Annotated in this window: 166 protein-coding genes and 3 rRNA genes (1 of these 169 running past the window's edge); 99 read left to right on the top strand and 70 right to left on the bottom strand. The window is 70.2% G+C overall.

Going from position 1 to position 175,520, the window contains the following annotated elements:
* On the bottom strand, positions 1-249 hold a 249-nt coding region (locus tag OG897_RS26915), incomplete at its 3' end, for a hypothetical protein (protein WP_266660178.1).
* A 135-nt stretch (positions 250-384) separates the two neighbouring features.
* On the opposite strand from OG897_RS26915, the gene OG897_RS26910 reads away from it, so the two are divergent.
* From OG897_RS26910 to OG897_RS26860, 11 genes are all read left to right on the top strand, one after another.
* Positions 385-1,910: ribosomal RNA gene (locus tag OG897_RS26910) — 16S ribosomal RNA — on the top strand.
* 289 nt (positions 1,911-2,199) lie between these two features.
* A 23S ribosomal RNA gene (locus OG897_RS26905) occupies positions 2,200-5,325 on the top strand.
* Positions 5,326-5,401: 76 nt separating this feature from the next.
* A 5S ribosomal RNA gene (gene rrf / locus OG897_RS26900) occupies positions 5,402-5,518 on the top strand.
* The 16S, 23S and 5S rRNA genes sit together here, the layout of an rRNA operon.
* Positions 5,519-5,592: 74 nt before the next feature.
* Entirely contained in the window at positions 5,593-6,237 is a 645-nt protein-coding gene (locus OG897_RS26895; protein WP_266660177.1) for an HAD family phosphatase, read from the top strand.
* Positions 6,238-6,305: 68 nt separating this feature from the next.
* Entirely contained in the window at positions 6,306-7,511 is a 1,206-nt protein-coding gene (locus tag OG897_RS26890; protein WP_266660176.1) for an MFS transporter, read from the top strand.
* The gene (locus OG897_RS26885; RefSeq protein ID WP_266660174.1) at positions 7,480-8,655 is read left to right on the top strand and encodes an acetoin utilization protein AcuC; all 1,176 of its coding nucleotides are present in this window, start codon (positions 7,480-7,482) and stop codon (positions 8,653-8,655) included. The genes OG897_RS26890 and OG897_RS26885 overlap by 32 nt, the downstream gene beginning before the upstream one ends.
* An 86-nt stretch (positions 8,656-8,741) precedes the next feature.
* Entirely contained in the window at positions 8,742-9,557 is an 816-nt protein-coding gene (locus OG897_RS26880) for a phosphatase (protein WP_266660170.1), read from the top strand.
* A 129-nt stretch (positions 9,558-9,686) separates the two neighbouring features.
* Positions 9,687-9,899: a helix-turn-helix domain-containing protein gene (locus OG897_RS26875; RefSeq protein WP_185027739.1), complete on the top strand. Its 213-nt coding sequence runs from the start codon at positions 9,687-9,689 to the stop codon at positions 9,897-9,899.
* Positions 9,900-10,003: 104 nt separating this feature from the next.
* Positions 10,004-10,102 carry an AURKAIP1/COX24 domain-containing protein gene (locus OG897_RS26870; protein WP_003948845.1) on the top strand — a complete coding sequence of 33 codons (99 nt, stop codon included), beginning with the start codon at positions 10,004-10,006 and terminating at the stop codon, positions 10,100-10,102.
* A gap of 240 nt (positions 10,103-10,342) precedes the next feature.
* Complete coding sequence (locus OG897_RS26865) at positions 10,343-11,443, top strand: NAD-dependent epimerase/dehydratase family protein (protein ID WP_266660165.1); 1,101 nt, start codon at positions 10,343-10,345, stop codon at positions 11,441-11,443.
* A 1-nt stretch (position 11,444) separates the two neighbouring features.
* Positions 11,445-12,497, top strand: coding sequence for a lysophospholipid acyltransferase family protein (locus tag OG897_RS26860; RefSeq protein WP_266660163.1), 1,053 nt, complete (start codon positions 11,445-11,447; stop codon positions 12,495-12,497).
* A 186-nt stretch (positions 12,498-12,683) separates the two neighbouring features.
* Here OG897_RS26860 and OG897_RS26855 read toward each other — a convergent pair whose 3' ends face one another.
* The 3 genes from OG897_RS26855 to OG897_RS26845 all read right to left on the bottom strand — a co-directional run bounded on the left by OG897_RS26855 (position 12,684) and on the right by OG897_RS26845 (position 16,278).
* Positions 12,684-13,898: a DUF5667 domain-containing protein gene (locus OG897_RS26855; protein WP_266660161.1), complete on the bottom strand. Its 1,215-nt coding sequence runs from the start codon at positions 13,896-13,898 to the stop codon at positions 12,684-12,686.
* Positions 13,899-14,115: 217 nt separating this feature from the next.
* The gene (locus tag OG897_RS26850; RefSeq protein WP_189821292.1) at positions 14,116-14,904 is read right to left on the bottom strand and encodes an ECF subfamily RNA polymerase sigma factor, BldN family; all 789 of its coding nucleotides are present in this window, start codon (positions 14,902-14,904) and stop codon (positions 14,116-14,118) included.
* Positions 14,905-15,315: 411 nt separating this feature from the next.
* Positions 15,316-16,278 carry an HAD family phosphatase gene (locus tag OG897_RS26845; protein ID WP_266660158.1) on the bottom strand — a complete coding sequence of 321 codons (963 nt, stop codon included), beginning with the start codon at positions 16,276-16,278 and terminating at the stop codon, positions 15,316-15,318.
* A gap of 149 nt (positions 16,279-16,427) precedes the next feature.
* On the opposite strand from OG897_RS26845, the gene OG897_RS26840 reads away from it, so the two are divergent.
* The 5 genes from OG897_RS26840 to OG897_RS26820 all read left to right on the top strand — a co-directional run bounded on the left by OG897_RS26840 (position 16,428) and on the right by OG897_RS26820 (position 22,010).
* A complete protein-coding gene (locus tag OG897_RS26840; protein ID WP_266660156.1) occupies positions 16,428-16,703 on the top strand; it encodes a glutaredoxin family protein in 276 nt (91 codons plus the stop codon).
* 312 nt (positions 16,704-17,015) lie between these two features.
* Positions 17,016-17,786: a redox-sensing transcriptional repressor Rex gene (locus tag OG897_RS26835; protein ID WP_266660154.1), complete on the top strand. Its 771-nt coding sequence runs from the start codon at positions 17,016-17,018 to the stop codon at positions 17,784-17,786.
* Positions 17,783-19,345, top strand: coding sequence for a glutamyl-tRNA reductase (locus OG897_RS26830; protein WP_266660152.1), 1,563 nt, complete (start codon positions 17,783-17,785; stop codon positions 19,343-19,345). Before OG897_RS26835 ends, OG897_RS26830 begins: the two co-directional genes overlap by 4 nt.
* Complete coding sequence (gene hemC, locus OG897_RS26825; protein ID WP_266660150.1) at positions 19,342-20,316, top strand: hydroxymethylbilane synthase; 975 nt, start codon at positions 19,342-19,344, stop codon at positions 20,314-20,316. Before OG897_RS26830 ends, hemC begins: the two co-directional genes overlap by 4 nt.
* Entirely contained in the window at positions 20,313-22,010 is a 1,698-nt protein-coding gene (locus tag OG897_RS26820; protein ID WP_266660148.1) for a bifunctional uroporphyrinogen-III C-methyltransferase/uroporphyrinogen-III synthase, read from the top strand. Before hemC ends, OG897_RS26820 begins: the two co-directional genes overlap by 4 nt.
* Before the next feature lie 107 nt (positions 22,011-22,117).
* On the opposite strand, the gene OG897_RS26815 is transcribed toward OG897_RS26820, so the two are convergent.
* Positions 22,118-22,999 (bottom strand): ANTAR domain-containing protein, encoded by an 882-nt coding sequence (locus OG897_RS26815; RefSeq protein WP_266660146.1) that lies wholly within the window; start codon positions 22,997-22,999, stop codon positions 22,118-22,120.
* Positions 23,000-23,183: 184 nt separating this feature from the next.
* Between OG897_RS26815 and hemB the strand changes: the two genes are divergently transcribed.
* Positions 23,184-24,176: a porphobilinogen synthase gene (hemB, locus tag OG897_RS26810; protein ID WP_266660144.1), complete on the top strand. Its 993-nt coding sequence runs from the start codon at positions 23,184-23,186 to the stop codon at positions 24,174-24,176.
* An 18-nt stretch (positions 24,177-24,194) separates the two neighbouring features.
* Here the strand turns inward: hemB and OG897_RS26805 are convergent, their stop codons facing one another.
* From OG897_RS26805 to OG897_RS26780, 6 genes are read right to left on the bottom strand one after another with little or no spacing between them, the layout of a single operon-like run.
* Positions 24,195-25,001 (bottom strand): glycosyltransferase family 2 protein, encoded by an 807-nt coding sequence (locus tag OG897_RS26805; RefSeq protein ID WP_266660142.1) that lies wholly within the window; start codon positions 24,999-25,001, stop codon positions 24,195-24,197.
* A 32-nt stretch (positions 25,002-25,033) separates the two neighbouring features.
* Positions 25,034-26,254, bottom strand: coding sequence for a beta-ketoacyl synthase N-terminal-like domain-containing protein (locus tag OG897_RS26800; protein WP_266660140.1), 1,221 nt, complete (start codon positions 26,252-26,254; stop codon positions 25,034-25,036).
* Entirely contained in the window at positions 26,251-27,624 is a 1,374-nt protein-coding gene (locus OG897_RS26795) for a class I adenylate-forming enzyme family protein (protein ID WP_266660138.1), read from the bottom strand. The genes OG897_RS26800 and OG897_RS26795 overlap by 4 nt, the downstream gene beginning before the upstream one ends.
* A complete protein-coding gene (locus OG897_RS26790; RefSeq protein ID WP_266660136.1) occupies positions 27,621-29,408 on the bottom strand; it encodes a thiamine pyrophosphate-binding protein in 1,788 nt (595 codons plus the stop codon). Before OG897_RS26790 ends, OG897_RS26795 begins: the two co-directional genes overlap by 4 nt.
* Positions 29,405-30,085: a hypothetical protein gene (locus OG897_RS26785; protein ID WP_266660134.1), complete on the bottom strand. Its 681-nt coding sequence runs from the start codon at positions 30,083-30,085 to the stop codon at positions 29,405-29,407. Before OG897_RS26785 ends, OG897_RS26790 begins: the two co-directional genes overlap by 4 nt.
* Positions 30,082-31,215 carry an aldehyde dehydrogenase family protein gene (locus OG897_RS26780; protein ID WP_266660132.1) on the bottom strand — a complete coding sequence of 378 codons (1,134 nt, stop codon included), beginning with the start codon at positions 31,213-31,215 and terminating at the stop codon, positions 30,082-30,084. Before OG897_RS26780 ends, OG897_RS26785 begins: the two co-directional genes overlap by 4 nt.
* Before the next feature lie 309 nt (positions 31,216-31,524).
* Here OG897_RS26780 and OG897_RS26775 point away from each other — a divergent pair, with 309 nt between their 5' ends.
* From OG897_RS26775 to OG897_RS26765, 3 genes are read left to right on the top strand one after another with little or no spacing between them, the layout of a single operon-like run.
* Positions 31,525-33,846, top strand: coding sequence for an HAD-IIIC family phosphatase (locus OG897_RS26775; RefSeq protein WP_266660130.1), 2,322 nt, complete (start codon positions 31,525-31,527; stop codon positions 33,844-33,846).
* Positions 33,843-34,886: a UDP-glucuronic acid decarboxylase family protein gene (locus OG897_RS26770; RefSeq protein ID WP_266660128.1), complete on the top strand. Its 1,044-nt coding sequence runs from the start codon at positions 33,843-33,845 to the stop codon at positions 34,884-34,886. The genes OG897_RS26775 and OG897_RS26770 overlap by 4 nt, the downstream gene beginning before the upstream one ends.
* Positions 34,883-35,833, top strand: coding sequence for a GNAT family N-acetyltransferase (locus OG897_RS26765; protein WP_266660126.1), 951 nt, complete (start codon positions 34,883-34,885; stop codon positions 35,831-35,833). The genes OG897_RS26770 and OG897_RS26765 overlap by 4 nt, the downstream gene beginning before the upstream one ends.
* Before the next feature lie 40 nt (positions 35,834-35,873).
* Here OG897_RS26765 and OG897_RS26760 read toward each other — a convergent pair whose 3' ends face one another.
* From OG897_RS26760 to OG897_RS26750, 3 genes are all read right to left on the bottom strand, one after another.
* The gene (locus OG897_RS26760) at positions 35,874-36,740 is read right to left on the bottom strand and encodes a helix-turn-helix transcriptional regulator (RefSeq protein WP_266660124.1); all 867 of its coding nucleotides are present in this window, start codon (positions 36,738-36,740) and stop codon (positions 35,874-35,876) included.
* Positions 36,741-36,811: 71 nt separating this feature from the next.
* The gene (locus tag OG897_RS26755; protein ID WP_266660122.1) at positions 36,812-36,976 is read right to left on the bottom strand and encodes a hypothetical protein; all 165 of its coding nucleotides are present in this window, start codon (positions 36,974-36,976) and stop codon (positions 36,812-36,814) included.
* 125 nt (positions 36,977-37,101) lie between these two features.
* Positions 37,102-37,404 carry a hypothetical protein gene (locus OG897_RS26750; RefSeq protein WP_266660120.1) on the bottom strand — a complete coding sequence of 101 codons (303 nt, stop codon included), beginning with the start codon at positions 37,402-37,404 and terminating at the stop codon, positions 37,102-37,104.
* Between the two features lie 80 nt (positions 37,405-37,484).
* Between OG897_RS26750 and OG897_RS26745 the strand changes: the two genes are divergently transcribed.
* Positions 37,485-38,663, top strand: a complete 1,179-nt coding sequence (locus tag OG897_RS26745; RefSeq protein WP_266660118.1) for a LuxR C-terminal-related transcriptional regulator — start codon at positions 37,485-37,487, stop codon at positions 38,661-38,663.
* A gap of 2 nt (positions 38,664-38,665) precedes the next feature.
* Here the strand turns inward: OG897_RS26745 and OG897_RS26740 are convergent, their stop codons facing one another.
* The 4 genes from OG897_RS26740 to OG897_RS26725 all read right to left on the bottom strand — a co-directional run bounded on the left by OG897_RS26740 (position 38,666) and on the right by OG897_RS26725 (position 42,527).
* Positions 38,666-39,811, bottom strand: a complete 1,146-nt coding sequence (locus OG897_RS26740; protein ID WP_266660116.1) for a hypothetical protein — start codon at positions 39,809-39,811, stop codon at positions 38,666-38,668.
* Positions 39,808-41,220, bottom strand: coding sequence for an MFS transporter (locus OG897_RS26735; protein WP_266660114.1), 1,413 nt, complete (start codon positions 41,218-41,220; stop codon positions 39,808-39,810). The genes OG897_RS26740 and OG897_RS26735 overlap by 4 nt, the downstream gene beginning before the upstream one ends.
* A gap of 51 nt (positions 41,221-41,271) precedes the next feature.
* Entirely contained in the window at positions 41,272-42,243 is a 972-nt protein-coding gene (locus OG897_RS26730; RefSeq protein ID WP_266660112.1) for a ribonucleotide-diphosphate reductase subunit beta, read from the bottom strand.
* 98 nt (positions 42,244-42,341) lie between these two features.
* Positions 42,342-42,527, bottom strand: coding sequence for a hypothetical protein (locus OG897_RS26725; RefSeq protein ID WP_266660110.1), 186 nt, complete (start codon positions 42,525-42,527; stop codon positions 42,342-42,344).
* Positions 42,528-42,862: 335 nt separating this feature from the next.
* On the opposite strand from OG897_RS26725, the gene OG897_RS26720 reads away from it, so the two are divergent.
* A complete protein-coding gene (locus OG897_RS26720) occupies positions 42,863-43,207 on the top strand; it encodes a hypothetical protein (protein ID WP_266660108.1) in 345 nt (114 codons plus the stop codon).
* An 81-nt stretch (positions 43,208-43,288) separates the two neighbouring features.
* On the opposite strand, the gene OG897_RS26715 is transcribed toward OG897_RS26720, so the two are convergent.
* Positions 43,289-44,050, bottom strand: coding sequence for a DUF4232 domain-containing protein (locus tag OG897_RS26715; protein ID WP_266660106.1), 762 nt, complete (start codon positions 44,048-44,050; stop codon positions 43,289-43,291).
* A gap of 210 nt (positions 44,051-44,260) precedes the next feature.
* Between OG897_RS26715 and OG897_RS26710 the strand changes: the two genes are divergently transcribed.
* On the top strand, positions 44,261-45,700 hold the full coding sequence (locus OG897_RS26710) for a transcriptional regulator (protein ID WP_266660104.1): 1,440 nt from the start codon (positions 44,261-44,263) through the stop codon (positions 45,698-45,700).
* An 84-nt stretch (positions 45,701-45,784) separates the two neighbouring features.
* Here the strand turns inward: OG897_RS26710 and argS are convergent, their stop codons facing one another.
* Positions 45,785-47,554, bottom strand: a complete 1,770-nt coding sequence (gene argS, locus OG897_RS26705; protein WP_266660102.1) for an arginine--tRNA ligase — start codon at positions 47,552-47,554, stop codon at positions 45,785-45,787.
* A gap of 175 nt (positions 47,555-47,729) precedes the next feature.
* On the opposite strand from argS, the gene lysS reads away from it, so the two are divergent.
* A complete protein-coding gene (lysS, locus tag OG897_RS26700) occupies positions 47,730-49,475 on the top strand; it encodes a lysine--tRNA ligase (protein ID WP_266660536.1) in 1,746 nt (581 codons plus the stop codon).
* Between the two features lie 599 nt (positions 49,476-50,074).
* Positions 50,075-50,290 carry a hypothetical protein gene (locus OG897_RS26695; protein WP_266660100.1) on the top strand — a complete coding sequence of 72 codons (216 nt, stop codon included), beginning with the start codon at positions 50,075-50,077 and terminating at the stop codon, positions 50,288-50,290.
* A gap of 4 nt (positions 50,291-50,294) precedes the next feature.
* Here OG897_RS26695 and OG897_RS26690 read toward each other — a convergent pair whose 3' ends face one another.
* From OG897_RS26690 to OG897_RS26680, 3 genes are all read right to left on the bottom strand, one after another.
* A complete protein-coding gene (locus OG897_RS26690) occupies positions 50,295-51,656 on the bottom strand; it encodes a DUF2637 domain-containing protein (RefSeq protein WP_266660098.1) in 1,362 nt (453 codons plus the stop codon).
* Positions 51,657-51,888: 232 nt separating this feature from the next.
* Positions 51,889-52,620 carry a DUF3558 domain-containing protein gene (locus tag OG897_RS26685; protein ID WP_266660096.1) on the bottom strand — a complete coding sequence of 244 codons (732 nt, stop codon included), beginning with the start codon at positions 52,618-52,620 and terminating at the stop codon, positions 51,889-51,891.
* Positions 52,621-52,688: 68 nt separating this feature from the next.
* Positions 52,689-53,573, bottom strand: a complete 885-nt coding sequence (locus OG897_RS26680; RefSeq protein ID WP_323188102.1) for a DUF3558 domain-containing protein — start codon at positions 53,571-53,573, stop codon at positions 52,689-52,691.
* 201 nt (positions 53,574-53,774) lie between these two features.
* Between OG897_RS26680 and OG897_RS26675 the strand changes: the two genes are divergently transcribed.
* The gene (locus OG897_RS26675; RefSeq protein WP_266660094.1) at positions 53,775-54,968 is read left to right on the top strand and encodes an RtcB family protein; all 1,194 of its coding nucleotides are present in this window, start codon (positions 53,775-53,777) and stop codon (positions 54,966-54,968) included.
* A 102-nt stretch (positions 54,969-55,070) separates the two neighbouring features.
* The gene (locus tag OG897_RS26670) at positions 55,071-55,928 is read left to right on the top strand and encodes a pentapeptide repeat-containing protein (RefSeq protein WP_266660092.1); all 858 of its coding nucleotides are present in this window, start codon (positions 55,071-55,073) and stop codon (positions 55,926-55,928) included.
* Positions 55,929-56,081: 153 nt separating this feature from the next.
* Here OG897_RS26670 and OG897_RS26665 read toward each other — a convergent pair whose 3' ends face one another.
* Together OG897_RS26665 and OG897_RS26660 are read right to left on the bottom strand one after the other, a co-directional pair.
* On the bottom strand, positions 56,082-56,840 hold the full coding sequence (locus tag OG897_RS26665) for an SDR family NAD(P)-dependent oxidoreductase (protein WP_266660090.1): 759 nt from the start codon (positions 56,838-56,840) through the stop codon (positions 56,082-56,084).
* 55 nt (positions 56,841-56,895) lie between these two features.
* Positions 56,896-57,231, bottom strand: a complete 336-nt coding sequence (locus tag OG897_RS26660; protein WP_266660088.1) for a YnfA family protein — start codon at positions 57,229-57,231, stop codon at positions 56,896-56,898.
* Between the two features lie 66 nt (positions 57,232-57,297).
* On the opposite strand from OG897_RS26660, the gene OG897_RS26655 reads away from it, so the two are divergent.
* Entirely contained in the window at positions 57,298-57,795 is a 498-nt protein-coding gene (locus OG897_RS26655) for a hypothetical protein (protein ID WP_266660086.1), read from the top strand.
* A gap of 16 nt (positions 57,796-57,811) precedes the next feature.
* Here OG897_RS26655 and OG897_RS26650 read toward each other — a convergent pair whose 3' ends face one another.
* Complete coding sequence (locus tag OG897_RS26650; protein ID WP_266660084.1) at positions 57,812-59,305, bottom strand: FAD-dependent oxidoreductase; 1,494 nt, start codon at positions 59,303-59,305, stop codon at positions 57,812-57,814.
* 158 nt (positions 59,306-59,463) lie between these two features.
* Between OG897_RS26650 and OG897_RS26645 the strand changes: the two genes are divergently transcribed.
* Positions 59,464-60,918 carry a threonine/serine exporter ThrE family protein gene (locus tag OG897_RS26645; protein ID WP_266660082.1) on the top strand — a complete coding sequence of 485 codons (1,455 nt, stop codon included), beginning with the start codon at positions 59,464-59,466 and terminating at the stop codon, positions 60,916-60,918.
* Between the two features lie 106 nt (positions 60,919-61,024).
* Here the strand turns inward: OG897_RS26645 and OG897_RS26640 are convergent, their stop codons facing one another.
* The 5 genes from OG897_RS26640 to OG897_RS26620 form a co-directional block, all read right to left on the bottom strand.
* Positions 61,025-61,747 (bottom strand): Mut7-C RNAse domain-containing protein, encoded by a 723-nt coding sequence (locus OG897_RS26640; protein ID WP_266660080.1) that lies wholly within the window; start codon positions 61,745-61,747, stop codon positions 61,025-61,027.
* Positions 61,748-61,861: 114 nt separating this feature from the next.
* Entirely contained in the window at positions 61,862-63,802 is a 1,941-nt protein-coding gene (locus OG897_RS26635) for a hypothetical protein (RefSeq protein WP_266660078.1), read from the bottom strand.
* A 229-nt stretch (positions 63,803-64,031) separates the two neighbouring features.
* Entirely contained in the window at positions 64,032-65,138 is a 1,107-nt protein-coding gene (locus OG897_RS26630) for a magnesium and cobalt transport protein CorA (protein WP_266660076.1), read from the bottom strand.
* A 119-nt stretch (positions 65,139-65,257) separates the two neighbouring features.
* Positions 65,258-65,437 (bottom strand): hypothetical protein, encoded by a 180-nt coding sequence (locus tag OG897_RS26625; protein ID WP_266660074.1) that lies wholly within the window; start codon positions 65,435-65,437, stop codon positions 65,258-65,260.
* Between the two features lie 193 nt (positions 65,438-65,630).
* Positions 65,631-66,365, bottom strand: a complete 735-nt coding sequence (locus OG897_RS26620) for a hypothetical protein (protein ID WP_323188101.1) — start codon at positions 66,363-66,365, stop codon at positions 65,631-65,633.
* A 173-nt stretch (positions 66,366-66,538) separates the two neighbouring features.
* Between OG897_RS26620 and hemL the strand changes: the two genes are divergently transcribed.
* The 8 genes from hemL (at position 66,539) to OG897_RS26580 (ending at position 75,045) form a co-directional block, all read left to right on the top strand.
* Positions 66,539-67,846, top strand: a complete 1,308-nt coding sequence (gene hemL / locus OG897_RS26615; RefSeq protein ID WP_266660072.1) for a glutamate-1-semialdehyde 2,1-aminomutase — start codon at positions 66,539-66,541, stop codon at positions 67,844-67,846.
* On the top strand, positions 67,843-68,550 hold the full coding sequence (locus tag OG897_RS26610; protein WP_266660070.1) for a histidine phosphatase family protein: 708 nt from the start codon (positions 67,843-67,845) through the stop codon (positions 68,548-68,550). Before hemL ends, OG897_RS26610 begins: the two co-directional genes overlap by 4 nt.
* Before the next feature lie 170 nt (positions 68,551-68,720).
* Complete coding sequence (locus OG897_RS26605; RefSeq protein WP_266660068.1) at positions 68,721-69,995, top strand: hypothetical protein; 1,275 nt, start codon at positions 68,721-68,723, stop codon at positions 69,993-69,995.
* Between the two features lie 108 nt (positions 69,996-70,103).
* Positions 70,104-70,727, top strand: a complete 624-nt coding sequence (locus tag OG897_RS26600) for a TlpA disulfide reductase family protein (RefSeq protein ID WP_266660066.1) — start codon at positions 70,104-70,106, stop codon at positions 70,725-70,727.
* Positions 70,728-70,843: 116 nt separating this feature from the next.
* The gene (locus OG897_RS26595; RefSeq protein WP_266660530.1) at positions 70,844-71,542 is read left to right on the top strand and encodes a cytochrome c biogenesis CcdA family protein; all 699 of its coding nucleotides are present in this window, start codon (positions 70,844-70,846) and stop codon (positions 71,540-71,542) included.
* A 4-nt stretch (positions 71,543-71,546) separates the two neighbouring features.
* A complete protein-coding gene (locus tag OG897_RS26590) occupies positions 71,547-73,292 on the top strand; it encodes a cytochrome c biogenesis protein ResB (protein WP_266660064.1) in 1,746 nt (581 codons plus the stop codon).
* A complete protein-coding gene (ccsB, locus tag OG897_RS26585) occupies positions 73,289-74,455 on the top strand; it encodes a c-type cytochrome biogenesis protein CcsB (protein ID WP_266660062.1) in 1,167 nt (388 codons plus the stop codon). The genes OG897_RS26590 and ccsB overlap by 4 nt, the downstream gene beginning before the upstream one ends.
* A gap of 77 nt (positions 74,456-74,532) precedes the next feature.
* Positions 74,533-75,045 carry an SRPBCC domain-containing protein gene (locus tag OG897_RS26580; protein ID WP_266660060.1) on the top strand — a complete coding sequence of 171 codons (513 nt, stop codon included), beginning with the start codon at positions 74,533-74,535 and terminating at the stop codon, positions 75,043-75,045.
* Positions 75,046-75,307: 262 nt separating this feature from the next.
* Here OG897_RS26580 and OG897_RS26575 read toward each other — a convergent pair whose 3' ends face one another.
* Together OG897_RS26575 and OG897_RS26570 are read right to left on the bottom strand one after the other, a co-directional pair.
* Positions 75,308-75,502 carry a DUF397 domain-containing protein gene (locus OG897_RS26575; RefSeq protein WP_266660058.1) on the bottom strand — a complete coding sequence of 65 codons (195 nt, stop codon included), beginning with the start codon at positions 75,500-75,502 and terminating at the stop codon, positions 75,308-75,310.
* A gap of 22 nt (positions 75,503-75,524) precedes the next feature.
* Complete coding sequence (locus OG897_RS26570; RefSeq protein ID WP_266660056.1) at positions 75,525-76,394, bottom strand: helix-turn-helix transcriptional regulator; 870 nt, start codon at positions 76,392-76,394, stop codon at positions 75,525-75,527.
* Positions 76,395-76,634: 240 nt separating this feature from the next.
* On the opposite strand from OG897_RS26570, the gene OG897_RS26565 reads away from it, so the two are divergent.
* Genes OG897_RS26565 through OG897_RS26555 form a run of 3 tightly spaced genes read left to right on the top strand, consistent with a single transcriptional unit; the run spans position 76,635 to position 77,664 of the window.
* Positions 76,635-76,979 carry a hypothetical protein gene (locus OG897_RS26565; protein WP_266660054.1) on the top strand — a complete coding sequence of 115 codons (345 nt, stop codon included), beginning with the start codon at positions 76,635-76,637 and terminating at the stop codon, positions 76,977-76,979.
* Positions 76,976-77,401 (top strand): ATP-binding protein, encoded by a 426-nt coding sequence (locus OG897_RS26560; protein ID WP_266660052.1) that lies wholly within the window; start codon positions 76,976-76,978, stop codon positions 77,399-77,401. The genes OG897_RS26565 and OG897_RS26560 overlap by 4 nt, the downstream gene beginning before the upstream one ends.
* 44 nt (positions 77,402-77,445) lie before the next feature.
* Positions 77,446-77,664, top strand: a complete 219-nt coding sequence (locus tag OG897_RS26555) for a hypothetical protein (RefSeq protein ID WP_266660050.1) — start codon at positions 77,446-77,448, stop codon at positions 77,662-77,664.
* A gap of 93 nt (positions 77,665-77,757) precedes the next feature.
* Here the strand turns inward: OG897_RS26555 and OG897_RS26550 are convergent, their stop codons facing one another.
* Genes OG897_RS26550 through OG897_RS26540 form a run of 3 tightly spaced genes read right to left on the bottom strand, consistent with a single transcriptional unit; the run spans position 77,758 to position 79,814 of the window.
* The gene (locus OG897_RS26550; RefSeq protein WP_266660034.1) at positions 77,758-78,357 is read right to left on the bottom strand and encodes a DUF4291 domain-containing protein; all 600 of its coding nucleotides are present in this window, start codon (positions 78,355-78,357) and stop codon (positions 77,758-77,760) included.
* A 54-nt stretch (positions 78,358-78,411) separates the two neighbouring features.
* The gene (locus tag OG897_RS26545) at positions 78,412-79,344 is read right to left on the bottom strand and encodes an META domain-containing protein (RefSeq protein WP_266660032.1); all 933 of its coding nucleotides are present in this window, start codon (positions 79,342-79,344) and stop codon (positions 78,412-78,414) included.
* A 50-nt stretch (positions 79,345-79,394) separates the two neighbouring features.
* Complete coding sequence (locus tag OG897_RS26540; RefSeq protein ID WP_266660030.1) at positions 79,395-79,814, bottom strand: PLD nuclease N-terminal domain-containing protein; 420 nt, start codon at positions 79,812-79,814, stop codon at positions 79,395-79,397.
* A gap of 88 nt (positions 79,815-79,902) precedes the next feature.
* Here OG897_RS26540 and OG897_RS26535 point away from each other — a divergent pair, with 88 nt between their 5' ends.
* Together OG897_RS26535 and mqnP are read left to right on the top strand one after the other, a co-directional pair.
* Complete coding sequence (locus OG897_RS26535) at positions 79,903-81,354, top strand: menaquinone biosynthesis decarboxylase (protein ID WP_266660028.1); 1,452 nt, start codon at positions 79,903-79,905, stop codon at positions 81,352-81,354.
* The gene (gene mqnP / locus OG897_RS26530) at positions 81,351-82,259 is read left to right on the top strand and encodes a menaquinone biosynthesis prenyltransferase MqnP (protein ID WP_266660026.1); all 909 of its coding nucleotides are present in this window, start codon (positions 81,351-81,353) and stop codon (positions 82,257-82,259) included. The genes OG897_RS26535 and mqnP overlap by 4 nt, the downstream gene beginning before the upstream one ends.
* A 333-nt stretch (positions 82,260-82,592) precedes the next feature.
* Here the strand turns inward: mqnP and OG897_RS26525 are convergent, their stop codons facing one another.
* Complete coding sequence (locus tag OG897_RS26525) at positions 82,593-83,189, bottom strand: rhomboid family intramembrane serine protease (protein ID WP_266660024.1); 597 nt, start codon at positions 83,187-83,189, stop codon at positions 82,593-82,595.
* A gap of 85 nt (positions 83,190-83,274) precedes the next feature.
* On the opposite strand from OG897_RS26525, the gene OG897_RS26520 reads away from it, so the two are divergent.
* The gene (locus tag OG897_RS26520; RefSeq protein WP_266660022.1) at positions 83,275-83,958 is read left to right on the top strand and encodes a UbiX family flavin prenyltransferase; all 684 of its coding nucleotides are present in this window, start codon (positions 83,275-83,277) and stop codon (positions 83,956-83,958) included.
* A 21-nt stretch (positions 83,959-83,979) separates the two neighbouring features.
* Here the strand turns inward: OG897_RS26520 and OG897_RS26515 are convergent, their stop codons facing one another.
* Entirely contained in the window at positions 83,980-84,120 is a 141-nt protein-coding gene (locus OG897_RS26515) for a hypothetical protein (RefSeq protein WP_266660542.1), read from the bottom strand.
* Between the two features lie 142 nt (positions 84,121-84,262).
* Here OG897_RS26515 and OG897_RS26510 point away from each other — a divergent pair, with 142 nt between their 5' ends.
* From OG897_RS26510 to OG897_RS26480, 7 genes are all read left to right on the top strand, one after another.
* Positions 84,263-84,718, top strand: a complete 456-nt coding sequence (locus OG897_RS26510) for an Lrp/AsnC family transcriptional regulator (protein ID WP_266660020.1) — start codon at positions 84,263-84,265, stop codon at positions 84,716-84,718.
* A gap of 53 nt (positions 84,719-84,771) precedes the next feature.
* Entirely contained in the window at positions 84,772-85,935 is a 1,164-nt protein-coding gene (mqnE, locus tag OG897_RS26505) for an aminofutalosine synthase MqnE (RefSeq protein ID WP_266660018.1), read from the top strand.
* 98 nt (positions 85,936-86,033) lie between these two features.
* Positions 86,034-86,558 (top strand): GNAT family N-acetyltransferase, encoded by a 525-nt coding sequence (locus tag OG897_RS26500; protein ID WP_266660016.1) that lies wholly within the window; start codon positions 86,034-86,036, stop codon positions 86,556-86,558.
* Between the two features lie 109 nt (positions 86,559-86,667).
* Positions 86,668-86,955: a DUF4229 domain-containing protein gene (locus tag OG897_RS26495; RefSeq protein ID WP_266660014.1), complete on the top strand. Its 288-nt coding sequence runs from the start codon at positions 86,668-86,670 to the stop codon at positions 86,953-86,955.
* Between the two features lie 397 nt (positions 86,956-87,352).
* Positions 87,353-88,714: a dicarboxylate/amino acid:cation symporter gene (locus OG897_RS26490; RefSeq protein ID WP_266660012.1), complete on the top strand. Its 1,362-nt coding sequence runs from the start codon at positions 87,353-87,355 to the stop codon at positions 88,712-88,714.
* A 116-nt stretch (positions 88,715-88,830) separates the two neighbouring features.
* A complete protein-coding gene (locus tag OG897_RS26485; protein WP_266660010.1) occupies positions 88,831-89,328 on the top strand; it encodes a hypothetical protein in 498 nt (165 codons plus the stop codon).
* Between the two features lie 206 nt (positions 89,329-89,534).
* A complete protein-coding gene (locus OG897_RS26480) occupies positions 89,535-90,167 on the top strand; it encodes a TetR/AcrR family transcriptional regulator (RefSeq protein WP_266660528.1) in 633 nt (210 codons plus the stop codon).
* 10 nt (positions 90,168-90,177) lie between these two features.
* Here the strand turns inward: OG897_RS26480 and OG897_RS26475 are convergent, their stop codons facing one another.
* From OG897_RS26475 to OG897_RS26460, 4 genes are all read right to left on the bottom strand, one after another.
* Positions 90,178-90,741: a Uma2 family endonuclease gene (locus tag OG897_RS26475; RefSeq protein ID WP_266660008.1), complete on the bottom strand. Its 564-nt coding sequence runs from the start codon at positions 90,739-90,741 to the stop codon at positions 90,178-90,180.
* A 25-nt stretch (positions 90,742-90,766) separates the two neighbouring features.
* Positions 90,767-90,979, bottom strand: a complete 213-nt coding sequence (locus OG897_RS26470) for a ferredoxin (RefSeq protein WP_266660006.1) — start codon at positions 90,977-90,979, stop codon at positions 90,767-90,769.
* Positions 90,980-90,999: 20 nt separating this feature from the next.
* Positions 91,000-92,235, bottom strand: a complete 1,236-nt coding sequence (locus OG897_RS26465) for a cytochrome P450 (RefSeq protein WP_266660004.1) — start codon at positions 92,233-92,235, stop codon at positions 91,000-91,002.
* Between the two features lie 291 nt (positions 92,236-92,526).
* Positions 92,527-93,012: a DUF6463 family protein gene (locus tag OG897_RS26460; protein WP_266660002.1), complete on the bottom strand. Its 486-nt coding sequence runs from the start codon at positions 93,010-93,012 to the stop codon at positions 92,527-92,529.
* Positions 93,013-93,124: 112 nt separating this feature from the next.
* Here OG897_RS26460 and OG897_RS26455 point away from each other — a divergent pair, with 112 nt between their 5' ends.
* Positions 93,125-93,697 carry a TetR/AcrR family transcriptional regulator gene (locus tag OG897_RS26455; RefSeq protein ID WP_266660526.1) on the top strand — a complete coding sequence of 191 codons (573 nt, stop codon included), beginning with the start codon at positions 93,125-93,127 and terminating at the stop codon, positions 93,695-93,697.
* 517 nt (positions 93,698-94,214) lie between these two features.
* Here the strand turns inward: OG897_RS26455 and OG897_RS26450 are convergent.
* The 3 genes from OG897_RS26450 to OG897_RS26440 form a co-directional block, all read right to left on the bottom strand.
* Positions 94,215-94,634, bottom strand: coding sequence for a PIN domain-containing protein (locus OG897_RS26450; protein WP_266660000.1), 420 nt, complete (start codon positions 94,632-94,634; stop codon positions 94,215-94,217).
* Positions 94,634-94,855 carry a type II toxin-antitoxin system VapB family antitoxin gene (locus tag OG897_RS26445; RefSeq protein ID WP_266659999.1) on the bottom strand — a complete coding sequence of 74 codons (222 nt, stop codon included), beginning with the start codon at positions 94,853-94,855 and terminating at the stop codon, positions 94,634-94,636. Before OG897_RS26445 ends, OG897_RS26450 begins: the two co-directional genes overlap by 1 nt.
* Positions 94,856-95,018: 163 nt before the next feature.
* The gene (locus tag OG897_RS26440; RefSeq protein WP_266659998.1) at positions 95,019-95,939 is read right to left on the bottom strand and encodes an ALF repeat-containing protein; all 921 of its coding nucleotides are present in this window, start codon (positions 95,937-95,939) and stop codon (positions 95,019-95,021) included.
* Between the two features lie 247 nt (positions 95,940-96,186).
* Between OG897_RS26440 and OG897_RS26435 the strand changes: the two genes are divergently transcribed.
* Positions 96,187-96,513, top strand: coding sequence for a hypothetical protein (locus OG897_RS26435; RefSeq protein WP_266659997.1), 327 nt, complete (start codon positions 96,187-96,189; stop codon positions 96,511-96,513).
* Between the two features lie 65 nt (positions 96,514-96,578).
* Here the strand turns inward: OG897_RS26435 and OG897_RS26430 are convergent, their stop codons facing one another.
* The 3 genes from OG897_RS26430 to OG897_RS26420 form a co-directional block, all read right to left on the bottom strand.
* On the bottom strand, positions 96,579-97,592 hold the full coding sequence (locus OG897_RS26430) for a hypothetical protein (RefSeq protein WP_266659996.1): 1,014 nt from the start codon (positions 97,590-97,592) through the stop codon (positions 96,579-96,581).
* Between the two features lie 147 nt (positions 97,593-97,739).
* Positions 97,740-98,054: a DUF397 domain-containing protein gene (locus OG897_RS26425; RefSeq protein ID WP_266659995.1), complete on the bottom strand. Its 315-nt coding sequence runs from the start codon at positions 98,052-98,054 to the stop codon at positions 97,740-97,742.
* Complete coding sequence (locus tag OG897_RS26420) at positions 98,051-98,917, bottom strand: helix-turn-helix transcriptional regulator (RefSeq protein WP_266660524.1); 867 nt, start codon at positions 98,915-98,917, stop codon at positions 98,051-98,053. Before OG897_RS26420 ends, OG897_RS26425 begins: the two co-directional genes overlap by 4 nt.
* A gap of 126 nt (positions 98,918-99,043) precedes the next feature.
* On the opposite strand from OG897_RS26420, the gene OG897_RS26415 reads away from it, so the two are divergent.
* From OG897_RS26415 to OG897_RS26390, 6 genes are all read left to right on the top strand, one after another.
* The gene (locus tag OG897_RS26415; RefSeq protein WP_266659993.1) at positions 99,044-99,469 is read left to right on the top strand and encodes an ATP-binding protein; all 426 of its coding nucleotides are present in this window, start codon (positions 99,044-99,046) and stop codon (positions 99,467-99,469) included.
* Positions 99,470-99,507: 38 nt separating this feature from the next.
* Positions 99,508-99,921: a gamma-glutamylcyclotransferase family protein gene (locus OG897_RS26410; RefSeq protein ID WP_266659991.1), complete on the top strand. Its 414-nt coding sequence runs from the start codon at positions 99,508-99,510 to the stop codon at positions 99,919-99,921.
* A gap of 182 nt (positions 99,922-100,103) precedes the next feature.
* The gene (locus tag OG897_RS26405; protein WP_266659989.1) at positions 100,104-100,490 is read left to right on the top strand and encodes an SdpI family protein; all 387 of its coding nucleotides are present in this window, start codon (positions 100,104-100,106) and stop codon (positions 100,488-100,490) included.
* 44 nt (positions 100,491-100,534) lie between these two features.
* Positions 100,535-101,227, top strand: coding sequence for a hypothetical protein (locus OG897_RS26400; RefSeq protein ID WP_266659987.1), 693 nt, complete (start codon positions 100,535-100,537; stop codon positions 101,225-101,227).
* 92 nt (positions 101,228-101,319) lie between these two features.
* Complete coding sequence (locus OG897_RS26395; RefSeq protein WP_266659985.1) at positions 101,320-101,979, top strand: SdpA family antimicrobial peptide system protein; 660 nt, start codon at positions 101,320-101,322, stop codon at positions 101,977-101,979.
* 8 nt (positions 101,980-101,987) lie between these two features.
* On the top strand, positions 101,988-102,959 hold the full coding sequence (locus tag OG897_RS26390; RefSeq protein ID WP_266659983.1) for a sporulation-delaying protein SdpB family protein: 972 nt from the start codon (positions 101,988-101,990) through the stop codon (positions 102,957-102,959).
* On the opposite strand, the gene OG897_RS26385 is transcribed toward OG897_RS26390, so the two are convergent.
* On the bottom strand, positions 102,946-103,887 hold the full coding sequence (locus OG897_RS26385; protein WP_266659981.1) for an RNA polymerase sigma-70 factor: 942 nt from the start codon (positions 103,885-103,887) through the stop codon (positions 102,946-102,948). The two genes, OG897_RS26390 and OG897_RS26385, sit on opposite strands and share 14 nt — an antisense overlap.
* A 41-nt stretch (positions 103,888-103,928) precedes the next feature.
* Positions 103,929-105,173, bottom strand: a complete 1,245-nt coding sequence (locus OG897_RS26380) for an NAD(P)/FAD-dependent oxidoreductase (RefSeq protein WP_266659979.1) — start codon at positions 105,171-105,173, stop codon at positions 103,929-103,931.
* A 207-nt stretch (positions 105,174-105,380) separates the two neighbouring features.
* On the opposite strand from OG897_RS26380, the gene OG897_RS26375 reads away from it, so the two are divergent.
* A complete protein-coding gene (locus OG897_RS26375) occupies positions 105,381-106,664 on the top strand; it encodes a lipase family protein (protein ID WP_266659977.1) in 1,284 nt (427 codons plus the stop codon).
* A gap of 39 nt (positions 106,665-106,703) precedes the next feature.
* On the opposite strand, the gene OG897_RS26370 is transcribed toward OG897_RS26375, so the two are convergent.
* From OG897_RS26370 to OG897_RS26360, 3 genes are all read right to left on the bottom strand, one after another.
* Complete coding sequence (locus OG897_RS26370) at positions 106,704-107,267, bottom strand: DinB family protein (RefSeq protein WP_266659975.1); 564 nt, start codon at positions 107,265-107,267, stop codon at positions 106,704-106,706.
* A 147-nt stretch (positions 107,268-107,414) separates the two neighbouring features.
* On the bottom strand, positions 107,415-108,578 hold the full coding sequence (locus OG897_RS26365; protein ID WP_266659973.1) for a lipase family protein: 1,164 nt from the start codon (positions 108,576-108,578) through the stop codon (positions 107,415-107,417).
* A gap of 240 nt (positions 108,579-108,818) precedes the next feature.
* On the bottom strand, positions 108,819-109,862 hold the full coding sequence (locus OG897_RS26360; RefSeq protein ID WP_266659971.1) for an AraC family transcriptional regulator: 1,044 nt from the start codon (positions 109,860-109,862) through the stop codon (positions 108,819-108,821).
* A 92-nt stretch (positions 109,863-109,954) separates the two neighbouring features.
* Here OG897_RS26360 and OG897_RS26355 point away from each other — a divergent pair, with 92 nt between their 5' ends.
* Entirely contained in the window at positions 109,955-111,988 is a 2,034-nt protein-coding gene (locus tag OG897_RS26355; RefSeq protein WP_266659969.1) for a long-chain fatty acid--CoA ligase, read from the top strand.
* Between the two features lie 127 nt (positions 111,989-112,115).
* Here the strand turns inward: OG897_RS26355 and OG897_RS26350 are convergent, their stop codons facing one another.
* On the bottom strand, positions 112,116-112,319 hold the full coding sequence (locus OG897_RS26350) for a cold-shock protein (protein ID WP_008738468.1): 204 nt from the start codon (positions 112,317-112,319) through the stop codon (positions 112,116-112,118).
* Between the two features lie 318 nt (positions 112,320-112,637).
* On the opposite strand from OG897_RS26350, the gene OG897_RS26345 reads away from it, so the two are divergent.
* Positions 112,638-113,510: a menaquinone biosynthetic enzyme MqnA/MqnD family protein gene (locus OG897_RS26345; RefSeq protein WP_266659966.1), complete on the top strand. Its 873-nt coding sequence runs from the start codon at positions 112,638-112,640 to the stop codon at positions 113,508-113,510.
* Between the two features lie 15 nt (positions 113,511-113,525).
* On the opposite strand, the gene OG897_RS26340 is transcribed toward OG897_RS26345, so the two are convergent.
* Positions 113,526-114,557: an esterase family protein gene (locus tag OG897_RS26340; protein ID WP_266659964.1), complete on the bottom strand. Its 1,032-nt coding sequence runs from the start codon at positions 114,555-114,557 to the stop codon at positions 113,526-113,528.
* Positions 114,558-114,831: 274 nt separating this feature from the next.
* On the opposite strand from OG897_RS26340, the gene OG897_RS26335 reads away from it, so the two are divergent.
* Entirely contained in the window at positions 114,832-116,526 is a 1,695-nt protein-coding gene (locus tag OG897_RS26335; protein ID WP_266659962.1) for a serine/threonine-protein kinase, read from the top strand.
* 36 nt (positions 116,527-116,562) lie between these two features.
* Here the strand turns inward: OG897_RS26335 and OG897_RS26330 are convergent, their stop codons facing one another.
* On the bottom strand, positions 116,563-121,200 hold the full coding sequence (locus OG897_RS26330; RefSeq protein ID WP_266659960.1) for an FtsK/SpoIIIE domain-containing protein: 4,638 nt from the start codon (positions 121,198-121,200) through the stop codon (positions 116,563-116,565).
* Positions 121,201-121,477: 277 nt separating this feature from the next.
* Here OG897_RS26330 and OG897_RS26325 point away from each other — a divergent pair, with 277 nt between their 5' ends.
* Positions 121,478-121,777 (top strand): WXG100 family type VII secretion target, encoded by a 300-nt coding sequence (locus tag OG897_RS26325; protein WP_266659958.1) that lies wholly within the window; start codon positions 121,478-121,480, stop codon positions 121,775-121,777.
* Positions 121,778-121,978: 201 nt separating this feature from the next.
* Here the strand turns inward: OG897_RS26325 and OG897_RS26320 are convergent, their stop codons facing one another.
* From OG897_RS26320 to OG897_RS26280, 9 genes are all read right to left on the bottom strand, one after another.
* Positions 121,979-122,770: a hypothetical protein gene (locus tag OG897_RS26320; protein WP_266659956.1), complete on the bottom strand. Its 792-nt coding sequence runs from the start codon at positions 122,768-122,770 to the stop codon at positions 121,979-121,981.
* Between the two features lie 187 nt (positions 122,771-122,957).
* Positions 122,958-123,917, bottom strand: a complete 960-nt coding sequence (locus OG897_RS26315; protein ID WP_266660522.1) for a hypothetical protein — start codon at positions 123,915-123,917, stop codon at positions 122,958-122,960.
* A 53-nt stretch (positions 123,918-123,970) separates the two neighbouring features.
* Complete coding sequence (locus tag OG897_RS26310; protein WP_266659954.1) at positions 123,971-124,636, bottom strand: hypothetical protein; 666 nt, start codon at positions 124,634-124,636, stop codon at positions 123,971-123,973.
* A 145-nt stretch (positions 124,637-124,781) separates the two neighbouring features.
* Entirely contained in the window at positions 124,782-125,381 is a 600-nt protein-coding gene (locus tag OG897_RS26305) for a hypothetical protein (RefSeq protein ID WP_266659952.1), read from the bottom strand.
* Between the two features lie 9 nt (positions 125,382-125,390).
* Entirely contained in the window at positions 125,391-125,996 is a 606-nt protein-coding gene (locus tag OG897_RS26300) for a hypothetical protein (RefSeq protein WP_266659950.1), read from the bottom strand.
* Complete coding sequence (locus tag OG897_RS26295) at positions 125,993-127,375, bottom strand: hypothetical protein (RefSeq protein ID WP_266659948.1); 1,383 nt, start codon at positions 127,373-127,375, stop codon at positions 125,993-125,995. The genes OG897_RS26300 and OG897_RS26295 overlap by 4 nt, the downstream gene beginning before the upstream one ends.
* 4 nt (positions 127,376-127,379) lie before the next feature.
* On the bottom strand, positions 127,380-128,843 hold the full coding sequence (locus OG897_RS26290; RefSeq protein ID WP_266659946.1) for a putative T7SS-secreted protein: 1,464 nt from the start codon (positions 128,841-128,843) through the stop codon (positions 127,380-127,382).
* Positions 128,843-129,172, bottom strand: coding sequence for a hypothetical protein (locus OG897_RS26285; protein ID WP_266659944.1), 330 nt, complete (start codon positions 129,170-129,172; stop codon positions 128,843-128,845). Before OG897_RS26285 ends, OG897_RS26290 begins: the two co-directional genes overlap by 1 nt.
* A 213-nt stretch (positions 129,173-129,385) precedes the next feature.
* Positions 129,386-130,291, bottom strand: a complete 906-nt coding sequence (locus tag OG897_RS26280) for a hypothetical protein (RefSeq protein WP_266659942.1) — start codon at positions 130,289-130,291, stop codon at positions 129,386-129,388.
* 483 nt (positions 130,292-130,774) lie between these two features.
* Here OG897_RS26280 and OG897_RS26275 point away from each other — a divergent pair, with 483 nt between their 5' ends.
* From OG897_RS26275 to OG897_RS26195, 17 genes are all read left to right on the top strand, one after another.
* On the top strand, positions 130,775-131,584 hold the full coding sequence (locus OG897_RS26275; protein WP_266659940.1) for a hypothetical protein: 810 nt from the start codon (positions 130,775-130,777) through the stop codon (positions 131,582-131,584).
* A 281-nt stretch (positions 131,585-131,865) separates the two neighbouring features.
* Positions 131,866-132,699, top strand: a complete 834-nt coding sequence (locus OG897_RS26270; protein WP_266659938.1) for a hypothetical protein — start codon at positions 131,866-131,868, stop codon at positions 132,697-132,699.
* Positions 132,696-134,003, top strand: coding sequence for a CpaF family protein (locus tag OG897_RS26265; RefSeq protein WP_266659936.1), 1,308 nt, complete (start codon positions 132,696-132,698; stop codon positions 134,001-134,003). The genes OG897_RS26270 and OG897_RS26265 overlap by 4 nt, the downstream gene beginning before the upstream one ends.
* A gap of 9 nt (positions 134,004-134,012) precedes the next feature.
* Positions 134,013-134,966, top strand: a complete 954-nt coding sequence (locus tag OG897_RS26260) for a type II secretion system F family protein (RefSeq protein WP_266659934.1) — start codon at positions 134,013-134,015, stop codon at positions 134,964-134,966.
* A complete protein-coding gene (locus tag OG897_RS26255) occupies positions 134,963-135,910 on the top strand; it encodes a type II secretion system F family protein (RefSeq protein WP_266659932.1) in 948 nt (315 codons plus the stop codon). Before OG897_RS26260 ends, OG897_RS26255 begins: the two co-directional genes overlap by 4 nt.
* Before the next feature lie 54 nt (positions 135,911-135,964).
* Positions 135,965-136,231 carry a hypothetical protein gene (locus tag OG897_RS26250; protein WP_266659930.1) on the top strand — a complete coding sequence of 89 codons (267 nt, stop codon included), beginning with the start codon at positions 135,965-135,967 and terminating at the stop codon, positions 136,229-136,231.
* Positions 136,232-136,290: 59 nt separating this feature from the next.
* Entirely contained in the window at positions 136,291-136,779 is a 489-nt protein-coding gene (locus OG897_RS26245) for a TadE family protein (protein WP_266659928.1), read from the top strand.
* Positions 136,779-137,282, top strand: coding sequence for a TadE/TadG family type IV pilus assembly protein (locus OG897_RS26240; RefSeq protein WP_266659926.1), 504 nt, complete (start codon positions 136,779-136,781; stop codon positions 137,280-137,282). The genes OG897_RS26245 and OG897_RS26240 overlap by 1 nt, the downstream gene beginning before the upstream one ends.
* Before the next feature lie 14 nt (positions 137,283-137,296).
* Entirely contained in the window at positions 137,297-137,758 is a 462-nt protein-coding gene (locus OG897_RS26235) for a pilus assembly protein TadG-related protein (protein ID WP_266660520.1), read from the top strand.
* Between the two features lie 41 nt (positions 137,759-137,799).
* On the top strand, positions 137,800-138,459 hold the full coding sequence (locus OG897_RS26230) for a hypothetical protein (RefSeq protein WP_266659924.1): 660 nt from the start codon (positions 137,800-137,802) through the stop codon (positions 138,457-138,459).
* Positions 138,456-139,484 carry a hypothetical protein gene (locus OG897_RS26225; RefSeq protein ID WP_266659922.1) on the top strand — a complete coding sequence of 343 codons (1,029 nt, stop codon included), beginning with the start codon at positions 138,456-138,458 and terminating at the stop codon, positions 139,482-139,484. Before OG897_RS26230 ends, OG897_RS26225 begins: the two co-directional genes overlap by 4 nt.
* A gap of 47 nt (positions 139,485-139,531) precedes the next feature.
* Complete coding sequence (locus tag OG897_RS26220) at positions 139,532-142,558, top strand: BTAD domain-containing putative transcriptional regulator (RefSeq protein ID WP_266659920.1); 3,027 nt, start codon at positions 139,532-139,534, stop codon at positions 142,556-142,558.
* Between the two features lie 115 nt (positions 142,559-142,673).
* Positions 142,674-143,870, top strand: coding sequence for a cyclic dehypoxanthinyl futalosine synthase (mqnC, locus tag OG897_RS26215; RefSeq protein ID WP_266659918.1), 1,197 nt, complete (start codon positions 142,674-142,676; stop codon positions 143,868-143,870).
* Positions 143,871-143,877: 7 nt separating this feature from the next.
* Complete coding sequence (locus OG897_RS26210; RefSeq protein ID WP_266659916.1) at positions 143,878-144,423, top strand: hypothetical protein; 546 nt, start codon at positions 143,878-143,880, stop codon at positions 144,421-144,423.
* A gap of 95 nt (positions 144,424-144,518) precedes the next feature.
* Positions 144,519-145,211 carry a demethylmenaquinone methyltransferase gene (locus OG897_RS26205; protein ID WP_266659914.1) on the top strand — a complete coding sequence of 231 codons (693 nt, stop codon included), beginning with the start codon at positions 144,519-144,521 and terminating at the stop codon, positions 145,209-145,211.
* On the top strand, positions 145,211-146,206 hold the full coding sequence (locus OG897_RS26200) for a glutaminase (protein WP_266659912.1): 996 nt from the start codon (positions 145,211-145,213) through the stop codon (positions 146,204-146,206). Before OG897_RS26205 ends, OG897_RS26200 begins: the two co-directional genes overlap by 1 nt.
* Positions 146,207-146,502: 296 nt before the next feature.
* Positions 146,503-147,969 (top strand): hypothetical protein, encoded by a 1,467-nt coding sequence (locus OG897_RS26195; protein WP_266659910.1) that lies wholly within the window; start codon positions 146,503-146,505, stop codon positions 147,967-147,969.
* Positions 147,970-148,294: 325 nt separating this feature from the next.
* Here OG897_RS26195 and OG897_RS26190 read toward each other — a convergent pair whose 3' ends face one another.
* Positions 148,295-148,858 carry a GNAT family N-acetyltransferase gene (locus tag OG897_RS26190; protein ID WP_266659908.1) on the bottom strand — a complete coding sequence of 188 codons (564 nt, stop codon included), beginning with the start codon at positions 148,856-148,858 and terminating at the stop codon, positions 148,295-148,297.
* Between the two features lie 105 nt (positions 148,859-148,963).
* Here OG897_RS26190 and OG897_RS26185 point away from each other — a divergent pair, with 105 nt between their 5' ends.
* Positions 148,964-150,259 carry a geranylgeranyl reductase family protein gene (locus tag OG897_RS26185; protein WP_266659906.1) on the top strand — a complete coding sequence of 432 codons (1,296 nt, stop codon included), beginning with the start codon at positions 148,964-148,966 and terminating at the stop codon, positions 150,257-150,259.
* 168 nt (positions 150,260-150,427) lie between these two features.
* On the top strand, positions 150,428-150,778 hold the full coding sequence (locus OG897_RS26180; protein WP_266659904.1) for a hypothetical protein: 351 nt from the start codon (positions 150,428-150,430) through the stop codon (positions 150,776-150,778).
* 15 nt (positions 150,779-150,793) lie between these two features.
* On the opposite strand, the gene OG897_RS26175 is transcribed toward OG897_RS26180, so the two are convergent.
* Positions 150,794-151,426 (bottom strand): TetR/AcrR family transcriptional regulator, encoded by a 633-nt coding sequence (locus OG897_RS26175; protein WP_266659902.1) that lies wholly within the window; start codon positions 151,424-151,426, stop codon positions 150,794-150,796.
* Between the two features lie 57 nt (positions 151,427-151,483).
* Between OG897_RS26175 and OG897_RS26170 the strand changes: the two genes are divergently transcribed.
* Positions 151,484-152,413, top strand: coding sequence for a threonine/serine dehydratase (locus OG897_RS26170; RefSeq protein ID WP_266659900.1), 930 nt, complete (start codon positions 151,484-151,486; stop codon positions 152,411-152,413).
* A gap of 316 nt (positions 152,414-152,729) precedes the next feature.
* Here OG897_RS26170 and OG897_RS26165 read toward each other — a convergent pair whose 3' ends face one another.
* Complete coding sequence (locus OG897_RS26165; protein WP_266659898.1) at positions 152,730-153,584, bottom strand: C40 family peptidase; 855 nt, start codon at positions 153,582-153,584, stop codon at positions 152,730-152,732.
* Positions 153,585-154,389: 805 nt separating this feature from the next.
* On the opposite strand from OG897_RS26165, the gene OG897_RS26160 reads away from it, so the two are divergent.
* The 15 genes from OG897_RS26160 to recQ all read left to right on the top strand — a co-directional run bounded on the left by OG897_RS26160 (position 154,390) and on the right by recQ (position 172,730).
* Positions 154,390-154,749 (top strand): NADH-quinone oxidoreductase subunit A, encoded by a 360-nt coding sequence (locus OG897_RS26160; RefSeq protein WP_189821185.1) that lies wholly within the window; start codon positions 154,390-154,392, stop codon positions 154,747-154,749.
* An 18-nt stretch (positions 154,750-154,767) separates the two neighbouring features.
* Complete coding sequence (locus tag OG897_RS26155) at positions 154,768-155,322, top strand: NADH-quinone oxidoreductase subunit B family protein (protein WP_055509252.1); 555 nt, start codon at positions 154,768-154,770, stop codon at positions 155,320-155,322.
* A complete protein-coding gene (locus tag OG897_RS26150) occupies positions 155,319-156,053 on the top strand; it encodes an NADH-quinone oxidoreductase subunit C (protein WP_266659895.1) in 735 nt (244 codons plus the stop codon). Before OG897_RS26155 ends, OG897_RS26150 begins: the two co-directional genes overlap by 4 nt.
* Positions 156,050-157,399 carry an NADH-quinone oxidoreductase subunit D gene (locus OG897_RS26145; RefSeq protein WP_266659893.1) on the top strand — a complete coding sequence of 450 codons (1,350 nt, stop codon included), beginning with the start codon at positions 156,050-156,052 and terminating at the stop codon, positions 157,397-157,399. The genes OG897_RS26150 and OG897_RS26145 overlap by 4 nt, the downstream gene beginning before the upstream one ends.
* Before the next feature lie 17 nt (positions 157,400-157,416).
* Positions 157,417-158,247 (top strand): NADH-quinone oxidoreductase subunit NuoE, encoded by an 831-nt coding sequence (gene nuoE, locus OG897_RS26140; RefSeq protein WP_266660518.1) that lies wholly within the window; start codon positions 157,417-157,419, stop codon positions 158,245-158,247.
* Positions 158,247-159,623 (top strand): NADH-quinone oxidoreductase subunit NuoF, encoded by a 1,377-nt coding sequence (gene nuoF, locus OG897_RS26135; protein WP_266659891.1) that lies wholly within the window; start codon positions 158,247-158,249, stop codon positions 159,621-159,623. The genes nuoE and nuoF overlap by 1 nt, the downstream gene beginning before the upstream one ends.
* Positions 159,620-162,151, top strand: a complete 2,532-nt coding sequence (locus OG897_RS26130) for an NADH-quinone oxidoreductase subunit G (protein ID WP_266659889.1) — start codon at positions 159,620-159,622, stop codon at positions 162,149-162,151. Before nuoF ends, OG897_RS26130 begins: the two co-directional genes overlap by 4 nt.
* Positions 162,148-163,518: an NADH-quinone oxidoreductase subunit NuoH gene (gene nuoH / locus OG897_RS26125; protein ID WP_266659887.1), complete on the top strand. Its 1,371-nt coding sequence runs from the start codon at positions 162,148-162,150 to the stop codon at positions 163,516-163,518. Before OG897_RS26130 ends, nuoH begins: the two co-directional genes overlap by 4 nt.
* Entirely contained in the window at positions 163,511-164,161 is a 651-nt protein-coding gene (gene nuoI / locus OG897_RS26120) for an NADH-quinone oxidoreductase subunit NuoI (RefSeq protein ID WP_266659885.1), read from the top strand. The genes nuoH and nuoI overlap by 8 nt, the downstream gene beginning before the upstream one ends.
* Positions 164,158-165,006 carry an NADH-quinone oxidoreductase subunit J gene (locus OG897_RS26115; protein ID WP_266659883.1) on the top strand — a complete coding sequence of 283 codons (849 nt, stop codon included), beginning with the start codon at positions 164,158-164,160 and terminating at the stop codon, positions 165,004-165,006. The genes nuoI and OG897_RS26115 overlap by 4 nt, the downstream gene beginning before the upstream one ends.
* On the top strand, positions 165,003-165,302 hold the full coding sequence (gene nuoK / locus OG897_RS26110) for an NADH-quinone oxidoreductase subunit NuoK (protein ID WP_189554133.1): 300 nt from the start codon (positions 165,003-165,005) through the stop codon (positions 165,300-165,302). The genes OG897_RS26115 and nuoK overlap by 4 nt, the downstream gene beginning before the upstream one ends.
* Before the next feature lie 15 nt (positions 165,303-165,317).
* A complete protein-coding gene (nuoL, locus tag OG897_RS26105; protein WP_266659878.1) occupies positions 165,318-167,264 on the top strand; it encodes an NADH-quinone oxidoreductase subunit L in 1,947 nt (648 codons plus the stop codon).
* A gap of 5 nt (positions 167,265-167,269) precedes the next feature.
* On the top strand, positions 167,270-168,844 hold the full coding sequence (locus OG897_RS26100; protein ID WP_266659876.1) for an NADH-quinone oxidoreductase subunit M: 1,575 nt from the start codon (positions 167,270-167,272) through the stop codon (positions 168,842-168,844).
* On the top strand, positions 168,841-170,502 hold the full coding sequence (gene nuoN, locus OG897_RS26095) for an NADH-quinone oxidoreductase subunit NuoN (RefSeq protein WP_266659874.1): 1,662 nt from the start codon (positions 168,841-168,843) through the stop codon (positions 170,500-170,502). Before OG897_RS26100 ends, nuoN begins: the two co-directional genes overlap by 4 nt.
* A gap of 149 nt (positions 170,503-170,651) precedes the next feature.
* Complete coding sequence (recQ, locus tag OG897_RS26090) at positions 170,652-172,730, top strand: DNA helicase RecQ (RefSeq protein ID WP_266660516.1); 2,079 nt, start codon at positions 170,652-170,654, stop codon at positions 172,728-172,730.
* Positions 172,731-172,788: 58 nt separating this feature from the next.
* On the opposite strand, the gene OG897_RS26085 is transcribed toward recQ, so the two are convergent.
* Both OG897_RS26085 and fahA read right to left on the bottom strand, forming a co-directional pair.
* Positions 172,789-172,914, bottom strand: a complete 126-nt coding sequence (locus OG897_RS26085) for a hypothetical protein (RefSeq protein ID WP_266659872.1) — start codon at positions 172,912-172,914, stop codon at positions 172,789-172,791.
* 61 nt (positions 172,915-172,975) lie between these two features.
* Positions 172,976-174,214 carry a fumarylacetoacetase gene (gene fahA, locus OG897_RS26080; protein ID WP_266659870.1) on the bottom strand — a complete coding sequence of 413 codons (1,239 nt, stop codon included), beginning with the start codon at positions 174,212-174,214 and terminating at the stop codon, positions 172,976-172,978.
* Positions 174,215-174,491: 277 nt separating this feature from the next.
* On the opposite strand from fahA, the gene OG897_RS26075 reads away from it, so the two are divergent.
* A protein-coding gene (locus OG897_RS26075; protein WP_266659868.1) for an ATP-grasp domain-containing protein crosses the window boundary here: on the top strand, positions 174,492-175,520 show its 5' portion. The gene runs 255 nt beyond the window's last position; the window shows 1,029 of its 1,284 coding nt (coding positions 1-1,029); it begins with the start codon at positions 174,492-174,494; the stop codon falls past the right edge of the window.

Here is a 175,520-nt window from a genome sequence, read left to right as displayed (position 1 = left end):
ATAGAGTCGGAACCGCCGGAAAGGGAAAACGCGAAAGCGAAGAACCTGGAAAGCACCGAGGAAATCGGCACTGGAAACAGTCTGATAGAGTCGGAAACGCAAGAACAAAGCAAAACAAGAAACACCGAACGAAACGTCCGGAGGAAAGCCCGCGAGGGTGAGTACAAAGGAAGCGTCCGTTCCTTGAGAACTCAACAGCGTGCCAAAAGTCAACGCCAAATATGTTGATACCCCGACTTGCTTCGGCAAGTTGAGGTTCCTTTGAAGTCCTGCTGGCCCATGCGGCAAGCAGGCAAACACTAGCGAGGACGCAGGAACACACCGTCTTATTCCGATGGTGGCTGTTCCGCTCTTCCGATGTGTTCACCCGATCACGGGTAAACATTCACGGAGAGTTTGATCCTGGCTCAGGACGAACGCTGGCGGCGTGCTTAACACATGCAAGTCGAACGATGAAGCCCTTCGGGGTGGATTAGTGGCGAACGGGTGAGTAACACGTGGGCAATCTGCCCTTCACTCTGGGACAAGCCCTGGAAACGGGGTCTAATACCGGATAACACTCCTGCCTGCATGGGCGGGGGTTAAAAGCTCCGGCGGTGAAGGATGAGCCCGCGGCCTATCAGCTTGTTGGTGGGGTAATGGCCTACCAAGGCGACGACGGGTAGCCGGCCTGAGAGGGCGACCGGCCACACTGGGACTGAGACACGGCCCAGACTCCTACGGGAGGCAGCAGTGGGGAATATTGCACAATGGGCGAAAGCCTGATGCAGCGACGCCGCGTGAGGGATGACGGCCTTCGGGTTGTAAACCTCTTTCAGCAGGGAAGAAGCGCAAGTGACGGTACCTGCAGAAGAAGCACCGGCTAACTACGTGCCAGCAGCCGCGGTAATACGTAGGGTGCGAGCGTTGTCCGGAATTATTGGGCGTAAAGAGCTCGTAGGCGGCTTGTCACGTCGGATGTGAAAGCCCGGGGCTTAACCCCGGGTCTGCATTCGATACGGGCAGGCTAGAGTGTGGTAGGGGAGATCGGAATTCCTGGTGTAGCGGTGAAATGCGCAGATATCAGGAGGAACACCGGTGGCGAAGGCGGATCTCTGGGCCATTACTGACGCTGAGGAGCGAAAGCGTGGGGAGCGAACAGGATTAGATACCCTGGTAGTCCACGCCGTAAACGTTGGGAACTAGGTGTTGGCGACATTCCACGTCGTCGGTGCCGCAGCTAACGCATTAAGTTCCCCGCCTGGGGAGTACGGCCGCAAGGCTAAAACTCAAAGGAATTGACGGGGGCCCGCACAAGCAGCGGAGCATGTGGCTTAATTCGACGCAACGCGAAGAACCTTACCAAGGCTTGACATATACCGGAAAGCATCAGAGATGGTGCCCCCCTTGTGGTCGGTATACAGGTGGTGCATGGCTGTCGTCAGCTCGTGTCGTGAGATGTTGGGTTAAGTCCCGCAACGAGCGCAACCCTTGTTCTGTGTTGCCAGCACGCCCTTCGGGGTGGTGGGGACTCACAGGAGACTGCCGGGGTCAACTCGGAGGAAGGTGGGGACGACGTCAAGTCATCATGCCCCTTATGTCTTGGGCTGCACACGTGCTACAATGGCCGGTACAATGAGCTGCGATGTCGTGAGGCGGAGCGAATCTCAAAAAGCCGGTCTCAGTTCGGATTGGGGTCTGCAACTCGACCCCATGAAGTCGGAGTTGCTAGTAATCGCAGATCAGCATTGCTGCGGTGAATACGTTCCCGGGCCTTGTACACACCGCCCGTCACGTCACGAAAGTCGGTAACACCCGAAGCCGGTGGCCCAACCCCTTGTGGGAGGGAGCTGTCGAAGGTGGGACTGGCGATTGGGACGAAGTCGTAACAAGGTAGCCGTACCGGAAGGTGCGGCTGGATCACCTCCTTTCTAAGGAGCATCTAGACACCACTGGTGTCCAGAGACCATTTCGTCGGCAAATGTCCGGCGGTGGTTGCTCATGGGTGGAACGTTGACTATTCGGCACGGTTCGGTGAGGGACACAAGTACTGCTTCGGCGTGGAACGTGCAGAATCCGGGTCGGGCACGCTGTTGGGTGTCTGAAGGCACGGCCGTGAGGCTGTACTTCAGTGCCGGTCCCAGTGCACTCGTTCTTCGGAGCGGGGTGATGGGTGGCTGGTCGTTGTTTGAGAACTGCACAGTGGACGCGAGCATCTGTGGCCAAGTTTTTAAGGGCACACGGTGGATGCCTTGGCATCAGGAACCGATGAAGGACGTGGGAGGCCACGATAGGCCCCGGGGAGCTGTCAACCGAGCTTTGATCCGGGGGTGTCCGAATGGGGAAACCCGGCAGTCGTCATGGGCTGTCACCCATACCTGAACACATAGGGTATGTGGAGGGAACGCGGGGAAGTGAAACATCTCAGTACCCGCAGGAAGAGAAAACAACCGTGATTCCGGGAGTAGTGGCGAGCGAAACCGGATGAGGCCAAACCGTATGCGTGTGATACCCGGCAGGGGTTGCGCATGCGGGGTTGTGGGATCTCTCTTTCACGTTCTGCCGGACGTGAGACGAGTCAGAAACCGTTGGTGTAGGCGAAGGACATGCGAAAGGTCCGGCGTAGAGGGTAAGACCCCCGTAGCTGAAACATCAACGGCTCGTTTGAGAGACACCCAAGTAGCACGGGGCCCGAGAAATCCCGTGTGAATCTGGCGGGACCACCCGTTAAGCCTAAATATTCCCTGATGACCGATAGCGGATAGTACCGTGAGGGAATGGTGAAAAGTACCGCGGGAGCGGAGTGAAATAGTACCTGAAACCGTGTGCCTACAAGCCGTGGGAGCGTCGCTGTCATTCTTCGGAATGGCAGTCGTGACTGCGTGCCTTTTGAAGAATGAGCCTGCGAGTTAGCGGTGTGTAGCGAGGTTAACCCGTGTGGGGAAGCCGTAGCGAAAGCGAGTCCGAATAGGGCGATTGAGTTGCACGCTCTAGACCCGAAGCGGAGTGATCTAGCCATGGGCAGGTTGAAGCGGAGGTAAGACTTCGTGGAGGACCGAACCCACCAGGGTTGAAAACCTGGGGGATGACCTGTGGTTAGGGGTGAAAGGCCAATCAAACTCCGTGATAGCTGGTTCTCCCCGAAATGCATTTAGGTGCAGCGTCGTGTGTTTCTTGCCGGAGGTAGAGCACTGGATAGGCGATGGGCCCTACCGGGTTACTGACCTTAGCCAAACTCCGAATGCCGGTAAGTGAGAGCACGGCAGTGAGACTGTGGGGGATAAGCTCCATGGTCGAGAGGGAAACAGCCCAGAGCATCGACTAAGGCCCCTAAGCGTACGCTAAGTGGGAAAGGATGTGGAGTCGCAGAGACAACCAGGAGGTTGGCTTAGAAGCAGCCACCCTTGAAAGAGTGCGTAATAGCTCACTGGTCAAGTGATTCCGCGCCGACAATGTAGCGGGGCTCAAGCGTACCGCCGAAGTCGTGTCATTCCAGCACATACCCCCAACGGGGGCTGGGATGGGTAGGGGAGCGTCGTGTGCCGGGTGAAGCAGCCGCGGAAGCGAGTTGTGGACGGTTCACGAGTGAGAATGCAGGCATGAGTAGCGATACACACGTGAGAAACGTGTGCGCCGATTGACTAAGGGTTCCTGGGTCAAGCTGATCTGCCCAGGGTAAGTCGGGACCTAAGGCGAGGCCGACAGGCGTAGTCGATGGACAACCGGTTGATATTCCGGTACCCGCTTTGAAACGCCCAATACTGAATCAGACGATGCTAAGCCCGTGAAGCCGTTCCGGACCCTTCGGGGAAAGGAAAGTGGTGGAGCCGGTGACCCGGATCTGTACTAGGTAAGCGATGGGGTGACGCAGGAAGGTAGTCCAACCCGGGCGGTGGTAGTTCCCGGGGTAAGGGTGTAGGCCGTGTGATAGGCAAATCCGTCACACATTAAGGCTGAGACCTGATGCCGAGCCGATTGTGGTGAAGTGGATGATCCTATGCTGTCGAGAAAAGCCTCTAGCGAGTTTCATGGCGGCCCGTACCCTAAACCGACTCAGGTGGTCAGGTAGAGAATACCGAGGCGTTCGGGTGAACTATGGTTAAGGAACTCGGCAAAATGCCCCCGTAACTTCGGGAGAAGGGGGGCCATCACCGGTGATTGAATTTACTTCATGAGCTGGGGGTGGCCGCAGAGACCAGCGAGAAGCGACTGTTTACTAAAAACACAGGTCCGTGCGAAGCCGTAAGGCGATGTATACGGACTGACGCCTGCCCGGTGCTGGAACGTTAAGGGGACCGGTTAGTGATCTTTCGGGGTTGCGAAGCTGAGAACTTAAGCGCCAGTAAACGGCGGTGGTAACTATAACCATCCTAAGGTAGCGAAATTCCTTGTCGGGTAAGTTCCGACCTGCACGAATGGCGTAACGACTTCTCGACTGTCTCAACCATAGGCCCGGTGAAATTGCACTACGAGTAAAGATGCTCGTTTCGCGCAGAAGGACGGAAAGACCCCGGGACCTTTACTACAGTTTGATATTGGTGTTCGGTTCGGCTTGTGTAGGATAGGTGGGAGACTGTGAAGCTGTGACGCCAGTCATGGTGGAGTCGCCGTTGAAATACCACTCTGGTCGTGCTGGATGTCTAACCTAGGTCCGTGATCCGGATCAGGGACAGTGTCTGATGGGTAGTTTAACTGGGGCGGTTGCCTCCTAAAGAGTAACGGAGGCGCCCAAAGGTTCCCTCAGCCTGGTTGGCAATCAGGTGTTGAGTGTAAGTGCACAAGGGAGCTTGACTGTGAGACCGACGGGTCGAGCAGGGACGAAAGTCGGGACTAGTGATCCGGCAGTGGCTTGTGGAAGCGCTGTCGCTCAACGGATAAAAGGTACCCCGGGGATAACAGGCTGATCTTCCCCAAGAGTCCATATCGACGGGATGGTTTGGCACCTCGATGTCGGCTCGTCGCATCCTGGGGCTGGAGTCGGTCCCAAGGGTTGGGCTGTTCGCCCATTAAAGCGGTACGCGAGCTGGGTTTAGAACGTCGTGAGACAGTTCGGTCCCTATCCTCTGTGCGCGTAGGAATATTGAGAAGGGCTGTCCCTAGTACGAGAGGACCGGGACGGACGAACCTCTGGTGTGCCAGTTGTCCTGCCAAGGGCATGGCTGGTTGGCTACGTTCGGAAAGGATAACCGCTGAAAGCATCTAAGCGGGAAGCCTGCTTCGAGATGAGTATTCCCACCCCCTTTGAGGGGTTAAGGCTCCCAGTAGACGACTGGGTTGATAGGCCAGATGTGGAAGCCCGGTAACGGGTGGAGCTGACTGGTACTAATAGGCCGAGGGCTTGTCCTCAGTTGCTCGCGTCCACTGTGTTAGTTCTGAAATAACGAACAGCTGTGAAAACACCAGCGTTCAAATTTCATAGTGTTTCGGTGGTCATAGCGTTAGGGAAACGCCCGGTTACATTTCGAACCCGGAAGCTAAGCCTTTCAGCGCCGATGGTACTGCAGGGGGGACCCTGTGGGAGAGTAGGACGCCGCCGAACAAATTTTAAAAAAGCCGCTGCCCCCGAGTCTGTTGACTCGGGGGCAGCGGCTTTTTTGCGTTTATGGTCAAGTCATGCGCTACGAACTGGTCATCTTCGACAACGACGGCGTGCTCGTGGACAGCGAGCCGCTCTCGAACAGGATTCTGTCCGGGTACCTGACGGAGCTGGGACACCCCACGACGTACGAGGACTCCCTGAGGGACTACATGGGGGCCGCCGTGCACCGCGTGCACGACCTCGTGCGGGAGAGAACGGGGCAGGAGCTGCCCGAGGACTTCGGGGACCGGCTGCACGAGCGGGTCTTCGCCGCGTTCGAGCGGGAGCTCCAGCCGGTGCCGGGTGTGGAGGAGGTCCTGGCGGAGCTGGTCGCGGAAGGGATTCCGTACTGTGTGGCGTCGTCCGGGAGCCATGAGCGGATTCGGGTCGGGCACCGCAGGACCGGGCTGGACGAATGGTTCGAGGAAGAGTGGCTGTTCAGCTCCGAAGATGTGGGGAAGGGGAAGCCCGCGCCGGATCTGTTTCTCTACGCGGCGGAACGGATGGGGGTGGCACCCGAGCGATGCGTCGTCATCGAGGACAGTCCGCTCGGAGTGCAGGCGGCACAGGCCGCGGGGATGGACGTGTACGGGTTCACCGCGATGACGCCCGCGGACCGGTTGCAGGGGGCGAACGGGTACTTCTCGGATATGAAGGAGCTGCTCGGGCTGCTGGGGTGAGAGTGCGGCGAGATTGGGCGTGTGATCCATCTACCCACTGGTAGGTCTGGGTCGTACGCTCACCGTTCATGACAGATGCGCGCCTGCGGCACGGCAGGGCTTCTTTGGCGTTGAGCTTTTTCGCGCAGGGGCTCGCCTTCGCGATCCTCGTGACCCGCATACCCGCGCTCCAGAAGCAGTACGGGATGTCGGACGCGGTGCTTCCGATCTTCCTGGCGGCTGTGCCGATCCTGGCGGGAGTGGGCAGCTTCGTCGCCGAGGCGGTGGCGAAGAGGGGCGGGCCTGCGGCCGTACTGAGGTGGTCGCAGCCCGTCGTGCTGCTGGCGCTCCTGGGGGTCGGGGCGGGGCGGGAGATGTGGCATGTGGCCGTCGCGCTCGGGGTGTTCGGGCTGGCGGTCGGGATGCTGGACGCGTCCATGAACATGCTCGGGGTCAGCCTTCAGCGGGCGTACGGGCGGAGCATCATGCTCGGATTTCACGCGGTGTACAGCCTCGGTGGGATCCTGGGGGCCTCGCTGGCGTGGGTGGGGGCGCACTGGGGGCTGTCGCTGCTGGTGTCGTATCTGCCGGTGGTGTGCGTCTTGGTGCCGGTGGTGTTGGTGGGGAGCCGGTGGTACGTGGACGCGGTGTCGGGGGAGGGGGCGGGCGTCGCGGCTGCGGCGAAGGGGGCCGGGGCGTTCTCGTTCACGTTGCTGTTGCCGTTGTGCATGGTGATGGCGTTCGCGTACATCGGGGACTCGACGGTTTCGAATTGGAGTGCCAAGTACCTTCAGGACGTGCTGGGTTCGTCGGAGGCGCTGGCGACCGTTCCGTACAACGTCTACATGGTGACGACGCTGCTGGGGCGGGCTGTCGGGGACCTCGGGGTGCGGAAGTTCGGGGCGGTGGCTGTGGTGCGGGGCGGGGCCGTGGTGGCTGCGGTGGGGTTCGGGGTGGTGGCGGCGGCTCCGGGGGCGTGGGTCGGTATGGCTGGATTCACCTTGCTGGGGCTGGGGTTGTGCGTGATCGTGCCGCAGACCTTCGCGGCGGCGGGGCGGATGTTCCCTGGGCACAGTGACCAGGCGGTGGCTCGGTTGAACGTCTTCAACTACGTGGGGTTCCTGGTGGGGTCGCCGTTGGTGGGGGTGATCGGGGACGCCTGGAACTACCGGGGGGCGATGCTCGTACCGATGGTTCTGGTGTTGGTGACGCTGGTGTACGCCCGGTCCTTCGCGCCGGAGGGCGACCGATACGGTGGCGGGCATGAGCGGCCGCGCACTGTTGATGTGGGATGACGCCGTCACGGCGTACAACTTCGGCCCGCACCACCCGATGGATCCGGTCAGGCTTGAGCTGACCATGGGGTTGGTGCGGGCCTTCGGGCTGGACGGGGTGGTGGATGTGGTGGCCGCGCCGGCGGCGGGGGACTCCACGTTGCGGCTGGTGCACCGGGAGGACTACGTCGCGGCGGTGCGGGCGGCGTCGAGGGCGCCGGGAGAAGCGGACCCCGGGTACGGGCTGGGGACCGTGGACGATCCTGCCTTCGCTGGGATGCACGAGGCTTCGGCGTTGATCGCCGGGCAGTCGGTGGGGGCCGCGGAGGCGTTGTGGCGGGGGGAGACGGCGCATGCGGTGAATTTCGCGGGTGGGCTGCACCATGCGATGCCGGGGGCGGCGGCGGGGTTCTGTGTGTACAACGACGCGGCGCTGGCGATCGCGCGGTTGTTGGAGATGGGGGCGGAGAGGGTCGCGTATGTGGATGTGGACGTCCATCACGGGGATGGGGTGCAGACCGCTTTCTGGGACGATCCGCGGGTTCTGACGATTTCGGTGCATGAGCATCCGAGGTTCTTGTTTCCGGGGACGGGGTGGCCGGAGGAGACCGGGCCTGCCGGTCCTGCGGAGGGGACCTCGGTGAATGTGGCGTTGCCGGTGGGGACCGGGGACGCGGGGTGGCTGCGGGCGTTCCACGCGGTGGTGCCGGAGCTGTTGGCGGAGTTCCGGCCGCAGGTGCTGGTGTCGCAGCACGGGGCGGATACGCATGTCGAAGATCCGTTGGCGGATCTGGCGGTTTCGCTGGATGCGCAGCGGGCGGTGCAGGCGGCGTGTCATGAGCTGGCGCACGAGTATGTGGAGGGAGGGCGGTGGCTGGCGCTCGGGGGCGGGGGATACGCGGTGGTGGATGTCGTGCCGAGGGCCTGGACGCATTTGGTGGGGATCGCGGGGCACCGGCCGGTGGAGCCGGAGGCGGAGATTCCGGAGGTGTGGAGGGAGCAAGTGCGGGGGCTGCGAGGGAAGTTGGGGCCGGGGCGGATGACGGATGGGCGGACGGTGGCTTGGCGGGGATGGGAGGAGGGATACGACCCGGGGGATCGGGTGGATCAGGCGGTGCTGGCGGTGAGGAGGGCGGTGTTTCCGCTGAGGGGGCTGCTGGCTTAGGGGCGGAGGGGGGAGGGGTTGGGCTGTTCGTGGGGGAGGGGCGGGGTTCGGGGGACAGGGGGGTGGGGGGTTGGGAGCATGGAGGGGTGTTGAGTCGTGGGGTAGTGAGGGCGCATTTGTTGGCGGCGCGGCTGGCGGGAGTCGTGGCGACGTCGAGGGAGGTGAGTCTGCGGAGCTATCGGCTTTTCGGGGCGGGGGATCCGAGGGTGTTGATCGGGTTGGAGCCTCAACGGGGTTGGGGGGAGGGTGAGTTGGTGGAGCTGATGGCACGGAAGTGTGGGGTGTCGGGGGACTTGGGGTATCGGGAGGGGCCCGATGCGATTGATCCGGAGCGGACGTTGGCGGCCCTGGATGCCTTCGCCGAGAGGGTGGGGGAGGCGGCGGCGAGGAGGGTGCCGGTGTTGTTCGGGACCGGGCACCCGCATCGTTTGCTGGGCTTCTACGCCGAGTTGGCAGACGCGATGTCGGCGGCGGGGTGTGAAGTGCTCACCCCCGCGCAGGGGAAGCGTGTCGACATAACGACCCGGTTCGGCGTACGTACGTACAACCTTGACTACGTACGAGGAGTCGCGCTGGTGCGCGAACCCGGCGCGCGGCTCGGTGCGAGTGACCCCGGCGTGCACTCCCATTCTCCACTGCCGGTTCGGGTGGTTCTGGAGGCTGCCGCAGAGGGGGGAGGGCCCCTTCCCGGGCTCGTCGTCGGGGACCACGGATGGGTCTGCGGTGCAGGTCAGCTGGGGTTTGAGGCGATCGGACCGGCGGACGTCGACGACCCCGCGGTGTTCGTCGGGGAGGAGGAGGGGCGGGTGTCCGTGGCCGTTCCACTTGATGACGGTGTGCGGTCTGATTACTACCGACCGCTTACTCGCTATGTACTCAATCGAGCGTGTCTGTCACGGTAGCGGGCCGATCGCATCTCCTCTTCCCCACTCGCATCACACGCCCCTAGTCTGGGGAGTGAGCGCACAGCGACGAAGAGTCACCGGAAGGGGAAGCCGGTGCGCGTCATGTGCGGAAGGTACAGGTGGGTCATGACTGCTTCAGGCGAGCGGCCTCTCAACGAGGTCAAGTTTCTGACCGTGGCGGAAGTCGCCTCGGTGATGCGAGTGTCAAAGATGACCGTGTACCGCTTGGTGCACAGCGGTCATCTGCCGGCGATCCGGGTGGGCAGGTCCTTCCGGGTGCCGGAGCAAGCGGTTCACGAGTACCTCCGAGAGTCCTTCGTGGGGGTCGAGACGGCCTAGATCGCCCTCGGATTACGTCCCTCACTCGGTGGGCGGTAGGCTAGGCCCTTGTAGGTCGTGTGGGCCCAGACGCCCCGCACCAGTGAAGAGAAGCGAGGGTTGTCGTGGGCTCTGTTATCAAGAAGCGGCGCAAGCGGATGGCTAAGAAGAAGCACCGCAAGCTGCTGAAGCGCACGCGCGTCCAGCGTCGCAACAAGAAGTAAGCGACGGCTTTACGCGTTTACGCAGTCCGGAACGGCCCCCCTGTCAGCAATGGCAGGGGGGCCGTTCTGCGTGCCCGGCCGCGAGGCCGCGTGCGGGCGTGGCGTACGGGGCCCACGGGGCGACCGAGAGTCCCGGGCGGACATCACAGCGCAACATCCAGGCGCTACCGTGGCCCCAGGGGAGACCCAGGAGACCCGGCCCGACCGGGGGCCGGGGAGACCGAGGGGAAGGCGCTGATCTTGGGCAAGGTCGTGCTCGTCACAGGTGTGGCCCGGCAGCTGGGGGGCCGCTTCGTGCGGCGCGTGCAGCGGGACCCGGAGGTGGACCGGGTGATCGGGGTCGACGCCATTCCGCCCGAGCACCATCTCGGCGGCGCCGATTTCGTGCGGGCGGACATCCGGCAGCCCGCGATCGCGCGGGTCCTCGCCGAGTACGGGGTCGACACGGTCGTCCACATGGACGTCACCGGCACTCCGCTCGGCGGGGGCGGGGGCCGGGCCACCGTCAAAGAGACCAACGTCATCGGGACCATGCAGCTCCTCGGCGCGTGCCAGAAGTCGCCGACCGTGCAGCGCCTGGTCGTGAAGTCCACGACGAGTGTGTACGGGTCCGCGCCCCGCGACCCGGCCGTCTTCGGCGAGTCCACGCCGCCGAAGTCGCTGCCGAGCGGGGGCTTCGCGAAGGACGCCGTCGAGGTCGAGGGGTACGTACGGGGGTTCGCCCGGCGGCGTCCGGACGTCGCCGTGTGCGTGCTGAGGTTCGCGAACATCCTCGGGCCGTGCGCCGATTCGCCGCTCGCCGACTACTTCTCGCTGCCCGCGCTGCCGACCGTCTTCGGGTACGACCCGAGGCTCCAGTTCGTCCACGAGGACGACGTCGTGGAGATCCTGCGGATCGCCGCGCACGAGCCCCGGCGCGGGACGCTCAACAGCGGGACGTTCAACGTTGCGGGGGACGGAGTGCTGCTGCTCTCGCAGTGCGCGCGCAGGCTGGGACGGCCGACCGTGCCGTTCCTGCTGCCCGCCGTGCGCTGGGTGGGGTCCGCGCTGCGGACGGTCGGGATGAGCGACTTCTCGCCGGAGCAGATACGGCTGCTGACGCACGGCCGGGTGGTGCGGACCTCGCAGATGCGCGAGACCCTCGGCTTCGACCCCAAGTACACGACGGTGGAGACCTTCGAGGACTTCGCCCGCAGCCGGGGCGGCGGGCTGCTGCCGCCCGAGCTCCTCGCCCGTACGGTGGACCGGGCGGCCGGACATGCCCTGGGGCTCGCCCGGATCGTACGACCGAGAAGCGGGACGTCCTCTTCGACGGACACGGAATCCAAGGAGCGCATCTGACATGGCCGACGCCAAGGTCATCCCCTTCGGTGACGAGCCGCGGTCGCGGCGGGGCACGGGGGGCTCGCGCCCGGGGTCAGGCAAGCGTGGCGGCCCGCGCAAGGGTGCGGCCCAGGGCGGCGCGCTCGCGCCCGTACCGGAGCAGCGGACGCCGGTGGAGGACGAAGGACCTCAGGAGCCCGTGGAGGAGTCCGCGGGGCAGCAGGAGCGGGGCGGCTCGCTGGAGCGGCGGATCGCGGGCGGGCTGGCGTTCCTGCGGCGTCGGATCACCGGGGACTACGAGGTCGACGAGTTCGGGTACGACAAGGAGCTCACCGACCAGGTCCTGATGTCGATGATCAGGCCGTTCTACGAGAAGTACTTCCGGGTCGAGGTGAAGGGGATCGAGAACATCCCCGCCGAGGGCGGGGCGCTGATCGTCGCGAACCACTCCGGGACGCTGCCGCTGGACGGGCTGATGCTCCAGGCGGCCGTGCACGACGAGCACCCGGCGGGGCGGCACCTGCGGCTGCTGGCCGCAGACCTCGTGTTCGTGCTGCCCGTGGTGAACGAGCTGGCGCGCAAGGCCGGGCACACCCTGGCGTGCGCGCAGGACGCGCAGGCGCTCCTGGAGCGGGGCGAGCTGGTGGGTGTGATGCCCGAGGGGTTCAAGGGGATCGGGAAGCCGTTCAGCGAGCGGTACAAGCTCCAGCGCTTCGGGCGGGGCGGCTTCGTGTCGACCGCGCTGCGGGCGGGGGCGCCGATCGTGCCGTGCTCGATCGTGGGGGCGGAGGAGATATACCCGATGATTGGGAACTCCAAGACGCTGGCGCGGGTGCTCGGATTCCCGTACTTCCCGATCACGCCGACGTTTCCGTGGCTGGGGCCGCTGGGGGCGGTGCCGCTGCCGACGAAGTGGACGATCCAGTTCGGCGAGCCGATCGAGACCAAGGGGTACGCGGCGGACGCGGCCGAGGACCCGATGCTGATGTTCAACCTGACGGATCAGGTGCGGGAGCAGATCCAGCACACGTTGTACAAGCTGCTCGTGCAGCGGCGGTCGGTGTTCTTCTAGGCCCGGTATGCCCGGGGCCGACGGACGGAGTCCGGCGCAGCTGTTCGAAGCCCGCGGAGCGGTGCGAGAACAGCACACGGAGGGGCCAAGCTGCTCGTGCAGCGGCGGTCGGTGTTCTTCTAGACCGGGGTCCAGAAGACCGGGGTCCAGAAGAACGAACCGACCGCCGCCGCACCAGACGTGTGGCTACTGCCTGCTGGTGTCCTCGCCGTCGATGCCCAGGCCCGGGAGTACGTCCGGGAGGATGGGCGGGATCGTGACGTCGGGGACTGCGGGCTTGGCGGGTTTGGCGGGGGCGGACGGTGCGGGCTTGTTGGACGGGGGGTCCAGCAGGTCGCCCGCGCCGCCGATCAGTCCGTCGGACGGCTTGCCGTCCGAGGAGGCGGGCGGAGGGGTGCCGGGCTTGCCCTGTTGGGGGCGGCCCGGGGTGGTGCCGGGGGCGGCGGGACGGGTCCCGTCGGTGCGGTGCGGGGTGCCGGGGCGGTCCTTGTGGGCGTCCGGGGCGGCCGGTTTCTGGTCGGACTGCGGCAGCGCGGGCAGCAGGGACCTGAGGGGGCCGACCTCTTGGTCTATGGCGTCGAAGACCGAGCTCACCTGCGAGCCCACGTCGCCCAGTTGGGCGGGCAGCAGGCCGCGCAGACTGCTCCAACTGTCGCGATGGGATTGGGAGAACGCGTTCAGGGCCTGGATGGGGCCGATGTTCCCGTCTCTCTCGTACGCCTGGTAGAGGAGCCGGTGGCCCTCGCCCACGTCGTGCTTCATCCCGGTCAACGTGCGTCTTACTTCGCCCAGTTGCTCGTGGTCGAGGTCGGCTGCCCTGCCCCGGTCCATGAGGCGTCGGGCCTCCTGGAGCCTGGTGGATGCCTGGTCGAGGTAGATCTGCCCTCGGTCGGACTCGTCGTCCGCCATGGTGAGTTTCAGATCTTCCATGCCGCGCTTGAGCCCGTACAGCGAATCACCTGGGAGGGCGTTGGAGCTGGCGGCGGCGACGCCGCCGAAGGCTCCGGCCGCGACTCCGACGGTGAGTCCGCCCGCCGCCAGTCCTTTCGACCAGCGGGAGCGGGGGCGCAATTTGTGGAGGGCCCGGTGGGCCCCCCGGCCGCTGCGCTGCTCGGGCACCGGAGGGACCGCGGGTCCTGCTGCGGTGCCTTCCAGCAACATGGCTTCCATGGCGGCGACGAGCTGGGCTCGTTGCACCACTTTGACCTCGGGGTCCATTTCGGGTGCGGGCAGGTCGCCGAGGCCGCCGACCAGGGAGAGCAGTGCTCCCTGGTCGGCGGACCCTTCGGCTGCTCCGGCCGTACCTTCGGGCTGTTCGGCCGCCGTGCCCTGGAGTTCCTGGTCCTCCAGGGCCTGGGCGAAGGCGTTGGCCCGCCGGTGCGCCGATACGTTAGCGATCACTGGCGGCACCTCCTCTCGTCATGACGATCGACTCCCCGGGTGATCCGGAAGGGTGCACGCCATGAGCACATTCACACGATGGAGTGAGTGGCTGCGGGCATGGCGTGACCGCAGGGAGCCTGCATCCCGCACAACGAGCCGCCGGGCACTTGGGTTACGGACGAAAGATGATCCGACTGCCGAAGAGGTCACGTTTCGACAGCTGGTGATCGAGCCGTCACCTGGCGTCGTCGGGGAGGAGGCGGGCGAGGGTGCGGACCGCTCGGTACTGGAGCGTTTTGATCGCGCCTTCGTTCTTGCCCATGACGCGGGCGGTCTCGGCGACCGAGAGCCCTTGCAGGAAGCGGAGTGTGACGCACTCCTGCTGCTGCGGATTGAGCTTCCGCACGGCTTCGAGCAGTGCCGCGTTGGAGAGGGACTCCAGTACGGAGTCCTCGGGGCTGCGCTCGACTTCGTTGGCGTCGAGCATTTCGCCCGTGGTCACTTCGAGCCTGAATCGGCTCGATTTGAAGTGGTCCGCGACCAGGTTCCGGGCGATCGTGACCAGCCAGGCGCCGAAATCGCGGCCCTGCCAGGTGAAGGTGGAGATCCTCCGCAGGGCGCGCAGGAACGTCTCGCTGGTCAGGTCTTCTGCCGTCGCCTTTCCGCCGACGCGGTAGTAGATGTAGCGGTAGACCGTGTCGCTGTACTGGTCGTAGAGGCGGCCGAAAGCATCGGCTTCGCCTCCCTGCGCGCGCTCGACGAGATCCATCATGCGCGCGCTGTCGCTGTCGGCGGTGGGCCGACGGACGGTGGACGTGCCGGTGCCCGACCCGCCACCGGCGCCACGGCTACGTCTGCCGACGGCGGCACCGCCGTCGGCCAGGGCGTAGCAGGGTCCTGCGGGTAGAGGGGTGGCAAAGGCGGGGACGGCGTACGCGGTGGGGACGAAGCCGCGCAGTCGGTCGATGACCGTTGCGCGCAGCGTAGCCAGGCCCGAGGCGTCAACCCCGACGTGTGGGTACACGGGACTCCCAGAGGCAGAGCTTCCATCACGTGCAGTGCCGGACTGTTCACTCGTGATGCTGATGAATGGGTTCCGGAATGCGTCTGAGGAGAATAACGCTTCGTACAGGCAGCGCTACACCCAGTTGCTCAAATCACCGTTTCCGTCGCTTCCGTAGCGTTTAAGTGACGGAACAAGTAGCAGATAGTGACCGGTTGTTGATCGAATCGAGTCCGGATCTGCCTGAATGCAGGAACTGTTGTGGCCGAGTGCAGACAGGGCGACTGGCGGGGGCGTGCGGCGGGTAAGACCTGGGGATTGGCCCTCGCACGGCCGTCGGGCAGCTGTCGTACGGAAAAGGGCCGGGTCCGCCCCCTCAAGTGGGGCTGACCCGGCCCTTCTTCGTACGAAAGGGATCGGAAGCGGAATCGGTCAGCGGCGGCGGCGGTGCAGCGCGAGGGCGGCGGCGGTGCCTCCGGCGAGCGCGCCGACTCCGGCGGCGGCCGGGATGCCGACCTTGGCGGCCTTGCGGCCGGTGCGGTAGTCGCGCAGCCGCCAGTCGCGTTCGCGGGCGTACTTGCGGAGCTTGGCGTCCGGGTTGATCGCGTACGGGTGCCCGACGAGGGAGAGCATCGGGATGTCGTTGTGGCTGTCGCTGTACGCGGCGCAGCGGGTGAGGTCGAGCCCTTCGGCGGCGGCGAGGGCGCGGACGGCCTCCGCCTTGGCGGGGCCGTGCAGGGGTTCGCCGACGAGGCGGCCGGTGTAGACGCCGTCGTGGGACTCGGCGACGGTGCCGAGCGCGCCGGTGAGGCCGAGGCGGCGGGCGATAATCGTGGCGGTCTCGACGGGGGCGGCGGTGACGAGCCACACCTTCTGGCCCGCGTCGAGGTGGGCCTGGGCGAGGGCGCGGGTGCCGGGCCAGATGCGCTCGGCCATGTACTCGTCGTAGATCTCCTCGCCGATGGTCATCAGCTCGGAGACCTTGTGGCCCTTGACGATGGACAGGGCGCTCTCGCGGGCGTCCTGCATGTGCTCGGGGTCCTCGACGCCGGCGAGGCGGAACCATGCCTGCTGCCAGGCGAAGCGGACGAGTTCCTGGCGCTCGAAGAACTTCCGCTTGTAGAGGCCGCGGCCGAAGTGGAAGATCGCGGCGCCCTGCATGACGGTGTTGTCGAGGTCGAAGAAGGCGGCGGCCTTGGTGTCGCCCGGGACCGGGAACTCGGGTTCTGCGGGCTCGGTGGAGTCGGGGGACCCGGGCTCGGCGGCGCGGGCCGCTTCCAGCTCTTCGAGTTCCTGTGACGTCTTGCGTGCTGCTTCGGCTGCAGCCTCGCCCGCCAGCACGCTCCGTGCGGTCGCGGAGCGCCTACGGGGGGTGAGCCATCCCAGTGCGGCCATGTCGTGAGCATAGCGATTCTGTTCGGAACTTCCCGAGCGGGAGGGCTGCGGGGGTGTGAACTCTCCGCGTCCGGGTTGTTACGGCGTGCTGGGGCGGGTGGTGGCGGCGTGCTGGGTCCGCTGTCGGTGGGGGCGTCCAGAATGGGGGAATGAGCCCTTTGCTGCGACGCAAGAAGAAGGAGCCCGCCGAGCGGGTGGTGACGCTGATCGGGAAGCCCGGGTGTCATCTGTGCGATGACGCACGGGTGGTGGTGGGTGAGGTGTGCGGGGAGCTGGGGGTGCGGTGGGAGGAGAAGGACATCTCGGTGGATGCGGAGCTGCACCGGGAGTACTGGGAGCAGATTCCGGTGGTGCTGGTCGACGGGGAGCAGCACACGTTCTGGAAGGTGGACGCGGGGCGCCTCCGGCGGGAGCTGGGCGGATAGGCGGCGGGCGCGGGCGGTCCGGCGACGGATAGGCGCAGGCGGCTCGGCGGCGTACCATCGGGGGCGGTTTGAGGTGGCTTGGGGGTTGGGTTGTGAGGAGAGTGTCCGGGTTTGCCCCCGATGGAATGGCGACGTCACCGTGTGTGTTCCGGTTCCAGGGTGACGCGACGTGAACGCGTGACCCCGGTCACTTTGCTTGGACAAATCGGACACAATCTTTGTGCACGCGTTCACAAAGACATAGCCTGCATCCGACGGGGCGGTCTTGGGACATACGGCCGCCTACAGCCCCGCTCATCCCGCAGGAGCACCGTGGCAACTGGCCGAACTCACCGACCGGCGACCCGTAGCCGAGGCATTCCCGAGGCCACCGTCGCCCGCCTTCCGCTGTATCTGCGCGCCCTCACCGCGCTCTCCGAGCGCTCGGTTCCGACCGTGTCGTCGGAGGAGCTGGCCGCAGCCGCGGGGGTCAATTCCGCGAAGCTGCGGAAGGACTTCTCGTACCTCGGGTCCTACGGGACCAGGGGCGTCGGGTACGACGTCGAGTACCTCGTCTATCAGATTTCGCGCGAGCTGGGCCTGACGCAGGACTGGCCCGTCGTGATCGTCGGCATCGGTAACCTCGGTGCGGCACTGGCCAATTACGGAGGGTTCGCCTCCCGGGGCTTCCGGGTGGCCGCGCTCATCGACGCGGACCCCGCGATGGCCGGGAAGCCGGTCGCCGGGATGCCCGTCCAGCACACGGACGAGCTGGAGAAGATCATCGAGGAGAACGGCGTCTCGATCGGGGTCATCGCGACTCCGGCGGGCGCCGCCCAGCAGGTCAGCGAGCGGCTGATCGCCGCAGGCGTGACCTCGATCCTCAACTTCGCGCCGACGGTCCTCCAGGTGCCGGAGGGTGTGGACGTACGCAAGGTCGACCTGTCGATCGAGCTGCAGATCCTCGCCTTCCACGAGCAGCGCAAGGCCGGTGACGCCGAAGCGGCCGCCGCCGCTGCCGCCGCCGTGCTGCCGCCCCGCGCCGCCGAAGCGTCCACCCGGAAGGGACCTGACGGCGACGTGCCCGCCGTGATGCCGGCATGAGTCTCCTGGTCGTCGGGCTGAGCCACCGCAGCGCGCCCGTCAGCGTGCTGGAGCGTGCCTCGCTCTCCGTCGACGCCAAGGCGAAGCTGCTCCAGGACGCTCTCGCGTCCGAGCCCGCCGCCGAGGCGACGGTGCTCGCCACCTGCAACCGCATCGAGCTGTACGCCGACGTGGAGAAGTTCCATGCCGGTGTCGCCGAGCTGTCGACGTTGCTGGCGCAGCACAGCGGGGTGGGGCTGGAAGAGCTGACCCCTTATCTGTACGTGCACTACGAGGACCGGGCAGTCCACCACCTCTTCTCGGTGGCGTGCGGGCTCGACTCGATGGTCGTCGGCGAGGGGCAGATCCTCGGGCAGATCAAGGACGCCCTCGCGCTCGGCCAGGAACTGCACACCGCCGGGCGGCTCATCAACGACCTCTTCCAGCAGGCGCTGCGGGTCGGCAAGCGCGCGCACTCCGAGACCGGGATCGACCGGGCCGGGCAGTCGCTCGTGACGTTCGGCCTCGAACAGCTCGCCTCGGGTGCTCCGGTGGCCGAATGGGCCTCGGGCAAGCGGGCGTTGGTGATCGGCGCGGGCTCCATGTCCTCGCTGGCCGCCGCCACTCTCGTACGGGTCGGGGTCGCCGAGGTCGTCGTCGCGAACCGCACCGCCGAGCGCGCCGAGCGGCTGGCCGAGATCCTCAACCAGTCGGGCGGGGCCGCGCGTGCCGTGCCGATGGACGAGGTGGCCCAGGAACTGACACGAGTCGACGTCGCCGTGTCGTGTACCGGGGCGACGGGCCTCGTACTGACCGTCGAGGACGTCGCCGCAGCGCTCGGTCTGAGCGCCGGGGCCGCCTCCGACGGTGCGGCGGACGCGGCCGAGGCCGGTCACGTGCCGCAGGCGCGCACGGAGACCGACCCCAACTCGCTGGAACTGCACGGGACCTGGGCCGACAACGGGGAGGCCGCCGCGCAGGCGCCGCCCCGGGTGCGGGTGCAGGACGACGCGGGGAAGGCCGTACGGCTCGCCCTGCTCGACCTGGCGATGCCCCGCGACATCGACGGCGCCGCGCACCGGCTCGACGGCGTACGCCTGGTGGACATCGAGTCGTTGGCGGACGCCTCGGCCGATGCTCCGATGGCGTCCGACGTGGACCAGGTGCGTGGGATCGTCGGGGAAGAGGTGGCCGCCTTCGGCGCCGCCCAGCGGGCCGCACAGATCACCCCGACCGTGGTGGCGCTGCGCAGCATGGCCGCCGACGTCGTGACCAATGAAGTGGCCCGGCTGGAAGGCCGGTTGCCGGGGCTCGACGCGAAGCAGCGGGCGGAGATCACGCAGACCGTACGACGCGTGGTCGACAAGCTGCTGCACGCGCCGACCGTGCGGGTCAAGCAGTTGGCGAGCGAGCCCGGCGGCGCCGGGTACGCGGACGCGCTGCGCGAGCTCTTCGACCTCGACCCGCAGACGGTCGCGGCCGTGAGCAGGGCCGACGGGCCGAAGGGCCCCGAGGACGCCGTCCAGGGCGGAACGAACGGCACCACCGGTGCCGAGAGCGCGAAGAGAGGGCGGGCATGACTGATGCCGCGAAGGCCGCCACGGCCTTGAAGCTGGGGACTCGGCGCAGCAAGCTCGCCATGGCCCAGTCCGGCCACGTCGCGACGTGGGTGCGTGAACTCACCGGCCGCGAGGTGGAGTTGGTGGAGATCACCACCTACGGCGACGTGTCGAAGGAACAGCTCGCCCAGATCGGCGGCACCGGCGTCTTCGTCACCGCGCTGCGCGACGCGCTGCTGCGCGGCGAGGTGGACTTCGCCGTGCACTCGCTGAAGGACCTGCCGACCGCGCAGCCCGACGAGCTGGCGCTGGCCGCCGTGCCCGTGCGGGAGGACCCGCGTGACGTTCTCGTGGCGCGTGACGGGCTGACCTTCGCCGAGCTGCCCGAGGGGGCGCGGATCGGTACCGGTTCGCCGCGCCGGATGGCGCAGCTGAACGCGTACGCCCGTAGCCACGGGATGAAGATCGAGACTGTGCCGATCCGGGGGAACATCGACACCCGGGTCGGATACGTACGAAACGGTGAGCTGGACGCGGTGGTTCTCGCCGCTGCCGGACTGCGCCGTATCGGCAGGGTCGAGGAGGTGTCCGAGTTCCTGGACACCGACGTGTGCCTGCCCGCCCCCGGTCAGGGGGCACTGGCCATCGAGTGCGCGGCAGTCAATGCCGACCTCGCGGCCCAGCTCGCCGAGCTCGACGACCCGCACACGCGGTTCGCCGTGACGGCCGAGCGTGCCCTGCTCGCCGCCCTGGAGGCCGGTTGCAGTGCTCCCGTGGGAGCCCTGGCCGACTTCTTGGTTGACGGGCAGATTGTCAATCAAATGCGCCTGCGCGGCGTCGTCGGCTCGACCGACGGCACCGAGCTGGTGCAGCTGTCCACTACCGGTCCCGTACCCACGTCGCACCACGCCGCGGAGGCTCTCGGGCGCGAACTCGCGTCGGAGATGCTCGCCAAGGGTGCGGCCGGTCTTATGGGGGAGCGAGCACTTTGAGCCCCACCACCACACCCGCATCCTCGGCGTCCTCAGCTTCGTCGGGGTTCCCTGCACCCGGGCACGTCACTTTCCTCGGCGCCGGTCCCGGTGATCCGGGCCTGCTGACTCTGCGCGCCGTCGAGGCGCTGGCGAGCGCGGACGTACTGATCGCCGAGCCCGCAGTGCTCGACGTCGTACGTGCTCATGCCAAGTCGGGCGTAAGTACGCCTCAACTGGCCGTAGTTGACGACTCGTCAGTAACTTCGGGCACGTCTGCGATCCGGACGCCGATGTCGTCCAAGGTCGTGGTCAATCTTGTCATGGAGGCTGCGCGCGGCGGCAAGCGGGTCGTCCGTGCGGTCTCCGGCGACCCCGGGCTCGACGGCAACGCGGGCGAGGAGATGCTCGCGTGCGCCGCCGAGGGCGTCGCCTTCGAGGTCGTTCCCGGCGTCGCCGCCGCGGTCGGCGTGCCCGCGTACGCGGGCGTGCCGCTGCGGGACGCGCAGGGTGCGGACGTGCGCTTCGTGGACGCCCGTACGGCCGACGAGCGGTGCTGGAGCGAGGTGGGCTCCTCGGACGCGACCGCTGTCGTGTCGACGACGCTCGACTCGGTCGCGGCGGCCGCCGGTGAGCTGGTCTCGGCGGGGCGCAAGCCCGATACGCCGATGACGGTCACCGTCGCCGGTACGACGACGCGGCAGCGGACGTGGAACGCCACGCTCGGCACCGTCGCCCAGGTGCTGAAGCAGGCGAAGGTGCTCCCCTCCCCGGAGGGCCACCAGCCCGTCATAGCCGTGGTCGGCGAGCGCAGTGCCGCTGCCCAGCGCGACCAGCTCTCGTGGTTCGAGTCGAAGCCGCTCTTCGGGTGGCGGGTGCTCGTACCGCGCACGAAGGAGCAGGCGGCGTCGCTCTCCGACCAGCTGCGCTCGTACGGCGCCGTGCCGCACGAGGTGCCGACGATCGCCGTCGAGCCGCCGCGCACTCCGCAGCAGATGGAGCGGGCGGTGAAGGGCCTCGTCACCGGACGGTACGAGTGGATCGCCTTCACCTCGGTGAACGCCGTCAAGGCGGTGCGGGAGAAGTTCGAGGAGTACGGGCTCGACGCGCGGGCCTTCGCCGGGATCAAGGTCGCGGCGGTGGGCGAGCAGACGGCCGCCTCGCTGGTGGAGTTCGGCGTGAAGCCGGATCTGGTGCCGAGCGGGGAGCAGTCCGCGGCCGGACTCCTTGAGGACTGGCCGCCGTACGACCCGGTCTTCGACCCGATCGACCGGGTGTTCCTGCCGAGGGCGGACATCGCGACGGAGACGCTGGTCGCGGGCCTGATCGAGCTCGGCTGGGAGGTCGACGACGTCACCGCCTACCGGACGGTGCGGGCCTCGCCGCCGCCGGCGGACACCCGGGAGGCGATCAAGGGGGGTGGCTTCGACGCCGTTCTCTTCACGTCGTCCTCGACCGTGCGCAACCTGGTCGGCATCGCGGGCAAGCCGCACAACGTGACCGTGATCGCGTGCATCGGTCCGGCGACGGCCAAGACCGCCGAGGAGCACGGGCTGCGGGTGGACGTCCTGTCGCCGGAGCCGTCGGTCTCGCGGCTGGCGGAGGCGCTGGCGGAGTTCGGTGCGGCGCGCCGGGCGGCGGCGCTGGAGGCGGGCGAGCACGTGGCGCGGCCGAGTGAGCGGCGGCCGGGGTCGCGGAGGCGGCGTACGACGTGACGCGCGTGGCTTCCGCGTGCGTGACGCGCGTGGTTTCCGTGTGAGGGCGGGCCGGGGAATCGATTCCCCGGCCCGCCCTTCGCGTGCTCCGTGGGTAGAGGGCCGGGTCAGCGGCGTCTGGCGGCCGAGCCCCGGTGGCGGACGCCCAGGGCGTGCAGGTGCTCCAGGGCGTCGAGGAGGACCGTGCGGTTGTACCAGGCGAGCCACCGGCCCGCCTGCGAGCCGAGGTCGCCGAGCGCCGTGCGCTGGGCCTCGGTGAGGGTGCGCACCCTGCGGTCGGGGTGTGCGGACATCATGCCGACGCAGACCCCGGCGGCGTTGGTGAGGGGCACGCTGTGCACGGCGACGGCGCCCGCCGCCAGGACGGCCCGGCGGGACGCCTCGTCGAAGACGGGGTCGGACTCCACGTCCTCGACGGTGACCAGGGTGACGTCGCGGGCGGCCAGCGAGCAGGCGGTGCCGTCGTCGCCGACGTGCGCGAAGAAGTCGACGAAGTCCTCGGACAGCCCGGTGTGCTGCTCCAGGCGCAGCCCGCCGCGCACCCGGTCGGGGAGCTGCACGTTGCCCATCCGGGTGTCGGTGACGGCGAGCAGCTGACTGAGCACCGCGCGCAGCACGGGTCCCTGGTGGGGGCCTTCGCCGTTGCCGCGTGGGGCCGACTCGAAGGTCAGCGGCGGGGCGGGCAGCCGGGCCCGGCGCGGGAACCACAGCGCGCCGTCGGCCGGGGAGTCCGGCGGCGGGGTGCGTACGACCGCCTCGACCAGCAGCCGCAGCCGGATGTTGTGCTGCTGGGAGGCGCGCTGGAGCAGGGCGAACGCGGATTCCCCGTCGGGGAGGTGGTAGCGCTCCTGGAGGATGCCCTGGGCCTGCGAGATCAGCGGGTGGGTGTGGGCGCGGGCGCGCAGGTGGCGGAGTTCGGACCGCAGGCGGTCGAGTTCGGTGGGCTCCGCCTGTTCCGAGTGGTGCGGCGGGTCGAGCCGGTCCGTCACAGGGTGTCCCTTCGGGTCGGGGGCGGTCGGTCGGGTCGGGGGTGGTGCGGGGGCCGGTGCGGTACGGCCTTCCAGCTCACCACACGGGGCGGTGGCGGCGGCTACCCGGGGCGTGGTGCCGGGCCGTGCGGGGACCGGCACGGTGTCGGCAAAGGGGGCTGCGGGGCGGGCGTAGCGTGGGCGTATGACTGTGTATGGATCCTTTCCCGGAGCCCGCCCGCGACGGCTGCGGACCACTCCCGCGATGCGGCGCATGGTGGCGGAGACGCGACTGCACCCGGCCGACCTGATCCTGCCCGCCTTCGTACGGGAGGGGATCAGCGAGCCCGTGGCGATCTCCGCCATGCCGGGGGTGTACCAGCACACGCTGGACACCCTGCGGAAGGCGGCGGCCGAGGCGGTGGACGCCGGAGTCTCCGGAATCATGCTCTTCGGTGTGCCCGCCGACGAGAACAAGGATGCGGCCGGAACGGCGGGTACCGACCCGGACGGCATCCTTCAGGTCGCGCTGCGCGCGGTGCGCGAGGAGGTCGGGGACGACCTGGTGGTGATGTCCGACCTGTGTCTGGACGAGTTCACCGACCACGGTCACTGCGGCGTGCTGGACGCGCAGGGGCGGGTCGACAACGACGCCACCCTGGAGCGGTACGCCGAGATGGCCCAGGTCCAGGCGGACGCGGGCGCCCATGTGGTCGGGCCGAGCGGGATGATGGACGGTCAGGTCGGTCTCATCCGAGACGCGTTGGACGGGATCGGGCGCGAGGACGTGTCGATCCTCGCGTACACGGCGAAGTATTCGAGCGCCTTCTACGGGCCGTTCCGGGAGGCCGTCGGGTCGTCGCTCCAGGGCGACCGCAAGACGTACCAGCAGGACCCGGCCAACTCCCGGGAGTCCCTGCGGGAGTTGGCGCTCGACCTGGCGGAGGGCGCGGACATGGTGATGGTCAAGCCCGCCGGTCCCTACCTCGACATCCTGGCGAAGGTCGCGGAGGGTGTGGACGTGCCCGTGGCCGCCTACCAGATCAGCGGCGAGTACGCGATGGTCGAGGCGGCGGCCGAGAAGGGCTGGATCGAGCGGGACCGGGCGATCACGGAGACCCTGACCGGGATCAAGCGGGCCGGGGCCCAGATGATCCTGACGTACTGGGCGGTGGAGGCGGCGCGGATGCTCCGGTAGCGGACGTGACGCGGGATCTCAGGTGAGTGCGGCGGCGTTGGAGTAGCCGCCCATGTAGTAGTCCACGGTGGCCCGTTCGCTGCACACCGACACCGTGCCGTGCTGCTGGAGGGCCTGGCAGAAGGCCATGTCCTCGGTGGTCTCCAGGATGCGCTGCCAGACGGAGAAATCGGTGGGGAAGGGGATGCGGCGGTGGGTGTCGCGGCGGACCAGGAGTTCGTTCGTGTCCACGCGGCTCAGGGTCCTGCCGTCCACCACGCGCATGGCGTCGCGCACCACCGCCGACCCCGGCACGAAGACGCCCTGCTCGACCAGGGTGGCGTAGGAGGCGGCGCGTCTGCCCGGGACGGGATGCCAGGGGTCTTCGCCGTCGGGTACGAAGTCGGAGCCGTCGCTCTGGCGCAAGTGCCGCCAGCTGTAGGCGACTTCGGACTCCTCGTCGGCTTCGAGCGCGGCCACCAGGGTGCGCAGGTGGTCGGGGTGGTAGGCGTTGTCGTCGTCGAGGTGGGCGACGTAATCGCCGTGTGCGCGGACGATGCCGAGATTGCGGAGACGGGAGAGCCGGGCGGGCAGGTAGTCCGACGGCAGGTCCGGGAACGCGTCGGGCGTCACGTTGAGGAACTCGGCGTGCGGGAAGCGCGCGCGGAGTGTGCGCAGCGCCTCGGGGTCGGCCAGGTGGGGGCAGTCGTCGCCGACCACCACGTGCTGGACGGCGACGCCTTCCTGGCGGGCGACCGAGGCGAGTGCGCGGGTCAGCAGGTGCGGTCGCCCCTTGGTGGGGGTGACGACGGTGACGGCCGGGGGTGCGGTCCTGGCGGAGGGCATGGGTTCTCTCCTGGGAAGTGATTGGGGGCGTATCAGGGGCGGGGCGCCGGAGCCGACAGGACGAGGGAGGCGTTGTTCCCGGAGAACCCGAAGCTGTTGACGAGCACATGGCGGGCCTGCGGTACGGCGAGCGGCCCGACCGGTGCGACCAGGCGTTCGGGCAGCTCCAGGGGGGTGCGCAGGCCGGGGGTGCCCGGTACGGTCCGCTCGCGCAGGAAGCCGACGGCCGCGGTGACGCCGGCGAACGCGGAGGCGTGCAGCAGGTGACCCACCGAGCCCTTGTGGGAGCTGACGGGTACGCCGTTCCAGCCGAGTTCGCCCGCGATGTCGCCGAGCGCGGCCACCTCGGCGCCGTCACCCTGCGGCGTCCCCGTGGCGTGCGCCTGAACGTGGTCGACGGGCGGTTCCCCCGCGTCGCGCAGGGCGGCGCGCATGCAGTCGCGGACCGACCGCAGCTCCGATGCGGCGGCCCCCTCGCCGTCCACCAGGCAGGCGGCCCCGCTCAGCAGCGCCTTCGGCGGCCTGCCCCGGGCCGCCGCGTGCCCGGCGCTCTCCAGGACGAACGCGCCGCCGCCCTCGCCGACCGTGACCCCGTCCCGCTCGCTGTCCAGCGGTCTGGCGCCCGTCGGGCTCAAGGCCCTGACGACGTCCATGCTCGCGTACTCGTAGCGGTTGAGGGCGCTGGCTCCCACCACGAGCGCGCACGGGCCGAGGCCCGCGAGCAGCCAGTCGCGGGCGAGGGCCGCGCCGAACGCCGCGGACGCGCAGGCGTGCGACAGGTGCGTCACGGTCACCGTCCGCCGAGGGGTGCCGATCGCGTCGAGCAGCGCCGACGGCGAAGGGCCGGTGAAGTCGTCCCCTGCCGCGCCGGAGTCGAACGGCGGCGCCGGCGCCTGGGAGACCACCACCAGCAGGGACCCCGGAGGCAGCCGGTCGAGTCCGGCGTCGGCGAGAGCCTGCCTGGCCGCTTCGGACGCGAGGTGCGCCTTGCGTCGGCCGGCCGGAACGGGGCAGGCGGAGAAGGGGACTTCGGCGACCACGCCACTGCGGTAGTCGCCCTCGAAACGGGTGAGCGGCCCCAGTGCGCGCCGGCCGTCCAGCAGCCCCCGCCAGAAGGCGTCGGGTCCGCTGCCGAGCGCCGTCACCAGACCGAGGCCCGTCAACGCCACCGGGGGCGTGAGCGCGGGGGCCACGGGTATCGGGGCAATGAGCGCCGGGGCCACGGGCGTCGGGGGCACGGGCGTCGGGGTCATGAGGCCACGCCCTCGGCGGCCAGGGCCCGCAGGCGTACCCGGTCGGGCTTGCCCGCGCCGGTCCTCGGCAGCTCGGCCATGATCCGTACGGTACGGGGACGCATGTGCGGCGGCAGCAGGTTCCGGCAGGTCTCGGCGACGCGACGGCGGGTGGCGGCCGCGTCGGGCTGCGCGCTCTCGGCGAACGCGCAGATCGTGTCCCCCCGGTCCCCGCGGCGTACGCCGACCACGGCCGCGTCCAGCACACCGGACGCCGTGCGCACCGCGTCCTCGACCACGGCCGGGGCGACGGTCTCCCCGTTGACGACGAGGATCTCCTTGAGGCGGCCGGTCACGCTCAGCCAGCCGTCGTCGGCGAGCGTGCCGCTGTCGCCGGTGCGCAGCCAGCCGTCCTCGGTGAAGGCCGCCCGGGAGATCCCCGTGTCGGGGCAGCCCTCGGCGTCGAGATAGCCGAGCATCTGGCTCGGGCTCAGCAGCTGGATCTCCCGGGACTCCGGGGAGATCCGGGCCCTGACGCCGTCCAGCAGCCTGCCCACCGTCGCGGGCCGCAGCAGGCCGGGAGCGTTCAGCGCCACGTTCGGGCCCGCCTCGGACAGGCCGTAGCCGTCGTGGAGCGGGGCGCCGACCACGGAGAGGAACTCGTCGTTCAGGGCCGGGCCGAGCACGTCGCCGCCGCACCCTCGGATGCGCAGCCCGCGCAGGGCCCGCGCCACGGACGCGTCCCGCGCGGCGGCGGCCAGCAGGACGCGGTACATGGCGGGAACGCCGTCCAGCGAGGTGATGCCCGCACGGGCCGTCAGCTCCAGTACGCGCGCGGGCCGGAAGGCGGACTCGACGTACAGGTGCGCCCCCGTGTGCCGCCACACGCGCAGCACGCTGAAACCGTAGGCGTGGGACAGCGGCAGCGGCAGGAGCAGCCGGTCCTCGTCCGTGACGGCCAGGCGGGCGGCCGTGGCCGACCCCTGGAAGCGCAGCGCGGGCCGAGACAGCACCACGGCCTTCGGGTCGCCCGAGCTGCCGGAGGTCCAGAACACGGCCCCGGCCTCGGCGGGCAGCTCGACCGGCCGGCCGGCCGACGCGGTGACCAGCGGCTGTCCCGTACGGGTGGCGTGCACGGTCGCCGCCACCGCGATCCGCCGGGGCGGGCGGGAACCCGCGAACAGCAGGGGCGCGCCAAGGCGTTCGGCGGCCAGCGCCGAGACCACCGTGGCCAGGGGGTGGTCACCGGTGAGGGCGAAGGGCCGCCCTTGGCCCACGCCAGCGGCGCGCAGGTGTGCGGCGGTGCGGGTGACCAGGGCGGACAGCTCGTGCGGCGCCACCCGCTCCCCGTCGATCGTCAGACGGGCCCGGGACAGGGGGAGCCGCGTCATGAGGGCCGCGCTCCGGGTGACCGGGGGGCGGAGGCCGATGCGGGTGCGGCGGTCGCGGGTGTGCCGGGGGTGTGTTCCTCGGGGGTTCCCAGCAGGCCGCGCACTCCGACGGGGACGTCCCCGTCGTCCACCGGCACCGTGATGACGGCGGTCCTGCCGTCCGCCGTGACCTTCGCGGCCTCGGCGAGGGCCGCCCGGAGCTCGCCCGTCGTGGTGACCACCGTCGTCCAGCCGCCCGAGGCCAGTACGGCTGCCGGGCCGAGCGACGGTGCCCGGAACCGGGTCGCCCCGATGTCCGCTCCGGCAGTCGTCCGCAGGAGGCGGGGCCAGCCGTACCCCTGGTTGTCCAGGACCAGCACGGTGATGCCGCAGCGCTGTTCCGCCGCGGTCGCCAGGGCCGACGTACTCATCTCCAGGGCGCCGTCCCCGCAGACGAGGACCGTCCGGCGGGCCGGATCGGCCACCGCGGCCCCCACTGCGGCCGGCAGTCCGAAGCCCACCATGGTCTGCTCTCCCGGCACGATCACCCGGGTGTCCTCGCCGACGGTCAGCACGGGGAAGTGGTAGCCCCACATGTCGTGCAGCCCGTTCTCCTGCACCACGGTCGTCGGCGCGTCGAAGGTCTCCTGAAGCAGACCCAGCGCCGAGCGGACCGTCAGCGCCGCGTCCGGGTCCGGGGCTGCGTCCGGGGCTGCGTCCTGGTCCGCGTCGACGCCGGGGCTCGCGTACCTCCTGGCCATTTCCTCCCGTACCGAGGAGACGTGCGCGGCACGCCCGGTCGTGGCTTCGGGCGAGGGAACCAGTCCTTCCAGGAGCTGGTCGAGGACGACACCGGCGTCGCCGAGCAGCGCCACGGCCGGTTCCAGTGCGGCCAGGAAGGCGTCGGGCGTGGCGTCGATGTGGATCAGGCGCTTGGAGCCGAAACTGTCCCAGCCCATCCGCGCGGTCTCCTCCAGGCGCGAACCGACAGCGACGACCACGTCGGCATCGGCGAGCAGACCGTCGGCAGGGGGCGTCGTGTACAGCCCCACCAGACCGCAGGCCAGAGGGTGTTGCTCGTCGAAGGCGCCGCGCCCGGCGGCGGTGGTGAACACGGGTGCGCCGAGCGCTTCGGCCAGCCGCCGCAGACCGGCGTGCGCGTGCGGCGTCGCACAGCCGCCCCCGGCGAGCAGGACGGGCAGGCGTGCGGTGGTGAGCAGTTCCCGGGCCGCTCGTACGTCTTCGGGTGCTGCGGCGCTGCGGAGCCTGCGCACGGGGCCCTGTGCGGCCGGGGGTTCGACGGTGGCGTGCAGCACCTCGTGGGCGATCTCGACGAGGACCACGCCGGGGCTGCCGTTGACCGCCAGGTGCACCGCGCGGCGCAGCGCCCACACCAGCTGCTGGGGCCGCTCCACCAGAAAACGCCACTTGGTCAGGGACGCGGCCATGCCGGCCTGGTCGGTGTACTGGAAGGCACCCCTGCCGATCTCGTCGACGGGAACGCGCGTGGTGACCACGACGATCGGCGCGCCCAGGGACGACGCTTCCAGCAGGCCGGTCAGGGTGTTGGCGAAGCTCGGTCCCGACTCCACCGCGAGGACCGCGGGGCGGCCCGTGCTCGTCGCGTGGCCGATGGCGGCGCAGGCGCCGACGCGCTGGTCGCGTACGCCGATGACGCGCATCCGGTCCTGTGCCTCGGCTGCGTCCATGAGTCCGGGCTCGTCCGAGGGGAGCCCGATGACCACGTCGCAGCCGGCGTCCGCGAGGGCGGTGGCGGCCACGTGCCAGGGAGGGGATTGAGTCACTTTTCCTGTCCGTACGGTTGGGGGAGCTGGTGGGCGCGGGGCGTGGGGTGTCGGTGGTGGGCGCGGGACAGGGTGCTGCGTGCCCAGAGGCCGGGCGGTACCCCGGCGGGGGCGGCCGGGGGTGTGGCCGAGGCCGGGGGGCCCGGGCGCAGGCGGGTGGCCAGGGCCCAGAAGGCGCCGGTCCGGTCGTCCCGCAGGACTTCGCAGACGTACGCCGAAGGGACCCGGCCCGCCTTCACCAGGCCCAGGCCCAGTGCGAGGGCGGTCGCCCCGCCGTCCTGTGGCGTGCTCGTCGCGTAGCAGGGGCCCCTCCAGCCGGTCCGCGCGGTGAACTGCTGGAGCAGGCCCACCGGTTCGAGGGCGACCGAGTCGGAGGGGCGCAGTCGGCGCGCAGGGTCCTCGCAGCGGTCGACGAACTGACCGGCCGCGAAGCGGCAGTACGCGTCGACGTCCAGGATCACCGGGGGCCCCGGCTCTCCCGAGCGGTACTCGTCCGCCTCGGTGAGCGCCACGAGAGCCTGGCTCACCGCCTCCACGGCGTCCGGGTCGGCCACCAGCCGCCGGGCCTTGGCCGAGGCGGGCGGTTGGCCGGCGCCGGGCGGCCCGCCGCGGGCCACCGGAGGGTGCAGTACGACGGTCACGGGCGCGGTCCCGGGCGACGGAACGGTCACGGTCACGGGCGCGGTCGTACGACCGGACCGCGACCGGCGCGGGCCGCCTCGGCGGACAGCAGGAGCGGGCGCGCTTGGATTTCACCGGAGCGGCGGACGTTTCCGGCCCGGGGGCCGTGGCCGCCGAAGGGGCGGTTTCCGTCCTCCACGTCGAAGGTGATCTGGTTCTCGCACACCGTGCTGGTCGCTATGCGGGGCCCGGAAAGGCCGGGTTCACCGAAAGTCGACACGTACATTCCGCGTTCCCGCTCCTCCGGGGTGTGCAGCCACTCCACGATCTGCGCGGGATCCTCGTATTCCATCGTCAGCAGGACGGGCGAGAAGAACTCCGGCGGATGGAAGGAGCCGTTCCACGGCATGTGGAGGAGTGTCGGCTCCACGATGTTCCGTGCGACATCGGTGCCGCCGCCGACGACGACGAATTCCCGGTGTTCGGTGAGGAAGCTGTCGGCGTCGGCCACCGCGTCCGGATAGACGAGAGCGGAGACCCTGGTGCGGGGATCGCGCCGGTCGGCGACCGCGACCGTACGCAGGGAATCGGCGAGCCGTGACGTGACCTCGTGCGCGATCGACCGGTGGACGAACACGATGTCGGAACACAGGCAGTCCTGGCCCGAGTTGTACAGCCGGGCGTCGAGCACGGTCCGGCACACGGTGTCCAGATCGCTGTCGGGCCCCAGCACCACGGGGTTGGGGCCGGAGCCGAAGGACAGCAGCAGGGACTCCCGGGGCAGCCGCCGCGCCACGTGCTCCGCGTTGTCGGGCTGTCCCGTGAAGACCACGGCGTCCGACAGCGCGCACTCGTCGAGGAACTCGCGCTGGGACACCCGACGCATGTCGATGTTCCCGCCCCACTCGCGGACCGCCGGGCCGAGGATCTCGTGCACCGCCATGGCGGTCTCCGCCACCCGGGCCGACGGCCTGATCAGGACGCGGTCCGTGTACAGCGAGGGAACGACGCCGAACAGCACGTACGAGTACAGGAGATTGTTCGACGGCAGGAACGTGGCGAGCCTGCCGAGGCGGCCCGGCACGGTCCGCGACAGCTCCCACGGCGCACCGGCCAGGACTCTCAGGGACCTGAAGAACTCGTCCCGTGCGGCCTGGTGGGTGGCCACCCGGGTCAGGACGGACATCAGCTCTTCCTGCCTGTGCAGCAAGAGCCGCGACAGCGCCATGACTGTCTCTTCGGCCGCCGGAAGAGGACTACCTGTTGAGGTCGTGTCCGGTTTCCGGTCGATGACACCACTGAACATCCGAGTTGCCTTCCCTCTGCCCGGCGAATGGGCCTTTCGTCGACCTTCCAACAGGAGCGACGGCGAACGCATCTCCTGATGTGCCCTGTTGAAGGGAAATGCCGTGGGGGGCGGCGCATGCGTACGGAAGTTGAGAACAAGGCACTTTCGGAGAAGGCCGGGCAAGGGGCGGCGAGTAGCGTGATTCGCGTGGAACACTCGGAAACTCTGGAATTCCGGTTCAGCGAATTCATTTCCCTGGTGGAGGTCGACCGGGGAGTCCTGCTGGCCCACGGTCCGCTCATGCAGCGCATCGTCCTCGACGAGGAATTGGCCGCACCCGTACGGGAATTGCGGCAGACCCGGTTCACGGCCGCCGCGTTCTCCAAGGCGTACGACGCACCCGAAGCGGGCCGCACCCTGTTCGCCTCGCTCCGCGAGCGCGGTCTGGTGGTCCCCGTCGACGCCGACGAGGCGGAACTGGTCCGCGCGACGGCCCGTCCCGGGCCCTTGGCGACCCGTGACCGCAGCGTCTCGGCGTGGCCGACGGCGCGGTACGGCACGGCCCCCCGGCTGACGGCCCAGGAACTGCGCACGGCCCACCGGGACGGCCGCGACGGCCTCGCCCCGCTCACGGTGCTGCTCCTCGGCGGCTGCGTCACGCAGTTCGCCGAGGCCCCGCTCACCGAACGCGGCCTGGCGCGGGGCAAGGACGTGCGGACCGTGCACGAGTGGCCGGGCTCGGCCGCCCAGACGGCCCGCAGCATCGCCCGTACGGAACCGGACCTGACGGTGTACCAAGCCGGGGTGCAGCCCTTCCTCACGGCGCTGTGGGACCGGGCGCACCTGATCGACGCCGCCGAACGCGCCAGGCTGCTGGGCCTGATGAAGAGCGCGCTGTCGGTGAACATCTCGGCCCTGGCCCGGGCGCTGGAGGGCCGGCTCGGGCTGGTGCACAACTTCGGCCCGCCCGCCCTGTCGCCCTTCGGCCGGTTCGACTTCGCCGAGGAGTACGGCATGCGGCGGCTCACCGCCGAGCTCAACGCCCACATCGACCACTGCGTGCGGCGCCACTCGCACCTGGCCGTCGTGGACGAGGAGAGGCTCGTACGGATGTACGGCGCCCCCGCGCTCTTCGACGACCTGCACTACCCCTTCGCGCACCACGGGGGCTCGCTGGACCCGGAGCGCGAGGACGCGCACCAACTCCCGGCCCTGGGGGAGGCGTTGGCGGACGAGTACCTGGCGTTGCACGCCGTCCACCGGGGCGAGGACATCGTGAAGTGCGTCGTCGTGGACCTCGACAACACGCTGTGGCCCGGCATCGCGGCGGACGACGGCTTCGGCTGGCTCGACACGGACGCCACCAGCCGGTGGGTGCACCTCGGGCTGCACCAGGCCCTGTCCGTGCTGAAGTCGCGCGGGATCCTCCTGGCCACGTGCAGCAAGGGTGACGAGAAGGCCACCCTGGACGTGTGGCGCGCCTCGGGCGGCAGGCAGCTCCTGGACCCCGACGACTTCGTGCTGCACCGCATCAACTGGCAGCCCAAGTCGGCCAACGTCGCGGAGATCTGCGCGCGTCTCGGCTTCGATCCGAGCCAGGTGATGTTCCTGGACGACCACCCGGTCGAACGCGCGGAAGTGGCCCACGCCCTTCCCTCCGTACGGGTGGTGGACGCGCCCGTGCACGCCTTCCGCAGTCGGCTGCTGACGGACCCGGCGCTCGAAGTGCGTGCGCCCACGGAGGCGGCGCGCCGCCGCGCGGGGACGACCAGGGCCATGCTGGCGCGCGACGAGCTCGCGGTGGGCGTGGACCGCGAGGAGTTCCTGTCGTCGCTGGGGATCGGTCTGAGCGTGACCGAGGAGACAGAGTCCGGAGCGGACCTGGAGCGCGTCGCCGAACTGTTCAACAGGACCAACCAGTTCACGACGACGGGCCGCCGTACGACGGCGGAGGAGCTGGCCCGGCACCTCGGGGCCCCGGACACCCGGCTGTACACGGCGCAGGTGTCCGACCGGTTCACGGACTACGGCCTCGTCGGCGCGTGTCTGATCGAGGGCGGCGACGGCAGCGGCGCTGGCGGCTCCGGCGACGGCACCGGAGACAGCCGTTCCAGCGACGGCACCGGAGACAGCCGTTCCGGCGACGGCACCGGCACCCTTGTCGTCGACGCGTTCGCCCTGAGCTGCCGTGTCATCGGGCTCGACGTGGCCGTGCCGTTCCTCGCCTCGGCCCTCGACGACGCCGCTCGCGGCCGGTCCCTGGCGGGAGCGCGCGGTCGCGTCGTCGTGACCGCGCGGAACACCCCGGCGCAGGACCTGTACCCCGACGCGGGATTCGAGCCCGCCCCCGTACACCCGTCGGCGGACCGCCCCGCAGCGCCTTCCCCGCCGTCCGAACGGCACTACGTCCTCGCCGACCCGCGCCGACTGCGTGCCGCGCGGGGCGCGGCCGTCACGGTCACCGTCACCGTCCGCCAGAACCCCACCGAACCCTCCCAACCACCCGCAGAAAAAGAGGACTTGACATGAGAGCAGTTGTCACCGGCGGGGCAGGATTCGTCGGTTCCCATCTGTGCGAACGGCTCGTGGCGCTCGGCCACGACGTGGTCTGCGTGGACAACTTCGCCACCGGCCGACGGGAGAACGTCGCCCACCTGCTCGACGGTCCCCGATTCAGCCTCGTCGTGCAGGACGTGTCCGAAGGACTGGAGGTACCGGGCGAGGTGGACGCACTCTTCCACCTCGCCTCCCCCGCCTCGCCCGCCGACTATCTGCGCCTCCCCGTCGAGACGCTGAAGGTGGGCTCGCTGGGCACCCTGAACGCACTCGAACTCGCCCGGACCACGGGCGCGCGCTTCCTGGTCTCCTCCACCTCCGAGGTCTACGGCGACCCCGAGGTCCACCCGCAGCCCGAGGGGTACTGGGGGAACGTCAACCCGATCGGCCCCCGCTCCGTCTACGACGAGGCCAAGCGCTTCGGCGAGGCGGCCACCATGGCGTACCGCAGGACGTACGGCGTGGCCACCACCATCGTGCGCATCTTCAACACGTACGGTCCCAGGATGCGCGCCGACGACGGCCGTGCGGTGCCTGCCTTCATCACCCAGGCGCTCGCCGGTGAGCCGTTGACGGTCACCGGCGACGGCGCGCAGACCCGCTCGCTGTGTTACGTCGACGACCTCGTCGAGGGTCTGATCACGGCCCTGGAGCAGGGCCACCCCGGTCCCGTGAACCTGGGCAACCCGGAAGAGGTGACGATGCGTCAACTCGCGCTCACCGTACGGGATGCCTGCGATTCGGAGAGTCCCCTGTCGTTCGTTCCACGCCCCGAGGACGACCCGCAGGTGCGACGCCCGGACATCTCCCGGGCGACCGCCGAACTCGGCTGGGCCCCCCGTACGGAGCTGCGGGAGGGGCTGCGCAGGACCGTCGCATGGTTCCGCCCGACGGCGGCGGACGGCTCTACGGCGCACCGGCCCGAACCCGAGCCGCAGCACGCCCACCCCGAGCCGCGGCACGCCCGTCCCGAGCCGCAGCACCCCCGACGCGAAATGGCGGCAGCCCGATGACCGTGATCCCTTCCCACCTCACCCTGCGGCCCACGGCCGACGTCCCCCTGGAGGCACTGGTCCGGCTCGTCCGGTCCTACGAGGAGCGGCTGACCGGCGAAGCCAGGTGCACCGCCGATGCCGTGCAGCGGGAGACCGGCCATCCCGGGTACGACGCACATCACAACAGCTGGTGCCTGACCGGCCCCGACGGCGAAGCCGTCGCCTGGGCCGGCCTGACCGTCCGGGGCGTCGACTCGGTCGACTGCGCCCTGACCGTCCTGCCGGGGCCCCACGCGCAGGACGCCGCCGGCGCCCTGCTCGCCAGGCTGGGGGAGCGGGTCGCCGGACTCGAACGCGAGCGGGGCACCCCGCTCACCGTGACGTTCGGCGGGATCTTCGAAGGCGACGAGGCAGCCGTCAACGCCCTGGAGCGGGCGGGCTTTCGCCGCGAGTCCAGTCAGTACACCTGGGACGTGGACCTGGGCGCCGAGCCGATACCGGTCCGGCTCCCCAGGAACGGCGTCGTGCGTCCGCTCACCGCCACGGACCTGCCCGCACTGCACGCGCTGCATCTGCGCCACCGGGGCGGGACGTTCAAGACGGCGGACTACGAGGCGTTCCGCCGTCGCGTCGAAGCGGTGTGCGCGGCGGCACAGCGGGACGCCGCCGTCGCGCTGGTCCTTGAGGTGGCCGGGCAGCCGACCGGTTATGTCCTCGTACGCACGGAGGACGGCGACGCCCAGTTCCTGGACACCTCCGTCGCGCCGTCCGCCCGGGGTACGGGCGTGGGCCTGGCCCTCGTACTGTCCGCGACGGCCGCGCTCCGCGAGCTCGGCTGCCGGCGCGCGACGCTGGCCCTGACCTCGGCCGACCCGGTGGAGCAGCAGGGTCTGCGCGGTCTGCTCGCGGTGACGCGGGAGCTGGCCGTACTGCGCTTCGCGCGGCAGCCCGGCGGCCCGGCGTGAGGCGGACGCCGGGCTGCCGGGCGCGTGAGTCCCGAAGCGGTCAGTTGGCCCAGGGCAGGGCCACCCGCACGGCCGCGTGCGCACCGTGTCCGCCGCGTCCGTACGTGTGCGGGTCGGGCAGCGCTGTCAGGACCGGAGGGTCGAGCTCGCCGAACGGCCGTAGCGCGACGTCCGCAGGCAGCAGGGCGATGCCGCCCGTGGTGACCGGGCCGTAGCTGCCCACGTACGCGGGGGCGTCGTCGTCCGCCACGGAGGTACGGCGCTCCGCGCCGGGCAGCGAGTCGGCCAGGACGTACCAGGTGCCGACGGGCACCTCGGCGATGGAGAAGGGACCCGGCCGGTCCAGGACGACCTGGCGTACGGGAAGTCCCTGGTGCGTCGGCGTCGGGAAGAGGCCGACGCGACAGGGGCCGAACGCCTCGGTGGCGTCCGGGGCGGGAAGCAGTACCCGGCCGTGCAGTACCGAATTCTTCGCGGCGGGATGCCGGGAGTCCACATGTCGGACAGAACTCCGTACCGTCGAATGCCGCGCGGGGGAGAAAGAAGCCGTGCCCCCGTCGGTGAAAGGAACAAATCCACCGGCCGCGCGGAACTCTCTCGGCGACAGCCCCACGCACTCCTTGAAGCGCGTACTGAACGTCCCCACACTGCTGTAGCCGACCTGGGCGCTAATGTCCGCGACGCCGAATCCCGTGGTCCTCAGCAGGCGCTTGGCCTCCTGCAACCGCAGTGCGGACAGGAATCGGCCCGGGGAGAGCCCCGTCACGTCACGGAAGAGCCGGGTGAAATGGAACTTGCTGAACATCGCCGCGGCGGCCATCTCGTCGACGGTCCATTCCCGCCCGGTGTCGGCGCGCATGTCGCGTATCACCCGGCGGACGGCATTCGTGCTGGCTGTGGTGGGCACCGCTCCCCCTCGTTGGGCTGACCCGGAAGGACCTGGACGCTGCCGCGCGGTCCGGATGTGAGTGACCCACATCATTGCCAGCCGAAGTCCGAGGAGGTGATAGTGGCGGGCACCGGCTTGTTCTGGGCCGATTCGAGGTGGGTCGACGTGTCCGTTTCCGTGCCGCCCGCGAAGGCGAGCAACGGGAGGAAGCAGGCGATGACAAGACCGGTCATGAGTGTTTTGACGCGCTTCATGGATCTCCCCCAGAGTCACTTACCGCTTGGAATCACCGGCCCATTTCCTGGCCGTGTGAATATCTTCGATCAGGCATGAGGGGGGCACCAGGTCTTACCGGTGACACAAACTGGCGCTGACACTTTTATGTCTGCGGCGGAATCGGGAGCCGCAGAAGCGAGCAGTCGGCCAGGTTCCAGGTGCTCTGGGGGTGGTTGCCGAGCTGGACGCCCGACCACAGCGTGCGCGCGTAGGACAGGGCCGCCGACTCGTCGTCCGCCCGGAGGAACAGGACTCCTCGGGCGCTGCCCCGGGCGAGGTGTACCCGTACGTGCTCCAGTCGCCCGGCGCGCCGGGCGTCCTGCCGCAGCAGCGTCGATCGCAGTTCCTCCTCGGTCGTGGGCCGGAGGGGCGGTGCGAAGATCCAGACGACAGAGACAAGAAGCATCACGTGTCTCCTCCTGGGGCGGGGGCCCTGGCCGGGTTCGGGGCCGACAGGGGGAGGAACAGGGCGAGGAAGGGGGGAACGTGCTGCACATCTGGGAGGTGGGAGATGCCACCGACGCCGTCTACCGGGAGATGATCCGGTGTCCGGGCATCGACGTCGCGGGCCTGTGTGCCCGGCTCGGGCTGCCGGAGACGGACGTACGCAGCTCCTTGGACCGGCTGGCCGACTCCGCGCTGATACGGGCTTCCTGGGACACGGCGGACCAGGCACCCCCGGCGCATCCGGTGCACTCGGCGGACCCGGTGCACCCGGCACCCCCGGCGCATCCGGTGCACTCGGCGGACCCGGTGCACCCGGCACCCCCGGCGCATCCGGTGCACCCGGCGGACCCGGTGCACCCGGCGCATCCCGTGCACCCGGCGGACCCGGTGCGCCCGGCGCATCCGGTGCGTCCCGCGGACGCGATGCAGCCGGTGAGCCCGCGCCTCGGCTTCCAGGCGCTCCTGGCCAGGAAACAGGCGGAGATCGCCGTCCAGCAGCAGGCACTGGAGGAGACCCGGCTCAAGATGTCGTCGCTGATCGACGACTACGTCGCCGAGTACACCGAGGCGAGGGGCACCGGGCTGGAGCGGCTGCACGGCCTGTCCGCGGTCCGGATGCGTCTCGAAGAGCTTGCCGCCAGGACCGAGTACGAGTCGCTGTCCTTCGCGCCGGGCGGCCCGCAGACCCCGGACAACAGATCGTCGAGCACACCCCTCCTCAGGGAACTCCTGGCGCGCTCGGTCTCCGTGAAGACGGTCTACCTCGACAGCATCCGCAACGACCCGGACACCGTCCGGCACGCGCGGTGGCTGGACGACAACGGGGGCGAGATCCGCACCGTCCCGCACCTGCCCTTCCGGATGCAGATCGTCGACCGTAAGGCGGCGCTGGTCCCCCTGCACCTGGAGGAGTCCGCGCAAGGGGCGCTGCTCATCGAGGAACCGTCGGTGGTGTCGATCCTGTGCGCCCTCTTCGACATGGTCTGGACGGCCGCCGCTGCCCTGAGCTCCGACGCGGGGGTGACCGAGGGGGTCTCGCCGCAGGAGCGCGAGCTGCTGCGGCTGCTGGCCCAGGGGCTCACGGACGAGGCCGTCGCCCGCAAGCTGGGTGTCTCCCTGCGGACCGAACGCAGGATGCTCACCAGGGTCTCCGAACACCTCAATGCCCAGAGCCGTTTCCAACTGGGGCAACGGGCGGTGGAAGCGGGCCTTCTCTGAGGTCACCCGCGCGTGGCCGGGCGGGCGTGCGCGCGGGCGGCCGGTGTGGCGTCCGCGCCGACGGCCGGTCCGGAGTCCACGCGGGCGGCCATGAGGTCCGTGGTCCGGGCGTCCCACGCGTGGATGCGGGCGACGTGCTGCCGGCAGAGTGCGTGCGCCTCGGCCGACCAGGACCGGCTGTTCAGGTGGACGGTGCGCGCGAGCGCCATGATCGCGTCGGACGACTCCCGCAGGAGGCGCGCCAGTTCGCGGTCCCGGCCGGACGCGTGCGGCGAGTCGGCCCGCGCCGCTTCCCCTTCGAGTACGGCCGCCAGCAGTCGGCGGTCACCCGCGACCTGCCGTTGCAGGGGGCCCGCCACCCGCTGTCGCAGCATGCGGGGGCTACCCGCCAGTTCCTCGATGACTCCGGGCAGGGCCCGTAGGCCCGCGAGCCCTTCCTCCGGCCCGGCGGGTTCCCGCAACTGGCGCACGGAGCGAGCCAGCAGTGCGGTCAACTCCGCCTCCCAACCGGCAAGTTCACCGGTCCCCTCCGGTGCGGGGGCGGCTGTTTCCCAGACGAGTATGGTCCCTCCCGCCATCCCCTGCCGCAGTTCCTCGGCGGGCATGGTGCCCCGGTGGTCCGTGAACGCGGCGCGCCGGTGGTCGTTGCGGTCCGCGATCCACGCCGTGCCGTCGTCGAGCCGGTGCACGAGGAAGGTGTGGGGGTAGCCCACGAAGGGCACCCGGTAGAACTCCGAGTGCCGCATGCCCGACAGGTCGGGGGACACGGGCACCGCGTGGCCCCGGTCGAGTTCCCGGGTGATCCGGTGGAGGGCGGCGGCCCCGTCGGTGGGCATCGTGACCCAGGAGGCCGTGAGGCCGCGCTGGAAGACCGGCTCGTGGTAGTCCGTGTCGATGCCGCCGTAGAGGGTGAGCACGTTTCCGTCCGCGTCCCGCTCCACGACGAAGTTCAGGGCCTGGGCCAGCGCTCGTACGGTGTCCCGGTGCCCGGCGGCGTACAGCGCGTCGCGCAGGCAGTGGAGCCAGCACGACAGCCGGGCGTGCGGGAGGTCCTCCACCATGTCGAGCTCGGGGCCGAGAAAGGGGAACGGCTCCCGGGCGGCCGGGGCGGCCGGGGCGTCCCCGGCCGCCAGGACGGCGGGGCTCACCGTGCGGCTCCGGCCGTGGGGGCGGGGGTCTTGGCGCGGGGCTCGGAGGCGAGTTGTACGGCGAGGACGAGTACGGGTGCCGCCATCACCAGCCCGACGAGGACGGCGCTCCAGCCCACCCCGAGCAGCACGGCCGCGCCGCCGAGGGTCGTGCCGCCCACGAGGAACACGTCGGACAGGGGCACGAGCATGGCGTAGTAGCGCCCGTTGAGCTCCACCGGCAGCCGCTTCTGCACTTCGGCGAAGTACACCACCGAGGCCACGGACTCGAACACCCCGGCCACGAACAGCAGCCCGATGGCGACGGCGGCGTCACCGGTGAGGCACAGCGCGACCCAGCACCCGCCTTCGAGGGCGTTGCCGAGGACGTAGACGACGCCCTGGTTCCAGCCGCGGAACCTGGCCGCCACCACCGCCCCGACGGCACCGCCGAGCCCCATCGCGGCGAGCAGGTAACCGAGCATCCCGGGGACGCCTGCGAAGTTCTCCAGCGCGTACGAGGCCAGGAAGGTGCGCCCGAGCCCCAGCGCGATCATGTACGTGAACGCCGTGACCGTCAGCGAGGCGAGGCGGGAGTCGCCCCGCACCATGCGCACCAGCCCGGTGGCTCCCTGTCCCAGCGAACGTGCCCAGGACAGCAGCCAGTTGGACCGTACGGCGGCCTTCGGCGTCGAGGGCGCGGAGGAGGTCGCGGCGGTGCCGGGCAGTCGGCGGACCAGGAGCAGGGCGGCGGCGACGGCGGTGGCCGCCTCCACGCAGAACAGCCAGTTCACGCCGAGCCCCGCCGTGATGAGACCGGCCAGGGCCGGGCCGAGCAGCTTGGGGATGCGCTCGGCGGACACGATGAGCCCGTTGCCCTCCAGCTCGCTGCCTTCGGGGATGACCCGGGGGCGCAGCGCCATGGTGGCGGGGAAGCTGAACATGTAGCCGAACCCGATGGTCAGAGCCAGGAGTTGGATCTGCCACATGGCCCCCGCGAGGGGGAAGAGAAGGGCGATGACGCCACTGCCCAGGGCGGCCAGCGCGGCCACCTTGCGCGGATCGTGACGGTCGACCATCTGGCCCGCGATCGGCCCGAGGAGGATGTTGGGCAGGAACCGCGCGGCCAGCGTCGCGCCGACCTCAAGGCCCAGGCCGTAACGCTGCATCACCAGCAGCGGAAGGCCCACTGTGGTCATGGCGGAGCCGAGTTCCAGCACGAACAGCGAGCCGATCAGGCGCAGTGCGCCCGGGGCCCGCAGGATCCCCGCGAAGCCGCCCCCGGGGCGGCGGTCCTCTCCGGAGCCCTTTCCGGAGCTCTTTCCGGAGCCCTCTCCGGAACCCTCTCCCGAACCGGCGGTTTCCCCGTCGCCGCGCACGGCTTCGCGCTGGTCGTCGGGGGCTTCGTCTACCTCTGTGTGCGCGGCCATGCGTTTCCTTTGGGGTGTCCTTCGTGCTGTCCTTCGGAGCGGTGCGCCGTCCTACGCGGTGGCTGCGGCCGGTGCGCGCAGCACCGCGTCCTGAGCCGCCCTGCACTTCGCGAGGACGTGCGCGGTGAAGTCGTGGTCCATGTCCAACTGGCGCATCCGTACCGAGACGGTGTGCAGGATCTCCTCGGCCGCGCGCGAGGTCGCCGCCGTCTGGTCGGGGGTCCGGCCGGGCGCGAGCCCGACGACGGCGGCCAGCGGCATACCGGTCTCGATGACCTCGTGGATGGGCTCCGCAAACCCCTCCCGCACGCCGTGGCGCAGTGCGTGCAGCCCAAAGCTGACGTGCCGGGACTCGTCACGCGTCATGGCGGTGAAGCCGGCGCGGGTGCCGGGGAGCAGGGGAATGCGCTGGAGGCTGCGGACCAGCCCGCGCTGCCCGTGCAGGGCGAGTACGCCCTCGGTGATCAGGTGGAAGAAGGCGACGGCGCGCAGCCAGGTCGCGTAGTCGCGGGGAGAGCGGTACAGGTCCCGCAGGATCGCGTTCTCCGTGGAGTGCACCGCGCGGTGGGCCGGGCTCAGCCGCGACCAGGACGTGATGAGCTGGTCGCGCGTGCTCGCGGACATTCCGAGGAGTTCCTCGGAGAGGCGGCTGACGAAAACGGTGTGCCGGGATTCGTCCGCGGCCTGTGTGCCGAGATAGACGAGGGAATCCTCGTCGGGGCAGCCCGCGAGGATCGGCGTAATGAGATCGAGGCCGGTGTATTCACCCACCAGGAAACTCTGGATGAAATACGTCAGCCTTTCCTTGGTGCGGGGACTGAGCACTCTGTCCCAGTGATTCCGATCGCGTTCGAGGTCGATGTCGGACGCGGCCCACTGCTGACGTTCCCACCTCCGGTACAGCTCCCGTGCGTCGAACCGGCGCTCCAGGGTGTCGGAGGCACCGCGCAGCAGGTCCTCCGCGCCGAGCAGGGACAGCTGGTCAAGATCAGAATCGTCGAACAGCAGTGTCGACCACCGCATGCCGGTTCCCTCCCCGGGAATCGCGCCGGATTCGCCCACCGCCCGGCGCCCTTGCCTGCGTGCGGCAGGGCGCCGGGTGATCGACCGCCAGGCGGTGCTTAGGCCATCTTGCCCATGATGAGCTCCTCGATCTCCGAGGCCACAGCCTCGAAGAGGCCGTCGTTGGAGCCCTTGAGGCCCTCGACCCAGGCTTCGAACGCAACCGCGTCGTCGGTGGTCGGAGCTGCGGAGCCGGTCTCGGCGACGATGCGCTGCTGAATGTCCGTGCTGAGTGCAGTGGCCATGCCAGCACCCCTTTCCAGTCGGTTAATGCATATCGATGAATTGCCGGTTCCCGAGGAGCCGCTGTGCGATTCACTGGGTGTTTCGCTGTGCGGCTTCTTCGCGTTCCGATGACTGAATGTTGTCACCCGCGCAGGACGCACGGCATCTCCCAAACTGCTCTCCGGGAAAGGAATTGCCGAAGGGGTGGCGGGCGGTCGGAGTGCGGCCGTTCACCGGGTGAAGTGCGGGCGGCCGACGGAGCACGCCTGGCTGTACGGTCGGAGGAGCGCGGCAGCCGTCCCGCCCGGCAGGACCCGGCCAACTCCCGGGAGACGGGAAGGGCGGGTGAGCGGTGATGACCGGCTGGACACCGGCCCAGCGTGCGCTGGCGCGTTCGTACACCACGGGGGGCGGGGAAGTCAGCTTCGCGGTGCGCGAGCTGACCATCGATCATCAGGGGCGCGACGACGTGACCCTGACCTACCGGCTCGACGTCAGCGGGACGGACTTCGAGAGTGAGTCGTGGATCGTCACCCTGCCCTGGGGCGACAAGTCCTTCCTGGACGTGCTGACCGCGCCCGCGCCCGACCCGGAGCGTCTGGCGCAACTCGTGCATCTCGTAAGGGCCCTGCTGGAGGAGTGGTGGGACACGAAGGGGTACGACCGGCGGGCGGCGAAGAGGGGACGGCGCTGCACGTGAGCAGCCCCGATGACGGGAGTGGCCCCGGCGGAAGACCTTCCGCCGGGGCCACTCCCGTCAGGGCGGCGAGAGGGAGGCGGCTCAGAGGCTGCTGACGTCGTCCAGTGAGGACTGCCAGAAGGAGACGCGGATGCTCCCGTCGATGTAGACGCCCTTGGCGGGGAGGGCCGTCGGGGCGAAGCCGTCGAGGTTGCGGTGGTCCATGTCGTAGAAGCCGATGGAGAGGGATGTGGCCGTGTAGCCGGGGTCCGGGGTGCCCGTGGGGGAGGAGAGCTTCACGGCGGCGTAACCGCTCTCGCCGGGCTTCAGGCTGACGACGGCCTGCGGCTGGGTGTCCTTCATCGACGGGGGTACGGACTGCGCGCCTTCGAAGCGGACGACCGGCGCGTAGAAGAGGTCGCAGAGCTTCGAGCCCGTGTTGGTGGCCGTGAGGATCATGGTGTTGAGGGGGCGGCTCACGACCTGGGCGGTGACCTTGATGCGGGAGGCGTCGCAGCGGGCGCGGTTCGCGGGGGCGTGGGGGTCGTCGGTCCTGCCGCCGGAGCTGGTGCTGCCCTTGCCGGTGGTGGACCCGGAGTTCGTGCCGCTGCTCGTGCCCTTGTCGGTGTGCCGGCCGCCGGTGGTGCTCTTGCCGGTCGAGCCCGTCTGGGTGTCCTGCTGCGAACCGCCTCCGGCCGTGCCGGACGCGGCGGGCTTGCCGTCGGCGGAAGGGGAGGACGTACGGGCGGGACCCGCGTCCTTCGAACCGTCACCGTTCTGACAGGCGGTCAGGGAGAGGGTGGCGACGAGGGCGACCGAGGCGGCGGCGAAGAGGCGGGAACGGCGGGCGGTGCGTGCGGACATGGCGGTCTCGCTTCTGTGCGTGGGGCGGGGCGGAGTGAGCGGGCCGCTCGACCGGGTGCCGGGAGCGGCGTGCTTTGATGCCCAGAGCTTGTACGAGGAGGCGTCCCGGCCGCCAGGATTGCCGGGGAAGTCGGGACGGTGGAACGCTCGTACTGGCTCTGACCTGCGGTGATGCGGTGTGCCTGGAACGCCGGGATGGGATGGGGAGCGGTGTCCGAGACGGAGGGAACGGTTCGGCTCGCGGAGGCTCTGCGCGAGCTGAAGGGGCGTTCGGGGCTCAGCTACGGAGTGCTGGCCAAGCGGCTCCACTTGAGTGCGTCCACGCTTCACCGGTACTGCAACGGGGACGCCGTACCGACGGAGTTCGCGCCGGTGGAGCGGCTGGCGAGACTGTGCGGGGCGACGCCGGACGAGATGGTGCGGGTGCACCGGCTGTGGATTCTGGCGGACGCGGGGCGGGGGAAGAGGGCCGTGCCGGGGGCGGAAGCCGCGACCGTACGGGATGAGTCCGTGTCGACGTCCGGAACGGCTGAGTCCGCACCGACGCCCGCCCCGACGCCTGCACTTGCGGAGCCCGCGCCTGCGGAGCCCGTATCGCCGGATCCCGTGCAGGAGCCCCAGCCCCAGCCCCCGGCGGACCACGACTCCGCCCCCCTCGTCTCCTCCGTCGGCGGGGGGTCCGACCACGCACCCGCCCCCGCTCCCAAGCGGCGCCGGAATGCCCTGATCGGCGCCGCGACCGTTCTCGCGGTCGCCGCCTCCGCCGTGCTCGTCACCCAGCTGACCGGCGCGGGCCCCGGCCACGACGGCGCTTCCGGCGGGCGACCCGTCAGCGCCCGGTCGCCCGCCGGGCCCACTGCCGGATCAGGCGCGGACGCCGGAGGTCCTGTCACGTCCCCGCCCGCCGGAATCACCCCGTCCGGTTCCCGTCCCTCGACCCCGGCGGACACCGGCACCGGCAGCAAGGGGGCCACCGGCGACGACAAGGCGGACCGAAACGGCCAGGAGGGCAAGGAAGGGCAACAGGGGCAGGGGAGTTCCGCCGCCGTGCCCTTCTCCGCAGCCGTCCGGCCCTTCGTGTACGAGAGCCCGTGCAGCCAGTACTTCCTGGTGGACAGCCCGCCGGACAAGGTCTCCCCACCGCCGAGCGAGCAGGACGCCCCCGGCTGGGCCGCCTCGTTCAAAGCCGTATCCGCCGACGACCAACTCGTCGCGCTCACCCTCCAGGGGCGGTCCGAGGAGACCGTCGTACTGGAGGCGCTGCACGTGCGCGTCGTACGCAGCGGGGCACCGCTGCCCTGGAACCGGTACGCCGCCGGGGTCGGCTGCGGCGGCGACGTCGACACCAAGTCGTTCACGGTGGACCTCGACGCGGGGCGGCCCACCCCGACCCCGCACGCCGGGCAGCGCGGTTTCCCGTACAAGATCAGTGAGAAGGACCCCGAGGTCTTCTACGTGAAGGCGCGGGCCCGCGCGCACGACGTCAGCTGGTACCTGGAACTGGAGTGGTCCAGCGGCGACCGGCACGGCGTGCAGCGGATCGACGACCACGGGAAGCCGTTCCGCACGAGCGGTTCGGAGGGCCGCCCCCTCTTCAACCACCCGCTCGGCAGCTCGGCGTGGGAGAAGCCGCTCGACGAGAGCGGGTGAGGGCGGGGCCGCGAGCGGGAAACGGCACGTGCCCCCTGCCCGGCGACCGGGCGGGGGGCACGTTTTCGCGGTGCGGCGGAGGGGTCAGAGCCGCTCGGGGGTCCGGATGCCCAGGAGGGCCAGGCCCTGCTGGAGGGTGCGGGCCGTCAGCTCGCACAGGAAGAGGCGGTTCTCGACCTGCGCCGGGGTGTCGGCCTTGAGGACCGGGCACTCCGCGTAGAACGAGGTGAAGAGGGAGGACAGCTGGTAGACGTACGCGGCCAGCTTGTGCGGCTCGTACGCGGCGGCCACCTCGGCCAGCGTCTCGCCGAACTGGTCCAGGTGCAGGCCGAGCGCCCGCTCCTGCGGGGCGAGTTCGAGCTCCGGGTGCGCGACCGGACTGGCCTCGCCGCGCAGCCGCAGGATCGACTGGATGCGGGCGTACGCGTACTGCGAGTACACCGACGTGTCGCCGTTCAGCGACACCATCTGGTCGAGGTCGAACTTGTAGTCGCGCGCGGCCGACGTCGACAGGTCGGCGTACTTCACCGCACCGATGCCGATCTGCGCGCCGTTCTCCACGATCTCGTCCTCGGTCAGGCCGACCTTCTCGTTGTTCTTCTCCCGCACGACCGCCGTCGCCCGCTCGATCGCCTCGTCGAGGAGGTCCACCAGCCGTACGGTCTCGCCCTCACGGGTCTTGAACGGCTTGCCGTCCTTGCCCAGGACCGTGCCGAAGCCCAGGAAGTGCGCGGTGACGTCGTCCGTCAGCCAGCCCGCCCGCCGTGCCGTCTCGAAGACCATCTTGAAGTGCAGGGACTGGCGTACGTCGACGACGTACAGAAGCGTGTTCGCCTTGAGGTCGCCGACCCGGTTGCGGATCGCGGAGAGGTCGGTGGCCGCGTAGCCGTAGCCGCCGTTGGACTTCTTGACGATCAGGGGGGTCGGGTTGCCGTCCGGGCCCTTCACGTCGTCGAAGAAGACGCACAGCGCGCCCTCGGAGCGGACCGCGACGCCCGAGTCCTCCAGGATCTGGCAGGTCTCTTCGAGCATGTCGTTGTAGCCGGACTCGCCGACGACGTCCGTGTCCTCGATGTCCATGTCGAGCTTGTTGAAGACCGAGTAGAAGTAGATCTTCGACTCGTCGACGAACCGCTGCCACAGGGCACGCGAATCCGGGTCGCCCGCCTGGAGCTGCACCACCCGGTCCCGGGCGCGCTGCTTGAACTCCTCGTCGGAGTCGAAGAGGACCCGCGACGCCTTGTAGATCCGGTTCAGGGCGGACATCGCCTCTTCGCCGTCGACCTTGTCGGCGCCGCCGTGGTCCAGCTGGCCCGGGTGCTCCACCAGGTACTGGATGAGCATGCCGAACTGGGTGCCCCAGTCGCCGATGTGGTGACGCCGTACGACCTTCTCGCCGGTGAATTCGAGGATCTCGACCATCGCGGCGCCGATCACGGCGGAGCGGAGGTGACCGACGTGCATCTCCTTGGCGACGTTCGGCTGGGCGTAGTCGACGACGGTCGTACCGGCGTTCTCGTTGAACGGCACACCGAGACGGGCGTCGGCGGCGCGGGCGGCGAGGGTCTCGATGATCGCCTTGTCGGAGACGGTGATGTTGAGGAAGCCGGGGCCCGACACCTCGATGTCCTTCAGCACGTCACCGGCGGGCAGCTTCTCGACGACCTGCGCCGCCAGCTCCCTAGGGTTCGCCTTCGCCTTCTTGGCGAGGGCCAGGATGCCGTTGGCCTGGAAGTCGGCCCGGTCGCTTCGGCGCAGCAGCGGGTCCGCGGGGGCGGCGTCCGGCAGGGCAGCCGAGAGCGCGTCCGCGAGGCGCTGGTTGACGGTCGAGGCGAGCGAAGGGACCGAGGCCATGGGGTGCCGTTCCTATAGAGGGGTGACGTGGAGTTGTGACACCGAGTATTTCACGCAGCTCCCGAGCGCCCCGCGCAACCCAATTCGTGAGGCCCCCGTCCCCCTGTCTGGGAGAATGGCGTACGCCAGCTTTCAACGAATCCGGAGAATCAAGGACGTGCCCGACGTGCCCGACGTGCCGACCGTGCCCCAGAGCAGCACCCCCGAGACCGACTGGGTCTCCCGTTTCGCGGACGAGGTCATCGCCGAGTCGGAGCGTCGTGCCCCTGGCAAACCCGTCGTCGTCGCGTCCGGCCTCTCCCCGTCGGGCCCGATCCACCTCGGCAACCTCCGCGAGGTCATGACCCCGCACCTGGTCGCCGACGAGGTCCGCCGCCGTGGGCACGAGGTCCGCCACCTCATCTCCTGGGACGACTACGACCGGTACCGCAAGGTTCCGAACGGCGTCCCCGGCATCGACGAGTCCTGGGCCGAGCACATCGGCAAGCCCCTGACCTCGGTGCCCGCCCCGGCCGGTTCCGCGTACCCGAACTGGGCCGAGCACTTCAAGGCCCCGATGGTGGCGGCTCTGGCGGAGCTCGGCGTGGAGTTCGACGGGATCAGCCAGACCGAGCAGTACACCGCCGGTACGTACCGCGAGCAGGTGCTCCACGCGATGAAGCACCGCGCGGACATCGACGCCGTACTGGACCGCTACCGGACGAAGAAGGACCCGGCGACGGCGGGCAAGAAGCCCAAGCAGCAGAAGCCGGTCGACGAGGCCGAGCTGGAGGCCGCGGAGGGCTCCGGCGCGGCGTCCGAGGACGACGGGACGAGCGGCGGCGCGTACTACCCGTACAAGCCGTACTGCGGCCAGTGCGAGCGCGACCTCACCACGGTCACCTCGTACGACGACGAGTCGACCGAGCTGGCGTACACCTGCGTGTGCGGCTTCGCGGAGACCGTCTTCCTGAAGGAGTTCAACCGAGGCAAGCTGGTCTGGAAGGTCGACTGGCCGATGCGCTGGGCGTACGAGGGCGTGATCTTCGAGCCCAGCGGCGTCGACCACTCCTCGCCCGGCTCCTCCTTCGTGGTCGGCGGGCAGATCGTGCGCGAGGTCTTCGACGGCGTGCAGCCGATCGGGCCGATGTACGCGTTCGTGGGCATCTCCGGGATGGCGAAGATGTCGTCCTCGAAGGGCGGCGTGCCGACGCCCGGCGACGCGCTGAAGATCATGGAGGCGCCGCTGCTGCGCTGGCTGTACGCGCGGCGTCGCCCGAACCAGTCGTTCAAGATCGCCTTCGACCAGGAGATCCAGCGGCTGTACGACGAGTGGGACAAGCTCTCGTCGAAGGTCGCGGACGGATCGGTGCTCCCGGCCGACGCGGCGGCGTACTCGCGGGCGGTGGGGACCGCCGCCGGTGAGCTGCCGAGGACGCCGCGCCCGCTGTCGTACCGGACGCTGGCGTCGGTCGCCGACATCACGGCCGGTGCCGAGGACCAGACGCTGCGCATCCTGAGCGAGCTGGACCCGACGGACCCGATCGCCTCGCTGGACGAGGTGCGGCCCCGGCTCGACCGGGCGGAGTCGTGGATCACGGCGTACGTCCCGGAGGAGTCGCGGACGCTCGTGCGGGAGGAGCCGGACGCGGCTGCTCTGGCGGAGCTCGGGGACGCCGACCGCGAGTCGCTCCGCCTCCTCGTCGAGGGGCTCGACTCGCACTGGTCGCTGGACGGGCTCACGACGCTCGTGTACGGCGTGCCGAAGATCCAGGCGGGGCTGGCGGCGGACGCGAAGCCGACGCCGGAGCTGAAGGTGGCCCAGCGGACCTTCTTCGCGCTGCTGTACCAGCTGCTGGTCGGCCGGGACACGGGCCCGAGGCTGCCGACGCTGCTGCTGGCGGTGGGGGCGGAGAGGGTACGGAAGCTTCTGGGCGCGTAGCGCTTCGGGGCTTCGGCCTGGCTGAGGGGCGGTCACCCCTGGGGGGTGGCCGCCCTTTGGCGTGAGCTTCCTCGGGGTGGGACGGGGGCGCTCCGGGGTGGGCCCGGAGCGAGGGGGGCCGCCCCCTTGCCCGCCCGTTCCGCCCCCGGGGGGCGGCCCCGCCGCCCAAGGCGGCTAGGCGGAAGCGGAGGGGGCCGGGGGCTGGGGGGCTGGGGGGCTGCGAAGCATGCCCCTTCAGGGGCGCGGGGAACTGCGCGCCCAGCCACGACGCACCCGCACGTATCCGAGACAGCCGCGCGGCAAGCGCTTTAGGTGAAGGGGCGGGACAGGGGCCTCATCCCGCCGAAGGCGGGCGGGGGCCCGGGGGCGGAGCCCCTGGGGCGAGGGCTCACGGGTGCTGAACCGACGGGCGCGGGCCTACGGATGCTGAACCGACGGGCGCAGGCTCACGGGCGTTGAACTGATGGGCGCGGGCCCACGGGCACTGAACCGACGGGCGACGTCGTGCACGAGGGCTGCATCCTTCGGCGGACCACAGCCGAGGCATCTCCGACCTCGGCACGACGCCCCAAGCGCCCACCCCGCGCGACCCTTGTGCCATGAAGAACGAACTCCTCGCCATCATCGGCTGGGTCGTCGGCATCCAAGGCGTACTCGGCTTCGCAGGCCGGACCTGGTCCGACGGGGACTGGGGCCTGCTCCACCTCTGGTTCACCCCGCCCACCGCCCTCTACATCGCCATGGCGATCCTCGGCCTCAGCCTCGGCATCGCCGGCGACCTCGCCCGCAAGAAGGCCAAGGCCAACCGGCGCTGAGCGCCTAAGGAGTGTGCTCGTCCAGCGCGAGCTGGAACTGCTCCTCGTACCGCTTCGCGTACATCTCCAGCTCGTCCAGCGGCAGTTCCTGTCCGTACAGGTCGACCAGGTACGAGCCGAACTGGAGCGGCGTCGGGAACGCCCCGTTCTCGATCGCGCACTTGCGGAAAGCCTCGTAGTACGCGTCGTCGTCCAGCACGAAATCCGCGTCCGCCGCAGCGCCGCTCGCCGCGAAGTCCGGGCCGAACTCGGCGTCGAAGTCCGGGTCGTAGCCCCCGAGCGGGCGGCTGCGGCCGGGTCCTGCGGGCACCATCACGGGCTCGCCGGAAGCGGCGTACTGCTCCGCCACGTATCCGCCCTGGCCCTGCTGGGCCGGGACCGGAGCGGCGAACCACGGGCTCGGGTGGTCCTGACCCGGCTGCGGCTGCGGCTGCGGCTGGGGCTGTTCGACGACCGGGGCCCCGGGGGCCTCAGGAGCCCCGACGGCCTCCGGAGCCTCCCGTACCGCATCGTCCTTCTTCAGGTTCACCACGGGGGCCGCCCCCTCGGCTATCGGCCCCTGGTCACCCTCCGCCGCACGAACCTCACGAGCCGCACGCGCCTCATGGGGCTCCCGCGCCGCAGGGAGCGCAGGGGCCGAGCTCGACGCCACCTCGGGCGCGGGCGGAAGCAGGACGGGCTCGATGCCCGCCGCCGCCAGCCCCGCCGGGCCGGTGTCCGCGAGCGGGATGCCGTACTTCGCGAGGCGCAGCGGCATCAGGGCCTCGACGGGGGCCTTCCGCTTCCAGGAGCGGCCGAAGCGGGCCTGGAGGCGGGCCTGGTAGATGAGGCGGTCCTGCTCCAGCTTGATGACCTGCTCGTAACTGCGCAGCTCCCACAGCTTCATCCGCCGCCACAGCTTGAACGTGGGCAAGGGGGAGAGCAGCCAGCGCGTCAGCCGTACGCCCTCCATGTGCTTGTCGGCTGTGATGTCCGCGATCCGCCCCACCGCGTGACGAGCCGCCTCGACCGACACCACGAACAGAATCGGAATCACGGCGTGCATGCCCACGCCCAGCGGGTCGGGCCAGGAAGCCGCACCGTTGAAGGCGATCGTCGCCGCAGTCAGCAGCCACGCGGTCTGCCGCAGGAGCGGAAACGGAATCCGCATCCAGGTCAGCAGCAGGTCCAGGGCGAGCAGCACGCAGATGCCCGCGTCGATGCCGATCGGGAAGACGAGCGAGAAGCTGCCGAACCCCTTCTCCTCGGCCAGCTCGCGCACCGCCGCGTAGGAGCCCGCGAAACCGATGCCCGCGATGATCACCGCACCGGCGACCACCACACCGATCAGTATGCGGTGCGTGCGAGTCAGCTGCATCGCGGCCACCTGCGAACCCCTCCCGTGCGTCCCAACGCGGTCGTACCCGGTCTGTACCTTCGGTACCTGGCGGCCACAGCCTGGCACACGGCAACGGGGGTCCGGCCCTCCGGGTGAGGACCGAACCCCCGCAAAATTCCCTAAAGCGGACCTACTTGTAGTCAAGTCGTTGACTACGGGCCGGACTCGGGGCCCGGACCACGGGCCCGTCCGCGCGAGGCCCGCCCGGGACCTGCTCGACCTACTTGTTCGCCGCGGCGATCGACTCCACGACCTCCGTCGTCGCCTTCTGCGCACCCTTCAGCAGGTCCGCCGGGTCCGGTGCCTTCGTGCCCGCGTAGCCCGCGCCGTTGTAGTCCAGGGTGACGACGACGTTGCCGGTACGGGCGACCACGACCGCGTGCTGGAAGTCCGTACCGGCCTCGCGCGCCCCGTACACGATCGTGGAAGCCTGGTCACCGATGCCGTCGGCCGGATTGGCGCGCACGTCCTTCACGCCCTCCTTGCCCTGCACCTTGTTGACCTGCTTGGTCACGTACTGGGTGGCGCGCGTCTCACCGCTGCCCAGCGCCTGGTTCGACTCGAAGAGCTGGAGCGAGTACGTCAGGTAGTGGTACTGCGAACCCTTGACGCCCTTGTCGTCCAGACCGCCCCACGAGCAGCCCCGACGCGTCTGCGGGTCCGACGACTCGTCCGCCACGCCCGCCGCCTTGTCGGCCTCCGGCACCAGGTCCTCGGTCGTCTCCTTCTTCAACGCCTTGCAGGCGTCGGGCAGCGCGGTGAACTTCGCCGGAGCCACGGTCGGCGGCGCCGACGGCTTCTTCTGCTGCTGCGCCGCGCCCGACTCCTTCTTCCCGCCGTCCGCACCGGAACCAGAACCGGAGTCCGACGAACAGCCGGCCACGACGAGCAGTGCCGGGGCGGCCACCGCGCAGGTCAGTATGCGGGCGATACGGGGGGCTTTTCGGTACATGGTTCGTTGAGTTCCTTACTGCGGGTCGCCTGGGGACACGTGATGAAGAGGGTGAACGTGGTGAACCGCTATTCGCTGTTGGAGAACTGCTCGGCGAGCTTACGGGCCAGTACCTGCGCCCGGTCCTGGAGCGCCCGGCCGTCCGGAAGCTGATCGGGTCGGCCCGGCTGCTCGCCGTACTTGACGCTGACGATCACGTTGGACGTACGGAAGACGACCGAGACCGTACGGTCCTTGGCCGCCGTCGACCCGCCCGGTGCGGTCACGTCGTCGAGGAACGCGGCGTCCCCGAGACCGCCGAGGGTACGCGGCTGGAGCCCGGTCGTGTCGGGAGCGCCGGTGGAACCAGAGGTCCCGGCGGTGCCCGCGGTGGTCGTTCCGGTGGGGGTCGGGGATGCGGGAGGGGCGGAAGAGGCGGGCGGCGCGTCGGCCGGCGGGTCGACCGGGGCGGGCAGGTCGGCGGCGACCAACTGCTCGGTGTAGACGGCCTGGGCGCGGTCGTCGTCGCTCACCGCGGAGTCGTACGAGACGACCCGCTCGAAGGCCACGGTCAGCAGGTGCGTGGCCTCCGGGGACTCCGCCTTCCAGTGGCAGCCGACCCGGCGGTCCGTGTCGTACGTCACCGCAGGCTCGCCCGCGAGGAGCTTCTGCTGCTGCTCCTCGGGGAGCGCCGCCGCACCCGGCAGCATGGCCTTCAGCGTGCCCCGGTCGATGATCCGGCAGGGCTCGGGGAGGGTGCGGTACTTGCCGGGGGGAGCGGCCGGAGCGGCGGACTCGCCGGGCTTGGCGTCGCTCGCGGCGTCCGTGCCGGGGACCGTGCCGGAGCAGCCGGTGACCCCTGCGGCGAGGGCCGCGAGGAGCGCGATGCCGGGCGCGGACGCCTTCGCGTAGGCCCTGACGCCGGTCTTGCCGCCAGCCCTGCCGACCGCCTTGCCGCCCGCCTGTCGTGGCACGGTCCAGGCCCCCTTAGGAGAGATCTCGGAGAGAAAAGTGTTTGCCGCCCGCAGGTGGCCGATGACCACAATGTGTATCGCACGCACTGGTGTGGATGCCGGTCCGCTGTCCCTTTCGCGGTCATTCCCACCCATTTTTGCGCTCTGTCACGTTCCTGTTCAATTCTGCCAATTCTGCTCAATCCGGGGGATCGAGAACTCATGTCGTACGTAGAGGTACCGGGGGCCAAGGTCCCCATCCGGATGTGGACCGACCCGGCGACGGTCGACGACGGCGCGATGCAGCAGCTCCGCAACGTCGCCACGCTCCCCTGGATCAAGGGCCTGGCCGTCATGCCGGACGTGCACTACGGCAAGGGCGCGACGGTCGGCTCGGTGATCGCGATGCAGGGGGCGGTGTGTCCGGCGGCGGTGGGCGTGGACATCGGCTGCGGCATGTCGGCGGTCAGGACGTCGCTGACCGCGAACGACCTCCCCGGCGACCTGTCCCGCCTGCGCTCGAAGATCGAGCAGGCGATTCCGGTCGGGCGGGGGATGCACGACGACCCGGTCGACCCGGGGCGGCTGCACGGGTTTCCGACGGCGGGTTGGGACGACTTCTGGGGGAGGTTCGAGGGGGTCGCGGACGCGGTGAAGTTCCGGCGGGAGCGGGCGCTGAAGCAAATGGGAACACTTGGATCCGGCAACCACTTTGTCGAGCTGTGTGTTGATATGTCCGATTCGGTCTGGCTCATGCTGCACTCCGGCTCCCGGAACATCGGCAAGGAGCTGGCCGACCACCACATCGGGCAGGCCCAGAAGCTCCCGCACAACCAGGGCCTGGTCGACCGTGACCTGGCGGTCTTCATTGCGGACACCCCCCAGATGGCGGCGTACCGCAATGACCTCTTCTGGGCGCAGGAGTACGCGAAGCACAACCGGGCCATCATGATGGGCCTCTTCATGGATGTGGTTCGTCGCGAATTCAAGAAAGCAAAGGTGACCTTCGAGCCGGTCATTTCCGCTCACCACAACTACGTCGCGGAGGAGCGCTACGACGGGATGGACCTCTTGGTCACCCGGAAGGGCGCGATCCGGGCCGGGTCCGGGGAGTTCGGGATCATCCCGGGCTCGATGGGGACGGGCTCGTACATCGTGAAGGGCCTCGGCAACGTGGCGTCCTTCAACTCCGCCTCGCACGGTGCGGGCCGCCGGATGAGCCGGACTGCGGCCAAGCGGCGCTTCTCCACCAAGGACTTGGCGGAGCAGACGCAGGGCGTGGAGTGCCGCAAGGACTCGGGTGTGGTGGACGAGATCCCGGGTGCTTACAAGCCGATCGAGAAGGTCATCGACCAGCAGCGGGACCTGGTGGAGGTCGTCGCGAAGCTGAAGCAGGTCATCTGCGTGAAGGGCTGAGAGAGCGGCGAGGAGGGGCCCCCGGCTAAGGTGCCGGGGGCTCTTTCGCGTCCCGACCGCCGTGTCCGTACCGCCGTAAACCGCACCAGTGGAGTTCGACCCATGCCCGAGGCCGAGGCCGTGACGACGTCCGATCTGCGTTCCGATTGCGGGAGTTGCTTCGGGTTGTGCTGTGTGGCGTTGACGTTGACGAAGTCGTCGGACTTCGCCATCGACAAGCCTGCCGGGAAGCCGTGCCCGAATTTGGGGGAGGACTTCGGGTGTGGGATCCACTCGAAGTTGCGGGGGGAGGGGTTTTCCGGGTGCACGGTCTACGACTGTTTCGGGGCGGGGCAGAAGTTGTCGCAGGTCACCTTTGGCGGGGTGGGGTGGCGGGAGGAGCCCGGGAGTGCGGAGTTGATGTTTCCGCTGTTGCCGGTGATGAAGCAGTTGCACGAGTTGCTTTGGTACGTGGGGGATGGGCTGCGGCGGGGGGCCGCACGGCCCGTGTGGGGGGAGCTGGGGGTGTTGCGGGACGAGACGGAGGCGCTCACGCGGGGGAGTGCGGAGGAGCTCGTCGCGTTGGATGCGGAAGGGCATCGGCTGAGGGTGAACGGGGTGTTGGTGAGGGTGGGGGAGTTGGTGCGGGGGGAGTGGGCGGCGCAGGTGCCGCCCGCGAAGAAGAAGGGGAAGAAGCGGCGGGTCGACTTCCGGGGGGCGGACCTGATGGGCGCCCGCCGCGCGGGGGCGGACCTGCGGGGGATGAACTTCCGGGGGGCCTATTTGATCGCCGCCGATTTGAGCGGGGCTGACCTGCGGGGGGCCGAGGTGATCGGGGCGGACTTCCGGGATGCGGATGTGCGGGGGGCCGATCTGAGTGAGGCGTTGTTCTTGACGCAGACGCAGGTGAACGCGGGGCGGGGGGACCTGGCCACGCGGATTCCCGACGGGCTGGTGCGGCCGGGGCATTGGGTGGGGTGAGAGCCGGGTTCTGCATCCGGTGGCCCCCGGCCTCGTGCGCGCGGTCTTGGCCGCCGGGGCCGTCTCGGTGGTTCCGGTCTCGTGCGTGCGGCCCTGGCCGCCGGGGCCGACTCGGTGACCCCGGCGGTCGAGTGCCCTGCCCCCCGTGGAGCCTCAGAGGTCGCGGTGGACCTTCGTGTTGGACGCCTGGGCGCGGGGGCGGACGACCAGGAGGTCGATGTTGACGTGGCTGGGGCGGGTGACGGCCCAGGTGATGGTTTCGGCGACGTCGTCGGCGGTGAGGGGGTTGGCCACGCCCGCGTAGACCTTGGCGGCTTTCTCGGTGTCGCCGTTGAAGCGGGTCAGGGCGAATTCGTCGGTCTTGACCATGCCGGGGGCGATCTCGACGACCCGGACCGGGGTGCCGACGATTTCCAGGCGGAGGGTTTCCGCGAGGACGTGCGCGCCGTGCTTGGCGGCCACGTACCCGCCGCCGTTCTCGTACGTGGCGTGGCCCGCGGTGGAGGAGAGGATGACGACGGTGCCGTCGCCGGACGCGGTGAGGGCGGGGAGGAGTGCCTGGGTGAGGTTGAGGGTGCCCAGGACGTTGGTCTCGTACATCTGGCGCCAGTCGGCGGGGTCCGCCGTGGCGATGGGGTCGGCGCCGAGTGCGCCGCCCGCGTTGTTGACGAGGACGGCGATGGTGCGGAAGGCCGTGGCGAACTCGTCGACGGCGGCGCGGTCGGTGACGTCCAGGGCGTACGGCATCGCCTGGTGTCCGGCGGCCGTCAGTTCCTCGGCGAGGACCTCGATGCGGTCCTTGCGGCGGGCCGTGAGGACCACCCGGTAGCCCGAGGCGGCCAGTCGGCGGGCCGTGGCAGCGCCGATTCCGCTGCTCGCTCCGGTGATGACGGCGATGGGGGCGCTGGGCATGCGGGGTGCTCCTCGGGAGTACGGGTGGGTGTGCGTACGACGAGGATAGGCAGGGTCAGCGGTCTCTTGGGGCGTACATGATCAAGGCCATGCCCAGGAGGCAGACCAGGGCGCCGATGACGTCCCAGCGGTCGGGGCGGTAGCCGTCGGCGACCATTCCCCAGGCGATGGAGCCCGCGACGAAGACGCCGCCGTACGCGGCGAGGATGCGGCCGAAGTCGCCGTCGGCCTGGAGGGTCGCGACGAAGCCGTACAGGCCGAGGGCGACGACGCCCGCGCCGATCCAGATCCAGCCCTTGTGCTCGCGGACGCCCTGCCAGACCAGCCAGGCGCCGCCGATCTCGAAGAGTGCGGCGACGGCGAAGAGTGCTGCTGAGCGGGCGACGAGCATGGTCATAAGGGTGGCATGGGGGCGGGGCAGGCACAGTCCGTGGGCCGAGGGGGTACGTAGGGGGCCATGACGACTGTGTTGCGCATGGGGTTTCTGGTGTTCGGGATCGCCTCCGGTCTGCTGTCCGGGGGTGTCGCCGCCGCGGACGGCCGGGAGGCCGACGGCCGGGAGGCCGATCTCGGGCACCACGGTCAGGCCGTGTACGAAGGCGGACGGCTCGACGTGCGGCTGCGGACCTGGAACCACGGGCCCGTGAGCCTGGACTCGGCGGCGGTGCGCGTGTCGTTCTCCGTGCCCGTCACCGGGACGCTGCCGCCCGCGTGCATCCGGCAGGCGCCCTCGGCGCTGGTGTGCGAGACGGGGGCGCTGCCGGCCGGAAGCGTGGGCGCCCGGCCCCTCGCGCTCGCCCTGCGGGTGGGCGGCGCGCCCGACGAGGTGGTGGTCGAGGTGCGGACGGTGCGGATGGGGGCGGCGGACGTGAGTTCCGGGACCCGTGACCTGAACCCGGACAACGACCGCCGCCGCGTCCTGGCGCTCGACACCGGCGACCCCTACTACTTCTGACGCCTACCTCTGGTGCCTACCCCTCGCGCTGCCGCTGCTTTCGCCGGCGGCGGCTCGGTTCGTACGCCGCCCACGCCGCGTAGCCGTCCGGGCGGACCAGCAGGGAGGAGCCCCTCGACCAGTGGGCCCGGACCGTGTGGGGCGGGAGTTCTCGGGGGACCGGGCCGTCCGCCGAGGCGACCAGGACGTACTCGCCCTTGCGGAGGAGTTCGTAGAGGCGGCCCTCGGCCAGGGCCAGGTCGGGGACGCGGCGGCCGACCAGGGGGTGTTCCCCTCGGCCCGATCCGTACGAGATGCCGATTCCCGAGATCATCCGCATCGCCCGTCCGGAGAGGGGGCGCAGGGTTCCCGCCAGGCGGGTGGCGAGGGTGCGGCCGGTGCGCTGGAGGGGGGTGTGGGCCATCGCGACGCGGACCATGGTTCCGCTGACCCGCAGGACCATCGCGCCGACCGGGTGGCGTTCCGCGTGGTAGGTGTCGAGGAGTTCGTCCTCCGCCCGGCCGCGCAGTACCGCGGCCAGCTTCCAGGAGAGGTTCGCGGCGTCCTGGATGCCCGTGTTCATGCCCATGCCCCCGGCCGGGGAGTGCACGTGTGCGGCGTCGCCGGTGAGGAAGACCCGGCCGACGCGGTACGAGGGGACCTGGCGTTCGTCGCTGTGGAAGCGGGAGAGGAAGCGGGGGTCGTGCAGGCCGTGGTCCGTGCCGAGTGCCGTGCGGGCGATCTCCTGGATCTCGGAGAGTTCGACGGGGTCGGACTCGTCGGCCTCGTGGTGTCGGGACCAGCCCATGACGCGGTAGTAGCCGTCGCCGAACGGGACCATGAAGGCGAAGGAGTCGCCGCGTCCGCCGACCGTGAGGACCGCATCGGGTTCGTCGGTGAGGCGTACGTCGGAGAGGATCATGGAGGTGATCACGGCCTCGCCGGGGAACGGCAGCCCGAGCGACTCCCGCACGCGGCTGCGTACGCCGTCCGCGCCGACCAGGTAGGGGGCGGTGAGGTCGAAGTCGCCGCCGTCGGAGGACCGCAACCGGGCCGTGACGCCCGTCGTGTGCGGGGTGATGTCGAGCAGTTCCGTGGCGTAACGGAAGTCGACTCCGGCGGCCCGTGCCCGGCGTTCCAGGAGTCGTTCCACCTCGTACTGCGGGGTGATGAGGACCAGGGGGAAGCGGGAGCGGAGGCGGGAGAGGTCCAGGGCGAGCGAGCCGAAGAGGTTGAGTTCGGTGAGCCTGCGGCCGGTCTTGAGGAGGTCGTCGGCGAGGCCGCGCGCGTCGAGGACCTCCAGGGTGCGGGCGTGCACGGCGAAGGCGCGGGTGAGGTTGCCCGCGGTGTGGGCGCGGCGTTCGACCAGGGTGACGCGCAGGCCCGCGGCGGCCAGGTCGCCCGCGAGGAGGAGCCCTGCGGGGCCCGCGCCGACGACGATCGCGTCGGGGGCGGGCGCGGGGGCCGGGCTGCCCTGGGAGGGGCCTTGGGAGGGGCCTTGGAAGGGTTCCTGGGAGGGTGAGGTCGGCATGTCGGCACCCTCCCCGCCGGGCGGGGGCCGTACACCGGATGGGTGTGAGCGACATGCGGCCACCCGTTCGACTATTCGGACATTTGTGTTTAAAGGGTGCGGCGGAGGGGAGGAGGGGATGAGCCCCCCGCCCCCGAGTCCGTCAAGGTTCCCTCTCCATGCCGAGCATTTCTCTTCCCTGGCTGCACCACACGCTCCCGCACGTACGCGGGCTCGATTCGAGCCGGTACGGATCGCGGAAACTGCGCGCGGAACGCCAGGCGGACAACGCCAGGCAGCGGGCGGCCGACGCCCTCGACCTCGCCCTGTACATCGGCGAGCTGATCGCGGGCAACGGGGCCTCCGCCGAGGAGACCGTCGCCGCGGTCCTCGTCATCGCCGACGCGTTCGGACTGGAGGACTGCGACTCCGACGTCACCCTCAACGCCGTCGAGCTGACCGGGCACGCGGCCGGGGACGCCGTACCGCTCATGGGCAAGCGCATCATCCAGCACCGCAAGACCGACTTCGCGAACCTGGAGAACACCCAGCTCCTCGTCCAGGACATCCACGACGGCAAGCTGACCCTCGCCCAGGCGCGCACGGCCGCCGCCGCCCTGCTTCCCGAACCGGAGCTGCCCGGCGCACTGCGGCCCTGGAAGCGGCGTTACGCCGGACACGCCCTGGTCGGCTTCATCGCCGCCGCCGCGAGCGTCCTGACCGGCGCCACGCTGGGCGTCGCCCTCTGCTCGCTGCTGGCGGCGGTGACCGGCAACTGGATCAGCAGCTCCATGGCCCGCTACGGCGTGCCCGCCTTCTACCGCTTCGCGCTCGCCGCGATACCGGCCGCTGCGGTCGCCCTCGTCGTCCACGCGGTCTGGCCCGGCGCCGCCAGCCAGTCGATCGTCATCGCCGGGGTGCTGGTCCTGCTCCCGACGATGGCGGCCACCAGCGCCGTGCAGGACTCCCTCGCGGGGCACTACCTGACCGCCGTCGCCCGGCTGCTGGAAACCCTCACGATCTTCGCCTCGGTCGTCCTGGGCACGGGCCTGGTCCTCGGGCTCGCGACCCGGCTCGGGCTGAGTGTGCCCACGCTGCCCTCCGTACGGGTCGCCGCCAGCACGTACCTGGACTGGCGGCTCGCGGCGGCGGCCTTCTTCGCCGTCGGCATCGCCGCCCGCTACAAGGTCGCCCCGCGCAAGTGGCCCGCCGTGGGGCTGCTGGGCCTGGCGGGCGTCGTCGTCTACGCGGAGCTGCGCGAGCTGAACTTCTCGCCGATCGCCGCCACCGGCATCGCCGCCGTCGCCGTCGCGATCGGCGGCCACGTCCTGGCCCGGCGCGCCCGCACCTCCGCCCTCCCCTGGGTCATCCCGGCAGCCGCCCCGCTCCTCCCCGGAACGCTCGTCTACAAGGCGCTGTACGCGGTCACGAAGTCGGACGTACTGGAGGGCATGACGGGGATGCTGCGGGCGCTCGGCGTGATCCTGGCGCTGGCGGGCGGCATCTCGGCGGTGGGTGAGACGGTGCAGTTCCTGCGCAGATGGCGGGCGGTACGGGGTGCCGCGCGGGCGGAGGCTCCGGCGGCGGCGACGACGGTGGTCGTGGCGTCGGAGACCGCAGGGATACGGGGATAGGGCGGCAGGGATACGGGGATAGGGCGGACGGGCTTTCGCGAGCGCGCGCCGCCCCTGTCTTCTCCCCCCGATCTGGACCCCCGATCTGGACCCCGATCTGGACCGGTCAGCCGAACTCGGCGACGGCCGCGTCGACGACCTCCGCGAGCCGCGCGTGGTGCGCCCCGCGCCAGTACGGCCGCTCACAGGCCGTGCACTGGGCGAAGACGTCGTACGAGCGCTCCGTGCCGCCCTCAAGGAGGCCCGCCACCGACTCCTTGGTGGCCTCCTTCAGCTCGCCGTTGCAGGCGGTGCAGCGGCTCCACGGGGCGAGGACGGGGGCGAAGCGGGACAGGACGTCGCGGAGTTGTTCGTCGGGCTGGTCGCTGTAGACGTACGCGCCCGCCCACAGCTCGCGGCGGCGCAGCAGACCCCGGTCCCGGGACAGCAGTACCCGTCGGTCGCGGGCGGAGTACGCGGCGAGGGCCGGGTCGCCGACGTCCTCGCTGAAGTACGCGGCGTCCACGCCGAGGAGGCGCAGGCGGCGGGCGAGGGTGCCCAGGTGGACGTCGAGGAGGAAGCGCAGGGGTGCGCCGGGGACCTGCTGGGGGCGGGCCACGGCTCCCACCTCGATCCGCTCGCCCTCCTGGGGCACGTGCCCGGCGTGGACGGCGCGGCCGTCCACGGAGAGCACCCCCGCCTCGGTGAGCGGGACGCCGAGGGACTCGACGACGTGCCCGAGGGTGGACACGCCGTCCGTGTCGGCGTCCGTACGGCCCGCGCGGCGGTCGGCCGCGACGAAGAGGTGCAGTTCGGGGGCGAAGGTTATCTGAATCCGGGGTCCGTTCACGGGCCCCACCCTGCCATTGGGGCGGGGCGGGGGTGACGGAATTTCGCTCAGCGCACGGGGTCGCTCAGCGCACCGGATCGTTCATCGGACCGGATCGTTCTTCGCACGGGGTGTTCAGCGCACCGGATCGTTCAGGAACGGGAAGTCCCACATGTGGGCCTTCGCGTACGCCCAGCCGATCGGCTCCGGCGACACGTTGGCCTGCTCGGCGACCGGCCGCCTGGCCTTCAGCTCCCGCAGGAACTGCTGCCCCGTGCCCGGCTTCACGAACACGTTCAGCCAGTACGACCCGGAGAAGGGCAGCCCCGCCGAGTACGTCCACTTCGCCTTCTTCACGTGGTCGACCATCGTGTACGAGGAGGCCATCCCGAACCAGTTCCTGCCGTAGTCCGGCTCCCCGGCCAGCACCACGACCGCCGCCCCGTGCTTCGCGAACACCTCGCGCGGGATGCCCTTGGGATCCGCCATGTACGGGTCCGCGAGTCCGCCGAGGTCGATGGCCTGCTGGTCCTTGTTGAGCGCGTACGGGAAGACTCCCGCGTCGCCCATCCCCACGAACCCCTTGATGGTCTTGTCCCGCGCCATGATGCGGCCCAGCTCCTCGTGCGCCTCGCGCAGGTGGAAGCGGTACGTCATGCCGCCGACCATGGTCTCCAGGGGCGTGGCCGACACCGCGAGCATGACGCCCGCCGCACCCACCACCAGCAACGGTGTCACCGTCCGCCCCCACAGCACCAGGGCCACCGCCGCTGCCGCGACCCCGCCCGCGAGGACCGCCTTCGGGTCGATGCCCGGGAGCTCCTTGAAGTACAGGATGCCGATTCCGGTCAGCGCGAGTGCCAGCGCGGCCCACTTGGGGGCGGCCCCGTCGGTGGCCTTCGCCCCGCCCGGCAGCCTGCGGCCCTTGAGCGGGCGGCACAGCAGGACGAGGGCGATCGGTGCGGTCAGCTGCCAGAAGAAGCGGTTGTTGACGTCCATGTGGAGGACGGAGAGGGGATAGAAGACGAGCGTGACGGCGCAGGTGAGCGCGGCGAGCACGGTCGGGGTGAGGTCCTGGAGGGGGAGGGGCGTGCGGGTGGTGGGACGCACGCCCTGGCCGGGCAGGCGTACGGCGGTGTCCGCCGTGCCCTTCTTCCGGTCCCTCCTGGCGTCGGCCCGCCGCCAGAAGATCTCGCACAGCACGGCGGCCCCGGCCAGGATCGTCAGCACCGGCACGACCGGGTGGGTGAGCCGCTGCATGATGCCGAACGCGTCCACGTTCCCGGACTTCACCATGTACGTGTTGGGCATCAGGTGCCCGAACCACCAGGCGCGCAGCGCCCAGTAGCCGACCAGACCGCCCGCGACGGCGAGCGCGCCGCGCACCTCGCGGCGGTCCTTGCGGTTGACCAGCGCCGCCCAGGCCACGGCCACGAACGCGTAGCCCATGCCTTCGGGGCGGGACAGGGCGACCAGGGCGGCGGCGGCCCAGCCGAGCGCGCCGAGCCTGCCTCGGCGGTAGAGGACGCCGAACAGCAGGGCGATGAGGAGGGCGAAGCTGCCGCTCTCCAGGCCGTGGAAGAAGTGGGAGACGAAGAGGGGGTTGGCGGCCATGAGGGCGACGAGGGCGACGCGCTGGTAGCGCGGTACGTCGCGCAGGAGGGCGGCGGTGGCGATGCCGCCGCAGAGGAGGAGCAGTCCGAGCGCCTTGAAGAACGCCTCCACCGGCCAGCCCGCCACGGCGGGGACGATCGACACGAAGGCGTAGAGGGGATTGGTGTACGCCTCGACGCGGGGGAGGCCGGAGCCCTCGACGAACGGGTTCCAGTCCCACACCCCGCTCTCGGCGAAGGACTTGCCGTACCGCCAGGTGATGAAGGCGTCGTCGACGGTGAAGCGGCAGAGCCAGAACGCGTACCAGCAGGCCAGTCCGGCGAGGGCGAGGGTGGTGGCGACGAAGGCGGTGCGGGCCAGCCAGACGGGGATCCGGGGGAGTCGCGCGCTGAGGGCGGTGGAGCCGGAGGACTGGTCTCCTGGGCTGTGTTGGGGGGCGGACGGCAGATCAAGGACGGTCACGGGGCCGCCTTCCGGGTGAGGCATGGGGGACGGGGTGTGCCCGGGGTGGCCGGTGGGGCTGGCCTGGGTTGGGCAGACAACCCTTGATCCAATCGGCCACGCGTTGATTTGCCCGGTATTGGGTGGGTTGGGTGGTGGGGAATCACCCGCTCGGCAGCGGTGCGCCCTGTGCCGTGTCACTGCGCGGCCCCGCCGTCCAAGGGGGCCGGGCGGAGTGGGCGAGGGGGAGTCAGAGCCAGCCGTTGCGGCGGAAGCTTCGGTGGACCAGGAAGCAGGCCGTCACCATCACCCCCACCACCAGCGGATACCCAAAGGTCCACCGCAGCTCCGGCATGTGGTCGAAGTTCATCCCGTACACCCCGCACACCATCGTCGGCACCGCGACGATGGCCGCCCACGCCGTGATTTTCCGCATGTCCTCGTTCTGCGCGACCGTCACCTGCGCCAGGTGCGCCTGGAGTATCGAGTCGAGCAGCGCGTCGTACGAGGAGAGCTGCTCGACGGTGCGGGCGAGGTGGTCGGCCACGTCCCGGAAGTACGGCTGGAGGCCGGGGCCGACGGGCGGCAGCGGCTTCAGGGGGTCGGCGAGGGCGAGGAGGGGGCGGGCGAGCGGGGCCACCGCCCTCTTCAGCTCCAGGAGTTCGCGCTTGAGCTGGTAGATGTGGCCGGGGTCGACACGCCCCGAGTCCGGGCTGAATACCGTGGACTCGACGAGGTCGATGTCGTCCTGGACGGATTCGGTGACGCTTTCGTACTCGTCCACGACGAAGTCGGCGAGGGCGTGCAGGACGGCGGCCGGGCCCATCTTCAGCTGCTCCGGCACGTCCTCCAGGGCCTCGCGGATCGGGCCGAGCGAGCCGGTGCCGCCGTGCCGGACGGTGATGACGAAGTCGACGCCCGCGAACGCGATCAGTTCGCCGGTGTCGACGACCTCGCTGGTGGCGGTGAGCTCCTCGTGCTCGACGTAGCGGACGGTCTTGAAGACGGCGCACAGGGTGTCGTCGTAGCGCATCAGGCGGGGGCGGCGGTGCGGGCCCGCCGCGTCCTCCAGGGCGAGCGGGTGGAGCCCGAACAGGCTGCCCAGCTCGTCGAGTTCGGCCTGCTCCGGCTCGTGCAGGCCGAGCCAGACGAAGGCCCTGCCGTCGCCCTTGCGGACCCGCTCCAGCGCCTCGGCGGCCGAACAGTCGCGGGGCGTGCGCACGCCCTCCTCGAAGACGACGCAGTTCTCCACGGCGCTGCCGAGAGGGGAGCGGGAGGGATGGCTGAGATCCACCGTTGTGCGGACGGCCTTGAGGCGTCGGCGGGCGGCACGGCGGAGGCGGTGCATGAGCGGCATGCCGGGGAGTCTGCCCCGAGTGCCGCAGTCCAGGCCAGGCCCTTACTCAGCCTTGACCAGCGCCTGACACGGCGCATCGGCTGTCGGAACCGCTGCCGGAACTGCTGCCGGGCTGCCGGTCAGGCAGCTTTGACCAACGCGTCACGGACCGCTGCGGCCCACTCCACGAGCAGGTCCTGGTAGCGCGCCTCGTCCGCCGGTGACAGTGCGCCGTCCGTACGCGACCAGAGCGCGCGGATCTCGGCGTTGACGACAGCGGCGGAGCGAACGGAACCAGGGCTCGAAGAAGTGGAGGACATGTGGACAAGCGTAGGTGCTACCACTGACAGTCGTCGTTCCGGGCAGCTGAGAATGGCCTGAAAACTCGGCGAGAGTGAGCCGGAGTGCGCTCCGGAGCGAAGGCGGGGAGTGGCGGATCACCCGGAAGGCCAGCCGAGAACCAGCCGAGAACCAGCGGAGGACCGGCCGAGGACCAGTGGAGAGCCAGCGGCGCTACGGCCAGACCAGGCAGTACGCCTGATGCCCCGCCTCGTGCAGCCGGTGGCTGAAGTCCTGCCATTCGTGCAGGAGTTGGTACACGTTGAACGCGTCGCTCGGGCCGCCCCTGTCCGGGACCGTCGACCAGATGAAGGCCGCCGCGCCGACCGATTCCTCGCCGATGCCGCGCAGCGGGTCGACGACCGTCATGGGGAGCTTCACCACGGCGTAGTCGGGGTGCAGGACGACCAGCTCCAGCGGGGGGACCTTGTGCAGGGGTATGCCCTGGATGCCGGTGAGGACCATCGCGGCCATCGTCTCCGGCTTGATCTTGGTGAACATGCCGCCCATGCCCAGCTCGTCGCCGCCCAGTTCCTCCGGGCGCATCGAGATGGGAACGCGGGCCGCCGTCGCGCCGTTCGGAGCGCCGAAGTACTTGTAGGTCACCCCCACCCGGCCAACCCTGCTTCCCGTGCCCGACGCGTTCGATCCCGATCCCGTACCCAATCCTGCCAGGGAATCGTGACCCGCCGGGAAGCCGTGCGCCAGGGCGTCGGCGTTCCGGGCATTCCCGCCCAGACCGTCCGCACTCCGGGCGTTGCCGCCCACGGCGTCGGCGATCGGCGCGGCGTCCGGGGCCTCGCTCGCCTCCGCGCGTGCCGCTCGTTCTCGTCGCCGGTGCCGTCCGCGCCGGGCCCGCTCGGGACCCAGGTCGTCGGTCCCCTCGCCCAGTCCGCCACCGCGATGCATATCTCTCACCCGACTGTGCTGTGTCAGCGCTCGTTGCCGTGCTTCGACCCCGGGCCCTGCCCCGGCCGCGCGGCTCGATCATCTTCTCGGTTTGGTGACCAGTGACCTCCCCAGCGCCCGGGCGGTGAAACACCTGTCCGCAAGACCGGGCGGGCCTCTGACACCATTGCTGTGTGAGCCTCCCCTATGACGCCCCAGTTTCGCAGACGCTTTTCGACCGCGCGTCCCTCGTGACGCCCGGCGGCGTGAACTCCCCGGTCCGTGCCTTCAAGGCCGTGGGCGGTACGCCCCGGTTCATGGTGTCCGGTACGGGTCCGTACCTCACCGACGCCGACGGCCGTGAGTACGTCGACCTCGTGTGCTCGTGGGGTCCGATGATCCTCGGTCACGCGCACCCGGAAGTCATCGCCGCCGTCCAGGAAGCCGTCGCACGCGGTACGTCCTTCGGTACGCCCGGCGAGGGCGAGGTCGCGCTCGCCGAGGAGATCGTCGACCGCATCGCACCCGTCGAGCAGGTGCGACTGGTGTCCTCCGGCACCGAAGCGACCATGTCGGCCATCCGGCTCGCCCGTGGCTTCACCGGGCGCGCGAAGGTCATCAAGTTCGCGGGCTGCTACCACGGGCACGTCGACGCGCTGCTCGCCGCCGCCGGTTCGGGCCTCGCCACCTTCGCGCTGCCGGACACCCCGGGTGTCACCGGCGCGCAGGCGGGCGACACGATCGTGCTCCCGTACAACGATCTGGACGCGGTGCACGCGGCCTTCCACGCGCACCCCGGCGAGATCGCCTGTGTGATCACCGAGGCGTCGCCCGGCAACATGGGCGTCGTGCCGCCAGGCGAGGGCTTCAACGCGGGCCTCAAGGCGGCCTGCGCGAAGAACGGCGCGCTGTACATCTCCGACGAGGTGATGACCGGCTTCCGCACCAGCAAGGCCGGTTGGTACGGCGTCGACGGCGTCGCGCCCGACCTGCTGACCTTCGGCAAGGTCATGGGCGGGGGCTTCCCGGCCGCGGCCTTCGGCGGCCGCAAGGACGTCATGGAGCACCTCGCCCCGGTCGGCCCGGTCTACCAGGCGGGCACCCTGTCCGGTAATCCGGTCGCCACCGCGGCGGGCCTCGCCCAGCTGCGACTGCTCGACGACGCCGCGTACGAGAAGGTCAACGCGGTGTCGGCCGAGATCCAGGGCCTCTTCACCGAGGCGCTGACCAAGGAGGGCGTGGCGCACCGCCTCCAGACGGCCTCCAACATGTTCTCCGTCTTCTTCACCTCCGACGAGGTGCGCAACTACGAGGACGCGCGCAAGCAGGAGTCCTTCCGCTTCACCGCGTTCTTCCACTCGATGCTGTCGCAGGGCGTCTACCTGCCGCCCTCCGCCTTCGAGTCGTACTTCGTCTCCACCGCCCACGACGCGCAGGCCGTCGAGCGCATCGCCGCCGCCCTGCCCGCCGCCGCCCGAGCCGCAGCCGAGGCCACCGCATGAGCAGCACGTCCAGCAGGGACAACAGGGACAACAGGGACCTCACCGTCGTCCACCTGATGCGGCACGGCGAGGTCCACAACCCGGAAGGCGTCCTCTACGGCCGCCGCGCGGGCTACCACCTCTCCGACCTCGGCCGGAAGATGGCCGACCGGGTCGCCGAGCACCTGGCGGACCGCGACATCACGCACGTCGTCGCCTCCCCGCTGGAGCGCGCCCAGGAGACCGCCGCCCCGATCGCCAAGGCGCACGGCCTGGACATCGCGACGGACGCCTCCCTCATCGAGGCGGGCAACGTCTTCGAGGGCAAGACCTTCGGCGTCGGCGACGGCGCGCTGCGCCGCCCGGATAACTGGAAGCACCTCACCAACCCGTTCCGCCCGTCCTGGGGCGAGCCGTACATCGATCAGGTCGTCCGGATGATGGGCGCGCTGAACGCGGCGCGTGACGCGGCGCGCGGGCACGAGGCGGTGTGCGTCAGCCACCAGCTGCCGATCTGGATCGTGCGCAGCTTCGTCGAGCGCCGCCGCCTGTGGCACGACCCGCGCAAGCGGCAGTGCACGCTGGCCTCGCTGACGACGTTCACGTACCAGGGCGACAAGATCGTGTCGGTCGGGTACACCGAGCCCGCCCGCGATCTGGTCCCCGCGCACCTGCTGGCAGGTGCGAAGCCCGTCAAGGGCAAGGACAAGGCGTTCGGTGCCTGACCTGGCCGGGTAGCAGCCGTGCGTACACGCGAACTGCGCATGATCGCCGCGTGTTTTCACGAACACTCAGCGAGATATGTGCAATTTGCCGGAACCTGAGCGTTCGTCGCGCCCTCTCACCTGATGTCCATCTCATGGGCCGAAGGCGCGACGAATGCGGATGGGGAGTTATGCGCGACATCACCCGAAGGGGACTGCTGGGAGCCGGGGCCGGAGCCGCGGCGGCGATAGGTCTCGCCGCCTGCAAGGGCGGCGAGGGCACCGGCCCCGCAGGCAACGCGGACAAGGGCCGGGGCACCGAGCAGCCCGGCAAGGGCGGCACGCCCTCGCCGACCGATGACGCCAAGCCGATCGGCGACGGTTCGACCGCCGACACCGGCAAGCAGCCGAACCAGCCGGACAAGCCCGTCCCGCTCCAGCCGGGCGAGACCCCGCCGCAGTTCGTGATCTTCTCCTGGGACGGTGCGGGCGAGGTCGGCAACGGCCTCTTCCCGCGCTTCCTGAAGCTCGCGAAGGAACACGACGCGGCGATGACCTTCTTCCTCTCCGGGCTCTACCTCCTCCCGGAGTCGAAGGCGAAGCTCTACAAGCCGCCGAACAACCGCGTCGGCGCCTCCGACATCGGCTACCTCACCGACGAGCACGTCAAGATGACGCTGAAGTACGTGCGTCAGGCGTGGCTCGAAGGCCACGAGATCGGCACCCACTTCAACGGGCACTTCTGCGCGGGCTCCGGCTCGGTCGCCAAGTGGACCCCCGCGCAGTGGGAGAGCGAGATCGACCAGGCCGTGAAGTTCGTCACCGAGTGGAAGACGAACACCGGCTGGACCGATCTCGACCCGCTGCCCTTCGACTACAAGAAGGAACTGATCGGCGCCCGCACCCCGTGCCTGCTCGGCCAGGACAACCTGCTGCCGATCGCCAAGAAGCTGGGCTGGCGCTACGACGCCTCCTCGCCGGGCGGCCGTCAGATGTGGCCCGTCAAGCGCAAGGGAATCTGGGACCTGCCCCTCCAGCAGATCCCCTTCCCCGGCCGGGGCTTCGAGGTCCTCTCGATGGACTACAACATGCTGGCCAACCAGTCCAAGAACTCCACCAAGGGCATGACCTCGCGCTACCCCGAGTGGAAGAAGCAGGCCACCGGCGCGTACATCAAGGGCTTCCAGCGCGCGCACTCCACCAACCGCGCCCCCTTCTACGTCGGCAACCACTTCGAGACGTGGAACGGCGGCATCTACATGGACGCCGTCGAGGAGGCGATCAAGCACATCGCGGGCACGAAGGAGACGCGTCTCGTCTCCTTCAAGCAGTACGTCGACTGGCTCGACGTGCAGGACCCCTCGGTCCTCGCGAAGCTGCGCTCCCTGGAGGTCGGGCAGAAGCCCGCGGGTGGCTGGAACGCCTTCCTGAAGGCCGGGTCGAAGACGGGCGCTCCCGCGAACTGACCGGCCCGAAGACTGCCGCATAGCCCCTTATGTGCCCTTGACAAGGGGCTTTGCAGGCACGTAGGGGGGCGCGCAAGATCGTGGGAACTGCCATGCGAAACTTTTCACATGAGTCCCGCCCGCGCCCCCCGCCGCCGCTCGACCCGGACCTCCCGCACCGCGCTCGCGGTCTCCGCGGTGGTCGCCGGGGCCCTCGCCCTGTCGGCCTGCTCCGGCGAAGGCAACGCGCCGTCGGGCGGGGGCGGCACCAACTTCGTGGCCGGAAAGGGCGGCATCGACACGGTGCCGGTCGCCGACCGCACCCCCGCCCCCACGATCGACGGCAAGACCCTCCAGGGCGAGGACCTCGACCTCGCCTCGTACAAGGGCAAGGTCGTCGTCATGAACATCTGGGGCTCCTGGTGCCCGCCCTGCCGGGCCGAGGCGCCGACCTTCGCGAAGGTCGCCAAGGAGCTCAAGGGCAAGGGCGTCGAGTTCGTCGGCATCGACGCGCGCGACCCGCAGAAGGACCAGGCCATCGCGTTCGAGAAGGACGCGGGCATCGAGTACCCGAGCCTGTACGACCCGGACGGCAAGCTGATGCTGCGCTTCCCCAAGGGCAGCCTCAACCCGCAGGGCATCCCCAACACCCTCGTCATCGACAAGGAGGGCCGGGTCGCCGGTCGCTCGCTGGCCGCGCTGAGCGAGAAGAAGCTCCGCCAGATGATCGACCCCGTACTGGCCGAGAAGTGACCGAGGTGACCGCAGCGATCCCCGCCGGACTGACCTCCGCGGGACTGGACCCCGCACCTCTCGTCGCCCTGGCGGAGGCCACCGACACCGTCGAGTCCGGTGCGCTCCTGCTGGCCATGCCGATCGCGCTCCTCGCGGGCCTGGTCTCCTTCTTCTCGCCCTGCGTGCTTCCGCTGGTCCCCGGCTACCTCTCGTACGTCACCGGCACCAGCGGCACCGACCTCGCCGAGCAGCGCCGGGGCCGGATGGCGGCCGGGGCGGCGCTCTTCGTGCTCGGCTTCAGCGCGGTGTTCGTCTCGGGCGGCGCGCTCTTCGGGTACTTCGGCCAGTACCTGCTGGAGTACCAGAAGACGACGAACATCGTCCTGGGCGTCCTGATGGTGCTGATGGGCCTCTTCTTCATGGGCGCCTTCCCCTTCCTGACCCAGCGGGAGTTCCGCTTCCACAAGAAGCCGGTCTCCGGTCTGGTCGGGGCGCCGGTCCTCGGCGTGCTCTTCGGCATCGGCTGGACCCCGTGCCTGGGCCCGACGCTCGGCGTCATCTCGGCGCTCTCGATCGGCCAGGCCGCACCGGGGCGCGGGACGCTCCTGATGGTCGTGTACTGCCTCGGCCTCGGCATCCCGTTCATCCTGGCGGCGGTGGCGTTCCGCAAGGCGCTCGGTGCGTTCGGCTGGATCAAGAAGCACTACGTCTGGGTCATGCGGATCGGCGGGATCATGATGATCGCGACCGGTCTCCTGCTCCTCACGGGCCTCTGGGACATCGTCGTCCGCGACATGCAAGGCTGGACCGACAGCTTCCAGGTGGGGATCTAGTTTCATGAGCAAGACCGAAGGACCCGTCGCCGGGACGGACGAGCAGGACGGGCAGACGGCTCCGCAGGCCGACGAGCAGAACGCGTCCGACCGTCTCTCCACGGCCCCCAAGGACGACCGGGAGATCGAGTCCCGGGGCGGCACGCCCGCTCCGGCGTCCTTCGGGGTGATCGGTTGGATCCGCTGGTTCTGGCGTCAGCTGACCTCGATGCGGGTCGCGCTGATCCTCCTCTTCATGCTGTCGATCGCCTCGATCCCCGGATCGCTGATCCCGCAGCGCAGCGTCGACCAGACCAAGGTCGACGACTTCTTCACGGCGCACGAGACGCTCGCACCGCTCTACGACAAGGTGCAGCTCTTCGACGTCTACAGCTCGGTGTGGTTCTCCGCGATCTACATCCTGCTGTTCATCTCCCTCATCGGCTGCATCGTGCCCCGCACCTGGCAGTTCGTCGGTCAGCTCCGCAGCCGCCCGCCGGGCGCACCGGGCCGCCTGACGCGCATGCCCGCGTACACGACGTGGCGTACGGACGCCTCCCCGGACGAGGTCCGCGCCCTCGCCCTGGCCCTCCTGAAGAAGAAGCGCTTCCGGGCGCACGTCGAGGGCACGGCCGTCACCGCCGAGAAGGGCTATCTGCGCGAGGCCGGGAACCTGATCTTCCACATCGCGCTGATCGTGCTCCTCCTCGCCTTCGCGACGGGCCAGCTCTTCAAGTCCGAGGGCGGCAAGCTGATCACCGAGGGCAGCGGCTTCTCCAACAGCCTCACCCAGTACGACGACTTCAAGTCGGGCTCGCTCTTCGACAAGGACACCGACCTGGAGCCCTTCGGCTTCCACCTCGACGAGTTCGTCGGCACGTACGAGCGCACGGGCCCCCAGCGTGGCACGCCCCGCGTCTACGAGGCCCACATCACGTACTGGGAGGGCGCGGACGGCAAGCCCAAGAAGGGCGTCATCGAGGTCAACACCCCGCTGACCGTCGGCAGCTCCAAGGTCCACCTGATCGGCCACGGCTACGCCCCGACGATCACCATCAAGGACGGTCGCGGCAAGGTCGTCTTCAAGGGCCCAGCCCCCCTCCTGCCCACCGACTCCAACGTCACCTCCACCGGCGCGATCAAGGTGATGGACGGCTACCGGGACGCCGGCGGCAAGCGGACCCAGCTCGGCTTCACCGCCGTGTTCGTGCCGACCTTCGGCGGCGCGGGCAAGGGCAGCATGTTCTCCAAGTACCCCGGCCTGGACTACCCCGCGCTCGCCCTCACCGGCTACCACGGCAGCCTCGGCGTCGACGCGGGCCTGCCGCAGAACGTGTACCAGCTCGACACCCGCAAGATGACCCAGTTCAAGAAGCCCGACGGCAGCCCCTTCGCCAAGATGCTCCTGCCCGGCGAGACGATGACCCTTCCCGACGGGGCGGGCTCCGTCACCTTCGAGAAGGACATCAAGGAGTGGGCGACCTTCCAGGTCTCCGAGCAGCCCGGCAACATGTGGGCCCTCGCGGGAGCCGTCGCCGCGATCCTCGGCCTCGCCGCGTCGCTCTTCATCCAGCGCCGCCGCATCTGGGTCCGCGCGGTGACGTCCGACGACGGCACCACCCTCGTCGAGATGGCGGGCCTCGGCCGCAGCGAATCCGGCCGCCTCCCCGAGGAACTGGCCGCCCTCGCCGAAACCCTCCACACTCAGGCGCCGAGCACCGCGACGCCGCCTCCCGCCGAAGAATCCCCTGTCGAAGGAGCGCGCGCGTGATCCTCGCAGCCGCCGCAGCAGCATCGGAAACCAATCAGAACCTGGCGGAGATCAGCAACGTCCTGATCTACTCCGCGATGGCCGTCTACACCCTGGCCTTCCTCGCGCACATCGCCGAGTGGACCTTCGGCAGCCGCAGCAAGGTCGGCCGCACCGCAGCCGCCCTGACCCGCCCCGCCGCCGCTCCGGCCGTGACCGTACGGTCCAAGGGGGCAACGGCGGTCCTCGACAAGCCCCAGGTCGTCACCCGGTCCGCCGCCGGTACGCGGGACTCCGAGGACGGCGCGGGCGCGGCGGGCGGCACGCTCAAGGGCGACCTGTACGGCCGCATCGCGATCTCCCTCACCTTCCTCGGCTTCCTGGTCGCGGCGGGCGGCGTCGCCTGCCGGGCCCTGTCCGTGCAGCGTGCCCCCTGGGGCAACATGTACGAGTTCTCCATCACCTTCTCGACGGTGGCGGTCGGCGCGTACCTGGCGTTCCTCCTCACCAAGATGAACGTCCGCTGGGTCGGTCTCCCCCTGGTCACCACGGTCCTCCTGGACCTCGGCATCGCCACCAAGTGGCTGTACACCGACAGCGACCAGCTCGTCCCCGCCCTGGACTCGTACTGGCTCTGGATCCACGTCTCCACCGCGATCATCTGTGGCGCGATCTTCTACGTGGGCGCGGTCGGCACGGTCGGCTACCTGCTCCGCGACCGCTACGAGGTCCGCGCCGAGCTGGGCGAGACCGCCGACGTCTTCAAGGCACACCTGGCCTCGCTGCCGAAGTCCAACCCGTTCGTCATGGCGATCCGCGCCGTCCGGGTCCCCTTCCGCCGCCTGATGGACAGCACGGTCTCCCGCCTTCCCGCGGCCTCGACCCTGGACAAGTTCTCGTACCGCATCAACGCGGGCGTCTTCCCGCTGTGGACCTTCACGATCGTCGCGGGCGCGATCTGGGCGGGCGACGCGTGGGGCCGCTTCTGGGGCTGGGACCCCAAGGAGGTCTGGTCCTTCGTCACGTGGATCGCGTACGCCTGCTACCTGCACGCGCGCGCCACGGCGGGCTGGAAGGGCCGCAAGGCCGCCTACCTGGCACTCTTCGCCTTCGGCACGTGGCTCTGGAACTACTACGGCGTCAACATCTTCCTCAACGGCAAGCACTCGTACGCGGGTCTGTAGTCCGGCCCGTCCGTGCGATTGCTCCGTCCAGCCTGGCCCGCTCGCGTTCGTCACGCGCGCGGGCCAGGCTGTTTCCCATGACGACGGCGACCCCTTCCCTCCCCCACGGCAAGGCCGAACCGCGCCCCGGTGCCTGGTTCCTCCGCTTCGAGCTGGCGCTCCCGCACCCTCTGGACCACGTCTGGGCGGCGGTGGCGACCCCGGCGGGCCTGAGCCAGTGGCTGGCGCTCCCCGACCCGTGGGAGCCGAAACTCGGTGCGGCCACCGCGCTGCACTGGCAGTACGAGGGCTCCCCGTTCACGGAGGAGGGCCGGATCACCGCCTGGGACCCCGGCCGCGTCGCCGAGTACACGACCTCGGTCAACGGCCGCGCCCGCTTCCACCTGGAGCCCAACGGCCCCGACGCCACGGTCCTGCGCTTCACGAACGAGCTCCGCGACCTCCCCGCCTCGGACCTCCCCAGCCGCCTCGCGGGCTGGCACCTCCACCTCGAACTCCTGGTGAAGGCCCTCACGGGCACTCCGTACGACTGGTCCACCTGGTCCCTCACCCGCTACCAGGAACTCCTGACCGAGTACGAATCCCGCTGACGCGACCGGGGCGGCCGGGGCTATCCCCTGGCGCGGGCGGCGCTGCTACCCCCTGACGCGGGCCGCAGCGCCCTCCGACGCGAGCCCCGTTCCCGTTTCCCCCCTTCGCGGCACCGAGGCCCAGGCCGTTTGCCCACCCCTCCCCGGCCGCGGGCCGGTGCGCTTCCTCGGCCCGCGCCCGGGCAGCCGTGGGGGAACGGCCGGAGCCCCCGACCGGCCTCGGAAGGACACGGTCGGGGGCTCCGGCGGAGAGATGCTCGATTCAGCGTGCGTGCTTCACGTCCGCGACGAAGGCGTTCCACGCCTGGTCGGGGAAGATCAGGGCAGGTCCGTGGGCGGCCTTGCTGTCGCGGACGGCGGTGGAGTTCACGAGGTCGGCCACCTCGACGCAGTCGCCGCCGCTACCGCTGTAGCTGCTCTTGCGCCAAGCAGCCTCGTTCAGCTCAGGTGTGCTCATCCGTGTCTACCTCTCCAACTTCCTAGCTGTTGCTCGCCTTGCTGAGCTCTCGGTGGATCCGAGCGATCCTCTTCAGGCTGTCTCCGGGGCTCAAAGCGATGGACCGGAGGGAGTCGAAGATCAGCGTATAGTCCTCGGTCTCCTCGGGGGATTCCATGAAGAGGGTCCCCGTTCGGTGCTCCACGCATACGACGTCGGAGTACGCAGGGTTGGGGAAGCCGAACAGGACGAAGGACCCGAACAGGCCCGCATGTGCGCCTGCTTGGTCCGGAATGACCTGGAGTTCGATGCTCGGGTGCTCAGCCATGGCAGCCAAGTGCTCAAGCTGCTTGCCCATGACTTCGGACCCTCCTACTTCGAGACGCAGCGCCGCCTCGCTCTGGATGACATGGAGGCGAGGCGGTTGCGGGGCCTTGAGGACCTGTTGGCGTTCCATGCGGGCTGTGACCAGCGCATCGACCTGGGCGGAACCCCAGCCCGCCTGGGCTGCGACGATCACCGCCCGCGCGTAGTCAGGCGTCTGCAACAGCCCGGCAACCAGGGTCGATTGGAACGACCGAATGTAGTTCGAGGACTCCTCGTAGCCGATGAAGTCTGAGTAGGACGGACGCGCCAGGCTGGCCTTCTGGACCCAGCCGGGAGCCCTCCCCTTGCGGGCGAGTGAGACCAACTCGTCGACCTGGTCCTGGTCTTCGACCCCGTAGAAGGTCAGGAGGTCCCGCAGCTCACCCAGCGAGATGCCGAGCCGGGCAGCTTCGATCCGGTTGACCTTGGTCCGGTGGCAACCGATTCTCTCCGCCGCCTCCTCGGTGGACTTGCCCGCTTCCTCGCGGTACTTGATCAGCATCGCCGCGAGGCGGCGGCGTCGCACGGTCGGCCTTGATTCGGGCATGCGTACCCCCTTCAACTGCGCCTATTGGGGCAGACCATATCGCCAGAAAAAGATCATGGGTCTTGTTCCAAAGAATCGCTTGCGCAATTGCTCGAACGCGGAGCACTCTGAATCCATGGTTACTCAGCGTGCCGAGCTGTCGCGCTTGAGTGATCAAGGTGGCCTGCGTGCCGCAACGACAAGACCCCCGCGACGCGCGAACGTCCGGGGGCATGGCCAACGCTTCAGAGGAGCGTCAACGTGCGAAACCCTATCGCCCAACTCTTCGAGCTGCTCCGGCCGCTCCTGGCCCCGGAGGCGGCCCGGCCTCGGTCGGCGGGCCGGCCCCCACACCGGCCGGTTCCCGGCCCGCGTCGCGTCCTGGCCACCCGTACGGCACCCCCCTTCGCCCCCGGCTACTTCCCGCCCCTGCGCAGCGCGTCCGGTGCTCTCGTACGCTCGCGTGCGCAGATCGAGTACGAGCGGTGGGAGCGGGTGAACCGCAGGCTCCAGCAGCGGCGACGGCGGGACCTGCTGTTCGCCTCGTACGGCATCGACGCCGGTCCCCGCGTGATCCAGATCCACGGCATGGCGGTGGCTCGATGAACGCAGAAAGGGGAGACAACCCCGGTGAGGTCGTGCTGCGTTGGGGCTACAACCCCCGCGCGGTCGGCCAGGCGCGGGCGGAACTCCGCAACGCGCTCGCGAGTTGGGGGCACGCGGCGGTGGAGGACGCCGCGACCCTCGTCCTCTCCGAGCTGCTGACCAACGCCCAGCGGCACGCCCGGGTGCCGGGCCGCGAGATCGAGACCCGGTTCCTGCGTCTCGCGGGCGACGGCGGCGACGGCGTACGCCTGGAGGTGCACGACGCCTCGGCGCGGCGGCCCCAGCCGCGGCAAGAAGTCCTGGACGCCTGCGAGGGGCGCGGTCTGGCCCTCGTCGACGGAGTGGCCGACCGTTGGGGTGTGACCGAACGGCCCGGACCGGGCAAGTCGGTCTGGGCGGAGTGCACGCAGGTGCTGCGGTGACGGGCAACGGCGCGCCAGAAAGGGGAAGTTCGGTGCGAACGGTCATGCGATGGGTCCGCTGGGTGCTGGAGCCCGACCGCCTCCCGGACGCCGAGCCGACCACGTACGCCATGCAGTGCGCGGTGTGCGAGAAGCGGTCGGAACCGCACGTGGACTTCCAGGAACCCAAGACCTGGGTACTGGGACATGCGGGGCGCAATCCGTCCCACCACACGTACCGCGAGATCATCGTCCGCCCGTGGCACGCCTGGATGACCGACTGACCGACTGACCGTGAGTGAGGGACCGTGCGTGGATGCGAGCGAACAAGGCTCGGATTCACGCACGGTCCGCCCACCGGCCGAAGCCGACCCCGCTCAAACGGCGTTGATCCGGGCCTCCTTCGGCACCGGGTACGGGGACTCCACCAGCAGGAAGAGGGACGCGCTCGCGGGGCCGTGTTCGGCGAGGGTGCTGCCGATGGTCTTCGCCAGGGGGGTGGCGTTCCGGATGCCGACGATCCACTCGTCCGCGTACCGGCGTGCGGCCTCCCCGGACAGGCTGAGCTGGAGGGAGCGGTAGGGGAGGGGGCTGAGGCTGATGTCCCGTTCCGGCCCCCACCGGGCCCGTACCGGAGCGTGCTTCACCTGACGCTTCCAGGCGGCCTTGTCGGGGTGCACCGTGCGGTCGTAGGGGGAGAGGACGGCGTTGCTGAGGGCCCAGTCGAAGCCTTCTCGGCGTAGGTCCACGGCGAGCACGACCTCCTGGCCCGGCTTGGTCGCCCAACCGCTGCGGTGCATCATCCACAGGAACGACGGCCTGATCCACGTCATCTGGTCCCGCATCCAGTTCCGCGGAAACTTCCCGTCCCGGACGGCGGGCAGGCCGATCTCGGGCGGGTACGCCTGGTAGACGGTGATGGTGTCGGCGCCGTGCAGGGCGCGGATCTGGCGCTGGGGAACGGCATCGGATGGCATGCCGGACAGGCTGGCGTACAGGCGGATCGTAGGCCAGTGGTTTCGCGCGATCGGTCAGGGCCCGGGCGGCGGTTGCTCCGGCTTGTCCGGGAGGGCCTGGAACTCGTAGCCGAAGACGTTGGGCTGGGTCTCGTCGTAGGCCGTGAGGGACTCGTGCGTGACCCGGTAGGTGAAGGCGCGGGCGGTCTTGGTGACCGAGAGCAGGTCCTTCTCGTCGGACATGATCTGCGCGGAGCAGGTGCGCTGCGTGGTCAGGGCGGTGCGGAAGAGGGTGAGGGTCTCGCCCTGGAAGGTGGCCCGGCCGGAGAAGTCGTTGCAGCCGAGCTTGCCGCTCACCGTGCCGTTCTCGTGGAAGACGAAGTAGATCTCCTTGCCTGCGGCGTACGTCGGGCCTTGTGTGTCGCTAACCAGCAGGTGCTGGAGCTGCCAGCGGTGGCCGAAGAGGTTCTTGGGGCGTATGAGCTTGATGGCTACGTAGTCGCCGTCGGGGTTCGTGAGGTCCAGGGTGTAGGCGTCGTGCCGGTACTTGAGGGTGAGCGGGCCGGTGAAGATCTTCCGGAGCTTCTCCTCGAAGGTGCGGGGCTTGTCCGGGCAGAGGCTGCTGGACGAGTACTCCTTCTCGGCCTTGTCCAGGGTGAGGGATTCGCCGGAGAAGGTGGTGCCGACCTCGAAGGGGACGCAGCCGTAGTTGCCGAGGGCCGTGCCCTCCGGGGTGAACTCCACCCAGGCGCCCGCCTGGTCGGGGGCGGCGATGTTCTTGCCGCCGACCGTGACCCACTGGATCTTCCAGCGGGTTCCCGCCAGGGCCGTTTCGTGCTTGCTCTGCGGCTTGCGGGGGGCAGGCAGGGCTGCGGACTGCGCCGGGTCCGCGCCGTCCTTTCCTTCTTCTCCACCCTTGCCCCCGGCCTCCGGTGAGCTGCATGCCGTGACGGCGAGCAGGGAGGTCAGGAGGGTGAGCAACAGGCGGCTGGGGTTGTGTCTGCGCATGGTTTCTCGGACGTGCGTACGTCGTCGCTGGTTCCGGGCGGGCCGGAGGGCTACTTCGCCGAGTCGTCCGGGCCCTTCGGGCCCTTGGAGTCGCCGTCCTCGCCCGACTCGCGGCGCTTGATCTCCTCCTCGCGGCGGCGCAGGTCCGCCTCCCAGTCCTTGAGGAGGGACTCGTCCTTCTTGTTCTCGTCCTTGATGGACTTGAGGAAGTCGGGGTTGTCGTCCGGGGCGACCCACGTGGTGCGCTTGTTGCGGTGCCACTCGGAGGGGGTGCGGCCGTCCTGCGGCGGGCGGCGGTTCTTGCCCGCGGCGAGCCAGACGATCGGGCCGACGACCCAGAAGAGCAGGATGATGAAGACCCACGCCACCTTGGGCAGGTGCTTGGCCTCGTCCTCGGGGGTGTTCAGGCAGTCGATGAACGCGTAGATCGTCAGCGCCAGCGGCAGGATGAACATCAGTGCCCTGAGCATGGAGTGCTTCCCCCTGGGGACGTCAGAAGGGCCCGATCAGCGGCCCCGGTGAGGGGCCCAGGGTAGTCGGTGTCCGATACTGGACGACATGGCTTACGACGATCTTCGCTCGTTCCTCCGCGCCCTGGACCGCGAGGGCGACCTCAAGCGCATCACGGCCGAAGTCGACCCCCACCTGGAAGTCGGGGAGATCGTCGACCGGGTGAACAAGGCCGGTGGCCCCGCTCTTCTCTTCGAGAACGTCAAGGGGTCGGCGATGCCGCTGGCCATGAACGTCTTCGGGACGGACCGGCGGCTGCTGAAGGCGCTCGGGCTGACGTCGTACGGCGAGATCAGCGAGCAGATCGGCGGGCTGCTGAAGCCCGAGCTGCCGCAGGGGTTCGTGGGGGTACGGGATGCCTTCGGCAAGCTGGGGGCGATGGCCCACGTGCCGCCGAAGAAGGTCAAGGACGCCCCCGTGCAGGAGGTCGTGCTGCGGGGGGACGAGGTCGACCTCGACAAGCTTCCGGCGCTGTTCACGTGGCCGGAGGACGGCGGGTCGTTCTTCAATCTCGGTCTGACGCATACGAAGCATCCCGAGAGCGGGATCCGGAATCTGGGCCTGTACCGCCTCCAGCGGCACGACAAGCGCACCATCGGCATGCACTGGCAGATCCACAAGGACAGCCGGAACCACTACCAGGTGGCCGCGAAGCGGGGGGAAAGGCTTCCCGTCGCGATTGCCTTCGGGGCTCCGCCCGCCGTGACGTACGCGTCGACGGCTCCGCTGCCCGGGGACATCGACGAGTACCTGTTCGCCGGTTTCCTCCAGGGGAAGCGGGTGGAGATGGTGGACTGCAAGACCGTTCCGCTCCAGGTTCCGGCGCACGCCGAGGTCGTGCTGGAGGGGTGGCTGGAGCCCGGGAAGATGCTGCCGGAGGGGCCCTTCGGCGACCACACCGGTTTCTACACGCCGCAGGAGGACTTCCCGGCGTTGACGATCGACACCATCACGATGCGGAAGCGGCCGATTCTCCAGTCGATCGTCGTGGGGCGTCCGCCGACCGAGGACGGGCCGCTGGGGCGTGCGACGGAGAGCTTCTTCCTGCCGCTGCTGAAGATCATCGTGCCGGACATCGTGGACTACCACCTTCCCGAGGCGGGCGGCTTCCACAACTGCATCATCGTGTCGATCGACAAGAAGTACCCGAAGCACGCGCAGAAGGTCATGTCGGCGATCTGGGGGGCGCACATGCTGTCCCTGGAGAAGCTGATCGTTGTTGTGGACAGCGACTGTGATGTGCGGAATTACCACGAAGTGGCGTGGCGGGCCTTCGGGAACGTCGACTACTCCCGGGACCTGGTGGTGGTGGAGGGGCCTGTCGACCATCTGGACCACGCCTCGTACCAGCAGTACTGGGGCGGCAAGGCTGGTGTCGACGCCACGAAGAAGCTCCCCGAAGAGGGGTACACGCGAGACGGTGGCTGGCCGAACATGGTCGAGTCGGACCCGGCGACGGCCACGAAGGTCTCCCGCCGGTGGAAGGAATACGGCCTGTGAGCAGCGCCGCAGCAGCAGTCCCGCAGCCACAGCCGGGGAAGGTCCGGGCATTTCTGAACCTGGTGCTCATCGAGCACTCGGTCTTCGCGCTGCCGTTCGCGTACATCGCCGCGCTGACGGCCATGTTCCAGCTGGACAAGAACATCCACTGGGGGCGGCTGCTCCTGGTGACGATCGCGATGGTCGGGCTCCGGACCTTCGCGATGGCGGCCAACCGGATCATCGACCGGGAGATCGACGCGCGGAATCCGCGCACCGCGAACCGGGAGATCGTGACCGGTGCGGTGAGTGTGAAGTCGGCGTGGACGGGGGCGGGGATCGCCCTCGTCTTCTTCCTGGGGGCGGCGGCGCTGCTGAATCCGCTGTGTCTGGCGCTCGCGCCGGTGGCCGTGATCCCGATGGTCGTGTACCCGTACGGGAAGCGGTTCACGAACTTCCCGCACGCGATTCTGGGGTTGGCCCAGGCGATGGGGCCGGTCGGGGCGTGGATCGCGATCACGGGGGAGTGGTCGGGCGACGCGGTCGTGCTCGGGCTGGCGGTCGGGGTCTGGATCGGCGGCTTCGACCTGATCTTCGGGTCGCAGGATGTTCAGGCGGACCGGGCGCATGGGGTGAAGTCGGTGCCCGCTCGGTTCGGGATTCCGGCGGCGTTGCACGGGGCGCGTGTGTGTCACGTGCTGACGACGGCTCTGCTGGTCTGGTACGGGGTCCGTACCGATGCCGGGATCTTCTTCTGGATCGGGATGGTGATCGTCGCCGTGGCGTTTGTGTACGAGCACACGATCGTTCGGCCGCATGATCTTTCGCGGTTGAACCGGGCGTTCTTCCAGGTGAACGGGTTTATTGGGATCGCGCTGTTCGCGTGCGCGTTGCTGGATCTGCTGGTGCGGGGACTGACGGTCTAGGCCCCCGGGCCGGGTGGTCCGTGCCCGGGTGCGCCTGCGGCGGGCTGCCCCAACCCCGCCCCTTCACCTAAACCCTGACGGGGCTTGCTGTCACGGATGGGGGCTACGCCCCTCGCCCCCTGCACGGCTCCGCCGCGCGTCCTCAAACGCCGGACGGGCTGGATTTTCCCGCTCGGGCTGAGATGCCCCCGCAGGGAATGCCCCCGCAGGGGGCATTGAGGGGCGCGGGGAACTGCGCGACCAGCCACGACGCACCCGCACGTCCCGCGCAGCGGCACTCCGCCGCCCCCGCCCAGGGAAGGGCTAAGCCACCCGCCCCCGCCCAGGGGCGGGCTAAGCCGCCCGTCCCCGCCGGAAGGCGAAAGCCGCGAGCACTCCGCCCAGCAGGCCGAACAAGTGGCCCTGCCAGCTGATCGCCGAGTTCGTCGGGAGCACGCCCCACAGGATCGACCCGTACACCGCCGCGACGATCACCCCGATCACCACGTCCCACGGCCTCCGGTCCACGAAGCCCCGTATCAGCAGGTAGCCGAACAGGCCGAAGACGACGCCCGACGCACCCGCCGTGTTCGAGTACGCGGGGGCCGTCAGCCACACCCCCAGCCCCCCGACCAGCATGATCGTCAGGATGACGCCCGCGAACCTGCGTATCCCGCCCAGCGCGGCTATGAAGCCGAGGACGAGGAGGGGGAGGGTGTTCGACGCCACGTGGTCGAAGCCGTGGTGCAGGAAGGCCATCGGGAGGACGTCCCGCAGCTCCGGGAGCGAGCGCGGTGAGAGGCCGAAGGTGTCGAGGGCGCCGGTCGCGGAGTCGATCGCTTCGAGGAGCCACAGCAGGGCGACCCACGCCAGCATCACCCCGGCGGCCGTCCGCACGCGCGCTCCCCGGGCCGGTGGCCGCGCCGGTCGAGTCTCTGGCAGGTACGTCATGTCGTCCCTCACCCCCTGTTGTCCATAGGAACGTCCGGGCACCTTGCCCGGTTCCCGCGAACCGGCCCCCGATAAGCTCCGACCCATGACTGAGCCCGCCGTGGAACGTAGCCGAACCCCCTGGGTAGTAGGGGTCTCGGGTGCCTCCGGAACTCCGTACGCCGCCGCCGTACTGCGCGGTCTGCTGGCAGCGGGGGAGGCCGTCGACCTCGTCGTCAGCCGGGCGTCCCGGCTGACGATCCTCGACGAGACGGGCATCGCGTACCGCGACAGCCACTGGCGCGAGGACCTCGCGGTGTGGTTGGCACGGGGAGCCGACGGCAAGCCGGACACCTTCCAGGACCTGGACCTGTCCGGCGTACGTCACTGGAGTGCGGGGGACCTGGCGGCCGGGCCGTCGTCCGGGTCGTACGCCGTGAAGGGGATGCTGATCGTCCCGGCCTCGACGGCGAGTGTCGCCGGAGTCGCGCTGGGGCTCTCGAAGGATCTGTTGCAGCGGGCCGCGAGCGTCACGCTCAAGGAGCGGCGGAAGCTGGTGGTGGCGGTCAGGGAGACGCCGTTGAACGGGCAGACGCTGAAGCATCTGGTGACGCTGGACGAGGCGGGCGCCGTGGTGCTGCCCGCCTCCCCTGCGTTCTATGCCGGTGCGACGCACATCCAGGATCTGGTGGACTTCGTCGCGGGGCGGGTGCTCGACGCGGCAGGAGTGCCGCACGGGCTGTACCGCCGGTGGGAGGGAGAGCTCGGGGGAGGCTCCCGCAACCCGTAGTAAGGAGAAAGAGGGGGTGGGTCAGCCCTGCTTGGAGCGCTTCAGGCGAGCCTTGAGGCCGCGCGCGGAAGCAGTCGGGGCGGTGGGCTTGTGGGCACGCGAGCGGTTGGCCAGTTCCTGAAGTTCGCGCATGCGGACATAGGCCATCTCGGTCGTGTACACGGTGGGTCACTCTCCGTCGAGTCAGGAAGAACTGAAAGAAAATCTTGGATCTGATGAAAGATCCACAGGGGATTCGGCCCCTGTGCCTTAGATTCTATACGTAAACTCGCGGTATCGCTGAACAATGGAAGGCTTCAGGCATATGGACGCCGTGGACAGGCAGCTCATCCAGGCACTTCGGGAGAACGGCAGGGCCTCGTACGCCGAGCTCGGGCGGCTCGTCGGGCTCTCGGGGCCGAGCGTCACCGACCGCATCAACCGCCTCGAATCGGCGGGCGTCATCACCGGCTACCGCGCGACCGTCGACGCCAAGTCGCTCGGGCTCGGCGTCACCGCCCTGATCGGCATCTCGCTGTCCGACGCCGCCGACCACGAGGACGTGGCCCGTCGGCTGAAGGACCTGGAGGAGATCGAGGACTGCTGGTTCATCGCTGGCGACGACTCGTTCATGCTCAAGATCCGTGCGGGCGACGTGGACGGTCTGGAGCGGACGATCCGGCGGCTGAGCGGGACGCGCGGCGTCTCCAGGACCCGTACGACCATCGTGCTCTCCACCAAGTGGGAGAACCGGGTCGGGGAACTTCCGGAAGAGGGCTAGGCGTACGGTTGGGCTGAGCTTGGTTTACGTACAGACATAGGAGGCGGCCGGGTATGGACGCGGGACTCAAGCGCGAGCTGGAGCAGAAGGTCCGGGCCGGGGAGCGGCTGAGCCGCGAGGACGGGATCGCGCTCTACGAGTCGGACGACCTGGCCTGGCTGGGCGGTCTCGCCCACGAGGTGCGGACGAGGAAGAACGGCGACGTCGTCCACTTCAACGTCAACCGTCACCTCAACATGACGAACGTGTGCACCGCCTCCTGCGCCTACTGCTCGTTCCAGCGCAAGCCGGGCGAGAAGGACGCGTACACGATGCGCATCGAAGAGGCCGTCCGCCTCGCCAAGGCGATGGAGAACGAGAACCTCACCGAGCTGCACATCGTCAACGGTCTGCACCCGACCCTCCCGTGGCGCTACTACCCGCGCTCGCTGTCCGCCCTCAAGGAAGCCCTCCCGCAGGTCTCCCTGAAGGCGTTCACGGCCACCGAGATCCACCACTTCGAGACCATCTCCGGGCTGTCCGCCTCCGAGATCCTCGACGAGCTGATCGAGGCCGGTCTCGAATCCCTGACCGGCGGCGGCGCCGAGATCTTCGACTGGGAGGTGAGGCAGCACATCGTCGACCACAACACCCACTGGGAGGACTGGTCGCGCATCCACCGCCTCGCCCACGAGAAGGGCCTCAAGACCCCGGCGACCATGCTGTACGGGCACATCGAGGAGCCCCGCCACCGCGTCGACCACGTGCTGCGGCTGCGTGAGATGCAGGACGAGACCGGTGGTTTCCAGGTCTTCATCCCGCTGCGCTACCAGCACGACTTCGTCGACATGAAGGACGGCAAGGTCCGCAACAAGCTCCAGGCGCGGACCACGATGGCGACGGGCGCCGAGGCGCTGAAGACCTTCGCGGTGTCGCGACTGCTCTTCGACAACGTTCCGCACGTCAAGGTCTTCTGGGTCATGCACGGCGTGCAGACCGCCCAGCTCGCCCTCCAGCACGGCGCGGACGACATGGACGGCTCGGTCGTCGAGTACAAGATCACGCACGACGCGGACGACTACGGCACCCCGAACAAGCTCGGCCGCGACGACCTCCTCGAACTGATCCGTGACGCCGGCTTCCGTCCGGTCGAGCGCAACACGCGCTACGAGATCATCAAGGAGTACGAGGGCCCGGACCCCGACCGCCGCGAGAGCCCGCAGGCCATGCGCGTCTGACCTGCGCGTTCCGTACGTGATGTGCGCGTTCCGTATGTGCGAGAGCCCCGGCCGACCCCTTGGCCGGGGCTCTCGGCGTCTCGGTTAGCGTGCGGGACATGCCTCTTTCCTTCCGCCTGGACCCGCCCGTCGACGCCGCGCTGCGCGACGGGCTGATCGCCCTGTGGGCCGACGTCACCGACGCGGGCGGCGCGGTCGGTTTCGTACCGCCCGCCGACCCGGAGGAGATCCGGCCCGAGCTGGTCCGGCACCTCGTCGCGATGGCGGAGGGGCGGACGCGGCTGCTCGTCGGGTACGACGAGGACGGGGCCGTCGCCGCGACCGCGTTCCTGGTCCTGAACGGGCACCGGCTCATGACCCACTGGGTCTGGCTGTACACGGTGATGGTCCACCCGAAGCACCAGGGGAAGGGGTACGGCCGCGATCTGCTGGCAGCGGCCGCCGACGCGGCCCGCACCCTCCCCGGCGTCGAGGCGATCCGGCTGACCTGCCGGGGCGGCACGGGGGCGGACTCCTTCTACACGGCGTGCGGGTACGAGGAGGTCGGGCGGGTGCCCGGCGCGATCCGGGTCGCCCCCGGGGACGACCGGGACGACGTGATCATGCTGCTGCACCTGGGCTGACGGCCGTGTGCACCGCGAAGGGCAGGGGCCCGGCAGCGGCGCAGGGCCCCTGTGCTGTACTGGTAGTGCCCGATTTCGTCCCCGTCACCGCCACGAAGAAGGTCACGCCGTGAGCACCAAGCACGCCACGCTCCGCTACACCGCCATGCGCCTGGGTGTCTTCGCCGCCTGCTTCGCGGTGATGTGGGTCCTGGTGAGCCTGCGCGTCCTGCCCTCCAGCCTGGGCGGCATGTCGAACGTGCTGTGGGTGCTGCTGCTCGCGATCGTCGTCTCCGCGCCCCTGAGCTTCGTACTACTGAGGAAGCAGCGGGACGCGATGTCGGAGCGCATCGTGGCGAAGGTGGACGAGACGAAGGCCCGTCTTGAGTCCAACCGCAAGCAGGAGGACCTGGCCTGATTCCCTCCCCGGGTGCGGACGTCCTGTGCGGGCGTCCCAGCTGCTGGGATCCCGGCGTAAGCGCGGCGTAAGCTGCGTCACACTCGACGGCGCCCCGGAAGTGAGCCTCTGGCTCAACTTCCGGGGCGCCGCCCGTTTTTCACCCTTTTCACGCCACACCCGCCCCAGGCTTCCCCAAAGAAGACCTTTGATGTTCTCAAAGTACTGGTGTTAACGTGAGTGACATGACGACATCCGCCGCGCCCCAGAACCCCATGAGCGTCCCGCTCGTGGCGCGCCTGCATGTCGATCTCTGCCGCCGGGTTTCGGCCGCTTGTCGCCGCTCCGTCTGAAGTTTCGCGCGACCTCTTTCTTCCCCTCCCCTGCCTCACGCAGCTTCCTTCACCGGAGTGTGTCCGTGTCCGCGTCCCCCGCGCAGAAGGCCGAGCAGGCCGATCAGCCTGCGCAGCCCAAGAAGAAGAACCTCATAGCCAGGATTCCGTTCTGGGTGCAGATCGTCGCCGGTCTGGTCCTCGGTGGCCTCCTCGGCTGGCTGGCCAAGAGCCAGGACCTCACCGGTCTGGGCACCACCCTCGACACCGTCGGCGGTCTCTTCGTCCAGCTGCTGAAGCTGGCCGTGGCCCCGCTGGTCTTCTTCGCCATCCTCGTCTCGATCACCAACCTCCGCCAGGTCAACAACGCGGCCCGGCTGGCGTCGCGGACCCTGCTCTGGTTCATGATCACCTCGCTGATCGCGGTCGCGATCGGCATCGTGATCGGCCTGGTCACCAACCCGGGCGCCGGTACGGGCCTGACCCCGGCCGACGGTAAGAAGCCCAAGAACGCGGGCTCCTGGATCGACTTCCTCACCGGCATCATCCCGACGGACATCATCACGCCGTTCAAGGACCTGGAAGTCCTCCAGATCGTCTTCCTGGCGGTCGTCGCGGGCATCGCCGCCCTCGCCCTCGGTGAGAAGGCCAAGCCGATCCTGACTCTCTCCTCCTCGGTCCTGGAGCTGCTCCAGAAGGCCCTGTGGTGGGTCATCCGCCTCGCCCCGATCGGCACCGTCGGCCTCATCGGCAACGCGATCTACGAGTACGGCTGGGACCTGCTCAGCAAGTACGCGACCTTCACGATCGACATCTACGTCGGTTGCGCCCTGGTGCTCTTCGGCGTCTACCCGTTGCTGCTGGCGACGGTCGCCAAGGTCAACCCGATCCAGTTCTTCAAGGGCGCCTGGCCCGCGATCCAGCTGGCCTTCGTCTCCCGCTCCTCGGTCGGCACCATGCCGGTCACCCAGCGGGTCACCGAGCGCCTCGGCGTTCCGAAGGAGTACGCGTCCTTCGCGGTGCCCTTCGGTGCGACGACGAAGATGGACGGTTGCGCCGCGATCTACCCGGCGCTCGCCGCGATCTTCATCGCGCAGATCTTCGACGTGCAGCTGGGCGTCAAGGAGTACATCCTGATCGTCTTCGTCTCGGTCATCGGCTCCGCGGCCACCGCGGGTCTGACCGGCGCGACGGTCATGCTGACCCTGACCCTCTCCACCCTGGGCCTGCCCCTGGAGGGCGTCGGTCTCCTGATGGCGATCGACCCGATCCTGGACATGATGCGCACCGCGACGAACGTCGCCGGTCAGGCAGTGGTCCCGGTGATCGTGTCGGCCCGCGAGAAGATCCTCGACCACGACGCGTACAACTCGGCCTCGGCCTCCCCGGTCGACGAGTACGAGTCGGCGCCCGCCGAGTCGAAGGAGCGCGTGACGGTCGCCGCGTAACCGCAAGCCGTCCTGGCGTACGTACGGGAGCCCCCGACCCCCTCCGGGCCGGGGGCTCCCGCGCGTCCGCCGACCGCAGCCCGCCGCCCCTCCCACCCCCCCGGAAGAATGGGCCCATGGCCTTCCACCGCACCCCCCGCCCCCGCGCCACCCGCTACGCCTACCGGATACGCGGCCGGGAGCGCGGCGGACTCGTGCTCTGGGAGCTCGGGGTGGGCGACGGCCCCGACGCCGTGGTGAGCGTGCCGGGACCTGCCCCGCGCCGGGTCCCGGTCTTCACCACCGCCCGCCGGGCCCGCGCCAGCGAACGCCGCCAGGGCCACGGGCGTCCGGTGCCGCAGTCGGCGCTGCTGGACCTGGAGCGCGTTCAGTACTGGCTCGAAGCGCCGGAGCGCCGCAGGGTCCCGGCGGGGCCCGTCCTGGACGCGTGGAACTTCTTCGAGGACCTGGGGCGGGGCGTCGGCACCGTGGCGCTGCTGCCCGTGCAGGGGGAGGTCCACAACAGCGCGTACGAGAAGCTGTTCGGCGGCGAGTGCGAGGCGTGGACGGGTGAAGAGGCTTCAGCCGTACGGGAGTTGATGGCCGTCGGGGTCGCGCTGTGGAACGCGTGCTGAGGGTCGGTCAGCCCCGGCCCCGCGCAGCGGTCCGAACCCCGGCGGCCCGCCAGCGCCGTACCCTTGACCGAGCAGCAAGCACCGAGCACCAAGCAGCCGCGGCACGCGAAGGGGACCAGCACATGGGGGCGGACGAGGCAGGCAACGCGGGCGAACCGGCCCGCCCGGCGGGGCGCCCCGCACCCACCCCCGCCCGGACCAGGCGCATGCCCCGTGCCGTCCGCGAACAGCAGATGCTGGACGCCGCCGTCCAGACCTTCGCCCGGCTCGGGTACCGGGCCGCCTCCATGGACCAGATCGCCGAGCTGGCGGGGGTGTCCAAGCCCCTCGTGTACCTCTACCTCAACTCCAAGGACGAGCTCTTCACGGCCTGCATCCGCCGCGAGGCAGCCGCACTCGTCCAGGCGGTGCAGGCCGGGATCGAGCCCGGCCTCCCCGCGGACCGGCAGCTCTGGGACGGCCTCACGGCCTTCTTCGCGCACACCGCCGAGAACCCCGACGGCTGGTCGGTGCTGCACCGGCAGGCCCGTACGCACGGTGAGCCCTTCGCCGCCGAAGTCACCGCGCTGCGCCAGGAGATCACCGCTTTCGTGAACCACCTGATCGGCGACGCCGCCCGCGAGGCCCGCTGCGATCCGGACTTCGCCGACGGCGAGGTCGCCGGTCTCGCCCAGGCGCTGGTCGGCGCGGCCGAGTCCCTCGCGGACTGGGCGAACGACACCCCCGGCGTCTCCGCCAGGGAAGCAGCCTCCACCCTCATGAACTTCGCCTGGGCGGGCCTGGAGAACCTGATGAAGGGCGCCCGCTGGTCCCCGTCAGCGGCCACCGGGCTCCGCTGACTCCTTCCCTCTACGAGCCTGCCGCCTGCGAATACGGCGTGAGTGCGGTCGTGTCCAAGGACCACTTCCCGAGGGGGATGGTGTCGCCGAAGACGTAGTGGACGGTGTTGTTGTACGCGCCCGCCTGCGGGTCCCAGTAGTGCACGCAGGTCGATTCGCGGGGGTCGACGATCAGGTAGTGCGGGATCCCCATGACCGGGTAGTCGCGGAGCTTGTCGACGTAGTCGTTCTCGGGGTTGGAGGGGGAGACGACTTCGACGACGAGCGCGACCGCTTCGGCATCGACCGCGCCGGTCGTCTGCATTGCTGCTTCTTCGAGGACGACGACGTCGGGTCGTCGCATCTTGGCGGCCAGAGGGTGTTCGATGTCGGCGGTGTAGACGAACAAGCCGTCCTCGATCTGTGCGGCGAGTTGCTTGGTGATGCGTCCCGCGTTCAGATCATGCGCTCCCGACGGGCTCATCATTATGACCAGCTGGCCGTTGCTGATCTCGACGTGAGGGCTGAACGGCGCGGGCGGCTCGAAGTGGTCCGCGAAGTCCCGCAGGTGCCGGTAGATCGTCTCCTCGGTCATGCCTCCAGGATAGGCGGCTCCTTCCCTACGGCGCCGGGCGAACGGGGCCCAGTGAGATCGCCCCCACCGGGCAGGCCCGTACCGCCTCCTTCACCCTGCCGCTGCCGCCGCCGTCCTCCATCCCCTCCAGTACCTCCGAGAATCCGTCGTCGTCCTGCGTGAACACCTCCGGTGCGACCAGTACGCACTGACCTGCGCCGATGCAGACGTCCTTGTCGACCTTGATCAGTTCGGCCATGTTCGCCGTCCTCTCCGCACTCACCACGCCACCGGCAGTTCCGCGAATCCCTGAATCGTGTCCCCCGGCTTGCACGGGATCTCCGACGCGGGGGCGGCGAGGCGCAGTCCCGGCAGGCGGCGGAAGAGGGTGGGGAGGGCGATCTCCAGCTCCGCCCGGGCCAGGTTCTGGCCGAGGCACTGGTGGATGCCGAAGCCGAACGCCAAGTGCCGTTCGCCGCGTTCGAGATCGAGGGCGTCCGGGTCCGTGAAGACCTCCGGGTCGCGGTTGATCAGCGACGTCGAGAGGATGACCGCCTCTCCCGCGCGGATCGTCACCCCGGCGATCTCGATGTCCTCCGTCGCCAGCCGTGACATCCCGTCGGCGATGGACAGGAAGCGGAGCAGCTCCTCACAGGCCGCCGCCACACCCGCCGTGTCCGCCGTGCGGAACCGCTCCAGCTGTTCCGGGTGCTCCAGGAGGGTGTAGGTGCCCAGCGCGATCATGTTCGCCGTCGTCTCGTGCCCGGCGAGGAGCAGGATCAGGGCGAGGTTGATCAGTTCTTCCCGGTCGTCGAAGACTTCGATCATGTCGTCGAGCAGACCGACCGGCAGTCCGGGCTCCTCGGCCTTTTTACGGTCAACCAAGCTGCCCAGATATGCGTCCAGCGCGTCCCGGGCCGCCTCCACGTCCGCCTTCTCCGGCCCGCGCAGCAGCCGCCGGGACTGCTCCTCGAAGAAGTCGTGGTCCTCGTACGGGACGCCGAGGAGTGCGCAGATCACCATCGAGGGCACCGGCAGTGCGAACGCGCTGACCAGGTCCGTCGAGGGTTCGGGGAGCTCGGCCATCGCATCGAGCAGCCGGTCCACCGTCTCCTGGATCGCCGGGCGCAGTCCTGCCGTGCGCTTGAGGGTGAAGCCGGGGATCAACTTCCGTCGCTGCACGTTGTGTTCGGGGTCGTCGACGCCGAGCAGCTCGACCCGCCGCCGTTCGATGCCCACCAGCCGCTGGGCGAACACGGGGAACTCCGGCCGGGTGCGGTCCGCCGAAAGCCGCTGGTCGGCGAGGAGTGCGCGGGCTTCCGCGAGGCCGCTCACCATCCAGACCTCGGTGCCGTCGAAGATCTGGATACGGGTGACGGGGCGGTCCGCCGCGCGCACGGGGTCGTAGCCGGAGGGCGGGTCGTACGGGCAGGTGCGGTTCTGCGGGAAGACGACGGATTCGGTGCCGAAGGGGCCGGGGGCGGTGGGCTGCGTGGCGGTGGACGGTTCAGCCATGGACGACCTCACAGGTAAGTGGAGCGACCTCTACCGATCACTCTCCACTAGATGCCCGAGGCACCTACAGGGTCTATGCGATGTTCGGCCAAAAGAGTGGAGCCCCGGGGGCGGGCCTCTTGCCCGTGCGGCGGAGGTGGTCGGCACGTGGGAAGGGCGTCCGGCCCCGGACCGGGTGGCGATGATCAACGCGCTTTCGGCCAGCGGTGAGGGCGCGGCCAGGCGGTGGTCACCGAGGCCGCGCCGCCCCCGTGGTGCGGCGCGGACTCGGTGGGCTTGGTTGGACGGAGGTCAACTGGCCTTCGTGGTGGGGGCGTTGTGGCGCGCCGCCAGCAGCAGGAGTGCGCCGACCGCCAGCAGGGCCCACGCGGGGGACGCCGGGAGCAGGGCGGACAGGAGGGCTCCCCAGACGGTCATCGTCCACCCGAATCCGGCGGGCACCCGCTGGCCCCGCTTGGCGGCCCACAGGATGAAGGCGCCGACCAGCAGCATCGGCACGCCGAAGCTCCCGGGGGAGACCCAGAAGGCGTTGGAGTAGCGGAGGTTCTCGGCGGTGACGTCCAGGGAGAGGGTGTTCCAGGGGCCCTGCTGGAAGATCGCCGCCCAGTCGTCGGCGTTGCCGATCGGGGCGACCGCGATGTGCACGAGGCCGAATGCGGCGGCGATCCAGCCTGCGGTGCGGGTGAGTTTGGGGTGGGGCAGGCCGGGTGTGCTGGCTTTGGTCGTGCTGCTGGTGTCGGTGGTTTCAGGTGTGCTCGTGGTGCTGGATGCTGCCATGGCTGCCCGCTCCTCTGTGGCCGTTTCGCTCTGCCCCGCCTGCTATACGCTGGCGTATAAGAGTCAGGTTAGACCGCGCTATACGGTTCCGTATATTCGACGAGTGAGTGAGGTGGGACACATCGTGGGCGCTGCTCGCACACCGCGTGAGAGGTGGGTGGAGGAAGGGCTGCAAGTGCTGGCCGAGGGCGGCCCGGACGCCGTACGGGTGGAGGTGCTGGCGAAGCGGATCGGGGTCACGAAGGGCGGCTTCTACGGCTACTTCGCCGACCGGGAGGCCCTTCTCCAGGCGATCCTGGACGCCTGGGAGCGGGAGTGCGTCGACGAGGTGCTGGAGCGCGTCGAGCGGGAGGGCGGTACTCCGATGGAGAAGGCGCAACTGGCGGGCGCGCTCACGTTCTCCGGGGACCGGCTGCTCCCCATCGACCTCGCGGTACGCAACTGGGCCCGGCGCGACGAGGCGGTCGCGGAGCGGCTGCGCGGGGTCGACGACCGGCGGATGGGGCTGGTGCGGGAGATGTTCGCGATGTACTGCGACGACCCGGACGAGGTCGAGGCGCGCAGCATGATCGCTTTCTGTGTGGCGATCGGCCAGCACTTTCTGCCTGCGACGCATGAGGGGCGTACGCGTGAGCAGGTCCTGACGTGGGTGAGCGACCTGGTCCTCAACAGGCCCCACGGGTAGGGGCTTCCGCGCGGGGCTGTGTCCCTGTGCGGCTCCGCCGCGTGGGCGCTCCCGGCTCCGCTGGGGCTGGGAGGGTGCGCCCCTTTAGGGGCGCGGGGAACTGCGCGACCAGCCACGACGCACCCGCACGTCCGAACCCTCAAGCCTCGCGAGTTTAGGTGAAGGGTGGGGTCTCCCCTGCTCGAACGAAGTTGAGAGCTTGGGGAAGGGTCTGGGGCAGCCCGCCGCAGGCGCACCCTGGTGCGGCGCACCTATAGGCGGAGGTAACGGCGGGCGGCACCGGGGTGGGCCCGGAGCGAGAGGGGCCGCCCCCTTGCCCGCCCGTCCCGCCCCCGGGGGGCGGCCCCGCCGCCCAAGGGGGCTAGGCGGAACCCAAAGGGGCTAGGCGGAAGCGGAGGGGGCTGGCCCTGCCGCCCGAGGGGACGAGGCAAAGGCCCCGCCGCCCAAGGGGGCTAGGCGGAAGCGGAGGGCGGAGGCCGAGGGGGCTGGGTGAAGGGGGAGCCGCAGGGGGTGTGGTTCAGCCCGGGAGGTTGTGGATGCTGCGTTCGCGCAGGTCACGAGTGGTGCGGGCGACGGTCGAGAAGTCGTTGTCGTCGTGGAGCACGGTCAGCCCGTGGTGAGCGGCGGTGGCGGACACGAGGAGGTCCACAACCGACAGGCCACGGTGCTCCCCGGATGCCGCCAGCTTGTACTGCGCGGATTCGATCCACTGCCAGCCGGACTTGGGTACGGCGACGTCCGAATAGAGGACCGCGAACATCTCGGTCATGTCGTCGTACTCGTGCCGGTTCCGCGCCGAGGCCCGGAACTCGCTGCGCTGCGGAGCGCAGGAGCCGACGGCTCCGTTGCCGATGACCTCGCTCCAGGCGCTCAGCAGTGTCTTGTCGCGTTGCAGACGCCAGAGCGCCGAGGAGTCGATGAGATAGCGCGGAATCATTACTGTCCGGCACTCTTCTCCGCCGCATGTCGCCGCTCCCAGGACTCGTAGTCCCAGGTCTGTGCGACCCCCGCGTAGTGCTCCAGGGCGGCGATGCGCCGGTGGCGCTCGGTGAACTCGCGCAGAGCGGTGTTCACCGCTTCCTTCTTGGTCCTTATGCCGGACACGCGCATGGCCTCGGCCAGGGCCTCGTCGTCAAGATCAATCGTGGTCAGGCTCATGGGGCCCTCCATGTTGATGAGCAACAGGTCGCATCAACAGATTACATAGAGGGTGCGGGTGCGGCGAAGCACCGCAGGCCCGCTCCCGAGGGAGCGGAGGCAAAAGCGGGCGGGTGGCCCCGCGTCCCTGGGAAGGGGCGCGGGGCCACCCGTGCGTGGGGGCTCAGCCCTCGGCGGAGCGGCGGCGGCGGGTGGCCACCAGGATGGCCGCGCCTGCGGCCAGGGCCACGGCGGTGCCGCCCGCTGCCCACGGGAGCGTGGAGCCCGCGCCGGTCTCGGCGAGGTCCGTGCCGCCCGAGGCGGGGGCCGGGGTGTTGCCGCCGTCCGTCACCGGCTTGGCGGAGGGGGCGACGGAGCTGCCCGTGGAGGGGTTCGGGGCGGGCTTGTCCTTGTCGCCGGGCGGGGTGGACGGGCCGGTGCCGCCCGCGTTGCCGCCGCCGTTGGACGGAGCGTCCTTGGAGGGCTTCGGGGTGGGCTTGTCCTTCGAGCCCGCCGCGTCGGCCTCGTCCTGCTTGCGGGCCTCGTGCTGGCCCTTGTCCAGGAACGCCTGTATGTCCTCCGGCGTGCCCTTCAGAGCCTTCTTCCCCGCTTCCTTCGTGTGCGGGCCCCCGGTGTTGATGATCTTGCTGACCAGCACCTGGTTGTCGATGTTCCGGGCCTCGAACTGCCCCTTGTCCAGGAACTTCTGGACGTCCTCCGGCGTGCCCAGGAGCGCCTTCTTGGCGGCTGCCTTCACGGACGGGCCGCCCGTGCTGTGGATCTGGCCGGTGCGCACCCGGTTGTCGGTGATGCGCTCCTCGTGCTGGCCCTTCTCCAGGAACTCCCGGATGTCGGCCGGGGTGCCCTTGAGTGCCTTGAGGGCCGCCGCCTTCACACCCGGGCCCGAGTCCTTGGACCCGTAGATGCGGACGACCTCGACGCGCTGGTCGGCCTCCGAGGACGGGATGGGGGCCTGCGGCGCGGCGGCGAAGGACGTCTTGACGTGGGCGGCCTGGGCCGGAGCTGCGTGCGCCGACGACGTGAACAGGAGGGCCGGTGCGACGGCCGCAGCCGCGACGAGCACCGATATACGCGTGTACTTCATTGGTTCCCCGATGTAATGAAGATGTGCAGAACTGGTCGGGACATGGTAAGTCGATCTTCATCGAGCCACTCAACACCCCTCCACCGGTCCCGTTCGGACATGTCTCAACGCATTCGGACATGTCTGGAACATGTTCGGAACGTGTCCCGGACAGGATCCGTCTTGAGCTGCTTCCCGGTGACCGAGAAGAGTGACGCCCTGTCAGGTCCCGGCGTCACCGGGACCCACTCGCGACAGAGGAGCCTTCATGCGCATCCGTATGTTCGCAGCGGCGGGAATTCTCGCCGGCGCCGCACTGACCGCGACCACGGTGGTTCCCGCCCAGGCGGCACCTGCCCGGACCGTGCCCGTCCAGGCGTCCGCCACCGGGGCGGCGGCGGGCTGGGTCATGTCGATCGGCGGTCCCATCAGGAGCTGTGCGGCGGCCAGTTGCGGCGTCGTGTACCAGACGTCGTACGGGCAGGACGTCTACTGGGACTCCAGGAAGTACAACTCCGCAGGCAACCGCTGGTACCACGTCACGTCCCCCGCCTACGGCTGGATCTACTGCGGGAACATCAGCGCCCCCTGCTGATCACCCGCCTCGACCGCATGGCTCCCGGGGCTCCGCGAGGGGTCCCGGGAGCGCCCGTGCCGCCGTCAGAAGACCGGGTCCGGGTAGTCCGGCGCGGTCAACGGGGCCCAGGCTCCGCCGTGTTCCTCCTCGGACAGGGCGGCCAGGCTCGGGTACTCGCGGCGGCACGGGTCGCAGTACGTCTCGTCGCCCACGGGGCGGAGCACGTGGGCCCCGGGGCGTCCCGGCCCCCGGCACTCGATGAGGGCCTTGCGGGGAGTGGGAGCGGAAGCGGTCCGTTCCGCCGCAGCCGTACGTCTGGCCGTCTCGGCGGCGGCGAGGTCGGCCGCGTCCGGGACCTTCGTCGTGAGGCGGTGGGTGATGAACCCGGCCGCGTTCAGGATGGGTTCGGACGGCAGGCCGTGCGTGAGCGCGCTGTGGATCTCCCAGGCGGGGACGCCGCGTTGGAGCTTGGCGGCGATGCCCGAGGCCAGATATCGCATGTTGCGCACGCTCAGGGCGAGGTCCCTGCGTACGGTTCCCAAGTCCCGCAGGATGCGTTCGGCGAGGGCGAAGTGGCGTTCGGTGTCCGCGTCCGGGGCTTCGGTCCGGGGGGTGTTCGCGTCTGCCGCCGAAGCTGCCTTCACCGGGGTGTCTTTGGGTGGGCGGGTGGGAGATGTCTTGCTGTTCGTCTGAGAAGTACCGGTAGAGCGGCCGACGGGCGGACCACTCGGCTCACCGACGGTCGGTTTCGGCACACCGGGAGAGGCCGTTCCGGCGCGCAGGGCGGTGAACTCGGCTTCCGTCAGGGGTACGGTGCTCACCCGCTGGTCCGTGTACCAGCGTCCGTCCGCGTCCTGTGCGCGGTAGTCGTGGACGTAGCCGTACTGGACGAGTTCCTTCTTGGCCCTCTTGAACGTGCTCTGCTTCAGGCCGATTTCCTCGGCGTGCGCGCTCAGGGGCTTGCGCCGTTCGTCGCCCGTGAGGCCGCCGAGGTATCCGAGGAGGAGGCGGGCGGCGGGGTTCAGTGCCTTGTTGCGGAACAGGGCGTTGGGAACCTTCGTGAAGGCGCGCGAGGGGGAGATAACATGCAGGAACATTCCTGGGGCTCCTTGAGTAAGCCTTTTTGGGGTGAGGCCCTCGCGTCTGGTGTTGGTAGCACCTGCGGGGGCCGCTTTACGTTCCGCATGAGATGCAGAGCGTGATGACGCGATCACGCTACCGCATCAAATGGGTACTCTGCGTGGTTACTTGGGAATCTGCGGGGCGTACGCGACGAACGCGGTCCAGGCGGCGGGAGAGATCCCGAGGTGGGGGCTGGCTTCGGCAAGCTTGGAGTCGCGGATGTGGATGGTGGTGGGGTGGGCGGCGACCTCGACGCAGTCCCCGCCTTCGCCGCTGCTGTAGCTCGACTTGCACCAGTCGTAGGCGACCTCAAGGCACTCGCCGCCCTCGCCACTGCTGTAGCTCGACTTGCGCCACTCGTACGCGACTTCGATGCAATCGCCGCCCGATCCGTCGCTGTAGCTCGACTTGAACCAGTTGAGCGCCGCGTTATTCATCGGTCTCCCAGAATTCTCTCGATCAGGGCCCTGGAGGCGTCGGGCCTGAGAGCCAGTGTCTGCATGATTCCATAGCGATCCTGCATCTCCCTGACCTCGCGAGGGTCAGTGATCAGGCGAGGGTGCCCTTGGACCTCTGTATAGGCGACGCGTTGCTCGTTCTTCGCGGTCAGCAGGTTGAACGCACCGCCAGAGTTGGGGTGTTCCCCGCACTCGGTCTCGATCACCTGGATCGTGATGTTGCGCTGGTTCCCGGCTTCCAGTAGACGCCGCAGCTGTTCATGGTGCACGGCGCGTCCGCCGATGGGCCGCCGCAGGACTACCTCCTCGAAGATGAAGCCGAACTGCGAGGGCGGCCACTTCTCCAGTACCACCTGTCGTGACAGCCGGTCGGCCACTCGCTTCTCCACGGTCTCCTCGCTCAGCAGCGGCCTCCACCACGTAAAGATGGCCCGCGCGTACGCCTCCGTCTGGAGCAGGCCGTGCACGACCTGGTTGCCGTAGTGGTGGATCTCCAGGGCCTGCTTCTCCAGCCCCGCGTAATCCCGGTACCAGTGCGGATGCCGGGTCCGGCTGCGCGTGAGTGCTTCTTCGACGTCGGGGATGGCCGCGATGAGGGTCCCGTGTGCGCCGAGTACGGGGTCGGCGGCCTCCAAGAGCGAGGGCTGAGGGGTCCGCGTGCCCCTCTCGACCGCAGAGATGAGGTCCGGGCCGAAGTTGACGGCGAGGGCCAACTCCGTCTGCTTCATGCCCCGATGCTCCCGAAGCGTCTTGATCTGCTTGCCCAGGGCGCGGAAGAGATGGGCGGTTCCGTCCTCCTGGGACGGGATCTCGGGGGTCGCTTCCTGCTCCTGGTTCGGGATCACTCAGGGCCGCCTTCTGAGTCACGGTCGACAGGACGTACAGCGCGCGTCACGCACCCGTACAACTACCCACGGTCGCCGGTCCGCACCTGGTCAGGGTAGAGCGGACCGACCACGCTCTGTCACATGAACAAGGAAATCCCCACGTTGAGCGTGGAGTTCGAGCAGCGGATCAGTTCCACGCGCAGGGGAGCCCGGTTGGCCCGGCTGCTGGCGGAGCGGCAGATCCAGGAGTGGGGGGTGCCGTACGGGTGCGAGTTCGCGGACGCGGTGGCGACGGTGGTGGCGGAGCTGGCCGCCAACGCCGTACTGCACGGGCGGGTGGAGGGCGAGGACTTCTCGCTGCGGCTCGCGCTCGGGGACGTACTGCGGATCGAGGTGGGGGACGCGCGGGGCAAGTGCAGACCGGCGCGGCAGCGGGAGATGCCGGGGATCGCGGAGGGCGGGCTCGGGCTGGTGCTGGTGGAGGAGCTGACGGAGCGGTGGGGGGTCACGGAGGACGGTCCCGGAAAGACGGTGTGGGCGGAGCTGAGGTGGCCCGGGGCAGGATGAACGGTGCCCTTCGCTCCGGAACCCGGGAGACTCCGCACATGACTGAACGACCCGTCCTCCCCGACGTGCTCTTCGTGTACGGAACTCTCCAGTTTCCGGAGGTTCTCGGGGTGCTTCTCGGCCGGGTGCCGGCCGGTGTCGCCACCAGTGCGCCGGGCTGGCGTGCGGCGGCTCTGGAGGGCCGCCCCTACCCCGGCCTCGTCGCCGCCTCGGGGGGCGTCGCGCGCGGGGTGCTGCTGGGGGACCTGACCGTACGGGAGTGGCGAGTCCTGGACGAGTACGAGGGCGACGAGTACGAGCTGCGCCGGATCGCGCTGGAGGGCGGGGTGCGGGGCTGGACGTACGTCTGGGTGGGCGCGGGCACGGGCACGGGCACGGGCGTGCGGCAGGACACGTGGGACGCGGAAGCCTTCCGAATCCAAGGGCTGCACGGGTTCCTTGCTGGGTTTTGAAGGCTCCGGCAAGGAGATTGCCTCTGAGTCTGCCGGGAACCGGCAGTGAAGAACGGGGCGGGGATGGTCCAGTCTTATCAAGATCGTTTCTGCGCGACGGCTTACCGCCATTGCGAGCGAGCAGGGGCGCAATGCGCCTCCAGAGGTGTACCGATGACGTCTATGTCCTTGGAGGACGAGCAATGGACCCGGCTGCGGGATTGGTGTTCGGAGTAGGGCTGCTCACTCTGGGCCTGTTGATTCAGTACATGAAGAAGCAGGTCGCGAGCGGCAACATCCAGCGCAATTCCGCGATCGGCATCAGAACCAAAGCCACGATGGCCTCGGACGCCGCGTGGGAGAGAGGGCATGCAGCATCGGCGCCGATGCTGACGGCGACCTTTCTCACCGCCTATGCGGCGGGGGCCATTTCGGTGGTGCTCGGTGTGGTGATGATGGTGAGTGACAGCGCGAATGCGGCTGTCATCGTCGTCCCTCTGTGCGGACTCGTCGTGGTTCTCGGGCTCCTCGTCGCAGCTTCGGTCGCAGCAAACACGGCTGCGCGTGCAGTCGGCAATTCCGATAGATAGTTCAGCTCTCGGTGAGCTGAACTCGCATGTCAGGGGAGGACAGCGTGAAGTTCAGGTCCAGGAAAATGGTGGCCACGGCTGTGGTCAGTTCGATTCTCGTAGCGGGGGGAGTCACCGCCCAGAGCGCCTTCGCGAACGACGGGGGCGGCAGCGGGGCAGCCGCCGCGCCGGGCAAGGCGCAGCTCAAGAAGGCGGCGAAGGAGACCGTCAAGTACAGCGACACGGATCTTCTGCAACTGCTGCTGGCCGCTCAGGGGCCTATCGCGGAAGCACACCCGGAGTTGAAGCAGATGCTCGGCTTCAACCCGGACAAGCCCCAGACCGACGAAGGGGCGTTGGGGAAGGTCATCGCGGGATACCTGGGCGCGCACCCCAACTTCCACCAGGAGATGGCGGTTCCGTTCCACACCGGTGACCCGGTGCGTGTGGACGCCGCGCTGCGTGACTTCTCGATCTCCTTCAACAAGTGGCTGAAGGCGACGTCGCAGCCGGTCGAGGGCAAGAAGCCCGAGGCGGTGGCGCAGGCCAAGGGCTGGTTCTGGATGGGCGCCTACGTGGCCATCTACGTGAACGCCGTGGGCGCCGCCAACGCCGTCGCGTACACGAACGCGGGGGTCGCCACCAACGCCCTCGCCACCCTCGTGGTCGTCACGTGGTACCTGGAGGACGGCAGCCCGACCGGTTCGGGCATCGAGCGGGACGCGTTCGTCGAAGCCCTGACCTCCGCGCTGACGTGAGGCGGGACCCGGCGACCACCGAGCAGCAGACGGCCGGGGCGGTCACCGACGGGGGAGACCCCGGGGCGGTCACCGACGGGGGAGACCCCGGGGTGGTCACCGATGGGGGAGAGTCCGGGGAGGTCCGTTCCGTACCGGGACTGGTCTCCGCCGTGGTCGGCATCCTCGTGACCGGAGCCCTGCTGGCCGGTTCCATCTTCTTCTCCCTGCCGAGCAATGTGCTTTCCACGCGCGACGGGGGAGACCTCCGGGCCTTCTCGGCCCGGTTCCTTCCCCAGAGTTGGGCGTTCTTCACGAAGCCTCCGAGCGACCCCGAATTCGTTCCGTACGTCGTGAACGACGACGGTGTCGCCTATGCGGCGCGCCTGCCGAATTCGCGTCCGGACAATCTGTACGGCCTCTCGCGGCGTCAGCGTGCGCAGGGGCCCGAGGTTGCTGCGATGGCGAACCAGGTGCAGAAGTGGAAGAACTGCGAGGAGGCAGAGGGAGATTGTCCGGCGGTGGTCGCCGGGTCCTCGGCTTCCGGGGCCGCTAATTCCGGTCCCGGTCGCGGTTCCGGACCTGCAAATGAGCCCGTTTCTGTTCCCGTTCCCGTTTCCGTGGAGAACACTTCTCCGGTGCCAACTCTCTGCGGGCGACTGGTACTTGTCGAGACGAGGCCGGTGCCGTGGAAGTTCCGTGACAAGTACGAAGGCTGGCGTCTCGACAAGAGGGCCGCTCTGGTGGAGGCGAAGTGTTCGCAAAGCGAATAGCGGTGAGGATGGAAAGGTCGGTCCGTCGTTTCCCGGCCGAATCCAGGGCTCTCGGAGCGGGCCGGACGACCATCGCCCTCGCTCAGGCGTCGATCCTGCTCTTCACTCCGGCGTCCCATCTCTTCGTGCCGGTGGGCGGCGCCGAAACCGAGGTGTCCTGCACACCACCGGTCCAGTCGCTGTCCCTGTACTGCCTGGCGGAATCCGCCGACCGGCAGTTCCTCAACTGGGTGCTGCTGGCCCTGCTCCTGATCGTCGCCAGCGGAATCCTGCCCCGCTACACGACCGTCCTGCACTTCTGGGCGTCCCTCTCCATCGGCCAGTCGATCTCCCTGCCCGACGGGGGCGACGCCGTGGCGCAGGTCGTCACTTTCTTCCTCGTCCTCGCCTGCGCCAACGACCGGCGTACGTGGCACTGGCAACGGTCACGGACCGGGCCCCGGGACGAGCTGCGGAAGGGCTCGGTCTGGCAGGGGCTGGCGTGGGCCGGATGGTGGGGCGTGCGGCTCCAGGTGGCGTACATCTACCTCAACAGCGCCCTGGCGAAGCTGCCGGTCGGCCCGTGGTCGGAGGGCAGCGCGACGTACTACGTCGCCCGCATGGAGAACTTCGGGGCCGCCGGTCTGCTCGACGAGCTGTTCCGCTGGACGACCGGGATAACGATCATCGCCCTGCTGTCCACGTGGGGCACGATCCTCGCGGAGACGCTGATCGCGGTGTTCCTGGTGCGGCGCGGCTCCCGGCAGGCGCTGGCCGCGCTGATCAGCGGGGCTCTGCACGTACTGATCATCGTGCAGATCGGCATCGTGTCCTTCGGCTTCATCATGGTGGGCGCGGTGGTCTGCGCGGCATCCCGGGGCATCGACACGTACGCACCGCGCTTCACGTCGCTCCTCCCACGCCGTGCGAGGGGCACCGACGGCGGGCGAGCCGTCGTCGGTGAGGCTCGCCCGGAGAGGGTGGGGGTCAGCGGAGGGTGAGGGTGGTCTCGGACTCCGTGCGGTGGAGCTTTTCGGGGTTGCGGACGTAGTAGAGGCCCGTGATGCGGGCGTCCTCCACGCGGGCGGTCATGACGCCGTCCAGCTCGCCGTCCACGTGGATGACCAGGGCCGGGGCGCCGTTGACCACCGTGGGGGCGATGGACATCGAGGAGCCCTTGCCCTCGATGTGCTTGCCGATGCCGCCGAGCATGAAGCGGGCCACCTTGACCGCGCCCACCGTCGGGCGGAGGGAGGCTTGCTTGATGCCGCCGCCGTCGCCGAGGAGGACCACGTCCGGGGCGAGTACGTCCAGGAGGCCCTGCAAGTCGCCGGTCTCCAGCACGCGTTGGAACGAGGCGAGGGCGGCCCTGGTCATGCTCGCGGGCACCGTCTGGCGGGGTCGGCGGGCCTGGACGTGGTTACGGGCGCGGTGGGCGATCTGGCGGACCGCCGCCGGGGTCTTGTCGAGGGCCGCCGCGATCTCGTCGTACTCGACGTCGAAGATGTCGCGGAGGACGAAGACGGCGCGTTCGGTGGGGGAGAGGGTTTCCAGGACGAGGAGCATGGCCGTGGAGACGCTCTCGGCCAGCTCGACGTCCTCCGCCACGTCCGGGGCGGTGAGCATCGGCTCGGGGAGCCACGGGCCGACGTACGACTCCTTGCGGCGCTGGAGAGTGCGCAGGCGGTTGAGGGCCTGGCGGGTGGTGATCCGTACCAAGTAGGCGCGTTGCTCGGTCACTTGGGACAGGTCGACCTTGACCCAGCGGAGCCAGGTCTCCTGGAGCACGTCCTCCGCGTCGGCGGCGGAGCCGAGCATCTCGTACGCGACCGTGAAGAGGAGGTTCCGGTGGGCGACGAAGGCTTCGGTCGCGGGGTCGGTGGCGGGGTCGGTGGCGGTCGCCGGTGGGGCGGGCGTTTCGGGTGTCACGGCACGGTCCTTATCGTCGACTGCCGCTGATCATGGACCGGTCAGGCGGCGCGGTCGAGGGCGGGGGCAGATGCGGGAGCAGGTGCGGTCTCCTTCTGCTCGGTGCGCAGGCGCAGTTGGCGCTGGGCGGCCCCGCCCTTGGCGCGGTGCAGGCCGTACGAACCGGGCTTCTTCCCCTCGCTCGCCAAGTGCTTGACCACGAACGTGCACACCAGCTCCTTCAGCTTCGCACCGGGAGCGCCGTCGACGTTGAACCAGATCGCGACGTCCGCCTTGTTGGCGAACTGGAAGATCCCGTCGCGCCGCCCCAGGCTGATGCACTGCGCGCCGAACGGCTGGCCGACCGGCTCCGGCCGCTCGCCCGCGATCCGGCTGAGGAGGGTGTCGGCGGCGCGCGCACCCAGCGGCATCGCGGCCTGGCAGCTCATGCGCATGGGCAGGTTCGAGGGGGCGGCCGAGTCGCCTGCGGCGAGGATGCGGTCGTCGTCGACGCTGGTCAGGGTCTCGTCGGTGAGGAGTCGGCCGAGGGCGTCGGTGCTCAGGCCGCTGCGTACGGCCAGGTCGGGGACGCCGAAGCCGACGGTCCAGATGGTCACGGCGCTGGGGAGCTCGCGGCCGTCGGCGAGGCGGACGGCGTCGCGGGTGACGGCGGCGGCCCGGCTCCCGGCCCCGTCGACGACCGTCACGCCGAGGCGGGCGAGGCGCTTGGCGACCGAGCGGCGGCCACGCGGGTGGAGGTACGGGTTCAGCTCGCCGCCACAGACCAGGGTCACCTTCCGGCCCGCCTCGGCGAGTTCGGCGGCGGTCTCGATGCCGGTGGGGCCCGAGCCGACGACGGTGACGGCCGCCTGCGGGCCTGCTGCCGCCAGTACCGGACGCAGGCGCTCCGCCTCCTCGAAGGTGGCGATCGGGTAGGCGAACTCGGCGGCGCCCGGGACGCTCGGATCGGCGCTGCCGCTGCCGACGGCGTACACGAGGTAGTCGTAACGGACCGTCTCGCCTGACTCCAGCGCGAGGCTGCGCGCGTCGGCGTCGATGCGCTCCACCGAGCCGACGAGCAGCCGGACGCGCTCGGCGAGGACGTCCGCGAACGCGACGACCGCGTTGCCGGTGTCGCCGACCTGCTGGTGGAGGCGGATGCGGTGGATGAAGGTGGGGCGGGGGTTGACGAGGGTGACGGTGACGTCGGGGCGCTGGGTGAGGCGGTTGGCGGCCATGACGCCTGCGTAGCCGCCACCGATGACGACGATCTCGGTGTGCGCGCCGGTCACGGTGTTCTCGTTCATGGTGTTCTCTCCTGCGCTCGAAGGGGGGTTCGATCACAAGACACCGGAGGGTCCGGGGCTGTGACAGCTTGTGGCGCAGGTCACATCGGAGAGGGTGAGACGGGTGGGTGTCGGGTCTCCCCTATGGGTCTTGGGGGGCTTCCCCCCGTGCGGTTCGGGGTGGGCGTCCCATGTCCCGGCGGGGCGGCCGATGGGCATGATCCATCCATGAACTCACGGCGAGCAAAGTTACGAACTCTCTCTGGTGCGGCGGTACTTGGAGGAGTGTCCGCCCTGCTGGCCCCGGTGTCGGCGGTGGCCTCGACCCCGTCGACGGCTTCGGCTCCGTCGACGGCCTCGGCTTCCGCTTCCGCTTCGGCGGCCGACTCCCGCGTCGAGCGGTCGCACGGCGGAACCCTCGTCTCCGTCAAGCAGGTGGCCGACTTCACGGCCGAGCAAGTGATCGCCGAACTCCGCGGCACGCTCGCCACGGCCCAGGTCCGCTACGGCGTGACCGCCTACCAGGTCGTCTACCGCACCACCAACAGCGCGGGCGCCCCCACCACCGCGAGCCAGCTCGTCGTTCTGCCCAAGAGCCGGGCGCGCCACCTGCAAACCGTCTCCTGGCTGCACGGCACCACCGCCTACCGCAAGGACGTCGCATCGGAGAACCCGAAGTCCACCGACCGGCTCGTCTCCCTGCTCTTCGCCTCGACCGGCCGGGCCGTGTCGGCGCCCGACTACGTGGGCCTCGGCGCGGGCCCGGGCTTCCACCCGTACGGCGACCCCCGGGCCACGGTCGCGGCCTCGGTGGACGGCCTGCGCGCCGCCAGGACCTTCGCCCACCGCAGTGGCCGGGAACTGGCACGGAAGGTGCAGGTCAGTGGCTTCTCGCAGGGCGGCCCCGCGACCATGATGGTGGGCCGGGCCCTCCAGCAGGAGGGTGCCGACCGCTACTTCCGGCTCGGCGCGCTCGCCCCGGTCGGCGGCCCCTTCGACCTCTCGGCCTTCGAGGCCGCCGCCGCCAACGACACGATCGAGAAGTCAGGCATCTACCTCGCCTACTTCGCCACCGCCTGGAACAAGACGTACGGCCTGTACGGGTCCTCCGACGAGGTCTTCAAAGCCCCTTACGCCGCCGGGGTGGAGGCCCTCTTCGACGGCCATCACACCACCGACGAGATCATGAAGGGGCTCACGATGAAGTCCAAGGACCTGTTCCACGAGGACTTCCTGAACAGGATCCGCAAGCCCGAAGGCGTCCTGAAGGAGAAGCTGCGCGCGGTGGACACCACGTGCGACTGGCGTCCGAACGTACCGGTGGAGATCTTCCACGGCGGGGGCGACAGGGACGTCAACATCAGTCACGCCCGCTACTGCGAAGGCCAGTTGACGCGCAACGGCGCCGCGAGCCGGGTGATCGAGCTGGACGGCTACGACCACAGCGACTCGGTGCGGGAGGCCGTGCCCCGGATCATCCGCTTCTTCGACGCGTCGGCGAAGACCGGCTGACCGGGGCTCGGGCCGCCGGGTGCGGGCCGGTGGCCCGGCCTACTGGCCGACCCGCCCGTCCACGCACTCCCGCAGCAGGTCCGCGTGGCCGCAGTGGCGGGCGTACTCGTCCACCATGTGCACCATCAGCTCGCGCACCGCGATCTCCTCGCGGCCGACGTGCTCGCCGAGGTTGTCGTAGTACTTCTCCAACTCGGCGTCCGTGGCGGCCTGTTCCCGCTCAAGGTCGGCGAAGGCGGCGGACACCTCCGCCTCGGTCCCGACCGCCTCGTCGAAGTCCGCGTCCCGCTTCCCGTACAGCTTGGGGAGCGGGTCGCCGTGCGTGATCCAGTTGAGCCAGTCGCGCTCCACCTCCGCGAGATGGCGGACCAGGCCCAGGAGGGACATCGTCGACGGGGGGACGGAGCGCAGGGCGAGCTGTTCCGGGGTCAGGCCCTCGCACTTCATGCGGAGGGTGAGGCGATAGTTCCGGATGAAGTCGAGGAGCGTGTCGAGTTCGCCCTCGGGGCTGTCCTGGTCGCTGTCGCGCGGGTCGTCGTCCGGGTTCACCCACATGTCGGGGTAGACGGTCGCCTGGGTCCATCGTGCGGGTTGATCAGTCATGAGGTCATCGTCGTGCGTGAAAGGCCGTCCCGCCAGGTCATTTACGGGGACAGATCGTTTGCGGGGACAGATCGTTTACGGGCGTGGGGCCCGGCCGCTCCTGAGATCGCGGCTGGGCCCCTGTCGTGCGTGGGGTTCACGCGGAGGTCAGCAGTTGCCGGTCGCCGGCCTGCCGGCGAAGCGGTCGCCCAGCCAGTCCATCGCCGGGAACGCCCCGACCGTCACCCCGCCGATGTGCTCCAGGAGCGGGTGCGAGCGCCATTGCACCTTCGCGCCCCGCGCGCACCAATCGGCCCTGAGCTGGGTGCCCATCTTGTACGGGATCAGCTCGTCGAGGCCGCCGTGGTAGAGGTAGACCGGGTGGTCGGGGGCGTGCGTGCCGAGCCTCGAAGCCGCCAACTTCGCTTGCCAGGCGGGGGATTCGAGGGGGTTGGTGGTCGTCACCTCGCTGATGCGCTTGAAGGGGGCGGAGATCGCGTTGATCGCCACGCAGTTCTTGCGCATGAAGTCGACGTACGCCTTGCCCTGCTGGTTGAGGTAGGAGTCGAGCTTCAGCTCCGGGTAGGCCGTGTCGTGGCCCGCGGCTGCCATCAGTATCAGGCCCGCGCCGAGGTTGCCGTCGTTGAACTTGGCGACCTCCATCAGGTCGGCGGGGACGCCGCCGGTCGCCGTGCCCTTCACGTTCAGCTCAGGGGCGTACGAGTCGTGGAGTTCGGCCGCCCAACTGCTGGCCTGGCCGCCCTGCGAGTAGCCCATGATGCCGACGGGGGAGTCCGGGGTCAGCCCCGTCTGCGAGGCCGGGAGCTTCATCGCCGCGCGCGCCGCGTCCAGGACGGCCTGGCCCTCCGCGCGGCCCACCGTGTACGTGTGGTCGCCCGGCGTGCCGAGGCCCTCGTAGTCCGTGACGGCGACCGCCCAGCCGCGCTGCACGACCGCGTTGATGAGGGTGGCCTCGACCGTCGTGCCGTACGGGAAGCCCGCGCTGGGGGCGCACTGGTCGCCCATGCCGACCGTGCCGACGGCGTACGTGACGAGGGGGCGAGGGCCCTTCCGGCCGTCCTTCGGGACGATGACCGTGCCCGAGACGGTGTTGGCCGCGCCCTTCGCGGTCGTGGAGCGGTAGTTGATGTGCCAGGCGTCGGTGTTGGTGGGCTGGAGGGGGAGGGGGTGGAAGGAGGTGGGGGAGGCGGAGAGGAGGGTGCCGGGGGCGTCTGCGGCGGAGGGTTCGGCGGTGGCGGTCGCCGCCGTCGGCAGGGCTGCGGACAGGGCGAGGGCTGCGGCTGCCGCGAGCACTCTGGTACGTACGGACATGGGCTCTCCCTACGGGCGGGTGGGGGGTGCGCGAAACGCGGAGTGCGCGTTCGTCCGGAGAACCTAGTGACCGGCGAGTAAGAAACGCTCTGACCGGAACGCTCAGCTTCACTGACGCGGCGTCTCACGAGGGCCGGTGCTTCAGGGACTCGGCGTGTCACGAAGGCTTGTGCTTCAGGGGCCCGGTGTCTCACGAGGGCTTGTGCTTCAGGGGCCCGGTGTCTCACGAGGGCTGGTGATTCACGGGCCCGGCGTCTCGCAGGCGTCGTGTGCCGCCACCCGGTACGCCCCCGGCGTCGTCCCCGTCCACCGGCGGAACGCCCGGTGGAAGCTCGTGTCCTCCGAGAAGCCGAGCCGTGCCGCCAGCTCCGCTATCGGTTCGCTGCCCTCCGTCAGGCCCGCGATGGCCGCGTCCCGCCGCACCGCGTCCTTGAGCTGCTGGAAGCTCGTGCCCTCCCGGTCCAGGCGGCGGCGGAGCGTCGCGGGGCTGACGGCGAGGCGGGCCGCCGTCTCGGTGAGGGAGGGGAGACGGGGGGACGCCCGGAGCGCCTGGGCGAGGGAGCGGCGGACCTGCTCGGCGACCGTCGTGCCGTACTCGCGGCGGGTGAGGAGGTCGAAGGGGGCGCGGTGCAGCAGGGCGTCGAGGGACTCCTCGTCCTGGACGAGCGGGGCCGAGAGCCAGTGGGCGTCGAAGCCCGCCGCCGTGCGGGCGGCCCCGAAACGGACCGGGCAGCCGAAGAGGCTCCCGTACTCGTCCTCGTGGGGAGGGGGAGGGTAGGCGAACTCCGCCCAGCGGAGCGGGATCCGGCTGCCGGTCAGCCAGCTGCACAGCCGGTGCCAGATGATCACCATGCACTCGCTGAGGAACCGGTCCTCGAACCGGCTCTCCGCCGCGCCGAGTTGGTTGTGCACGGTGAAGACCGCCTCGGCGGGCGTACGGGTGAGGGAGAGGCGGGGGCCGCCGTCGAAGAGGGCGTAGAAGGCGGTGCCGCGTTCCATCGCCCGGCCGAGATCAGGGCAGGCCATCGCCGCGTAACACATCATCGCGAAGGTCCCGGGGCGGCTGGGGGCGGTGGCCAGGCCCAGGAACTCGTCCTGTGTGGTCCGGTACAACGCCCTAAAGAGGCGGGCGAATTGGGTGCTCGTCACGCGGGCGCGGTCGTCGCCCAGCAGGAGGGGCGGGATCTGGGCGGCCTGGAGGAGCGGGACCGTGTCCTTCCCGGCGCGCTCGGCGCCGCGCAGTACGGCCCGTACGTGGTGCACGGTGATCGTCCGCTTGCCCATGGAGGGGAAGGTAGTCGCTGTGAGCGCGTGGGTCAGTGGGGGTGACGTTTCCCGTCATCTCCCGTGGAGGGATGGCTACTTACCGTCGGGTCATGACGGATACGGTTGACACGCCTGAGGTGAGGCCGCGCCCTGCGGCACTGTCCGGGTTCGCCGAGTGGGTGGGGGCGCGGTACGGGGATCTTCCCGCGTTGCGTGAGAAGGGGGCGGGCCCCGTCTCGTACGCCAGGTTCCGGGAGCGGGTGCGGGAAGCCGGGCGCGGGCTGATGGCGGCCGGGGTCTCGGCCGGTGACCGGGTGGGCATCCTCGGGGAGACCTGCGCCGACTGGACGTACGCGCACTTCGCGGTGCTGGCGGTGGGGGGTGTGGTGGTACCCGTCTACCCGACGGCGGGGGACGACGAGGTGGCCTGGGTCTTGGGTGACTCGGGTGCGGCACTGGTGCTCTGCCAGACCGCGAGCCAGGCGGAGCGGGTGCGTGCGGTGACGGGGGCCCCTGCGGAGGGTGCGGGCGGTAGCGGGGCTGGGGCCTCTCCGGAGGGGGTGGGCGGTACCGGGGTCGGGGCGGGGGCCTCTCCGGAGAGGGCAGGCGGTACCAGGGTGGGGCGGGGGCGCTCCGGGGTGGGCCCGGAGCGAGGGGGCCGCCCCCTTGCCCGCCCGTCCCGCCCCCGGGGGGCGGCCCCGCCGCCCAAGGAGGCTGGGCGAGCGGAGGGGGTGGCCCCGCCGCCCAAGGGGGCTGGGCGAGCGGAGGGGGTGGGGCGGCTGGGCGAGGGGGCTGGGGTGGGGGGAGGGGTGCGGACCGTGTTGTTGGGGGAGCTTGTGGGGCTGCCCGTCCACGGGGTCACCGTGGAGGACTTCCTTGGGCGGGGGGAGGGCGTACGGGCTGAGGACCTGGCGTCGATCGTGTACACGTCCGGGACCACCGGGCCGCCCAAGGGGTGTCGGCTCACCCATGCCAACTTCGCGGCCGTCCTGGACGGCGGGGCCGAGATGATCCGGGGCGGGCCGGGCGACGTCACGTACCTCTACCTTCCTCTCGCCCACCTCCTCGCACAGCTCATCGAGCTCAACACCCTCATGTTCGGCGGCGAGTTGTGCTACTTCGGGGGGCGGATCGAGGACGTGATCGGAGAGCTGGCCGAGGTGCGGCCCACGCACCTGCCCTCCGTGCCCCGCTTCTTCGAGAAGGTCCACGCGACGGTGCTGGGGCTCGCGGAGGCACAGGAGGGCGGCAGGGAGCGGTTCGAGGAGGCGGTGAGGATCGGGGTCCTGGCTGCGGAGGGGAGGCTTCCGGAAAGCGACAGGGAGGCGTACGAGGCTGCTGAGGAGTCGCTGTACGGGCTCGTGCGCGCCGCCTTCGGGGGGCGCGTGCGCTGGGCCCTCACCGGGGCCGCCCCGATCGCCCCGCAGACCCTCGACTTCCTGCGCGCCTGCGGGATCCCGGTCTACGAGGGGTACGGGATGACCGAGTCGGGCGGGGTGATCTCGCTCAACCGGCCGGGGGCCGTGCGGTACGGGAGCGTCGGGCGGGCCTACCCCGGGTGCGAGATCCGGATCGCGGAGGGTGACGGGGAGGTGCTGGCGCGCGGCGGAATGGTCTTCCCCGGGTACGAGGGGAATGCGGACGCCAGCCGGGAAGTCCTCGACGCGGACGGCTGGCTGCACACCGGTGACCTGGGGGTTCTCGACGAGGACGGGTATCTCACCATCACCGGGCGCAAGAAGGACCTGATCATCACGTCCGCCGGGAAGAACCTCACGCCCTCCCTCGTCGAGCACGCCGTCCAGCAGTCCCGGTACGTCTCGTACGCCGTCATGGCCGGAGACCGGCGCCCGCACCCGGTCGCACTGATCACGCTGGACGCGGAGGAGATCGCGGCGTGGGCGGCCAGGGAGGGGCACGAGCTTGGCGAGCGACCGGGGAGACACCCCGCCGTGCGGGAGCTGGTGCGCGAGGCCGTCGAGGCGGCGAACGCCCAGGTGTCCCGGCCCGCCCGCCTCCGGGCCTTCGCCGTACTGGACGAGGACCTCAGCATCGCGGACGGCACGCTCACGCCGACGCTGAAAGTGCGGCGGAAAGCGGTTCTGGAGCGCTATGCGGCGGAAATCGAGGAGCTTTATCGGTAACCGTGCAGGTAAACCGCAGAGGTAACCGTGGAAAGGCAGGAGCCCCGTTCCGACGCATCGGAACGGGGCTCCTTGGGTACTGCGTTCAACGACCGCGATCGGTCGTTTCCCAGTTAAGTCCGAGGACTTAGGCGGGGGTGACGTTCTCCGCCTGCGGGCCCTTCGGGCCCTGCGTGACGTCGAAGTTCACGAGCTGGTTCTCCTCAAGCGAGCGGAAACCAGACGCGTTGATCGCGGAGTAGTGGACGAAGACATCCGGGCCGCCGCCGTCCTGGGCGATGAAGCCGAAGCCCTTTTCAGCGTTGAACCACTTGACGGTTCCGGTAGCCATAAGCCCTCCCATGGGCCAAAGGGTTGCCCTGCTCCAGAACCTACAAGGAAGTCTGAAAACAAAAGCCTGCGGGTTACATGCTCCGCAGGCTCTGTACTGCAAGGGAAACCAAACTGCAACTTGCGGGCGAGCCTAGCATGCACCTTTGGGCAAGCGGTAGAGGGAAAGATCACGTCACCCGGATGTTTGACACGGGCGTGTCGGCTGACGCCGAGAGGGTTCTGAGAGGCGCTTCCGAGGGGGGGACCAGAACCTCCACGAGCCCCCGCCCGGACCCCCGGAGGGGCCCTCCGCACCCGGCGGGTCTAGCCTCGCGATGTGGACAATTCAACCGCTGGCGAGCTGACGCCGAACCGCACCCGGCCCCGCGTCGGCCACATCCAGTTCCTGAACTGCGTACCCCTCTACTGGGGTCTCGCGCGGACCGGGACGCTGCTGGACTTCGAGCTGACCAAGGACACCCCCGAGCGGCTCAGCGAGCAGATCGTCCGAGGCGACCTCGACCTCGGTCCCGTGACGGTGGTCGAGTTCCTGAAGAACGCCGACGACCTCGTCGCCTTCCCCGACCTCGCGGTCGGCTGCGACGGCCCGGTGATGTCCTGCGTGATCGTCTCCAAGGTGCCGCTGGCCGAGCTGGACAAGGCGCGCGTCGCCCTCGGGTCGACCTCGCGCACCTCCGTACGCCTGGCACAGCTCCTGCTCGCCGAGCAGTACGGCGTCGAGCCGGACTACTACACCTGCCCGCCGGACCTGAGCCTGATGATGCGCGAGGCCGACGCGGCCGTGCTCATCGGGGACGCCGCGCTGCGGGCCTCCCTGCACGACGCGCCCCGGCTCGGGCTCCAGGTCCACGACCTGGGGCAGATGTGGAAGGAGTGGACGGGGCTGCCGTTCGTCTTCGCCGTGTGGGCCGCCCGCAAGGACTACCTGGCCCGCGAGCCGTACCACGTGGAGAAGGCGCACGAGGCGTTCCTCGCCTCCCGCGACCTGTCGCTCGCCGAGGTCGACCTGGTCGCCGAGCAGGCCGCCCGCTGGGAGGACTTCGACGCCGAACTCCTGGAGAAGTACTTCACGACGCTGGACTTCCGCTTCGGTCCCGAGCAGATCGAGGGCGTGAAGGAGTTCGCGCGCCGCACCGGGGACACCACCGGGTACCCGACGGACGTGCACATCACCCTGCTCGGGGAGTAATCCCCGAGGGGTCCCTCAGGGAGTGGGGACGGGCGCCTTCAGGTGCGAGCTGAGCCAGGTGAGGCTGCCCGACTCCATGCCCCGGACGTACGTCGCCGGGTTGTGGATGCCGTCCGGGATCACCTGGAGGCGCGTCTTGATCGGGCCCTTGCCGTACTCCTGCATGAAGCGGTTCACGCGCGGGATCAGGCTCTCCTTGGAGCCGACCTGGAACGCCACATAGACCTTCGGGGCGTCCGGCCGCTTGATCAGGTCGGCGGCCAGCTTGCGCGGATTGTTCGCCAGCTTCTCCTGCGGGTGGCCCTTCCACATCGGGGAGTCCGGAACGATGTCCGGTCCGGACGAGATAACCGCCTTGAACCGGTCCGGGTACTTCAGTACCGATTTCAGTGCGACGAATCCGCCGGACGACGAACCCATGAAAGCCCAGCCGTCGCGCGAGCGAAACGTGCGGAAATTCGACTTGACGAAATCCGGAACGTCCTCCGTCATCCAGGTGCCCATTTTCGGCCGCCCCGGAATGTCGCTCCCGTCGTAGTACTTCTTCTCGGGATTGAGTACCGGCATCACCACGAGGAACGGCAGGCTCGTGCCCTTCTGGGACATGTCGGCGACCTTCTCCAGGAACTGCTTCTTCTCCTGGGTCCAGTAGTTGTTGTCGTATCCGTACGAACCCGGGAGCGCGATCAGCACCGGAAAGCCGCTCGTCGCGTACTTCGGGTCGAAGTACTGCTTCGGCGCCCACACCCACACCTTGCCGGTGAACCCGGACTTCGCCCCGGACAGCGTGGTCTGCGCGACCTTCGTGCCGTCGTCCAGGGTGCGGAACACGGAGAACTCCGAGCGCGGACCGCGCGGCATGAGCGTGCCCGCGTCGCCCTTGGCCAGCGTCTGCTGGAGATCGTTGCGCTGGATCGAACCGGTCCCGGATCCGGCCGAGTTGAAGTCGTACGGATTGCCCTCGTCCGAGCAGGCGGTCACCGCGAGCAGCAGGGTGGACCCGAGCAGGGCGGTGGCTATCAGGCGGCGGCTCGGCAGGCGATTCATACGAGGGCTCCGGGGCGGGTGGGAGAGCAGGCGGCGGGCGGGCGGCGGGGGAAGGGGCGGACGGTGGGCGGAAGGGCGGTGCGGGACACCCGTTTCCGTGCGCGTTCCGTGCGCGGGGCGGTCGTGCTCCGTACGCGTTCCGTACAAGGAGATGCGGTCCGGGGGACATCGGTTCGTTCCGTGTCCGACTTGTCCCAGTGATCCCGCACACGTCGGCCCTACTGTGGGAGAGGGTCGACGGCGAGTTCACGACGTCTCGGGGGAGCACATCACCATGCAGCCGCTGGAAGCGGGCGAACCGCAGAATATCGGTGACTACCGATTGCTCGGACGGCTGGGGTCCGGCGGCATGGGCCGGGTGTACCTCGGGCGCAGTGCCGGGGGCCGTACGGTCGCGGTCAAGGTGGTGCATCCGCACTTCGCGCAGGACGAGGAGTTCAGGGCCCGTTTCCGGCGCGAGGTGGAGGCCGCCAGGAAGGTCGGCGGGGCGTGGACCGCGCCCGTCCTGGACGCGGACGCCGAGGCTCCGGTGCCGTGGGTGGCCACGGGTTACGTGGCGGGCCCCTCGTTGACGCAGGCGGTCGCCGCGCACGGGCCGCTGCCGGACCCGTCGGTACGGGTGCTGGGCGCGGGGCTCGCGGAAGCGCTCACGGCGGTGCACGCCCTGGGACTCGTCCACCGGGACGTGAAGCCGTCGAACGTGCTGCTCACCCTGGACGGGCCCCGGCTGATCGACTTCGGGATCGCGCGCGCGGCGGACGCCACGGCATCCCTGACCTCGACGGGAGTCTCGGTCGGGTCGCCCGGCTACATGTCGCCCGAGCAGATCCTCGGGAAGGGCGTCACGGCTGCGGCCGACGTCTTCTCGCTGGGGGCGGTGCTGGCGTACGCGGCGACGGGGGCCTCTCCCTTTCCGGGGGACTCGGCGGCTTCCCTGTTGTACAAGGTCGTGCACGAGGAGCCCGAACTCGGCTCCCTGTCGGGTGACTTGAGGGATCTGGTGCGGTCCTGCCTCGCCAAGTCCGCCGCCGACCGGCCGACCCCCCGGGAACTCGGCGAGCGGCTGGCCCCGGGCGGGGCGGCCGCCGACGTCGCGGCGGGGTGGCTGCCGGGGGACCTGGTGGCGGAGGCGGGGCGCAGTGCCGTACGGCTGCTGGAGATGGAGCCCGCGGCTCCGGCCGAGGGGATGGCCTCGGGGCCCGTGCCCTTCACGCACGGGGTGGTGGGCAGCGGGGGCGTGCCTGTGCCTGTGTCCGTACCCGGGCCCGGGGAATTCGGGCCGCCTCCGGCCTCGTACGGGGCGCCTGCGGCTTCGCACGGGACGCCTCCGGCTTCGCACGGGCAGCCCGAGGTGCCCGGCCAGCGGCCCGGCCTCTCGGTGTCCTTCGCCACCGAGAACACACCCTCCGGGCCTGCGGACGGGCGGGGCAGGCGGCGCAGCTGCACCCTGGTGCTCGCGGTCGCGGGGGCGCTGGCCGGGGTGACGCTGGGCATCGCCTTCCTGCCGGGACTGCTGGGCGGCGGTGGCGGCGACAAGGCCGGAAGCGGCGCCGGCAAGGACAGCCAGCAGCCCGGGGCGCACTCCTCGGCCCCGGAGACGCCGGGGCGCGGCGTCGTGCCGGAGAGCTTCGTCGGGACCTGGACCGGCAGCCTCACCGAGGCCACCACCAACCAGCCGCACGGCACGATCACGGTTACCCTCGTCCGGGGCGGCAAGGGCGAGGACGTACTGAAGTCGTCGTACGACCTGCTCGGCGTCAAGTGTTACGGCGTCGGCAAGCTGGTGTCGGCCACCGACGACAAGGTCGTCGTCGAGGACCGCACCGACCCCGCGCGCCCCTCCACCCCGCTCCTGTGCTCCGGCGAGTCCAGCGAACTGATCCTCACCCGCAACCCGGACGGCACGCTCCGCTACACGTCGCCTTCCGCCGAGCAGGGCAAGCCGTACGGAACCCTCAAGAAGCGCTAGCGGTACGGGAGTGGCTGGCTAGGCAGGAGCGGCTGGCTATACGGGAGTCACGACGGTCCGGTGCTCGCCCGTGCCCAGGTGGAGCATGCCCGTGCCCGGGGCGATCGGGCCGCCGACCATGCCCCGGGTGGTACGGATGCCGATGAGTTCGCCGCTGGTGGTGTCCTGCGGGGAGAGCAGGAGGCCCCGGCGGGCCTTCTTCACGTCGACCTGCCAGCCGCTGAAGCCGCTGCACACGTCCTCCTCGTCACCGCCGAGGACCAGGGCCAGGCCCTGGTCGGTGCCGCGTTGCAGGATGCGCCTGAAGACGGGGGCCGCGTCGCAGTCCTCCAGCATCTCGGCGTCGTCGACGATCACGACGACCGGCTCCTCGGGAGACGCCAGTTCGGTGAACTCCTCCAGTTCGTCGCTCTCGATGTCGTCGTCCGTGAAGATCTTCAACACCCCCTCGGTGCAGTCGAGTTCACGCAGCGGCGAGGTGCGCGGGGCGGCGACGACGAGGCGTACGCCCTGGGAGAGGAAGGAGCGGGCCATGTTCAGGAGGGTGGTGGAACGCCCGGACTTGGCGGGGCCCGCGACGACGAAGGCCGGGACGCCGGTCGCCAGGTCGGGTCCGTAGCCGGTGAGTTCGTCGCCGCCGACGCCGACCAGCGCCCAGAGGGGGGAGCGGGAAGCCTCGGCGTCGCGGAGCGCCCACGCGTCGGGGAAGGTGATGCGGGAGGGAAGCGTGTCGACGCGGAACGGGCGCTGTGCGCGCGGGACTTCGGCTTCCCGAGCCGTCGTCTCGGCTCCGACGGCGTTGATCGCCGCCGCCTGGCCCTGGCCCGTTGCGTCCTCGCTCAGCAGCGCGAACTGCACCGCCGTCGCCGTCTCCGCGCGGAAGGCGCGGCCCGGCGGGATCTCCTCGGGGACCTTGCGGGTCGGGATGCCGATGAGGGAGAAGTCGGTACGGTCGGCGAGGCGCAGACCGAGCTTGTCCTCGGTGAGCGACGCGAGGCGCCCGGAGGCGAGCTGGCGGTCGCCGGTGATGACGATGTGAATGCCGACGCTGGCCCCCTCGCGCATCAACACGACGAGTTGGTCGGTGAGTTCGCCGTGGTCGATCTCGCCGAGCGAGGTCAGCCAGCCCTCCCAGCGGTCGATGAGGACCACGAGGTGGGGGAGGCGTTCGGCGGGGTCGGCCGCCGCTGCGCGCTGCTCGCCGATGTCGGCGATGCCGCGCTCGGCGAGCAGGTCCTGACGCCGGGTGAGTTCGGCGTCGAGGCGGCTGATCAGGCGGGTCGCGCGCTCGGTCTGGGCGCGGCCGACGACGGCTCCGCAGTGCGGGAGCGCGGTGAGGGCGTTCAGCGCGCCGTTGCCGCAGTCGATGCCGTACAGGTGGACGTCGGCGACGGAGTGCGTACGGGCCAGCGACGCGGCGATCGTACGGAGGACCTGGGAGCGTCCCGAGCGGGGGGAGCCCGCGATGTGGAGGTGGCCGAAGGTCGCGAAGTCGACGGTGACGGGGCGGCGTTCCTGCTGGGCGGGGATGTCCTCGACGCCGTACGGGGCGGCGGGCAGGGCGCCTTGCGCGGGGACGCCGGTGATGCTGTCGAGGAGGAGCTGTTCGTCCAGCGGGGGGAGCCAGGGGCTGTGCTGGGCGGGGATGGCGAGCCGCTCGTTGGCGTCGCGGACGGCGTCGACCAGGACCTTGAGGTCGGTGATCTCCTCCTCCTCGCGGGCGGCGGCGGGCGGCCGGGTGAGGGCGGAACGGCCCAGCTCCGACCAGTCGAGTACGGCCGACCAGGGGGCGGCGACCCGGGAGTCCGCCGCGCCGGGGCGACGGCCGCCGACGCGGCCCGACTGGAAGGGGACGAGGGAGGCCGCGCCGAGGCGGACGTAGGCCCGTCCGGGTGTCGACTTGTTGATGTTTCCGGCCTCGGGGGAGTCGATGACGTCGCTGGACTCGCTGCCGTCGGTGACGCGCAGGGCGATGCGGAGGTTGGTGTTGGCGCGGATCTCGGGGGACACGACGCCGGAGGGGCGCTGGGTGGCCAGGAGGAGGTGAATGCCGAGGGAACGGCCGCGCTGGGCGATGTTGACCAGGCCGGTCACGAAGTCGGGGAGGTCGCGGACCATCGAGGCGAACTCGTCGATGACGATGAGGAGGCGGGGGACGGGGGCGAGTGATCCGGGGTTCCGTCGGATCAGGTCCTGGTAGTCCTCGATGTCCTTCGCGTCAGCGGCGGCGAGGATGTGCTCGCGGCGCTTCAGCTCGGCCCCGAGGGATTCGAGGGCGCGCTCGACGAGGTGTGCGTCGAGGTCGGTGACCATGCCGACGGTGTGCGGGAGCTTCACGCAGTCCTTGAAGGCGGAACCGCCCTTGTAGTCGACGAGCACGAAGGTCATCGACTCGGGCGTGTTCGCGACGGCGAGCGCGGCGACGATGGTCTGGAGCAGCTCCGACTTGCCGGAACCGGTGGTTCCGGCGATCAGGCCGTGCGGGCCGTCGCGGCGGATGTCGATGCCGAAGGGGCCGTCGTACGACTCCCCGACGACGGCCAGGGTGGACTGGCCGCCGGTGCGCCAGCGGGCGGCGACGGCTTCGCCGGTGGGGGGTTCGAGCTGGAGGACGTCGAGGAGGCGGCTCGCCGCCGGGAGGGCGGAGTCCTCGGTCTCGCCGCTGATGTCGCGGAGGGGGGCGAGGGAGCGGGCGAGGCGGAGGCAGTAGGCGGGGGTGACGAAGTCGGGGCGGACGGAGGGGATGCGGGCGGTGTTGGCCTGCTCGACGCGGAGGCGGAAGGCTTCCGGGGTGTCGGGGGCGGTGGCTTGGGCGGTGTGCCAGTTGCTGAAGGAGGGGAAGCCGGAGGTGGTGCTGGGCGGCGCGGGAGCGAGGGGTTCCGCTCCGCCGGGGGCCGCCCCCACGGGTTCGGCGACGACGACGGCTTGGCATTCGCCGGGGAGGAAGCGTTCTTCGGCGTCGAGGCAGAGGGAGTACATCTGGACGGAGGGGCCCTCGCGGAGCAGGCGGACCACGCCCGGCATGGAGCGGAGGCGGCGGGAGCCGTCCCAGACGAGGACCAGGTCGGGATCGGTGAAGGCGGGACCCGGCTGGTTGCCGCGCTCCTTGGCGGCCTTGGTGCGGGCGTCCAGGATCTGCGTCAGCTCGCCGATCCGCGCGCCGACGGTCTCCGCGTCCGTACCGAGAAGGGAATGGGCGTCCTGGCCGCCGGTCGGCCGGGAGTGGGGGAGCCAGCGGAGCCAGTCCCAACTGCCTTGCCCTGCCTGCTCGGTGAGGACGTAGAGCTGTACGTCCATCGGGCTGTGCAGGGTCGCCGTCTGGGCGACCGCCCACCGTCCGAGCGCCGTCGCGCAATCGCCTGGCCCGGCCAAGCCGATCACGCCGAGCGTACGGAGCGGGAGGGCGACCGGGGCGTCGGGGATCTCCCAGGTGACCTTGCGCCGGTGCTCGTCCTTCTCGGGGTCGTCGAGTACGACGTCGGAGGGCAGCAGCCCCGTGCCGACCCGCAGGAGGAGGTGGTCGGCGTCGGTGCGGCGGCGCTCCCAGAGCCGGGTGCGGGGGCCGGTGCCGAAGGTGAGGACGGACGCGGGGTCGGGCACGGCCCGGCGGCGGTCGGCGCGCTCGGCGGTCAGCGCGTCCTGGGCGTCCTGCTCGATGCGGGCCTTGTGCTCCTCGTACTCCTTGAGCAGCTTGGCGTGCGATTTCCGGCCGTTCTTCTTGTCCATGAAGTAGTTCGCGAACAGGATGACCGGGCTGAACACGGCCATGATCATGTAGTACCAGCGGTTGAAGACCAGGCACATCACGATGGCCGAGACGAGCGGGAAGACGGCCATCAGCCAGGGCAGCGGGCGGGGGTCGGGCTCGCGGGGCGGGGCGGGCAGCCGGAACGTGGTCTCGCGGTCGGCGGGGCGCAGGCGGGGCGGCCGGTTGTAGTCGAAGGCGGCTCCGTCGTCGGACCACTTGAGGGCGGCGTCCGGGGGTGAGTAACGGGCCAGCTCGAAGAGGGTGTTGCCGAGGGTGAGTTGGGCGTTCAGGGGCCAGTCCCGGTCGGCACCCTCCGCGATTTCCTCGCCGTCGAGGCGGGCGGCGGCGGGGTCGTGGTCGGGTTCGGGTTTGGGTTTGGGTTCGGGTTTGGGGAGCAGCATGGTGCAGGTGCCGTCGATGGCCACGGAGAGGGTGAGGGCGTGCTCGGGGAGTTCCGGGTCGTCCTCGATACGGATCTGGCGGCCGGGCCCGCTGCCGATCGCGTACCGCCCGACGCCGAGCCGGTGCACGGCCCCGGCTGCCGGGCCGCCCACCACGCGCAGTTCGACGAGGCCGGTGGGCTCGCCCGGCGCGCAGCCGACGGGGTCGCCGAGGCTGACGACCGCGCCTTCGCGGAGCGGGGAGGAGAGGAGCGGGGCCGACGGGTCGAGTGGGACCCCGTCGACGTACAGCAGTGGCGGCGGCGGTGTGTCGACGACGCCGCGCCTGCCGCTGCCGATCGGGACGACGACGCGGGCGTCCGCGCTTCCGGTCACGTGTCCGGCCACGCGTCCGGCCATCGGGGTGCCCACGCGCTCGCCCAGCTCACTCGCCACGTCGGCGACGGTCGACTCGGCGTCGGCGTCGAGTACGACATCGGTGCTGGACCCGGCGAACGGGTCGACGACGGTCAGAGTCAGGCGCATGGGCATCCTCCCCGTGGAAGTCCGGTGGGCATGCAGTAGAAAAGTGTGGAGCAAATGCGCAGATGCCAAGCGGAACCTGCAACCGCCCCCCTTGAACGCGCACGGCGACCCTATCCACAACCCCCAGGACACCGGCAATGGCCTGCCCTGCACCCCCTCTTCACACGCCTTTCCCGCCGCTTGCCCCGCCGAATTCCTTTCGTAAGCTGCTGCGAACGCCGGTACGGCACTGCTTACTTACGGGCCTGCGCGTGCCCCCTTACGGAGGAGAGCTTTCATGGCAAAAGACCTGGATGTCACTTATGACGACATGCGCAATGCGGCGAAGTACATCGTCAAGGAGAAGGAAAAGCTCAACGAGAAGCTCAACGGCCTGAAGAAGTACATCGACAACCTGGTCAACACGGGCTTCGTCACGAAGTCCGCCTCCAAGGCTTTCGACCAGAACTTCGAGGAGTTCACGACCGGCGCGAAGGAGACCATCGGCGGTCTCGACGGCATCGGCGACTACCTGACGACGGCGGCGGACAAGTTCCAGTCGATCGACGAGGAGTTGGGCCGGGCGGCGAAGAAGTAGCCCGGACGCCGGACCTCCGCACGGCCCGGGGGGCGGGCCTGCGCGCCCGCCCCCGCCCCGGGACCACCGCCCGCACCGGCGGCGGTTCCCGGCCTGCTGGGGCTCATCGTGGACCCATCGCTCTGGTCGCTCTGGCCGCGAGCGTGTGCGCCTCCCGCGCCGTACCTCGGCCACCCGTTCCGCGCGGTCCGGCCTGGATCCTCAGTGCCGGGAGGTCCGGGGCTTCTTGGTCTTGCTGCCGCTGCCGCTGTCGGACTTGCGCGGCGGGTTCTCCTTGCGGTGTCCGGCGGGCGGGGTGCTCCTGGCAGGGCGCTTCTTGGCCTCCGAGGACTTGGTGACGCGGCATTCCGCAGTCGCCCGCTCCTGGACCTGGACCTGTTCGGCCACCCATCCCTGGGGGAGGGCGGGCGAAGGGCGCATCAGCACGCTGTACTTCTGGAAGTTGTCCGGGTTCGGCTTCGCGGTGCGGCGCTTGCCGGTCTTCTTCGCCTTGCTGAACGCCTTCGACCCGTCGTGGCAGAACGTGACCCGCACGGACTTCGCGTCCCCTGCGACCGTGCTGGCGTTGTAGTAGCGATCCGTTCCGGAGGGCGTCCAGCCGCCCTTCAGCTCCGCCTCGATCCGGCTCTTGCCGAAGGCGGTCGCGTCCTTGCGCGAGTAGAACCGGTACGCCGGGTCGTTGGCGTCCTGCGCGAGGATCCCGTGCCAGATCGCCTGCACGAAGCGCGAGGAGTCGGCGAGGGCGGCGGCCTCTCCGGGATCGGCGGGCCGCGCGAAGTCGAAGGTCACCTTGTGGCCGCCGCCCAGGCCGATGTCGGGCCGCTGCGGCCCGGGCGCCGGGGCGTCCGGCGAGTCCTTCGCCGGACGGGCGGCACCGGGAGCCGCGCCCGAGGCGGGCTTCTTGCCGTCCCCGTCGCCTCCGCAGGCGCTCAGCAGCAGGGCGGCGGCCACGGTGCAGGCGGCGGCTGTGGTTATGGGGCGGCGACGGTTCACGTGTCAACTACTCCTGTTGCGGCGGGTGGGATGCGAGAACATCGAAGCTATCTGCGGAATGCACAATTCCGCCAACGGGCCTTATTCATGGGGGTATTGCACACCAGGGCGCATTCTCAGCGTCTTCACCATCTCGATGAGTTCTGCCCGATTCCTGGTGGCCAGCTGAATCCGTTACTCCTCGCCTTCAGCGATTGATGGCCTGGATTTCCTGGACGGTGATGTCCTGCACCGCCCCGAAGGCCCCGTCGGGGAGGTCTCCGCCCGCGCCTCCGGTACCCGTCCAGTGGATCTTCCAGGTGATGGTGGCCTGGAGGGAGTACGGCTTGTCGCCGGAGGCGCGGAGGTAGGTGAGGCCGCAGGGCGGGGTGCGGTGGGCCTTTCCCTTGGCGTACGGCTCGCCGATGCGGCCGCCTGTGATCGGGCACTCGCCCGAGGCCGGGTGGAGCGTGGCGTCGGGTGTGCCGGGTTCGAGCTTCAGGGAGACCGGCTCGGCAGTGGTCGTCGCCTCGATGCCGATAGCGGGTACGGAGGCCGTGACCGACACCGGCTTGAAGGCGGCCTTGTCGAGCCACGCCCAGGTGGGGAGGTTCACCTTGGACTCGGCCTGCGGGGCAAGGGCGATGGCGGTGCCGGGAATGCGGATCTCGGCGTAGGCGAGTTGGGCGAGGCGTTCGGGGGTGACGGCCTCGGGGACGTCCGCCGGTGGCGGGTCGCCCTTGTCGACCCAGAAGTAGGGCTTGTCGCAGTCGAAGGCCCGGGGATCTCCCTCACGGCCGTCGGGGATGAAGCTGTCCCACCAATGCCCCTTGCCCGCTTTGGACTTGTTGAAGTCCTTGTACGGCTTGCCGTTGACGTAGCGGTTCCGCTGCTCCAGGTCCCACTGCGCGCCCGTCGAGTCGACGGCCCAGATCGGCTCCAGGTACTTCTGCAGTTGGTCCGGGCTGTACCGGGGGGCGTAGTAGCAGGCGGGCGGGGTCCAGTCGGAGACGGGTGTGACCGGTCCCGAGGTGGTTCCGGTGCCGTTCTTCGAGCGGTCGAAGACGACTCCGGCGGAGATCTTTCCGTCGGCGGCGCCACCCGTCTGCTCCGCGCCGTCGGTGCCCGCGCCGCCACGGCCGCCCGCGTGGGCCGTGGCCGGAGTCAGTACGCCGAGGCAGACCAGGGCGGCGAGGAGGACGGGCCTGCGGTTCTTCGGGCTCACGGCTGGCACTTCGCGGCTCCCCGTTGCGAGATCACGCGCGTGGTCTGCCACACGCCCTGTGCGTTCTTCTTCGACTGGGTGTTGTAGAAGACGTAGCTGTCCGCGCTGGTCGGCGTCCTGTCGAGTTTTCCGGTCATGCGGTTCTTCAGGAACGACCTGCTCTCGTCGGAGCAGTAGGCGACCGTGGCGGTTCCCCCCTTCAGGGACGTCACCTGCCGGTCGAAGTAGCGGGTGGTGCCCGTCCAGGTGAGCTTCTTGTCCACGTAGCCCTGGACGAAGGTCACCGAAGTTCCCAGGGCGTCGCCGTCGTTGTAGAAGCCCAGCCCCTTCGCGTCGGCGGTGCCGCGCACGATGGCGTCGTCGACCGCGTTGATGCGTTCCGCGTTGTCGGCGAGCACGGCGTCCTTCGTCGGGTCCCCGCTCTTCTGGCCCTCGAAGACGTTCTTGACGTCGGCGGGGAGGTTGACCGGGGGACGGGCGGCGGAGCCCGGGGCCGGAGTGCCCGGGGCCGACGGTTTCTTCGCGGCGGTGTCCGCATCCGCCCCGTCGATCGCGCCCGAGGGTTTGGCCGCGTCCTTCCCCTCACCTCCGCAGGACGTCAGGAGGAGGGCTGCAGCGATTGCGGCGCATGCTGTGGCAAAGGGTGAATTGCGAAGGTTCACAGGTGGAACTCCCGGCGGGCCGTTGGGGTATCGGGGAACGACGTTAGGCACCCGGGTGTGCGGATTCGCCGGAGTGAACGTGTCATTCTCGTGTGGGGTGAGGTGTTTCCCGGCCCGGGGAGCCGGGTCAGGCGGGCCAGGCGGGTCAGGCGGAGAGTTCCACGGTCAGCGAAGCCACGATGTCCGTCGCCATCCGCTGGACGGACTCCTCGACGCCCGCGCCGGTCCAGGAGAAGAGGACGAGCACCGCGCTCCGGGTGTTCTCCGGGAAGACCGCGTAGGCGATCGTCTCCAGCAGGGGGCGTGCGCCGTCCTGGTCGGCGCGGGGCCCGGCGAGGAGCTGCTTGATACGGGTGCAGGGGCCCGCCGGGACCTCCCCGTGCGACACGTCCGGCGTGCCGAGGGCGGCGTCGCTGAAGTTCCGTACGAACCAGTCGGACGTGATGACGGGGACCTCCTCCGACGGGAGGACGAAGTCCGCCTCCAGCACCACCGCGGCGGACTCGAACCCGTTCAGGTAGAGCGCGGCGGCCAGGACGGGGGAGCGCTCGCGGCTGTCGGCGGCCTGCTCGCGGAGCTCTTGGCGCAGGAGGTCCAGGCGGAAGGACGAGCCCTCGGCGGAGGCCCGTTCCGCCAGTTCCCGCGCCGTGGCATCGGCCCAGCCCGAGACGTCGGCGTCGGGGTCCAGCGGGAGCACCACCCAGCCGTCGTGGAGGCCGAGGTCGCAGTCGGTGATGTGCGCCATGGGAGGTCCTCAGGTCCAGGTCAGAGAATGGGCGACGGCGTCGAAGAGCTCGGCCATCGCGTCGGCGATCGGGTCCAGCGGGGTCGAGAAGGAGAGCAGCAGGAGGGCCCGGCTGCCGGGGATCTCGATGTAATGGTCGACGGAGGTGGCAGGGGCGGAGGAGAGTTCGGCGAGCTCCTCGGGGTGCGGTTCCCCCGCCGGCTCCTCCAGGGCTCTGCGGGCCCGCACGCGACAGGAGTTCCCGGCCGGGAGCTCTTCCAGGGAGACCTCCTGCTCCAGCGGACCGTTGGCGGCGAGGTGCTCCGCCAGGGCGTCGAGCGGCAGTCCCTGTGCGGTCCGCGGCGGGACGAGCGTGATCAGGAGCGATGCCGGAATGGTGAGACGGCCGGCCTTCTGGAGACTCAGGTAGAGCTCCACACCGCCGTTCTTGTACGCCTTCCTGGCTCGGGCCAGGAGCTCGGACCTGGCCTCCTTCTTGAGGTGGGGGAGGTCGTCGGCGCCTGCGAACTGCCTCTCGACCAGGGCGTCGACGGACTTCCTGCGGCGGTCGGGGTCGAGATGCACCCGGAACCAGCCCTCGGGGAGCCTGAGGACGTAGTCGCTGGGCGGGGTCATCGGGAGACTCCTTCCGGGCTGTGCTGCCGGGGAGGCGTCTGCCTCGGCGGGCGGTCGAGGGCGAGCCTGCTGGTCGCGGAGTCCGCCACGGCGGGCAGGAGGGCGGCCAGCAGGGCGGCGATGGCGACACCGGTGGTGAGCGGTCCGGCGGCCGTGTGACCCAGCAGGAGGGTGAAGAGGAGGAAGACGTACACCGCCTGCGGGCTCACGTTCTTCACGACGGAGGACTGGAAGCCGGTGAGGGACCGGGCCGTTCGCGGCTTCAGCGGCGCCAGGAAGGCGGAGTCGCGCCGGTCGAGGCCGCGATGGCGGTCCCGGTCGTCCGCGCGGTCGGCAGGCGCGGTCTCCGTCGCCGCATCGCCGACGGCCGCCGCGAGTGCCTGCCAGTTGCGCTCGCCCTCGTCGCCGCCGAACCACCATTCCCAGGGGAGTACGGCACGCGTGATCCCGCCCGGGCCCCGGAGCTCGACGGCCAGGGGGCGGCCGGGCTCCGGCCCCCGGGGCGTGGCGGGCCTCGTCGGTTCGCGTCGTACGACACGGGTCACCGCATGGGTGCCTGCCCGGGCGAACCAGCGCTCCCGGCCCGTGGAGTCCCGTACGACGATGTCGTCGGCCAGCACGTACAGCGCGGACACCTCGGAGAAGCGGCGGCTGACGGCGTGGTGGTGGGCGGCTTCGGGGCGCAACTTCAGTATCACGCCCGGGAGTTCGCCTCGCTGCTGCCGCTTGCCCTTCGCCCAGAAGAAGAGGTCGGTCCCCGTGTACGAGAGGAGGAAGAGCCCGGCCAGCGGGCCCGACCAGGACTGGGTGCCGGGTGCGATCAGCGCGACGGCCATGAGGGCGAACCAGCCGAGCTGCCCCGCCCGCACCGCGTGGTGCCACACGGGGAGCACCGCACTGACGCACAGGTCGGTACCGGGGCCGGTGGCCGAGTTCTCCAGGGCGGGGTCCTCGAAGGAGCGGACCGTGACCACGGGTACGCGGAGCTCGCGCAACAGGTCGGCAGCGCCGGTGAGTTCCAGGAGTTCACGGCCGCCCACCCGGGCGGTGAGCGAGGACACCTCGGGAAGCCACTCGCCCAGAGGGACCCGCAGCACCCGGCTGCCGTCGGCCCGCTGGAATTCGATCGCTCCCCAGGAACCGGAAGGCGGCATCCGCTTCGCCGCCTCAGGGCCGAGGATGTCGATGTGCACGGCACGCGTGATTCCCCCGGGGCCCACGGGGAACTCCCGCGCGGTGCCGTCGCGGGACGTCAGAACGAGCTTTCCGTCCGTCTTTCCTTCCGTCGCGAAGAGCCGGGTGCGGCGGACGATGTCGAGGCCGGGAGGCCGGTTGCCCAGGGGGCGCATCGCCCCGGCAGGAGGTGTCTCGTACGCCATGGGTTCAGCCGTTCCCCACCGTGGTGGCGTCCTTGAGCGGGTCGTAGACGCCGAACTTGTCCGAGCCGTCGACGGTCGTGGCGACCGCGGTCGTGCCGGACCAGAGCTTCGTCTGGGCGTCGAGCCCGTTCATGGCCGACTTCACGCCGGCACTGCCCTTGACCGCATCGTCGATGGTGTCCACCTGCCGTCCGATGTCGTCGAGACCACCGTCCACGGAGTGCTTTCCGACCCCCCGCCAGGTCTCCCCCCGCAGCAGGTCGGGTGCGTCCTTGAGCGCCTTGAGGTCCTTCACGCTGTCCACGCTGTCCCCCACGATCTTCTTCGGGTTGAACGCGTCGAACACCGCCTGCTTGCCGGGGAACCAGCCGCTCGGTGCGTTCTTCATCGCCTCGGCGGAAGCCTTGCCCCTCGGGGCATCCGCACTTCCCTTCCGCGCCGCCTTCCACGCCTTTTCCTCAGCCCTGTTGAGAGCGTTCTTGCTGAGCTTCTTGCCCGCGTGCTTGGCCATCTCCTTCTGGTACAGGCTGGAGCGGGCGGCCGCCTTCGTACCGGCCCCCGCCGCCTTCGCACCGCCGATCGCGGCCCGGCCGATACCGAAGGTCGCCAGCCCCACCACGTCCAGGGCCACGTCGAACCAGCCGCCCTCTCCCGCCAGCGCCAGCATCACGTGTGTCACCAGGGACACCGCGGTGGCCATGAGCGCGATCGTGCCGAGGACGCCTGCGAGCGCCTGCCCGATGACCGGAATCCAGCCGACCACCAGCGCCAGGCCGCCCGCCGCCGTGGCCACCCACCCCGCGACGTCGCCGATCTTCTTGAGGAGGTCGGCGTTGTCGTGCACCCAGTCCTTGAACTTGTCCCAGGTGCCGTCCTTCAGGCCGTCGTCGTCGATCACGTCCCGGATCTTCTTCGCAGCGGCTTCCTCGGCGTTCTTACGGATGAGGATCGCCGCGTCCAGGTCCTTCCTGGCCTGGGTGAGCGCCGAGTCGGCGGCGTCCTGCCTGCCTTCCAGCCTCACCCGGGCGGGATCGTCCTTCGGGGTGTCCTTCTTCTGGCCGTCCAGTGCCTTCTTCGCGCCGGAAGCCTCCTGGTCGGCCTCCTGCGCCGCCCGCAGCGCCTTGTCCGCGGCCTTCTGCGCCCGGTTCAGTTCGCTCGCGAACTCGCCCGACTCGTCCTGTCCTTCGCGTACCTCGGTGCCCATGGCGCGGGAAGCGACGTCGTACCGCTTGAACGCCTTCTGGAGCTTGCCGTCCGCCTCCTCGGCCTCCTTGCGGAAGGAGTCGGCGGCCTCGCCCTTCCAGGAGTCCACCTTGCTGAGCGCGCGGATCTCGCCTGCCTGCCGCCGAATCGCGTCGGCGGTCTTCCGCAGTTCCCGGCCGAGCCTGGCGACGCTCTCCGGGTTTCCGGGCACCGGATCGGAGTCGTGTCCGAGCACGTCCCACTCGTGGGCGCCTGGCCTGGCCACTAGCGGGGTCCTTGCGGGGTGCGGGGCTTGCTGTTCTTCTTGTCCTCGCCGCGGAGGGCGTCGGCCAGTGCCTTGTCGATGGCCTCGAAGTTCTCGGCAGCGGCAGCCGAGAGGTCGCGCAGGATCTTCAGCTCGTCGGTGAGCCGCTCCCGGTGGATCTTCCAGTTGCTGCTGAAGTCCCCGAACGCGTCGACGACCGTCCTGGAGCCGAGCTCCTGTGTCCCGTAGCCGTCGGCGGGGTTCGACTCCTGGGTGAACTCGGTGTGGATCGCGCCCAGGTCCTTCGAGAACTTCTTGATCCGTTCGAGATCGGCTTGCAGGTCCGACACGTTCGATTGCTCCTTGTACGGCGAGGAGTACGTCAGGCGAGGAGTACGTCAGGCGAGGAGTACGTACGGCGACGAGTACGTACGGCGGGGAGTACGTCCGCGACTGACGTTAAGCGCGAGAGTGTGCGAGTTAGCTGGAGCGAATGTGTAATTGTCGTGCGGACGTGATGACGGAGCGACGACCGTGTGAGGGGTCTCGCGCGTTTCACGGCCTCAGACGATGAGCTTCCGGAGCTTCTCGGAGAGCTCCGGGACCTGGGCCCCCGCACGCTGCGCCGCCGTCACCTCCGCCACGTACCGCTGCGCCGCATCGCGCAGGGCCCGGTGGCGGTTGCCCTGGCGGCGGCCTGCGAGCCAGGTCCGGATGCCGAGGAGTGCGAGGGCTGCGGCCAGGGCGTACCCGGCCGGTTCGCCCTCGGAGGTGGCCCAGACGGCGGCGATGCCGCCCGCCAGGACGAGGCCGAAGCCCGCTTCGTCGTGCCAGCCGCCCTCGCCGCCGAGGGACTCGTACTGGATCACGTCGTATGGCTTCTGCGGTACGGGAGGGGCGAGGGGGGCTTCGGTAGGGGTCGGGTGGGGCTTCAGGGGGAGTTCGGGGAGGGGGTGGGTCTCCTTGTCGGTGGTGGAGTCGCGGCCCACCAGCCAGGCCGGGGCTGCGGGGACGGGGACCCGGTGGGCCGTTGCAGTCGCCAACACCATGCGGTAGCCGACCAGTTCCGGGTGGTTCATGCGGCGGACCGCCCTGCGGTGGGACTGGATGAGGAGCGTGAGGCCGAAGGCGAAGAGGGCGAGGCCCGGGGCGATGTGCACGGCCAGGGAGCGGGGGGCCTCTGCCAGGTCGGGTGGGCCCAGGGCCGTGAGGGTGGCGAAGGGGAGGCAGACCGCCAGCAGGAGGGAAATGCCGCCCACCCACGCCTTGGGGCTGTGGCGGAGGCGGTGGACCGCTTCCTTGTGGCGGGCGAGGAGGGGGCGTATCGACGCGTCGTCCGTGAAGTCCACGCCGTACTGGGCGGAGAGCAGCTGGACGTCGGCGTGGAGGGCGGGGGAGTCGCGGATGACGTCGCCGGTTATGGGGAGGGCGGCGGGGGTGGCGGGCGCCGTGGCCCGGTGGGAGGTCATGGGTGCTCCGGGGGAGGTGTGATTCCGGGCAGCGTACGGGGTGGGGCTGGGTGGAGGGGCTTGTGGCGGTTGCGCGAGGAGGCGGTCGGTGCGGGATCGGTGAGGGCCTTCTCGCGTCCCGCGAGGGGATCGAGTGAAGATTGCGTGTGCAAGGGAAGGGGTTTGCGTTGTGGGTGTGCGGGGGCTCGGGGAGGGGTGGTGGAGGTCGGGTGGCTCTCGTGCGGGCGGCAACGGCGTAGGTGTGGTGCGGAGTTCGGTGGAGGTGGCAGGGGTGGGAGGGGTGAGGTGCAGCGGGCTCCCTGTTGAGGGTGAAGATTTCGGGCGAAGTTGGCTCAAATGTCGAATTGATAGCGGCAGTTCATGATCGATTCTTTGCGTTGAGGCGCTTATGCGCTGCTGATAGCGTGCGATGCCTTGACGATCGGCCGCTTGATGAAGTCGCGGCAAATGCCCTTGTTCGGGGCGATATGCACGGGGAGTGGTGTGAAGATCCAGGAGCGTGCGGAATCGGCGAACAGTCGGGTTCCGCTGCCCACCGCGCCGGTGGGTGAGCGGCTGCCCTCGACTCCTCGCGAACGCAAACCAGCGCTGGCGGCGCTCGCTGTACTGCTGGTGCTCGTGGGGGCGCTCGGGACCACCGTGCTCGTGCTGCGGGCCGGTGAGCGGATCGAGGTCGTCCAGGTCAAGAACCCCGTTTCGGCGGGGAAGGTGATCGGGCGGGACGACGTGCAGAGCGTGCTGGTCGCGGAGGACGAGGCGATCAAGTACGTGAAGTACAGCCAGGTGGGGTTGCTGGCGAAGCACCGTGCGGTGGCGGATCTGGTGCCCGGGACGTTGCTCATCGGAGGGATGCTCACCACCCGTAGCGGGCTTCCGGCGGGGAAGGCGGCGGTCGGGCTTTCGCTGAAGGCGGGGCAGTATCCGGCGAACATCGAGCCGGGGGCGACGGTGGCCGTGTATCGGGTCGGGGCGAAGCGGGGGTCCGCCGGTGGGGCGGGGGCGGGGGCCGGCTCGGCTGCCGGGGCTGGTGCCGGTGCCGGTGCTGGTTCCGGTTCTGGGGCTGCGGCCCGTGATGCTCAGCTCGTGCGTGAGGCGAAGGTGCAGGACGTGGCGCGGCCCAAGGAGGGGACGATCGGGAGCGGTGCGCTGCCGGTTTCGGTCGTCGTCGACCGGGCGGATGCGGATGAGGTCGCGGATGCGGCGGCTTCGGGTGAAGTCGCGTTGGTGGTCGTGCCCGCTTCGGCGTCGTCCGGGGGCGGGTCGAGCGGCGGATCGAGCGGCGGCTCGGGCTGACCTCTCGGGCCCGGCAGCCCGCACTCGGGTTCGCCTGCGGCCCGCGCCCGGGTGCGCCAGCGGCCCACACCCGGGCGCGCCTGCGGCGGGCACCCCAACCCCGCCCCTTCACCTCAACCCCGCGGCGCTTGGGGTGGCTGGGGTTACTGCCAGGGGCGCTGCCCCCGGACCCCCACACCTCAAACGCCGGCGGGGCTGAGAACGCCCGGCCCGCGCCCGCACGTCCTCAAGCGCCGGACGGGCTGAAGTCCCCCCACACGAAACGGATCGCAGGCCCAGCCATGGCCCTCATCACCCTCCTCGCCGACAAGGGATCCCCCGGCGTCACCACCACCGCCACCGCCCTCGCCGCCGTCTGGCCCCGTCGCGTCCTGCTTGCCGAGGCCGACCCCTCCGGCGGCGACCTCGTCTACCGTTCCAGCGCCGCCCACGGCGGGCCCCTCGACCCCAACACCGGACTGCTGTCCATCGCCGCCACCGCCCGAAGGGGGCTGGCGGCCGAGCAACTGTGGGACCACGCCCAGCAGTTGAGCGGCGGGCTCGACGTGCTCGCCGGGCTCGGCAGCTCCGAGCAGGCCGCCGGGCTCGCCGGGCAGTGGGCCATGCTGGGCTCCGCCTTCGCCGCCCTCGCCGACTCCCCGTACGGTGCCGCCGACGTCATCGCCGACTGCGGCCGGATCGGCGCGGGCTCGCCCACCCTCGACCTCCTTCCGCACGCCGACCTCGCCCTCCTCCTCACCCGTACCGAACCCGAGCACCTCGCCCGGGTACGCGACAGGGCCGCCGCCCTCGCCCAGCGCCTCAGCGGGTCCGGGCGCGGTGCGGGCGTCCTCGCGCACACCACCGTCGGCGTGCTCCTGGTGGCCGACCCCGCCGAGTCCGGCAAGCTCGCCCATCAGGTGAACGAGATGCTCCTCGCCGCCAGGACCGGGGCGCGTGTCCTCGGGGTCGTCGCCCACGACCCTTCCGGCGCAGCCCAGTTGGCAGGCCGTAAGCGGGGAAGGCTCGACAAGTCGCTCCTCGTACGGTCGGCCCGCAAGGTCGCCGTCGACCTCCACCAGCAGTTCGGCGCGGGCTGGTCGGCCGCACCGGCAGCCTCGGGGGCAAGCCGATGAGCACCGTCGACCACCAGCTCGTCAAACGCTTCCGGCAGGAGGCGGGCGACCGCATCGCCGAACAGCGCCGCATCGACCAGGCGTCCGGCATCGCCGCCATGACGGGCGAGGACGAGCGCCAGTACGCCCGCGCCGTCATCGCGCAAATACTGGAGGCGTACGCCCGCGCCGAGGTTAACGCCGGGCGCACCCCCCTCGACGCGGAGACCGAGGAGGGGTACGCGGCCGCCGTGCACGCCGCGCTCTTCGGTGTCGGACGGCTTCAGCCGCTGCTCGACGACCCCGAGGTCGAGAACATCGACATCAACGGCTGTGACCAGGTCTTCATCGGATACGCGGACGGACGGGAGGAGGCCGGGGAGCCCGTCGCCGAGACCGACGAGGAACTCGTGGAGCTGATCCAGGTCCTCGGCGCGTACAGCGGTCTCTCGTCCAGGCCCTTCGACTCCGCCAACCCCCAGCTCGACCTGCGGCTGCCCGACGGCTCCCGGCTCTCCGCCGTCATGGACGTCACCCGCCGCCCCGCCCTCTCCATCCGGCGCGCCCGGATGGGCAAGGTCTTCATGTCGGACATGGTCGGCAACCACACCCTCACCCCGGAACTCGGCCACTTCCTGGCCTGCGCCGTCCGCGCCCGCAAGAACATCATGATCGCGGGCGCGACGAACGCCGGGAAGACGACCCTGCTGCGGGCGCTCGCGAACGAGATCCCGCCGCAGGAGCGGCTGATCACGGTCGAGCGGGCGCTGGAGCTGGGACTCGATCAGTTTCCCGAGATCCACCCCAACGTCGTCGCCTTCGAGGAGCGGCTGCCCAACTCCGAGGGGCACGGCTCCATCGCCATGTCCGAGCTGGTCCGCAGGTCACTGCGGATGAACCCGTCCCGCGTCATCGTCGGCGAAGTCCTCGGCGACGAGATCGTCACCATGCTCAACGCCATGTCGCAGGGCAACGACGGGTCGCTGTCCACCATCCACGCCAACAGCTCCAGCGAAGTCTTCAACCGCATCTCCACCTACGCCCTCCAGGCCAACGAGCGCCTCCCCATCGAGGCCAGCCAGATGCTCATCGCCGGGGCCATCAACTTCGTCGTCTTCGTCGAGCGCCGCAACGACTACCAGCGCGGCGGACGGCTACGCCGCGTCGTCACCTCCGTCCGCGAGGTCAACGGCGTCGACGGACGCGTCCTGTCCAGCGAGGTCTTCGCCGAGACGGCCGACGGGCGGGTCCTCCCGCACGCGCCGCTCGCCTGCCTCGACGAACTGAGTGCGTACGGCTACCGGCCGTCCGGGAACTGGGGCTGAGGCAAGATCATGGGACTCTCGCAACTCGGTTCCCTGGGTGGGCTGTTCAGTCTGTCCACCTTGTGCGTCCTGCTGTGCGGCGTCGCCGTCGGCGGCGGCCTCGCCCTCCTGATCGTCGCCGTGCGCGGGCTGCCCGCGAAGCCCCCCGCCGAGAAGGCGAAGGCCGGGAAGCGGATGGCGGAGCTGGCCGCCTTCGCCGGGCGGCGCGGGTCCCTCGCCATCGGGATCGGCATGCTCGTGCTGCTCTTCTCGCGGTGGGTGGTCCTCGCGGTCGCGGCCGGAGTGCTGGTGTTCTTCTGGGAGCGGCTGTTCGGCGGGGCCGCCGAGGAGCGCGCCCAGATGCGGCGCGTCGAGGCGCTGGCCGCCTGGACGGAGTCCCTGCGCGACACCATCGCGGGCGCGGTGGGCCTGGAGCAGGCGATCCCGGCGTCCGCGCGGGCCGCCGCCCCCGCGCTTCGGCCCCACCTCGAAGCCCTGGTCGACCGGCTCCGCTCCCGTACGCCACTGCCCGAAGCACTCCAGCTCCTCGCCGACGAGATCGACGACGCGTCCGCCGACATCATCGTCGCCGCCCTCATCCTCAACTCCCGGCTGCGCGGCCCCGGTTTGCGGGAAGTGCTGGGCGCGCTCGCCAAGTCCGCCCGCGAAGAAGTCGACATGCGCCAGCGCGTCATGGCCCAGCGGGCGAGCACCCGGCGCAGCGTGCAGATCGTGGTGGGGGTGTCCGTGGCGTTCGTGCTCGGGCTCGCGGTCTTCAACCGGGAGTTCGTGGCTCCGTACGGCACGCCCGCCGGGCAGCTCGTCCTGGCGTGCGTGTGCGGGCTGTTCGCGCTCGGGTTCTGGTGGCTGCGCAAGCTGTCGCGGATCGAGACGCCGGACCGCTTCCTGGTCCGCGCCGAGCAACCGGCCCACACCACACCCGCGTTCACGCCCCGCACCGAAGAGAAGGCGGCTGTCCGATGACGACGACCACGGTGATCCTCGGTGCCGTCCTCGGGCTCGGCCTGTACGTCCTGGTCCGCGCGCTGCTGCCGTCCCGGCAGGGCTCCGTCTCCCGGGTCGCGCAGATCGACGCGCTGCGGGCGCGGGGCGTGCACGGCTCCTTCCCGTACGAGAGCCAGTACGACCGCTCCGCCTCCGGCGACGGCAGGAAGCCCGGCAGGAGTGCCGCCCTGCGGGCGCGCGCGGGCAAGCGGGTCGGGGACCTCTACCGGCGGCAGGGATGGGAACTCCGTTCCCTGCGGGCCGACTTGAACGTCCTGGAGCGGGGGTGGGAGTCCTTCCTCGCCACCAAGCTGCTGCTCGGTGTCGCGGGGCTCTTCTTCGGGCCGCTGCTCTTCGTCGTCGGGTGGACGCTCGGTCTCGGCAGCAGCCCGGCCGTCCCGCTGTGGCTGGCGCTGGCCTGCGGTGCGGGCTTCTTCTGCCTGCCCGACCTGGAGGTACGGCGCGACGCCGCTGCCAAGCGGCGCGACCTGCGGCGCGTCATCGGCGCGTACCTCGACCTCGTCGCCATGAACCTGGCGGGCGGGCGGGGGCTGCCGGAGGCGCTGATGGCCGCCGCCGACGTGAGCGACGGGTGGGCGCTGCGCCGCATCAAGGGCACCCTCGCCGACGCCCGGATCAGCGGCATCAGCCAGTGGGCGGCGCTCGGACGGCTCGGCGAGGAGCTGGGCATCGAGGAACTGAAGGACCTCTCCGCCTCGCTCGCGCTGGTCGCGGACGACGGCGCGAAGGTGCGGGAGTCCCTGGCGTCCCGCGCCGAGACGATGCGCCACCGCGAGCTGGCCGAGATCGAGGGCAGCGCGGGCGAGAAGTCGCAGTCGATGCTCGTCGCGCAGCTGCTGCTGTGTGCGGGGTTCCTGGTGTTCCTCATCTATCCGGCGGCGATGCGGGTGTTCCAGGTGTGACGCCCTCGCCCGTTGAACCCGTAACTCACCATCCTCCGAAAGGAATTGACCCTCATGTCTCCGATCAAGAAGTTCCTCACCACGCAGGTGGCGAACCAGCCCGCCGTCGCCCTTCTGGTGACCTTCCTGGCGTCCCGCGTGGAGCGGGCCCGCTCCGAGGAGACCGACCGGGGGGCCTCGGCCGTCGAGTGGGTGATCATCTCGGCGGTGGTCGTGGCGATCGTCGGCGTCGTCGCCGCGATCATCAACGCCGCACTGACGAACGGCGCGGAGAAGGTCGGCGACTGCATCGCGGGCGCCAACGCCGGAAGCACCTGCTGAGCGACGGCTCGGGAGGCGGGGGCGCGATGCGGGTGAACGGCCTGAACGGTGTGAACGGCGTGAACGAGTGGGCAGAGGCGTACGCACGCCGGCGCGGGGCGCCGGGGCGGCGCGCCGCGTCCGGCACGGCCGTGCGGGCGGGTTCCGGTGGTTCCGGGGACGAGGGCATGACCGCGATCGAGTTCGTGCTGCTCACCCCGGTGCTCTTCTTCATGATCTTCGCGACGGTGCAGTTCGGTCTGTACTCCTTCGCGGACCACGTCGCGCAGGCATCCGTTCAGGCCGGTGCCCGCAAGGCGCGCGCCACCGCCGACCGCAACCCGGGGGAGTGGCAGGGCGCGGCCCGCGAGGTCGCCGAGAGCTATGTCGCCCAGCTGGGGCCGCAGTTGCTCATCGGGCCCGAGGTGGCGACGCTCCAGCCGGGACAGAACACGGTCGGCGTGGAGATCACCGCCCGCGTCCCCACCGTCTTCCCCGGACTCGACCTCACCGTGCACGCCGAGTCGCAGGGGCCGGTGGAGCGGTTCGTGCCGGACGGGGAGGGGTGATGGTGCTCTCTCGCGTACGGGACTTCCGCATACAGGACTTCCGCATACGGGACTCCCGTGTACGGGACGGACTGCGGCGGCGTGCTGAAGCGGCACGCGGCCGGGGCCAGGGCCAGGACCGGGGGCTCTCCACCGTCGAGGTGGTGATCCTCGCGCCCGTGATGATCCTCTTCCTGCTGATCCTGGTCGGGCTCGGGCAGCTCGTCGACGGGCGCGGCGCGGTCGACGGCGCGGCCCGCGACGCCGCGCGCGCCGGGTCCCTCCAGAAGGACGGCGGACAGGCCGTCGCCGAGGCGGAACGGGCGGCGGAAGCGGACCTCGCGGACGTCTGCGCGGGGCCCGTAACCGTACGGCAGACCAGCGGGGCGTACGCCGAAGCGGAGTTCTTCTCGGTCGAGGTGAGCTGCCGCATCCGGGGGCTCGCCCTGCTCGGCCTGGACATCCCGGCGGAGCTGAGCGGTCGTTCGACCTCGCCCATCGACCCGTACCGGAGGAAGAGTTGAGGACTTTCGCAACGGTGAGGGGAACGGCGAGGGACTGGCTGGCGCGCCGGGTGCGGGCCGCCGACGACCGGGGGTCCGGGGCCGCCGCCGTACTGATCTTCGCGTTCGTGTTCCTGGCGCTGGCGGCGTTCGTCGTCGACGGCGGCCTGTCGATCTCGCAGCGCGAACGCGCCGCCGACATCGCCGAGCAGGCCGCCAGGTACGCGGCGCAGGACGTCGACCTGGAGGCGCTGTACGTCGACGAGGGCGGGCCCGCGCCGATCAACTTCGCGAACTGCGCGGACCGGGTGAGGGCCTTCGCGCGGGAGATGGAGATGTCGGGCCCGGACATCGCGGCCTCCGGCTGCGTCGACGCGGACGCGCAGCAGGTCGAGGCCACCATCCAGCTCACGTACCGGCCGATCCTGACCGGCATGTTCTACGGCGGCGCGATCACCGTGACGGGCACGGCGGTGGCGGAGTCCGTGGCGGGGTGAGCCCCCCCGAAGCCCCTGTTACCTACGAGGAGACGCACACCATGCACCACCACGTTTACCGAACTGCCGCCGCGCTGGCTCTCGTTGGTGCCACGGCACTGGCCGTCACGGCCTGCGGGGGTTCCGGCGCGGAGCCGTCCGGGAAGTCCGACAAGATCGCCGGGGCGGACGCGGGGAAGCCGAAGGCCGCGCCGAGCACGAAGGCGGACCCGGTGGCGGGGCGGCCGAAGATCGTGCTGCCCGAGGACGTGCGGAACGTCTTCGAGGACGGCCCCACCGGCGACCCGGCGAAGGACGCGGTCCTCGCGGACAGCGAACGGCGGGTCAACTCCGTCGACGCCGCCATCACGATCGGCGGGAAGACCGGCGAGGCGGTCACGTTCTACTCGTCCGGCGACGCGTTGATCACCGCCACGAACTACATCACCTCCTTCTACAAGGACGGCAAGACCTTCACGGGCACCACCCGCTTCTACGACCGCGAAGTCACCTCCCTCAAGGGCACCGCCGCCGAGGTGACGTACTGCCTGGACGCGTCCAAGACCTACCCGAAGGACCGCAAGACCCAGAAGGTCTCGCACCCGGCCGGGTCCCCGAGCGACTACGTGCACTACCGCACCGGCCTCAGGAAGAACGCCAAGGGCGTGTGGCAGACGGTCACCGTCCAGTCGACCGAGGGAGCCAAGCAGTGCATGCCGTGAGCAGGCGCACCACCGCCGCAGCCCTGGCCGTCGTCGCCCTCGCGGCAGCGACCCCGGCCGCCCACGCCGGTGGTGGCAGGGGCGGCGGCGAGCAACAGGCGACCGGTGGCGCGAAAGGCAACAACATCACCGCCACCACCAAGATCCAGACCACCGTCGCAGGGAGCCGGGGCGGCACCAGGACCGGCGGTCTCACCTCCGCCGACACCAACTGGACCCCGCCCGCCTGCTGGTACGAGCCCGCCTTCACACCGCGGCAGATCCGGGCCCAGGTGCTGGCGTTCCGGGCGATCGACGTCGGCATGCCGTTCTTCCCCGTCGGCATCGGCGACACCGTCGGCGACATGCTCGACGGCTACTACAAGGACGGCACGTACAAGAACTACAACCTCGACAAGCAGGGCAAGGGCATGTTCTGGGCGGCGGTCGTCAACCCCAACCGCAAGGACGAGCCCGGCGCGAACGCCTGCGACAAGCCCCCCTTCTGGGTCGACGAGGGAGCCGTCCCCGAGGAACCCCTCGCCGTCACGCCCAAGACCCTCGCCGCGTACGCGTACGACGAACTGCCCGTCCCGGACACCCAGGTGACCACCGCCCCGAACGGCAGGTCGACCGTCAACGTGCCCACCTACGTCTGGCTGGACAAGGCGAGGTTCAAGCCGGTGTCGGTCACCGCGACCCTCCCCGGCACCGGCCTCTCCGCCACCACCACCGCCAAGCCCGTCGGCCTCACCCTCGACGCGGGCACCGACGACGCGACGCTCCACCCCGCCTCCGGACAGTGCCCGGTGAACGCGGACGGCTCGATCGGCGCTCCGTACGTCAGGGGCTCGGCCGGGCGGACGCCCGCGTGTGGCGTCACCTACCGGCGGGCGTCCGGCGACACCACGTACCCGCTCAAGGCGACTCTCACCTGGGAGATCACCTGGAACAGCACCAACGGCCAGGGCGGCGCACTGCCCGACGGGAGCTTCGGCGGCATCACGGACGTCCCCGTCCAGGAGGTTCAGGCCGTCAACCGCTGACCCGCCCGCCCCCGCCCCACCCCCTCCTCACCCCGGGACTCGTCCTCATGGCACGCACCACGACCACCCCTCCCACCACCCGCCCGGCGTCCCCGCCGCGCCCCCGGCGCGGCTTCGGAGACTTCGTCAAGGCGTTCCTCGCCTTCGTGGCGCTCGCGGCGCTGGTCGTCGGCGTGCCCGTGGCGCTGGCCTCGGTCTTCGGCTGGCCGCTGCCCCACGAGGTGCCGTCGCTGGACGTGCTGCGCAGCGAGATCTCGGTGAACACGTTCATCGGGGCGCTGACGGTGGTGGTGTGGCTGGCCTGGGCGCAGTTCACGGCGTGCGTACTGGTCGAGGTCAAGGCGGCGGTCTCCGGGGTCGGCATGCCGTCCCGGGTGCCGGGCGCGGGCGCCAGCCAGGCCCTGGCCCGCCAGCTGGTCGCCGCCGTACTGCTGTTGAGCGCGGGCGCGGCGGGCTTCGCCCCGGGCGTCGGACAGCTCGGCGAAGGGCCGGAACAGGTCCGCGCGCCCGTCGCCGTATCGGCGCAGCAGTCGCCGGGGGCGGAAGCCGGGGAGCGTGCGGCGGCGGAGGCGGTGCGGGCGCAGGCCGATGCGGCGCTGAAGGCGAGCGGGCAGGCCCCTCGGGGAAGCACGAAGTTCTACCGCATCCAGCCGCCCGAGGGCCGCCACCACGACTCCCTCTGGGAGATCGCCGAACGCCACCTCGGCGACGGCCGCCGCTACGGCGAGATCTACCGGCTCAACAAGGACCGCGAACAGCCCGACGGCTCCAAGCTCTCCCGGGCCAGCTTGATCCGCCCCGGCTGGATCATGGAGATGCCGGGGGACGCGCGGGGCGGCGAACTGGTGGAGATGCCCGCCTCCCCGAAGTCTCCGCAGACCGCGTCGCCAGAGGTTCCGGACGCGTCGGGGAAGCTCGCCGAGCAGATCGCCCAGTACGACACGTCCCGTACGGGGGCGAACGGTTCGGCCGCGTCGCCCGGCCGCCTCGACGACGACACCCGCCAGATCGCCATCCCCTCGCGGCGTCCGGCGAAACCCTCCGTGCCGGAGGTGGCCGCCCCCGCCCCCGCCCCCGCCCCCGCTCCCGCGCACGAGCAGCCCGCAGCGGAGGCGTCCTCCTTCGGCCTGCCCGAAGCCCTCCTCGCCTCTCCGCTCCTGGCGGCCGGTCTCCTCGCCGCGCTCGGGCGGCGTCGGCGTACCGCGCTCTGGCAGTCCGCGATGGCGGCGGGCCGGGCGCGGCGCGGGATGGAGCCGCCGGTTCCGGCCGGGGCCGCCGCCGACGCGCAGGACGCGCTGCTCGTCGGGGCCGACCCGGAGGCCGTCGCCTTCCTGGACCGCGCGCTGCGCGGGCTCGCCGCCGCGCTGGCCGCAGCCCACCGCCCGCTGCCCGTCGCGTACGCCGCCTGGCTGACCGAGGGCGAACTCCACATCCAGCTCGCCCAGCCGTCCGGCGAACCCCCGGCCCCGTGGCGCACCGGCCAGGACCCCACCTTCTGGATGATCACCCGACCCGACGCGGAGGCGTACGAGACCTCCGGGACGACCGCCGACGCGCCCGCTCCCTACCCGGGCCTCGTCTCCTTCGGCACCCGCGAGAGCACCGGCGAGGGCACCCGCAAGGACACCGGCGAGAGCACCCGCGAGGGCACCGGCGGCGACGCCCGCCTCCTCCTGAACCTGGAGGCGCTCCCCGGCCTGGTCTCCCTCTCGGGACCCGCCGCCTCCCGCACCGCCGTCCTCGCCTCCGTCGCTGCCGAGCTCGCCACCAGCGGCTGGGCGGACCGGATGGCCGTCACCCTGGTCGGCTTCGGCGCGGAACTCACCGCGCTCGCCCCGACCCGCCTGCGCCACCTCGACGACGTCGAAGCCCTCCTCGACACGCTCGGCGCGGAGAGCCGCCAGCGCGCCCACGCCCTCGGCAACGCGGGCCACGACTCCGTCCTCACCGGCCGTGGCAGCACCGCGGGCCGTCCCACCCCGTGGGCCCCGCACCTGGTCCTCCTGGCCACCGACCCGACCGAAGAGGAAGCCGCCCACCTCGCCCAACTCGCCGTCGACTCCGGCAGGCTGGGCATCGGCTACCTGGTCGGCACCTCCCACCCCGACCTCCCGGGCGCGACCTGGCAACTGGAGGTCACCGACAGGGGCCGCCTGCTGGCCCCCCTCCTCGGCCTGGACCTCAAGGCCCAGCTCCTCCCCACCGCCCAGCGCGAGGCCGTCGTCGAGCTCTTCTCCCGCACGGCCCCCGAGGACGGGATCGCGGACTCCCGCCCCTTCCTCGTCGACCTCACCGAACAGGGCCGCCCCGCCGTCTACGCGCGCCTGGTGGGACCGTACGAACTCATCGGCCCCGAGACGACCCCCGACGCCTCCCGCAGCCCCCTCCTGTACGAGGCCCTGGCCCTGCTCCTGCTCCACCGCGAGGGCGTCCACCCCCGCGTCCTGGCCTCGGCCCTCTGGCCGCGCGGCGTCACCGACGACGTACGGGACGCCCTGATCGCCCGCCTCGGCGACTGGCTCGGCACGGACCCGGACGGCACCGCCCGCCTGGCCACGGACGACACGGGCCGCCTCACCCTCGCCCCGTCCGTCGTCTCCGACCTCGACGTGCTGCGCTCCCTCCACCACGAGGCGACGGCGGGCCGAGGTGCGGAGGACCCCCGCACGCGGGAGCGGTTGCTGACCGACGCCCTGGGGCTTGCCCGGGGGCCCCTCCTCGCGGACCGCACCCCCGGCCGCTACACCTGGCTCACCCATGAGATCGTCGACGCCCAGCTCCCCCTGATGGTCGCGGACGTGGCCCTCTCCCTCGCGGAATCACGCCGGGAAAGGGGCCGCCCGGAACGCGCCGTCGAAGCCCTCGACACGGGCCTCACCACGGCCCCCTCCGACGAACGCCTCTGGAACGAGCTCCTGCGCGCCCTGCACGCCCTGGGCGACGAACCCCGCCTCCGCGCGGCCGTCCGCGACCTGGCCTCCCGCTCCGGCCCGTCCGGCATCCCGCCCCGCACGGAGGCCCTCCTGGACGAACTGCTGCCGGGATGGCGCGGCGAGGTGCCGGCCTCGGCGTGAGGAGGTCCCGCCGCCCGCAGCCGCCCGTGCCCCCTGGCGTACGCTGGACCGGTCTTGACGTACGACGCGTACGGACACGTTCGACCCCGCACCCCTCTGGGAAGGAACCGCCCCGGTGACCGAGAAGGCCGACCTCCAGTCTGTCCTTGACCGTGCCGCCGAGGGTGGCCGCATCACCCCCGAGGAAGCGCTCGCCCTGTACCGCGACGCCCCGCTGCACGCGCTCGGCCAGGCCGCCGACGCCGTGCGCCGCCGCCGCTACGCGGGCACCGAGCACATCGCGACGTACATCATCGAGCGCAACATCAACTACACGAACTCGTGCGTCACCGCGTGCAAGTTCTGCGCCTTCTTCGCCGCCCCGAAGAGCCCCGACGTGTGGACCCGCGACCTCGACGACATCCTGCGCCGCTGCGCGGAGACGGTCGAGCTGGGCGGCACCCAGATCATGTTCCAGGGCGGCCACCACCCCGACTACGGCGTCGAGTACTACGAAGAGCACTTCGCCGCGATCAAGAAGGCGTACCCGCAGCTGGTCATCCACTCCCTCGGCGCGTCCGAGGTCGAGCACATGGCCCGCATCTCGAAGGTCTCCACCAAGGAGGCCATCCAGCGCATCCACGCCGCCGGTCTCGACTCCTTCGCGGGCGCCGGCGCCGAGCTGCTCCCGGCCCGGCCCCGCAAGGCCATCGCGCCGCTCAAGGAGTCCGGCGAGCGCTGGCTGGAGATCATGGAGGAGGCGCACGGCCTGGGCGTCGAATCCACCTCCACCATGCTCATGGGCACGGGCGAGACGAACGCCGAGCGCATCGAGCACCTGAGCATGATCCGCGACGTCCAGGACCGTACGGGAGGCTTCCGCGCCTTCATTCCGTACACCTACCAGCCGCAGAACAACGCGCTGAAGGGCCGCACGCAGGCCACCCTCTTCGAGTACCTGCGCCTCATCGCGATCTCCCGGATCTTCCTCGACAACGTCGCCCACATCCAGGGCTCCTGGCTGACCACGGGCAAGGAGGTCGGCCAGCTGTCCCTGCACTACGGCGCGGACGACCTCGGCTCGATCATGCTCGAAGAGAACGTCGTCTCCTCCGCCGGAGCCAAGCACCGCTCCAACCGGATGGAGATCATCGACCTCATCCGCAAGGCCGGTCGCGTCCCCGCCCAGCGCGCCACCACCTACGAGCACCTCCTCGTGCACACCGACCCGGCGAACGACCCGGTCGACGACCACGTCGTCTCGCACCTCTCCTCCACGGCGATCGAGGGCGGCACGGCCCACCCCGAGCTGAAGCTCCTCGCGTCCAACTAGGCGTGGCATGCTGACGATCCACCGTGCCCTCGGTGTCCGGGAGGCGGACGGGGTGGCCGGGGACGCGGTCGTCGTGGACGGCGACCGCATTTCCTCCATCGGTACGTACGAGGAGCTGGTGGCCCACGCGGGCCCCGGCACCCGTACCAGGGAATGGGACGGCTATCTCACCCCCGGCCGTTTCGAACCCGACGCCGTCGACCTCCTCCAGGCCCACTACTGGCCCGACCCCCGCGAGGCCGACCTCCTCGGCACCGAACCCCTCTCCGGGCACGCCCTGCACGACCTCGGCATGACCGACGCCCGCTGGGGCGCGAGCGCCCGCCGAGGCGTGCAGCGCCTCCTCGCCCACGGCACGACCGCCGTCGCGGGCCCCTTCACCCACCCGGCGGTACGCACCGCCGTCGACCGCTCCCCGGTCCGCGTCCTGCACTCGCCCCGCCCGAACGCGCTCACCCCCTCCGCCGCCGCCGACTTCGCGGTCTTCGCGGAGCCGTCGGGGGAGTGCCTGGCGACGGTCATCGGCGGACGGCTGGTGTTCCGCCGGGCGTGACGGGCTCCGCCCGCACCACCGGCGTCCCCCGCGCCACCCCGGTCCCGCCCGCCCCCTACCGGCACGCATCCATCCCCTACCGGCACAATGGGCACGTGACCCGAGCATCCCTGGACAAGCAGCCGCACGAAGTCGCGTCGATGTTCGACGGAGTGGCGGCGAACTACGACCTCACCAACACCGTCCTCTCCCTGGGCCAGGACCGCGCCTGGCGCAAGGAAGTGGCCAGGGCGGTGGACGCGCGCCCCGGAATGAAGGTCCTCGACCTGGCCGCCGGCACCGCCACCTCCTCCCTCCCCTTCGCCGCCACCGGCGCGTACGTGGTCCCCTGCGACTTCTCGCTGGGCATGCTCCGCGAGGGCAAGCGCAAGCACCCGCACCTGCCGCTCACCGCCGGTGACGCGATGCGGCTGCCCTTCAAGGACGAGTCCTTCGACGTCGTCACCAACTCCTTCGGGCTGCGGAACGTCGTCGACACCGAGGCCGCGCTGAAGGAGCTGTTCCGGGTGACGAAGAAGGGCGGGCGGGTGGTGATCTGCGAGTTCTCGCACCCCACCTGGGCACCGTTCAGGACCGTCTACACCGAGTACCTGATGCGGGCACTGCCGCCGACCGCCCGCGCCGTGTCCTCCAACCCCGACGCGTACGTCTACCTCGCCGAGTCCATCCGCGCCTGGCCCGACCAGGCAGGACTCGCCAAGAAGCTCCAGGAGGCGGGCTGGTCGAAGGTCGCCTGGCGCAACCTGACCGGCGGCGTCGTGGCCCTGCACCGGGGCGTGCGGGTCTGATGAGTGCGCCGGGAGCCGGGGGGCCGGAGTCCGGGTCCGAGTCCGAGTTCGGGCGGGAGTCCGAGCTGGAGCAGCCCGTCGACTTCGACTTCCAGGGCATCCTGCGGCAGATCGAGGCCGACGTACGGCCGCAGATCGGGGAGGGGCAGGTCGCCGCGTACATCCCCGCCCTGTCGTGCGTCGATCCCGGCCGCTTCGGCATGGCCATCGCCGACCTCGACGGCAAGGTGTACGGGGTGGGGGACTGGCAGCAGCCGTTCTCCACGCAGTCCATCACCAAGGTCTTCGCGCTCGCCCTCGCGCTGGCGCAGGGGGGCGACGACCTGTGGGAGAAGGTCGGGCGGGAGCCTTCGGGCAATCCGTTCAACTCGCTGGTGCAGCTGGAGTACGAGAACGGGATCCCGCGGAATCCGTTCATCAACGCCGGTGCGCTGGTGGTGACGGACCGGCTTCAGACGCTCACCGGTGACGCGAGCAGCGAGCTCCTGGAGTTCGTACGGCAGGAGAGCGGCAATCCCGACGTCACCTTCGACCCGGAGGTCGCCGCTTCGGAGTCCGACAACGGGGACCGCAACGCGGCGCTGGCCCACTTCATGGCCTCGTACGGGAACATCGCCAATCCGATTCCGGCTCTCCTCGACCACTACTTCTGGCAGTGCTCGATCGAGATGAACTGTGCCGATCTGGCGCTGGCCACCCGCTTCCTGGCCCGGCACGGGCTGCGCGCCGACGGGACGCGACTGCTGCCGCGACGGCTCGCCAAGCAGATCAACGCGGTGATGATGACCTGCGGGACGTACGACGCGGCGGGCGAGTTCGCCTACCGGGTCGGGCTGCCCGGCAAGAGCGGTGTGGGCGGCGGCATCGTGGCCGTCGTGCCCGGGGTGTGCACGGTGTGCGTGTGGAGCCCGGGGCTCGACGCGCAGGGGAACTCGGTGGCGGGCATAGCGGCCCTGGACCGGTTCACGACGTTGACGGGACTGTCGGTCTTCTAGGCGGCCTCCTTCAGGTCGCCCCGCCGCCGTGCAGAGGGTTTTGAGGGGGCGTTACGTCTTCTCCGGGAACCAACGGGCGGGCAGGATGAGTCAGTTGACAGCAGCACAGGGCTGCTGACCGCACACGTCTCGGCGTACACCGCTCATCCTCCCCGCCCCACTCTCCGGAGACCTCTCTCATGGCGCTGCACTGTCCCCATTGCGGAACCGCCACCCCCGGCGATGCCCGCTCCTGCGCGAGCTGCGGCCGGGACCGCGAGGCTCCACCGGGCGCCGCCGCGCCCACGATGCCCGGCATGCCCGCGATGCCCGCCGCCCCGCCGCCGCCTCCGCCGGGCTACGCGCCGGGGCAGACGTACGGGCAGGGGCAGGGGTATGGGCAGTCGTACGGGCAGGGGTCTGGGTACGGGCCCGGATACGTTCCCGGGCACGCTCCCGGTGCGCCCCAACAGCCCACCGCCGCAGGCCAGTTCCTCTCCCGTACGTTCCGCAGCGGCTGGGCCGCTTCCGTCCGGGCCGCCGCCTGGCCCCTCGGGCTGCTGCTCGTCCTCGGCGTCGGGCTCGTCGTCCTCTCGTACGCGCTGGACGGCGCCGACTCCGACGGCGAGCGCGAGATCGACCTCGGCTGGGCGGTCCGGCTGCGCCTCGCGTTCGCCCTGCTCCTCCAGGCTTTCGGCGGGGGTGTCGAATTCCACGCCGTACGTTCCGGCTACCGCGTCGACCCCGCCGACGGCACGGGCGACTGGCCCGACTACGGCTCGGGCGTCGACACCCCCGGCCTGGCCGCCGAGGGCGGGGCCCTCCTCTCCTTCGTCCCGCTCACCATCACCGTGCTGCTCGTCCTCGCCCTGTGGGCCGGGGCGCGGACGATGCGCCGAGGGATCGCCGCGCAGCAGGCCCAGCGCGTCGCCATGGGCCAACTGCCCAGCCGTACCGCGGGCGTTGAGGCCGCCGTACGGGTCTCCCTGATCGTCGCCGTGGGTGTGCTGATCATCGGGCTCGTCTCGCAGCCCACGATCGAGACCGTCGAGATGTCGATCTCCCCGGCGCTCGTCACCCTGATCGCGTTCGTCGTCGCGCTGGGCGTCACCGTCGGCGTCCTCCAGCGCGACGACCTCGCCCAGTGGGCGGCGCAGCGGCCGGGAACCGTCCTGGCGGTACGTGCGCTGGGGTCCGCGGTACGGGCCCTGGGGCTCGCCGTCGTGCTGTGCACCGTCGCGGGCCTCGTCGTCCTGGTCGTGAACGGCGAGGACGACCTCGCCGACTTCCTGGTCCTCCTCCCCATCCTGCCCAACATCGGGCTCGCCGTCCTGGGGCTGTGCTGGGGAGTGCCGATCACGTACGACCTCCAGGGCAGGGGGGCCATGCTCCGCTCGGGCGACAGGCACGGCGAGATCGGCCTGGACCAGATCGCCGAGGCGATGAACGGGTGGGCGGTGGTCGGCGCGCTGGGGCTCGGGCTGGTGTGCGCGCTGATCCTCGGCGTGGTGGCGGCGCGGCGGACTCCGCAGCGGGTGGGACAACTGGTCTCCGCGGTGTCCTACTTGGGGCTCGTGCTCGTCCTGATGGCCGCCTCCGGGGTCTCCATGGAGGTCGCCGGAAGGGTCCGGGAATTCAACATCGCGACCGGTCGGGTCTCGGCGACGCTGGGCATCGCCGAGGCGCTCCTCTTCGGACTCCTGTGGATCGCGGGCGCCACCCTGGCAGGCCCCTACGTCGCCAAAACCCTCCGCCTCACCAGGCGCAACCCTCCCTTCCCCTGAGGCAGAGGTTCTCGGAGTGTGCGGTCCGCGCCCGGGTGTGCCTGCGGCGGGCTGCCCCTCCCCGCCCCTTCACCTATAGCGCTCGCCGCGCGGCAGTCCCGGACACGTGCAGGCACGTCGTGGCTGGCCGCGCAGTTCCCCGCGCCCCTAGAGGCATGCTCCGCAGCCTCCCTAGCCCCCTTGGGCGGCGGGGCCGCCCCCCGGGGGCGGAACGGGCGGGCAAGGGGGCGGCCCCCCTCGCTCCGGGCCCACCCCGGTGCTGGCCCCGCTCCACCCCACCGCCGCCGCACCCGGCGAAGGGGCCCAGCTCACCCCCGTACCCCGCCTAAAGCGTCAGCCGGAAGCACCGCCCCCGCCTCTCCGGCGCCTCCCCCACCCCCGGCACCACGAAGCTCTCCGCCTCCCGCATCCCCAGCCTCTCCGCCACCGCCGCCGACCGCACGTTCCGCACGTCCACCATCGCCGCGACCTCCCGCACCCCGGCCGCCCGCACGCGCCTCAAGGTCTCCTGCGCGGCAGCGGCCACGTATCCCCGGCCCCAGAACTCGCGCCCCAGCCGCCACCCGATCTCGATCTCCCCGACCGGACCGTAATGCTGGTGCGGCCACGGCTGCGCGCCCGTGAAGCCGACCACCCGGTCGTCCTCGTCCAGCAGCGTCCACAGACAGAAGCCCAGCTCGGCGTCGTGCTTGCGCTGCCGCGCGGTCAGTTCCCCGTACACGGAGACCCCGAAGGGCTTGCCGCCGAAGAACTCCATGACCTCCTGGTTCTTGAACACGTCGTACCAGGCGTACGCGTCCTCGTCGGTCGGCACCCGCAGCCGCACCACGGGCAGAGCACGAGAGGTCGCTACGGACGGGTCGGGAGCCACAGGTGGCGTGAGGGTCATGAGGGCAGCCCTTCAGGTGATGGAGGAGTACGCCCCCATAGACTGCCCGTAGCCCTGTGCCGTCAAGGCACAACATCGACATCGAGTCTTACGGGAGACCCCGCCGTGACCGAGCCCGCGACCGCGACCCCCTCCGAACACAGCGCAGATGTGATCGTCGTCGGGGCCGGACCCGCCGGCTCCGCGACCGCGTACTACCTGGCCAAGTCCGGCCTGGACGTACTCCTCCTGGAGAAGACCGCGTTCCCCCGCGAGAAGGTCTGCGGCGACGGCCTCACCCCCCGCGCCACCAAGCAGCTCGTGTCGATGGGCATCGACATCTCCGAAGAGGCCGGATGGCTGCGGAACAAGGGGCTCCGGATCATCGGCGGCGGGCAGCGGCTCCAGTTGGACTGGCCCGAGCTCGCCTCGTACCCGGACTACGGACTCGTCCGCAAGCGCGACGACTTCGACGAGCAGCTCGCCCGCCAGGCCCAGAAGGCGGGCGCGCGGCTGTACGAGCGCTGCAACGTGGGGGCCCCGATCCTCGACAAGCGCACCGGGCGCATCACGGGTGTCGAAGCCAAGCTGGGGGAGGAGAAGCTGCCGGTCACCTTCCACGCGCCCCTCGTCGTCGCCGCCGACGGCAACTCGACGCGGCTGTCGCTCGCGATGGGGCTGCACCGCCGGGACGACCGCCCGATGGGCGTCGCGGTACGGACGTACTTCACCTCGCCCCGGCACGACGACGACTACCTGGAGTCCTGGCTGGAGCTGTGGGACCGGCGCGGCCCGCAGGACCGGCTGCTGCCCGGGTACGGCTGGATCTTCGGCATGGGCGACGGCACGTCCAACGTCGGCCTCGGCATCCTCAACTCCAGCAAGGCGTTCAAGGAGCTGGACTGGCGGGAGGTGCTCAAGGCGTGGTGCGCGTCCATGCCCGAGGAGTGGGGTTACACCCCCGAGAACATGACCATGCCCATCCGGGGCGCCGCCCTCCCCATGGCCTTCAACCGCCAGCCCCATTACACCAAGGGCCTCCTGCTGGTCGGCGACGCGGGCGGCATGGTCAACCCGTTCAACGGCGAAGGCATCGCCTATGCGATGGAGTCGGGCCAGATCGCCTCCGACGTCATCGTCCAGGCCCACGCCCGCGCCACCCCCGCCCAGCGGGAACTCGCGCTCGCCCGCTACCCGCAGGTCCTCAAGGACACGTACGGCGGCTACTACACGATGGGCCGCGCCTTCGTGAAGCTCATCGGCAACCCGAAGATCATGAAGCTCGCGGCGGAACGCGGTCTCACCCACCCCGTCCTGATGCGCTTCACGCTCAAGATGCTCGCCAACCTCACCGACCCGACGGGCGGCGACGCGATGGACCGCATCATCAACGGGCTGGCGAAGGTGGCTCCCAACTCCTGAGCAGGGAGCGGGAGTTGCTGCCTGGGCCGCTGGCGTCCCGGGTGCGGGTGAGTAGCCTCCTGAGTACGTGTGCTCATGTCCCGCCCCGGTCCGCCGCCGGAGACTGACGTCGTACGTCAGCCCCTCCGGCCGGCAGGCCGGGACCGCCAGGACCGAGAGGCCACCGCCATGAGAGACGCCGCCCCCGCCAGCTCCCCGGCCCCGGTCGACGTGTCGCCCGGCAAGCCCCTGCACGCCTTCCTCGCCGTCGTCCTGTGGGTGGCCACGGCCGCCTCGCTGGCGTGCCTGCTCCTCTTCGTCGGCACCATGTCCCTCTGGATGGCGGCAGCGGACGTGAACCCGTTGGGGTACGTGGCGACCACCCTCGCCGTGCTGGCGGTCGGCGCTGTCTGCCTCAGCGCGGTGCGCAAGCTGCCCCGTCTGCGCCCCCTGCCGTACGTGACGCGGGCCGCCGCCCTCGGCGCCGTCGCCTGCCCGTTCCCGGCCGCCGCCGCGTGGCTGCTCTTCGCCACGGGCTGACGTACGTACCGCCCGTCAGCCTGCCGCGTCGATGAGCTGACGCAACGCCGTACGGAAGACGTCGTGGTCCGTCAGCACCGGCAGGAACTCCTCCACGTTCCCCGTCAGCGCCGGGAAGTCCGCCGGGTCCAGTGCGGCCAGCGCGGTCCGGGTGCGGACCGCGTTCTCCTGCGGGGCCCGGTGGTCCACGAACGTCGCGCAGCCCAGCGTGAGCAGATACATCCTGCGGTACGTCGCCATGGCCTGGGCGGCGGTCAGCCCGCGCGCCAGGTGCCCCGCCATCTCCGGCTCCGTCAGCCGGGCCAGCAACTGCGGTCCCAGCCACGGCCGCGCACCGCGCAGCGCCACCAGCCCGGGGTGCGCCACCAGCAGCTCGTACAGCGCCCGGAACCGGATCTCCGTCGCCTGCGCCCACTCCGTGCCCGGCGCGACGTCCGGAATTCCGGCCGCCAGGTGGTCCGTACAGAGGTCGAGCAGTCCGGCGACGTCGGTGCAGCGCCGCTGCACGGTCGCGTGCGAGATGCCCAGCCGGTCCGCGACGCTGCGGAAGCTCAGGGCCTGCGGGCCGTCCCGGTCGACGATCGACAGGGCGGTCTCCGCGATGAGTTCGGGCGTCGCGCGGTCCAGGGAAGGAGATTGCCTCGGCATGAGAGACACCGTACGGTACGCCGTATCAAACGTCCGCATTCCGCGCCTGGAGCCCCTGTGCCGCACCTCCGTGCCCTGCCGCCCCCGACCCCCGGCGAGATCAAGGCCGCCGCCGACCGGATCTCCGGCCACGTCCGGCCCGTCACGGTGGTCAGCGCCTCCCCCTCCCTTTCCCTCGCCCTGGAATTCATGCAGCACACCGGCAGCTTCAAGGCGCGCGGCGCGATGAACTTCCTCCTCGCCCACCAGGAAGCGGGCACCCTCCCCGCCGCCGGAATCACCATCGCCTCGGGCGGCAACGCGGGCCTCGCCTGCGCGTGGGCGGCGCGGGCGCACGGGGTGCGGGCGACCGTCTTCCTCCCCGAGAACGCGCCGCCGGTGAAGGTGGCCAGGCTCCGTTCGTACGACGCGGACGTACGGCTCGTCGGGCAGCGGTACGACGAGGCCCGCGCGGCCTGCGCCGACTTCGCGGAGACCTCGGGCGCGCTGGCCTCGCACGCGTACGACCACCCGCTGATCGCGGCGGGCGCGGGGACCCTGACGGCGGAGATCCTGGACCGGGTCCCGGGCGGCCTGGACACGATCGTCGTCTCGGTCGGCGGCGGAGGGCTCTTCGCCGGGGTCGCGACTGCCGCCCTGGAGGCGGGAGTCGGGGTCGTCGCCGTCGAGCCGGAGAACTGCCGGGCCCTCGACGCGGCGCTGTCGGCGGGGCGCGTGGTGGACGTGCCGGTGTCCTCCGTCGCCGCCGACTCCCTCGGCGCGACCCGTGTCTCCTCGGCGGCCCTGGAAGTGGCCCGCCGCCCCGGCGTCCGCTCGGTCCTGGTGCCGGACGAGGCGATCGTCGAGGCCCGCCAACGGCTCTGGACCGACCACCGCCTCGCCGTCGAACACGCGGCGGCCACGGCCTACACGTACACCCCGGAGGCGGGGGAGCGGGTCGCGACCGTCCTGTGCGGCGCCAACACCCCCCTGTCCGACCTGACCTAAACGCGCCCCCTCGGGCTCCGCCCGCGCCCCCTCGGGCGGCGGGGCTCGCCTCGTCCCCTTGGGCGGCGGGGCTTCCGCCTAGCCCCCTTGGGCGGCGGGGCCGCCCCCCGGGGGCGGAACGGGCGGGCAAGGGGGCGGCCCCCCTCGCTCCGGGCCCACCCCGGAGCACCCCCGCCCCACCCCGACACCGCCCAACCAACGAAAGGGCCGCCGCCCCCGAGCGGGAGGACGACGGCCCTTTGCCGAACTGCACGTACTGCACGTACTGCACGTACTGCACGTACTGCACGTACAAGAAGAGCGAACTACACCGCGATCAGAGAACGCGCACGGCCCCCGTCGGCGGGTCATACGACAACGGCCGCTCCACCACACCCGTCCCCGAGTTCTGCGCCCCGACGAAGTTCCCGCCACCCACGTAGATCCCCACGTGGTACGCGCTGCCCGCGCCACCCCAGTACAGGATGTCGCCCGGCTGGAGGTTGCCGAGCCCGACCTGCTTGCCGAAGGTCGACTGGCTCTGCGAGACCCGCGGCAGGTCCACGCCGATGGTGCGGAACGCGGCCTGGGTCAGGCCGGAGCAGTCCCACGCGTTCGGGCCGGTGCTGCCCAGCACGTACGCGTCGCCGATCTGCGCCCGCGCGAACGCGATCACAGCGGCGGCGCTGCCAGTGGCAGTCGACTTGGAGGAGGAGGCGGAGCTGTCGGAGCCCCCGCCGGACGAGCCGGACGAGTACGACGCGAGCGAGGAGCGGCCGGACGAGCGCGAAGCACGCTCCTCGTCGGCAGCCTTCTTCTCGGCCTTCTCGCGCGCCTCGTCGGCCTTCTTCTTGGCCTCGGCCTTGCGGTCCGCCTCGGCCTTGGCCTTCTTGGCGTCCTTCGCGGCGGTCTCGGCGGCCGCCTCCTGGCGGGCCTGCCGGTCGTACTCGAAGGCGATCTGCTGCGTCGCCTCGGCGGCGGTGCTGACCGTGGTGGTGGGCTTCGCGGAAACGTCGGTGAGCGTCGGCATCTCGACCGTGGTCTCGTGCACCGGCTCGGCGTTCGCCGGAGCAGCCGCACCAGCCACCGCGATGGTGCTGAGGACGCCACCGGCAACTCCGGCACGGAGCGCCATCTTCGAGGCGCTGCGGCGGGGCTTCCGGTGGCTGGGTATGTGAGCGGTGTGGGACATGAGAACAACCGCTATCAGAGGTAACGACTCGGCATCAAGAAACGTGGTCTCCGCCACAGTTGCCGTTCCGCGGCTCGAATTGCGCGTCGCCGCACCCTTATTGACGCCGTAAAGGGCAAAACGGGCATCGTCGATCAACCCTGTGATCATGGGTTTTCCGCGATACGCCCGAAATGCCCCGACGCCTACCATCCGTTCACACGCATGGCCAAGCCCGCTTTCCCGGCGCGATGTTGGGCGTGACGCAGGTCACACTCCGGGCGCGCAACGAGGAGTTGCCGGGAGGAGTCGACGGACGGAGCCGCCCCGGCCCGTCCGTTCGTGAACGCGTGCACGTGTCCACTCGCCTCCGCGACCCCCCTCGCGAGAGTGAGTTCGGGTGGGAGGAGGGGAGGAGGGGTCCGCGCGGGGGCCCTATCACCCCGTCGCGTCCAGCTCCAATTTGCTTGTATGGGCCAGCTCTTGATAGAGCAACACGCCCTCGACCAGCGACAACGCCACCGAATGTCACGTCCGGTGATCACTTGCGCGCTTCCGGTACGTAGATCACTGCTCATCCGGCTTCATGATCCTTCGTCAGGTGGTGGAGATCACAAAGACGTTGTCGTACCCCGTGTCGCAGATCACAGACCGGCAGGCATAGGATGCGGGGCAGTCAGGCTTGTGAACTGCCTCACATATCCGCGATCTTCATACCGTCTTCGCGGTCGGAGAGAAGGGGAGAGGCGCACCGGCCCCCCGCTCCGGGGCAAGCACGAGCCCGGTGCGGTCCAACGGTCAAGGACGACTGGAAGGAGCGAGGAGGGTGAATGCTTACGCGCCCATCCTTGTGCTCGGCGCCCTCGGGGCAGGGTTTGCGATCTTCTCCGTGGTCATGGCCACGCTTATCGGCCCCAAGCGCTACAACCGGGCGAAGCAGGAAGCGTACGAGTGCGGCATCGAGCCCACTCCCACGCCCGCCGGCGGCGGACGCTTCCCGATCAAGTACTACCTGACGGCGATGCTGTTCATCGTCTTCGACATCGAGATCGTCTTCCTTTACCCCTGGGCGGTCTCCTTCGACGCCCTGGGGATTTTCGGGCTCGTCGAGATGCTGCTCTTCGTGCTCACCGTTTTTGTCGCGTACGCGTACGTATGGCGTCGCGGCGGCCTGGAATGGGACTGAGGGGCTGAGGGATCACCCATGGGACTCGAAGAGAAACTGCCGAGCGGATTCCTGCTCACCACCGTCGAACAGGCCGCTGGCTGGGTGCGGAAGTCCTCCGTCTTCCCCGCCACCTTCGGCCTCGCCTGCTGCGCCATCGAAATGATGACGACGGGCGCGGGCCGGTACGACCTGGCCCGCTTCGGCATGGAGGTCTTCCGCGGTTCGCCGCGGCAGGCGGACCTGATGATCGTGGCCGGGCGGGTGAGCCAGAAGATGGCGCCCGTCCTGCGACAGGTCTACGACCAGATGCCGAACCCCAAGTGGGTCATCTCCATGGGCGTCTGCGCCTCGTCGGGCGGCATGTTCAACAACTACGCCATCGTGCAGGGCGTCGACCACATCGTGCCGGTCGACATCTACCTCCCCGGCTGCCCGCCGCGCCCCGAGATGCTGATCGACGCGATCCTCAAGCTCCACCAGAAGATCCAGTCCTCCAAGCTCGGCGTGAACGCGGAAGAAGCCGCCCGCGAGGCGGAGGAGGCGGCCCTCAAGGCGCTCCCCACGATCGAGATGAAGGGGCTGCTGCGGTGAGCGAGCGACCCGAGAACGCTGCGAATTCCGGTCATTCCGCGAACGGAGTGCCCGCCCCGCGCGACGCGGGCGGCGAGGTGCTCCGCACCCGCAAGGGCATGTTCGGCGCCAACGACGGCGGGGACACCAGCGGTTACGGCGGACTCGTCCGCACCGTCACCTTCCCCGGCGAATCGTCCCGCCCGTACGGCGGGTGGTTCGACGAGGTCGCCGACGAACTCGAAGGGGCGCTGGAGGAGCAGGACCTGCTCCCCTCCCACGCCATCGAGAAGACGGTCGTCGACCGCGGCGAACTCACCTTCCACATCGCGCGCGAGCACCTGCTCCAGGTCGCCCGCACCCTGCGCGACGACCCGGCGCTCCGCTTCGAGCTGTGCACCGGAGTCAGCGGCGTGCACTACCTGGAGGACAAGGGGCGCGAGCTGCACGCGGTCTACCACCTGCGCTCGCTCACCCACGGACGCCTGATCCGGCTCGAAGTCAGTGCCCCCGACGCCGACCCGCACGTCCCGTCCCTGGTCGCGGTCTACCCGACCAACGACTGGCACGAGCGCGAGGCGTACGACTTCTTCGGCCTGATCTTCGACGGCCACCCCGCCCTGACCCGGATCATGATGCCGGACGACTGGCAGGGCTTCCCGCAGCGCAAGGACTATCCCCTCGGCGGCATCGCCGTCGAGTACAAGGGCGCCCAGATCCCGGCTCCGGACCAGCGGAGGTCGTACTCGTGACCACCCCCTCTTCTTCCCCTTCTTCCCCTTCTTCCGCCGCCGCGCGCGAGACCACCGAAGGCACCGTCTACACGGTCACCGGCGGCGACTGGGACGAGGTCGTCCAGTCCGCGGCGAAGGCCGACGACGAGCGCATCGTCGTCAACATGGGCCCCCAGCACCCGTCCACGCACGGCGTGCTCCGGCTGATCCTGGAGATCGACGGCGAGACCGTCACCGAGGCCCGCTGCGGCATCGGCTACCTCCACACCGGCATCGAGAAGAACCTCGAATTCCGGAACTGGACGCAGGGCACCACCTTCGTCACGCGCATGGACTACCTGACGCCCTTCTTCAACGAGACGGCGTACTGCCTGGGCGTCGAGAAGCTGCTCGGCATCACGGAGCAGATCCCGGACCGCGCCAGCATCATCCGCGTCCTGCTGATGGAGCTCAACCGGCTCTCCTCGCACCTGGTCTGCATCGCCACCGGCGGCATGGAACTCGGCGCGACCACGATCATGATCTACGGCTTCCGGGACCGCGAACTCATCCTGGACGCCTTCGAGTTGATCACCGGCCTGCGCATGAACCACGCGTTCGTCCGCCCCGGCGGCCTCGCCCAGGACCTCCCGCCGGGAGCCATGGACAAGCTCGCCGAGCTGCTGAAGACCATGCGCAAGAACCTCCCCGAGTACGACAAGCTCGCCACCGGCAACCCCATCTTCAAGGCCCGCATGCAGGACGTCGGCTACCTCGACCTCACCGGCTGCATGGCCCTGGGAGCCACCGGCCCGGTCCTGCGCTCCGCCGGTCTCCCGCACGACCTGCGCAAGACCGACCCGTACTGCGGTTACGAGACCTACGACTTCGAGGTTCCCGTCGCCGACACCTGCGACTCCTACGGCCGGTTCCTGATCCGGCTGGAAGAGATGCGCCAGTCCCTCGACATCGTCGAGCAGTGCCTGGAGCGCCTCAAGAAGCCGGGTGACGTCATGGTCGCCGACAAGAAGATCGCCTGGCCCGCCCAGCTCGCCATCGGCGCCGACGGCCTCGGCAACTCCCTCGACCACATCCGCAAGATCATGGGCACCTCCATGGAGGCCCTGATCCACCACTTCAAGCTGGTGACCGAGGGCTTCCGGGTCCCGGCGGGCCAGGCGTACGCGGCGGTCGAGTCGCCCAAGGGCGAACTCGGGGTACACGTCGTCTCCGACGGCGGCACCCGCCCCTACCGGGTCCACTTCCGCGACCCGTCCTTCACCAACCTCCAGGCCATGGCGGCGATGTGCGAGGGCGGCCAGGTCGCCGACGTCATCGTCGCCGTCGCGTCCATCGACCCCGTGATGGGAGGCGTCGACCGATGACCGATGTGTCACTGGGCATGCCCCAACTGCCCGCCCCCGCCTACCCGGACGAGGTCCGGGCCCGCCTCGCAGCGGACGCGAAGGAGGTGATCGCCCGCTACCCCGACAGCCGCTCGGCCCTGCTGCCGCTGCTGCACCTCGTGCAGTCCGAGGAGGGGTACGTCTCCCGCACCGGCATGCGGTTCTGCGCCGAGGTCCTCGACCTCACCACCGCCGAGGTCACCGCCGTCGCCACCTTCTACACCATGTACCGGCGCAAGCCGTCCGGCGACTACCAGGTCGGCGTCTGCACCAACACCCTGTGCGCGGTGATGGGCGGCGACGCCATCTTCGAGGAGCTCAAGGCGTATCTGGGCGTCGGCAACAACGAGACGACCGGGGACGGGCAGGTCACCCTCGAACACATCGAGTGCAACGCCGCCTGCGACTACGCCCCCGTGGTGATGGTCAACTGGGAGTTCTTCGACAACCAGACCCCGGAGTCGGCGAAAAAGCTCGTCGACGACCTCCGGGCGGGCCGCTCCGTCGAGCCCACCCGGGGCGCGCCCCTGTGCTCGTACAAGGAGACCGCCCGCATCCTGGCCGGGTTCCCCGACGAGCGCCCGGGCGCGGTCGAGGCTTCCGGCGGCGCCGGTCACGCCTCGCTGCTCGGCCTCAAGCTCGCCAAGGGCGAGGCGATCGGCCAGCCCCGTGTCGTGTCGCCGCGCGGCGAAGCCAAGCAGGAAGCACCGCAACGCGGTTCGGGCCACCTCAGCTCGCACGACGCCCCTCAGCCCACCTCGGCCTCCGACCCGGCCGCGGCACCCGAGCAGCATCCGGCAGGACCCTCGTCCGAGGAGGGGGAGTGATGACCTTGGCACCCGAGATGGCCGGAAACGGCAACGGCAACGGGGACAGCCCCGAGAAGCTGCTCTCCCCCGTCCTCTCCGCCTTCTGGGACGACCCCAAGTCCTGGACTCTGGAGACGTACCGCAGGCACGAGGGGTACGAGGGCCTGCGCAAGGCCCTCGCCATGACCCCGGACGACCTCATCGCGTACGTGAAGGACTCCGGTCTTCGCGGGCGGGGCGGAGCCGGATTCCCCACCGGGATGAAGTGGCAGTTCATTCCGCAGGGCGACGGAAAGCCGCACTATCTAGTTGTCAACGCCGACGAATCGGAGCCGGGGACCTGCAAGGACATCCCGCTCCTCTTCGCGAACCCGCATAGCCTCATTGAGGGCATCGTCATCGCGTGTTACGCGATCCGTTCGAACCACGCCTTCATCTATCTGCGCGGAGAGACCGTCCCCGTGCTGCGCAGGCTGCACGAGGCCGTGCGGGAGGCGTACGAGGCCGGATACCTCGGCAAGGACATCCTCGGCAGCGGACTCGATCTCGAACTCACCGTGCACGCGGGGGCGGGCGCGTACATCTGCGGAGAAGAGACCGCACTGCTCGACTCGCTCGAAGGCCGTCGCGGTCAGCCCCGGCTGCGTCCTCCTTTCCCTGCGGTCGCCGGGCTCTATGCCTGTCCCACTGTTGTTAACAACGTCGAGTCGATCGCATCCGTTCCCGCGATTCTCAACAAGGGCAAAGAATGGTTCCGTTCGATGGGAAGCGAGAAGTCCCCGGGCTTCACGCTGTACTCGCTGAGCGGCCACGTCACCAACCCGGGCCAGTTCGAGGCCCCGTTGGGAATCACCCTGCGCCAACTGCTCGACATGAGCGGCGGAATGCGCGCCGGGCACCGGCTCAAGTTCTGGACGCCGGGCGGTTCCTCCACCCCGATGTTCACCGACGAGCACCTCGACGTACCCCTTGACTACGAGGGAGTCGGCGCGGCCGGTTCCATGCTCGGCACCAAGGCCCTCCAGTGCTTCGACGAGACGACCTGCGTCGTGCGCGCCGTCACCCGCTGGACCGAGTTCTACGCCCACGAGTCCTGCGGCAAGTGCACGCCCTGCCGCGAAGGCACCTACTGGCTGGTGCAGTTGCTGCGTGACATCGAGGCGGGCAAGGGCCAGATGTCCGACCTCGACAAGCTCAACGACATCGCCGACAACATCAACGGCAAGTCCTTCTGCGCGCTCGGAGACGGTGCGGCCTCGCCGATCTTCTCCTCGCTCCAGTACTTCCGCGAGGAGTACGAGCAGCACATCACCGGCAAGGGCTGCCCCTTCGACCCCGCCAAGTCGACCCTCTGGGCCGACCGGCACGCCGACCACACGGAGGTGAACGCATGACCGTCACGACAAGTGCACCCTCCGGGGGCGGCGAGGCGGCGGTCCCGCCCGAGGACCTCGTATCGCTCACGATCGACGGCATCGACATCAGCGTCCCCAAGGGCACCCTGGTGATCCGCGCCGCCGAACTCCTCGGCATCGAGATCCCCCGGTTCTGCGACCACCCCCTCCTCGACCCCGCCGGCGCCTGCCGCCAGTGCATCGTCGAGGTCGAGGGCCAGCGCAAGCCGATGGCCTCCTGCACCATCACCTGCACCGACGGCATGGTCGTCAAGTCGCAGCTCACCTCGCCCGTCGCCGACAAGGCACAGCGCGGCGTGATGGAACTGCTGCTGATCAACCACCCGTTGGACTGCCCGGTCTGCGACAAGGGCGGCGAGTGCCCCCTCCAGAACCAGGCGATGTCGCACGGCGACGCCGACTCCCGCTTCGAGGGCAAGAAGCGGACGTACGAGAAGCCCGTCCCGATCTCCACCCAGGTGCTCCTGGACCGCGAGCGGTGCGTGCTCTGCGCCCGCTGCACCCGGTTCTCCAACCAGGTGGCGGGCGACCCGATGATCGAGCTGATCGAGCGCGGCGCGCTCCAGCAGGTCGGCACCGGCGAGGGCGACCCGTTCGAGTCGTACTTCTCCGGCAACACCATCCAGATCTGTCCGGTCGGCGCGCTGACCTCGGCCGCGTACCGCTTCCGCTCCCGCCCGTTCGACCTGGTCTCCACGCCGTCGGTCTGCGAGCACTGTGCCGGTGGCTGTGCCACCCGCACCGACCACCGCCGAGGCAAGGTCATGCGGCGCATGGCCGCCGAGGACCCGGAGGTCAACGAGGAGTGGCTGTGCGACAAGGGGCGCTTCGGCTTCCGGTACGCGCAGCGACCCGACCGGCTGACGACTCCTCTCGTACGCAACACCGAGAGCGGTGAGCTGGAGCCCGCGAGCTGGCCCGAGGCGCTCGCCGCAGCCGCCGAGGGGCTGGCCGCCGCGCGCGGCCGGGCCGGTGTGCTGGCCGGTGGCCGTCTCACCGTCGAAGACGCCTACGCGTACGGCAAGTTCGCCCGCGTCGCCCTCGACACCAACGACGTCGACTTCCGCGCCCGCGTCCACAGCAGCGAGGAGGCCGACTTCCTGGCCGCCCGCGTCGCCGGACGCGGCCGCGACCTCGACGGTTCAGGAGTGACGTACACGGCCCTGGAGAAGGCCCCGGCGGTCCTGCTCGCCGGGTTCGAGTCCGAGGAGGAGGCCCCCGGCGTCTTCCTGCGGCTGCGCAAGGCCCACCGCAAGTACGGTCAGCGCACCTTCGCCCTCGCCTCGCACGCCACCCGCGGCCTGGAGAAGGCGGGCGGCACGCTGCTCCCCGCCGCCCCCGGCACCGAGACCGACTGGCTCGACGCCCTCGCCGGGCACGCGGGCCTGGAGGCCGACGGGGTCAAGGCGGCCGACGCGCTGCGCGAACCCGGTGCGGTGATCGTCGTCGGTGAGCGCCTGGCCGGTGTGCCGGGCGCACTGACCGCCGCCGTACGGGCCGCGTCCGCGACCGGAGCCGAACTGGTGTGGATCCCGCGCCGGGCCGGAGAGCGCGGCGCCGTCGAGGCCGGGGCGATTCCGTCGCTGCTGCCCGGCGGGCGTCCCGCGACCGACCCCCGCGCGCGCGAGGAGGTCGCCTCCGTGTGGGGCGTCGCCGAACTCCCGCACCGGTACGGGCGCGACACGGGCCAGATCGTCGAGGCCGCCGCGACCGGCGAACTCCTCGCCCTGGTCGTCGCCGGAGTCGACCCCGCCGACCTGCCTGACCCTTCGCGCGCGCGCACGGCGCTCGACGAGGTGCGCTTCCTGGTCTCCCTGGAGCTGCGGCCGAGCGAGGTCACCGCGAAGGCGGACGTCGTGTTCCCGGTGGCCGCGGTCGCCGAGAAGCCCGGCACCTTCCTCAACTGGGAGGGCAGGGTCCGCATGTTCGAGGCCGCGCTGAAGCCCGAGCAGATGACGCGCAGGCTCGCCCCGAGCGACGCCCGGGTGCTGCACATGCTGGCCGATGAACTCGCCCGCGCCGGAGGCACTGAGCGACACGGTCACTTCGCGCTGCCGGACCTCAAGTCCGTACGGCGAGAGCTGGACCGGCTCGGCGCGTGGGAGGGGCCGCACGCCTCCGTACCGCTGGAGACGTCCCGGCCGCTGCCCCGCGCGGGCGCCGGCGAAGCCGTACTCGCCGGACACCGGATGCTGCTCGACCAGGGCAGGCTCCAGGACGGCGACGAGGCCCTCGCGGGCACCCGGCACGCGGCCGTGGCCCGGCTCTCCCCGGCCACCGCCGCCGAGACGGGCGTCCAGCACGGCGACGTACTCGCGGTCACCGGACCTGCCGGAACCGTGCGACTGCCGCTCCAGGTCAGCGAGATGCCCGACCGCGTGGTCTGGCTCCCGATGAACTCGGTCGGCGGCGGCGTCCTCTCCGACACCGGGGCTCGCCCCGGCCAGTTGGTCACCCTCGCACCCGCGAAGGCCGGGTCCAGCGCTCCGACGGAGGTGACGGCATGACGACGTACCCACTCGCCGTGGAAGACCTGTCCATGTTCGGCACGGACCCCTGGTGGCTCGTCGCGATCAAGGCCGTCTTCTGCTTCGCGTTCCTGATGGTCACCGTGCTCTTCTCCATCGTGTGGGAGCGCAAGGTCGTCGCCTGGATGCAGCTGCGCATCGGCCCCAACCGGCACGGCCCCTGGGGCATGCTCCAGTCGCTCGCCGACGGCATCAAGCTGATGCTGAAGGAGGACCTGGTCGTCAAGCGCGCCGACAAGGTCGTCTACGTCCTGGCCCCGATCGTCGCCGCCATCCCCGCCTTCATGGCCATCGCGGTGATCCCCTTCGGCCCGCCGGGCAATGAGATCTCGATCTTCGGCACGCGTACGACGATGCAGCTCACCGACCTGCCGATCGCGATGCTCTACATCCTCGCGGTCGCCTCCGTCGGCATCTACGGCATCGTCCTCGCGGGCTGGTCCTCGGGCTCCACGTACCCGCTGCTCGGCGGTCTCCGCTCCTGCGCGCAGATGATCTCGTACGAGATCGCCATGGGCGCGGCCTTCGCCTCGGTCTTCCTCTACTCCGGGTCGATGTCGACCTCCGAGATCGTGGCGCAGCAGCACGACAAGTGGTTCATCGTCGTGCTGCCGGTGTCCTTCCTGATCTACGTGGTGACGATGGTCGGCGAGACCAACCGCGCCCCGTTCGACATGCCGGAGTCCGAGGGCGACCTCGTCGGCGGCTTCAACACCGAGTACTCGTCGATCAAGTTCGCCCTGTTCATGCTGGCCGAGTACGTCAACATGGTCACCGTCTCGGCGGTCTCGGTCACCCTCTTCCTGGGCGGCTGGCGGGCCCCGTACCCGATCAGCAGCTTCTGGGAGGGCGCGAACCACGGCTGGTGGCCGATGCTCTGGTTCGTCCTCAAGGTGCAACTGCTGCTGTTCTTCTTCATCTGGCTGCGCGGCACGCTGCCACGCGTGCGCTACGACCAGCTGATGAAGCTGGGCTGGAAGGTCCTGATCCCGCTGTCGGTGGTCTGGCTGATGCTGGTCGCCACCATGCGGGCGCTGACCCGGGAGGGCGTGGAGTTCCGGTCGATCCTCTTCGGGGTGGCCGGGGCGGTGCTCGCCGTACTGCTGATCTCGTACGTGTGGGACATGTTCCGCCGGGCCAAACACGAAGAGCCCGAAGACGCCCGGGGCACAGCCGCGTTCGACCCGATGGCCGGTGGATTCCCGGTGCCTCCGCTGCCAGGACAGACCCTGCCGCCCGTGCCGCGAAGGCGGTCCAGGCAGGAGCGGGAGCTCGTTGTCAGTGGCGGCGGCAATACTGAGGGCATTGCTACTGAGAGTGACGGAAAGGAGGCTGACGGTGTCTGATGCATCTTCCCGGGGCGAAGACCCCCGGACCCCCTGGCAGAACCCCGTGGCCGGTTTCGGCGTGACCTTCAAGGCCATGTTCAAGAAGCGGCTGACCGAGCAGTACCCGGAGACGCCGAAGGTGACGGCGCCGCGCTTCCACGGCCGTCACCAGCTCAACCGGCACCCCGACGGACTGGAGAAGTGCGTCGGCTGCGAGCTGTGCGCCTGGGCCTGTCCGGCGGACGCCATCTACGTGGAGGGCGCGGACAACACCGAGGAGGAGCGCTACTCCCCGGGTGAGCGGTACGGCCGCGTCTACCAGATCAACTACGCCCGCTGCATCCTGTGCGGGCTGTGCATCGAGGCGTGTCCCACGCGGGCGCTCACGATGACCAACGAGTTCGAACTGGCCGACAGCAGCCGCGAGAACCTCATCTACACCAAGGACCAGCTCCTCGCCGGTCTCACCGAGGGCATGGTCGACTCCCCGCACTCGATCTTCCCGGGCACGGACGAGCAGGACTACTACCGGGGCCTGGTCACCGAGGCCGCCCCCGGCACCGTGCAGCAGGTCGCGCTGAGCCGGGGGGAGCGGCCCCAGGAGGCCGCCTCCACCTTCGGCGAGGACGAGCCCGCGTCCAAAAAGGTGGTGGGAGCGTGAGCGCCCTCGCCGCCGCACCCGGTACGGTGCTCGCCGCCGCCGCTTCCACGGGCGAGGCCGTCCAGTTCTGGATCCTGGGCACGGTCGCCGTGGTCGGGGCCCTGGCCACCATCCTGATGAAGAAGGCCGTGCACAGTGCGCTGTGCCTCGCCGGGACCATGATCATCCTGGCGGTCTTCTACCTCGCCAACGGGGCGTACTTCCTGGGCATCGTCCAGATCGTCGTCTACACCGGCGCGATCATGATGCTCTTCCTCTTCGTCGTCATGCTCGTCGGCGTCACCGCGGCGGACTCCCTCAAGGAGACCCTGAAGGGGCAGCGCTGGCTGGCCGCCGGTTGCGGACTCGGCTTCGGCATCCTCTTGATCGTCGGCATCGGCAACGCCGGGATCAAGGAGTTCAACGGACTGGGCCAGGCCAACGCGGCGGGCAACGTCCAGGGCCTGGCGAAGCTGATCTTCACGGATTACGTCTTCGCCTTCGAGATCACCGGCGCCCTGCTGATCACCGCCACGGTCGGCGCGATGGTCCTCACCAACCGCGAGCGCACCGAGCGCAGCAAGACCCAGCGCGAACTGTCCGAGCAGCGCGTCCGCGAGGGCAAGCACCTCCCGCCGCTGCCCGCCCCCGGCGTCTACGCCCGGCACAACGCGGTGGACATCGCCGGTCTGCTCCCCGACGGCACCCCGTCCGAGCTGACCGTCATGCAGACGCTGCGCGAGCGCGGCCAGATCCGCGACGTGTCGACGCAGGCCCTCAACGACCTCAAGGCGCTGGAACAGCGCTCCGAGGAGCGGCTGGGCCGTGACGCGGGTCGCGACCGAGAAGAGGAGGCGGCCAAGTGAATCCGGTGAACTACCTCTACCTGGCTTCCCTGTTGTTCACCATCGGCGCGGCAGGAGTGCTGATCCGGCGCAACGCCATCGTCGTGTTCATGTGCGTCGAGCTGATGCTCAACGCCTGCAACCTGGCACTCGTCGCGTTCTCCCGGATGCACGGCAATCTCGACGGCCAGATCATCGCCTTCTTCACGATGGTCGTCGCCGCCGCCGAGGTCGTGGTCGGCCTGGCGATCATCGTGTCGCTGTTCCGGTCCCGTCACTCGGCCTCGGTCGACGACGCCAGCCTGATGAAGCTGTAAGGGGCGCAAAGAATCGTGGAGAACCTGATCGCGCTGCTCGTCGCAGCGCCACTGCTCGGAGCGGCCGTACTGCTGTGCGGCGGGCGCCGATTGGACAAGATCGGCCACTGGCTGGGCACCCTGCTCGCCGCCGGTTCGTTCGTCGTCGGCGCCGTGCTCTTCGTCGACATGATCGGCAAGGACGCGGGTGACCGCGCCCTGCACCAGAAGCTGTTCAGCTGGGTCCCGGTCGAGTCCTTCCAGGCGGACATCGCCTTCCAGCTCGACCAGCTGTCGATGACCTTCGTCCTGCTGATCACCGGTGTCGGCACCCTGATCCACCTCTACTCCATCGGGTACATGGAGCACGACGAGCGCCGCCGGCGCTTCTTCGGCTACCTGAACCTCTTCCTCGCGGCGATGCTGCTCCTGGTCATCGCCGACAACTACCTCCTGCTGTACTTCGGCTGGGAGGGCGTCGGCCTCGCCTCGTACCTGCTCATCGGGTTCTGGCAGCACAAGCCCAGCGCGGCGACGGCGGCCAAGAAGGCGTTCCTGGTCAACCGCGTCGGCGACATCGGCCTGTCCATCGCGATCATGCTGATGTTCACCACCTTCGGCACCTTCGCCTTCGGGCCCGTGCTGGGTGCGGCGGAGGGCGCGAGCGAGGGCAAGCTCACCGCGATCGGCCTGATGCTGCTGCTCGCCGCGTGCGGCAAGTCGGCGCAGGTGCCGCTCCAGTCCTGGCTCGGCGACGCGATGGAGGGCCCGACCCCGGTCTCGGCCCTCATCCACGCGGCGACCATGGTGACCGCGGGCGTGTACCTGATCGTCCGCTCCGGTGCGATCTTCGACGGGGCCCCCGACGCCCAGTTGGTGGTCACCGTCGTCGGCGCGGTCACGCTCCTCTTCGGTGCGATCGTCGGTTGCGCGAAGGACGACATCAAGAAGGCGCTCGCCGGATCGACGATGTCGCAGATCGGCTACATGATCCTCGCGGCCGGACTCGGCCCGATCGGCTACGCCTTCGCGATCATGCACCTGGTGACGCACGGCTTCTTCAAGGCCGGGCTCTTCCTCGGCGCGGGCTCCGTCATGCACGGCATGAACGACGAGGTCGACATGCGCAAGTACGGCGGCCTGCGGAAGTACATGCCGGTCACCTTCGTCACCTTCGGCCTCGGCTACCTGGCGCTCATCGGCTTCCCCGGTCTGTCCGGCTTCTTCTCCAAGGACAAGATCATCGAGGCGGCCTTCTCGGCGGGCGGCACCCAGGGCTGGGTCCTGGGCGCGGCCACCCTGCTGGGCGCGGGCCTCACCGCGTTCTACATGACGCGCGTGATGCTGATGACCTTCTTCGGCGAGGAGCGCTGGCGGAACAGAGCCACCGCTTCCCCGGCCCAGCCCGACGTGGAGCCCGCCGCCGAGACGCACGGGGCCCATGCGGAGCCGCACCCGCACGAGTCGCCCAAGTCGATGACGATCCCCATGATCGTCCTCGCCTTCGGATCGGTCTTCGCGGGCGGCGTGTTCAGCATCGGCGACCGCTTCGTCAACTGGCTCGCCCCGGTCACCAAGTTCGAGCACCCGCACCCGCCGATCAGCATCCCGGTCATCACCGGCGCGACGATCGCGGTCCTGCTGCTCGGTGTGGTCGCCGCGTACTTCCAGTACGGCCGCAAGCCCGTCCCGGTCGTCGCCCCGCGCGGTTCGCTGCTCACCCGGGCCGCCCGCCGCGACCTCCTCCAGGACGACTTCAACCACGTGGTCCTGGTCCGCGGTGGCGAGCACCTCACCCGCTCGCTGGTCTACGTCGACCACAAGGTGGTCGACGGCGTGGTCAACGGCACCGCGGCCTCGGTCGGCGGGCTCTCGGGCCGACTGCGCAAGCTCCAGAACGGCTACGCCCGCTCGTACGCGGTCTCGATGTTCGGCGGTACGGCGATCCTCATCGCCGCGACCCTGCTGATGAGGGCGGTCTGATCACGATGTCCTTTCCCCTGCTCACCGCGACGGCGGTCCTCCCGGCGGCCGGTGCCCTCCTCACCGCCGCCGTGCCGGCCGCCCGTCGCACGGCCGCCAAGTGGCTGGCGCTGCTGGTCTCGCTCGGCACGCTGGTGCTGGCCGCGATCATCCTCATCCGCTTCGAACCCAGCGGCGACCGCTACCAACTCACCGAATCCCACTCCTGGATCAAGGACTTCGGCGTCCGCTACGAACTGGGCGTCGACGGCATCGGGGTGGCGCTCATCGCGCTGACCGCGCTGCTGATCCCGTTCGTGATCGTCGCGGGCTGGAACGACGCCGACCCCCTCGACAAGAAGGACAACAAGCGCTGGCGCCCCACTCAGGGCTTCTTCGCGCTGATCCTGATGGTCGAGGCGATGGTGATCATCTCCTTCGAGGCCACCGACGTCTTCCTCTTCTACATCTTCTTCGAAGCCATGCTCATCCCGATGTACTTCCTCATCGGCGGCTTCGGCGACCGGGCGCACAGCGGAACGGACGAGGCGGCGGCGACCCAGCGGTCGTACGCGGCGGTCAAGTTCCTCCTGTACAACCTGGTCGGCGGCCTGATCATGCTGGCCGCCGTCATCGGTCTCTACACGGTCACCGGCACCTTCTCCCTCGCGGAGATCGCCGAACTCCGCGCCAACGGCGGCCTGGAGATGTCGACCAACGTCGAGCGGCTGCTCTTCCTCGGCTTCTTCTTCGCCTTCGCGGTGAAGGCCCCGCTGTGGCCGCTGCACACCTGGCTGCCGAACGCGATGGGGGAGGCGACCGCCCCGGTCGCCGTCCTCATCACGGCGGTCGTCGACAAGGTCGGCACGTTCGCGATGCTCCGCTTCTGCCTCCAGCTCTTCCCGGAGGCCAGCAAGTGGGCGACGCCCGCGATCCTCGTCCTGGCGCTGATCAGCATCGTGTACGGGGCACTGCTCGCCGTCGGCCAGCGCGACATCAAGCGTCTGGTGGCGTACGCGTCGATCTCGCACTTCGGGTTCATCATCCTGGGCATCTTCGCGATGACCAGCCAGGGCCAGTCCGGCGCGACGCTGTACATGGTCAACCACGGCATCTCGACGGCGGCGCTGATGCTGGTCGCGGGCTTCCTGATCTCCCGGCGCGGCTCGCGGCTCATCGCGGACTACGGCGGGGTGCAGAAGGTGGCCCCGGTGCTCGCCGGCACCTTCCTGATCGGCGGCCTGGCGACACTCTCGCTGCCGGGCCTGGCGCCCTTCGTCAGTGAGTTCCTGGTCCTGGTCGGCGTGTTCGCCGCGTACCCGGTGGTCGGCGTCATCGCCACCACAGGCATCGTCCTCGCCGCCCTCTACGTCCTGGTGCTCTACCAGCGCACGATGACCGGACCGGTGAAGGCCGAGGTCAGCGGGATGAAGGACCTCAAGGCCCGCGAGCTGACCGTGGTGGTGCCGCTGATCGTGCTGCTGATCGGGCTCGGGGTCTTCCCGAAGCCGCTCACCGACATCGTCAACCCGGCGATCACCCACACCATGCACGACGTGAACAAGCAGGACCCCAAGCCTGAAGTGGAGGCCGCGAAGTGAGCGCAGTGACTGTCCACAGCCTGTGGACGACTCTGGCGGCCCCGGCTCCGGGCTCGGAGCTGAAGTTCGACGCCCCGACCATCGAGTACGCGCAGCTGTCGCCGATCCTGATCATCGTCGGCGCGGCCGTCCTCGGCATTCTGGTCGAGGCGTTCGTGCCCCGAAAGGCGCGCTACTACGCCCAGTTGTTCCTCTCGGTGGTGGCCATCGCCGCCGCCTTCGCCGCCATCGTCGGCCTCGCGGCCAGCGGTTTCGGCACCACCAAGGCGCACATCGCGGCCATGGGCGCGATCGCGGTCGACGGCCCGGCGCTGTTCCTCCAGGGCACCATTCTCCTGGCCTCGCTGGTCGCCGTGTTCACCTTCGCCGAGCGCAAGCTCGACCCGGAGGCGCACGGCAACCGGGTCGACTCCTTCGCGGCGGACGCGGCGGCGGTGCCCGGCAGCGACGCCGAGAAGGCGGCCGTCAAGGCGGGCTTCACCACCACCGAGGTCTTCCCGCTCGCCCTCTTCGCGATCGCGGGCCTGCTCGCCTTCCCGGCGGCCAACGACCTGCTGACGCTCTTCATCGCGCTGGAAGTCTTCTCCCTCCCGCTCTACCTCCTGTGCGCCGTCGCCCGCCGCAAGCGGCTGATGTCGCAGGAGGCGGCCGTGAAGTACTTCCTGCTCGGCGCGTTCTCCTCGGCGTTCCTGCTGTTCGGCATCGCCCTGATCTACGGGTACGCGGGCTCCGTCTCGTACGCGAAGATCGCCGACATCGTCGACGGCACCACCCAGCAGATCTCCCCGGCGCTCGCGGACACCATGGGCAACGACGCGCTGCTCCTGATCGGCATGGCGCTGATCCTGATGGGCCTGCTCTTCAAGGTCGGCGCGGTCCCCTTCCACATGTGGACCCCGGACGTCTACCAGGGCGCACCGACCCCGGTCACCGGCTTCATGGCCGCGGCCACCAAGGTCGCCGCCTTCGGCGCGCTGCTCCGTCTCCTCTACGTCGTGCTCCCGGGCCTCACCTGGGACTGGCGGCCGGTGATGTGGGGCATCGCCATCGTCACGATGCTGGGCGGTGCGATCGTCGCGATCACCCAGACCGACATCAAGCGGCTCCTCGCCTACTCCTCGATCGCGCACGGCGGCTTCATCCTGGCCGGTGTCATCGCGGCCACCCCCGACGGCATCTCGTCCGTCCTCTTCTACCTGCTCGCCTACTCCTTCGTGACGATCGGCGCGTTCGCCGTGGTCACGCTGGTGCGCGACGCGGGCGGCGAGGCGACGCACCTGTCGAAGTGGGTGGGCCTCGGCCGACGCTCCCCCCTGGTGGCGGCGGTCTTCGCGGTCTTCCTCCTCGCCTTCGCGGGCATCCCGCTGACCTCCGGGTTCTCGGGCAAGTTCGCGGTCTTCAAGGCGGCGGCGGAGGGCGGGGCGGGTGTCCTGGTCGTGGTCGGCGTGCTGTCCTCGGCGGTCGCCGCCTTCTTCTACATCCGGGTCATCGTCCTGATGTTCTTCAGCGAGCCGAAGGCGGACGGCCCGACGGTCGCCGTGCCGTCGGTACTGACGACGACCGCGATCGGGGTGGGCGTGGCGGTGACGCTGGTGCTGGGCGTGGCCCCGCAGTACTTCCTCGACCTCGCGGGCCAGGCGGGAATCTTCGTCAGGTAGCCGCCCGTACGGTCTTACGGTGTGTGACCGCTGCCCGGTGCCCCTTCGCGGGGTGCCGGGCAGCGGCTTTTGGCCCCGGTTGTCAGTGCGTGCACCTACCGTGGTGGGAGGTGGCGAAACGGAATCGGGGGAACGGCGCGATGAACGTGATGAGTGGGGCGAGCGGGATGGTGGAAGTGGACGGGACGCAGACAGCAGGGGTCGCGGAGAGTGATGCACTGCGCACGCTGCACCGGATCTTCGGATACGACGCGTTCCGAGGCGAGCAGGCGGAGATCATCGAGCAGGTGGTGAGCGGCGGCGACGCGGTCGTCCTCATGCCCACCGGCGGCGGAAAGTCCCTCTGCTACCAGATCCCGTCCCTGGTCAGGCCGGGCACGGGCGTGGTGATCTCCCCTCTCATCGCCCTCATGCAGGACCAGGTCGACGCGCTGCGGGCGCTCGGCGTGAAGGCCGGGTTCATGAACTCGACCCAGGACTTCGACGAGCGGCGCACGGTCGAAGCGGAGTTCCTGGCGGGTGAGCTGGACATGATCTACCTGGCCCCGGAGCGGCTGCGCCTGGACTCGACGCTGTCCCTGCTCTCGCGCGGCAAGATCTCGGTCTTCGCGATCGACGAGGCGCACTGCGTCGCTTCCTGGGGACACGACTTCCGCCCCGACTACCTGGCCCTGTCCGTACTGGGCGAGCGCTGGCCGGACGTACCGCGCATCGCCCTGACGGCGACGGCCACGGCGGCGACGCACCAGGAGATCACCGCCCGCCTCGGCATGCCGAACGCGAAGCACTTCGTGGCGAGCTTCGACCGGCCGAACATCCAGTACCGGATCGTCCCGAAGGTCGACCCGAAGAAGCAGCTCCTCGCCTTCCTCCGCGAGGAGCACGCGGGGGACGCGGGCATCGTCTACTGCCTGTCGCGGAAGTCGGTGGACGCGACGGCGGAGTTCCTGTGCAAGCAGGGCATCGAGGCCGTGCCGTACCACGCGGGGCTCGACGGGGGGACCCGCGCCCGCAATCAGGCCCGCTTCCTGCGGGAGGAGGGCCTGGTCGTGGTCGCGACGATCGCGTTCGGCATGGGCATCGACAAGCCGGACGTACGTTTCGTCGCACACCTGGACCTGCCGAAGTCGGTCGAGGGCTACTACCAGGAGACGGGTCGCGCCGGGCGTGACGGGGCCCCTTCGACGGCCTGGATGGCGTACGGCCTCCAGGATGTCGTCCAGCAGCGGAAGATGATCCAGGGCAGTGAGGGGGACGAGGCTTTCCGCCGTCGGGCCGCCTCCCACCTGGACGCCATGCTGGCGCTCTGCGAGACGGCGGAGTGCAGGCGGAGCCAGCTCCTCGCGTACTTCGGGCAGGAGGGCGCGCCGGAGAAGTGCGGCAACTGCGACACGTGCCTGACCCCGCCGGAGACTTTGGACGGGACGGTGCCCGCGCAGAAGGTGCTGTCCACGGTGTGGCGGCTGAAGCGGGAGCGGAAGCAGAAGTTCGGGGCGGGGCAGATCGTCGACATCCTGCTCGGCAAGAAGACGGCGAAGATCATTCAGTTCGACCACGACCAGCTGTCGGTGTTCGGGATCGGCCAGGAGCTGGTGGAGGCCGAATGGCGGGGCGTGGTACGGCAGTTGCTGGCGCAGGGGCTGCTGGCGGTCGAGGGCGAGTACGGGACGCTGGTCCTGACGGACGCGAGCGGGGCGGTGCTGGGCGGCGAGCGTGAGGTGCGGCTGCGCAAGGAGCCGAAGAAGGTGGCGGTGGCGCGGGCCGAGCGGGGGGAGCGCAAGGCCAAGGCGGCGGCTGCGGTGGCGGATCTGCCGGAGGGGGCGGCTGCGGTGTTCGAGGCGCTGAGGTCCTGGCGGACGGCGCAGGCGAAGGAGCTGGGGATGCCGCCGTACGTGGTCTTCAACAACGCGACGTTGCAGGAGATCGCGGTGCGGAGGCCGGGGTCGTTGGCGGAGCTGGGGGAGATCGGCGGGGTCGGGGAGAAGAAGCTGACGACGTTCGGGGAGGGCGTGTTGGAGGTTCTGGCGGAGCTCGGGAGCGCTCCGGCTCCTGTCCCGGCTTCGGCCCCGGCTTCGACCACGGTCCCGGCCAAGGCTTCGGCCCCGGCTCCGGTTCCGGCCAAGGCTCCGGATCCGGCTCCGGCGGTGGCCCGGTCTCCGGAGCCCGAGTGGGACTGGGCGGCGGAGCCGGAACCGGAGTGGGGAATGGAGCCGCCGCCGGAGGACTGAGGGCGCCATGGGGCGGGGGGCCGCGGGCCCTTGGGGTGGCCCCGGAGCGAGAGGGCATTCAGGGCGCGGGGAACTGCGCGACCAGCCCCAACGCACCCGCACGTCCCAACCCCGAGCCTCGCGAGTTGAGTCCGAGGAGGAGCAGCTCCTCCGCCAGGCAGAGGTGCGGAGGGGGTGCCATCACGGCATCGGCCTCCCACGGCGGGGAGCCCTCGGGAAGGTGAGGGTTCCCCGGCCGGAGAGGTTCAGCCCCGTCCCACGATCCGTCCGGAGACCTCGCCGAGACCGACCTTCGTCCCGTCGGGACCCGGTGCCCACGCCGTCAGCGTGACCTCGTCGCCGTCCTCCAGGAACGTCCGCTTGCCGGAGGGCAGTTCGATGGGCTCGGTGCCGTTCCAGGTGAGTTCGAGGAGGGAGCCCCGCTGGGCGGCCTCCGGCCCGCTGACCGTTCCCGACCCGTACAGGTCACCGGTCCGCAGCGACGCCCCGTTGACCGTCATGTGCGTCAGCATCTGCGCCGCCGACCAGTACATGGTGGAGAAGGGCGGCTCGGAGACGACCTGCCCGTTGATGGAGACGGAGATCCGGAGGTCGAAGCCGCCGTCCTCCTCCTCGTCGGAGTCGTCGAGGTACGGGAGGACGGGGAGGTCCCGCGCGGGCAGCGCCACCCGGGCCGCCTCCAGGGCCTCCAGCGGAGTCACCCACGCCGAGACCGACGTGGCGAAGGACTTGCCGAGGAAGGGGCCCAGCGGCACGTACTCCCATGCCTGGATGTCGCGCGCCGACCAGTCGTTGAGGAGGGAGAGGCCGAAGACGTGGTCGCGGAAGTCGGTCAGGGAGACCGGTTCGCCCAGCTTCGACGGCGTGCCGACGACGAAGCCGACCTCCGCCTCGATGTCGAGCTTCACGGAGGGGCCGAAGACCGGGGCCGCGTCCGCGGGGGCCTTGCGCTGGCCCGACGGTCGTACCACGTCCGTCCCGGAGACCACAACGGTGCCGGACCGGCCGTGGTAACCGATGGGCAGGTGCTTCCAGTTGGGGGTCAGCGCGTCGCCGTCCGGGCGGAAGATCCGGCCGACGTTCGTCGCGTGGTTCTCGCTCGCGTAGAAGTCGACGTAGTCGGCGACCTCGTACGGAAGGTGCAGGGTGACCGCGCCCAGCGGGTGCAGCAGCGGCTCTATGTCCTCGCGGTGCGCCGGGCTCGTGACCCACGCGGTGAGCGCGCGGCGCACGTCGCGCCAGGCGGTGCGGCCCGCCGCGAGCAGCGGGTTCAGCGAGGGCTGCGCCAGGAGCTGCGCGTACGGGGAGCCGAGCGCCAGCGCGGCGGCACCCGCGTCCAGCACATGGCCTCCGATACGGACGCCGACGCGGCGGCGCTCCGGCGCTTCCTCGGTGGAGAACACGCCGTAGGGGAGGTTGTGCGGGCCGAAGGGGTCGCCTTCGGGAACGTCGAGCGCTGACGTGAGCGGGGACTGCTCGGGCATGGGGTGCTGCCTCGCTTTCCAGGTCGTTGGAACACACGTTACGTGGGGGAGGCCAGGGGCGGCAGTGGCTAAAGAGTTCGTAATGTCCTGAATGGCGTGGGTGGAGGCGGGAATTCCGGCTTAGCGTCCTTTGGGGGCACGGGCGGGAGTTTCCAAGGGTGCAAGGGGCCAAGGGTCCAAGGGCCCGAGGGGTCCAAGGGATCAAGGGGGTCCACAGGGCCCGAGGGGTCCTTGCGCAGGGTGGGTCCTGATCCGTGGAAGTCCATAGGGGGGACTTGTGGGGAGCGGCAGCACGCCGGGGCGCAGCGGCAGGACGCCGAGGCCCTCGGCGGACCGGGAGGTTCCGGCTCTGATCGTCAAGTTCGGTGACTATCCACTGCATCACGGCGGCGTCGGCGCGATCCGCAGCCTCGGCCGCCTCGGCATACCCATGTACGCGATCACCGAGGACCGGTGGACCCCGGCGGCGCTCTCCCGGCATCTGCGCAGGCCGTACGTCTGGCCCACCAGCGGCACGGAGGAACCGGCCCGCCTCGTGGAGGGCCTGCTGCGCGTGGGCGCTCGCATCGGCCGCCCGGCCGTCCTCGTACCGACCGACGAGGAGGCCGCCGTGCTCATCGCCGAGCACCAGCGGGAGCTGGCTCCGGCCTTCCTCTTCCCGTCCGTGCCGGCGGACCTGCCGCGCCGCCTCGCCAGCAAGCAGGGGCTGCACGAGCTGTGCACGGAGCACGGGGTGGCGACCCCGGAGGCCGCGTTCCCCAACTCGTACGCCGAGGTCGTCGCCTTCGCGGAGCGGGCCCGCTTCCCGGTGGTCGCCAAGAACCGGGAAGCCTTCGTACGCCGTCACCACCCGGCCGTACGAGGAACCACACGCATAGCGGGGCCCGGCCAACTCCGCGCCCTGGCACGGGAATGGGGCGAGTCGCCGGGGGTGATCCTCCAGGAGTACCTGCCGCGCGAGGAGGCCGAGGACTGGATCGTGCACGCCTACTTCGACGCGCACAGCGAGCCCCGGGCGATGTTCACCGGGGTGAAGGTGCGCTCCTGGCCGCCGCACGCGGGCATGACGGCGTGCGCGTACGTGGTCGACAATCCGGAACTCGCGGGCCTCGCGTCGCAGTTCGTCAAGCGGATCGGGTTCAGCGGGATCGTGGACCTCGATCTGCGCTACGACAGGCGCGACGGGCAGTACAAGCTGCTCGACTTCAACCCCCGCATGGGCGCCCAGTTCCGGCTCTTCGAGAGCGAGTCGGGCGTGGACGTCGTACGGGCACAGCACCTGGATCTGACCGGGCGGGCCGTTCCG

The organism is Streptomyces sp. NBC_00237 (assembly GCF_026342435.1).
GTDB lineage: Bacteria > Actinomycetota > Actinomycetes > Streptomycetales > Streptomycetaceae > Streptomyces.
The sequence above is the reverse complement of the archived record's forward strand: the minus strand, read 5'-3'. Positions and strand labels throughout refer to the sequence as shown.

What these genes read in the sequence shown, in the direction of transcription:
- fahA (WP_266659870.1), bottom strand. Translation starts at nt 174,214, where the DNA reads ATGCCCGAGCAGTCCCCGCTCACGTCAGCGCTCGACGTTCCCGAAGGC.
- OG897_RS26260 (WP_266659934.1), top strand. Translation starts at nt 134,013, where the DNA reads ATGGGACTCTCGCAACTCGGTTCCCTGGGTGGGCTGTTCAGTCTGTCC.
- OG897_RS26580 (WP_266660060.1), top strand. Translation starts at nt 74,533, where the DNA reads ATGACGACGGCGACCCCTTCCCTCCCCCACGGCAAGGCCGAACCGCGC.
- OG897_RS26255 (WP_266659932.1), top strand. Translation starts at nt 134,963, where the DNA reads ATGACGACGACCACGGTGATCCTCGGTGCCGTCCTCGGGCTCGGCCTG.
- OG897_RS26540 (WP_266660030.1), bottom strand. Translation starts at nt 79,814, where the DNA reads ATGCTCAGGGCACTGATGTTCATCCTGCCGCTGGCGCTGACGATCTAC.
- OG897_RS26610 (WP_266660070.1), top strand. Translation starts at nt 67,843, where the DNA reads ATGAGCAGCACGTCCAGCAGGGACAACAGGGACAACAGGGACCTCACC.
- OG897_RS26800 (WP_266660140.1), bottom strand. Translation starts at nt 26,254, where the DNA reads ATGACCCCGACGCCCGTGCCCCCGACGCCCGTGGCCCCGGCGCTCATT.
- OG897_RS26860 (WP_266660163.1), top strand. Translation starts at nt 11,445, where the DNA reads ATGGCCGACGCCAAGGTCATCCCCTTCGGTGACGAGCCGCGGTCGCGG.
- OG897_RS26555 (WP_266660050.1), top strand. Translation starts at nt 77,446, where the DNA reads ATGCGATGGGTCCGCTGGGTGCTGGAGCCCGACCGCCTCCCGGACGCC.
- OG897_RS26750 (WP_266660120.1), bottom strand. Translation starts at nt 37,404, where the DNA reads ATGCTTCTTGTCTCTGTCGTCTGGATCTTCGCACCGCCCCTCCGGCCC.
- OG897_RS26845 (WP_266660158.1), bottom strand. Translation starts at nt 16,278, where the DNA reads ATGGCCGCACTGGGATGGCTCACCCCCCGTAGGCGCTCCGCGACCGCA.
- OG897_RS26280 (WP_266659942.1), bottom strand. Translation starts at nt 130,291, where the DNA reads ATGACCTCCCACCGGGCCACGGCGCCCGCCACCCCCGCCGCCCTCCCC.
- recQ (WP_266660516.1), top strand. Translation starts at nt 170,652, where the DNA reads ATGAGTGGGGCGAGCGGGATGGTGGAAGTGGACGGGACGCAGACAGCA.
- OG897_RS26460 (WP_266660002.1), bottom strand. Translation starts at nt 93,012, where the DNA reads ATGGCAGCATCCAGCACCACGAGCACACCTGAAACCACCGACACCAGC.
- mqnE (WP_266660018.1), top strand. Translation starts at nt 84,772, where the DNA reads ATGGACGCGGGACTCAAGCGCGAGCTGGAGCAGAAGGTCCGGGCCGGG.
- argS (WP_266660102.1), bottom strand. Translation starts at nt 47,554, where the DNA reads ATGGCCTCGGTCCCTTCGCTCGCCTCGACCGTCAACCAGCGCCTCGCG.
- OG897_RS26890 (WP_266660176.1), top strand. Translation starts at nt 6,306, where the DNA reads ATGACAGATGCGCGCCTGCGGCACGGCAGGGCTTCTTTGGCGTTGAGC.
- OG897_RS26675 (WP_266660094.1), top strand. Translation starts at nt 53,775, where the DNA reads ATGTCGTACGTAGAGGTACCGGGGGCCAAGGTCCCCATCCGGATGTGG.
- OG897_RS26560 (WP_266660052.1), top strand. Translation starts at nt 76,976, where the DNA reads ATGAACGCAGAAAGGGGAGACAACCCCGGTGAGGTCGTGCTGCGTTGG.
- OG897_RS26620 (WP_323188101.1), bottom strand. Translation starts at nt 66,365, where the DNA reads ATGCATCGCGGTGGCGGACTGGGCGAGGGGACCGACGACCTGGGTCCC.
- OG897_RS26265 (WP_266659936.1), top strand. Translation starts at nt 132,696, where the DNA reads ATGAGCACCGTCGACCACCAGCTCGTCAAACGCTTCCGGCAGGAGGCG.
- OG897_RS26305 (WP_266659952.1), bottom strand. Translation starts at nt 125,381, where the DNA reads ATGGCGCACATCACCGACTGCGACCTCGGCCTCCACGACGGCTGGGTG.
- OG897_RS26330 (WP_266659960.1), bottom strand. Translation starts at nt 121,200, where the DNA reads ATGCGCCTGACTCTGACCGTCGTCGACCCGTTCGCCGGGTCCAGCACC.
- OG897_RS26795 (WP_266660138.1), bottom strand. Translation starts at nt 27,624, where the DNA reads ATGACGCGGCTCCCCCTGTCCCGGGCCCGTCTGACGATCGACGGGGAG.
- OG897_RS26805 (WP_266660142.1), bottom strand. Translation starts at nt 25,001, where the DNA reads ATGCCCTCCGCCAGGACCGCACCCCCGGCCGTCACCGTCGTCACCCCC.
- nuoF (WP_266659891.1), top strand. Translation starts at nt 158,247, where the DNA reads ATGACCTTGGCACCCGAGATGGCCGGAAACGGCAACGGCAACGGGGAC.
- OG897_RS26545 (WP_266660032.1), bottom strand. Translation starts at nt 79,344, where the DNA reads ATGCGCAGACACAACCCCAGCCGCCTGTTGCTCACCCTCCTGACCTCC.
- OG897_RS26200 (WP_266659912.1), top strand. Translation starts at nt 145,211, where the DNA reads ATGAGTGCGCCGGGAGCCGGGGGGCCGGAGTCCGGGTCCGAGTCCGAG.
- OG897_RS26325 (WP_266659958.1), top strand. Translation starts at nt 121,478, where the DNA reads ATGGCAAAAGACCTGGATGTCACTTATGACGACATGCGCAATGCGGCG.
- OG897_RS26895 (WP_266660177.1), top strand. Translation starts at nt 5,593, where the DNA reads ATGCGCTACGAACTGGTCATCTTCGACAACGACGGCGTGCTCGTGGAC.
- OG897_RS26445 (WP_266659999.1), bottom strand. Translation starts at nt 94,855, where the DNA reads ATGAGCCTGACCACGATTGATCTTGACGACGAGGCCCTGGCCGAGGCC.
- OG897_RS26295 (WP_266659948.1), bottom strand. Translation starts at nt 127,375, where the DNA reads ATGGCGTACGAGACACCTCCTGCCGGGGCGATGCGCCCCCTGGGCAAC.
- OG897_RS26405 (WP_266659989.1), top strand. Translation starts at nt 100,104, where the DNA reads ATGGACCCGGCTGCGGGATTGGTGTTCGGAGTAGGGCTGCTCACTCTG.
- OG897_RS26165 (WP_266659898.1), bottom strand. Translation starts at nt 153,584, where the DNA reads ATGTCCCACACCGCTCACATACCCAGCCACCGGAAGCCCCGCCGCAGC.
- OG897_RS26605 (WP_266660068.1), top strand. Translation starts at nt 68,721, where the DNA reads ATGCGCGACATCACCCGAAGGGGACTGCTGGGAGCCGGGGCCGGAGCC.
- OG897_RS26470 (WP_266660006.1), bottom strand. Translation starts at nt 90,979, where the DNA reads ATGGCCGAACTGATCAAGGTCGACAAGGACGTCTGCATCGGCGCAGGT.
- OG897_RS26340 (WP_266659964.1), bottom strand. Translation starts at nt 114,557, where the DNA reads ATGAATCGCCTGCCGAGCCGCCGCCTGATAGCCACCGCCCTGCTCGGG.
- OG897_RS26230 (WP_266659924.1), top strand. Translation starts at nt 137,800, where the DNA reads ATGCACCACCACGTTTACCGAACTGCCGCCGCGCTGGCTCTCGTTGGT.
- OG897_RS26725 (WP_266660110.1), bottom strand. Translation starts at nt 42,527, where the DNA reads ATGGCCACTGCACTCAGCACGGACATTCAGCAGCGCATCGTCGCCGAG.
- OG897_RS26360 (WP_266659971.1), bottom strand. Translation starts at nt 109,862, where the DNA reads ATGGGCAAGCGGACGATCACCGTGCACCACGTACGGGCCGTACTGCGC.
- OG897_RS26380 (WP_266659979.1), bottom strand. Translation starts at nt 105,173, where the DNA reads ATGAACGAGAACACCGTGACCGGCGCGCACACCGAGATCGTCGTCATC.
- OG897_RS26435 (WP_266659997.1), top strand. Translation starts at nt 96,187, where the DNA reads ATGCGCATCCGTATGTTCGCAGCGGCGGGAATTCTCGCCGGCGCCGCA.
- OG897_RS26450 (WP_266660000.1), bottom strand. Translation starts at nt 94,634, where the DNA reads ATGATTCCGCGCTATCTCATCGACTCCTCGGCGCTCTGGCGTCTGCAA.
- OG897_RS26175 (WP_266659902.1), bottom strand. Translation starts at nt 151,426, where the DNA reads ATGCCGAGGCAATCTCCTTCCCTGGACCGCGCGACGCCCGAACTCATC.
- OG897_RS26665 (WP_266660090.1), bottom strand. Translation starts at nt 56,840, where the DNA reads ATGCCCAGCGCCCCCATCGCCGTCATCACCGGAGCGAGCAGCGGAATC.
- OG897_RS26535 (WP_266660028.1), top strand. Translation starts at nt 79,903, where the DNA reads ATGGCTTACGACGATCTTCGCTCGTTCCTCCGCGCCCTGGACCGCGAG.
- OG897_RS26780 (WP_266660132.1), bottom strand. Translation starts at nt 31,215, where the DNA reads ATGTCCGTCCTGACCCGGGTGGCCACCCACCAGGCCGCACGGGACGAG.
- OG897_RS26480 (WP_266660528.1), top strand. Translation starts at nt 89,535, where the DNA reads ATGCCCCGTGCCGTCCGCGAACAGCAGATGCTGGACGCCGCCGTCCAG.
- OG897_RS26155 (WP_055509252.1), top strand. Translation starts at nt 154,768, where the DNA reads ATGGGACTCGAAGAGAAACTGCCGAGCGGATTCCTGCTCACCACCGTC.
- OG897_RS26430 (WP_266659996.1), bottom strand. Translation starts at nt 97,592, where the DNA reads ATGTTCCTGCATGTTATCTCCCCCTCGCGCGCCTTCACGAAGGTTCCC.
- OG897_RS26715 (WP_266660106.1), bottom strand. Translation starts at nt 44,050, where the DNA reads ATGTCCGCACGCACCGCCCGCCGTTCCCGCCTCTTCGCCGCCGCCTCG.
- OG897_RS26375 (WP_266659977.1), top strand. Translation starts at nt 105,381, where the DNA reads ATGAACTCACGGCGAGCAAAGTTACGAACTCTCTCTGGTGCGGCGGTA.
- OG897_RS26500 (WP_266660016.1), top strand. Translation starts at nt 86,034, where the DNA reads ATGCCTCTTTCCTTCCGCCTGGACCCGCCCGTCGACGCCGCGCTGCGC.
- OG897_RS26510 (WP_266660020.1), top strand. Translation starts at nt 84,263, where the DNA reads ATGGACGCCGTGGACAGGCAGCTCATCCAGGCACTTCGGGAGAACGGC.
- OG897_RS26875 (WP_185027739.1), top strand. Translation starts at nt 9,687, where the DNA reads ATGACTGCTTCAGGCGAGCGGCCTCTCAACGAGGTCAAGTTTCTGACC.
- OG897_RS26685 (WP_266660096.1), bottom strand. Translation starts at nt 52,620, where the DNA reads ATGTACCGAAAAGCCCCCCGTATCGCCCGCATACTGACCTGCGCGGTG.
- OG897_RS26735 (WP_266660114.1), bottom strand. Translation starts at nt 41,220, where the DNA reads ATGGCCGCGCACACAGAGGTAGACGAAGCCCCCGACGACCAGCGCGAA.
- OG897_RS26840 (WP_266660156.1), top strand. Translation starts at nt 16,428, where the DNA reads ATGAGCCCTTTGCTGCGACGCAAGAAGAAGGAGCCCGCCGAGCGGGTG.
- OG897_RS26240 (WP_266659926.1), top strand. Translation starts at nt 136,779, where the DNA reads ATGGTGCTCTCTCGCGTACGGGACTTCCGCATACAGGACTTCCGCATA.
- OG897_RS26550 (WP_266660034.1), bottom strand. Translation starts at nt 78,357, where the DNA reads ATGCCATCCGATGCCGTTCCCCAGCGCCAGATCCGCGCCCTGCACGGC.
- OG897_RS26630 (WP_266660076.1), bottom strand. Translation starts at nt 65,138, where the DNA reads ATGCCGCTCATGCACCGCCTCCGCCGTGCCGCCCGCCGACGCCTCAAG.
- OG897_RS26100 (WP_266659876.1), top strand. Translation starts at nt 167,270, where the DNA reads ATGTCCTTTCCCCTGCTCACCGCGACGGCGGTCCTCCCGGCGGCCGGT.
- OG897_RS26755 (WP_266660122.1), bottom strand. Translation starts at nt 36,976, where the DNA reads ATGAAGCGCGTCAAAACACTCATGACCGGTCTTGTCATCGCCTGCTTC.
- OG897_RS26415 (WP_266659993.1), top strand. Translation starts at nt 99,044, where the DNA reads ATGAACAAGGAAATCCCCACGTTGAGCGTGGAGTTCGAGCAGCGGATC.
- OG897_RS26525 (WP_266660024.1), bottom strand. Translation starts at nt 83,189, where the DNA reads ATGACGTACCTGCCAGAGACTCGACCGGCGCGGCCACCGGCCCGGGGA.
- OG897_RS26885 (WP_266660174.1), top strand. Translation starts at nt 7,480, where the DNA reads ATGAGCGGCCGCGCACTGTTGATGTGGGATGACGCCGTCACGGCGTAC.
- OG897_RS26190 (WP_266659908.1), bottom strand. Translation starts at nt 148,858, where the DNA reads ATGACCCTCACGCCACCTGTGGCTCCCGACCCGTCCGTAGCGACCTCT.
- OG897_RS26695 (WP_266660100.1), top strand. Translation starts at nt 50,075, where the DNA reads ATGAAGAACGAACTCCTCGCCATCATCGGCTGGGTCGTCGGCATCCAA.
- OG897_RS26365 (WP_266659973.1), bottom strand. Translation starts at nt 108,578, where the DNA reads ATGTCCGTACGTACCAGAGTGCTCGCGGCAGCCGCAGCCCTCGCCCTG.
- OG897_RS26720 (WP_266660108.1), top strand. Translation starts at nt 42,863, where the DNA reads ATGACCGGCTGGACACCGGCCCAGCGTGCGCTGGCGCGTTCGTACACC.
- OG897_RS26390 (WP_266659983.1), top strand. Translation starts at nt 101,988, where the DNA reads ATGGAAAGGTCGGTCCGTCGTTTCCCGGCCGAATCCAGGGCTCTCGGA.
- OG897_RS26425 (WP_266659995.1), bottom strand. Translation starts at nt 98,054, where the DNA reads ATGAATAACGCGGCGCTCAACTGGTTCAAGTCGAGCTACAGCGACGGA.
- OG897_RS26270 (WP_266659938.1), top strand. Translation starts at nt 131,866, where the DNA reads ATGGCCCTCATCACCCTCCTCGCCGACAAGGGATCCCCCGGCGTCACC.
- nuoE (WP_266660518.1), top strand. Translation starts at nt 157,417, where the DNA reads ATGCCCCAACTGCCCGCCCCCGCCTACCCGGACGAGGTCCGGGCCCGC.
- OG897_RS26250 (WP_266659930.1), top strand. Translation starts at nt 135,965, where the DNA reads ATGTCTCCGATCAAGAAGTTCCTCACCACGCAGGTGGCGAACCAGCCC.
- OG897_RS26465 (WP_266660004.1), bottom strand. Translation starts at nt 92,235, where the DNA reads ATGGCTGAACCGTCCACCGCCACGCAGCCCACCGCCCCCGGCCCCTTC.
- OG897_RS26600 (WP_266660066.1), top strand. Translation starts at nt 70,104, where the DNA reads ATGAGTCCCGCCCGCGCCCCCCGCCGCCGCTCGACCCGGACCTCCCGC.
- OG897_RS26300 (WP_266659950.1), bottom strand. Translation starts at nt 125,996, where the DNA reads ATGACCCCGCCCAGCGACTACGTCCTCAGGCTCCCCGAGGGCTGGTTC.
- OG897_RS26130 (WP_266659889.1), top strand. Translation starts at nt 159,620, where the DNA reads ATGACCGTCACGACAAGTGCACCCTCCGGGGGCGGCGAGGCGGCGGTC.
- OG897_RS26195 (WP_266659910.1), top strand. Translation starts at nt 146,503, where the DNA reads ATGCCCGCGATGCCCGCCGCCCCGCCGCCGCCTCCGCCGGGCTACGCG.
- OG897_RS26220 (WP_266659920.1), top strand. Translation starts at nt 139,532, where the DNA reads ATGGCACGCACCACGACCACCCCTCCCACCACCCGCCCGGCGTCCCCG.
- OG897_RS26670 (WP_266660092.1), top strand. Translation starts at nt 55,071, where the DNA reads ATGCCCGAGGCCGAGGCCGTGACGACGTCCGATCTGCGTTCCGATTGC.
- OG897_RS26590 (WP_266660064.1), top strand. Translation starts at nt 71,547, where the DNA reads ATGAGCAAGACCGAAGGACCCGTCGCCGGGACGGACGAGCAGGACGGG.
- OG897_RS26660 (WP_266660088.1), bottom strand. Translation starts at nt 57,231, where the DNA reads ATGCTCGTCGCCCGCTCAGCAGCACTCTTCGCCGTCGCCGCACTCTTC.
- OG897_RS26830 (WP_266660152.1), top strand. Translation starts at nt 17,783, where the DNA reads ATGAGTCTCCTGGTCGTCGGGCTGAGCCACCGCAGCGCGCCCGTCAGC.
- OG897_RS26520 (WP_266660022.1), top strand. Translation starts at nt 83,275, where the DNA reads ATGACTGAGCCCGCCGTGGAACGTAGCCGAACCCCCTGGGTAGTAGGG.
- OG897_RS26575 (WP_266660058.1), bottom strand. Translation starts at nt 75,502, where the DNA reads ATGAGCACACCTGAGCTGAACGAGGCTGCTTGGCGCAAGAGCAGCTAC.
- OG897_RS26595 (WP_266660530.1), top strand. Translation starts at nt 70,844, where the DNA reads ATGCCGATCGCGCTCCTCGCGGGCCTGGTCTCCTTCTTCTCGCCCTGC.
- OG897_RS26335 (WP_266659962.1), top strand. Translation starts at nt 114,832, where the DNA reads ATGCAGCCGCTGGAAGCGGGCGAACCGCAGAATATCGGTGACTACCGA.
- OG897_RS26650 (WP_266660084.1), bottom strand. Translation starts at nt 59,305, where the DNA reads ATGCCGACCTCACCCTCCCAGGAACCCTTCCAAGGCCCCTCCCAAGGC.
- OG897_RS26770 (WP_266660128.1), top strand. Translation starts at nt 33,843, where the DNA reads ATGAGAGCAGTTGTCACCGGCGGGGCAGGATTCGTCGGTTCCCATCTG.
- OG897_RS26625 (WP_266660074.1), bottom strand. Translation starts at nt 65,437, where the DNA reads ATGTCCTCCACTTCTTCGAGCCCTGGTTCCGTTCGCTCCGCCGCTGTC.
- OG897_RS26570 (WP_266660056.1), bottom strand. Translation starts at nt 76,394, where the DNA reads ATGCCCGAATCAAGGCCGACCGTGCGACGCCGCCGCCTCGCGGCGATG.
- OG897_RS26350 (WP_008738468.1), bottom strand. Translation starts at nt 112,319, where the DNA reads ATGGCTACCGGAACCGTCAAGTGGTTCAACGCTGAAAAGGGCTTCGGC.
- OG897_RS26440 (WP_266659998.1), bottom strand. Translation starts at nt 95,939, where the DNA reads ATGAAGTACACGCGTATATCGGTGCTCGTCGCGGCTGCGGCCGTCGCA.
- OG897_RS26355 (WP_266659969.1), top strand. Translation starts at nt 109,955, where the DNA reads ATGACGGATACGGTTGACACGCCTGAGGTGAGGCCGCGCCCTGCGGCA.
- OG897_RS26410 (WP_266659991.1), top strand. Translation starts at nt 99,508, where the DNA reads ATGACTGAACGACCCGTCCTCCCCGACGTGCTCTTCGTGTACGGAACT.
- OG897_RS26730 (WP_266660112.1), bottom strand. Translation starts at nt 42,243, where the DNA reads ATGCGGTGGTCGACACTGCTGTTCGACGATTCTGATCTTGACCAGCTG.
- hemB (WP_266660144.1), top strand. Translation starts at nt 23,184, where the DNA reads ATGACTGTGTATGGATCCTTTCCCGGAGCCCGCCCGCGACGGCTGCGG.
- hemC (WP_266660150.1), top strand. Translation starts at nt 19,342, where the DNA reads ATGACTGATGCCGCGAAGGCCGCCACGGCCTTGAAGCTGGGGACTCGG.
- OG897_RS26655 (WP_266660086.1), top strand. Translation starts at nt 57,298, where the DNA reads ATGACGACTGTGTTGCGCATGGGGTTTCTGGTGTTCGGGATCGCCTCC.
- OG897_RS26485 (WP_266660010.1), top strand. Translation starts at nt 88,831, where the DNA reads ATGGCCTTCCACCGCACCCCCCGCCCCCGCGCCACCCGCTACGCCTAC.
- OG897_RS26765 (WP_266660126.1), top strand. Translation starts at nt 34,883, where the DNA reads ATGACCGTGATCCCTTCCCACCTCACCCTGCGGCCCACGGCCGACGTC.
- OG897_RS26210 (WP_266659916.1), top strand. Translation starts at nt 143,878, where the DNA reads ATGCTGACGATCCACCGTGCCCTCGGTGTCCGGGAGGCGGACGGGGTG.
- OG897_RS26370 (WP_266659975.1), bottom strand. Translation starts at nt 107,267, where the DNA reads ATGACTGATCAACCCGCACGATGGACCCAGGCGACCGTCTACCCCGAC.
- OG897_RS26475 (WP_266660008.1), bottom strand. Translation starts at nt 90,741, where the DNA reads ATGACCGAGGAGACGATCTACCGGCACCTGCGGGACTTCGCGGACCAC.
- OG897_RS26645 (WP_266660082.1), top strand. Translation starts at nt 59,464, where the DNA reads ATGCCGAGCATTTCTCTTCCCTGGCTGCACCACACGCTCCCGCACGTA.
- nuoH (WP_266659887.1), top strand. Translation starts at nt 162,148, where the DNA reads ATGACGACGTACCCACTCGCCGTGGAAGACCTGTCCATGTTCGGCACG.
- OG897_RS26180 (WP_266659904.1), top strand. Translation starts at nt 150,428, where the DNA reads ATGAGAGACGCCGCCCCCGCCAGCTCCCCGGCCCCGGTCGACGTGTCG.